We start from the raw sequence: 230,686 nt of genomic DNA, 5'->3' as shown, positions 1-230,686 counted from the left end.
GCATATAATAGAGAACAAAAAGTATGATTATACAAGCGGAACTATTTTTCTTTTAGCACCTTATTACTTACACAAAATAACATACAATAAAGACGTTCAAGGTTATGTTGTTAGTTTTTGCGATAGTTTATTAGACAGGTTTCAAAACAGATCTACACTTCTTTTTCATAACATAGACAAAGCATATATCAAAGTTTCTGCTAATGAAATTAGTCTCTTAAATGACGAATTTAATTTATTAAATCATTATTCAAAAACAAACACAAGTACATCACCAAGCATAATACAGAATTATCTGCATATTATTCTAACCAAAATAAATGCATTTAATAACATAAAAGAAAAAAGCACTGTACAATCTCATACAAATAATACTAAATTATTGGAGCAATTTGTGCAACTTGTTAGGGTACATTACACCAACGAGAAACAGTTGAGCTTTTATACTTCTACATTGGCAATTTCTCAAAAAAAACTTAATCTAGCAATTCGTAACATTACTGGACTTACACCTGCTAAATTTCTGGAAATCTATATACTAAATGAAGCCTCTAGAATACTGCGTTATAGCAATTTAAGCATTAAAGAAATAGTAGCAGAGCTCGGTTATTCTGATAGTTCATATTTTATAAAAGCTTTTAAAAAACAGTTTAAAAAAACACCAATAGAATATAGAAAATCGGCTGAATTAAACTTAAATACCAAATAATACCATAACTATCCTTAATTGTCATATTTATAGTCCTACTGAAAACTGAAATTTGTAAAAAATTCAAACCTTAAGTTTTCTAGTATGAACAAATCTATCTTTTACGTTTTAGTTTGTGTGTTTTTATGGGCATTAATTCCTGTTGTATCTAAATTAGGGCAAGATGGATTGGATAACCATCAATTTCTTTTTTGGTCTAGTCTATCATCATTATTGTTTTTTTTTGGAATAGGCATTTATAAAAAAAAGATAAACCATTTAGGTAAAATTTCTAAAAAAAAATGGCTAAAAGCCATATTATTAGGCTTTTTGGGCACTTATCTTTATTACGTTCTACTATATTTAGGTTATGCGAATGCACCAGGAATGGAAGTTCTCATCGTCCAATATTCTTGGCCTATTTTAATTGCCATATTATCGCTTATCATTTTAAAAGAAAAACTTACTTTCCCAAAAACCACGTCCATTCTTTTAGGCTTTTTTGGAGTCTTTATTGTGTTAACGAAAGGAAATTTCCAGCAACTTAAATTTGAAAATTTAAATATTGATTTAATCGTATTCTTTGGAGCATTCGCCTTTGCCTTATTTTCTGTTTTAAGTAAAAAAATCGAAATGGACGATAATTCACTATTAACAATATATTTTTTGACTGCAACTGTTGCTTCATTTATATCTATGAACATATTTTCGGGGTTTAAAATACCTGAAATAAACACTATAATTCCAATTCTTATAAATGGTTTTTTAGTGAATGGACTTTCATATATATTTTGGATTAAAGCTCTCAAAATGGGAGAAGCCTCATTTATAGCACCATTTGTTTTCTTAACACCAGTTTTGTCCTCAATATTTTTGATTGTTTTTTTCAATGAGCCATTTCATACAGCATACCTAATTGGAATGTCTTGCGTAATTCTTGGAGGATTATTGAACGCTAGAAAATAAAAGAAAAATACTGTGCACAACACCGTATAAAATTAATTGCTAGTTCTAGCTTACTTACGAAAGTCCTCGCGGACTTTCTATCTGTGATTTATTTGCTAATTTTAGTGCTTAAACCACGCAACTAATCTTATACAAACCAGATAACGAAACTTATCATCACTTCCTATTCTTCTCCTCAATCTACTTACTCCTAAACTTTGTTGCCATCATAGTTTGGTGTTATAATAGAAAATAAGCTAATATTATAATCTAAAAATGGCTATACTCAGTTGAGATTTATAGCAAACCAATATATTTATAATAGCTCCGTTTGATTATTATGAAAAAACTTATTCTAGTATTAATTCCAATTATATTTGTTGTCATTTCTTGTTCCTCAGATTCATCAGAACCTGTTGTGTCAGAACCGGAATCAGAAAATCCTACGGAAGAAGAACCTATTGAAAATGAAATTTATTTTACTTTAAACGTAGATAATAATTATTATTCTGAAAATAGCGAATCTTGGTTAGTTGTAAATGATGCCAATAACGGTGATGTTTTAGACTATATCCAAATAGACAATGGAGCTTCTGTACATTTTGAAAAACCTACGACAACCGCTATTCATGATAATAATATCAGCTTAATTAATGTTCGGAATTATGAAGGAAATACATATATAAGTATTTCAACATTTTCTTCTGTAAGTGACGGTTCTATATGGAATTTAGTATCTGGAACTCCAGTAGATTTTACATCAAGGGGAGATGCTATAGGTGCACTAAAAATTAATGCTAACAATTTGAATTCTCCAGCTTCCTATACTTTATCAAATAAATATGGATCTACTTTATCAGGCGGTTTTAGTGAAACCACAGTAAATCAGGTTACGAATATCGAATTTGAAAACATTCCTCTTTATCAAGAGAATCGTTACTTATTTTCAATTTATGATACTAATGGAGATGCAAAATATAAATTTTTGGATGACCTAACCGATGGTGCAACTATAAGTTTTAATAGTTCAGAATTACAAAGTTATGACGAAATTGTACCGTTATACTTACCTAATGGGGGCGAATACTTCTGTAATATTGTTGGTTTTGAAGAAAATCAAGCCTACAATGAAGGAGGTGGTTATCTTTTAAACTTAATGTTACCCTTTAATAATGACAAAATAACCTCAAACAATATCAATTTAGGATATTTAAATACTCTCGATAAATATATAACTACATTAAATTACACAAATGGTAATTTCGATTATCTATTTTTAAAATATGGTGATAGACCCGTTGGATTTCAATTAGCGGATATTGACTATTGGAATGTAGATGTAACTAATGATGCTATAAATAATTTTCAATATAATGGTCCTTCTTCTAATAGTTTCAACAGACAAAGTCACCACTTCCAATCTTCCGTAGGAACTAAAGATGTAGACTATGTAGAAGTTAACTGGAATTTAAACCAAGGAAAATATTATTATGATTATAATTACGAATTACCTGAGGAAATTTTAAATAAATATCCTGATTTAGAAATTGATAATCTTAATTACGAAGGAAGTTCATTTTATTTACATGAATATAATTATTTAGAATATATTGATGCTAAGTACGAAGAATATAATCCAGATTTTCTTTTAGATAGAGAAATAATTAGTATAAAAAATTAGATTCAAATTTAAATATTACACTTTATTCTTCTCCTCAATCCACTTACTCATAAACTTGGTAGCAGTCATGGTTTGGTGTTGTAGCAAAGCTCCTGTAAAATTTTGCTTTCTATGTGTAGCTAAATCTTTTTGAAGCTGTTCTACTTGCATTACTAACATATTTTCTAAGCTTGCTTTAGCATATAACGTATTGATTAAAGTCCTGGCTTGATCTTGGGAATTTTGCCAAGTAAGTTGCGTTGTGTACAATCGAATGGCAGCTTCCACAAAAGTGGTATGGTCGTTTTCAACGTAGCCGTTCCAGTCAAAAATACCGTGCATGCCTTCGGCACCAATAGTTGTGGTTACACTGGGTGTGCCGTTTTGCATAGCCGAAAGTAGTTTACCTTTAATTCCCGCGCCAAAACGTAGCGGAGCTAGACATACTTTTGCCGATTGCATGACTTCATTTACATCTTCTGCCCTACCGTGTACATGAAATCCGGTTGCAGGGTTATTCATTTCTACAATTTGCTGTGGTAAATAAGCACCAAAAATATGCAATTTAACTTCTGGTAATTGTTTACGAATTAATGGCCATATAATCGATTTTAAGCATTTGACCGCATCAATATTGGGCGCGTGTTTTCCGCCACCTATGAATACAAAATCTTCTCTTTCCTCAAATGTTTTCCAATTCGTTTCAGTAGTGATTTCATCGATCATAAAAGGAAGTAACAACAATAGACTTTTATCTATGTTGAATACATCTGTCAATAGTTCCAGCTCATAGCTAGAAATGATCAAAGAGAGATCGCAGCGATAAATACTGGCAATTTCCCGTTTGGTTTTATCATCTGCCAACCAAGCATCTGTAGTAAATGGAATATCTTTTTTAAAGCATTGCTCACGCACATGACGTAGAGAATGTAAATCTTCAGTATCTAAAATACGAAGTGCATCGGGACAGTTCTCCGCCACACGCCACCCAAACTGTTCTTCGGTCAAGAAACGATCGAACAACACCACATCAGGATTCAAATCTTTTGCAAAAACATCAAAAGAACTATCATTTATTTTGATATCTGCCGTTTGGTAACCCAAAGCATTCAAATCTTCTGAATACTCAGACTTAGTAGCTGCGGAAGCCACAGTAATGCCGTACCCTTGTTTTTTAAATACTTGCAATAATTGCATCATACGAACCCCAGCAGCCGTAGAAGCAAGTTCGGGCCATACGAGTGCGATTACGAGAAGGGTTTTAGGATGTTTTTTTAAGTTCAAAGTCCGAAGTATTAAGTACAAAGTAAGGGAAATGGTTGTTGGTTGGCAAGTTTTTAGTTAGCAGTATCAGTTGGCAGTGTCAGTGCTCAGTGCTCAGTAGGACCGCGTCTTTGCGAGGAGCTTTTCGCGACGTGGCAATCTGTTGAATTAAAGTAATTGATAAACCAAAAAGTACGATTGTCACTTCGAGTGGCTTTTTAGATGAAGCATCACGGAAACTAAAAAGTTGTATCGAGAACTTTGAAACACGATAGGGTTCTCGATACAAATTTATCGTACCTCGAAATTCACTCGAACGGACAAGCAAGGTACGAAGTATTAAGTATAAGGTGTGATTTTCAAAGTACTACGTAGGAATTGAGAAAATAGAAAATAGATTTTTTTGTGTTATAAAATTTAGCAAAGCTAAATTTTTAACACCATCAACGGACAACCATCAACGGACAACCATCAACGGACAACCATCAACGGACAACCATCAACGGACAACCATCAACGGACAACCATCAACCATCAACCATCAACCAACAACCAACAACCAACAACTAATCCACAGAAATACCAATTTCATCAAGCACTACTACTCCGTACTCTGTTTGGTCAAAAATAAATGTGATTTTACTTACCTCTTCTAGAGTTAACTCAGGGTTAATAGAAGAGAATTTCTCTAATGGCAAGTGATATGTCTGCAATTGTACTTCCCAATCTTCACCTATCATATCTTTATCCAAGAATTCAAATTTTGTAAATCTTGTTTTTAACGGTTTTGTAATACCTTTTACCTCACTTACTTTATAAGCACTTGTTTGTCCCGCTTTATCCGTAAGCTGAACGGTAAAATCCAGTTGCGGGGCTTCTCTTTTATTTTCTTCCGAATCAGTCTCTTTTTCTTCTTCCGTAACATTGATATCTAACCATTCGTGATTGCCTGCACCAAGTGTAAACTGCAGGTTATAATTGGACGCGAATGCGGTTGAATCATTATCCGATAGTACAATTTGGTATTCAGCCTTATCCGACGTTACCGAATTTTCATAATCCCATCCCAAAACAACGGCGTTGTTTTCTTGGCTGCCTTCATCACGGGTAGGTAAATTTTGTTCTTTCCATAAAGCAACATGGGTAGCTTGTAATACCGCGCTATCAATGGCGGTGGTAATATCCAAATCCTCTTCAAAATCGGCAATAGTATGAAAATTGGATGATTCAAAAGAAGTGAGGTAATGCTCTACGGGCAGCCATTGCTTTGCTACCGAAACGTTTTTAAAAATAGAACGGTATTCTTGATTACCTTTTAAAGTAGCCTCGGCAAAAGAGCCGATAAATACTTTGGCAGCTTCTTGTTGCTGCTCTTCTTTAAGTAGCGGATTTAAGTTCAACAACCATTTTGATGGCGCACCAAAATCTGAATTTCCCCAAGTGGAATTAAACTGACCGTGATTGGCATGATGAATATAGACACCCGCCTTGAACCTGTTTACAGAATCGGTATATTTTAGACGGCGATAAGGCCTCATTCCCCAAAAGCTCACTTCATCGGCATCATAAGAACCTTGTATGCTTAAAAAATTAATGTTGTTGAGTATAATTTTACGATTATATCTGTAATCTGTGGGAGCAAGCGCCACTACCCCTTTGATTCCAAAATTGAAATTAAATTTTTCTTTTGCCAGATCCGGAAAATAAGGTAACGGATTATATGCCGCCGCAATGGAAACCGCTTCGCCACCACGCGAATGTCCGATCAAGATAATATTCTCCATATCCACTTTTTGCGCTAATTCGTGACCATCATCATTGTTCCAGCTTCTCCATTGTTCCAAATGCTTTAATAGCAACCATGCTCGAGCAGGCATTTCTTTTCCTCTAAAATCACCCGACCAATGTCCGTTTAAAAAATTCTCATCGACCGATACCGCTATAATTCCCCTACTCGCCAATAAACTGCCCAAATAGCCATAGCCATCATCAGAATAATCGATCATATTATGATTTCCATGAACAATTAGGGTCAATGGAAATGGTCCGTCACCTTCGGGCATATACACTCTACCGTTGAGGGGAAAGTTTTCTGCCCCGAACCCCCAATAACTTTCGCGCCATTTTTTCTTCTTGCCCTTCCACTCAGGAATCAACCAAGAACCATCTACGGTATTCGTTTTAAATTTAATACCGGTTGAAAATTCTTCCCGTTGTTCATCGCTACCACTACCATAGGTAAACGTATTGACGGAGTACGAACCCAGTATTGCAGGATTCTCCATATTGACCGTTTCAGGAGGAAAAGACTCATCTTGGGTAAAAGCCAACGGTACATCATTTATATATGGATCTTTACCTGTACCTGCCAATTTAAAGAATACATAACCTGCGCCAACCAATAAAATCAGCAATGAAAAACCTGTAAAGAAGGTTCTTTTTCGTTGAAATCTATAAAGAGCTATGCATAATAAAACACCGAGGCTAATGACCCCAGTGTAAAATAAAGTAGGCCAACCGAAACCGATATATTTTAGAATAATGAAAACAATGATTGCACTAAGAACGGCAGTTATTGATTTCAGCGGAATTTGCTTTAATCCTTTACCCAAAAAATTAAAAATACCGTATACAACTAGGTTAATTAAAAGACCAAAAATAATGGCAATGAGCATCATAATAATAGGATGCCACCCGGTTAGAAAGTGATAACCGGCAATGCCGTAAAATATAATGGTTAAGAGTAAGGTAAGGGAAAATAAGCGGTTTTTCATTCGTTGAGAGCGTTGTTGTTCAAGCTCTTGAAATTAACCAACTTATTTCAATATAGATAATCAGCGGACCATTTTTCCAAATCTTATAAAATACGGTATGATAGAATATAGAATTGCTAATTACATCAATTCAAAATCATAATACCCAATCATAAACAAAACCTACATCTTGGCAGCAAAAAGCTTGGAAATCTTAGAGCGTAATTTACGTTCATAATCTTCCTCTAACCACTCTTTGTAATTTTTGGTATTATTCATAATGCAATATGAATATTGACGAACCCGATATTGAATTTCCTCTTTAAGTTTTTTGGCGAGAATACGGGCATCAAAAACATCTTCTGAATTTTCAACACATATTTTGGCATGCTGCTCAATACTCTTTTCGAGTACAAGTTTAGATTTTTCGCCGTTGGCAAAACTCTTTTTGTATTCCGCTTTGATATCAAAATCTATGTCGGTTGATTTAGAAAATTCAGCACGTAATTCCGGTGGCATTTCATAAACGAATTCGCGTTCAATTTCCTCGTCATTTTTAATATTCTCCAAGTAAAAATCTGGAAAATGAAATATTTCTTGCCAGTCAATACCCGCATTCCAAAGTCCGAAACGGGCAATATTGTTACCCATATCAATAACGTTGAACTCTTGCTTATTAGGAAGGTATCGAGAGCCACGACCGATCATTTGAAAATAAAGGGTAAGCGAACGTGTAGCACGGTTTAAAATAATGGTCTCTACACTAGGCTCATCAAACCCGGTAGTTAAAATACTTACTGAAGTTAATATGGCATCGGGAGTTTCTTTAAACCACTTAAGAATCTCTTTTCGTTCTGAAGCGTTGTTTTTATTATCTAGGTGCCGAATGTTATAACCGGCTTTTCTAAAAGTTTCACAGACATACCTTGACGTATTTATACCGTTGTTGAAAATTAAGGTTTTGGTACCTTTCGCAATTTCATTGTAAGCGGTTACCAGCTTGTTCAACATGCTGTGGTTACCATACAGTTCATCTGATGATTTTACGGTATAATCACCACTAATACCCAATTTTAAGGTTTGTAGGCTAACATCATAATTATACATATTGGCCTTTGCCAAAAACTTTTTCTGAATAAGGGATTCAATAGACTCGCCCACGATCAACTTTTTATAGTTGTCTTTCATGGGGAGTTTTATATTGGAACTTAAAGGAGTTGCCGTAACCCCAAGAATTACCGAGTTCTCAAAATATTTAAAAAGCTTGCGAAAAGAATTGTAATGGGCCTCATCAATAATAACCAAACCAATATTATTGATTTCAATCTTTTCTTCTTGCAACCTGTTATTCAGCGTTTCAACCATGGCAACAAAGCACATGAACTCATCTTGGTCTTGCCATTCTTTTACTTCGCTGTTTATTATTTTGTTCTTTACCCCAAAACCATTCAACATTCTAGACGTTTGTTGACTAAGTTCAATACGATGGGTAAGAACAATTACTTTTTTATTTGTCTTGGCTATATAGCGTTTGGCTATTTCTGAAAATACCACTGTTTTACCTCCGCCTGTAGGCAATTGGTACAGCAGATTAGAATTATCACCGTTTTCATCTAGATACTTAAAAATAGTATGTAGATCTTCCTCTTGATAATCGTACAGGGTCTTCTCAGTGGTCTCTTTATGTAACTTCAAAAGGTTTGTAGGCGTTTATTTAGATTAATAATGCAAAAACCTTATAAAATTATGAGAATTTTATGGGTATAGGAAATAAAAAACTTTAAAACACAATTTTAGTATCCCTTGTCAGTATCCACAAGATGCTGCAATTTTTCACCGGTATCTAACCTTTTATAGTTTTCTACAATTTGTGGAATTACCGAACTAGTGTCCGATACACTTGCGTAATGAGGTGTCATGTGTATTTTATGATGGTTCCAAAACCAATGGTCTTTTGGTAAAGGTTCTGTGTGATACACATCTAAACAAGCACCCGATAAATAACCCGAATCTAAAAGTTCCAATAGGTCTTCGTCAATTAAATGCCCACCACGAGCCACATTGATTAGATACGCATTTTCAGGTAGTTGAGACAATAGTTTTTTGTTCAAAATACCCTTAGTAGCATCGGTTAACGGTAGTAGACATACCAAAACATCGGTAGTTTTTAAAAAATCTTGTTGTTGCTCTTCGCCATTGTATGTGTTGACCCCATCTATATGTTTCTTGCTTCTGCTCCACCCTTGTACCGAGAACCCAACGTTGGCAAGATCGGCCGCACAAAGAGCGCCTAATTCACCCAATCCTAAGATACCCACGGTTACATCTTTAATACGCATATATTCCTTTGGTTCCCAAACATTGGCAACCTGATCCAATTTATATTGATTTAAATTTTTAAGATGCGCCAGAATTACGCTCAATACATGTTCAGACATGTCGCTTGCCAAGTAGGGATCTACAATTCGTGTAATTGGAATGTTTTTGGGTCGGGTTTCGTCTTCAAAAATATAGTCTACCCCTGCACCTGCAGATGCAATACATTTTAAGTTCGGATAGTTTGCCAGAGTACCTTTAGGATGCTTCCAAATGCATGCCATGGTAATTTCTTCTTTTGGGTGCTCTTCTAAATAGCTGTATACCTTTAGCGAACTATTCTCTTTTAGCAATGCATTCTTCCATACATCAATCTTATCGTCTTGTCTTATAATTACAATTGCCATATGCTAATCTATAATATCCAAAGCCTTTGAAAACTCTTCTTCCAGCGGCCATTTTTGGTTTTGTGTTTCAGTGTATATTTTTAGGATGCGCTCTTTAAAATCAGTAAATACGCCTTGCACGCTTGTAAAATGAATAACCTCGGTAAAGGAATTCAACATGCTTTTATAAAAAGAATCTGGCACATTTTTCTCCATTGAAAAAGTTTGGGCTATCTCTAGATTATAACACATAACATCTGCAATGAGATGTGGGTCTACACCTAGTTTTACAAAATGCTTTATAAATTTTTGGGCAACAGATCTCCTTGCTTTAGGCCTTCTTCTTTTTAGAGGAAAATACTCATTAGAAATCTTGGCCTTGGCGTCTTGTACTAGTTTGTCCTCTTTAGGGTTGAAGGCAAAATCGTAATATGTTTTTACGGTAGGAAATTTCTCGTACAACTCCAGTATCTGCTCTTCCAAAGCCTTTTTTGGAAGTTTCGATAAATATGTTTTTAATGCCCTTTTACTCATAAATATGTGCAGTAAGACACCAAAAATACGCTTTACCGATGAAAGGTCATAAATCCTTAAATCTGTGTTAAAGCTTATAAGTCATGTAGAACTATAATGTTATTCATTAGGTTATTACGATAAAAAATGCTATTATGTAAACTTGTACAACTTCTAAATTCCATACACACATATGAGGCAACTAAAGATTATCAAGCAGGTAACGAATCGTGAATCGAAATCACTGGATAAATACTTGCAAGATATCAGTAAAATTGATTTGATTACAGCGAATGAAGAGGTAGAACTAGCGCAGAAGATTCGAGAAGGTAGTCAAGCAGCTTTGGAAAAATTGACCACGGCCAATTTAAGATTTGTGGTTTCCGTAGCAAAACAATACCAAAATCAAGGTTTAAAATTACCAGATTTAATTAACGAGGGTAACCTAGGTTTAGTGAAAGCCGCAAAAAGATTTGATGAAACAAGAGGATTTAAGTTTATATCCTATGCCGTTTGGTGGATCAGACAATCAATATTGCAAGCTTTGGCAGAACAATCTAGGGTTGTTCGTTTACCATTGAACAAAATTGGTTCGATAAACAAAATAAAAAAGACATTTTCTTACTTAGAGCAGGCACATGAGCGCCCACCATCTCCAGAGGAAATTGCAAAAGAGTTGGAAATGACCGTTTCTGAAGTAAAACAGTCATTAAAGAATTCTGGAAGACACGTATCTATGGATGCTCCATTACGTGAAGGTGAAGATTCTAACCTGTACGATGTATTACGTTCAGGAGAGTCTCCAAAACCAGATAACATTTTATTGCAGCAGTCATTGAATACAGAAATCAATAGAGCATTAGATACTTTATCTCCAAGAGAGGCAGATGTAGTGAAGCTGTATTATGGTATTGGTGACCAACAATCTATGACTTTGGCAGAGATCGGGCAAACGTTCGATTTAACAAGAGAACGTGTTAGACAAATTAGGGAAAAGGCAATCCGTAAATTGAGACATGCGTCTAGAAGTAAGTTACTTAAGACCTATTTAGGCTAAATATAATTTTTGTTTTAAAAAAGAAAGCGCCCGTTTTATACGGGCGCTTTCTTTTTGCTTTTTATCTGATCCTAAGAATAGGATAGTTTATTGATATTGAAATTAACCAGAATACTATTTAAATCCTGGATAAAATTTTGGTAGGATGAAAAATCTTGATTTTGATGTGCCATTGGTTTAAATTTTTGGTGTTTTGGTTTGGTTTATCTTACATGTAATCCAACTCAGCTAATTCGTTGATACTTAAAATCTCATTTAAATCTTGAAGAAACATAAGGTATTCTTCACCGTAGGTGTCGTAAAGCATATTGTAGGTTTAAAAGTTAATTTTAATTTGGGTCTTCATATCTTGATAGTAAATATATAATGATGTTAAGCTTGTAACAACAAAATGTGGTGAACCAATTTAAATCTGTTGTAAAACCTATAGAAATATGTTGTTAAGCATTAAAAACTCTTCGAAGTCTGGGTTTTATTAGGGTTTCATGAGTGCAGTTCATCCCATTTTCTAGGTATTTTATCGGTATTTCTTTTAAAACCTTGTTATTAGGTCGTCAAATTTCAGTTATTAGTGCCAAGGCGATTTTAAGCCATGGTTAAGAAATATTTTAGTTTTAATTAATATAATTCACTGAAATTCAAATAATTATCCTTTTACAATACCTTGCATGTTTTTTCGTTTTTAATGTAATCTGTTAGGAAAGTACTATTCTTATACCTTTAACACTATAAAACGATACTTAAAATGATGTGTTTCCCCAATATTATGACCAAGAGTACATTTAAATACCTACTGGTTTTGTTCTTTATAGGATATCAAGTAAACGCACATACTATAGAAGCTTTTCATTTATACACGGATCAAGTGTTAAATGAAGAACTGGTACTTAATAGCCATAGTTTTAATACACATCAACGTAGTACCTTTTCTTATAGTTCACAGACCGAAGCATTGGAACGTGGTCTTACCATTGTGCACCTTCAAGCAAATAATAAAATAGAGTATAAGACTTTTGATACATATGGCAGCGAACAAGATGTAGTAGATTTCATCACCATACTTACCCAAATGCTAAATGCCGAAGCTAGAGTAGCCATTTTAGCACATGACTCCGCAGCAGCAAAACTGGCACGTTTTCAAAAGGAACTAAAAACCTTAGGTTTACCACAGTTGAGTTCTTTGAAGGGAAGACAAGCATATGTTATGCATAATCTAAATGGTCAAATTTTTGAGCAAGTAGATGATAATTCAATTCGTATACAAATAAGTGCCCCTTCTGCCATAGCAGATAGCACAATTTACTTTCCTAGGGAAGTTTACGAATTTGAAGGAAATATTGATAGGTATATTGCCCATGCAGGTGGTGAAATCAATGGTGTAAAGTCTACCAATTCTAAACATGCATTAGATGAAAACTATAAAAAAGGATTTAGGTTCTTTGAATTGGATATTATCGAAACATCGGACGGTAAACTTGTTGCCGCCCATGATTGGAACATGTGGGCACGTTTTACTGACTATACGGGTACCTTACCCCCTACTCACGCCCAATTCATGAAACAGAAAATATATGGTGATTATACCACTCTAGATATGGTTGGCATAAATACCTGGTTCAAGAATCACCCAGATGCTACCTTGATTACTGATAAAGTGAACGATCCAATTGTTTTTGCAAATGCCTTTGTTGATAAAGACCGTTTAATAATGGAACTATTTAGTGTTATGGCTGTAGAGAAAGCATCTGAGAACGGTATACACACTATGATCTCTCAAGAACCTTTAATGGCAATTAAGGGAGATAAGGTAAATTTTCTAAAAGTGAACAATGTAAAATATGCAGCAGTTTCCCGTAGAATAATCTCCAGTCAAAAGAAACTAATGCTACAGCTAAGAGATGCAGGCGTTAAAGTGTTTGTTTTCAATGTAAACTTTGATGCCGGTAAAGACGAGCAATATGTTTACGATAACGAATTAGGGCTTGTGTACGGCATGTATGCCGATAAATGGATCGCAGATATGGGTTCTAAAAATTAAACTCGTAGGTAAGTCCCGCTGAAATGGAATAAAAATAACTTCCGGGATCAAAAGATTGTTCTTGGCGCAGCACACCTACATTGGTTCTGTAAGCGTTAATATTATTTTTGCTGGTGAATTGATATTCAAAACTTAAACGTTGGGATTCTATATATAATAAAGTTTCTGCAAGTAATTGGTCACCCGAAGTAAATTGACGCAACTCCGGAGAAAACCCTACTCCCACATTTATTCCCATGAAATTTTCCGCATCCTTTAAATACTTACGTATAAGTAAATTACCAGATACGTTGGTTAGGTTATCCGACTCAGGGGTTATGTAAGATCGTAAAGAAAAATAATAATTGCCCGTATAATACCCCAAAGAATTGGTAATGGATTTTACATCTTTCGTTGCAAAATTTATAAATCTACCTCCTGCAGAAAATTCAATTCCGCTTTTATGATTATAATAAACATCACCACCCATTTTATGATTTGGGTATAGTTCAGATTCGGAATAACCATAATTTAAATAGGCATAAACACCTTTGGCTATTTTTGGATAGAGATCTAGATCTAACTGAATTCCGTTTTTACCTAGCCTATTACTATTATTTATTCTTGGTATTACTACACCATAAGGAGTTTGTCTATTATAAGAAATACTCGATGTTGTTATGGGATCAAAACGTTTGTCATAGAAAGTAACCGAACTGTTTACCGAAACGGTATTCTTTAATTGCTCTTCGGTAACAGGTGTTTTATGTACATTTTCGGGGTTTTGTACCGTATCTTTAGCGGCTATTGTATTAGAATTTTTTACTTGTTCTAACGGGTTGCTATTAATATCACTCTCAACATTATACCAAGCTTTTTCTTCGTAATCAATACCATTGACACCGTCAAAGGCTATAGTTTGCAATCTTTGTAGCTCTGCATCATCTGTTATATGTAATAATCCCTTATTGGAGAGCCCCAAAGCGGTGTGGTAATTTTTGGCATAGAGTTCATTTTTAACGGCTGCTAACCATGCTTCCCTATTATTTTTGTTCTTTATCAATATTTTATTGAAAGCAAGTCTAGCTCCATCGTAATCACCTCGCCAACTTAAAGTTCTTGCCCATAGCAACGCTGTCTCTACTTCTGTAGCGGGCTCGTTGATCAAGGTGTAAAGCATATTATGCGCAGTATTGGTCTTACCCTCATACGCCTGTGCGTAAGCACTTTCAAAAGAAGGGTTACTGTACGGTGATTCTTGCCCATTTACCGAGGTAATGAGTAGTAATAAACATAGCGATACAATATGTAACCAAGTTTTATTCATTATTCTACAGATGCCAAAATGTTTTTATCTTTTGCATTGGCACTTTTATATGTATTAATTCCCGCTTTTCTTGCTACATTTTTAGCTCTTGAGATTTTACTGGCAATTTCGCTAGCACTTGCACTATTCTCTTGAACAATATCGACCAATGCCAAACCTTCGGCATATTTATCGTACCAGAAATACACATCAAAAAGAGCTGCGTAAGAATCTATGTAATTGGGATTCATGGAAATACACTCTTTCAAAATCTTTACGGACTCTTCATAGTTGCCTTTCCAAATATGTAATCTACCGGTAAGAATTTTGGTATCTATATGGCTAGGAGATTCTGAAAGTATGTAACGGCACAGTAAAAGCGCATCGTCCCATTTCTTATCAAATGCTAAATTACGCGCCTTAAAAAATGATCTATCAAAATTACTACCGTCATAAATGCTGTTGATCCAGGTAATTTCTGCTGGCGTAAACTTTTCCTTTTGAACAGAGAATATGGTTAAACTATCTGGTATAATCTTGTTTTCGGTAGTTACATAATGGTTCACTGACTTAAAACGTTCCAACGATTTTTCAACCTCGCTGCCGCCAAAAGTAGAACTAATGTCCATGTTCTCATCCAGCTCCATAATATCGCCGTTCGTATATAGCTTCTCGTTACTGATATATTCCTTCAATTCGTTCTTGTTACGCATTAACGGAATATTTTTGGTAGACCTAAATGCTGTTTCCATATCAAGAGCACCTCCCATCCATGCTACTTTTTTAGGCATTTTCATTTCGTATGCATTATCCAACAACGCTAGAATAGACGGAGTGACATCAAAATGTGATGAGATAGAACTCATTTTGCGGGTCTTTTTCAGCATAGGGCTATACATAATCAATGGCACATGAAAACGACTGATACTGTTACGTTGTGGTATTGGTATAAGCCTGTGGTCACCGGTAATTATAAAAATTGTATTCTCATAATTTGGCTGTGACTTATACGATTCCATAAACCATTGTATAGCATCGTCTGTATATAACAGTGTGGCAAATACATTATTGTTTTTTTCTATGATTTTCGTTTCCCTAGAACCAAAAGCTCCATTATTCAAAATCTGATCTACTTCTGCTTCAAATACATCTTGATTTGGCGGTATAAACGGTTCGTGGGTACTTATGGTCATGTAGACTTCAAGTCTAGGTTGATTTTTGCTTCTGTCTAGGCTTATACTTTTCTTGAACAGTTCCTTATCTGGATATCCCCATGAGGAGCCAGCAGCGTCTTCCGCTTGCTGTTGATATTTGATGCCAAATCCTGATTTATCCAATATAAAATCAACATTCTCACTATTAAGAAATCTATCTACCTTATCAAAAGAGCTATTGGTACCTTGATAAAAAGAAGTATGATATCCATTGTTTTTGAGTACGCTGAACATGGTTAATTTATTTGGATACTCTTCTAGTTCCATAAAGCCACTTTTACCAAAAGGTAGCGACCCCAGTAATGACGGTAACACTCCGAAAGTTCTACCTGTATTGCTCAAAAAGTTTTCCCAGTAAAGAGATTTGGTCGTCAATGAGTCTAAAAATGGCGTAAACCCTCCAAATTCAGCACCTTCACCTACAAAATCACGTCCGAGACCTTCAACCATTATAAAAACGATATTCGGTTTATCTTCCTTTAGCTCAAAGTATTCTCCAAGTACGTTCTCAATAACCGGACCTTGAACTAATGGATATTCTTCTTGTGATGTATATGAATTATCTTCTGTACTGGTATTGTAAATGTTTACTGCTAAATACTGAACCTTATTCTGGTTTATTGGCTTGCCATCGGTAAACAATGAAGCCATAAACAAGCTGAACAATACAATTGTAAAAGGGTACATTCTACTGATTCTATGATAAAATTTAGAAGTAACCTTATATAAAACCCAAAAAAGACCAATTAAAAAAGCAATGGCAAAAAAGAGATATATTGAAATCATAAATCCGCCAGAATTGGCAAGGGTTATTTGCATATCGGCATAACTATACCCTAATAAGTCTGACCCTAAAGGCACCAAGGTTGAGCAATAATAAGCGATGAGTATCGCCTCGAAAATTAAGACAAGACCTAGCAATACAAAGACCAAATTAAAGCCATACCGAGAGCGTAAATTCTCCCAGAAATTAAAGGGAAACACCATAACGATACCCATTAAAGCGGTAAAACCAATTTGATGAACAACGGCTTTAATGAAACTAATAGAGAAAGTAGTATCTATAACACCTTTATAGTATAGCATACCATATTGAAAAAGCGTCAATACAAGCAGACATCCAAAAAAGGATATCATAAGCCGCGTATATTGCTTTAAGGTATATCTATCTATTTTACTTGTGTTCATTGCTATTAGGATGCTTTTGCAAAACCTTTTCTAACTTGGGATCCCCAACCAGATTTTATTTTAAATAATTTTTTATAGTTGCCCCTAACCGCAGCGTACACTACAATTGGGTGAAAAATGAAAGGCTCTAAAATGGCTAGCCCCATGAGAATTAAAATGTCTTTTGTTTTTCTGTACTGATTATAGGAATACACATCCCAGAGGATGGCATAAAATGATATCATGATAGAGAATAGAAAAATTGCCAACGTAATCATGAAGAAGAACTCCCAATTTAATATCCCTAAATAGGCAAAAAGTATGATGGTAAAAAAACCGAAAAATTCAAGCAGCGGAGATAACCATTCATAAAAAAACCAGTACGGATAACTTAATAATCCGAGTCTGCCGTATTTTGAATTGAACAACATATCCTTGTGTTTGAACAAGGTTTCTAGGTTACCTCTTGCCCAACGATCTCTTTGGTTTACAAGAATTTTCAAATCCTCAGGCACTTCTGTCCAACATAAAGGATCAGGAATGTATTCTATAGTATAGGGCTCTCTTCTATCATGCATATATCTACGCATTTTAAAGACGATTTCCATATCCTCACCTACAGTATCTGTATCATAACCGCCTACTGCCAGGGCAATTTCGCGTTCAAAAAAGCCAAATGCACCAGAGATGATGAGTAAACTATCTATTCTACCCCAAGCCATTCTACCAAGTATAAAAGACCGTGTATACTCTAACAATTGAAACCTTGCCAACCAGTTGCTTGGCAGCCTAATTTCCTCTAATTGTCCGCCTTGAATTATACATGAATTTGCAACACGAATAACACCGCCAACCGCTATTACCCTTTTCTTGGAACGTTGAAAGAATGATTTTACCACATGAAGCAAAGCATCTGGCTGTAATAGGCAATCTACATCTATACACCCTACATATTTGCTGGTTGAAAGTGCCACTCCGGTATTTAAGGCGTCGGATTTACCGCCGTTCATTTTGTCTACTACTGTAAGCTTTTCAAAAGCTCTGTTTTTAGACTTGTAAATTCCACGTACCGGCTTTGATTTCCAATCCGGATCCATTTCCATGTCTATTTTTACAAGGTCATATGAGTCGATCAGTTTTTGTAATGTATCATCTTTGCTGCCGTCGTTTACCACCATTACATCATAATTGACATATTGTAAAGACAATAGCGAACGTATGTTTTCAACAATGGTCAACCCTTCATTATAGGCAGGTGCAATAATGGTTATCGTCGGTGCCAATGGCGAAGCCATTATTTTAGAAATATCCGTAAAGCTGTTTTTATTTCTATAATGCAGCGAATTTCTGGTAGAGAAATATGCCATTAACGAAAATAGTACGAACAATATTAACGTGAATACGAAGAATACAAAATTGATGTATTCCAATACAACACCAAATAGTTCACTATCCATTTTTCTTGTTGTATAAAGAGTTGGACATGGAACATAATTGGTCGAACAAAGTAGAACCGGTTTCTTTGTTATCTATATTTTTCTTGGCTTTTTTTGCTATTTCCAATTCAAAATTTACATTGAAAATGGAATCTTGGGTCGGTTTTATTTCTTCGTTAACAATCGGTAATGACAAACGAGATTTAATTTCAGTTAAGGCTTCTATCGCTTCTTTTGCCAAAGAACCAGACTCAGAATCAATAATGCTTTCTAATAATCTAAATTCTTTTTCATCGCCTACAGCTTTAATCTCTTTAAGCAACATAAGCTTTGTTTCTTTGTCCGCTAAGTGGTATATATCTGTAAATACACTTAAAGCCAAGCTATTTTCTTCACCTAATAGATCATTAGGTCTAGGAGATTGATATGAGAATTTTTCAATGAGTTCATTTGCTCTTTCAATAATTAATTCTGAATTGTTTTCCTCAACAATATCGTAAAGTAGCCCTAGTTCACGACAATCTCCCAATTCTGAAATATTCTCCAAAATGACCATCGTTTCCAACTCTCCTTCGGGCATGAAGTTGGCTGAAAAGGAAACACTACCATTTTTAATTTTAACGATTGGTTCAACAGAAGCATTATCTGAATGATTCATATCGCTTTCTGAAATAATGGATGTCCAATCAATACTCACATCTTCATTCGATGGATCATTATTCAATGTATCTGAAGTGGTGAACTCATCTTGGTCGATTATCGATTCATTGTCCAATATAAATATGGGCTCCAAACTATCTTGAGCATATATTTCTTCCTCTTGCTGAGCAATTATTTCTTCAACAACTAATGGTAAAAAGTCCACCGCAAACTCATCCACTCCATTTTCCACCACATCTTCAGGAATATTTTCCTCTGCTAATTCATTAGTTTCATCAATATCTTTTACATGGGGTAAAAAGGATAAATCAATCTCATAAGGTTGTTCGTCAACTAGGGCTTGAGGCGTTGTGAATTCTTCATCATTTATAATAACTTCAGTTGATAATTCCGTGGAATTTATTTCATCCTCTGCAACAATAATTTCATCTACAGCTTCATATTCAGTTTCAGGAAGACTTATAGGCGCTTCGACAGTTATTTTCTCCTTATCAGAATTGATAACAACTTCTTCTACTTCAGTAGTAACAGTAGGTTCTTGCGGAGTTTCTAATAACTCATTTTCAGGTTTCTCCTCTATTGCTTCCTGTTCGGTTTCATAAAAATCAATCTTAGAAATGTTTTTGGTAGGTAATACGCTTTCAGGATTTATTTTATTTAGAGTACTAATAACCTTCCCTTTGATATTGAAATGACGTTCTGTAGCCTTTAAATTTTCAAGAAACGGTAGTTCTGATGCCGACCCAAGTTCACCTATGGCATCTAAAATGGCAATTTTTATATCATGACTGGCTTTAGGATATACCATCATTAAAGTGGGCAAGGCGTTTACAAAATAAAAATCCTTAATGCATTCTATAGCCTCTGCCTGAATTTCTTTCTTTTTATGTTTTAATAAGGTGATGATTGACTGTTCAGCATCATTCTGACTATAATATTTTATAAGCCGTAGAGAGAACAGTACCACATGTGAATTGGTAGAGGTCAACCAAAGTCCGAATTGTGGCGGAGTGTAATTAGGTTTATGCCTTAGTACATCCAATAGCTTTAGCTGCTGCCACTCGGCAATTTTATATTTTGTGTTGTCAAGAAAGTATTTAATACCTTCTTCCTTTAAGTTTACAACAGCAATTTCAGCTTGTTTACGAACAGTACTTTGTCTATGGTTAATAAATTTTATGATCAAACCATATGCCTCATCAACCTCCATGGTCGTTAGTTCTAAAATTCCGCTAGAAACTACTTGCCACTTGCTACTGCCTAATTTTTCATAAGCATCATGATGCAAACCTAAATCTTTATATAAATTAATGAGAACCTCCTGTGATTGTCCAGATAAATCTTTGCGAAGATCAAGTAGCACTTCGGTCAAGACATGACGGTCGAACTTGTTTTTGATCAATTCCCTGATCTGTACTTTTAAATTTAGATAGTTCATTTTTTCCTCTTTGGTAATGGAATCATCATAGAATAAAAATTCGTTGATCATAGGGGAAAATTCGACCTTCTTTGCTTTGGTACGGCTATTATTGGCAGTAATCTTATTTCTGATCAGAAAAACCCCAACAAAATAAATTACCGATAACACCAAAAACAATATGGTGAGCCACCAGAGATATTCTAAATTGAATTCTGGAGCCGTTATCAGCGATATTTTTATTTGTTTAGGGGGAATGAACAAATGTTATTTATTAAAATTATTTATCTATCTCTCGTGCTATACGTACTAATAATTCGGTTGGACTAACTGGTTTAGTAATAAAATCGTTGGCTCCCAATTCAAAAGCGGTAAGTACGTTTTGTTCGTTACCTGCAGAAGAAATAATTATAATGGGCGTGTTGGAATTTAGGTCGTTGCGTACATAATCAATAAGCTCAATACCTGAAAAATAAGGCATCATAATGTCGCTTACGATAATGTCTGGCATATCGTTCTTTAGATATTCCTTTACCTCTTTTCCATTTATGGAATGGTGTACGGTATAACCTCCTTTTTTAAGCCTAAAGTCTAAAAGCGAGGCTAAAAGTTGATCATCATCCGCTAATAATACACGTTTACCCATGCTATTATTTCTTGTTAAGGTTTTCTAAGTCCATATTCAAATTCTCCTCTAGCAAAGGATAATCGTTAAGAAATATGTCATACAACTCTTTTACCCTTTCTGGTTGATGCAACTTACAGCAAGCTTCTAACTCAACAATAAGTTTTCTCATGCCATCTGCGTTTACCATTGCAAAACCGGCTTTTAGCTTATGTGCAGAAAGAGCGATCTCTTTTAAGTTTTCTGTTTTTAAATGAATTTTTACGTTACCTATGAATTCTATGGCGTTTAATTTGAACAAATTCACCAGTTCTTTTAGCATATCTATTTCTCCGAAACAGTCTTTAAGAAGATTGCTAAGGTCTACAACGGTTGTTTCTTTAGGTTCGATCATAGGCTTTTGAAGTATTGCAGTAAAATCTGCCTGTTCAACTTTATTTTTTTTATTCTCTAATATGGTTTTCATTAAATGTTCTAGTGTATAGGGTTTAAGTAAAAAATCGTTAATGCCAATAGCCTTACAAGCTTTACTGTCTTGTTCGGTAAAATCTGCGCTAAACGCTACTATTGGAATGGTGTTTACTTTTGGGTCTTTATGAGTTCTAATTATCTGTGAAACTTCAAATCCGTTTTGTCCCGGCATTTTCAAGTCCATTAGAATAAGGTCAACATCTTTAGATGCTAAAGTTTTCAATGCTTTGTTAAGGCTTAAATTAGAGTACACCTTACAGCCCCATTTGGTCAACTGTTCTACAATTAGGCGCTGGTTCATTTGATTATCTTCAAAAACCATAATTTTGGTTCCTGCCAATGCCTTTTTGCCTATTACAGCACCTTTTATGTTGCTATTATTTGATGAATCGTTGTTACCTAACGGGTAAGGAAGTCTAAACGTGACCGTTGTACCGCTATTAACGACACTGTCTATTTCAATATCACCTTGTAATTTTTCAACGATTTCTTTTGTTATGGTTAAGCCAAGTCCTGTACCACCGTATTTGCTTGAGGTGTCATTTTCAGCTTGGGTATAACTATTAAAAATGGTCTGTATTTTTTCTGTCGAAATACCAATACCGGTATCAGCTACAGAAAATTCAAGCACACAACTATTTTCAAATGTTTGCTTGGCAAAAACTTCAAGCTTTATAAAACCTTTATCGACAAATTTTACCGAATTGCCCAAAAGATTAAGTAGTACTTGAGATAATTTAGAAGGATCTCCTTTTATAATTTTTGGTACACTTTCGTCTATTTCTACCAATAACTCAATATCACGATCAACAATTAATGTTTCACATAAAAACATAACGTCGTTCAGTAAGCTGTGGATATTGAAATCAACCGATTCGAAATTGGTGTTGCCAGATGAAATTTTCGAATACTCCAAAACCTCATTTATAAGCTTTAACAGCGTATTCGAAGCAAACTGTATGGCATCGACCTTTTTATGCTGGCTCTTTGTCAGCTTTTCTTCGTTCAATAAATTCGTAAAACCGATTATACTATTTAAAGGCGTTCTTATTTCATGGCTAATATGTGCAATGAATTGCTTTTGCGATGCGTCGTGATCCTCAGTAGCATTAGGTTTTGTTTCTTTTGCTACCGCACTAGTTTCATTGGGGGAATAAATATGATTTTCTAAACTAGATCTAAACGTGTCAAAAGAGTTTTTAAGCTCCTTTGCTTCATTGGCATTTAGCTCCTCAAAAGAAAATTCACTTACCGTTTTTTCTAGTTGAGCTAATTGACCAAGTAAATCCTTAGTTTTTGAAATTGCCATAAATAGGGTTTCTTTAATTTAATTGGGTTATATCTTATGATTCCTTAAAAATGCGCCATAACCCTTGTGCAGGCAATAAAATGTTCTCTAAGGTTGGTTATTTGTTGTGAATACACTTAAATTGTAGGTCACAATCCAACCCTATGAGACATCTTATCTATTTATTATGCGTTTTAACGATAGTTTCCTGCGCAGAAAAAAAGGAAAAACCAGAAGAATCAACGCTTGAAAAAGCACAGCGAATTCATGATGAAGTCATTACGATCGATACGCATAATGACATCAACGTCAAAAACTTTACAGACAGCGTAAATTACAGTCAGAGGCTAGATACACAGATCAATTTACCCAAGATGGAAGAAGGTGGTTTAGATGTTACCTGGCTTATCGTTTATACCGGTCAAGATACACTTACCGACGAAGGTTATGCCAAGGCAAAAGAAAATGCCATGCAGAAGTTTGAAGCTATTCATAGATTATGCGAGGAAATTGCTCCCGATAAAATAGAATTAGCCTTGAATTCCGCAGATGTAAAACGAATTGTAGGTTCAGGAAAAAAAGCGGCAATGATCGGTGTTGAAAATGCCTATCCCATAGGTTTGGATATGGAACAGTTTAAAGTTTACCATGACCTCGGCGCACGTTATATATCATTGGCTCATAACGGTCACAGTCAATTTTCGGATTCCAATACTGGTGAGGCAGATGATGAATGGTTGCATAACGGACTGAGTGATTTGGGTAAAGAAGCAGTGGCCGAAATGAACAGATTAGGTATTATGATCGATGTTTCGCATCCATCAAAAGAAGCCATAAAACAAATGATTTCTTTATCGAAAGCGCCAATTATAGCCTCGCACTCCTCTGCTAGGGCTCTATGCGAACACAGCAGAAATTTAGATGACGAACAATTACTTATGATGAAAGAAAATGGCGGCGTGGTACAAACCGTAGCGTTTAGTTCATATTTAAACACCGAAAAGCATGAAGCACGTGCGGCATACATGAAATCCATTTATCAAGAAGTTGCAGATTCCCTGGATATCGCGTGGTATGAAAGATCTCAATTCTCTAGTTTATCGGATACCGAAAAAGCGGCATTTATGGACAATTACCCAAAAGTGCTAAAAATAAGTAAAGAAATAGTTGCTGAGAAAACCGATGCTCCAGAACCTGTAAATGTGGGCGATTTTGTAGACCATATAGATTATATGGTAAAGTTAATCGGTATAGACTACGTAGGTATTAGCTCAGATTTTGATGGTGGCGGTGGCATAGATGGCTGGAACGATGCCTCTGAAACTTTCAACGTTACCCATGAACTTGTAAAAAGAGGATATACCCAAGAAGATATAGAAAAATTATGGGGAGGAAACCTTATGCGAGTACTTGATGATGTACAGCGCATAGCAAAAGAATTGGGTGAAAGTTAATCAACTTCACCCAATGCCGCTAAACGGTCTTTTACAAATTCAATTTTGGTTTTACCATGGGGTGTAGGTTTACCATTTTCTCCCAGGTTTACCATAATGATATTATCTACGGTAACTATGGTTTCATGATTCATCTTATTACGAACCTCACAATTTAAGGTCAATGATGTTTTACCAAATTTAACAACCTCAATACCTATTTCGATAACGTCGCCTTTAACCGCTGCGCTCATGAAATTGATCTCAGACATATATTTGGTAACCACTTTACCATTTTCTAGTTGAATAATGGCATAAAGAGCTGCTTCTTCATCTATCCAAGCCAATAATCTACCACCAAATAAGGTGCCGTTTGAATTTAAATCGCCTGGTTTAACTAATTTTCTAGTATGAAATCTCATAGTCTTATTTTTTGCAATTTCTACACTGCAAAGTTAGGTCGAAATTTAATAATAGTACAATTTTGAGCACTTTTAGGGTACGATTTACCAATTGTAACATTAGCAGAATAAATAAGTTACATTTTAACAATTGTTGTAAGGCGTAATTGCTAGAACCCTAATTTGGGCATACAATTATTGACTCGTGCATTATTGTTCATAACAGGTTAAAAACTTATTATTGGCTATGTATATGAATTTTATCTAATACGTACCTTTAAGTAAAATCTATACATAATGGACAGGACACAGAAATTGCAGTCAATTCGCCCTCTAATTGCATCTGCCAGAATAGTGCCAAATATGAGTGATGATGAACGATTTCAAAATCTTACATTACGGCCCATACTCAAGTTACAAAACGATTTATTCCTAGTCTCTTTTCAGAATTACATCAAAAAAATGAAAAATACGTTTTACGAGTTAAAACTTGAAAAACGCTTAGAATATGTCACTAAAGCCATACAAAAGGATATTAAGTTCAGAAATTCTTTAAAAGGCATGATCATTGGTCAATTTACGGTTGAAGAATATGAAATTTATATTCAAAACTCATCGGCTTTAAACAAACGAATGATGAACATGGTCATAAAGAGAATTCAAGATCAAATTCAATACTTTGATAAATTAGAGCTAGTCTAATAACGATTCTCCATTTAAATTGGTGGTAAGTATACTGCTCATAAGGTCAAAATATGGTCTTATAGCCTTAAATGCTTGGTCTATCTGTTCATCGAAATCATCTGACAAGACTTCTTCATTGGTAAAGCTTTTTGTAAAAATGAATTGCTTTTTTCGTATAAATTCAATGTTAGGGTCTTCTTTGTCAAATCCTTTAGGTGCTGTCTTTAGCTCCTCTCCGACCAATGGTCCCCAAATATTTTTAAAATTTGTATCATTGAGAATCGCAACCAATTCAGAAGTATCCAATTCCCATTCTTTTCTAATACGTAAAAGATCATTTTTTTCCGGAGCCCAAAAACCAGTAGCTATAAAGCTGTTGCCAGGTGCTATTTGTAAATAGTAGCCACCACGTCTATGTTTGCCCGCTCTTGAAAAAGATGCAGAAAAATGGGTTTTATATGGGGTCTTGTTCTTAGAGAAACGAACATCTCTGTAAATTCTAAAAACCTTTAATTTTTCAATTTCATCGTGGGTATTCAGTAATTGCAATAGGTGATTAAAAAAGCTTTTTACCTTTTCCTGTTCTTTTTGAAAAGTAGGCTTATGTTCTGTAAACCAGTCTCTATTGTTGTTGTTTTTAAGTGAATTTAAAAATTGAAAAGTACTTTTTGTAATATTCGTTTCTAACATACGACCTAACTCTTGTGATTTTAAGCTAAAGTTAACCATTAGATGAGAAGTACTTTTAGTTATTTGGTTAATTTTACTGAACTAATGCAAACTCATGGACCATCGATCTATTATCGAAAAGATTAATACCCACAAAAAGCAACCTAACTTAAGATTTCGATTAAAAAGAAATACTGAAAAGTTCACGGATCTACTTTTTTACACCCTGTTCGATATTGAAACACCAGTAGCGAATAGTTTAGATGAATTGGAAAAACAATTTGATGAACTGGTAGACCTTGCTTGTTGGGAAAGTGATAAACCTTGTAAAAAGGTCTGGGAAAATTATGTTGAGCAATTGCCAAGTGTTTTAGAGAGCTTAAATTTAGATGCAGAAGCTACCGTTAATTGTGACCCAGCCTCTTTATCAATTGAGGAAGTATATATGGCATACCCCGGTTTTTATGCAATATCCGTATATAGATTGGCACATGAACTATACAAAACAGGATTTCCGTTGGTACCAAGATTAATGACGGAATATGCACACAGACAAACGGGTGTAGATATCAACCCCGGTGCACAAATAGGAAAATCTTTTCATATTGATCATGGTACAGGTGTGGTAATTGGTGAAACTGCCATTATTAAAAACGATGTAAAAATATATCAAGGTGTAACCTTGGGCGGACTTTTCGTTGCAAAAAACTTGCAAAAGACCAAACGTCACCCGACCATAGAGAATAATGTGACCATTTATGCCAATGCTACGATTTTAGGCGGAGACACCGTTATTGGAGCTAATAGCATTATTGGAGGAAACGCATGGATCACAGCCTCTGTACCTGCACATTCTACCGTTTTTCATACACCAGAAATAAAAATAAAAACAATACCCCATGTCTAATTCTTTATTGTCGCTCATTGGTAACACCCCTTTGGTAAAATCAAGAGTGTTGAATACAAACCCCAATGTGTCCGTCTATTTTAAAATGGAAGGGCATAACCCCGGTGGTAGTGTAAAAGACCGTGCTGCCTATAATATGATAAAAACAGGCTACGACAATGGTGATTTTACCGCTAATGATAAGCTTATAGAAGCAACTAGTGGAAACACAGGTATTGCCTTGGCAATGATAGCAGGGGTTTACGGTTTAGATATTGAGTTGGTAATGCCAGAGAATTCCACCAAAGAACGTGTACAGACCATGAGAGCCTACGGTGCAAAGGTAACATTAACATCTTCTGATGTGGGTATAGAAGGAGCTCGGGATTATGCGGAAAGCAAGGTTGCGAATGAAGGTTATATCATGATGAACCAATTTGGTAATCCAAATAACTGGAAAGCACATTACAATACTACCGGACCGGAAATTTGGAACGATACACATGGTGAAATTACACACTTTGTTTCTGCCATGGGAACTACAGGTACTATAATGGGAACGTCAACCTATTTAAAGGAAAAGAACAGCGATATTCAAATAGTAGGGGTGCAACCTAGTGACAATGCCAGTATACCGGGTATTCGTAAATGGCCAGAAGAATATTTACCCAAAATTTTCGATGCAAAGAAAGTAGATCGAATTATGGAAGTAAATGAAGTTGAAGCAAAAGAAATGGCTAGAAAACTAGCAAAGGAAGAGGGCATCTTTTCTGGTATGAGCAGTGGCGGTGCAGCAACTGTAGCCTTACGATTAGCTCAAGAAATTGAAAAAGGAACCATTGTGTCAATTGTCTGTGACCGTGGTGATCGTTACTTATCATCAAGTCTTTTCGACTAGTTCATAAAATTCAGAATAAAAAAAGAGCCGTAAGTACGGCTCTTTTCATTTTTTATATTCGCTATTCAATTATCTATTCAACATAGTTGTATCGTCTGGCTTACTATATTCTTCAACCAAAAACTCTAAATTCTCCCCGTGTTCATTGGTGAAAACATAGGTAGTTTTATCGTTCTTCATTTTTTTACTTTTCAAATTGATGTTTTCTACAATCTTTAAATTATCTCCTTCGTTCATGGCAACGACCAATTCGTCGTTTTTAGATACTAGAACAAAATCTTCGGGAGTTTTAGATTCATAGCTGAAGACTATTTTTTCATCAAAGGCATCATCTTCATCATTATCTATCTGTACGGTTTTAATAATAGTAGAAACACTGTCCACTACCCTAGCCTGATCGATTTTTCCTTCATCTTCTTTAGCATTTTCAATGGTATTTAATCGTTTTGTAGTAATCTCTACCGTATTTTTAACCAATTTGTTTCCATCATTTACTGTGTAAGATTTAGATATCTTTGTATCTAAAACCTCTTGATTTTCTTCTTGTGCAGCTAAGCTTCCTGTAAAAAGGAACAACCCAGCGATCGACATATAAATTGCTTTCATTTTCATATACATTTTTATTTGTTCATAATAGATTTCAAAACATGCTGTATGAGAATTGTTAGAAATCTTTTGCATCTAATAATTTAGATGCCAGCAAGATATATGAAAGGCGGCAGTAGCAATGACCCATAAAATTTTATCTTTAATGGGATAAATCGGTTTTCGTTTTTTTAAAAGAAAAAGCTCACAGCCACTTTTTCTTTTTAAAATAAATCATCATTCCTATAAAAAGAAGAATCATAACAATCCAAACAACATAGTAACCATATTTATAGTGAAGTTCTGGCATATGATCAAAGTTCATTCCGTAAATACCCGCGATGAAGGTCAAAGGAATAAAAATAGAAGCCATAATGGTCAACACTTTCATGACCTCGTTCATTTTGTTGCTCATATTACTCATGTACATTTCCATTAAACTCATAGACATTTCCCTATAAATTTGTAAACTTTCGTTTATTTCAATGGCATGATCCAACACATCACGAAGAAATAGTTTGGTATCTTTTTTAATCAGCGTATTTTCGGTATCAATAAGTCTACTGATCAATTCCTTGACAGGGAATATCCACCTCCTAATTTTTAAAATTTCTTTCTTTAGCTGCTGAATATTTTGAGCTACAACCGGTTCAGGGTTTTGGTACACCTCTTCTTCAAGAATTTCAATTCTATTGTTTAAATTTTCAATGGCTAAAAAGTAGTTATCTACAATGGCATCCAATAATGCAAAAAATAAATAGTCTGCACCTCTTGTCCTAATTCGTCCTAATTTGCTTGTTATACGTTCTCGAACACCGTTAAACACGTCTGCTTTTACCTCTTGAAAGACCAATACGGTATTCTCATGTAAAACCAATGCCACATGTTCCCCAACAATTTCCTCTTCCTCAGAGATATACAACATTCTAAAAATACCAAAGATATAATCGTCATACTCATCTACCTTGGGCCTTTGTTCTGTATTCACGATATCCTCTAGCACCAATGGGTTCAAATTAAAATGCTTACCCAATTTTTCGATAAAAGGTTCATCGGATATACCGACCACGTTGATCCATGACGTTTGATCGTTACGTTCTTCTTTAAAGAATTGTTCTAAGCTAGAGAACTCCTTGGTTTCAAAACTATCGGCATTGTAGGTTGTACTATAAATAATACTATCGCTACGCTCCTTATCCCCCATATAACTGATAGTTCCCGGTGCCTTTCCTAGCTTGTTCTGCTGGCGAGATTTTTTCTTTTTGCGTTTCGGAAAGTTGAGCTTTTTATTTACGGCCATGTACTATTTTTTATAAATATATTAAAACAACAACCTATTTATTGAACTGTAACTCGTTTAAAATTAATCCAGAACCCGGTGCAATAGTCTTCAATTTCAAATCGGAATCGGCAAGTAACGATGCTTTTATCTGTTTTAAGTTAAGTTCATTCTTACCAAGTTGCACCAATGCCCCCATGATCATACGAACTTGATACCTCATAAAACCCGCTCCTTTAATTTTTAGAACATAACTCTTTTCAGGAAAAAAATTAGCGGTTAACATATCGTTGGTCTCTATACTACAAGCATCAATTTTTCTAACGGATTTGGTATTTTCCTTTAAACCGGCCGTATACACTGAAAAATCATGCGTACCCGTAAATAAAAGCGCTCCTTCTTTCATTAAACCTATATCAAGTTCATCCATATAATTGGTAATAAAAGGAGCACTGAATGGGTGGTTTTTAGACCCGAACGAAAAGAAATAACAATATTCCTTTGATTTACTACTTTGTATAATATTGAATTTTTGATTCACGGGCGCTATGGAAAGTATTTTAATATCGGTGGGTAAATTTCTATTGAACTGCAAAACAAACTCATTCAAGTTTTCAAGCTCTTCCTCTACAAAAAGTTCAAAAGCCCCATTTAAGGAAGAAACCTTTGCATCTGTTCTACCAGCCCCCAAAATTTTAAATGGCTTATCAGGATAAATAAATTTAAAGGTTTTGTTCAACATACCCGTAATGGTTCGCATCTTAGGTTGTTCTTGCCAACCGTTATACCGAAACCCTAAATATTGCAGACGTACCAAATAGCAAAAGCGCTGTTTTTTCATACGTACAAAAGTAATTACATTTTATGCATGATCAATACATGTACATATTTGTAATGAGCATGTTTTTTGTAAATTGGTTCGTATACAAATACTTATGTGCTATTCATGACAAATAATCTAGATAATCCTCCAAAGTGGTTTTGGGCAGTATCTGTATTTGCACTCTTTTATAGCATTACAGGTATTTTATCGTTCTTGAGCGAATACTTTGTAACAGATGAAATTTTTAACATTCTTACCGACGATGAAAGGTACATCTATAAAAATCGTCCTTTTTGGTTATTGATCGTATTCGGTATCGATGTTTTTGCGGGCACCGCAGCATCCATATTTCTTATCATTAAAAGAGCAATTGCTTTTAAGTTGGGATTAATTTCAATTATTTGCACCCTTATTCAAATGATCTATTTTTACTTATTTAGCGATATTTTAGTTGTTATAGGTCCGTCTAGCCTGCAAATGCCTACCGTCATATTTTTGACCAGTTTTTTGTTGCTTATCTTTATAAGGTATAGTATGATTAAGAGGTGGTTAGCCTAAAAAATTAGAACTTGAACAACAAAGTTAACCGTTCATCGAATTGTTTAAAATAAACCAAAAACATACCCGTTCTTGAAATGAAATTATGGTTCCCTCAAGACCATGCAAACTTAGTTTTATGAATTCTATTAAAGGAATATTGACCTGGAAACGTACTTTGATCGTATCTGTCGTTGTATTGTTTCTATTGAACATATTTAGTTTCTATGGCTTGTACACCAACAAGTTTTATTTCTTTAAAATTGACAATTATATTTTTCCGTTGTTATCCATTATTCATTTGGTATTTCTATATGTTTTATGGTTTAAAATTAATGAAGATGAGCTTAGCGATCCGCCCATGCGCACTTTAGAATACATACTTTATATTATATCATTAGTGTATCTCTATAGACTGGTAGAAACGATTATCATTTTATTTAGTTATTCAGATTTTGAAAACCATTTGATACCAAGTACATTCTTGCCCCTAGGCTTCACAATACTTATTTTATATGCCGTTTTATTACTGGTTACTTTTTTAGCCGTGGTTTATAGAAAAGAAATTGTTGGTACGTATTTGTTCGATGACATGAACCAACATGTAGATCACTGGAAATAAAAATTCATTCCTAAAATATATTGACCTCGGTAAGTAATTATCGAGGTTTTTTGTTGAAACAAACCTGATTATCAGCAACAATCAACATCTTAATTTGTTTTTTTAATAGTACAATTATTTTCACTAGCTGTAATTATCCCATTAAAACTCGACCTATTATTAAGTAAAATAACCATGTACCAAACGAATTTATCACCAATGTGATTTTTCTGTGATACTTTTTATCTTAATTCGTAAACCACTATGAAACGTATATTAATTATTGAAGACGATCCTGAAATCATTAAGCTATTAGAGCTTCATTTATCTGATGTTAGCTATGTGACCACAATGGCTATGGATGGCGATGAAGGACTTCAGCTCGCTTTAAAGAATGATTACGAGCTCATATTATTAGATTTAACCCTACCAAGTTTAGACGGTGTAGAAGTATGTAGAAAATTACGTGCAACCAAAAACACACCGGTAATTATGCTCACGGCAAAATCTGAAGAAATAGATCGGGTTTTAGGTTTAGAAATTGGTGCAGATGATTATATGACCAAGCCATTTAGCATTAGAGAACTATTGGCACGAATTAAAGCAGTTTTAAGAAGAACCAACGAATCTGGCAAAAAACAGGAAGATACTTCCATTATAATGGCAGAAGGTTTAAAAATAGATATCGACAAACGAAAGGTTGTTGTAGATGATTATAAAATTGAGCTCTCGCCCAAAGAATTTGAATTGTTGGTCTTAATGGCATCTAACCCAGGTAGAAACTATACTAGAACGGAGTTGCTGAATATGATATGGGGCTACAATTTTGAAGGGTATGAACATACAGTGAATTCCCATATCAATAGATTACGCGCCAAAATAGAGTCAGACATGGCTAACCCAACCTATATTTTAACTACATGGGGTGTTGGTTATAAGTTTAATGAAGAGATAATGGCATGATGGACAACGAAAAAACCTTGACACCAAAGTTGATCAAAAAACTATGGTTCGCTTTCATACTTTTAATAGTATTAATGGGTGCCTCTTATATTTTTATTACGGGTTACCTCACTTTAAATTATAACCAAGCAATAACGCAACGTATAAATTCAAATGTTGCCGAACATGTTATACAAGAGAAGTTTCAAAATGAAGCTCCTTTTTTAGAGGACGGAAGTGTGAACAAAAAGCTTTTTGGAGACTTAATGCACGATATGATGGCCGTAAATCGTGGTATTGAGGTGTATCTATTAAATAAATCGGGAGATATTCTTTATTCCGTTGTTCTTGAGCATAACGACAACGAGCCAATGAAATCGGTCTCCCTAGAGCCTATAAAAGATTATATAGCCACAAATGGACAGGAATTTATTTTAGGAGACGATCCCTTAAATCCTGATGAGCAAAATATATTCTCAGCTGCCCCATTTTCCATTGATGGGCATGAAGGTTATATCTACATTATAGTTGCCGGTAAGCAACTTGCCTTGATCAGCGATAATTTATTTAGCTCCTACTTTACTAAATTGAGTATTGGAGCAATATTATTGACCATGCTTTTTGCTGCGTTGATAGGCATATTGAGTATTTGGTTCTTGACTAAAAATTTGAGGTTGATTACACAGACCGTACGCAAATTTCAAGAGGGTGACCTGGATATTAGAATTGAAAATCCTGAGCAATCGGATATTGAAGTAGTTGCCTTATCCTTTAATAAAATGGCAGATACAATTGTAGATAACATGGATAAGATGAAGTCCGTAGACAACTTGCGTAGGGAATTGATCGCCAATGTATCTCACGATCTTCGTACGCCATTAGCAGTGCTTAAAGGATATATTGAAACGCTACAAATAAAAAAAGATAGCCTTACCGAAAATCAAAAAGAGGAATATTTACAGATCACACATGATAATATCGATAAACTATCGGGATTGATCAATCAGTTATTTGAGTATTCTAAATTAGAAGCTGAACAGGTAACCCCAATAAAAGAGCCCTTCTCCATTACAGAACTTTCTCATGACCTTATTGCCAAATTCAAATTGCTGGCGGAACAAAAACAGATCCATTTACAGTTAGACAATCCTGAAGAAAACTACATGGTTTATGCCGATATTGGATTGGTTGAAAGAGCGTTGCAAAATTTAATAGAAAATGCAATCAAGTATACCGAACCTAAAGGAAAAGTAACACTGAGCCTAATAAAAATGGGCAAACAAATAGAAATCAATATTACCGACACTGGTAGCGGAATACCAATAAATGATCAACCTTTTATATTTGACAGGTATAAACAAGTAGATAAAACCACCCAAAAACGAGGTTTAGGCTTAGGTTTGGCCATTGTCAAAAAAATAATGGATTTACATGATACCACAATCGTAGTATTAAGCAAACCCTATGAAGGTAGTTCCTTTATTTTTAAGTTGCCCGCCTATCAATTGCAATGAATTAAATTGCTATGAAAGAGAAAAAGCCCTATTCGTAATGAATAGGGCTTTTTTGATTTTAGATATCTTTTAAGAAACTACTATAGAGATCTTTAAACTCGAACCCATCGGTGAATCTTTGTTTGTTCAGTTTTTTAAAGGAGACCAATCCCCATAACAACAATTCTTTCAAGAAGTATACATCTTTAGCATCATAATCTGGTTGATGCTCTTTAAGCAATTTGTTCAATGCAGGAATACTGTCTAAAGCACGTTTGTATTCTTCTTCGGTAAAATCGTCCATCAACTCAAAGCCTTCTCCTTGAAAGAACCAATGTAACAGTTCATCATAAACCGTTTCTTCATCTTTACGCTCTAGCTTGTTGATTTTCGGGAAATACTTTGGAAACAATGACTTTACTGCGTCATCTATTAGAATACCGGCAACTCCATCGGCTCCCTCCTGCTCTCCTTCATATACTAATTCTATCTTTCCTGTAATTGCAGGTATAATCCCCAAGAAATCACTTAAACGCACCATGGTATGGTCTCCACCGTTCAATAATGACCTACGCTCTGCAGTACTTAATAAGTTTTCAAAAGCGGTAATACTGGTTCGCGCACTAACACCACTTTTAGCATCTACATACTCACTTTCACGAGCTTCAAATATAATTTGCTCCAACAGGTCCTTTGCTAAATCCGGAACATAAACAGCATCTGTTTGTCTAGAATCTAACTTAGCTTCTTGCTCGGTAATTTTTCTAGCTATCTCAATATCATCTGGGTAATGCGTTAATATCTGAGACCCGATTCTATCTTTTAGCGGAGTAACGATACTCCCTCTATTGGTGTAATCTTCAGGGTTTGCAGTAAATACAAACTGAATATCCAAAGGCAATCTCAATTTAAATCCGCGGATTTGAATATCGCCTTCTTCCAGAATATTGAATAAAGAAACCTGAATACGTGCCTGCAAATCGGGCAGCTCGTTGATTACAAAAATACAACGGTTGGCTCGGGGAATCATCCCGAAGTGAATTACCCTATCATCTGCATAAGACAATTTTAGGTTTGCCGCTTTTATAGGGTCTACATCTCCAATTAAATCTGCCACGGTAACATCGGGCGTAGCCAATTTTTCGGCAAAACGTTCACTCTTATGCATCCAGGTAATTGGAGCGTCATCGCCTTTTTCTTTGATCAATTCCATGGCAAATCTGGACATCGGTTTCATGGGGTCATCATTGATTTCTGAACCCTCTACAACGGGAATATACTCATCTAATAGATTCACCATTAAATGCGCCAAACGTGTTTTCGCCTGACCACGAAGTCCCAATAAATTAATGTTATGACGGGAAAGAATAGCACGCTCCAATTCCGGAATTACCGAATCTTCATAACCCCAAACACCTGTAAAGGCATCTTCGCCCTTTTTAATTTTTTCTACAAGATTGTCTCGCAACTCATCTTTTACACTTTTGGTTTGGTATCCGGCAGCTTTCAACTCCCCAAGTGTATGTATGTTTTTATAATCTAATTTCATATGATGTATTCTCTTTTCTTATTTCAATCTTTTTTTTCTATTTGCTTCGTAATCCTCAAATATCATTTCGCCTAAACCTTTTAATCCTGTAAAGAATGCCTTGCCTTTATTAGCCTCTGTAAAATGGCGAATAAACTGCATTAAATACGGGTCTTGGGCAATCATAAATGTCGTAATGGGAATATGCAACTTACGAGCCTGTCGCGCCATATTGTAGCATTTCTCAACTATAAAATCGTCTAACCCCACACTGTTTTTATAATACGTACCGTCTGGCATGCGTAAACAACTGGGCTTACCATCGGTAATCATGAATATCTGCTTATTGGTATTACGTTTTCTACGGAGCATATCCATCGCCAACTGCAAACCGGCAACGGTATTGGTGTGATAGGGACCTACTTGTAAATACGGCAAATCTTTTATGGGTATGGGCCATGCGTCGTTACCGAAAACCAAAATATCCAACGTATCTTTTGGGTACCTAGTGGTAATCAGCTCTGCCAAAGCCATCGCCACTTTTTTAGCAGGAGTGATTCGATCTTCACCGTACAAAATCATACTATGACTAATATCGATCATAAGTATGGTACTCATTTGCGCTTTGTGCTGGGTATCTTCTACCACCAAGTCATTTTCACTTAAATGAAAACTGCCTACACCATGATTAATCTGGGCATTTTTAAGACTCTCGGTCATAGATATGTTTTCCAGACCATCGCCGTAACGGTATTCCCTAAGGTCGCCCGTATGCTCATCTCCTTGTCCCGATTTACCTGTTTTATGGTTACCGGCACCACTACGTTTTAGTTTTCCGAAAATTTGGTCTAAAGCACGCTGACGTATTATACGTTCCATTTTCGCGGTAATAGAAATATCTCCTCCACCGGAACCTTCTTCCCCATCTTCACCATTACCACCTCCATCTTTAAACTCTTCGCGTATGTAACCCTTTGCTTTAAGATCTTCTATAAAGTCGTCAATGGTATAGTCTTCGGTCGTCAATTCATATTCCTTGTCCAGTTCGCGTAACCAATCGATCGCTTCGTCGAAATCGCCAGAAGTATGCGTAATAAGCTCTTGAAAAATATCAAACAGCTTATCAAAAATAGATTGTTCGGGTGCTTCGTAAGTTTCAAAGCGGAACCCTTTTCTTATATTCATAGCCATATTATAAAATTAACACTTTTACGTTGGATGCCCACGCCTTTTGGGAAATGTTAACGTATTTGGTTGTTGGTTGATGGTTGTTGGAATACGCTGGACGCTTTGCGCATTTCGCATAGCGTTTTGTCTGTGACGGAGAAGAATTCGGCTTTACGAGAAGTTTTTGAAATACAAACCAATCTGTTTAATTCGTGTACCTAAGATACAAATTGCAATGCATGTAAGCGATCAGCGAAAGGCGCGCGGCGTTTTGCGCATAGCGTTTTAAAAGGTAACTTCGACTACGGGAGACCAATAACAATAAACAATTAGCAATAATCAGTTGGCAGTTTTAGTTGGCAGTATCAGTTTTCAGTATGCAGTTTAAGTAGCCACAATATAACAATAGCGAATAACGATTAACGATTAACGAAACCAATCAGTTGGCAGTATCAGTTTTCAGTAGGCAGTTTCTGTATTCAGTATTTAGAATCAGTATGCAGTATTGATATTTCAACAAACACTATTAACGAACAACGATTAACGAGCAACGATTAGCGATTAGCGAACAACGATTAACGAACAACGATTAGCGATTAGCGATTAGCGATTAGCGATTAGCGAAAAACAAAACACCAACAACCAACAACCAACAACTAAAAAAATACGCTATCAACCAGCAACAAACATTAATCAAACAGATACATGGCTTTTTAAGTACTCCCCCGTTATGGGAAGGTGTGCAGTTTGGTGTGCCTCAGTTTCAGTTTCCGGAGGTGGTGATAGACGGTTTTGTACCTAGTCCCATTCCTGAGAAATTGCGGTTGGGGCACAGGATGGAATATGTGTGCAAGCAGTTGTTAGATGCAAGTGCGGAGTATGAAGTGCTATTGCATAATTTACCGATACGGGAGGAAAAACAGACCATTGGTGAAATAGATTTTATTGTTCAAGAAACCGCCACACAGCAGCTGATACATGTAGAACTCACTTATAAATTCTACATTATTGACACAGAAATAAAAGAACCCATACACCAACTGATCGGACCCAACCGACGCGATGCTTTTTACACCAAGTTAGAAAAGATAAAGAACAACCAGTTTTCATTACTGCATACGCCCGTTGGGCGTTCGGTATTGTTGGAAAAAGGAATTGACACCGCTACCATAACGCAACAGGTATGCTATAAAGCCCAACTCTTTAAACCTTTTAATAGCGCTCCATTGCCCATTTCTCTAGTAAATCCAAATTGCATTGTGGGCTATTGGTTAAGGATGGCGGAGTTTCTTACGGCTGACTTTACACCACATCATTTTTATATTCCCACGAAAGGTGAATGGGTAGTAGACCCTGAAGACGCTGTTGATTGGCGCACACACGAAGAAGTTACCATTGCTATTACGAAACGCTTAGAAAACAACAGTGCTCCCATGGTTTGGATGAAGAAAAACAACACCACATTTGAGAAGTTCTTCGTAGTATGGTGGTAAGCATTATTTCTTAGTTTATATACCACAAATACCTGTTAATAACTGTTGATAGGTCTTTTTTTATGTGGGTGGGAATTAGATTACTTTTATAGATGGAATATGTGCAATTGTGTACATATACAATTGTTAGCATACATACTGATAAGTGAATAAATTGAAAAACATTTTTATAAACACGATTGACACCTATCCGATTTACACGGGAATATTCTTCTTAATTTTAGGAATATTAATCTGCCTTTATCAGATTAATAAAAAAGAATCCTTCAAAATGGACAAGCATGGACTTGCTTCATGGGGTGTCCTTATTAATACTTGGGGTGTCGCGGTTTTTTTAATACTTTGGGGAGTAATTCTGATTATTAGAAATTATTAAGGCATGCCAATAATTGAATTACGAACAGAAATCAAAGCAAGTAAGGAAATCGTATTCGACTTATCAAGGAGTATTGATTTACATAAAATCTCTACCGAACATACAAACGAAACTGCAATCGCTGGAAAAACTAGTGGATTAATTGGAATTGATGAATCCGTCACTTGGAGAGCAAAACACTTTGGGATTTATCAACTGCTTACTTCAAAGATTACTGAATTTGAACGTCCAAATCTGTTTGTGGATGAAATGGTTAAAGGAGCTTTCAAAGGTTTCAGACACGAACATCATTTTGAGGACTTAAATGGCGGGACTTTGATGACGGATTATTTTGATTATGAATCTCCTTTTGGAATCTTGGGTAAGTTAGCAGACAAGCTGTTCTTGCTAAAATATATGACGGACTTATTAGCAGAACGGAATAGAATCGTGAAGGACTTTGCGGAAACGGACAAATGGAAAAAAATTGTTGCGTAGAAAAAAGTACGCATGCTAACAAAACCTAAACGTAATGCGAACTTTAGGGCTAAAACCAAAGGTCTGCGTATATTTATAAAGTCGCAAAATCTTATGGATTTAGCTTTGAACAAGAAAAAATAAAACCAAACAATAAGCTTTAGCTTCGTGTGCAGACGGAAACGAAAAGTTTCCTTGCCTCCGCACTACGCTTAGCTCAACCGTTAGCTGCAATACTAAGATGACCTCAAAATTTGAACATAAAGGAGAATGGAAATTACCGAACGATGAAAATTGGATTAATGGCACTCTTAAATTCGATATTGAACAAGGAACAAGTTTAGAATTGTTTGGGACATTTAATCAACCATTTTTTGACCGTGATGAACAGAAAATTATTCTAGGCAAAACTACTAATGGAGATATAACCCTAATCAACAGCTGGTACAGCAGTACGAAAACAAGTCATAATGGAATAATTATTGGAAAATATACCCCTTCAATAATACTTGAAGGTCATCATTTCACCGAATCTTCAGAAATAAAATTTTCAAAAGTAATATTCAGAGTTTTTAATTTATTCCAATGGTTAAACCTTACAGGATTAGAGGTTAATATAAAAAATCAATCAAAATCATATAAAATTGAATATGATGAAATACCCAAAATTGAATTCAAATTAAGAGAAAATTGCGAAGGTAAAATTACTTTTGATGGACCTATTACAACCAATGGTCCTTATAATTCCATTGAACTGAAAGAAGCTGCGTATATAACTCTGGAATATTCTAAAAGCGAACACTATGAATTAATTTTGAGAGATATTTCAAAGGTAATTGGCTTTTTTACTATTGTTACTTTCGAACAAAGTTACCCGCAAAGCATTGTATTAAGTGATGATAAATATAAAAGAAAAACCTTTTCATTAGAAAGAAACAAGTATATCAAATGCTTCTATAATCACACTAGTTACAACAAAAGGCATAGGCTTAGAAATAGAGCTGAACATCTCGTCAGTTTTGAAGATATCTCAACCGAATTTCCAAAAATAATTGAAAATTGGTATAATCTTTACGAGGATACAGAAGAAGTAATATTCTTAATTCTAAATCATTTTAAAGACAAATACAGGTTTACCAATGATAAATTTATAGATACAGTAAGAGCTCTTGAAAGTTATCATAGAATTCATTTTAATAATGACCGAATACCAAAAGATGAATTTGAAAAACTAGTTTCAAATATCATAACCCAAGTAAAGCTTGAAGAGCAGGATTTAAATTGGCTTAAACAACGACTAATGGGTAACGAACCTAATTTAAAAATTAGAATCGAAGAATTAGTTGAAAAACATTCAAATGATTTTATTGAACACAATGTACCTAAGGTCAATAAATTCGCTCGTATAACAACTGAAAACCGAAATTACTACACTCATTACGACATTAGGAAAAAGAAAAATGCACTCAAGGGTAAAGAGCTTTCAGAATTAACTAGGCAAAACAGAGCAATCATTATATCATGCTTATTGAATCATATTGGAATTGATTCTAAATACTTTGAGGATGGACTTAAATACAATTTAGGCTAAAAAAAGTACAGCAGGTAACAAAACCTAAACGTTATGCGGACTTTAGGGTGAAACCGAAAGGTATGTGTATAATTCCTGCCTTACTTGCCAAAGCCAAAAAGATGCCAACAATTTAAAAGAAACTCACGACAATAATATTTACCTCATTTTTGATATTAAATTGTAATCAAAACATAAATAACTATAACCCAAATACGGTAGCAATATAAACTAAAAAACCAAGCCCTAAATTCTTTAGCGCTTGGTTTTTCTTTTAATATCTGTACTCCTACTACTGTACCGTATACGTCACTTTATTGGTTTGTGTAACCCTAAAATAGCCGTGGGCGTAATTATCTGGGTTGGTAGTGTTAATGCAGTTTCCTTTTACATCAACTGGTGTAGCTTCAAAAATACCTACGCCGCCCATTTGGTCTATAACAATATCTATATAGTTAAAATATGATCTAGAAATACCGTGCATGCTGATATTTACTACATCGCCAGGTAATAACGGTTTTATTTCCTCGTCCTCATCATCGTCAATTTCATACCACCAATCCACCTCGTTACCGTTAATGAATTCATCATCGCCTGTTTCCAATGTCGGCAACAGGTCTTGAGGTCTTTCAAACTTAAAAAGGTAATTATCGCCCTCTTCCTCAAAATCGGTGAATACGATATGTAACTCAATGGTTTCATCATCAAATCCGTCTTCCGTATCCTGGTAAATATCGGTAATATCAGGCACGGGGTTCATGGTGTCTTCGGCAATATATCGTTCGCCATCATACAAAATCTCTAAGGTATATGTCGCTTCCAATTGTGGTTCAAAAGTACTTGTGGTGTATGTGCCGTTATTCTGGTCGGTAAAAAGAAAGACTTCTCCCGTAGCGTTATTGGTTACAGAAACTTCCGCCCCTGTAACATTGGTGCTTTCGGTTTCAAAAAAAGGTGTTGACGTACGTAGGGTAATTAACTGCTCATTACCGGTAGTTCCCTTTTCCCAATCTAAGGAAGCCTCTACCACCAAGCGTAAAGTATCGGTCTGTACATCAACATCAATAACATCTTCACAGCCGGTTAAAGAAACCGTGAACAGGGCTAGCAATAGTTTTATATAGTTTTTCATGGAATTAAAATTTAAAATTATAGGTAATGGATGGTACAATACCGAAAATGGCGGTTCTAGTAGCTTCATTGGCTCCTGTTTCTATATTCTGACCAAAGGAAACCGATGCCGCATTTTTACGGTTATAGGCATTGTAAATACCCCATACCCACTCACCTTTTAATTTTGCATTTGGTTTTCTGTTCGGTTTATAGTTCACCGATAAGTCTAAACGATGATACGCCGGCAATCTATCGGAATTTCTGTCGGAATAACTGGCTATGGAAACACCCTCATACTCATATTGACCATTAGGATACGTAACCGGTCTACCCGTTTGAAAAACCAAATTGGTACCAAAGCTCCATTTATCGTTTAATTTATACGACCCCGAAATAGAAACATCATGAGTTCTATCATATGGCGTGTTGTACCAATTACCATCGTTAATACCGAGTCCGCCAGCATTTCCACCAGGGGTACGCTGTTCAGATTTGGAAAGGGTGTAAGAAATCCATCCCGTGAATTTACCTTCGTTCTTACGGAACAATAGCTCCAATCCGTATGCTCTAGATTCCCCTTTTAGTATTTCGGTTTCAATGGTATTTTGACCAATAAGGTCTGAACCATCTATATAATCGATTCTATTATCGGTGTTCTTGTAATAGATTTCCGCCTCCATAGAATAGGCTTTGTTCTTAAAATTACGGAAGTAGCCCAAAGCATATTGATTAGACAATTGCGGATCAATATACTGTCCGCTAGGTGCCCAAACATCTAACGGCGTAGCAGAAGAGGTGTTGGACAATAAATGAATGTACTGCGCCACCCTAGAAAAGCCCGCTTTTAAAGAAGAATTGTCATTTATGGTATATGCCAAAGACGCCCTAGGCTCTAAATTGCCAAAGGTTTTAATGGCATCACCTTTTTCATAAACCGTCTCCCCTATTGCCGTACCACGCTCGTAAATACCCAAGTCAGAATTGTAGACCACAGGTTGATCATTCTCATATTCGGTCATAGGTTGACCACCGAGCCTAGAAAATGCACTGTAGCGCAAGCCGTATTGTGCGGTCAATTTTTCCGTTAATTTATGCTCTGCATTTACATACACTCCCGTTTCCAAAGCTTTCTTTTTATCCAATAACAAAGGGTTGACCGATGATGTTTCGGTCGTTGGTATAATTTCACCGGGGTCAAACTCATAGTGAATACCGCTTGCACCAAAATCTAGCTTGAACTTATCACTGAAGTAGTATTTTAGGTCATATTTAATATTGTAATTGGTAATGGACGACACCCAATCAAACTCCGCCGAAGTAATGCCCAACTCATAATCATACTTGCTATAGATAAGGGAAAGATTAGAAAACAGTTTTTCGTTAAAAATATGATTCCAGCGAAGGTTTGCGGTAGAGTTACCATACGAACTGCTAAAGTTTTCTCCCAGCTCAAAAGCATCCCTACCAAAATATCCAGAAAGAAAAAGTCGGTTGTTCGTATTGATCTTATAATTCGTTTTAAGGTTTAAATCGTAAAAGCTAACACTGTTATCCTGTCCGGCAGCTTTCAGTAATAGATCGGCATACGAACGTCTACCCGCAATTAAAAAAGAGCCCTTTTCTTTGAATAACGGAGCTTCAAGTGCCATACGGCTAGATATAATACCAATACCACCTGTGGCGGCAAACCTTTTGCTGTTTCCATCCTTTTGTCTCACATCTAAAACCGAAGAAACACGACCACCATAACGTGCGGGAATACCACCTTTATACAGTTTTACATCTTTTATGGCATCTGCATTGAAGACCGAGAAGAAACCGAACATGTGCGATGTGTTGTAAATAATAGCCTCGTCTAACAGCACCAAGTTTTGGTCCCCAGCACCGCCACGCACATGAAACCCGCCGGTACCTTCACCATTATTGGTAACACCCGGAAGCATTTGTAAGGACTTTAGAATATCTACTTCGCCCAAAACCACCGGCATTTGCTTTACGGTTTCAATGTTCATTTTAAGAACACTCATTTCGGGTTTACGCAGCACGGCTATTTCAGACTCCTCTGCCGTTACCTCTACTTCATCTAATTGGGTAGAAACTTCAGAAATTTCAAAATTGATGTTTTGGTTGCTGTTCAGGTTTACATCCTGTTTAATATCAGCATACCCCATATAGGTAATGAGTAAGCGATATTCGCCTTTTGGGGCAGTAATGGAATAAAAACCATATTCATTGGTCACTACACCAATACTAGTACCTTCTAAAAAAACGGAAGCCCCAAAAAGGGTTTCACCGTTGTCAATGTCGGTAATTTTACCACTAATGGTATAATTTTCTTGAGCATGTAATTGCATGCCCGTAATTAGTAACAGAAGCATCGCCACTGGCTTTAACCACCTTAAGTGCATCTGTTGTTTTTGTTTTTTAACCATGCTATTTGTTTAATTGATTGATGAACACTTCTAATTGACAACAAACTTTTTAAAAGGTTGCATGCCAAAGAAAGTTTTATAGAAATGGTAACATTCTGCCTAGTGAATCGTACTAACTTACAAACCTATTAGTTTAAATAAATTGTACCTAATGCAACTATCATAAATTTTAGTTGTCTTTATCATTGAAACCAAATTTAGAGTACACATAACCACCTAAATTCATTGGAAACCGAAATTCGTTTTACACATAGATCACTTGTTGAAAACAGCAAGTCTGGCGATAGAACCTCGCAGTATCAACTGTACGAGCTCTATGTGGATGCCATGTATAACGTGAGTATGCGATTTTTGGGCATAAAGGAAGATGCAGAAGATATTGTGCAAGATAGTTTTGTAGATGCTTTTAAGAATCTAGAGAAGTTTAAATATGAATCCTCTTTTGGAGCATGGTTGAAGCGAATAGTCATCAATAAAAGTATTAACCACTTAAAGGTTAAGCGCCTACCCCTTGCGGCAATAGATGAGCATGAATATCACTTGACCAATGAAGTGGAATATGAACAGGTAGATGCCATGGATATTTTAAAAGTTAAATCGGGTATTGAAAAACTGCCTTTGGGCTATAAGCAGATTATAAACCTTTACCTATTGGAGGGTTATGATCACAATGAAATTAGCGATGTGTTGGGCATTACCACATCTACCTCAAAATCTCAATACCACAGGGCAAAAAAGAAACTAGTAGAAATTATAAACGGATTGTAATGGATCAATTTGAAAAACATATACGGGACAATAAGGAGGTATTTGATGACCACCGAGCAGACCGTGAAAAAATCTGGGCGAATATAGCATCGCAATTGAACGAAGAGCGACCAAAAGTGATTCCCCTATGGAAATCGCCAATGCTGCGAATAGCGGCAAGTATTCTTATTCTATTGGGTATCTCTGGAGCAATAGGATTTAATTTCTTTGCCAGCACTACAACGGAAAACCAATTTGTATCTCAAGAATTGCAAGAGATAGATATGCATTACCAAGGTTTGGTGTCTTACCAAGTACAATTGGTACAAAACAATAGTCAGCTAACTGATGCCGACAAAGAAGAATTCTTGTCATTTATGGTAGAATTAGATGCCGAATATGAGCAACTGAAACTTGAAATGCAGAATAACCTTGATAATGAACAAGTGTTAGAAGCCATTGTAGCAAATTATAGAAAGCGCATAGAACTCATTGAGAATCTATTGCAGCAGCTAAACGAATCTAAAATTAAAGAAGACGATTATGGATATACTTTGTAAAAAACTCATGCTATTCGCCTTGGCGTTGGCACTAGGTTTTACTGCCATAGCGCAAGAAAAGGTTTCAAAGGAAATAAAAGAGACCTACCCGTTTAATAATTCCGGTGAGCTACATGTAGAGAATAAATATGGCAATATACATATCTACGGATGGATCAAAGATGAAGTTTCCATTACCGTAAATATTACCGTAACCGATAAGAAACGGGAAAATGCCAAAGAATTTTTAAATAGAATAACCCCAGTTATTAGGCACAGTGATAAATTTATATCGGTCAATTATGAAATAGCCGATAAGAACTCCGGATTCTTCTCTAACCTTTTTGAAAAAGCGAATCCGTTTGATTTTGACCGTGGAAATGTACAAATAGACTACAAAGTGTATGTGCCGCAAAAGGTAGAGTTAGAAATTATCAACACTTTTGGCGATGTATTCATAGAAGATTGGGTGGGAGTATTAATGGCAGATGTGCAGCATGGAGATATGTGGATGAGCGATAATTTGAACAAAGCCGATGTTACCATAAAATACGGAAAATTAAGAGCTAAAAACATCAATTATGCCAATATAGATATTAAAAACGGTGGATTGGATATGGACCATGCCAACACCATGCGACTAAATACTAGCGGAAGCACTATTGATGTACAATTGGTAGAATCTTTAGAGCTTTATTCCAACAAAGACGAGGTGGATATTAAAGAAATAGGCACGCTGTATGGAAATCTTAAATTCAGTAAGCTACGCATACATCGTCTTAAAAAGGATATTGATTTGAACTTAAAAATTTCCGATCTCTGGGTGGAACGTATTTTGACACCAAGCTCTAGAATAAGCCTTGATCAAGAATCATCTGAAGTGAATATCAATATCTTCAATTTTCCCCACGAATTCTCCGCTACCTTAGAAGAAGGCTTGGTTCGCTTACCGAAAACTTTTCATAACGTAGATTCAAAAATGCTCGACAAAGGCAAGAAACTACGCGAAATAAAGGCTAGTTATGGTAAAAATGGCAAGGGAAAAATTACCATTTCAGGCAAAAAGGGTGTGGTCCTGTTGAAGGAAATTTAATCAATCCATACTTTAAAAAAGCATCATTTTGAATACTTACCCGCTGCAAAAGCTGCCAAAATACTACTATTAGGCGTTTTGCAATTCTGAGGATAATCGTAGAAATAGATACACTTGGGCAATCCGTTTTCAAATGTTATACGCACGGAACCCCTACTGTTTCCACTAAACCCGGAAAAGCTATAATTGGCACTGAGTTCCCTTGGTCTACCTTCACTATCCCTTACAGAAGATTGAACATTAGAAATACTACCGGCAGTATATCTATTAAAAGCCCAAGTTTTAGATTGGTCATTTACCAGATCATCTATCAACTTATTGAAATTTTGATCCCCAGTTGGGCCGCCAGATTTCTTCATGGCGGTATATTTACTAGCCTGCTGCATTCTAATTGATGCTTTGTTCAGTGCAAATAATTCTAAATTTTCATCGAACCTTTTTAAACCTGCACTATTACAAGCGTTCATTTGAAACAGTTTTATCATGTCATTTTTCAATCCGTTAGTTTTATGAATCAAATCGACCGAATTGCCCATACTGTTGGGGTCGGTGATCATTTGCATCATAGTATTTAAACCTTTGGATCTTTGAATTTGATCAATTTCTGCATAAGCATCATATAATTTTGGCTTGGCATACAAGCCACTACCTACCCAAGTATATTCAATACAAACCCTACTAATAACATCTCCCCATCCATTTTTTGTAACTTCTTCGGTCTTACAGACTTCATTCATAATCTCTACCTTGTTCTGCGGTAAATAACTATCGCACTGACCGCCGTAGGCACGTAAATATTTATCGAAAATTAGCATAAAAATCATGTCGTCTCTTTTTATCTCCAAATTTTCAAAATGACCGCGATATATGTAATCATAAAATTCGGCAAAATAGAGTCCGTCTGTTTTAAACTCCAACTCAACTGGTGAAGTTGTATAAGAATCGTTGGTATTGGAAAAAGACAACGAAACGAATAAAAGCCAGATAATGCTTAAGATAAGTAAACGAAAAAATTGGACAGATGATTTCATGGTAGCATTGTGGTTTTAAAATGAAACAGTCTGAGGGATAGATAAATATATATAAAATTTAAACTATAGAAAAGCTGTCCAAGATGATAAAATTGTAAAATTTAATAAAGTAGTGAACGATATGTGCTTCATTACATAAAAGTAAAATGCGATTAGTGGTACTGTTTACCGCTAATCGCATTTCATCCTATTAATTTAAAGAATATTATTCAGAATATGCTCCAGAAGAATACGTTAACTCATAACTGTGGGTATATACCTCGAATACAATCCCGAAAGGGTCTTCTACATAACACATTTTATAAGGCTTATCTTTTGGGTAATACTCCCGAATAGGCATTCTTTGCTTACCGCCATGTGATACTATTTTAGCGACCAAATCTTCAATATTGGGGTCTTGAATACAGAAGTGGAACAATCCGGTATTGAACGGATTAAATTCCGGCGCTTCCTTTACCCCATGCGGAAAGGAGAACAATTCTACACCAATGCCATCTGATGTAGACATATGTGCAATTTCAAACTCTTCCCAATCATAGCCAAAAACATCAATACACATGATTCCTATTGCTGTTTCTTTCTCTTTTTTGATTTTTGAAGGTTTCATGATGACGTACCATCCCATTACCGCTGAGTAAAATTCTACTGCTTTCTCTAAATCTGGTACGGTAATTCCAATATGGGAAAATGATTTTGGGTATGCTGTATTTGTTTTCATAACAATTATTTTATGGCACAAAATAAATCTATATTTACCTTATTAACAATAACTTACCTAAAAGTATTATAGTTACCAAAAGGAGTATTATGCTAATTTTCAATTATTTACATTTAAAATGAATTCTAAAAAATATTGCCCTTTAGATCATACCATGAACTTAATTGGTACCAAATGGAAACCCATTGTACTTTTTCATCTTTTAGACGGTGCATTACGCTCTGGAGTACTACAAAAAAAGGTACCGGGAATCTCCAATAAAATGTTTACCCAAACCGTACGTGAATTGGAAAAAGACGGATTGGTAAAAAGAGAGGTCTTTCCCGTTGTGCCACCAAAAGTAGAATACGGATTAACGGTACGTGGAAAATCACTAAAGCCTATTTTACTCAGTTTAGATTCTTGGGGAGCCAACGACACGGTTAACCAGCACGTTTAAAAGCAATTAGCCCTACTTTTACACAACATAATATAGAATTTTAGGTTTTATTATAAAAATAATGGTTTTTGATGCAACTATTTGTTGCTTAGGTTGTCTATTAGATAATCAATCAAAAAATCAAACAGTAATGAAACCACTTCAAGTAACCCTTTTATTTGCATTGTTCCTTTCCGCTTTTGTGAGCTATGGGCAAGATGAAACCGATGAATACCTTGAATTTAATGACCGTAATAACGTTGTACATGGAGTGTATGTGGGCATAAATATGGGATTAGGAGAAATTGACGGAGAGAACGCCTATATAGGAGGTTTAAAAATAGCCTATGTCGCGAATCAACAATTCGAAGTTGGTTTTGCAGGTAACTTTCTTTATTCCGAACAAGACATATACAACAATAGCCTTTCTAGATATGAAGACCTAATTGCTGTTTATGGAGGTTTACATTTAGAACCCATTTTTTTCAGTAAAAGTCGTGTTAATCTATCCTTCCCACTATTATTGGGAGCTGGTGCTGTGGGATATATAGACGACAAGGTGAAACATGATGATAATTTTGAAGAAGAACTTGATGAGGATGACTTTGATGAAGTGTTTGTAGCCGAACCAGGAATAAATGCTCTTTTCAATATTTCAAGATACTTACAATTAGAAGCAGGAATAAAATATCGCTTTTCAAGCAGAATAGAACTTCCACCCACCAGAATTTCTAGAATAAACGGATTTTCTGCCGGTATAGGCATTAAAGTGGGCATATTTAATATGGGACGTAACCGATATAAGAAAAACGTGCAATGATCAGAAAAAAGAAATCTAAAAAAGTCATAGAGACACAACACGTATTTACCGAAAACAATCAAGTTTTTATAAAGAACGAGTCGTCATACAAAAAGAGCACAAGAACAGTATGGTCCCCTATTCCATTTAAATGGGTATCGATTGCAAAAGTACAAGAGACTTTGGTGCTTAAATAATGAATAAGCTCGTTATATTTGAAGTCAGGTACAAGCGCAACCAATGAGCACAAAAATAATTGAGATAACCGCAGAGCAAACTATCCCCATAAGACATAAGGTCATGTGGCCAAACCAGCCATTGGAGTTTGTAAAACTACCGGAAGACGATAAAGGTCTGCATTACGGACTTTTTGTAGACGACCAACTTACCTCAATAATTTCGTTATTCATAAATGGTAAAGAAGCCCAATTCAGAAAATTTGCAACTTTAGAAGCTTATCAAGGTCAAGGCTTTGGTAGTATGCTATTAAATGAAATCATGCACATTGCCCATACCAAAAAACTTAAAAGAATTTGGTGTAATGCCAGACAAAACAAAAGCGATTATTATACTAAATTTAATATGACCAAAACGAATACAACCTATGTTAAAGGCGGAATCGATTTTGTAATCATGGAACGGGTTTTTCAATATGAGTAAAATGATTAAAGATTACGACCAAATTACTGCCTTTCACTACGCATCGTACAGACCTTTATTACATACAAAGATTTTAGAAAGGTATTTGCCAAATCATGAAAAGGTTGATTTAGGTTTAGATATTGGTTGCGGTACGGGGCAATCTGCCATTAGTTTATCTGCATTTTGTAAAAAGGTAATAGGGGTTGACCCAAGCCAAGAAATGATACAGAAGTCAATTGGGCACCCTTCTGTAACTTACCAAACAATGAAGAACAACGTGCTAGATTTTAATGATGATAGTTTTGATATCATAACGTTTGCAGGTTCTTTATTCTATGCCAAATCACAAGAAATATTAGATGAGAGCATTAGAGTGAGTAAAACAAATGCCAAAGTCATAGCCTATGATTTTGAAATACTTTTATCACCGATATTCAAGCTTCTTGGAGTCGTTGAAGAAACGCACATAGCAAGCAATTATAATCATGAGGAAAACTTTACTGGCTTACAAACAGCAGCAATAACTCTTGATGAACAATATAAACAAGCTATAGACCTTGAAATAACAATAACTGATCTGGCACATCTATTACTATCCTCAAAAGAAGATTATGCTAAGTTGTCTAACACGTACGGACCAGAAAATTTATTCGAACTACTTATACAGCAATTACAAAACAAATTGGAATCTGAAAATACCACGTTAAAAGCAAATACGTATTTAACTGCGTATACTGTTATGAAGTAAAAAGTGTCTAATTACTTTTTTCTCTTCATTAACTCCGCCTCAATATCTTTAAGCGTAAAGCCTTTTGCCTGCAATAACATTAAGTAGTGAAACAATAAATCTGCACTTTCGTATAAGAACAGTTCATCATTATTATCCATAGCCTCAATAACGGTTTCAACCGCTTCCTCCCCTACTTTTTGGGCAATTTTATTGATCCCTTTTCCAAATAAAGAGGCTACATATGATTTTTCACCATCGGCAGCAGTACGTCTTTGCTCAATAGTTGCCTCAAGCTCAGATAAAAATCCAAAGTTAGAATCGTTAACCTCGTTCCAACACGTATCAGTTCCTGTATGGCAGGTTGGACCCACAGGGTTTACCGTGATAAGTAATGAATCTTGATCACAGTCATTTTTAATAGAAACCAAATTTAGAAAATTACCGCTTTCTTCTCCTTTGGTCCATAATCTATTCTTAGATCTACTAAAGAAAGTTACCTTACCCGTTTCGGTAGTTTTAGTTAATGCTTCGGCATTCATATAGCCTAACATTAATACGTTTTTTGTACGTGCATCTTGAATGATTGCAGGTATTAATCCGTTGTTCGTTTTATCCCAATCCGGTGTATTAAACTCCATATGTATTGTATTCTGATTATATTTTTATTCTTTTCTAAGTCTTTAGTACTGTCCTGATCACTTAGCGGAGCCAAAGTGAAAATTCGTGTTCCGAAGCCTTCGACTGCGCTCAAGATGACATTCTGCCTAATGACTGTCACTGTCAGCTGTTACTGAAAACTGATACTGCCTGCTGGTGCTGCTCACTGGTACTGGAAACTAAACCCTCACCGGAATCCCGTTCCCCTGTAACTCAAGTTTCAATTCTTGAATACCTATTTCCTTAAAGTGGAAAACACTTGCTGCTAAAGCGGCATCTGCCTTACCTTCTATAAAAGTATCTGTAAAATGTTGCATATTGCCCGCACCACCCGAAGCAATGATAGGAATATTCAGTTCTGTTGATAAACGTGCCAAGGCTTCATTCGCAAACCCGTCTTTTGTGCCATCATTATCCATAGAGGTGAATAAGATTTCTCCCGCTCCACGCTCTTCTACCTCCTTAGCCCATTCAAACAACTTTCGTTCCGTTGGCACCTTACCTCCTACTAAATGAACAATCCATTCTCCATCGATCTGTTTGGCATCTATGGCAACTACAATACATTGCGAGCCAAATTTTGCAACCAGATCGTTAATCAATTGCGGATTCTTTACTGCAGATGAATTGATAGAAACTTTATCCGCCCCGTTTTGAAGGAGAATATCAACGTCTTCAACAGAAGAAATTCCGCCACCAACGGTAAACGGTATATTTACTTTTTCGGCAACACGATATACTAAGTCCGCCAAAGTTTTACGTTTTTGCTCAGTAGCAGAAATGTCTAAAAAGACCAATTCATCAGCCCCTTCTTTACTATATATTTCTGCAAGTTCAACAGGATCACCTGCATCACGTAAATCAACGAAATTGATACCTTTTACGGTTCTACCGTCTTTAATGTCCAAACAAGGAATTATTCTTTTTGCAAGCATTTTTTTTAAAAAGTATTAAGTACTTCGTAATAAATACTAAGTATTATAAAATCAATATTTAAATTTCTGGCGTTTTATACCTAATGCAACTCTGTATCCATTACTTTGTACTTAATACTCTGTACTCAATACTTGATACTATTTTCTCGTTACTTATTTTTTATATTCAAATCTACCCCGTCATAAAAGCCAAGGTCTTTATTCTTCAATTGTTTTACCCAAAAGGCTATCTGCCCGGTATGATACGAATAATGTTCGACCACATGGAGAATAATACCTATTCCCGAAAAGGAAAAGCCTTGTACAGAACGTTTACGGACTAATTGCTCTGGTGTAGCATCAAAAATGATTCTTTTTGCCGAGTCTACAACATCATCTAACTTCTTCATCAGTTCCATTTTTGTGAAACCGCCGGTAGTAGCAAATTCTACATCGCGATTTCTTGTATCTTCAGTTTCTCCTAACGATGAAATGGCATATTGTGAAATATTACCACATAGATGAAGCATTAAATTTGCAATGCTATTTAAAGCATCGTTCGGTTTTTGCCATACTTCTTCTTCAGATATATCAGCAAGACTTTTTTTGATCATACGCGTGCTTTCATCTATACGATACAGAGCATTCTGCTTTAACTCTTCTATGATTTGAAATTCCTTATCCATTGTTTAAAATATACGATTCTAATTGCTTTAGGCTAATTCTATTTTCATAAATAGCTTTACCAATAATAGTTCCTTCGCAACCCATTTCAGCAAGTTTTGGCAACTCGTCAAAAGTTGAAATTCCGCCAGAAGCAATTAATTTTAGATCTGAAGTTTGTGATAGTATTCTTGAGTAAAGCTCAAACGACGGACCTTCTAGCATACCGTCTTTACTGATATCTGTACAAATTACATATTGAATTCCTTTTGATTGATAACTCTGAATAAAAGGAATCAATTCTTCTTTTGACTCTTCTAACCAACCTGATACAGCAACTTTTTCATCCATGGCATCTGCACCTAATATTATTTTATCAGCACCATGCTTTTCTATCCAACCAAGAAATGTTTCAGGATCTTTTACCGCAATACTGCCACCAGTAATTTGTCTAGCACCACTCTCAAAAGCAATACGCAAATCTTCATCAGTTTTTAATCCGCCACCAAAATCTATCTGCAGACCGGTCTTGGTAGCAATTTGTTCCAAAACCTTATGATTTACAATATGCTTTGATTTTGCACCATCTAAATCTACCAAATGCAAATGTTTAATTCCGTGCGCTTCAAACTCTTTTGCAACCTCTAACGGATTTTCATTGTATATTTTTTTAGTATCATAGTCGCCTTTTGAAAGACGTACACACTTACCGTCAATGATATCTATGGCTGGTATTATTCTCATATTGTATAGTAGTATTTGGTATTAAGTATAAAGTACTAAGTATTACGTTATTACGTTATTACGAACTTCATATATCTTACTTATGTTAACTATAATTATTTTAAGCTTTTTTGCAAAGCATAATTCATGTTCTTTATTTCTTTACATAATGCCAAAGCGTTATTTATATCTGTTTCTAATAAAAATTTTAAGTTTACAAAAAGTATCAATTGTGTTTCAAGTTCTGTGGTTGAGCCATTTGCTATATTTAGAAAATGAGCGAATTCTTTTTTAGAATTTCTACCTGCACCTTCAGCGATATTTGATGGAATAGATATACTACTTCTTTTAATTTGAGAAATTAATCCAAATTTTTCATCAGACGGAAGCTTCCTCATCAACTGATAGACTTCTTCAACCAGAATCATCGATTTTTCCCAAATTTTTAATTCTTTATACTTATTCATCCACTTAATACTTTGAACTCTTTACTCTGTACTTAATACTTTATACTTACTACTAAACATTACATTTTTAAAAAATTCTCCAAAATTTTCTCCCCCACATTACTAGATTTCTCTGGATGAAACTGGGTACCGTAAAAATTATCTTTTTTTAAAGCCGCGCTATAGTTTATGCCGTAGGAACATTGTGCAATGGTTTCTTTACATAAGGGAGCATAAAAGCTATGAACCAAGTAAATATAATCCTCCGGAACATCAGTAAACAATGAAGATTTAAGGTTTTCTATTTTGTTCCATCCTATCTGCGGAACTTTTACCGTATTATCAAACTTAACAACATCAACATCAAAAATTCCGAGTCCGGTTGTATTGCCCTCTTCAGATGAATTGCACATTAATTGCATGCCCAAACAAATGCCCAATACAGGCTGTTTTAAAGTCGGAATAACTTTGTCCAAACCACTGTTCAACAACATTTTCATGGCACTACTTGCCTCTCCTACTCCCGGAAAAATAACTTTATCGGCATTTCGTATTTCACTGGAATCGCTACTTAAAACCGCATCAAAACCCAATCTTTTAATGGCAAATTTTATGCTCTGTATATTTCCCGCTCCGTAATTTATAATTACTATTTTCATTAAAACTAGTATTAAGTAGTTAGTAAAAAGTACAAAGTAAATATCATAAACACTTAATACTTTGTACTTTTTACTTTTTACTATTTATAGAACTCCTTTTGTACTTGGTAACACCATTTTTTCCACATCTCTTTTCACTGCCATTTTTATACTTTTCGCAAAGGCCTTGAAAATAGCTTCAATTTTGTGATGTTCGTTGGTTCCCTCAGCTTTAATATTTAAATTGGCTTTAGCTCCATCAGTGAACGATTTAAAGAAATGGTGAAACATTTCTGTTGGCATGTCGCCTACCATTTCACGCTTAAAGTCTGCATCCCACACCAACCAATTTCTACCACCAAAATCTATAGCGGATTGTGCTAAGCAATCATCCATTGGCAAACAGAATCCGTAGCGTTCTATACCTAGTTTATTTCCTAAAGCCGAATGAAATACCTCGCCTAATGCAATTCCGGTATCTTCTATTGTATGGTGCTCATCTACTTCTAAATCACCATCCACTTTGATCATTAAATCCATTTGCCCATGGCGAGCCAATTGATCTAACATATGGTCAAAGAATGCCAGTCCGGTTTTAATTTCGCTTTTACCGGTACCATCTAGGTTCAGTTTTATAGCAATATCAGTTTCATTGGTTTTTCTATGAATTTCAGCCGTTCTATCATTTAATTTCAAGAACTCATAAATCTTCTCCCAATCATTGCTTTCAATCGCAATATGGCTATCCAATTCATCACGTTTAACTGTGATTTCACCAGTACCTAAGTTGGTCTCATCGTTGATAAAAATACCCTTAGAACCAAGGTTTTTCGCAAGTTCCATATCTGTCAATCGATCACCGATAACAAAGGAATTCTCTAAATCGTATTCATCCGAAAAATACTCGGTCAATAATCCGGTACCAGGTTTTCTAGTGTTGGCATTTTGATGCGGAAAAGTTCTATCAAGAAATACCTTATCGAAAACCACACCTTCATTTTCGAAGGATTTAAGTATAAAATTATGAACCGGCCAAAAAGTATCTTCAGGAAAAACATCTGTTCCTAATCCGTCCTGGTTAGTAATCATTACCAATTCATAATCCAATTCTTTTGCAATTTTACCTAGAAAAGTAAATGCTTTCGGATAAAAAATCATTTTTTCAAAGGCATCTATCTGCTCATCTACCGTTTCTTTGATTATGGTACCATCTCTATCAATAAACAATACACGTTTTTTACTTTCCATACTATTTCGATAATCTTTTTAAAGCATTAATTAATGATTCATTCTCTTTTTGTGTACCTACAGTAAAGCGCAATGTGTTCTCACATAATGGTTGTGTAGTTCTATTTCTAACCACCACCCCTTTTTCCAATAATTGATTATATCTTAAGGTTGCATCATCAACTTTTGCCAGTATAAAATTGGCATCTGTCGGATATATTGTTTCAACAAATGAAACTGCTTTCAAAGCCTCAATGAGGTTGCTTCTTTCCGTTAAAATTTTAGTAACTTCTTCTTTAACCCCTTTTATATCCAACACCCGTTCAATGGCTTTATCCTGAGTTAATTGATTTACATTGTACGGAGGTTTAATCTTATTTAAAACAGCAATAATTTCAGTTGATGCCATACATAATCCAAGTCGAATACCTGCCATGCCGTAAGCTTTTGACAAGGTCTGAGTAACAATTAAATTAGGGTAATCTGCTAATTTAGATGTCCAGCTTTCTTCGGATGAAAAGTCAATATATGCCTCATCTATTATTACTAGTCCGTTAAACGAGGTCAATAACTCTTCTATAATTGATGTCGAAAAGCTATTGCCTGTAGGATTGTTGGGCGAGCAGATAAATAACAGTTTCGTATTGCTATCAATTGTATTTAGAATTCCCTCAACGTTAGGTTGAAAATCATCGTTCAATAATACTTCTCGGTTTTCCACCAAATTAATTCCGGAAAGCACTTTGTACATTCCGTATGTAGGTGGCAATGTAATGATGTTATCTTGCTTAGGCTCACAGAACGCCCTGAACAACAAATCTAAGACTTCATCGCTACCATTACCTAAAAGAATATTTTCTTCTTTAATCCCTTTCTGTTCTGCTAAAATAGCCTTTAGACCTCGCTGTTGAGGATCGGGATAGCGATTTACCCCATTCTCGAACGGATTCTCATTGGCATCTAAAAAAACCATGGTAGAACCATCGGAAACATACTCATCTCGTGCAGAGGAATACGGACTCAAGCCCTTTACATTTTCTCGTGTTATTTTATCTAAATTGAAACTCATTAGTTCAATATGGTGTTGGTCATTGAGCGTAGCCGAAATGACATTATTTTAAACTATTTAATCTTAAGGTCACGGCATTCTTGTGTGCCTGTAAACCTTCGGCTTCTGCCATTAACTCTATAGCCTTGCCAATATTTTGTATTCCTTCTTCATTGATTTTCTGAAAAGTCATGCTTTTCAGAAAACTATCTAAATTAACTCCGCTATACTGCTTTGCGTAACCATTTGTAGGTAAGGTATGATTTGTACCTGATGCATAATCTCCAGCACTTTCAGGCGTATAATTTCCAATAAATACTGAACCCGCATTTTGAGTGTTGTCAATATAAAAATCTTCATTTTCAACACAAACAATGAAATGTTCCGGTCCGTACTCATTAATTAAATCAATAGCATCTTGATCATTGTCAACATATATTAGTTTACTATTGGCAATTGCCTGTTTCGCTATTTCTTTACGTGGTAAATCTTCCAATTGTACAGCTACTTCTTTTTCAACGGCATCAATTATAGCTTTAGAAGTAGAAACTAATATCACCTGACTGTCTACCCCATGCTCAGCCTGACTCAATAAATCTGAAGCAACAAAAGCGGCGCTCGCAGAGTCATCGGCAACGACCAGTAATTCAGACGGACCTGCAGGCATATCGATAGCTACTCCATACTTTGTAGCAATTTGTTTGGCTACGGTTACATACTGATTTCCAGGTCCGAATATTTTATATACCTGAGGAATTGTCTCGGTACCGAATGTCATTCCCGCAATAGCCTGAATACCACCAACCTTTACAATTTTGGTTACTCCGCATAAATTAGCAGCATATAAAATGGCAGGGTTCAATTTCCCTTCTTTGTCAGGAGGAGAACACAATACTATTTCTTTACAGCCGGCAATGGTAGCTGGTACTGCCAACATTAATATAGTAGAAAATAAAGGAGCCGTTCCACCAGGAATATAAAGTCCCACTTTTTGAATAGGTCTTTTTTCTTGCCAACAAGTCACACCCGGTGCAGTTTCAACTTCTACACGGTCGGTTTTTTGAGCTTCGTGAAATACTTCTATATTAGATTTAGCAAGTTTTATAGCCTCTTTTAAATCATTGGAAACTAAAGACTTTGCTGCTTCAATTTCAGCCTCTGAAACGAGCATATTTTCCAAAACCACCTTATCAAATTGCTTGGTATACTTTTTTAATATTCCGTCACCGTTTGATCTTACCTCTTCAAAAATACCGTTGACCAATCCTTCAATATCGGCAACAGTTTGTGTTGGGCGTTTTAAAACGTCAGTCCAATCTGCTCTCTTGGGGTTATATATTTTATTCATTTCTTAATTTAGCTATTAGCCCTAAGCTTATGGCTTTTGGCAAAACACAAACATTTAATTTAGCTAATGGCATAAGGCTAGAAGCTAAAAGCTTTTTTTACAATACCATCTTTTCAATTGGGCAAACAAGTATACCTTCAGCACCGGCTTTTTTTAACTCATCGATAACTTCCCAAAATTTATCTTTATTGATTACGGTATGTACCGAGCTCCACCCTTCATCGGCAAGTGGTAAAACTGTGGGACTTCTCATACCTGGCAGTAATTTTATAATAGCATCTAACTTCTCATTAGGTGCATTCAACAAAACATATTTAGAACCTCTAGCCCTTAAAACCGATTGAATTCTAAATTGTAATTTTTTAAGCAATTCTTTTCGCTCTGAATTGATTTTTGGAGAGACAGCAAGTACAGCTTCACTGGTGAGCATTACTTCTACTTCTTTTAAGTTGTTTTTGAATAAAGTACTACCGCTAGAAACAATGTCACAGATAGCATCTGCAAGTCCGATATTCGGTGCAATTTCCACAGAACCGTTAATAATGTGTAAATCTGCATTAACCCCTTTCTCTTTCAGGTAATTTATAACGGTATTTGGGTATGAAGTTGCAATACGTTTACCTTCAAAATCCTGAACCGAATTATACTTGACTGATTTAGGTACGGCCAAAGAAACTTTGCATTTAGAAAAACCTAATTTTTCTGCAATGGAAATATCCTCTCCTTTTTCAATTAATACGTTTTCTCCAATGATTGCGATATCAACCACACCATCTCTTAAGTACTGAGGTATATCGCCATTTCTAAGGTAAAACACCTCAATCGGAAAATTTCTTGAAGAAGCTTTCAATTGATCTTTACCGTTGTCAATAGAAATTCCGCAGTCTTTTAAAATTTGAAGGGATTCCTCATTAAGTCTTCCCGATTTCTGAATAGCAATTCTAATTTTAGTCATTTTCTTAATTTAATGCTTGGCAACCAAAAGAGATTTAAATACAAAACCCGTTTGATTGCTCAAACGGGTTTTTAAAATATGTTGTTCTACTACAATACATTCCTACCTCGCCTGAGCGTGTGTATGAATATGATGATGTGTAGTTCTGTTTTTCATTCTGATGTAAAAGTAAAAGGTATTTTTCATTTCACAAAACAAAAGTTTAAAATGAAACAAAAATAATGCACTACGTGTTTTAGTTATTACCTAAAATTAAAGGTAGCCCAGAATCTCCACCACCAACTACGATGACCTTAGTATTTGGTGACTCAGAAAGTTTAAGTGTAGCATCAATACCTTTATCCTGTAAAATTTTATCCGTTAAAGACGCACTTAAAATTTTATTGGCATCTGCTTTACCTTGTGCCTCGATAGTAACCTTTTCGGCTTCTTTTCTCGCCGTAACCAATCTGAATTCATACTCTAAGGACTCTTGCTCCTGACGCAACTTTCTTTCTATCGCCTCTTTAATCGTTGGGGGCAACGTAACATCTCTAACCAAAATTTCATTCAACTGAATATATTCTCCCTCAACAATCTTTTTAGTTTCATCGAATATCTCTTGTTGAATAGCGTCTCTCTTACTAGAATACAATTGTTCTGGTGTATAACGCCCAACCACAGAACGTGCAGCTGATCTAATGGTAGGTAACAAAACACGTTGAATATAGTCTTCTCCTTTTTCTTGATGTAGTTTACCTAAATCGTTTCTAATAGGCTCAAACCATGCAGAGGCCTCTAATTTTATATCAAGACCATTACTCGAGAGCACGTTCATTTTTTCCAATACCTCTTGCTGTCTAACTTCATAAACGAACACTTTGTTCCATGGGGCAACAATATGAAAACCTTCTCCCAAAGGTGGTTCATCGGTTACAACACCATCGCCAAAAGTTTTGTACAAAACACCAGCTTCACCTGATCCTATGGTGACCGTAGATTTTGAAAACATTATTACTAGTACTATAAAAACAAATATTGCGGGTAACGCAATCTTGGGTAACTTATCCATTCTTGTTAATTTAAATTAATCCGTTATATTTTCTGATGAACCATTCTACGGCAAAGGCTAAAACTATAATTGCCAATAGTATTCTGAAATCAATCAAAGATACGATATTTTCAGTGCTTTTCTCGGTAGGAACGTATGCTACATTCTCCTTTAAATCTTGCAACAATTCATCAATTTGAGAAGGATAAAATAATTTTCCCCCAGCATTGGCAGCTAATTTTTCCAATTTCTCATCATTGCTAGATACAAATTGATTTTCCATATCAAATTCGGAAATAACAAAGCTTCCTGTTTCTTTTTTAGATTCATTTTCAACCGAAACAACAAATTGATATGAACCCGCTATTAGATTGGACAAGTCAGCTTCAAAATATCCATTTTTTAAAACCATAGGATTTGTTTGAATCTTATTGCTTTCCATATTGGTTACTTTGATATTCACCTTGGCATTTGGATCGAATAAAAATGCTTCATCAAAATAAGTGGCCGTAATAACGGTATTGCTACTCCCCTCATACACCTTTTCATAATCCACATTCAATCTCGATTTGTTTTTAGAGCTGGTTAAATAACGAATGAGATTTCCCATATACTCATCAAAATTGTCGAATTCGCTACTATTTCTATAAGTCTGTATTCTCCATTTCCAAAGGTTCTCCCCTAGTATGAATGCATGTTTACTGGCATTACGTTCTATAACCGCCATTAACGGTTGCTGCACATCTAAACCCTTTATCTGAGTACCTAGCAAGGTTTCATATTGAGATGTTATTAAAATAGGACCCGCATCACTTACTAATGGAGGAAAATCGGTAAGGTCAAAATCTGAAATATCATATTTTGTAAATCCGTTGTTCAGTAACCCAAATACCTCTTGTTCAGGATATCCATTCTCTATTTCAAAACCCACATCGGAATTATTCAAAAATCTATAATCTGTCTGTGTGCCTGCAATGATGAAAGTATTTGCATTCTTGCTTTTAGCATAATCAAAAGCATTGCTGAATCTAGATGTAGGCTGATAGAAAATAAACAAATCCACTTCTTCCAAGCTACTATTCGACGTATTTGATTTTAAAATGGATACTTCCCTTTGCTCGTTACTTTCTATAGATTTTTTAAGTGCACCTAAATCCGGATGCAAAATGTCTGAAATTAAGGCAATTTTCGTTTTTTCATCGATTACCTCAATACTTGTAGTTCTACTATTATTTTCAATATTTCGTTCTTCAGCTAATCGAGATACCGCAACTTCAAGATTTTTGATTCCCACGCTATTGGCATCAACCTGAATAGCGATAGTCTTTAAATTAGATTGCGCATCTAACTTGAAACTTTCTCTATGAACTATGTTATCGTTCATTTTAATGGCAACGCTAACAGATTCTGTTGATTCCCCTTGATATGCGATATAAGTTTCTAAGGGAAATTTATTTTTAAGAAAAGCATACTTATTCGTTAAAATAGGTTCAACAGAAATATCTTTATACTTTGTAGTATCACCCAATACTAATGGATAAACACTATTATTTTGGTCTGATGTAAAAAAACTATAATCTTCACCAATAGTTTGGTTTCCATCAGAAAGCACAACAGTAACTGTCTGTTCGCGTGCATAAATATCTTTTAAGGCAGTAAGCGACTGGTGGAGATTAGTATTTTTATCGGTAAACGTTAGGGTATCCAATACCTTTAAATCAGTGCCGAATTTATATGCTGCCAATTGAAATCGCTCAGAAATTTCATCTGTATAAAAATCGGATACCAGCTTTTTTACTTCCTTTCCATGTTCAGCAATCGAAGTAGAATTATCTGCCAGTATCACTAAGTTGGGTTTTTCTAAGGTGTATGATTTCTGTGAAAACTTCGGATTAATCAATAAAAGCAATAATCCAAAAACACCAACAAAACGCAAAAAAGCTAAAAGCAAATAAATCTTGCTATTAGCCTTCTGCTTATATAAGTATTGAAAGACAACGATACCAAGCGCTACAATTGTCGCAAGAATAATATACAATACCGTTATGCTCTCCATTTATGTTATAAAGTTGAACTTAAAAGAGGAACTTTTAATACTCGTTCCAAAGAAAATACATTTTGATTTAGGTAAGCATACCACCATCAACATTCAATACTTGACCAGTAACATAACTAGACAAATCTGATGCAAAATACAGACAAGCATTAGCAATATCTTCGGTAGAACCACCTCTTTTTAATGGAATACCATCTCGCCAGCCCTGTACTGTTTTCTCATCTAGTTTCTCGGTCATTTCGGTTTCAATAAAACCTGGAGCAATTGCATTACATCTAATATTTCTAGATCCTAACTCTAACGCAACAGATTTTGTAAAACCAATCATACCTGCTTTAGAAGCAGCATAATTTGTTTGTCCTGCATTACCCTTAACCCCAACAACACTACTCATATTTATAATAGAGCCCTTACGTTGTTTTAGTAAAGTTCTTTGTACAGCCTTGGTCATATTAAAAACAGACTTTAAGTTGATATCGATTACCGCATCAAAGTCAGCTTCAGACATACGCATTAAAAGATTATCTTTAGTAATACCTGCATTATTGATCAATACATCGATTCTACCGTCAAAATCCTCTAAAACTTTAGCAACCAACTCTTCTGCCTCTTGAAAGCTAGCAGCATTACTTTTGTATGCCTTTGCTTTAACTCCTTTTGCCGTTAGTTCCTTTTCCAATGCTAAAGCTGGTGCTTCACTAGAGCTATATGTAAATGCAACATTTGCACCGTGATCAGCGAAAACTTGGGCAATACCCATACCGATTCCCCTACTTGCCCCTGTAATAATTACGTTTTTATCTTCTAATAATTTCATAAGTCCGTTTTTTAAAACCGATGTTTATCAAATATACCTTTTGTTTCATTTATAGGCTAAAAAAAATCCCGCTATAAACGGGATTTTATATGAAAAACATGAGTTCTTACCCCATTACTTCTTTTACTTTTTTACCTATTTCAGCTGGAGAATCAACAACGTGAATACCACATTCTCTCATAATTCTCTTCTTTGCTTGTGCAGTATCATCGCTACCACCAACAATAGCACCAGCGTGACCCATTGTTCTACCGGCAGGAGCAGTTTCACCAGCGATAAAACCTACAACAGGTTTATCACTACCACTAGCTTTGTACCATTGTGCAGCATCAGCTTCTAGTTGACCACCGATCTCACCGATCATAACCACACATTTCGTTTCTGGGTCGTTGATCAACAATTCAACGGCTTCTTTGGTCGTTGTTCCAATAATTGGATCACCACCAATACCAATGGCAGTTGTAATACCTAAACCTTGACGCACAACTTGATCAGCAGCTTCGTAAGTTAAAGTTCCTGATTTAGAAACGATACCGACGTTACCTTCTTTAAAAACAAAACCTGGCATAATACCAACTTTAGCTTCACCTGGTGTAATAACACCTGGACAGTTAGGTCCGATCAAGCGACAATCTCTATTTTTAATATAGTTGGCAACCTTCACCATATCAGCAACAGGTATACCTTCTGTAATTGTAATAATAACTTTAATTCCTGCTTCTGCAGCCTCCATAATTGCATCTGCAGCAAATGCTGGCGGTACAAATATGATAGTAGTATCTGCGCCTACTTTTTCAACAGCTTCGGTAACCGTATTAAAAACGGGTTTTCCCAAATGCTCTTGTCCGCCCTTACCTGGTGTAACACCACCAACGATATTAGTACCGTACTCAATCATCTGTCCGGCATGGAAAGTACCTTCACTACCAGTGAAACCTTGTACGATTATTTTGGAATCCTTATTTACTAATACGCTCATACTACTGTAGTTTTTATTTTTTTTAATTATGAACAAAAATATAAGTTGTTAATGAATTTTATAGCATTACACACTTATTTCTTATCTATTTTTTTAATTATTTCTGGAATCTGTTTTAAATATGCCAATTGCTTCAACTTTTCGCGAGATTCTTCTATTGGGGTACCAAAATAACTCTTACCGCCTTTTACCGACTTTGTTACTCCCGTTTGCCCCATAACTACCGCTTTTGCACCAATGGTAATTCCACTATTGGTACCAACTTGTCCCCATAGTGTTACTTCATCTTCAATGATAACACAACCAGCAATTCCCGTTTGTGAGGCAATTAAACATTTTTCACCAATAACCGTATCATGACCTACGTGAACTTGGTTGTCCAATTTAGTCCCGCGCCCTATCGTAGTATCTCCAGATACACCTCTATCAATGGTACATAGAGCACCAATATCAACATAATCTTTTATTACCACTCTACCACCGGAAATCAATTTATCAAAACCTTCTGGTCGTTTTTTATAATAAAAGGCATCAGCACCTAGAACACTACCTGCATGTATGGTAACATTATTACCAATTACGCAATTATCATAAATAGTTACATTTGAGTGAATTAGGCAATTATCACCAATTATAACATTATTGCCCACGAAGGAGTTTGGTTGAATTATAGTGTCTTTACCAATTTTAGCGGTAACTGCAATTGCTTGTTCACTCGGCACAAAGGGCTGAAAAAAAGCAGTTAATTTGTTGAAATCCCTAAAAGGATCCTCTGAAATCAACAAGGCTTTTCCTTCAGGACAATCTACATGTTTATTAATTAGAATTATTGTTGCCTTAGACTCCAAAGCTTTATCATAGTACTTTGGATGATCTACAAACACAATATCACCTTGTTCAACCACATGAATCTCATTCATGCCTAGCACGGGAAAATCATCGTGCCCAACATATTCGCTAGAAATTATCTCAGCAATCTGTTTAAGTGAAAAAGTAGTAGGGAATTTCAAATGACCTGTTTATGTCCTTTTAATGTATTGCTCTTATTCCTTTACACGTTCCATATATGAACCTGTAGCAGTGTCAATTTTTACTTTATCACCTTCATTGATAAAAAGTGGCACATTTACCTCTGCTCCAGTTTCAACCGTAGCCGGTTTAGTTGCGTTGGTAGCTGTATTTCCTTTTACACCAGGTTCCGTATAAGTCACTTCTAAAATAACACTTGCTGGCATATCTACAGAAAGTGGCATACTATCTTCGGTATTGAACATAATCTTCACCACTTCACCTTCTTTTAAAAGGCCCGGCGCATCAAGAGAACTTTCTTCCAAAGTTATTTGGTTGTAATCATCTGTATTCATGAAGTGATAAGTTTCACCTTCTGGATATAAATATTGGTATGAACGTGTTTCTACACGCACATCTTCAATTTTATGTCCTGCAGAAAAAGTATTGTCCAAAACCTTACCTGTAGATACGCTTTTTAATTTAGTACGTACAAAAGCAGGACCTTTACCCGGTTTTACATGTAAAAATTCTATTATTTTATAGATATCGTTGTTATATCTTATGCATAGTCCTTTTCGTATATCTGATGTAGATGCCATTACTATTTAATATTAATGTTGTTAACTTAAGTTTAAAATCTTCTTTAATTGTTGCTGAAATATCCTTTCATGATTCCTCGTTGTGAATCACGAATAAACTGCAATATCTCGTCCCTTTCTGGAGTAGCCTCCATTTCAGCTTCTATTATTTGTACCGCTTGGCTATTGTTATAATTTTTTTGGTAAAGAATACGATAGATGTTCTGTATTTCCCTGATTTTATCAGATACAAATCCTCTTCGTCTTAAACCAACAGAGTTAATACCCACATATGAAAGTGGTTCTCTTGCCGCTTTTACGTATGGCGGCACATCTTTTCTTACCAAGGAACCACCAGTTACAAAAGCATGTTGACCTACCGACACAAATTGATGCACAGCAACTAGTCCGGCTAAAATTACGTTATCACCAATTGTTACGTGCCCTGCTAAGGTAGAATTGTTCGAAAAAATACAATTATCACCAACCAAACAATCATGCGCAACATGGCAATACGCCATTATCAAGCAGTTTTTACCAATTACGGTTTTCATTCTATCAGAAGTACCTTTATGAATAGTGGCACATTCTCTAATAGTCGTATTATCACCAATTACTACCGTTGTGTCTTCCCCTTCATATTTTAGATCTTGGGGAGAAGCAGAAATTACCGCACCTGGAAAAATATTACAATTTTTACCGATACGCGCGCCTTCCATGATAGTTACATTAGACCCGATCCAGGTTCCATCTCCAATAGTAACGTTGTTATGAATAGTCGTAAAAGGCTCTACAACTACATTCTTTGCTATTTTAGCTCCTGGATGTATATAGGCTAAAGGTTGATTCATTCTATGTTCTTTTTACAATTTGGGCCATCATTTCCGCTTCACTTACCAACTTATCATTAGCATAAGCATAAGCCTGCATATGGCAGATTCCCCTTCTAATCGGAGAAATTAAACTACAATGGAATATTAAGGTATCACCAGGTAAAACCTGTCTTTTAAATTTAACCTTGTCGATTTTCATGAAAAGCGTCAAGTAATTCTCAGGATCCGGCACTGTACTTAGTACTAAAATACCTCCTGTCTGTGCCATTGCCTCTACTTGTAATACGCCGGGCATAACAGGTGCTCCAGGAAAGTGACCAACAAAAAATGGTTCGTTCATGGTAACGTTTTTCATACCAACAACATGTTGGTCAGAAAGTTCTAAAATACGATCGATCAGCAAAAATGGCGGTCTGTGTGGCAGCATATCCATTATTTGATGAATATCCATCAACGGAGGCAAACTAAGATCGTACTTAGGTACATTGTTACGCTTCTCCAATTTTATAATTTGGGCGATTTTTTTGGCAAACTGAGTATTTACAAAGTGTCCTGGTTTATTTGCAATGACCTTACCTCTAATTCTGGTACCTGCCAATGCCAAATCGCCAATAACATCAAGTAATTTATGACGAGCAGCTTCATTTGGCTGGTGCAAAGTTAGGTTGTCAAGTATACCATTAGCTTTTACAGAAAGTTTCTTTTTATTGAATGCTTTTTCAAGCTTCTTCATGGTATCTTCAGAAATCTCCTTATCTACATAAACAATGGCGTTATTTAAATCGCCACCTTTAATGAGTCCGTTTTCCAATAAAGCTTCCAGTTCATGTAAAAAACTAAAGGTACGGGCATCGGCAATTTCTTTCTTGAAGTCGGCAATATTCTCTAAGGTAGCATTTTGGGTACCCAAAACCTTAGTACCAAAATCTACCATAGTAGTTACTTGGTAAGTATCTGAAGGTATAATGGTAATTTCGCTTCCTGTTTTTTCATCCCTATAAGAAATTACCTCTTTAACGACATACTCTTCTCTATACGCATCTTGCTCAACAATACCCGCTTTTTCCAAAGCTTCTACAAAAAACTTAGAAGAACCGTCCATAATAGGTGGTTCGGCAGCATCGAGTTCTATAAGAACATTGTCAATTTCCAAACCTACCAAAGCAGCCAAAACATGCTCTGATGTCTGAATTTTAACTCCGTTTTTCTCTAAGTTGGTACCTCTTTGCGTATTATTTACAAGGTTGGCATCTGCCGGTATTATAGGAGTACCTTCTAAATCGACTCTTTTAAAAGCGTACCCGTGATTTTTATCTGCGGGTACAAATTTAATAGTTACATCACTACCGGTATGTAAACCTACTCCCGTAAGACTTACTTCTTTACCAATCGTTGTTTGTTTAATAGTTGTTGTGCTCATCGTCAATCTTTCTTTTCTAAGGTGTCGATTCTACTTATTATTTTTGATAAATTCTTGAAATGGACATATGACTTGTTGAAATCACCATAGTTTAATGCTGGAGAACCCTGTAAAACTTCATTGTCCTTCACATTTCTACCAATACCAGATTGAGCTTGTATTTTAACATTGTCTCCAATGACAATATGCCCAACAATACCAACCTGACCGCCGATCATACAATGCTTACCAATTTTGGTAGAGCCGGCAATACCTGTCTGTGCAGCAATTACCGTATGTTCGCCAATTTCAACATTATGTGCTATTTGTATTTGATTATCTAATTTTACTCCCTTTCTTAAAATGGTAGAGCCAAGTGTTGCCCTATCAATGGTAGTGCCGGCACCTATATCTACATTATCCTCTAAAATAACATTACCGGTCTGTGGAACCTTTACAAATTCGCCGTTTTCGTTTGGCGCAAAACCAAATCCGTCAGCACCTAAAACCACTCCACTATTCACCACACAATTATCACCTATAATTGTTTCCGAATAGATTTTGACTCCCGCAAAAATGATTACATTGTTACCAATTTTAACGTTGTCACCTATATAGACATTAGGATAAATCTTTACATTGTCGCCCAACACCACATTATTTCCTAAATACGCAAATGCACCTATATAAACATCTGCACCATAGGTAACATTATCAGATTTAAAGATAGGCTCCTCTATACCTACCTTGTTATTTTTTACCTGATTGTAGTATTCCAATAATTTGGAAAACGATTTATAAGCATCTTCTACTTTAATTAAAGTGGTATTTAAATCTTGTTCAGGAACAAAACTTTTATTCACTATAGTTACCGATGCTCTTGTTTTATAAATAAATGAAGTATACTTAGGATTGGCTAAAAAAGTAAGGGAACCTTCTTCACCTTCCTCTATTTTAGCAAGTTTATGTACGGCTATTTCTGGATTTCCATGTACTTCTCCTTCTAAGATACCTGCAATCTGACCTGCTGTAAATTTCATGAGCGTAAAAGTAAGAAAAATTGTTAAACCCCTTCTTTAGGATAACACATATAATATTTAGTCACCGTTTTTGAAAGTGCATTTAAATTTAGGTGATCGGACAATTTGGCGACATCGGTAATTTTACCATTTTTCCTTAAAATGTTGATAGTCTGATGCTGCCTATCGTAGGCTTTATTTCTTAGTTCGCCTTTAAACACAAAATATGAAGCCTCTTCATCAGTAAGATTATATTGTGTTTTTACCTTATTTAATTGCGACAAATACTTACTTTCTGTAATAGGTTCTTTTTTTACCTTAATATGAAGTAGTTTTCTATTGATAATCATACCACATAAAGAGGCTAGTACAAAATCATTTGAAAACTGCCATTCTTTTAACGCTGCAAGAATATCTATATCATCAAGTTTAGCAAATTTCACCAATGTTTCGCTATCAAAATTATTGATATCAATATGATGGGTAAGAAAATAATGCAGAGGAGCACTTGAGTTTAGCGTTTCGCCTCTTTCTATTAAAAACCTTGCCCTCTTTAATATACTTATCAGTAATCGTTCGGCAACTACGGCTGTTTTATGCAAATACACTTGCCAATACATAAAACGGCGGGCCATTAGAAATTTCTCAACTGAATAAATACCTTTCTCCTCGATTACCAAATTTCCATCAACTACATTCAACATTGTAATTAATCGTTCTGCATTGGTATTCCCTTCTGCTACGCCAGTATAGAAACTATCTCTCTTTAAATAATCTAGGCGATCCATGTCTAACTGACTAGATACCAACTGATTTAAGAACTTTTTTGAATGATTACCAGTAAAAATGGAGATGGCCTCCGTTAAACTTCCGTTAAAACGCTCATTGAGTTCATGCATGAATTGAAGCGAAATAAACTCATGACTAACACCTTCAACAATACTATGTTCCATTGCATGTGAAAAAGGTCCGTGACCTATATCATGTAAAAGAATAGCACATAAAAGTCCGTCCTCTTCACCTTGCGAAATCTCAACACCTTTAAAACGAAGCACTTGTATTGACTTCTGCATTAAATACATACAACCTAATGCATGATGAAAACGAGTATGATGTGCCCCAGGATACACCAAATAAGACAATCCCATTTGTGAAATTCTTCGCAACCTTTGAAAATAAGGGTCTGCAATAAGGTCAAATATTAAGGCATTGGGAATTCTAATAAATCCGTAAATTGGATCATTAAAGATTTTCAATTTGTTTGATGTCTTCAAGATAACGTTGTCTTTTCTGAAATTAACATTTCAAAGTTATACAAAAGCATTAGCATAAAATTTGATTATCGTCAAATAATAATTCAATGAACAAAATAAAAATATTGTGGGTAGATGATGAAATAGATTTACTCAAGCCCCATATCATCTTTTTAGAATCTAAAAATTATACTGTAATCACTTGTCAAAGCGGACAAGAAGCATTAGAAGAGCTTGCCCTAACAAGGGTTGATATTGTATTTTTAGATGAGAATATGCCTGGTATTTCTGGTCTAGAAACCCTTTCTGAAATTAAAACAATAGACAACTCTTTACCCGTGGTTATGATAACTAAAAGTGAAGAGGAGTTTATTATGGAAGAGGCTATTGGTTCTAAAATTGCCGATTACCTTATAAAACCCGTTAACCCCAATCAGATTTTACTATCGCTCAAAAAGAATTTAGACCATTCTAGATTGGTTTCTGAGAAGACCACAAGTAACTACCAGCAAGAGTTTAGGAAAATTGCGATGGACCTATCTATGGTAAGCACTTATCAAGAATGGGCCGACCTTTACAAGAAACTAATTTATTGGGAGTTGCAATTGGAGGAAATCGAAGATAGCGGAATGTTTGAAATTTTAGAATCGCAAAAAACCGAAGCCAATCAACAATTTGGGAAATTCGTAGACAGAAATTATGAAGATTGGTTTACAGATTCAGATGCACCCGTAATGTCACATACCTTATTCAATAAATGGATCGCACCCGAAATAAAAGATCAAAAAACCTTGTTAATCGTCGTTGACAATTTACGTTATGATCAATGGTATGCTTTTGAAGATACCGTAAACTCATTTTACAAAAAGAAAAAAGAAGAATCCTACTACAGCATTCTACCCACTGCAACCCAGTATGCGCGAAATGCGATATTTTCTGGGTTGACGCCGTTAGATATGGAAAAAAAATATCCGGAATGGTGGAAAAACGATACCGATGAAGGTGGAAAAAACCTGTTTGAAGACAAGTTTTTAGATGCACAGCTAAAAAGGCTTGGATTAGATTTAAAATGGGAATACCACAAAATAAGTAGTCTTAAGCAAGGAAAGCACTTAAGTCAGAATTTTAAGGGTCAAAAAGATAACGATTTGACCGTTATAGTATACAATTTTGTAGACATGCTTTCCCACTCAAAAACAGAAATGGAAGTCATAAAAGAACTGGCATCGAATGACAAATCTTATAGATCTCTAACCACAAGTTGGTTCAAGAACTCCCCTATGCTCGAAATTATACAGCAGGCACAGACATTGGGCATGAAATTGATTATTACTACCGACCATGGTACCATAAATGTAAAATCACCTTCTAAGGTTGTAGGTGATAGGGATACAAGCCTAAATCTTCGGTATAAAACAGGTAGAAGCCTAACATATGAAAAGAACGAGGTACTAGCTGCGAAAGACCCAAAAAAAATTAATTTACCCAGTATTAACATGAGTAGTTCTTTCATATTTGCCAAAAATGATTATTTCTTTGCCTATCCAAACAACTACAATCACTATGTAAGTTATTATAGAAATACGTATCAACATGGCGGAGTTTCTTTAGAAGAAATGATTATACCTTTTGTAGTTTTGGAACCTAAATAGTTGTAAAAATGGAATTCATTTATCGCGAAGGTGAGTTAGGTAATATTGCAAAACAGATAGTTGCCCATTCTAAAAGCAAAACATTAGCGTTTTACGCCCCAATGGGTGCTGGAAAAACCACATTAATAAAATCATTGGTAAAAGAATTGGGCAGTAATGATAATGTAAGTAGCCCAACATTTGGGTTGGTCAATGAATACGCATATGAAACGGGTGAACCTCTAGGGTATCATTTTGACTTCTATCGATTAAAAGATGAGACAGAAGCAATGGATATGGGACTTGACGATTATCTTTCTTCAGGTGTTTGGATATTTATGGAGTGGCCAGAAAAAATACCCTCACTACTACCATTGGACATTCAAAACATAACTATTGAAATAATTGACGAAACAACACGCAAATTGACGCTCACTAGTTAAAGGGTTTAGCATTTCAAAATAATTGAATTGTGAATGACAAAATTTAGCATCGTTCAAATTGAAGATTTATTGTATATATTCGGTGAAAAACAAGAATTTCGATAAAGTGTACAATTTATCCGTTAAAAACCATAATTTTAACGTTTAACAACATATTAGTTGTATATTTTTTCTTACGTTTGTAGAAGAACTAAATATTTGTATAACCGAAAACCCCTTGAAAATGAAAAACAAAAGAACATTCTTAGCTTCAATCGCTTTAGGCGTATTCCTTTTAGCAATGGCAGCACCTGTTATCAACATTGATAATCAAGATACTAATGTAGATAAGAGAGAACTTACTAAAAGAATTTAAGATTTAGTAAAATCAATTATATAGAGAGCAATTTAATTGCTCTCTTTTTTTTATAATAATAACTATTTTCCTTCGTTAGCATATAGTAATTCTATTGTGCTAATGATAAATAATGTAAAAAGAAAAAAAGCGAAAAAAAAGATATTTTTAGAATCTCTTCTTGTCTTTTTTATAGCAATCTCACCATTTTTATATAAAGCATATGAGTATTTGCCTTATAATTCAGATGGTGATGCATCAATTTTTGGAATGATAATTGGAAATCATGGTTTTCCAAGTACCCAAACCTTTTTATGGTTTTTAACTTCCAAAATTGTACCTCTTTACCTTTTAGTTTTCTGGTTTCTTACCTCACGAGATTGGTGGTATCACATTATCATCATACCGATAGCTATGTACTCATTTCAAATGTTCGAAGTGTTCTACAGTTCTGATCATTACATTGATACTGACAATATTTGGTGGCTAATACCTATTTGCATGATAACCATCCCATTTGTGTATTTTATTCGTATTAAGCTATATGACAAACATGTTCATGGTATTGATTTGGAAGCAATGGAAGCTGAACTTGAAGAACTCAAAGCAAAAGGTTACTCTAGCGAAAAGACCGATTTGAGTATTGAATTTAAAGATGATGTTATTCAAAAAGAGGAATCTAATACAGATATGTCTACCGGAACTATAGAGAACTTCTTAAAAAACATACAAGACCGAATTCAGGGTTGGCTACACTTAAAGTTTTAAACCTCGAATATCATTATTTACGTATAAATCATTCATTTCTTTAAAAATTGTACATTTGAGTTTCAAGTCGTTGATTTGAACAACGTATTATGTAGTTATGAATGAACCCACTTCACCGTTTAGCAAACATCAATTAATTCCACAAGAGGAAACCTTAGAAGTTTTACGTCAAAAAGGTGAATTATTTATAGGTATACCAAAAGAGAATCAATATCAAGAAAAACGAATTTGTTTAACCCCAGATGCAGTTAATGCCATAACAGCTAATGGTCATCGTGTATTGATAGAATCTGGCGCAGGCGAGGGAGCCCATTTCTCAGATGCAGATTATGTAACCGCAGGTGGAGAAATTACTCGAGATACCAAAAAGGTTTTTGCTTGTCCGTTAATATTAAAAGTAGAACCGCCTACCCTAACGGAAATTGAGTTTATAAATCCGCAGACCACAATAATTTCCGCTCTTCAAATTAAGACGCAGAACAAGGCATATTTTGAAGAACTTGCAAAAAAGCGAATAACGGCCATTGCCTTTGAATATATACGTGATGAAGAAGGTAAATATCCTGCAGTACGCTCGTTAAGTGAAATTGCCGGTATTTCATCGGTATTGATTGCTGCAGAATTAATGGCTGCCAATAATAATGGTAACGGACTTATGTTCGGTAATATTAGCGGCGTACCACCGGTTGAAGTTGTTATTATTGGTGCTGGTACCGTAGGAGAATTTGCTGCACGTTCCGCAATAGGAATTGGAGCAAATGTAAAAGTCTTCGACAATTCCATCACCAAGCTTAGAAACATACAGACCAACCTTAAACAAACGGTTTACACATCTACCATTCAACCTAAAAACTTACTAAAAGCATTAAAACGCTGCGATGTTGCCATAGGCGCAACAAGAGGTAAAGACCGCTCACCTGTTGTCGTTACCAGCACCATGGTAGAGCATATGAAAAAAGGCGCCGTTATTATAGATGTTAGTATTGATACAGGCGGATGTTTTGAAACCAGTGAAATTACCGACCACAATAAACCGACCAGAAAAAAGTACGATGTTATTCATTATGGAGTTCCGAACATACCTTCCAGATACCCCAAAACCGCATCGGTAAGTATCAGTAATATATTTACGCCTTATCTACTTAAAATTGGAGAAGATGGCGGATTGGAAAATTCTTTACGTTTTGACAAAGGGTTACGTAATGGTCTATATATGTACCATGGTATTCTAACCAACAAATCGGTTGGCGAGTGGTTCGACCTTCAATATAGCGATATTAATTTTTTAATATTCTAGAAAACCAAAAGCAAAACTTTCTCTATCCATTTAAAAAGACATAATTTCGCGATCTTAATTATTTCAATAAACAGCTAAAATGGATTTTCTTAAGAGGTTAGGTTATTTTTTGGTGGGTATGTCTATAGGCATCGTATTTCTAACTTTTTTCCTAAAAAAGAAATCTGAAGAAACAGGTGTATATTTTTGTTATCTACCAAACTGCCGTACTTTAAAAGATATTCGCTCTAAATCTATGTATTATAGTGATGAAGCGCAACAAAAATTGCAAGAACTACAATTAGATTCAACCGCGGTCACCTATATTTTAACAGAAGGTGATGTTGATTTTGGAAATAGCGACACCAAATCCGTTCCTTGCAAAACCTACATTATTGAGTCTGATTACAAGGAACAGGATTATGTTTTTACTGTAAAGAATTGCAGGAAAAAAGCAACCATTGAAAAAGTAGACATACAGCAGTAACTACATTTTTCTTCGTTTACGCTCTTTTTTCAATAATGATAATTCTCTACTGGTTTGTCCCGCTACAGATGTATTCTCATCTGCTCTTCTAATTAGATACGGCATAACATCACGTACAGGTCCGAAAGGAAGATATTTGGCAACATTATACCCATGGGCAGCTAGGTTGTAAGAAATATGATCGCTCATTCCGTATAATTGACCAAACCATATATGATCATTATTCTTTGCGATGCCCTTCTCCTCCATTAATTCCATTAATCGGTAACAACTTTCTTCATTATGTGTTCCCGAGAAAATTGAAAGAACATCAAGGTTATCGACCATATACGCTATGGTAGCATTAAAATTATCATCGGTCTCTTGTTTGGTTTTGCATATGGGTGAAGTATACCCCATTTCTTGGGCACGATCATTTTCTTTCTCCATATATGCACCTCTAACCACCTTCATGCCAACAAAGAATCCATCTTTTACCGCACGCTCATGTAAAGCCTTTAAATATGGTAAACGATCCCATCTGTAGGTCTGTAAGGTATTGAAAACTATTCTTTTCTTCTTATTATACTTACGCATCATTTCTTCCGCCAAGTCGTCAGCAGCATCTTGCATCCAACTTTCTTCCCCGTCTATAAGTAACGACACCTCAAGGTCATGTGCTTTTTTACAAACCTTATCAAATCTATTGACTACACGTTGCCATTCAGCTTCTTCTTTTGTAGTAAGTTCTTTTTTCTCGCTAATCTTTTGATATAATGCAAAGCGACCAAAACCTGTTGGCTTAAAAACTGCATAGGGTATAGCATCCTTTTCTTTTACGAAATCCAGTATGGTTAAAATAATTTCGGTGGCCGTATCAAAAGGGTCCTCTTCTTCTTTTCCTTCTACGGAGTAGTCCAATACCGAACTTACGCCTTTCTCCCACATTCTATCAACAACCGGTAAACAATCTCGCTCATTAACGCCACCACAAAAATGGTCAAAAACTGTAGCTTTAATTAAGCTTTCTACTGGCAAATGCGCCTTAAAAGCAAAGTTGGTAATCACCGAACCCATTTTCACCAAAGGTTCGTTTGAAATCATTTTAAAAAGAAAATAAGCGCGTTCTAACTCCGAATCGGTTTTAAGAGCAAATGCGGTTGCAGTATTTTCAAAAATTTGGTCCATTCCTTATTATTTCTATAACGATCAAATATAATCACAGAATTTATAATCTTAAGACTAAAATTTACCTTTATTTTGCGTACAAGTTGCAAACAAACTAAGCTATATTTTTAATGGATTCCATTATTTCAGATTCTTACGCAGTACATTTTAATGAGCAAGCCTTTTCGGCTCTAAATTCACATTTAGCAGAAAAAAAATACTCTATTATTTTTATTTTGGTTGACGAGAATACCCATGAGCACTGTCTACCAAATTTTATGGCAGAGCTTAGTGGCGAATATCAATTTGAAATAATAGAAATTGAATCGGGAGAAATCAATAAAAACATAGAAACTTGCGTAGGTGTTTGGGAAGCACTGTCTGAACTAGGTGCCGATAGAAAAAGCCTAATGATCAACTTAGGCGGAGGAGTTTTAACAGATATGGGAGGATTCATTGCCTCTACTTTTAAAAGAGGTATAGACTTTATTAATGTACCCACCACCCTACTATCTATGGTCGATGCTTCGGTAGGCGGAAAAACGGGAATTGACCTCGGGGCTTTAAAGAATCAAATAGGCGTTATCAACCAACCTGTAATGGTATTGGTTGTTCCAGATTTTCTAGACACATTAGAAGACAGGCAAGTACGTAGTGGATTTGCAGAAATGCTTAAACATGGACTTATACAAGATAAGTCTTATTGGAATTCACTTAAAGATGCAGAGCACCTAGAAGATATGAAAAAACATATTCTTACTTCTATTCAAATAAAAAATGAGGTAGTCTTACAAGACCCAACTGAACAACATATTCGAAAAATTTTAAATTACGGCCATACTTTAGGGCATGCTATTGAGTCTTACTTTTTAGAAAGCGAATCTAAAGAAATGCTCTTACATGGCGAGGCAATAGCAATTGGTATGATTTTGGAAGGATACTTATCTCACAAGCTTTTAGGTTTAAGTGATGCATCATTAGATGATATTAAAAGAACCTTCTTAGATAGATGTCAAAAAGTAGAATTTTCTGATGTAGACATTGATAACATTCTGAAATTGATGAAGTTCGACAAGAAAAATTCACATGGAAAAATAAACTTTGTACTCTTAAAATCTATTGGAGAACCTGAATTTGATGTTGAAATTCCGGTGACATTATTCTCTGAAGCTTTCGCTTACTACAAAGTTTAAAAACTTCACCTACCCAAATCATCACTTTCACAACTCTGTGAAGTAACGTGTAATTATATTGACTAGTTTAGTTATAGATAAACAACAAACCTCTATAAATAAACAAGTTATGACTAGACGCCTTATAGATTATCGTAAATTAGACCACAATTTAGCTGCTCAATTAATTGAAACCTATCCTTACGGATATGGCGACGAAGACATTATAATATTCAAAAATGTAAAAGGAGATTATGTTGAAGCTGTAGAATTGAGAACAGCAGACACTTTATACTTAGTAAAGATTAGCAAGAGCCTTTCTAACTTTATTGCAAATTTTGAAGAAAACGTTGCTAAAGAACTTGAGTCAAGTACTCCCGAAGAAATAATATCTTCTGAAGATATGAAAAGTGCCTTAAATCTTAATTTTGAGAACGAGCACGAACAAGAATTTGATTAGGCCAAGTATCTTTCTTTTAAGATGTTAAAATGATGTCTTTGGTGACCACTAATCACTAAGCCCAGCGCTGCGACAGACCAAGGTAGTCCGCTAGCAGTACCTGTTCGTTTTAAAAGGTCATTTGACATTACATTGAATAAATTGATCGATGCATCACGAACGGTAAGATATTCGTCTAAAATATCTTCTTTTGTTCTTGTATTTGCCAAACTCTCTAACACGTAATCATCTTGCTCAAAACCTGGTAAAGCAGTTTTATCATTTCTAGAAATTCTAAAAGCACGATACTGAAAAACCCGTTCAGAATCTATTAAGTGCACCAAAACTTCAGCTACTGTCCACTTTCCTTCACCGTAACTAAACAAAAACTGTTCGTCAGTTAAATGTTCTACTAATTCTTGAAAGTTTTTTTTCCCATTTAACAATGCCAATTTTAAATCCTCTTCTTTCTCAAGAGCATTTAAATATGTACCATAAAAATATTGCAATTCAGTATTGTCTAAATCTTTAACTTTCATAAGCAGATTATTTAAAAGAAATTTTAAACTATAAAAGCCCAATTACAAAATATAACTGGGCTTCTTTCTAAGTTAGTTGACTATTATTCTCTTATAACTCGTTGAAAATAGTATGCATTAAACGTTTTTTATCATTAAAACTTTCTTCTAATGAAATCATCGTTTCAGTTCTACTAATACCATCTATATCATCAATTTTAAAAATAATATTCTTGGCATGTGTAGTATCCTTTGCTCTAATTTTACAGAAAATATTAAATTTTCCTGTAGTTATGTGTGCAATGGTAACGTTTGGTATCTGATTTAAGCGCTCCAAAACAAACTTTGTTTGGTGTGTTTTTTCAAGAAAAATACCTACATAAGCTATAAATGCATAACCAAGTTTTACATAATCTAACGTAAGTGATGAACCTTTTATAATACCTGCTTCTTCCATTTTCTTAACTCTTACATGAACAGTTCCTGCAGAAATAAGAAGCTTTTTTGCAATATCGGTAAAAGGTGTTCTGGTGTTGTCAATTAACATATCCAGAATTTGGTGGTCTATTTCGTCTAATTTGACTTTGCCCATAGTTGTAAAATTTCTGCCAAAAATAAAAAATAATCACATTAAATTCATTGAAACTTGATTTTTTTTATTGAAAATGTAAACAATTTTAATATTTCAAAGAAATAAAACAATGAAAATTAAGAAAGTAGATTCATAATACCATTTTCATGTAGCCAATTAAAGTCATTTTTATCATTGCAATTCAATGTTTTATGAGCAAATATTTCTTCAGGCTCCTTTTCAAAATCATGAATCTGTGGCACAAACTCAATTTTATCCTTTTCCAACACCTCTTTATATTGTACAGGTACAAATTCGGAAGTAGAAAATCCGTTAGTTTCAAAATCTATATTACGCACAAGAATATCAACAAATTGCTTACCATTCTCCGGGATAGATAAGTATTGTTCAACGGTGTACTCCGTTATAGTATTATCCTTAATAGTTTCTAGACTTTTAACTAGTGCTTTAAAAATGTAAGCCCGTGTCACATCTCGTTCATAATCATTGTTGAAATGACCAGCCTCGAACAAAATAGTAGGTGTTTTCATCATTTGAAAAGCATCACCAACACAATTTGCATTAAAACCATCATCATACCTACCCACCTGACCAGGAATTTCTTTTTGCAACATACTATTCATAGCCGCTATCAATTGCATACTCAATTTTCGTGATGGAGAATTATTACGCTCCACATCAAAAGCCGGAGCCAAAAATGAAACTGTTGCAGGTTTATTTGTTCTACCTACATTAAATATAGTGCGCTGATCATGCAGGTTAAAACAAAAGTCAGGCTTAAAATCTTCATACACCTTTTTAAGCACTTTACTTTCAGGTTGTGATAAATCTTGAGCATCTCTGTTTAAATCAATTTTATTGGCATTTACCCTCGTGTAATCTCTTGCTCCATCAGGATTTAAAATTGGTATAATTTTTATAGTACAAGAATTCAGTATTTCAGAAACTTCAATTAAATCCTTATTCAAATAATTTAATAAATCTATAACCGCTTTTGTAGTTGTAGATTCATTACCGTGCATTTGAGACCACATTAAAACACGCTTGGCGCCATTACCAAAAACAATACTTTTAATAGATTCTCCACGAACCGATTTTCCAATTTCTTCTATTTTAAATGATGTAGGCAATGAACTTATAAATTCATTGATATGGTCATATGTTATATATCTACCTGAAATACCGGTAACACAATAATCTTTATAATTCAATTTCATCATTATCTTTTCCTCTTTAAAAAGCAAAAATACTACAGCCTACGTTTACATTTGTAAATTATAGATTGTACACAGAACTAATTTTTAGCAGTCTATAGTTTACAACATTCAACAAATTATAAAAATTAGTAATAAATAACTTATTATCAGTATTTTATAAAAAATCAAATAAACTAAAACTTAATGCATTTTAGGATATATTCAATATTTTTTAATATTCTTAACTACTCCCAATTTAGTTTTAGATTAGTTTTGTAAACATGTTAGATATCAATTTATTCATATCAAGGTTAAAAGCAATTTTAACCCACTACGAACTTTCCTCCTCTGCCTTTGCAGATTTAATAGAGGTGCAAAGATCTAGCATATCTCATTTACTAAACGGAAGGAATAAACCCAGCCTTGAATTTATCATGAAAATTGATGAAGCTTTTTCTGAAGTTGATATTAATTGGTTGTTATATGGCATTGGTAGTTTTCCTAAACCAGAAGAAAAACCGCAACACAAAAACCAAGATAATCCCCAAAAAAAGATAGATGAAACTTCTAAAAAGATTATTGAACGCATAGTAATTTTTTATACCGACGGTACATTCAAAACATATTCTGAAAAGTAATTTTGAAATTAACACCAAAGTATTACTAACTTTTGATAGACACATCACCCCTATTTTCATTATTTTGCAGTATGATAAAAAATATACTATATACTGCTTTTTTAAGCCTTTTTATAAGCTCGTGTTACCAACCAGAACGTGATTGCGAAAAGTATAAAACGGGTACGTTTAAGTTTACTTATGAAGTTGGAGACACTATTAAAGAAGGGAAATTTATAAGAACCGATGATTATAGTGTAGATTATTACGAGAACAAAGTAGATAGTGCTACCGTGCGTTGGTTTAATGACTGCGAGTTTGTTTTGCAGGATATTAACAGTAAAACGGCCATACACTACAAAATCATTAGCACAACAGATTCATCATACACCTTTCAATATAATAGTGCCGTTAAAGACCCTAATAAAAAATTAGTGGTAAAAACCGGTACAGCCATTAAAACCAACTAACCATGTTTGAAATTTTTGCCAGTCCGGATGCTTGGATCGCCCTACTCACCTTAACTTTTCTAGAGATAGTTTTAGGTATTGACAATATTATTTTTATTTCTATTGCTGCAGGTAAATTAGAACCTGCACAAAGAAAAAAAGCCACAAACATAGGACTTGTTCTAGCTATGGTTATGCGTATAGTCTTGTTATTCGGTATTTCGTTGCTAACATCAATGAAAAAACCTTTTTGGGTCTTTGATAGCGAATGGATTACAGGTGGAATTAGCGGACAAGGCATTATACTCTTTTTAGGCGGCTTATTTCTTCTTTATAAAAGCACTAAAGAAATTCATGAAAAAGTTGAAGATAAAGGACATGACGAACGTGAAGTTAAAAAAGCCAGGTCAACATCATTGACAAACGCTATTTTACAAATAACGGTTATAAACATAGTTTTTTCGTTTGACTCTATATTAACGGCTATAGGTATGACAAACGGCATTTCTCCCAACCCCAATGACGCACTAATTCTTATGATCGTAGCGGTTGTTATTTCGGTTATAATCATGATGCTGTTTGCGAATCCGGTGGGTGATTTTGTAAATAGACACCCATCTATTCAAATCTTAGGACTTTCCTTTTTAATCTTAATAGGTTTTATGTTGATTGCCGAGGCGGCTCATCTAAGCCATTTAATAGTGTTTGGTAATGAAGTTGGCACCATACCTAAAGGCTACCTATATTTCTCAATAGCATTCTCATTAATGGTGGAATTCTTTGACCTTAGAATGAAAAAGAACAAAAAACCTATTTCACATCAAGAAGATTGAAAAATCACCACACAATTAAAAAACCCTAATTAAGCGAATGCTTAATTAGGGTTTTTTATTCTATGTAGTGCAATCTATTTACTGAAGCTCCACAAGGCTTTAATTTGGTCTATCAAAAGCCATTTTAGGGTTTGCCTCCTTTTGTTGCTTATACAATCTTTGCTGTTGTTTTACTGTCATAGTACTACCGTCATGACTCCATCCCGGAGGTCCGAAGATATACATTAACTTATACTTCAGCTTTTTTACCTTCTTTACGTCTGCCCAAATATCTTTAAATTCATGGGTAAGGATTACAATAGGATTGTTTGAATTAGGCGCATGAATTACACCGAATTTCACATCGATTTCTTCATCGTACTCTTTCCAAGTGCCGAACATTTTATCAAAACAATTTAAAAATCCTCCATGGTTCTTATCCAAATACTCCACATTTTGCGCGTGATGTACCTGATGCATTGTATGCGTATTGAAGATTTTCTCTATAAAACCCATTTTAGGAACATATTGTGAGTGCAACTGAAACTGCCAGAAAGATTCAATAGCCAAACAAACCACTACCATTTCTACGGGAAAACCAATAATCGGCATCCAAACATAAAAAAAGGGTTTATACAGCAGCGTAAACCAACCATTTCTAATCGCCGTACCAAGATTAAAATTATCTGAAGAATGATGCACTATATGTGCGGCCCAAAGAATTCGAATTTCGTGGTTTGCCCTATGAAACCAATAATATGTAAAATCATCTGCTAATTGACATAACAACCATACATACCAAGCATACCCAAAAGACTTATAGCCCATAATATTAGTTCTCACGCCATCTACCATTGGGTTGAACAACTCATAAGCATATTCAAAAAGCACCACTAACAATACCACTTTCAGTAAAGGACCAATAATGGCAGATCCAATACCCATGGCGCTACTCGCTGCAAAATCTTTCCAATCATAGAGATCATCATCTCCATGAGTTTTGCTATAGGTCAATTCTAATAAGATAAAGGCAATAAATGCTGGCGCACCGTAAACCAGCGGGTTAGTGAAATCCATTAATTCAAAATTTTTGTAAAGGTAGTTATAAAACCAACTGTTCTTTAAAAATGTCTAATCTTAACTTTCTATTTAACGATAAGGTATTCCAATTATTAAACACTTTCGATCAATTCTTGTTCTTTATTATTTCGTTCTGCTCTTGCAATAGTTTCTCTAAGCGAGACAACAGCTCAATGTTTTTAGGTGTCTCTACCTCCTTATTGGCAGGGTCTTCCGACTTTTTCTTAAACCTATTAATGAACTTGATCATTATAAAAATAGTAAATGCAATAATCGTAAAGTCTATTAAAGTCTCAATCAACTCTCCGTAACCTATGGCAACCTCCTCTACAGTTTCAGAAGCTTCTCTAAGAATCCATTTTTTATTGGAAAGCGTAACATCATCGGTAAGTAAAGATAAAGGCGGCATTATTATGGCGGAAACGATAGTACTCACCACCTTATTAAATGCCGTACCTATAATAATCCCAACAGCAAGATCGATCATGTTACCTTTGACGGCAAAATTCTTGAACTCTTCAAAAAAATTCTTCATAACTCAATTAATCAAACAATGTAGGTCCGTCTGAAGTTGCATCTCCATCTTTAGGCTTTTCTTTATCATCACTAGATGCAACTGCTTGTTCATCGATAACTTCAATATCCTCAGCTTTTTCTGGAACTGCAGGTTCATAAGGCAATGGTTCTAAACTATTAATATTTTTCACCTTTTCTGTTATCAGTTGATTACCTAAAGCTTTTATTCCCTTAATCGCTATAAAATTCTCAATATCAACTTTTTCACTTTCCTTAGCCTCCTTACCTCTAGGCTTAGGAAATTCAATTTCAATCATTGGTTTCCAATCTGTAGAAACAAGTTCTAAATACGATTTCGGATGTTCGGAAATAAAGAGTTCTTCTTTATTTTCGTTTTCTATCAAAAATCGTTTTACGTAAAATCTTTCTTTTTCACCTTCCCAGTAAATGGCAGAAATAGGTTTCTCTGGAATCCATTTTTCAAGCACGATCATATCATCATCAAAATGAGAGGTCAAAACAGGCAAGAAAGTTTTAGCTACCCCTTTTTGATTGATTACCAACAATAAATCGTCACCCTTAAACTCGCCGAGCAACTCACCTCTTCCATCAACGTTTAATCTTCTCACCACATCATCGAACCAAATCTTTCTTGGTTTCAATGTAGAAACTCCCTTTTCCTTAAGCTCAATACGTTTTACCGAATATTTGGTAACTATATTTCCTTTAGAAGCTCGACCTTTGATAAGTACATCGGAAAAATCAATATCCCATTTCAATTTCTTAATACTACCTACTTGGCGCAACAGAACAGTAATAACTTCAGCTTCACCATTTGGATTTGCAGAAAAGTACAACACTTGCGTACCCGGTTTACCCGTACCTAAATCATACACTCTATCACGCGTTATACTTGTGACATTAAAGCGTTTTATATACGTTGCACCCCCTTTTCCGTCCTTGTAAATTAAATTGTAAGTTGTGCGTTTATCTTTCTTTTTAAAGACCGCAACATGGATAATGCCTTTACCTACGAAAGTTTTGGAGTCCACTTTTGAAACCATCATTTTACCTTCATTGGTAATAACAATAATATCATCTATATCACTACAGTCTGTTACATACTCGTCTCTTTTTAATGAAGTACCCACAAAACCTTCATCTCTATTGACATAAAGTTTTGTATTTCTAATAACCACTTTAGTGGCTTCAATATCATCAAAAACACGTATTTCTGTTTTCCTTCCTCTATCCTTACCGTAAGTTTCCTTAAGGTTCTTAAAGTAATTAATAGCGAACTCTATTAAGTTAGCCAAATGATGTTTTACTTCAGCAATGCGTTCTTGCAAACTTTCTAAGTGCTGTTGCGCCTTGTCTAAATCGAATTTAGAAATCCTTTTAATTCGTATTTCGGTCAATCTGGTGATGTCTTCCTCAGTTACCGCTCGCTTAAGATGTTTTGTATGCGGTGCCAAACCTTTATCGATAGCATTGATCACTCCTTCCCAAGTCTCTTCTTCCTCAATATCGCGATAAATACGATTTTCAATAAAAATACGCTCTAAAGATGCAAAATGCCATTGCTCCTCCAGCTCACCAAGTTGTATTTCTAATTCTTGCTTTAAAAGATCAACCGTAGAATCCGTTGATCTTTTCAACATTTCGGTCACCCCTATAAACAAAGGCTTGTTGTCTTCAATAATACACCCTAAAGGCGAAATAGAAGATTCACACGCCGTAAAAGCATATAGGGCATCAATTGTTTTATCTGGAGAAATACCACTAGGAAGGTGCACTAAAATCTCAACTTCTGCAGCAGTATTATCCTCTATTTTTTTAATTTTTATTTTGCCTTTTTCATTGGCTTTAAGAATAGAGTCTATTAAACTTCCAGTATTAGTACCATAAGGTATCTCATTGATTACTAAGGTATTCTTATCATACTGAGATATCTTTGCTCGAACCCTAATTTTACCACCTCTTAATCCGTCATTATAATTAGTTACATCTATAATACCTGAAGTCGCAAAATCTGGGAAAATTTTAAACTTTTGCCCCTTTAGATGTTTTATAGAAGCATCAATTAACTCAACAAAATTATGAGAAAGTACTTTAGTCGAGAGACCTACGGCAATACCTTCTGCACCTTGGGCCAAAAGTAAAGGAAACTTTACCGGTAAGTTTACAGGCTCCTTTTTTCTTCCATCATAAGAGGCCTGCCATTCCGTAATTTTAGGACTGAAAATAACCTCTAAGGCAAATTTCGACAACCTTGCTTCAATATATCTTGAAGCGGCAGCCCTATCTCCCGTTAATATATTACCCCAGTTCCCTTGAGTATCGATCAAAAGATCTTTCTGCCCTATTTGCACCATGGCATCTGCAATGCTGGCATCACCATGTGGATGGTATTGCATGGTATGACCAACTACGTTTGCTACTTTGTTGTACCTACCATCATCAAGCTCCTTTAAGGAATGCATGATTCTACGCTGTACAGGTTTAAAACCATCTTCAATAGCAGGCACGGCTCTTTCTAGAATTACGTAAGAAGCGTAGTCCAAGAACCAGTCTTTGTACATACCGGTAACCCTCGTCAATGCCTCGGAGGGTTCTGTATTCTCATTATTTTCTTCGGAAAGATTGTCGTTAATTTCCTCGTTCAAATCGTCATTTTCTTCCATTCAGAAGCAATCGTATTAACTTAATTTATACTACTTTATCTTCTATCAAATCAACTTCTACTTTAAGATTGTTGATTATAAATTTCTGTCTATCCGGTGTGTTTTTACCCATATAAAAACTCAGTAATTCTTCTATGGACATCGCCTTGTCGAGCATTATAGGCTCTAAACGAATATCATCACCAATAAAGTGCCTAAACTCATCTGGCGAAATTTCACCTAACCCCTTAAAGCGGGTAATTTCTGGTTTACCTGATAATTTGTTTATCGCATTTTGTCGTTCTTCATCACTATAGCAATATATAGTTTCCTTCTTATTTCGAACTCTAAATAATGGTGTTTGTAAAATATACAAATGGTTTTCTTTTATCAGCTCTGGGAAAAATTGCAAAAAGAAGGTTATTAACAACAGGCGAATGTGCATACCATCTACATCGGCATCAGTAGCGATGATAATATTATTATATCTTAAGTCTTCGATAGACTCCTCAATATTCAATGCCGCCTGCAAAAGATTGAACTCTTCATTTTCATATACAATCTTTTTCGACATACCGTAAGAGTTCAAAGGCTTTCCTTTTAAACTAAAAACAGCTTGTGTATTTACGTCACGAGACTTCGTTATAGAACCAGATGCAGAATCTCCCTCGGTTATGAACAAAGCACTTTCTAGTCTACGATCATTTTTCATATCGCTCAAATGAACTCTACAATCACGCAATTTTTTATTGTGCAGACTAGCTTTCTTAGCTCTATCGCGCGCAAGTTTTCGAATACCCGATAATTCTTTACGCTCCTTCTCTGCCATCATGATCTTACGCTGAAGCTTCTCGGCAGTTTCTGCATTTTTATGCAGGTAATTATCTAAGTATTTGCCAACAAAATCATTAATATACGTACGTACGGTAGGAAAATCTCCTCCCATATCCGTAGAACCCAATTTTGTCTTTGTCTGACTTTCAAAAACAGGTTCCATCACCTTAATTGAAATAGCAGATATAATCGACTTTCGAATATCGGAAGCATCATAAGACTTACCATAAAAATCACGTATGGTCTTTACGATCGCTTCTCTAAATGCTGCTTGGTGCGTACCACCATGGGTAGTATGTTGCCCGTTTACAAATGAATGATATTCCTCGCTATATTGCGTTTTGCTATGTGTAATGGCGACTTCTATATCTTCACCTTTTAGATGAATAACCGGATACAACATATCTTCTACATTGTTGTTATCCTCCAAAAGATCCTTTAATCCGTTCTCAGAATGAAATTTTTCACCATTAAAAACAATGGTCAACCCTGGGTTTAGGTAAACATAGTTTTTGAGCATGCGTTCTACATACTCATTTCTATACTTGTAATTCTTAAATATAGTTTCGTCTGGTATAAAGGTAACCTTGGTTCCTTTACGTTTACTGGTTTCTTCAGGACCAACTTCACTTTCTAGATTACCAGAGCTAAACTGAGCGGTCTTTATTTGATTATCCCTAGAAGATTGCACCTCAAAGAAACTGGATAGCGCATTTACCGCCTTTGTACCAACCCCGTTTAATCCAACCGATTTTTTAAATGCACGGCTGTCATACTTACCACCGGTATTCATTTTAGAAACCACATCTACAACTTTACCCAAAGGTATGCCACGACCGTAATCCCTAACCTTTACCACTTTATCCTTAATGGAAATTTCAATGGTTTTTCCGGCACCCATTACAAATTCATCAATACAGTTATCTATAACTTCTTTTAAAAGAATATAGATACCGTCATCGGCAGAAGAACCGTCTCCTAACTTACCAATATACATACCAGGTCTTAATCGGATATGTTCTTTCCAATCGAGCGAGCGTATGTTATCTTCAGTATATTGAGAGTCTTGAGCCATAGAATAAAATTTATGAAAGTTGCGCTAAAGATAGCACCACTCGGCAAAAGATAAAATACCTGACTGTTAAAGTAATTAACAATTAATTATTCCTTTTTGTTGATAGCCATTACAGAAGTTACCAATTAACGGATAATTTTAGCATTAAAAATTATAATAAATGAACAAATAATTACTGACGCATGTCATTGTTGATTTTTCATCAATTAAATATCTTTAAAGAAGATTTTGAATACTTATGGAATTTATCGACTACTATAAAATTCTTGAACTAGACAAAACGGCTACTCAAGCAGAAATTAAAAAAGCATACAGAAAACTTGCCCGCAAGTTTCACCCAGATGTTAATCCGAACGACAAAACCGCACAGGAGAAATTTCAACGTATAAATGAAGCCAACGAAGTGTTGGGCGATCCCGAAAAAAGAAAAAAGTACGATCAGTATGGCAAAGATTGGGAGCATGCCGATGCTTTTGAAGAAGCTAAACGAAACCAACGCAGCTCAACGGCAAACAGAAACAGTTCCTACACCAATTATAGTGGGCAAGAGGATTTTTCAGATTTCTTTGAATCCATGTTCGGCAGTGGAGGATTTGGCGGCGGAGCTGGTCGCAGAGCTACGCAATTTAAAGGTCAAGACTTAAATGCAACGTTAAAACAGAATCTGTTGGATATTCTTGAAGACCAAAAACAGACCTTGGATCTGGGCAACAAAAAAATTAGAATTACAATACCTGCAGGCGTGGAAGACGGGCAAACCATAAAAATAGCAGGTTACGGAGGCGAAGGTGTAAATGGCGGACCAAAAGGAGATCTATACCTCACTTTTGAAATTTACAATAACACGGATTTTCAACGAGTAGGAAATGATTTATACAAAAATGAATCTATCTCCCTTTATGATGCCGTCTTAGGAAACTCAATAGAGATTAACACTTTAACTGGTAAAGTTAAATTAAAAATAAAACCAGAAACGCAAAATGACACCAAAGTAAAGCTAAAGGGTAAAGGTATGCCGGTTTATAAAAAGAAAGGTGTTTTTGGTGATTTATACATCACTTATAAAATAGCCATACCAACGCAACTTTCACAAAAGGAAAAAGAGTTATTTAAACAACTATCAGAATTGAGATAATTATGAATTTGGAAAATTATATACAGATAGAGGTGTATTGCAAACAAACACAGACCCCTTTAGAATTCATTGATGACCTTTTGGAATTTGATATGATCGAGGTGCAACGTATTGATAATAAAAGTTATGTTCAACCCCATCATATAGTAGAAATTGAACGTATATATAGGTTGCGTAATGATTTAGGTATAAATATGGAAGGAATAGACACCTTAAACCATATGATAGAAAAAGTCAACCGACTAGAGCAAGAATTAAAGATGCTACGAGATCGGTTGACTATATATGAACATTAAACATTAAAACGGAAATGCATTACATCACCATCTTTAACTATATACTCTTTACCTTCTACTCTCATTTTACCCGCTTCTTTCACTTTTGACTCACTCCCAAAAGCAACATAGTCATCATAAGCAATAACTTCTGCACGAATAAAACCTTTTTCAAAATCTGTATGTATAACTCCAGCTGCTTGTGGCGCTGTTGCGCCAACAGGAATAGTCCAAGCACGAACTTCCTTTACACCAGCGGTAAAATAGGTTTCCAAATCCAACAATTTATATGCCCCACGAATCAATTTTGCAGATCCAGGTTCTTCTAAACCTAAATCCTCCAAAAACATTTGGCGCTCTTCATAAGTTTCCAATTCAGTAATATCAGCCTCGGTGCCAACAGCTAAGAATATCACCTCTGCATTTTCTGCCGCAACTGCTTCTTTCACCTTTTCAACATATGAGTTTCCATCTACAGCAGCATCTTCATCAACATTACAAACATACATTACTGGCTTATCGGTAATAAACTGTAATGGCTTTACAAACTCAATTCTTGACTCCTCGTCTATTTCAATTGCCCTTACAGAAGAACCAGCTTCCAATCCGTTTTTTATAGCAAGTAGCACAGCCTCTTCTTTTTGTGCATCTTTATTTCCTGTTCTTGCCGCTCTTTTTACTTTTTCCAATTTTTTATCTACGGTCTCCAAGTCTTTTAACTGAAGTTCCATATCTATAGTTTCCTTATCCCTAATTGGATCAACACTACCGTCTAAGTGAACTATGTTATCGTTGTCAAAACAACGAAGAACATGAAGAATTGCATCCGTTTCACGGATATTTCCTAAAAACTGATTTCCTAAACCTTCACCTTTACTGGCTCCTTTTACCAAACCGGCAATATCAACTATTTCTACAGTTGCAGGCAATACCCTTTCTGGGTTTACTAATTCCTCTAGTTTTTCCAATCTTGAATCTGGCACATTAACCACTCCAATATTAGGCTCAATAGTACAAAACGGAAAGTTTGCACTTTGCGCCTTAGCATTGGACAAACAATTAAAAAGTGTTGATTTACCAACGTTTGGCAATCCTACAATACCTGCTTTCATAATTTAGAATATTTCAAGAGTGCAAATATAGTTTTTACCAATACAATTTGCATTCATTTTTACACCTAACATATTCTTTAATTTTCATACGATATATTTAAATATTATTCAAATAATTTAGCTGAACGATGGTTAAATATTGAAAATTTAACATTTTTTAAGAAATATTTCATACTTTGCAGTACAGAACATGCACAAATTATATGGAACTTCATTCAGATGAAACAATATGGTATTTCTTTAAAAAGGGCGAAGCTAATGGCTTCAGTCTCCTTTTCAAGAAGTACTATCCTCAATTATATGTGTATGGTTTAAAGCTTAGTAACAATCGAAATTTAACAGAAGATTGTCTCCAGAACTTTTTCGTTCAATTATTTGAAGAACGAGAAAAGCAAAACGAGATAAAAAATTTAAAAGCTTATTTATTCGTTTCCTTTAAAAGAAGATTGATCAATCAACTACAAAAGAACCAGAAGAATATTCCCGTTTCTGAAGCACAACTATTCAAATCTAATTTCACTTTTTCACCAGAAGAAATCTCCATACATCAAGAGATTCAGTTTTTATGCACATCTACCTTAGCTAATCTAATCAACAAACTATCACCAAGACAAAAAGAAGTTCTGTATTTAAAATATTATAGCGGAATGAAGAGTACTGATATTGCTGAAGTTATGGATATGAACTACCAAAGTGTATTAAACGTGTTGCAAAAAGCATTATCAAAACTCAGAAAAGCTTCTGAAAATCAGCAAATTAAAAATATTTTGAAAAAAAATTGAATTTGGTAGGGTATGTTTTTAAGAGTTACATCTCTTATAAATGGAACACCTTACTAAATGGACAAGAAGCACAATTTCAATCTACAATATTTTCTTAACGATGCATCTTTTGAAAACTGGGCAAAAGATTTAAACAAAAATGATGTATCCTATTGGAATAACTGGATACAGAACAACCCTGAACATCTAGAAACAGTAGAAAATGCAAAATCTATAATTACCGGTATTAATTTTAATCAAGACTATCCTAGTAATAGTATTGTAGAAGAAGCCTTATCTAAAGTATTGAACAAAATAGATATTGACATTCCTGCCCCTACAAAATCCAAAAAAGTACATTCACTAAATACAGTACTCCTTTCCACTGCAGCTGCTGTACTATTAATTCTTGTCGGTTATAGTAGTTTAACATATATCACCAACCAGTCTACCACAATTCATAAAACCAATTATGGTGAAATTATCGACCTAAAATTACCAGACGGCACATCTGTGGTTTTGAACGGAAACTCAGAGATATCATATGATAAGGAGAACCCTCGTCTACTAAACTTAAAAGGTGAAGCTTATTTCAAAGTAAAGTCAATACCCAGTACCAATGCAAAGTTTTGGGTTATTACCAACGACCTTAAAGTTGAAGTCTTGGGAACCCAGTTTCATGTAAATACAAGAAAACAAAAAACCAATGTAGTTCTTGATGAAGGTTCTATTCATTTAGAATTTAAGAATGGAGAAGTGGCTAAAATGATACCTGGCGAAATGGTATCCTTTTCCAATGAAAGTAAAAAATTACTTCATAAACGCGTAGATGTGGAAACACCATATGCTTTATGGAGAGGTGGTACTTACGCATTTAACGAAATACCTCTTAAAGATGTAATGACCAACTTAGAGTTGACGTACGGTATTGAGGTACAATACTCGGCTACCGAATTAATGAAAATTCCCATATCTGGTGGTATCCCCAATCAGAACCTAAAAATATGTATAGCCGCTATTGAAAAGGCGACCGGAACAAGAATAATTAACAAAGGAAATATTTTACGCGTACAAGAAAACCCTATTTATTAACTAAACTATTTATTTATGAGAACAAAAAAACTAATGAGAATGCTTATTGCAGTACTGCTATTTACGAGCAGTATGAGCATGAAGGCTTCTGACGAACTCAAAGAAAAGGTGACCCTAAGTGAGTTCTTAAATGAAATAAGTGAAAAACACGAAGTCTACTTCACTTATAACCCAACACTGGTATCTAACACCAGTTTAAATCCTGAGGAATATAAGTTTCCAGTATTGGATAAAATCATTAATAAACTAGAACGTAAAACTAGTTTTGATTTTGAATATTTAGGTAATAAGTATTATGTAGTTTACCATAAAAAACCGCAAAGAGCTAAGATTTTAAAAGTCGATTCAAACACTAACGGTATTTCTGCAATGACTTTGACCGAAAAAGTGCAAAATACGGTTAGCGGTCAAGTTACCGATGCTTCAGGGACGCCTTTAGCCGGAGTTAATATTGTTGAAAAGGGTACAACCAACGGTACCACTTCTGATTTTGATGGTAATTACACAATCAATATTAATGACAATAGCACATTGGTTTTCAGCTATATTGGTTTTGCCACTCAAGAAGTTGCTACAGCCGGAAAAAGCAATATTAACGTTAAGCTATCAGAAGGAATGCAACTTGATGAATTTATTGTAGTAGGTTCTCGTACGGCACCAAGAAGTAATGCAGACACCCCATTACCTGTAGATGTCATTGGTGCCAAAGATTTAAGTTCCACAGGTCAAGCAACTTTTGACAAAGCATTACAGTATAAAATCCCTTCTTTTAATACGGTACAAACACCAGTTAACGATGCAACCTCTTTATTAGATCCCTATGAAATTAGAAATATGGGACCTTCCAGAACATTGATATTAATAAATGGTAAACGTAAAAATTTAAGTGCGTTATTATATACACAAACATCTCCTGGTCGTGGTGAAACTGGTGCCGATATCTCTGCAATACCAACCGATGCGATCAAAAGAGTGGAAATTCTTAGAGATGGCGCATCTGCACAGTATGGATCTGATGCTATTGCTGGTGTAATGAACATAATACTTAAAGATTCTCCAAATGAGGGTTCTGCAACAATAAGAACAGGTATAACCTCTGAAGGTGATGGTGAAATGTTCGGAGTCGCTGTTAACAATGGTTCATCTATTGGGGAAGACAAAGGTTTTATAAACTATACTGTTGATTTATCTAAAGTGAATTTAGCAAATAGACCAGGCACGGTAAGCGCATTAGGTGAAGCTGACGGAAACACAGGTTTTGGTGCAGATTTAGGAGTTGTGCAAGAGTTTTTATCAAGACGCCCAGACGCTGGTAATATTAACGGTTCTCCTGAAACTGCCGCAGCTAAGTTTGAAGTAAATTTAGGATATGAATTAAGTGAAAACACTAAATTGTACGCCAATGCAGCTTATGTATATAAAAAAGTAAATAGTTTTGCCAATTACAGAACCCCATACTGGAGAACAGTTGAAGATTTTCCCTATTTAGCAGATTTTTTCCCTGGTGAAAACCCAAATAATGCAGGTGGTTATGATGGTTACGTTCCAACATTTGAAGGTGATTTAAGTGATTACAACGCGACTATAGGATTTAAAACCGTAAAGAATGACTGGAATATAGACGCAAGTTTTACGACAGGTGGCAACTCACAGACTTACAAAGTGAACAACACCCATAACAGAAATGTTGTTTTGTCTGAGATTACACATAATGACATTAATGAAGATGGAGTAATTGATGAAGGTGAATTAGTACCAGGCACAAACTTATATCAAGAAAATAGTCCTACTTCATTTGATCCTGGGGGTACAAGATTTTCTCATAATGTTGGAAATATTGATATTTCCAAAATTCTTTCAAGTAAAATAAGTATCGGTATTGGTGCTGAATTTAGAGTTGAGAATTTTGAAGTTATTGAAGGTGGTTTAGCTTCCCATGATGGAGGTGGCGCAGATTCTTTTGCAGGTAATCAACCTGAAAATTCAGGTACGTGGAGCCGTTATAACATAGGTGGATATTTTGATTTAGCTTACGACGTTAACGAAGATTTCTTAATTAATGGAACTATTCGAACTGAAAATTATTCTGATTTTGGAAATGCGTTTGTATGGAAGCTAAGTTCAAGGTATAAATTTGCCGATGATAAAATTACCTTAAGAGGTTCTGTTTCTACCGGATTTAGGGCACCTACCTTACATCAGATTTACACACAAAAAGCTCAATATAGTTTTAGCGGAGGTGGAATCGTAGTTGGTGGTTTAGTTAACAATGTATCACCTCAAGCTCAGTTTTTAGGTATTCCAAAACTTGATGCTGAAAAGTCCAATAACTTTACTGTTGGTTTTGGAGCAAAAATATCAAATAATTTCAAGTTTACTGTTGATTATTATAATATCGCAGTTAAAGACAGAATCGTTTTAAGTACAGAAATTACAGGAACAGCTTTCGATGCTGATGGCAATAATATTGGAACCAATCCACTTGATGATGTATTAAGAGATAATAATTTAGCAGATTTAAGCTTCTTTGTTAACGCTATCGATACTAGAACTTCAGGTATTGATTTAGTCGCTAACTACAATAATATTGAGCTAGGTTCTGGTGTTCTTAATTTTAGTCTTGCCGGTAATTATACTATTCAAAATGAACGTGATGGAGCAGTAAAAAACCCAGAGTTAATTGAAAATGCTGGTCAATCAGTTGTAAATGCTACTCAAGAAGCGTTATTTTTCACCTCTAGACCAGTATCAAAGTGGATTTTAGGTGCTAATTATGAACTTGATAAATTTGCCTTTTCACTGAACAATACATATTTCGGTAAAACCACATTTCAGCAAGGAGATTTAAGCCCTGATTTAAGAACTGAATTTATACCAAAAATTGTAACTGATTTGGGTGTAAACTTCAATGCAACCGAAAAGTTGACCTTAGCTTTAAACATCAATAATATATTTAATGTTTTACCGGAATGGGAATTTAAAGCGAATAATGATGCAGGTACTGCAATAATAAATGACACTTCCATTACTGCTTCCGGGTTAACTCAACTTCAGAATGAATCAAACGCAATTACCTTCAACCAACGTTATTCTCAAATGACGTATGACGGTTACCACTTTAGTCAATTAGGAACCATGTTCAACTTATCTTTAAATTATAAGTTTTGATTTTGATTTAGTTTATTTAATAAAAAAGCTACCTATTGATTTAGGTAGCTTTTTTTATTTTATTAGAATTCAACTATTGAAATCCCTAAAAAGGAAATTAAAATTTATCTCTTACTTAGTATCCAAAATTTTACTGACCAGGTTATTCAGGGTGCATAAAGCGCTGCTTAGCCAAAAGCTCTTCTTCTGTTTCTTCATGATCATCATCTGGAACACAACAATCTACAGGGCAAACCGCTGCGCACTGAGGCTCTTCATGAAAGCCCATACACTCAGTACATTTATCCGGAGCTATATAATATACTTCATCACTAATAGGCTCTTGCACTTCACCTGCATCGACCTCTTTACCATCGGGCAAAACAACATTACCCTCTAAAGACGTACCATCGCTATATCTCCATTCATCTGCTCCTTCATAAATTGCAGTGTTAGGGCATTCCGGTTCACAAGCCCCACAATTTATACATTCGTCTGTTATTATAATTGCCATAATTTCTTCTTCATTAAAATGCCCAAAAAACAACGGGCATGCTTATTTTTGCACAAAGGTAATCTCTACCAATCTAGTATACAAATATAATGACCCATAGCAACCTAACGATAGAAGCTTTTGTTAAACTTGGAAATTTTCTAAGAACATTTTGTGATTTAATAGAACAAAACACCCTTTCAGATCATTTAAATGACAAATGGATAAGTGCATTTAAATCGGAAGCTGAAAGAGCCCAACATTATAATGGCTGGTTTACAGAAGAGAATTGTATGCATGCTTTTAAAGAATGGGGCAATGCACTTACCAAAAAGAATCTTGAAGAGTGGCTGAGCAAATATGATTTAAGTGCCAATAGTGAAAAGGTTGTTGCATTAATATTAGCCGGTAATATACCTTTAGTCGGTTTTCATGACCTTTTATGCGTTTTAATTACTGGGAACAAAGCTTTGGTAAAATTATCGAGTAACGACCAAAAACTAATTCCGTTACTTATCGATTACTTAATAGATGTTGAGCCAACACTTAAAGAATCCGTAACCTTTACCAAAGAAAAATTAGATTATTATGATGCGGTTATTGCAACCGGAAGCAACAATACGGCACGCTACTTTGAATATTATTTTGGAAAAAAACCGAACATTATACGTAAAAACAGAAACTCCGTTGCAGTTTTAAGAGGCAACGAAACCGAAGAGGAACTAATAGCACTTGGTGAAGATATATTCAGGTATTTTGGATTAGGATGTAGAAGTGTTTCAAAAATTTATATTCCTAAAGATTACAATATCGACACTTTCTACAAAGCAATGTTCAAGCATAGCGATATCATAAATCATAATAAATATGCTAATAATTATGACTACAATAAAGCTGTTTATTTAATGAGCGAGTTTAAGATTTTGGACAATGGATTTTTAATTCTAAAAGAAGAAGAAAGTTTTGGTTCACCAATAGCTTCATTATTTTTTGAGTATTATACTGATGAAGATTCCCTAAAAAACAAGCTTTACACAAATAAAGATAATTTACAGTGTATTGTAGCATCAGGCTTTACCGAAGATGAAATTGTCTTTGGTAACACACAAAAACCTAAGTTAAACGACTATGCCGATGGTATAGATACTATTAAATTCTTGTTGAACACTTCCAAGAATTAAATACCGAATAGTTTATAAAAATCTTCAAAAAATCCTGACCTTTGCAATCTTAAATTACACACAAGATGAAAAAACATAATTTTAGTGCCGGTCCTTGTATATTACCAAAAGAAGTATTGTTAAAAGCTTCTGAATCTGTAATGGACTTTAATGGTTCTGGACTTTCACTTATTGAAATTTCACATAGAAGTAAAGATTTTGTTGCAGTAATGGAAAATGCAAGGTCATTGGCATTAGAACTGCTAGACCTAAAAGATAAAGGATATAAAGCATTGTTTCTTCAAGGTGGTGCAAGCATGGAGTTTTTAATGGTTGCCTATAACCTATTGGAAAAAAGAGCCGGTTATTTAAATACCGGTACATGGAGCGACAAAGCAATAAAAGAAGCCAAATTGTTTGGTGAAATTGTAGAGGTAGGATCATCTAAAGATGAAAGTTTCAAATATATTCCCAAAGGCTATTCTGTACCTTCAGGGTTAGATTATTTACATATTACATCGAACAATACCATTTTTGGTACTCAGTTCAAAAAATTTCCAAAGACCGATTGTCCTCTTGTTTGCGATATGAGTTCTGATATCTTCTCAAGAAGTTTAGACTTTTCTCAATTTGACCTTATTTATGCGGGTGCTCAAAAAAATATGGGTCCAGCAGGTACTACTTTAGTGGTAGTAAAAGAAGAAATATTAGGTCAAGTATCTAGAAAAATCCCTTCAATGCTAGACTACCAAGTACATATAGCAAAAGATAGCATGTTCAATACGCCTCCTGTATTTGCGGTATATACTTCTATGCTTACATTAGAATGGTTAAAAAATCTTGGTGGTATTGCTGCCATAGAAGAGATAAATGAAAAAAAGGCAAGATTACTATATTCTGAAATCGATTTAAATCCGGTTTTTGAAGGCTTTGCCAATGTGGAAGATCGTTCTTTAATGAACGCTACATTCAACCTAACCGATGATGCCTTAAAAACTACTTTTGACGATATGTTGAAAGAGGCTGGTATAAACGGTTTAAACGGACACCGTTCAGTTGGTGGTTACAGAGCAAGTATGTATAACGCATTATCGTTGGACAGTGTTGGCGTATTGGTTGATGTCATGAGCGAAATGGAACGAAAAGGATAATTGTTGCGATCCATTCTGAACACAACAATAAAATTTTAGGAAAACAAATGAAGATATTAGCTAATGACGGTATTTCTCAAAATGGTATCACCACTTTAGAGAAAGCTGGGTTTAACGTATTGACAACCACTGTTGCGCAAGAACAGTTGGTCAATTATATCAACGAGAACAAAATTGATGCATTATTGGTACGTAGTGCTACCAAAGTAAGAAAAGATTTAATAGACGCCTGCCCTACCCTAAAACTAATAGGCAGAGGTGGTGTTGGTATGGATAATATTGATGTTGCTCATGCAAAATCCAAAGGCATACACATTATCAATACACCGGCTGCATCATCAGAATCTGTAGCAGAATTGGTATTTGCCCACCTTTTTGGTGGTGCACGTTTTTTATATGACGCCAATAGAAATATGCCTTTAGAAGGCGATAGTAATTTTAAAGGATTAAAAAAATCCTATTCAAAAGGTACCGAATTAAGAGGCAAAACCCTTGGTATCTTCGGATTTGGAAATATTGGACAAGCAACCGCTAAACTAGCGATAGGCGCAGGAATGAAGGTTGTTTATTGTGATCCCGATGTTGCAGAAGCTAAAATCGACCTTGATTTTTTTGACGGTCAAAAAGTGTCTTTTAGTTTAACCAATACAAGTAAAAATGATTTACTTAAAAATGCCGATTACATTTCATTGCATATACCTGGTCAAGACAACTACGTTCTAGGAAAATCGGAATTTTCCAAGATGAAGAAAGGTGTTGGTATTGTAAATGCAGCCAGAGGTGGAGTTCTAGATGAAGTTGCTTTGATCGATGCATTGGAAAACGGTACAGTTGCATTTGCGGGTTTAGATGTATATGAATCTGAACCAAAGCCAGAGATTAAAATTTTAATGCACTCAAGCATATCTTTATCTCCGCATATTGGGGCTGCAACCTTAGAAGCCCAAGAGAGAATAGGTGAAGAATTGGCAGAGCAAATTATTACTTTGCTAAATTAGGCGCTCAATAGCATAATTTATTGACTCTTTTTCGTATTTTACGGCATAAACATTAAATTAACTATTACAATGGCAGGATTATTAGATTTATTAAATAGCCCAATGGGGCAACAATTAATTAGCGGTGTAGCTGGTCAAACCAACCAACCTGAAGACAAAACCGCTAATGTACTTAGTATGGCTATGCCATTAATACTTGGTGCAATGAAAAAAAATGTCTCTACACCAGAAGGTGCTCAAGGCTTAATGAGTGCATTGTCGAGCAACCATAGTGGTGGTATATTAGATAACCTAGGAGGTTTGTTTAGCGGTGGCGTAGATGAAAGTGTAATGAACGACGGTGCCGGTATTTTAGGTCACGTTTTCGGAAGTAAACAACCACAGGTTGAAAGTGCCTTAAGTGCAAAGTCCGGTTTAGATTCAGGATCAGTTGCTCAAATTCTAAAAATTGCAGCTCCTATCGTAATGGGCTTTTTAGGTAAGCAAACAGCACAAAGTAATGTAAGTGATGGTACAGGTATGAATGCTCTTTTAGGTAGTATGCTTGGTGGTCAACCACAAGAAAACCAGAGTTTGATTACTTCATTATTAGATGCCGATGGCGACGGAAGCATTTTAGATGATGTTGCAGGTATGGTTATGGGAAGCAACAAAAAACAAGGTGGTCTAGGAGGTCTTTTAGGAGGTCTTTTTGGGAAATAACACCTAAACCTTTTATATCTAAGCCGCTTGTAAAAACAAGCGGCTTTTTTTGTATCTTAAATTCTATGAAAAAGAAGAGTTTTAAAGTTACATACATTGTCTTGGCAGGTATTTGTTTTGCTTTACTTTTAAATTGCGGTACAAGCAACAAATCATTGTCCATCACCGAAGATGAAAAAGAGGTTTTCAATCAAGTAGAAGGAGATACCGTTTTAATTGCAAGTGATAAAACAGAATATGAGATAATAATCATAGAACCTGGTTTTAATATTTGGCTTGCATCAATAGCCAAACCAGAAGGTTATTACTCGCAAAGTTTCTTAGAAAACAGAAACCAAATAATGGTACTGGAATGGAACCAAAGAGTGCTACAGCCATCACGCTACAATCCTAATCTATATGAAATGCAAATAGACTATTCTAGGCAAATAGATTATGGCTACGAGGTAAACTACAAGCTATATAATTATTTTATTTACTTCCAAAGAAAATACAATCAGCGTTTAGGTCCTTTTATACCACGTATATAAAAAGTATATTTGACCCTTTTAATAGAAGTCATGCAGAAATTAAAGGAACGCTGGGGAATAACCAGTAATTTTCAATTAATCATCATATTTGTTGTATTTGCTATTACGGGATCTTCATCTGTATATGTAGCTAAACCTTTTTTAAACTTAATTGGTCTTCAACAAGAAAATTTTTCTGAAGCTTGGTGGGGAGGTCCATTGTACTGGACATTACGAATTTTATTAATTTTCCCTTTCTATCAAGTATTATTGATAATTTATGGATGGTTATTTGGGCAATTTAATTTCTTCTGGGCTTTTGAGAAGAAAATGTTGAAGAGAATTGGACTTGGATTTTTATTCTAACACACCTCTGTTTGGTTTTCTTTAACATACAGTTCTTCATCTTTTAGTACTTTAGCGAAGTGAAGAACTCAATATTTACATATTTTTCTGTATTCACGTTGTTTTGCCTTATGCTAATTAAGGTAACCTCTTTTCATGTCTATACGCATCAAGATAATACTGCAGACACCATAGAAAACTGTAGTATCTGTGATTTGGCTGTTCAAAATCAAAATTCTGAATTTACTTTTGTAGCCATTTTATTGTTCGTAATTGCTTCGGCACTTATCATTACCGAAAAAAAACTGATACCTTTTTCAACAAAGGTAACTTCTACCTATTTTAGGTATTCAACTTTTGGTCGCCCCCCACCCTTCCTGGCTTAGTATCCCATCCATTTTATTAAATCGGTAAATATTTAGATCGATTTACAATAGCGCTAAACTTATACAATGAAGTATTATTTATATGTTTTCGCAATCTTTTGTAGCACGTTGATATATGCTCAAGATTGTAATTCAATATTATTAGGAGAAATAGTTGATTTCCATGACAACAGTCCGTTGAGTGGTGCAACTATTAATATTACAGGTAAAGACTATACAGCCACATCAAAAGAGAATGGCAAGTTCAGCATTAAGCAACTTTGCGATGGTATTATAGAGCTTGAAATTTCGCATCCGGAGTGTACTACCAAATTTGTGACATTGACCATAAATGGGGACACGTATTCAGAGATTCGATTAGAGCACCACTTGGAAGAATTAAAAGAAGTTAAAGTTGTTGGTGATGTTCCAAAAAACACTAACTCAGGACAAGAAAATATTTTATCGGTAAAAGACATAGAACAAAACAGTGGTAAAAGTTTAGGGGACGCTTTAAAAAAGATCGCCGGAGTTTCTACCTTAAATACCGGAGGCAATATTGTTAAACCGGTTATACAAGGGTTAAATGGTAGTAGAATCTTAATACTAAACAACAATGTTCGTATGCAGGATATGGAGTGGGGAGAAGAACACGCCCCAAATGTAGACGTTAATGCAAATCAAAACATCAGCGTTATTAAAGGTGCTGCAGCTATTGAATATGGCGGTGATGCCATTGGTGGGGTTATCGTACTTGAGCCACTACCAATAGTAAGAACGGACTCCTTATTTGGTAAAACACAACTTAATCTTGCGTCAAACGGTCGTGGGGGAAATATAACATCATCATTGACCAAATCATATAAATCTGGGCTCTACATAAAAGGTCAGGGTTCATATAAAAGACTGGGAGATTTAGAAGCACCAGATTACATATTATCAAATACAGGTATAAAAGAAAGCGGAGCTTCATTAAGTATTGGAAAGCGCGATTTTATACAGGGTTGGGAGGGTTATTATTCCTATTTCAATTCAGAAATTGGCATTTTAAGAGCCTCACATATTGGTAATATAGATGATTTAATTACAGCTATTAATAGTGATGTGCCTAGTGTTATCAATGATTTTACTTATGATATAGACCAACCGTACCAAGAGGTTACCCACCATTTAGGAAAATTAAGTTATTACCGAAGATTTGAAGGTTTTGGTAAGTGGACCACACAGTATGATTTTCAACAAAATAGAAGATTTGAATACGATGTTCGTGTAGGCGATGATGCCGATAAAGCTTCATTAGACCTTAAGCTAACCACACATTCTATTTTAACCAATATTAAATTCGATGCAAAACAAGGCTTGGATTTTAAGGTTGGAGCGTTAGGTAGATATCAAACAAACTTCGCAAATCCTGATACTGGTGTAAGGAGACTTATTCCTGATTACGATAAATACGACTTTGGTCTCTTTGCCATAGGAAGCTATGAGCTTAATAATGATTGGACCTTAGATGCAGGAGCCCGATACGACTTTAGCAGAATAGATGCTAAGAAATTTTACAGAACCTCTAGATGGGAAGAACGCGGGTATGATGTAGACTTCTCCGATATTATTCTTGAAGACCTAGGCACTCAGTTACTTACCAATCCTGTTTTTGATTACCATAACTTTTCCGGCACATTAGGTTTTCATTACGAAATTAATGGCAAAGATCATTTACGCTTTAACTATGCATACGCACAGAGGGCTCCAAACCCTTCAGAATTATTTAGTGACGGCCTGCACCATTCTGCGGCACGTATCGAATTGGGCGATTTAAGAATAAAGAGCGAAACATCTTCCAAATTTTCTGCATCATTAGAAAGAAATACCAATAAATGGGGCTATACGGTCGCTCCCTTTTTAAATAGTATTAATGATTTCATACTGGTTGAACCAACTGGTGTAGAATTCACGATTAGAGGAGCTTTCCCGGTATGGTCTTATAGACAGACCGATGCCGTTTTATTAGGTGTAGATGCTTCATTATACAATAATTGGTCGTCTGGTATTAGAACAGATCACAAGTTTGCTTGGGTAAGAGGTACAGATACGGAAACGGACACTCCGTTAATTCATATACCTGCAGCTAATTTCACAAACAGCATTTCATATACCAACCCTAGGTGGAACAACTTTCTAATTAGTTTAGAAAGCCAGTATGTATTTGAACAAACTAGATACCCAGAGAACATTGAGGTTTATTCCCCAGAGCAACAAGAAAATGTAATCTTGGACATCAACACTCCGCCAGATGCTTATCACCTATTGGCGTTAAATACCGAAGCGTCATTCACATTAAAGAACAAAAATGATTTAACAATTGGTTTAAGTGCAACCAATTTACTGAATACAAATTATCGTGATTACTTAAATCGCCAACGATACTTTGCAGACGATATGGGCAGAAATATTAATCTGCGCCTAATTTTTAACTATTAATACTAACGATTACTAACAAATGAAAACAAGTACAACTATGAAAAGAAACAAAACCTTAAAAACAGTTTTAGCATTAAGTTTAATGGCTACGGTAATGACATCATGTTCTAGTGATGACGATACACCCGAAATAGTAAACGAAGAAGAAATTATTACTACTATGAAGGTTAGTTTAACTAGCACAGCTGGTACAGCTACACTGCAATCTCAAGATTTGGATGGTGACGGACCAGATGCACCAGTAGTAACTGCAGACAATTTAACCGCTAACACTACCTATTCAGGAAGTATTGTATTATTGAACGAAACTGAAACACCAGAAGAAGATATTACCGAAGAAGTGGAAGAAGAAGCTGACGAGCACCAGTTTTTCTTTGGACTAACAGGCTCTCTTTCAGAGGTAACTTATTCTGATGAAGATGATGATGGAAATCCAGTAGGTATTGAATTTGAATTGACAACAGGTGATGCAGGTACTGGTACTATTACAATTACATTGCGTCATGAGCCAACCAAGCCAAATGACGGTACTTTAGCTGACGCTGGTGGAGAAACCGACATTGCTCAAACTTTTACTGTAACAGTAGAATAAAAAAACATATTGTTAAAAAAGCCTTTGAATTAAATTCAAAGGCTTTTTTATTTTTATTCCTAAAGTTGATACCACTCAATATCTGTGAGTACCGCTCTCCTACCCACTTTTTTAGGCGGATAATTAGTTACTAAATAATTGATGATAACAGCTTCATTCTCTCCCAAATCCCACAAGTTTTGAGTTTCTTGCATCCATTTAATGGTCGATTTCCAGCGTTCTTCGTTCATTCGGTTCTGCATTACCAACTTAGCAGAATGACAGTTGGTACAGTTTTGAACGGTAACCATCATTCCTGGGGCATCAATAAATCCGGTACGAACATGAATTCCATTTTCTATTTTATCGTAATCGTCATCTTCAGGAACACTTACCAGCTCGGTTTGTGGTACATCCGTTTTAAAAGCGGACAAACCTGGATCCACAATTAAATACACTAGTATAATTGCACCAATACCAATAACGGCACAAGCTAATATTGTCTTTCTATATAATTCCTGAAAATCGCGTTTTAGCTTATCATGATTCTGCTTTTTCATCTATGCGATTTTTACGGCTATCCTATGACAGGCATTGTTCAAATACCCTTTTGGATTCCACCCAGGTAATAACATAGGTTGACTAACCCCATTAGAATCCGTAGCTTTTGCCCAAACTTCATAATATCCTTCTTGAGGAAATGAAATTGCTGCAGAAAAATGCTGCCAAGCTAAACGATTAGCCGGTTTTTCTAAAATACACGATGACCAAGTAGCGCCAAAATCTATGGAATATTCCATTTTTGCAACTTCAAGTTCACCTGCCCATGCATGCCCTCTAATATTTAATTTCTTTCCTTTAGACAAGGTAGCCCCAGTTTTAGGATAAGTAATTAACGATTTTACGGGCATAGACTCAATAATGCACATATCTTCATCTGCTACCTTTTCACCCGGTGCCACCGGTTTACAAGGCACTCGATAAGCCGTACCTGTCATTTTAGTGCCATCATGAACTATATTTCTAATACTGATACGTTGCAACCATTTTCCAGAAACCGAAGCTGGCCAACCACCGGCAATTACCCGTAATGGATAACCGTGGGCTAATGGTATGTCCTCTCCGTTCATTTTAAAAGCCAATATAGTTTCATCTTGCAATGCTTTAGACATAGGTGCACCCCTAGAAATTGGTTCCTTTGTTGGGTCTCTACTCAAATGCACATCTGCAGCGTGATAACCAAAGTAAACGGCATCGTCCTTGATACCAACATCTTCTAAAACATCACGTAATCTAATACCTGTCCAGCTTGCACAATATACAGCTCCTATAGTCCATTGATTTCCTTTCGCCGGTGGATCGAATTCACTTCTACCATTACCACCACATTCTAATGTCAATTGATAGGTATGGTGCTTAAATTTTGATTTTAATTCGGAAAGGGAATATGTTTTTTCCTGCTTAACAGATTCGCCATCAATGGTAAGCGTCCAATTCTCTACATCTATATTTTCAGGAATGAGTCCGTTGTTACGAACAAAAATGGACTTATTGGGAGTCACTTTATCATCTAATAAATGAGCTTGCGCCTCAATATTCCATGGTTTGTCATTTAGAACAACCATATCTTTGTCCTTATTGAATAATTTAAATGGATCGGAATCTTGTAAAGCTACGGGAGTGTAGCCTTCGGGCATTAATTCTTTAAAAACAATCTCTACTCCTAGTAAGGCGGCCAAACCACCTAAACTAGATTTTGCAACAAAACTTCTTCTCTTCAAAATGCGTAATATTTGAGCTAAAGTTAAAGAATATTTGCAATAAATGTTTCTTTTACACTTCTATTGTTCTGCCTTTTTTAGAACCACTTAATACATAGGTATATAACCACATTAAAGTAAAAGAAGGTATTAAATCGAAGCCTGGTACAATTTCTTCTATAAAGGTAAATATACCAGCTGCCTGCCCGATCTTACCCTTGTACATACGCGTCATTAACCAAGCGGATAACGGTGCCCATACTATATCGGAAAACTCACCTACAAAAGGTATTGCAAATGATAGCATACCTATACCATCAAAAAGCAACCCCAAAAAGAGTTGCTTATATTTTTTATCTTTTAAAATTGACATATTGAAAAATTAGTTATTCTAATTAAAGAATGCAACAAAGATGCCAAATTTTATATATTATTTTGAGGTGAAGTTTACGTCTTATCAAGAAAGTTTAGCGCTTATTAATTTTAAGAATTCATTTCTAGTTTCAATTTTCTCAAACTGACCTCTAAATCCTGAAGTTGTAGTTACCGAATTTTGTTTTTGTACACCACGCATCATCATACACATGTGCGAAGCCTCTATAACAACTGCGACACCTTTTGGTTTCAATGTATTGTTTATACACTCCAATATATCATGTGTTAATCTTTCTTGCACTTGTAACCTTCTAGCGAAAACATCCACTACCCTTGGTATTTTACTTAAACCAACAATATGTCCATTAGGTATATAAGCTATATGTGCCTTTCCAAAAAATGGCAACATATGGTGCTCGCAAAGAGAATATAATTCTATATCCTTAATGATGACCATATCATCATAATCTTCTTTGAACATAGCCCCTTTTAAAATTTCAACAGCATCTTGCTTGTACCCTTGCGTTAAGAACAACATTGCCTTTGCTGCACGTTCCGGTGTTTTCACTAACCCTTCCCTTGCTACATCTTCACCAATTTCATCAATTATAGATGAGTATCTATTTTTTACTTCATCGGTAATTTCAAGATTATATTCTTCTAAATTTCTATACGGGGACATGTTATTAATTTTATGTTTAACCTAATTAAGTTTAGGTTGAACAAATTTAGCGTTTTCTTTCATCAACAAACGTAAAAATATCATAAATAGTTCACATTGCTGTATAGTCATAAATAATCGATCAGAATCAAATTAAGGAGAAGTAATCCTCGATTTCTATTTTTAGCAAGCTCCTTTTTCATTAATTTTGAATTTCAACATACTAGAACATTAAACACAACCTTACTTATGATCAAAGCTTCTAACATTCATAAATATTACGGAGACTTAGAGGTATTAAAAGGAGTTGACCTCCACATAAAGAAAGGTGAAATAGTTTCTATTGTTGGTGCGTCTGGTGCCGGTAAAACTACCTTATTGCAAATACTGGGAACTTTAGATGTACAATCGAACAGGAAAGATAGCACGTTACTGATCAATAACATTGAAACCACAAATCTTAACGATAAGGATTTGGCAAAATTCAGAAATGAACATATCGGCTTCATTTTTCAGTTTCATCAGTTATTACCTGAGTTTACGGCAATTGAAAATGTATGTCTACCTGCCTTTATAAAAAAGACACCCAAAGCCAAGGCAGAAGTTAGAGCCAAAGAACTTTTGGACTTCTTAGGACTATCTCATAGGTATGACCATAAACCTTCAGAACTATCAGGTGGTGAACAGCAACGAGTAGCTGTAGCCCGTGCTTTGATTAACAATCCTTCTATAATTTTTGCAGATGAACCTAGTGGGAATCTAGACTCAGAAAGCGCAGATAATCTTCACAAACTATTTTTTGAATTAAGGGAGAAGTTTGGACAAACCTTTGTTATTGTTACCCACAACGCTGAATTAGCCGAAATGGCAGATCGTAAATTAACTATGGTAGACGGCAAAATAGTGGACAAAGAAATTATTATAGCATAACCAAAACCCGGATGCTTCAAGAACTACTTTTATTTATAAAACAACCGGTCTATGAGCAGGATAACGATAGTTCTATATCTCAAAAATTTCGGATACTTTTCAAACTTTTAATTATAGCATTATGCGCCAGTATTCTGTTATTAATGTTAGCAGGAGTTCTTGAAAGTGTATTGCAGCTTGAGATGGGCAAACATGCTATGGATGATTTATTCGACAGTTACTCTGTCGTACTAATTTTCTTCCTAGCGGTAATCGTAGCACCATTTTTTGAAGAATTGCTATTTAGGGGTCCTCTTATCTTTTTTAAAGATTCTAATTTTTTTAAACCTATTTTCTATCTGTTCACCATTGCCTTTGGTTTTATGCATATCAGTAATTTTGAAATGTCTACACAGGTGTTGTTGTTCTCTCCGTTATTGGTAGCCCCTCAAATAAGCGTAGGCTTTTTATTAGGATACATAAGGGTGAAATTTGGGTTAATATGGTCAATGGCTTTACATGCCATTTATAATATGGTTCTGGTTGTTCCCGTACTAGTTATGCAACTGTTAGATATTTCTATTGAATGACAAAAAGTGAATTAAAAGTATTTTTAGATGAAAAGGTTGTAGAATATAACAATCCTGAATTTTTAGAAACAGACCCCATTCAAATACCACATCTTTTCACACAAAAAGAAGATATTGAAATCAGTGGTTTTTTAACGGCTACCATAGCTTGGGGAAATAGAAAAAGTATCATAAACAATTCTCATAAGTTGATGGAAAAGATGGGTCAGAGTCCGTATGACTTTGTTCTTAACCATACTGATGATGATTTAGAAAATTTATCGGGATTTGTTCATAGAACATTCAATGAGATAGATTTAAGGTATTTTATACGGAGTCTAAAAAACATTTACAGGAAGCACAACGGACTGGAAGGTATTTTCACAACGCATCAAGACAAAAATTCTCTACAGCCCACCATTTCCATATTCAAGAAAATATTTTTTGAATTACCGTATGAGCAACGTACAACAAAACATGTTTCAGATCCATTAAAAGGTTCTGCAGCAAAAAGGATAAATATGTTTTTACGCTGGATGGTTAGAGATGCCGCTACCAATGTAGATTTTGGTATATGGAAAGATATTTCTGCCTCAAAATTATCTTGTCCATTAGACGTTCATTCGGGCAATGTAGCTAGAAAATTAGGATTACTAAAGCGGAAACAAAATGATGCAAAGGCACTAGCTGAACTAGATAAAAACCTTAGAAAACTGGACCCATTGGATCCAGTTAAATATGATTTTGCCCTCTTTGGTTTAGGTGTGTTCGAGAAATTCTAGTTTACGGCTTCTTTTTCAAATCTTTTATCGGTCAGTGTTTTCATAAAAGCAATAATTGCCTTTGATTCTGTAGTAGTTAGATGTAAAGAATCTGGAGGTAATGTTTGGTAAGGTACATCTAAGCCCATACCTTGACCACCGCCAACATTATAGAATTCAACAACTTCTTCTAATGTTTTGTACACCCCGTTGTGCATATATGGTCCCGTTAAATCAACATTACGTACCGTTGATGTTTTAAAGAAATGCTTCTTCTCCTCTACTTCGTAAGGGTAATACTGCCCCCAATCATCATCTAAAACAGGATTCTCAAAACTTGCGTTTTTAGGTACTCCAAGATTTTCAAATTCGCTCTCCATATATTTTGGTGGAACGGTACCGTTAAAAGCCGGCGGAAAATGACAAGTGGCACAAGCAGCTTTACCCATAAAAAGATTAAAACCGGTAATCTCTTCGGTAGTCATGGTTTCTTCAAGATTGTTCATGTTTCTATCGAATTTAGAATCGAACGGAGCTAAACTTCTTATATATGTCGCAATAGCATTACGCACGTTCATATCGGTTATTTTTCCATCGTAAAGCGAATCAAATTGAACTTTATATGCTGATTTTTCTTGAATTTTTTCTTCTAATTGTTCCAAATCGATGTGAAACTCATTTTTATTATTGGTAACTCCAACAATTTGATCTTCAAGTCCATCTGCCCTACCATCATAAAACAAAGAACGTTGGTAAACTGCATAAGTTAATGTTGGAGAATTACGTTGTAAATCTTGTCCGTTAATTCCTTTTGCTATTTTATGCCCGTCAGTAAATGCTTTTTCCGCAATATGGCAAGTCGCACAACTTATGGTACCAGAGCCGGATAAATCTTTATCATTGAACAGCTGTCTTCCTAACTCAATTCTTTCTTCAGTAATATCTGGTGCTCTTTGGGTAGAGAACATTTTCATATTAAAGAAATTTTTATCGAATAAACTAGTTACTTTAGGATCTAACGCACGAGATTCACTTAATTTAATATTCCAATCTTGCGCGGTTTTAGCCACTAAGTCCAATTGATAATTAGTGTGAGATTTTATGAAAGAATAGCGGTCAAATTCATCAAAATTTCCATTTTTAAGTACATTAATGGTAGCAGTAATTTCATCTTCCCATTGATTGTACAATTTTTTATCAGCAAAAGCATCTTTGTAGATAGCTAATACATTTTGTAAGGTTTCGTAATTATAAATGGCTTCGTTTAGTGAGTTAGCTAACTTGGGCGAGTCAAACCCAGTTATACCTTTTGTAGCGATATTTACAATAGCATCGCGAATCATTTTTAGGTGATGCCTATCTCTTTGAGTGATGAGTATATGATTTTTTCGAACAAATGGAATTCTAATCTTTAAATACTCCAATACCCTATTTAATTCTTCATTTGAAAAACCTTCTTCATCATATAACAACTCTTCTAAAACTTGAAAACTCTTCGGTTTAAGGATTTTAATATCTTGATGGTCATCAATTTCTACTTTTAGCAAATTGGGCGCATTCATTGAAATATAATTCTCGTAATCATATGCAATTAGCATTGGTTCTACTCTTTTATACCATTTTCTGCTTTTTAAAAATAGTTCCTGATTTTTTGAAAGTGAATTCAGCGTATCTATTTGTTGCATATAATGGGCAGTGCTATCAAGGGCTGTAAAATATTGTTCACGAATAGCATCGTTGAACATTGATTGATCATCTGTGTTTATAGCCAACAACGGTTTGGTTTCTTGATTTTTACAAGAAAGAAAAAAACTTACCAACCCAACAAAAATCCATTTATAATGCAATACTCTCATGTTATTTTTTAAAAATTATTTTGAATAGAAAAAGGTTCCCAGTTAAGGGAACCTTTAAATTTGGTATAATTATATCACTTATCTAGGCAAACCGGTCAATGTAAATAAAACGGAACCTTCTAAAGATGCACTACCTTCACTAATAGCGGTTGGATCTACAAATTTAAGTCCGTCAGCTCTTACTGCAGTTTCAGGAGTTGTACCATAATTCCAACCATGAACTTGAGCACCACCAATGAATGTTGGCTCAGAAGCACCGATAATATCAGTTACATCAATCAAACCTGTAATTTCCCACATGCTATCGGTATTACCAATACCAACACTTGCCGCATACGTTTGGTCACATTCCATAACTTCAACAAAATCACCAGTGTTCAAATCCAATTGCCATAGTTTAGCAAAACCTGTAATATCTGAATTCAAATCGGCATAACCATTTGGATCTTCTTGAACGTAAGCATAGTTTTCAGTTACTAAAATATTATCGGGTGAATGCATACCATCACCTTTACCGTTTTCTAAATCACCGTCAACAACAACAGTTAATTTAGCAGGTGCCGTTGGGTCTTCAGAATCAAGAACAAGCTTGTAAACACGTCCAAAACCTGTACCTCTTAAGTTTAGATCTGGATTATCTCCACGAATTCTTCCTGTTGCATTAAAGTAAACTTCTCTTTGAGCTTCGGCGGTACCTCTTCTCCAATCTATATCTTCAATTCTTTGAAAACCGATAGCACCTAAGTCAATAGCTTCTTGATTCAATTCGTCTATGGTTCTTTCGGTAACTTCTACCCATTCTACGTCATACTCAATATCTTGAGCCATACCCATTTCAAATAACTGACCACCTTCACCAGGAGCAGATTCTACAGGGTTAGTACCTCTCAAAACATATAGTTTACCACCATAAAGATCACCTCTTTGACCTACATACATTCCAAAATGAGCTTGTGGATATGTGTTGTCACTATGATCATCTCCCATAAAAATTACAGTTTGCGATGCATAAGCATCCTTACCGATAACAACGGCATTCTCAGTAGACCACTCTCCAAGCGCAGGAAGTCTTTCTACCTCTACTCTATCTTCTTTAGCTCTAAAAGGATTTACTTTAAACACCCCTTTAGCGTTACCGCCCCATTCTCCACCAGATAGGTAAAGCGGACCAAAGCCATGCTCTTCAACAGTAATCGAAGAACCAGAACACATAGCCGTAAAAGCAGTAGCAGTAGAATTTACAATGTAATCTCCTTGTAAAGGTTGCAGTTCTGAATTCAACATAATTCTAGCGATTGAGTAATCAGCTTCTAAATTGTTGATCAAAGCATAGTTACCATTTTCAGCAGGGTAAAGTGCAGCGCCATCCATATAAGAACCATATACAAATGTAGAATCAGATTCTAAAATATCTGCAGAAGACATGATCATGTTCAATTCAGCAGAACCGCTAAACGCACCTTTTAATTCAAATAGCTCATTAGGTGTTACAGAGCTTGTTAATGGAATAGATTCTTCTAAAGTGAAATCTTGTCCGTCCGCACCATCGGCACCATCGGCTCCGTCAGCGCCATCGGCTCCGTCAGCGCCATCGGCACCGTCAGCACCATCAACGCCGTCAATACCATCTGCACCATCCACACCATCTTCTCCGTCACAGCTCATTACAGCTAATCCTAAACAAGAAAGGAAAAGGGCTTTAAATAGTAAATTTTTCGATTTTTTCATTATCAATATAGTTTTTAGGTTATGAATTCCAAAACTATACAGACAACCTTTTGTTAACGTATTCTAAAAATTAGTAATGAATAAACTAAACTTTATGTTAATGTTAACATGTAAATTTAACTTGAAATCGAGGTGATCAAAACTTGAAATAAAGTTTAATTGGCAACTTAAATATTTAAAAATAAACATGTTAAGACACAATGCCCATATTACCCAAAGATAATAATTGCTCTTTACCACCTTCGTCTATAGATTTATAAATAGCCTCAACAATAATCATATCTCTTTTCCCCATTTCACCCGGAGCTACGTTTTTGGTCCCCATAAGAATATGTTTTGCAAAATCGTCCATCTGTAGTGCTTGCTGCTTTTTATGAGGAAATTTTAAGATATCACCATTAGATGTGGTACCGCTAATTGGTCCGTAGCTATGTGCAGGATCAAGTTCGAACCAGCCTTTACTGCAATGACATTTTAAACGATTACCGTTGGAATTGTGCGATGTCATCATATGTGCAACTGCTCCGTTAGCAAATTTAAATTGAGCCGTAATGGTTTCGTCGGTATCTTTAAAATACTCTGGTCTTGTACTAAACTCTTGTGCAGAAACAGCGATAGGATTTTGCCCAGTTCCATATATACTCGTCTGAATTGAATACACACCCATGTTCATCAATGCACCACCACCAGAAAGCGACTTATCTAATCGCCATTGATCTGGGTTACCTTTAGATATATAACCAGCATCGGAGGAAACGAACTTTACATCACCAAAAGTTTTTTCCCTTACATATTTTTTAACCTCATTCGTATATGGGTCACTTTGCATTCTATAGCCCACTGCCAATTTAACGTTGTTTTCGTTACAAGCATTTATAATGGCATCACATTCCGCAACACTAATAGCCATCGGTTTTTCGCAGATAACATGCTTACCGGCTTTTGCGGCACGAATGCAAAAATCTGCATGCATACTATTAGGTAATACTACATATATGATATCTATACTATCATTATCTGCGATAGTGTCGAAATTATCATAATTATAAACGTTCTTCTTTGGTATATTATATTTCTCTTGCCATATAGCCTCTTTGCTTTTAGTTCCTGTTACAATTCCTGCCAAATAACAATGCGCTGTTTCTTGTAAGGAAGGAGCTAATTGATACGTACTATAACTCCCTAAACCCACCAAGGCTATACCTAACTTTTTATCGTTTTTGTTTGTAGATAGGGCATTCGCCAACGGCATGTTAGCAATTAACGCCGAACCTAATAAACCTTTACCGGCCAAACCATTAAATGAACGTCTTGTAAGCTGCTTCATGAGTGTTATTTATATGATGTAGAAAATTAAAAAAATATAATGTAACTCCATAGTGTAACATACAGTATTAACATTATAATTTCAATCAAAAAAATTGAACATTTCTATTTTAAAACTATCCTAATTAACGATTTGATATTAAAAATCGAATCGATCAAAACAGTAATTAAAATCGCACAATTATTCTTATTTTCGTTTGACAACAGAACCTTATCAAACCATGAAAAAACTTCTACAACTCACAATTTGTATGGCAGCCACCGTTGCCATTGGTCAGTCCAGGGAATTACCCATAGATACCGTAATTACCACACAGCATAATGCCAATATAAATGGCGCAAGCTTCTCCTATACCGCCCAAACCGGAACACAACCCGTCTGGGATGAGAATGCAAAACCCATAGCTACGTTACATTACACGTATTATACCCGTAACAATATTAAGGACCGCACTGCTAGACCTTTATTGATCTCTTTTAATGGCGGACCCGGATCTGGTTCCGTTTGGATGCATTTGGCATATACAGGCCCAAAAGTTTTAAAGATTGATGATGAAGGCTACCCCATTCAACCATATGGTGTAAGTGAAAATCCCTATTCTGTATTGGACATTGCCGATATAGTTTATGTGAATCCCGTAAACACCGGTTATAGCAGAACCATACCAGCTAGTGGAAAAGAGGTAGACAGGGATAAATTCTTTGGCATCAATGCAGATATTAAGTACTTGGCAGAATGGTTGAACACCTTCGTAACCAGAAAAAACAGATGGCGATCACCCAAATATATTATTGGAGAAAGTTATGGAGGAACACGTGTTATGGGTCTTTCGTTAGCTCTTCAAAACCAACAATGGATGTACCTAAACGGCGTAATAATGGTTTCACCGGCAGACTATAAAGTGATACGAAATTCAGGTCCGGTTGCCGAAGCAATGAATTTGCCTTATTACACGGCCGCTGCATGGCATCATAAAGCTTTACCACCTGCATTACAAAGCAAAGATCTTTTGGAAATTTTACCGGAATCAGAAGCGTACACCATTGATAACTTAGTACCTGCCTTAGCAAAAGGAGGATTTTTGGATGCTGCCGAAAAAGAAGCCGTTGCAGATAAAATGGCCTATTATTCAGGATTGAATAAAAAGGATATTCTTGACCATAACTTATCCGTTCCTACATCTTTCTTTTGGAAAAGCTTATTAAAGGACAAAAGTGGCCATACCGTAGGACGTTTAGATTCTAGATATTTAGGTATAGACAAGCAATTGGCCGGTACAAGACCCGACTATAATTCTGAATTGACATCATGGCTACATAGTTTTACCCCTGCAATCAATTATTATTTACAAGAAGAACTAAATTTTAAGACCGATGTTAAATATAACATGTTCGGGCCAGTTCACCCTTGGAACAATGACGATGATAATACCAGAGATGATCTAAGACAAGCCATGGCTCAAAACCCATATTTAAACGTATTGGTACAATCTGGGTATTATGATGGCGCAACCACCTATTTCAATGCAAAATATACCATGTGGCAAGTAGATCCAAGTGGCCGAATGAAAGATAGGTTCAGTTTTAAAGGCTACCGTTCAGGACATATGATGTACTTAAGAAGAGAAGATTTAAAAACCGCAAACGGCGATATACGCGATTTTATAAAACGTACTATTGCAACAGGAAAAAGTGCAAAATATTAGATAGTTTTTTACTTTTCTAAAACAGTAGTAGATATTCCCAATACAAGCAATGAGTTAATTTCCATTGTTTCTATTGGGATTATTTTTTGATATCGAAATTCAGCCGTCTTAATTGCATCCCTAAACAGCTGCTCTCTTTTACGTTGTTTCTTTTTTTTGAAAATATCAATGGTAGCGCCAATGGTAACACCACCTAAAACAGTTGCCAGCAAATCTTCATTGCTCCATCCTCCATATTGGTTTTGATCAATAGCCTCTTTTGCTACACCAATAAGCAAACTACCGCCTACAGCACCTACAAAGGTCCATGTTCTATCACCATCCGAAATTTCATTTGCTACCCCTGCACCAACTAGACCGTATAGATTACCTCCTAAATAATGTAGAACCTTATCCTGCTCTATTTGACCGTAAGAATTATGGGCTAAAATTATAAGAAGAGAAGTAACCAGGATCTTTTTCATACTGCGCAAAGATAAAAAAACCAACAGACGCTCTGGTGATAAAAAACACAACTATTAACCAACCATATTTTTCATGGGTCAATTTTGTATTATCTTAGGATTTTAAAATATCATATGGAATTAAAAAGTTTTATAAAAAGTCTTACCATTATGCACCTATTTTTATTAATCGGTCTAAGTATTTTTACCGTTTGGGTGTATTTTCAAATCAATTCTTTCAATACCAGTACCACAGGACAAGGTATATTTTTATACACGGTACCAATTTTTGCTATGTTGGGGTATTTTGGAAGTCAATGGGTTTTCAAAAAAATGTCCTCTAAAATTAAATTAGAAAATCGTCTAGAAGAGAAATTAAAAAAATATCAATCAGCGTTACATATCAAATATGCCCTTATCGAGGTTCCGGCATTCATAGGCTTATTTGCTTATTACAATACAGCAAATGCCTTACCATTGGTCATTTCAGTATGTTTATTGGCTTATTTAGCTGCTCAAAGACCAAATAAAGAGCATATAATTAATAGTGTACCATTATCACCCGAAGAGAAATCACGCATTCAACAAGCATAAACAACAACTATAATGAAGAAAGTAAGTACAATAATCTTAATATGTATGCTATCTATTTTAGGATTAAACTCAACAAACGCTCAAGATTGGGCTGATCTAAACCATTTTAAAGAGGCAAATGACAGTCTCAATTTACCTGCGAAAAATGAAAATCGTGTCGTATTCATGGGGAATTCCATAACAATCGGTTGGTTAAACAAGCGACCTGAATTTTTTGAAGGTAAACCATATATTAATCGTGGTATAAGCGGACAAACAACGCCCCAAATGTTGATACGTTTTAGACAAGATGTTATAGACCTAAAACCTAAAGTGGTAACTATACTTGCAGGCACCAATGATATAGCAGGTAATACAGGACCTTCAACCTTAAAAATGATCATGGATAATATTAAGGGAATGGCAGAGATGGCACATGCTAATGATATTAAAGTAATTTTATCCTCTACCCTGCCTGCGTATGATTATCCATGGAAACCTGGTTTGGAGCCTTCCGGTAAAATTATAGAGCTTAATAAAATGATCAAGGAATATGCCATTGCTCACGGACATGTTTACTTAGACTATTTCTCTAAAATGGTTGACAAGCGTAATGGTCTTCCAAAGAAATATGCAAAAGATGAAGTACACCCTACCGTTGAAGGCTATAAGGTTATGGAACCATTGGTAGAAGCTGCTATTGCTGAAGCATTGAAGAATTAATTTGATTAATAAAACTTCAATGTAGTCATTTTAAAATCTACAAGGCTTCAAATGAAACCACTTAAGAATTGATTATTTTTGATGAAATTTGATAACTATATAATGAAAAAAGCACTATTCCTATTGGTCGCTACGGCCATTTCATGCAATTCCTCCCAAAAAACCGTTAAAGAGAGTACACCCGAAACTTCAGAAATTGCATCTGAAATTACTTATGCTGAAACAATTACCGAATCTGAATTAAAAGACCATCTCTATATCTATGCATCAGATGAGTTTGAAGGTAGGGAAACAGGACAACCCGGTCAGAAAAAAGCAATAGCTTATTTAAAGGCCGAATATGAAAAATTAGGGATACCTGCAGCAAAAGAGGATGGCAATTATTTTCAAGAAGTACCTTTAGAAGTCAGTAAACTGCCTATCGGAAAATTAAGTGTCAACGGAACAGACTTTCCTATTGGAGAACATGTACTTACTTTTTCATCTGCAGACACCTCTGTTGATGAAATTGTTTATATAGGTTACGGTATTGAAGATAGTGACTACTCTAGTTACAACAACATCGATGTGACCGACAAAATAGTATTATTAAAATCTGGTGAACCTATAAAGGCTGACGGAACCTACGTAATTTCTGGCACAACGGAAAAGTCTATTTGGAGCAACATGTCTGAGTCATTGACAAAGCGAATTGAAATTGCCGTGGACAAAGGAGCTAAAGGAGTTTTGTATTATGACGACGCCAATTATAGTCGTTTTAAGCGCAGGTTTGAATATATGAAGCAGAACAATAGTGGCAGAATGGAGGTAGTAGATAAAAATGCACCTGAATTCTACAATCTGTTCATAGACCAAACGCTTGCCGTAAACATTTTACCAACTATTGAAACTGATAATGATTCGAAGGTTCTTAATAAAGAATTAAAACTAAATTTTGAAAGTGCCAACGATAAAGTTTCCTCAGAAAATGTTGTAGCAATGATTAAGGGTTCTGAAAAACCGAATGAATATTTGGTAATATCTTCGCACCTAGACCATATTGGTATAACCGGCGATGGTGAAATCAATAATGGAGCCGATGATGATGGATCTGGTAGTGTTGCCTTACTTGAAATCGCCGAAGCATTTAAAAAAGCTGCCGATGCCGGTAATGGTCCAAAAAGGTCTATTGTATTTTTACATGTTACAGGAGAAGAAAAAGGATTATTAGGATCTCAGTATTATACGGATGTAGACCCAATAGTACCCTTAGAGAACACCGTAGCCAATTTAAACATTGACATGATCGGTAGAATTGATCCTAAAAGAGAGGGTGACCGTAATTATATTTACTTAATAGGTTCGGACAAGCTTAGTATTGAATTACACAATTTATCTGAAGAAGTAAATAAAAAGTACATGAATATCGAATTGGACTATACTTACAATGATGAAAACGACCCTAATCGTTTTTACTATAGAAGTGACCACTATAACTTTGCAAAAAACAATATTCCAATTATATTTTATTTTAATGGAACGCATGATGATTATCATAAACCAAGTGATACTCCCGATAAAATAAATTATGATTTATTGGAGAACAGAAGTAGATTAATTTTTTACACAGCTTGGGAAATAGCCAATAGAGATCAAAAATTGAAGGTAGATTAACCTTTTAAAAATTTAAATGTAAAAGCCTAATAGTAATTATTAGGCTTTTTTTATTGATAAAATACTGATTATTAGCAGTGTTAAAACAAAAAAGCCCTGGACGTATATCCAAGACTTTTTATCTGCTTTAGGGTGGAAGACCGGGTTCGAACCGGCGACCCTCGGTACCACAAACCGATGCTCTAACCAGCTGAGCTACAACCACCATTTGTAAGCGAGTGCGAAGATAATTTTTTTATGCAATTCTGACAAATAATAATTGAATTTTGAAGAAATATTTAATTTTAAGAAACGTTTAATTTATTTCTTTTTAACTTTAAGTTTAGAATATAACAACCTACTTGACATATACCGCCTACCTAATGCATTCTATATCAAATTATAAACGCAATTATTTACTCTTCGCATTAGTTATTTTCAATTGTTTTTTCTCGTTTTCTCAAATAGATAGTGTTAAGTTTTTTCAAGCAAAAATTTCAAAATTAGTAGAACAACCCAATTTTTCTGAAAATAATTTTGAATTTATAGACAATTTAAATCAGTTATCTTACTACCAAAGATTAATCGCACAAGATTCAATGCTTGTAAACTCAGAACGAGCACTTGAATTAAGTATTAAAAACAACTACACTCATGGGGAACTTGAAGCTTTGGCGAATTTTGCTTCCTTATACCTATATACCGGTGAAACCGACAAATCAATTGACTTTTGCTTAAGGACAATTGAAAATACGGATTTAAAGAATTTTCCAAAAACGGAAATGAAGGTTTATAATGTTCTTGGTCAAGCCTATTTTTTTAAAAACGATTATCCGTCAACATACACACAGTTTTTACATGCCCTTTCCATTGCTGAAAAAACCAACGATCAATTTCATTTATTTCGAATGAACATGAATTTGGGCACTATTTTTAGTCGCCTAGAAGATTCTGACGAGGCTTTAAAATATTACGCGGCAGCCTTTAAATTGGTAAAGAAATTAAATGACCCTACCAAAGAGGCGATGATGTTAAGTAACATGGCCTATCTAAACATAAAATTAGACAATCTTGAAGATGCAAAAGCTAATCTAAATGCAGCATTTAAGTTATATGAAACCATTAATAACACCACTTGGTTAGCTTGGACCTATTCTACTCTAGGATTATATCATTTAAAATTAAACGATTATAAGAATGCAGTGCTAAATTACCAGAAGTCACTAGACATGCATAGTAATTTTAATGATGTAAAAACCAATGCCGACATGAAATTTGGTTTGGCAAGAGCTTATCTAGGTTTAAATGATTTAGCTAAATCAGAGGAAAGCATTCTTAAAAGTCTTGAACTCTATAAATCTTCTAATTATGAAGCAGGTTTAGAACAAGCTTACAGGACTTTATATGAAATTAAAAAAGCGCAGAATAAAACTGCGGAGTCATTAAAGTATCTTGAATTGACCGAAAAGCTTTCCAACGATAATTTCAAGAAAAAGAACAGACGAAATTTAACGATGCTCAATGCAAAGTTAAATTTTGAAAAAGAAGCTGAAAATCTTAAAGCACAGAACGAATTGGCGCTTAGCCAACAGCGTAAGTACATTAAATGGGCATTAGCAGCTTTATTAACCTTAACCATAATAGTATTTATAATTCTGTATGCCAATAGAAGAGAAAAAGTGCTAAATAAAAAATTAGCCAATCAAGCGAAAATATTAAGCGAAAACCAAAAAGCACTAACATTAATAAATAATAATCAAGATCGGTTATTCTCTATAGTAGGTCATGATTTAAGAAGCCCAATTATTTCATTAAATGAAATATTGGGGCTATATCTAGAAGATTCAGAAGGAAAAGAATATTTTGAAAAATTTGCTCCTCAGTTAAAAGAAGATATAGAACAAGTTCAATTTACGATGGACAACCTTTTACATTGGGGAAAAACCCAGATGCAAGGAAGTACTGTTAATATTAAGAGTATTTCGGTAAAAGATGAGTTAGATGTAATTCTACAATTATACCGAAACGAGATCAACAAAAAGCATATTACAGTAAACAATCAGGTTGCAGGCAATCATAAAGTCTTTGCCGATTTGCAACAGTTCAATATTATTTTTAGGAACTTAATTAATAACGCTATTAAGTTTACCCCAAACAACGGGATAATTACCATATCCACTAAAATAAAAAATAAAAACTTGGTCATTGAAGTTACAGATACCGGTGTTGGAATGACCGAAGCAGATGTACAAAAGCTTTTCAGCTCTTCTGAAAACTTCTCCAATTACGGTACCAATTTAGAAAAAGGAACCGGTTTAGGACTTAGACTTGTAAAAGCAATGGTCATTAATAACAGTGGTGAAATATCTGTAAAAAGTCAACCTAACAAGGGGAGTCAGTTCATTGTGGAACTCCCCATTGACATCAAATAATAAATTTTTTATTCCCTTCCATTTTTTAGTGATTACAAACAATGAATTCATTCTTTTGAAATAGGATGATATTTTACGCCTACACTTCAAAATCATCGACGAACTACACCTTTACAACGTTAAAACACACAATAAATCGCATTTCACAACATTTTTTCTAAATCCGTAAGCTTCTAACTTAATTTTAAACCAAGTTATAGGGATAACTATGAATTTTAGAAAATCTAAGACCATATTCAATTACAACCTGTTAAAGGGTTGGTTTTGTGTATTCCTAATTTCCTGTATTACTGCTCACTATTCTCAAGCTCAAAGCACGAAAAAAGATACTCTACTTCAAAATATAGCTGCATTTAAAAAATCTAAAGTCTTTAACCCTAAAGACACCCTCTATATTCACAATTTAGTCAATCTTGGAGCTGAATACCGTTTTCACAATTTAGATAGTCTGATTATTATAAGTAAACAAGGTCTTGAACTAAGTAGAAAAGCTAGCTATTTAAACGGTGAAATAAGTTCATTACATAATATAGGAATATACTATTCCAATAAAGGTAAAATAGACCAAGCCATATCTTACTTTGAAAAAGCTTATGAGCTTTCTAAAAATAGTAATAGCCCTGTTTTAATGATTAGAACCTTAAATGACCTAGCAAAAGAATATGGTTATAAAGGTGATTATTCTAAAGCTTTAAAATTTTATCTGGCAACCATTGAAATTGCCGAAAAAAATAATGATAAAAATTCCATCTCCATTGTAAATGACAATATTGCCCACTTATATCTTGAACAGAAAGATTATGAACAAGCAATGGTATTTTTACAAAAATCAAAAGCTATTCACGAAGAGGTCGGCAATCCGGTTTTTATGGCAGAAACCTTAAGTAACATTGCTTCTACATATGCCGATATGAATGAGCTGGAATATGCTATGTATAATATAAACATTAGTATTTCAACTTTTGAAAAAGAAAAGATTTTAGAATGGCTTGCTTACTGTTATGAAGTTAAAGGCAAAATTTACTTAAAAAAGAATAAGAATACTTGGGCACTTTATTGGTACAAACAAAGTGAGTTACTACATAAAGAAATAGAAGATGATCGAGGCAAAATAGACCTGCTAAACGGTATGGCCGAGGCATATATGAACCAAAATAAAGATAGTATAGCTGAAGTATATGCATTAAACGCCTATAATCTTTCTAAAAAGTTAGGACTAAGAAGTGGAATAAAAACCAGCGCATACAAACTTTCTAAATTACATAAGAAAAAGAAAGATTTTGAAAAGTCATTATGGTATCATGAAATCTATCAGGTAACATATGAATCATTGACCCAAACAGGAAATGAAAAAGCATTGAACATGCTTAAAACAAAAATGGAATACGATCAACAAAAACAACAGTTGATCATAGACAATGAAAAAGCCTTGGCAAAACAAAAAGTATTCATTTACGTAGCCATAATTGTTCTAATCATTTTTGCCATAATCATGTTTATTATTCATAGAAATGAGCAACAGCAGAAAAAACTAAATTTAGAACTAAGAAATAAAAAAACCGATTTAGAGGAAAAACAAGCATATCTAAACGAACTAAATCAAACCAAAAACAAGTTGTTTTCCATTATTGGACACGATTTAAGAGGACCGATCGGTGCATTTCAAGGCCTTCTAAAACTATTTAAAGAGGGTGAAATGACCAAGGATGAGTTCTTAAACTTTGTTCCTAAACTCAAAGTAGATATTGATACGATCTCTTTTACCCTGAACAACCTATTATCTTGGGGACAAACACAAATGAACGGTTCAATAACCAAACATTCCACCACACAGTTAGATAGCATTGTAGAGGAAAATGTAGCCTTATTATCTGAAATAGCAGAGTCTAAATCTATCGCCATAATCAATAGAATCGAACCTAATTGTCAAATTTGGTCAGACCCAAATCAAATTGACATTATTATTAGAAATTTACTGAGCAACGCACTAAAATTTACCCCTAACAACGGTCAAATTGTAATAGGTGCCATTCAAAAAGCCAAAACATGCGAGATATATGTAAAAGATAACGGCATGGGTATGAGCGATGATATTATCAGTAAATTATTTGAAAAAGACTCTAACCATACCACATACGGTACAAATGATGAAAAAGGAACCGGCCTCGGGCTTTCGCTTTGCAAAGAAATGGTCGAAAAAAATAACGGTAAAATATGGGTACACAGTGCAATGGGCAAAGGTTCAACATTTTACTTCACCATCCCAAGGGTACAACAACCGCAAAAACAATATAAAGTGTCCGCTTAAATTAAATTATCAAGCGAATCTACGGCCACTAATCTTTCTACCGTAAAGCCCTCAGCGTAATCTACACCCACCAATCTACCTAAATCCTTAGCTCTATAGTGAACACTTTGAATGAAAGTTTTACTACTTATTGGTGTTTCTGGCTCATTACTATTAGGATCATGAAATTGAGAAGCATATGCTAAAATAGCATCGGTCTTTTCTTCTATATACCCACTAATATCTACAACAAAATCTGGAGTAATATTTTTCCACTGTATATAATGATATACTTGTTTAGGTCTCCACTCTTGTTGCTTCTCCCCTACTACTGTAGTTTCAATTCGTCTTAAACCACTTAAAAAGCAAGCATCACTAACCAATTTACTACCCTTTCCATGATCAATATGTCGATCGTCGATTGCATTGCATAAAACTGTGTTGGGTCGGTATTTACGTATCATTTTAATGATTTCTATTTGATGCGCTTCGTCATTAACAAAAAAACCATCTCTAAACCTTAAATTTTCACGTACGGCAACGCCTAAAATTTTTGCAGCAGCTGCAGATTCCTTGTCACGTATTTCAGCAGAACCTCTAGTTCCCAATTCGCCACGTGTTAAATCAATAATACCTACTTTTTTTCCTAATGCAATCTCTTTGGCAATGGTGCCCCCCGCCCCAAGTTCGGCATCATCTGGATGCGCGCCAAAAACTAAAATATCCAACTTCATACGCTATTCTTACTTTGTACTTCTAATTACTATTTACTTAATGGAATTCAATGCTTGTTGAATATCGTTCTTTAAGTCTTCTATTTCTTCAATACCTAACGAAAAACGAATTAATCCATCAGAAATACCTTGTTCAGCCCTTACTTCTGCGCTCATTAAAGCGTGAGATGTTTGGGTAGGCGACAAAACCGTACTTTCTACGCCCGCCAAACTCATAGAAGGTTTTATCAATTGCAATGCCTTCTGAAATTTTGAAGCATCTAAATTTGTATTCAATTCAAAAGATAACATACCTCCAAAACCTTTCATTTGCTTTTTAGCTATATCATGATCCTTATGGCTTGGCAGACCCGGGTAATACACTTTCTCAACGTCTTCCAGCTCATTGAGATAATGTGCCATGGCCAAGGCATTTTCATTTTGTGCCTTTACGCGAATACCCATGGTTTTTATACTTCTCTCCAATAACCAAACGGTATAATCACTTAGGCTACCTCCAAAGTTTTTAGCCAAATGAAAAATTCGCTCCATATTCTCAGTAGTAGAAGCTACGGCGCCCGCACAAATATCTGAATGACCGCCCATGTACTTGGTAGCACTATGAATAACAACATCGATACCAAAATCAATAGGATTTTGATTCACCGGACTTGCAAATGTATTATCGATCATGCTAATTAAGCTGTGTTTTTTGGCAAGCGTTGCTATTGCCTCTAAATCTGTAATGGTCAATAACGGATTTGAAGGTGTTTCGATATAAATAACCTTTGTGTTCTCTTTTATTTCAGCTTCAAAATCAGCAGCACTCCAGCCTGTGGTAAATGAATATTCAATACCATATTTAGAAAATTCCTCATTAATTAAATTATAGGTACCTCCATATAATGTTTGTTGTAGTACTACATGATCACCAGCACTTAAAAATGCTAACAAAGAAGTACTTACCGCGGCCATTCCACTACCAAAAATCAGCGCTGATTCCGCATGTTCCAATGCAGCTACTTTTTTGCAAAGTCCCTCTTGGTTAGGCGTATTAAAATATCTAGGGTAACGTTTAACATCTACATCTTCGTAAGCATATGATGTACTCATATATAATGGAGAAACCGCCCCTTTATGCTGTTTATCCTCTAATTCACCTACATGCGTGCAGATAGTGTTTAAGCCTTTTTTATTCGAATTCATATGCAAAAATTATAAAGAATAAAGGTAAGGAAATAGAATGTAATCCAACCGGAACATATGCATTTGCTTAACTCCTAAAAGAAAAATAACACAACTAATTCTTGTTGTAAAATTCTTTTAAAAGCAGATAACCATTAAAACTTCAAAAGAAAGATGTTTGTTTTAAGAATTAAGGAATAGTTGGAATGAAAGTGCTCATTAAGCAGAGCCTTTTAATTTTTGTTGATAGATTTATAACGATTAATGTTAAATAACCATCACCAAGGGTAGGTTGTATTATATGAATACTTATTAATTATGAAAAAATCAATATTTACTGTTGCACTCATCATGCTAATTTTATCCTGTAAAAATCAAAAACCTGTAGCCAAAGGTTATCAAGGTCAAGGTAAAAGTGCCGTTGTTAGTACACTATCAAAACCGGTACAGAAGCAATGGAAAGGCATATGGAGCTTTGATAATGAATCTATATTCTTTAGCAATGATTTTGAGGGAGGAAGACTCAACGGAATTACCTCTGACGGAAATAATCATTACACCGCCTTGATTACAGCCGAGAATACCCCCATAAATGTTAGTCCATGGTATGCGTTTAAAGTTTGGTCAAACACACCAAAGACCATTACCATCAAAATGACTTACAAAGATTCGCGCAGCAGGTATTACCCAAAAATTAGTACTGACGGAGAAAACTTTACCCCAATAGACAGTGCAAATTTCACAGGAATCAATGAAGGCACGGGTTCATTCGGTATTAAAGCCGTACCGGAAATGGTAGAAATCAAAGTAAAAACCACCAAAACACCTACATATATTACAGCACAAGAGCTTTATGGCTCAACAAGAGTTAAAGCTTGGATAGACTCCTTGGCTGCCAAACCATTTATTTCCACGTATGAAATTGGGAGAAGTAGAGAAAACAGATCAATGAATTTAATGGAGATCAGCAATGGTCAACACAAAAAGGCCGTTATGGTCATTTCTAGACAACATCCACCAGAGGTTACCGGGTTTCTTGCCATGAAATCATTTATTGAAACTTTGAGTGGAGATTCACCAAAGGCCCAAAAATTTAGAGAAAACTATGACTTGTTCGTAGTTCCGTTAATGAATCCTGATGGTGTAGACAATGGCCATTGGAGACACAATATGGGAGGCATCGACTTGAATAGAGATTGGCAAGAATTTAATCAACCCGAAACGCAAAGTGTTAGGGACTTTTTGGTAAAAAAGGAATCTGAAGGGTATGAATTTGTTTTTGGTGCAGATTTCCATTCTACTTGGGATGATATCTACTACCCTATAGACTCAACGATTACAGGCGAAAAAGGTGAAATCGTTTTTGATTGGATTGAAAATATAACCAATAGACTACCACAGAAACATACCAATATAAAACCGTCTAAGGATATAAAACCAACAATGGTATCTAGAAATTACTTTTATGTAAACCATGGTATGCCAGCCATTGTATTTGAATTGGGTGATAACACTCCTAGAGATTTTCTTAAACAAAAAGGAAAAGTCGCTGCTGAAGAATTGATGGACTTACTAGCTAAAGATTAAAGATAAAAAGGGCCTCCTATTAGTTAAGAGGCCCTTTTTATATGTAGTAAATATTTACTTGCTAAAGTTTGCCTTGTATCTCCAGAAACTTATGGCGCCTAGTACAAATACACCTGCTACCAAGTAATATATAAATGTAGGCGTAATCACTTGTGCTCCACTAGCATAACTATGCAGACCTACCAAATAAAAATTAACTCCAAAATAGGTCATCATTATACTACCGAAAGCAACGACGCTCATAAAATTAAAAGTCCATTTACCTCTTAAACCTGGCACCAATCTCGTATGTATTACAAATGCGTAAATCATAATAGATATTAATGCCCAAGTTTCTTTAGGGTCCCAACCCCAATATCGCCCCCAGCTTTCATTTGCCCATTGTCCTCCTAAAAAGTTACCAATGGTAAGCATTACAAGCCCCGTTGTTAATGCCAGTTCATTTATAATGGTCAATTCTTTAATATTGATTGCCATACGTTCTTTATTCTTTTTGGTCGTTAAGATCATTAATATCAATGAAACAAGGCCTAAGATCATACCTACGGTTAAAGGGCCATAACTACCAACGATAACGGCCACGTGGATCATTAACCAATAACTATCCAACACTGGCTGTAAATTAGCAATTGATGGATCAATCCAACTTTGGTGTGCAATCCATAACAACATTGATGTAACGAAAGCAGAGGCAGCAAATGTCATATCACTTTTACGGCCCAAGGCCCAACCAATTCCCATAGTAGCCCAAGCTACATAAAGAATACTTTCATAAGCATCACTCCAAGGTGCATGACCAGAAATATACCAACGTAATATTAAGCCCGCAGTATGCCAAAGAAACAGCAACATTATTGTACCCTTGAAAAAGTAGATAGCCACTCTCCAAATGGAACGGTCTTTAAAAATTTGAAATACCAAAACAAAGAACATTAAAAGTCCAACCAATGCATAATATTGATATAACCTATTAAAAATATTGAGCTTATTATAGATTACCTCTGTATCTATTTTTTGCTGAGAAGGCAGAACTTCGTCACCATGATTAAGTTGATTTTGGTGAAATGCAGCCAATAACTTGTCGGCAGAGCTATAGTCACCACTTTGTTGCGCTTTGCCCAAAGTCATTAAATAATACGGCATGGCATTTTTTACGAAATTGGAGTATAATGAATCCCTAATTTCATATTGCCCTCCCCTATATTCAACAGCAGATATCCATTTGTTGTTCTCATCATCTAACAATGGAAATATCTTAACAATATCTTGACCCAACGCTTGGTTCAACAAGCTTAACCTAATATTGGCATCTTTAAAATCTTGCTGAAATTTATTAGGGTTATTTGTTGCTGTTGCCTCACGTAAAAAAGGTTCTAGTTTATACTGTCCTTTTTTATCAAAGAAATCTGTAGCCTTAACGTATTTCTGACCAGAAGGGATTCCTATAATTTTCCTAATACTATCATTCTGCGATTTTTTATCTAGGGCAATAAATTCAGTATTATACCAAACCGCCGGATTCATCATCATTGAAAGTAATATTTGGTCTGAAGTATAGCCCATATAATTATCTTTCAAACTCAATTTACGAAGCAATTCTGATGAAAATGTATTGATAGGCTTCATACGGCCTCCTTCATCCTGTATGACCAGTTTACCAAACTTGTCGGCATGTTCTTTGCTCACCATACTGGCTTCTAGTAAAGAATCTATTTGTGCTTTACTTGATGCTTGTTGATGCCCATCTTCTGGGGTATGCTGTTCTTGTGCAAAAGTTGAGAACGAGAATGCCATTAACAGTGTTATAACACCGAACATTTTTTTCTTTTTCACTTTTAGCTTATCTAAAGAATCTGCTAAATCTTGAAAACGAGTTTTACCAAAGAACATAATTCCCATTAAACCAATATATAATAGAAAGTACCCTATATAAGTTATCCAAGTACCCCAAAAATCATGGTTGACAGATAATACGGTTCCTTTTTCATCGGGATCAAAACTTGATTGAAAAAAACGATAACCCTCGTGGTCTAATACATGGTTCATAAATATATCATAATCAAAAGGTCTTTCATCTTCAATGGTTACCCTACTCATAAAAGATGCGTAACCTTTATCTGTACCAGGATACTTTTCTGCTATAAAATCGTTCAATTTAATCCCAAATGGCAACTCATGCACTTTAGAACCATATCTAATAGAAAAATTGAGTCCGCCAACTGTTACCTTATCACTAAAATCCGACGGTCCTTTACTACCTAACAACTTAATCTGTTTGGTTTCACCATTAGCTGAAACATCAAAAACAATGGCATCTTGATCCATTTTGGTTTTTTCGGCTACCGGTATTTCCACAATTCCATATGATCCTTGCGTTATAGAATCAGGAATTACAAATTGCATACCAGCGGTATTATATAGTGAACGTAATTGTAATGGTTGAACACTATCTTTAACCAACACCCCTTGAAATTGATCCGCCATTCGCATAAAATTACCATCAAAAGGTGCATGAATCTGATACACAGAATCTGTGGTCATAATATTTATTGCACCATCTGTCTTATTATTCAAGGCAAACAGTACATTATGAATACTTGCGACTTTACCATCTTCTAAATAATGGTCGTGACGGTCACCATCACCGGCTTCTACAATTTTCAGAAATTTTGTGCCATTTGAGTCGGGTAACAATCCTTGTTTAGCTCCCTTAATAAAATCAACATATGAAATTTCAAATTCCTCACCATTAAAGTCGGCTTTCCATGGCAGGTTAGATTTTATGGCTTCTGGAGTAACAATTAAATCGTCTTCAAGAATTTTTCTTCTAGCCTCACCATTTATTTCGCCATCAACATAAACCGTTAAATAAGTCTTGTCCGAATAAAACACATTTTCGGTATTACCCTCACGTATGGGCATCATTCCTTCAAAACTGATATAACGGGTAACAAAGGCACCAATAATAATTAAAACCCATGATAAATGTAAAATTAAAACAGGCCATTTCTCTAAACGTAATAATCGATAACGTGAAATATTACCAATAAAATTGATAACAAAGAACACCATTATAAGTTCGAACCACCAAGCATTATAAATCCAAATTCTAGCGGTTTCTGTGCTGTACCAACTTTCAATGAAGGTGCCAAATGCCATTGCAGTGGCAAAAACAATAAACAAAATAGACATTAAGCGTGTAGAGAAGAATATTTTCTTGAACATTTCCGTCATGGAAGATAGGAGTTGATTTTCAAGATGCAAAAATAAGGTCTTTTGACCATTTACGAATGACTTTTATCGCTTTAAAACATCATTGAAACTGTTAATTTTAATACAACAAGACTATTATAAACTTTGTACTTTTGCGTCATGATATCCGTAATAATAGTTGGCTCCGGTAATGTAGCGCAAAATCTTTTTCATGCATTGCAACAAACCGTTGGCGTTAATATCAAACAAGTACTTGGTAGAAACAAAACCCATTTACAATTCGTAAAGAACGATAAGTTGGTAAATACCGATTTTACCAAAATACCAACAGCGGACATATACATATTGGCAATTTCCGATGATGCGATTGGCATAGTGGCCGAACATTTCAAGAACAAAGAAGGACTCGTAGTACATACTTCTGGCGCTACGCCTGTTGAAGTCTTAAGTAGCTTAAAACGACCAGGCATATTTTACCCTTTGCAGACATTTACTAAAGGAAAAATAGTATCTTTTAACAACATACCCATATGCATTGAAGCTAACGATGACAAGGATGTTAAACTTTTGTACAAGCTTGGCAATGCTTTAAGCAAAACTGTTGTTGAGATAGATTCAGACCAACGGAAAACATTACATGTAGCCGCTGTTTTTGTAAATAATTTCACCAATTATCTATACACTTTGGGAGCAGAAATTTGCGAAGAACATCAAATTGATTTCAACTTATTAAAACCATTAATTACAGAAACTGCCGCAAAACTTGAAGACCTTTCTCCGTTACAGGCACAAACGGGACCAGCAAAACGTGGAGATCAAAAAACATTACATAATCATTTACAAATTATAAAAGACAAACACCAAAGGGAATTATACACCCTATTGAGCAACGCAATAAAAGAAAAACATGGAAAAGAGCTATAAAGAGTATTTAAAGGACATTACTACATTTATTTTTGATGTCGATGGTGTTTTTACAGACGGTAACGTTCTAATTACCAGCGAAGGAGAATTATTACGCCAAATGAGTGTAAAAGACGGTTACGCTCTTAAGGTTGCCTTAAAAAAAGGTTATAACGTGTGTATAATTACAGGAGGCACCAATGAAGGGGTACGAACAAGACTTAGAGGTCTAGGTGTTACCGATATTTATATGGGCGCACATTATAAAATGGACGCTTTAGACGAGTATATGGATATATATCATATTGAAGCCGAAAATATATTATATATGGGCGATGACATACCAGATATACCGCCATTGAAGGCAGTTGCATTACCTACGTGTCCGCAAAACGCCGTTGCAGAAGTTAAAAATGTTAGTAAGTACATATCACACAAAAATGGAGGCCATGGTTGTGTTAGAGATGTTATTGAACAAGTTTTAAAAGTACGTGGAGATTGGACCAGTCATTTCAGCGCAACAAACGATTAATTAAATGCTAAGAGACAAATTAAATAATCATCGTTTAATATTAGCCTCGGGATCCCCTAGAAGACATCAGTTTTTTAAGGATATGGAACTTGATTTCGAAGTTCGCATAAAGTCGGTAGAAGAGGTATATCCATCAAATTTAAAGGGTGCTGAAATTTCCGATTACTTAGCCAAATTAAAGGCAAGTGCTTTTAAAGATGAACTTCTACCCAAAGAAATTCTCATTACATCAGATACCGTGGTATGGCACAAAAATGAATCGCTTGCAAAAGCGATAGATAGTGCAGAGGCTGAAGAAATGCTAAGGAAACTATCGGGAGACTGGCACCAAGTTATTTCCTCTGTATGTTTTACAACCATAGAACGACAAATTGTACAACACTCGATTACCGAAGTTAAGTTCAAGAATTTATCTACATCAGAAATTCGTCATTATATTGATAAGTATAAACCATATGATAAAGCCGGTGCATACGGCATTCAAGAATGGATAGGACTCATAGGGATTGAAGAAATTAAAGGCTCATACACTAGCGTGGTAGGTTTGCCTACACAACTAGTTTATGATACCTTATTACAATTGATAACATAAAATAAACTATCGTCATGAAAAGTATACGACTATTAAATCTAAAAACATCAGTTAACAACATGCTCGGAATTCTTTTAATTTTTTCAAGTTGCAAAGAAACACCGGAAAACAATAGCGATACATTAGCCATGGCAACTACCATAAAAAATGTAGAATTACCAAAAAAACAACTATCGGAAGAATTTAAAGAATATTGGTACAATGGCACGGCAGAAATCACCTCTTATACACTAGAACAGGCTAGATATGGTGAAATTAGAAAAGGTAGTGCCGTAATGATTTATGTTACCGAACCTTTTTTACCAAAACAACAGGTTAAGGCCGATAACGATCATAAAAGTAATATTCCGGTATTAAAATTGAATTCCACAAAAAACTACATCACGGGTATTTACCCCTACTCTATCATGACCAGTACTTTTTATCCCGTTCATGACAATCAGCATGCTATAAAGCTTTCTTTTTCTTCACAAGAATGGTGCGGGCATGTCTATGCGCAGTTAAATAATAGAGATGATTTTGAAGTTACGAGTCATTCTTATTTCGAATCGGAAGGTGATCAAGAATACCACTTGGAAAAAGCTGTTCTTGAAAATGAAATATGGAATAAAATAAGAATTTCTCCAAACGAATTGCCAACAGGAGAAATTCACATGATTCCTTCGTTAGAATATATTAGGTTAAGTCACAAAGAGCTAAAAGCCTATAAAGCAATAACGACATTAACCAAAGCTGAAAGTATAAGCACATACTCAATTAACTATCCTGAATTAGAACGTACACTGAACATCAATTTTGGAAACGAATTTCCATATCTCATAGAGAGCTGGACAGATACTTTTAATGACGGATTTGGTGATAACAAAAAAGTGCTAACCTCAAAAGCAACAAGAATTAACAGGATTACAACACCCTATTGGCAACAAAAATCGAATAAGGATTTATCTTTGCGCGATAGTTTAGGGTTATAGTATATGAAAGCGTTTATCAATGAGCATTACAATGAACTTATTTATAGTCTCATTGTCTTTATAGTTATCTTAATATTAAAATTCCTTTTCACTACAGCAGTAAGAAAGGTCAGTAAAATCAGTGATTTTAATCCTGTAAGAACCAACTTGATCATTAAATTCATCAACATTGGTCTAACAATTATAACCATTGTGGCACTTACCTTGGTTTGGAGTGTAAACTACCAAGATTTAGGTGTAATGCTCTCTTCTGTTTTTGCGGTTATTGGTGTAGCGCTTTTTGCACAATGGTCCATTTTAAGTAATATTACCGCAGGTGTTATCATCTTTTTCTCATTCCCATTTAAAATCGGGAATACCATTCGAATTTTAGATAAGGAATTACTTGACCCTGACAATAGTGATTTAGACAAATTTGTAATAGAGGACATTAGGGCTTTTCACCTTCATTTACGAAGAAGCAATGGCGAAATTCTTACTTATCCAAATAACTTGGTTTTACAAAAAGGCGTCATATTAATATCCACATATCAACAAGGTGAATTTATCAGTACCGAAGAAGAGGAAGAGCAAACCATGTGATTTTGTTAAAGAAGTTGTAAAAACAAGTACGCGTAGGGGCTAATCTTATTATATTTGGAATTACTACCAAAACCAACTTAAAATGCGATATCTATTAGGGTTTATAGCCTGTAGTCTTTTTGCACTCGGCACACTAAACGCCCAAACCCCTAAGATCAATTCGTCTACAGACATATACCACGCAATTGAAAAGCTTAATTTTCTTGGCACTGCACTTTACATAGCTGCTCACCCAGATGATGAAAACACACGTTTAATTGCCTACTTGGCCAACAATGTTAAGGCAAGAACAGCTTATTTGTCTTTGACCAGAGGAGATGGAGGGCAAAATCTAATAGGTCCGGAGTTACGCGAGCTTTTAGGAGTTTTAAGAACTCAAGAATTACTGGCTGCGAGAAGAGTTGATGGAGGTCAGCAGTTTTTTAGCCGCGCCAACGATTTTGGATATTCAAAGCAACCTACTGAAACTCTAGAAATATGGGATAAGGAAGCCATTCTTGGCGATGTGGTAAGAACCATTCGAAAGTTTAAACCAGATGTTATTATCAACAGGTTTGATCATAGAACTCCAGGTACAACCCATGGGCATCACACCGCATCGGCTATGTTAAGCTATGAAGCCTTTGATCTTGCCAATGATGAAAGTGCTTACCCTGAGCAACTTGAAGCTACCAAAACATGGCAACCAAAAAGATTGTTCTTTAATACATCATGGTGGTTTTATGGAAGTCAGGAAAAATTTAAGGCTGCCGATAAAACTAATCTTTTACATATGGACGTTGGCACCTACTACCCCATGTTAGGAATGTCGAATAATGAAATTGCCTCATTGGCAAGCAGCCAACATCTATGCCAAGGGTTTGGCAGACTAAGCACAAGAGGTACTGAAGATGAATACATTGAATTGTTAAAAGGTGATTTACCAAAAAACAAATCGAACCTTTTTGATGGTATTGATACCACTTGGAAAAGGGTTGATGGCGGTAAGGCGATTGGGGATATTCTTTACAACGTACAAGAAAATTTTAATTTCAAAGACCCTACCATTCACATACCTGCTTTACTTAAAGCATATAACTTAATACAAAGTTTATCTAACGACCATTGGAAAAATATTAAAACGGAAGAGCTAACTTCTATAATTTTTGCCATCTCAGGATTGCATTTAGAAGCATCGACAGAAACTGCATACACCAACCCTGGGGAAGAAGTTGAAGTTCAGGTGCAAGCATTGAATAGAAGTAATTTAAACATCAAGTTAAAATCGGTTTTTTTAAATACTCAAAAAGTAGCCATTGAAAACGAAGCTTTAACCAATAACAATCTTATAACTAAAAAGGTTGACCTGGCTATTCCCGCATCAACGAACTACACTAGCCCGTATTGGTTAATGGAAAAAGGAACTTTAGGCACCTATAAGGTCACCAATGAAGATTTAATTGGCAAACCCGAAACACCAAGAGCCTTTAATGCCAAATTTTTACTTGACATCAATGGTACAACCATACCTATTACCACTCCTGTAGTTTATAAATATGCCAAACCAGATAAGGGTGAAATTTACCACCCTTTTGAAGTTGTGCCAGAAGCTACAGCGAGCTTTACCGATAAGGTTTTAATTTTCGCCGATGCCAATAAGAAAAAAATTCCGGTAACCATAAAAGCACACCAAGACAATATTTCTGGTACCATAGAATTAAAATATGGTAAAGACTGGAAGGTAGATGCCAATAAGCAAAACTTTTCTATAGCCAAAAAAGGTGATGAACAAACAGTTTATTTCACGTTGAGTCCGCCTTCTACCGAAAGCGAAAGTATCATCTCCCCTATTCTAAGTATAAACGGAAAGGAAATCACCAAAGAACTGGCAACCATTGCTTACGACCATGTGCCTACCCAGACTGTTTTACTTCCGTCGGAGGCAAAAGTTGTTCGCTTAAACATTCAAAAAGCCGGTGAAAACATTGGTTACATTATGGGAGCAGGTGATGAAGTACCTACCAGTTTAGAACAGATCGGATACAATGTACAACTAATTGACCCAGCATCAATTACTGCAGAATCATTAAAAAAATACGACGCCGTCGTACTTGGCATAAGAGCATATAATGTTGTAGATGAACTGAAGTTTAAACAGCGTTTTATATTAGATTATGCTAAAAATGGTGGTACGGTAATTGTGCAATATAATACAGCTAGTAGATGGGGTGCACAATTTGAAAATATTGCTCCATATGATATAGAAATTTCAAGAGATAGGGTAACCAATGAAAATTCTGAGGTTAACATAATAGCAAAAGATCATTCTTTGGTACATTTTCCTAATGAAATCGATGAAAACGATTTTAATGGTTGGGTACAGGAAAGAGGTCTATATTTTCCCGATAAATGGAGTCAAGAATTTACACCTATTCTTGAAATGCATGATGAGGGCGAAGATGCCTCAAAAGGCAGCTTATTAATTGCCCCATATGGTAAAGGAAACTATATTTATACGGGACTCAGCTTTTTCAGGGAATTACCTGTAGGTGTACCAGGAGCATATAAATTATTTTCTAATATGTTATCTATTGGCAAGGATAAAGTAGAAACAAACGTGAAAATTAAAGGATGAACAAAGAACGAGATGAAAATGCTACTTGGAAAAAAGAGTATACCATTTTATTGGTACTCAATTTTATTTATGTTCTTGTTTTCTATTACGTAATGACATCATTCAATTAATATGAGAGAATTAGATTGGATAATTCTCGCCGGCACACTACTCTTTATAGTTATATATGGAGTTTGGAAAACCAAAGGAAGTAAAAACGTCGACGACTATGTTCGTGGTGGTAATGATTCCAAATGGTGGACCATAGGTTTATCCGTTATGGCGACACAAGCGAGTGCCATAACGTTCTTATCAACACCAGGTCAAGCTTTTCACGATGGTATGGGCTTTGTTCAGTTCTATTTTGGACTCCCATTAGCTATGATAATCATTTGTATGGTATTTGTACCTCTTTACCATAAAATGAAAGTTTACACGGCCTATGAATTTTTAGAAGGTAGGTTCGATTTAAAAACGAGGTCGTTGGCTGCCGTTCTATTTCTTATTCAAAGAGGTTTAGCAGCAGGTATTACCATATTCGCACCTTCTATTATATTATCGGCGGTTTTAGGTTGGGATTTAAGGACCTTGAATATAATTATTGGAACCCTCGTTATCATCTACACAGTATCTGGTGGAACCAATGCAGTCAGTGTTACCCAAAAACAACAGATGTTCATAATCATGACGGGGATGTTCATCACTTTCTTTTTTATTCTTGGCTACCTACCTACCGATATTACATTTAGTAAAGCAATGAAAATTGCAGGTGCCAGCAATAAACTTGAAATATTGAATTTTGATTTTGACACCTCTAGTCGATATACATTTTGGAGCGGTATTACCGGCGGGCTATTTCTATTTCTTGCGTATTTTGGTACAGATCAGAGTCAGGTGCAAAGATACCTATCGGGTAAATCGATTAGGGAAAGTCAGTTAGGTCTAGTTTTCAACGCCATCTTTAAAATACCGATGCAATTCTTCATATTATTGGTTGGTGTAATGGTGTTCGTATTTTATCAATACAATCCTTCACCACTTAACTTTAACCCTTCTGCAACACAAGCGGTTATGGAATCTGAATATGCAGATGACTATAAAGTGTTACAAGAAGGTCAAATAGCATTAGAGGCAGAAAAAAGAATCGCACAAAACAAGTTTTCTGCGGCATTGGAAATAAAGGAATATACTGCTGTTGAAGAAGCAAAAAAACAGATTATACGCATAAACCAAAAGGACAGTACTAATAGAGTGGCTGCTAAATCACTTATTAGTCAAGCCAACGATGTGGTTGAAACCAATGATAAAGATTATGTATTCATCCACTTCATACTCAACAACCTTCCAACTGGTTTGGTCGGGCTTCTTTTGGCAGTCATTTTATCTGCTGCCATGTCATCGACAGCGTCTGAACTTAATGCATTGGGAACTATCACCGCATTAGATTTATATAAACGAAATAAGGGCGATACCAACCTTACCGAAGAACATTATGTTAAAGCCTCTAAATTCTTCACCCTAATTTGGGGCGTGATTGCCATTCTAATTGCATGCGTCGCCAATCTTTTTGATAATTTAATTCAGCTTGTTAATATTATTGGTAGTATTTTTTATGGTAATGTTTTAGGGATATTCTTAATCGCATTCTTTTTTAAGTTTATCAAAGGAAATGCTGTATTCTTTGCTGCGGTAGTAACACAGGTTATCGTTTGCATTATATACTACTATCTCATACATATTTACCCTTCGGGTCAAGAAAAACTTGGGTACTTATGGCTTAACTTTTTCGGTGCCGCTTTGGTTATAATAATTTCATTTATATTTGAAGCCTTTGACCGTATGCTGAACAAGCCATTGGCATCTACCTAAGAATTATAGATTTTAATAAAACACTTAATGGTACATAAGAAAGTTGCGTCTTACTTTGAAGAGAATTACAGTAAAAATCACATTCTTATCAAAGCTCCAGGACGAATCAATTTAATCGGTGAGCATACTGATTACAATGAAGGTCTTGTACTACCCGCATCAATTGAAAAAGGAATATACTTTGCCGTTTCCGATAATGATCAAAATAGCATTCGCATTGAAACATTTTTGACTCAGCCAGAAAAAGTGGAATTCCAACTTAATGGAGCGCACAAACCGTTCGATTCCTTTTGGGGAAATTATTTTAAAGCAATAATTGAAATTTTAGATTCAAAGAACTACCCATTAAAAGGTATGGACTGTGTATTTGGTGGTGATATACCTATTGGATCAGGTCTTTCTTCCTCCGCTGCCCTATGTTGCGGATTTATCTATGCCATTACTCAAATTTCAAAACAAAAAATTACTAGAGAAGAAATAGCTTTAATTGCCCAAGAAGCTGAACACAAAATTGGTCTTAATTGTGGATTAATGGACCAGTATGCAGTTCTATTTGGCAAAAAAGGAAATGCCTTTTTTTTAGATTGTAAAGACCTTAGTCATAAATACATTCCTATTAACCTAAAAGGTTATAGTTGGGTTTTAATCAACTCTAATATAAAACATAATTTAGCCGTTGATTCTGAATATAATAAAAGGCGTGTTTCTTGTGAGAACATTGTTAAGCAAGTACAAGAATACAAATCACAAATTACATCGTTAAGAGAGGTTGACAAAGATGATTTAAAAAAGGTAAAAGAAAAGGTCAATTTAATTGATATACAACGTGCAACCTATATTATAGAAGAAAATGAACGTGTACTTAAAATGATGCAAATGCTGACCAATGGAGATGCTGTAGGTGTTGGCAAGGTATTAAAAGAAGGCCATTGGGCAATGTCCACTCAATATGAAATTACTACTAGCGAATTGGATTACCTAGTACAGATAGGAGAAGAACTTGAAGGAGTTTTAGGCTCTAGAATGATGGGTGGCGGATTTGGTGGTTGCACAATAAACTTAATGGAAACAGAAAATTTAGAATCAAACATAAGATCTCTTTTACAATCTTATAAAGAAAAGACCAATATCGATGCTGAATTCTACCATTTGGATATTGATGATGGCGTTAAGGTTTTTGAATAACACTCAGTGTTAAACCATAAAAAAAGTCCGTGTAATAACACGGACTTTTTAATTCTATAGAATGAATCAATTTACTTAGAACTCCATTCTTTTATTGAATCGTTGTTCATTTTAATGTAATCATTGTTTCCGGCAGCTGTAGCTCCTTCCAATGATTTTTTAGCAGCTGCGATCGCTCCTTTTTTATCGCCCGCTTTTGCTAAAATTAAAGACTGTTGTCTTAATTGCCAAAATGCCGGTTTTTCGGTCATGGATATTGCTTTGTCCATCCACTCTTTGGCTTTATTGATATCTTTTCCTTCACTGGAGTAGTATACTGCCGCTGCGTAATAATCTTCAGCAGACGGTCCGTTTAAGGCTTTGTCTATATTACTCATTACGGTAGCATCGGTAGGAACTGAAAATGGAATTGCCACATAGGTGTTTTCCCATATAATGCCAATATTTGCTCCTGTACTGGTGACATCATCAATAGTTATGGTAAAAGTTTCAACTGGCATTTCAATATTATAGACCGGTGTCGTTATTTGAGCGGCAATTTTACTTTCCTCCCAATTACTAGGTGTTCCACCACCAACAATATCTGTGTAGATATACACTTCCCAGTTAGAAGCTCCGGGTTTTGAGAAAATAGAATAAGTACCAGCTTTAACTTCTTTACCGCCAATGGTAACGTCAGTATCAAAAGAAACTTTAGTATATGCATTAGCACCTGTACGCCATAATTTATCAAAAGGAACAAGGTTACCATAAACTTTTCTACCTCTCATAGATGGTCTTGAATAGTCAATAGTTACCTCTGTTAAACCTACAGTCTGCATTAATTTTGCAGCAGGGCTAGGTGCTGGTGTATTAATCTGTGCTTCAACGGTTAATGAAGCTACAATTGCCAATAAAAAAAGTACTACTTTGTTCATAATTGTTTATCTGATTAGTTATAATCACAAAACTACTTATAAAGAAAGGGTAGAAATGTTAACAAATACTTAAATAGCAAGTGGAGCCCTAAAAAACTGCAAATGAAGTGGCAATGACCCCATCTTCGAGAAAAATAGCCAAATAGTATATGGAAGATTCCAAATGATGTGCAATAATACCTTTTCTCTCCACATTTTCAGAGTTTTTATAAACCTCTTTTCCCGTAACATCATAGATAACCTGACCGTAAACAGCCTTGTCTGTAGTAATGGAATAATAGTAACGATCAGAAGAATTATCCCTATAAATAATTAGTTTTTCATTTTCATCATCGTTTTCGGGTAACTCGGGCTCTTCAGGATTTTCTGGCTCTTCTGGCTCCTCTGGAATTTCTGGCTCAACCGGCTCTTCCTCTTCAATTTCGGGTACTTGAAATGAAAACAGCCCTGAGGGAGATACTATAGTTGGGGTTTGCCTTGAATAGTATTCAGAAGAAAAAAAATACTGCCCCGATATGGTTTGTGTAATTCCTTCTGCTTGAACAAAATTGAGCCCAAGAGAATGTTCGGTATATCCTTCGAAAGGAATAATTAAATTAAAATCTTCTATTATACCGACAAAGGGACTTAAAATTGAAGAATACCCCAAGAATATTAACCTGTTAGAATCTATATCATATGTAGCATCAGTAATTAGCCCGACGTCGTCTATAGCTCCTACCCTACTTGCGATATAGGTACCCGGAACTTTAGGAAATTGATATGCCACCGAGCCAAGACTTTGCCATTGTTTAGTGAAAACAAGTATGCCATCATTTAATACTACAAAAGCCTCTGCATCCCAATCACTATTACCGTTGTTACTAAAGTCTACTTGATCTTCATATGAAAAATTAATAATTTCAGCTGTTACGGAATCTGAAGCGGTGTAGTCGGCTTTGGAAATTCTGTATACGGCCAAATCCATTCTTGTACCTACATTATTCCCAAAATCGCCTATATAAATGTAATTCTGATCTTGTGAGATGGCTTCCCAGTCAATATTGGTAACGTTACTAATTGTCACCTGTCTTTGTATAGATAAAGACAAAGTATCCAATTCATAAAGTATAGGCTCATTACCAGAGTCATTGTGAGTAATCAAATTACCGTTGAAATATATAAGTCCCGATGTTTCAAATATTTCATTAGGTAATTCCCCCACGGTTTGTACATTTTGCTGAGCTAAACCTTTAGCGCCGCAAATGACCATTATTAGAAGTAAAAATTGATTTAAAACCTTCATGGTTACAAAATAAGTCAGAATAATGTTAACCGCTTGTTTTTAAGTGACCTAAATTCAATTTTATCGATAAAGTTAATTTTTAAACCGATAAGAAAGCTAATTTCAATTTGTTTAATTATTTTTACATAATGTTAAACAAACATTTTTGTTTGACTATTAAATACCTTTATGAAACTATATCAACTACATTCTAAACAAGCCTTACCAATTTCAAAACTTGAAGCATGGCAATTTTTATCCGACCCAGCCAACTTAAAAGTTATTACACCAAAACATATGGGTTTCAATATTATATCGGGAGCCGATAGAGATATGTTTCCCGGTCAAATTATTCAATATAAAGTTTCTCCTTTTCCTGGATATACTACAAAATGGGTCACTGAAATCACACATATAGAACAGGGAAATTACTTTGTTGATGAACAAAGATTTGGACCTTATGCATTATGGCATCACAAACATTTCATTAAAGAAATTAATGAAGGCGTAGAAATGGAAGACATCATTGATTATAAATTACCAATGGGTGTTCTAGGGCAAATGGTACACCCCATCTTAGTAAAAAATCAATTAAAGGAAATATTCCATTTTCGCGAACAAAAATTAAAAGAATTATTCGGCTCTATAGAAACGATTCCGAATCAACTTGAATTTAAATCTTTTTAAATGAAAAATATATTATTAATAGGAGGTTCCTACGGTATTGGGCAATCGATTGTTGAGGAACTTAAAGAAACACATAAGCTATTCGTAGCTTCAAGAACAAGCGAAAATCTACAACAGAACATTACTCACATTCCTTTCGATGTTACCGTAGATGAACTTGACTTGTCTACACTACCAGAAAAATTAGACGGATTTGTATATTGCCCCGGCAGCATCAATTTGAAACCTTTTAAGATGATGTCTTTAGAAACGATGAAAGATGATATGCATCTTAATTTCTTTTCTTTGGTAAATGTTATTAAAGGTATTATCTCAAAAATGAACGACAAATCAAGTATAGTCTTTTTTAGTACTATTGCTGTTGGTACCGGTATGCCATACCACACCAGTGTTGCCGCTTCAAAAGGAGCAATTGAAGGTTTTGCAAAATCTTTGGCAGCCGAGTATGCACCTAAGATTAGAGTAAACGTTGTGGCTCCTTCATTGGTAGATACACCTTTAGCAAAAAGACTTTTAAATAATGATAAAAAAAGGGAAGCCATGAACCAAAGACATCCTTTAAATAGAATAGGAAATGCAGAAGACATTGCCCAAACTGCGATATTTCTATTGAGTGATAAAAGCTCTTGGATGTCAGGTCAAATTATTGGAGTAGATGGCGGACTATCAACCTTAAACGTTCATTAAATGGCACAAGAAGTATCTGTATTTTGGTTCAGAAGAGATTTAAGGCTTGATGATAATGTTGGTTTTTTAGAAGCGCTTAAAAGTGATGTTCCTGTACTACCTATTTTTATTTTTGATAAAGAAATACTCTCAAAACTACCAAAAGATGATGCAAGGGTTTCTTTTATACATGATACCTTGCAAGCCATGCGCAAGCAGCTACAAGATGACCATGAAAGTTCTTTAGCTGTTTATCATGACACCCCACTAGAAGCATTTAAAAATATAATTAAAGATTATAAGGTAGTTTCTGTCTTTACCAATAGAGATTATGAACCATATGCCAAGGAAAGGGATGAGAAAATATCTAATTTTCTTAAGAAGAATGATATTCAATTTATAACATTTAAAGATCAGGTAATTTTCGAAAAATCTGAAATAGTAAAGGGTGATGGCGACCCTTATGTTGTTTATACGCCTTATAAGAATAAGTGGCAAGAACAGTTTAATGAAAATAAAGATTTACATATTCATTACACAAGTCAGTATTTATCAAATCTTATTAAAAATTCAAGACTGCCCAATGTATCATTACATGATATCGGTTTTGAAATATCTAAGATTAAAGTTCCAGATTATGATGTAACACCAACCCTTATCGATAATTATGAAGACACCAGAAACTTCCCCGCTAAAGATAACGGAACATCTCGATTAGGACCTCATTTACGTTTTGGTACGGTATCGGTTCGTAAAATGATGAAAAAGGCAATTGCAGAGAAGAACAAAGTATTTTGGAGCGAATTAATTTGGAGAGAGTTTTTCATGTCCATTCTTTACCATTTCCCACATACGGTGAACAAATCTTTTAGGGCTAAGTACGATCGAATAGAATGGCGTAACAACGAAGAAGAATTCGAAAAATGGAAAAACGGCAAAACAGGGTATTTGTTAGTTGATGCAGGTATGCGCCAACTAAATGAAACCGGCTATATGCATAACAGGGTAAGAATGCTGGTAGCTAGTTTTCTATGCAAACATTTATTGATAGACTGGCGCTGGGGAGAAGCCTATTTCGCTGAGAAATTATTAGATTATGAAATGAGCTCAAATATTGGTAATTGGCAATGGGCAGCAGGTAGTGGCGTTGATGCTGCTCCTTATTTTAGAATTTTCAATCCAATGACACAGGTTGATAAATTTGATAAAAACAAGAAATACATAAAAGAGTGGATCCATGAATACGGTACAACAGATTACCCAGAAAAAATGGTAGATCATAAAATGGCCAGAGAGCGCTGTTTAGAAACCTATAAAGAAGCGGTCGCTTAATTACGATTTTCATAATTTTTTATCGTACATAAATTCAAAAGAAGGAATTAGATTAAAGTTGAGTATCTTTAAAAGGACTAATCAAAACAACTACTTAAACTAATTCTAAAAATGAAAAAAACATTTCTAATGGCGCTCTGTCTATGCATGAGCGCATCGGTTTTTGCCCAAAAAATGAGCAAGGACAAAAATTTAATTGTTGCTTCTGTTGAAAAACATAAAGCAGAATTAATAAAAATCAGTGATTCTATTTGGGCACTTGCCGAAACTGCTTTCAACGAAAGCGAATCTTCACGAATTTTAGCTGACTATGCAGAAAAGAACGGTTTAAAAGTAACCAGAGGTGTAGCCGATATACCTACTGCTTTTACCGCGACTTACGGGTCTGGTAGTCCAGTAATCAGTATTTTAGGCGAGTTTGATGCACTACCTGGCATTTCACAAAAGACTACACCGGTAAAAGAACCCTTAAAAGAAGGTGCTGCTGGGCATGGCTGTGGGCATAACATGTTCGGCACCGCAAGTTTAGGATCTGCAATTGCCATAAAGGAATTAATGGATGCAGGAAAAATAAAAGGAACAGTTAAGTTTTTAGGAACACCTGCCGAAGAAAAATACTTTGCAAAAGTTTGGATGGTGAAAGCAGGACTTTGGGACGACGTAGATGTGAATATAAGCTGGCACCCATCTGCACAGATTGAAGCAGATGTTCAAAGCGGCCTTTCTTTAATCGATTTTATTGTAGAGTTCTACGGACAAACCGCACACGCTTCTATGGATCCATGGAACGGACGAAGTGCTTCTGATGCATTAGAACTTTATACCACAGGTATAAACTATTACAGAGAGCATATATTACCCACTTCAAGAATACACTATCACATACAAGATGGAGGTCAGGTAGTAAATGTAGTACCTGATTATGCCAAATTATGGGTACGTGTTAGAGATCCTAAAAGAGCAAAAATGCTTCCAACTTATGAGCGCGTAAAAGAAATGGCCGAAGGTGCCGCGATTATGGCAAATGTAGACTATAAGATTTCTTTGGTTTCCGGAATTTACGAAACACTGGTAAACCGTTCTGGAGGAGAAATCATGCAGAATAATTTAGAGCTTTTGGGACCTATTACATACACTGAAGAAGAAACCATATTTGGAAAAGCAATTCAAAAAGCAACGGGTAAACCAGAAGTCGGCCTTGATGGCACTGTACACCCATTACGTGAAACCCTTGAGAGTCCTGGTGGTGGTTCTACAGATGTTGGCGATGTTAGTTGGAACGTACCGAATATTAACTTAGGCGTATCGGTAGCACCAACTGGAACTCCATGGCATTCTTGGGCCGTGGTAGCATGTGGAGGAATGTCTATTGGTCATAAAGGAATGATTCACGCATCAAAAGCAATGGCTATGACCATGTTAGATCTGTTTCAAAACCCTAAACTGGTCAATAAAGTAAAAGAAGAGTTTAAAACTAGAAAAGGAGACGAGGTCTACGAACCAATGATAGATGGTCCACCACCATTAAATGGTCAATAAGTCTACAATAAAAGAAGCTATCTTAACAGATAGCTTCTTTTATTTTTAAGTAAATTGAACCAAACTTAAACAACAAAAACAATGAAAAAATTTACCGTAATTCTACTGGTACTTTACAGCTCTATTATCTCTGCCCAGTCATTTGATTTTAATTACGACCACTACTCCGTCATAGTAAAAGACCTCGATAAAGTTGGTTCTTTCTACAAAAATGTATTAAACCTAAAAGAAATTCCTCATCCATCTGCTCCAACCGGTTTTAAGTGGTTTGTAATTCAAGGAAATTCTCAATTACATTTAATAGGAAAAGACAGCGTTGCCATGCAGCATAGCAAAAGTGTTCATTTATGTCTGGCTACTCAAAAATTAGATGAATTAATAGCTTCCTTAGAAGAAAAAGATATTACATATTACGACTGGCCAGGTAAAGAAAACTCGGTAACCTTAAGAGCGGATGGTGTTAGACAGATTTATTTAAAAGATCCAGAAAACAATTGGATTGAAATTAATAATGCAGCACATTGAAAAGATAAAAAGCGATATCATGAAAAATGAAATTAAAAGCATATTTAAGCTGGGCTTTCCTTGGCAAACACAAGATCCTTTTTTGTTCTGTGTTTACCACTTGGATCATTATCCAAAAGGGAATGGTGAATTAGGTCCCGATGACTCATTGAAAGGTAGAAACTTAGGAAACGATTTTCAGATAAAAGATGGTTATAGAATGTACCATGGTACAACCGTACCAGGTTTTCCGGCTCATCCACATCGCGGATTTGAAACCATCACTGTTGTAAACAAAGGGTTTTGTGATCATTCGGATTCACTTGGCGCCGCAGGACGTTTTGGTGAAGGCGATGTACAATGGATGACTGCAGGTAGTGGGGTTCAACATTCAGAAATGTTCCCTTTATTACATACCGACAAGGAAAATACACTTGAGCTTTTTCAAATATGGTTGAATTTACCCGCTAAAAGTAAATTTGTAGACCCACACTTTAAAATGCTGTGGCATGAAGAAATTCCTGTTATAAACTTAAAAAATGCTAGAATAAAAGTAATTGCCGGTGAATTCAACAGTGAAAAAGCACCAGACCCGGCACCAGATTCTTGGGCAATTGACAAGGATAACGATGTTGCAATTTGGAACATTACTATTGATGAAAATGGAACAATTACACTACCTAAAGCTGAGATAAATTCTCATAGAACAATATATTTCTATGACGGTAACACTATTGAACTATTAGGGGAGTCGGTAAAACCAAACCATGGCGTAGATATAGATCCCTCTAAGGAGGTTGAAATAAAAGCTATTGGTGCAAATGCCCATATTTTAGTTTTACAAGGAAAACCTATAGGAGAGCCAGTAGCAAAATACGGTCCGTTTGTAATGAATTCCGATGAAGAATTACAAAATGCAATGAATGAATTTAAAACTACCCAATTTGGAGGTTGGCCATGGAGACACCCAGATCATACCCATGATGCCACCCGAGGTAGATTTGCCAAATATCCTGATGGTACTTTAATTGAAAAATAACACAACATATCTATAAAATAAAAACTCCATAAAAGGTTAAACCTAATTATGGAGTTTTTTATATCTAATGGAAATAATGCTTAAACTCTTACGATTTTAGCACCTATTGCACGTAGTCTTTCGTCAATGTTCTCATAACCACGATCAATCTGTTCTATATTATGAATGGTTGAAGTTCCTTTCGCGGATAACGCCGCAATTAGCAAAGAAACACCTGCTCTAATATCTGGTGAAGTCATGGTTGTCGCTTTTAAAGTAGACTTAAAGTCATGACCAATAACGGTAGCTCTATGAGGGTCACATAGAATTACTTTTGCTCCCATATCCAACAACTTATCTACAAAGAATAAGCGGCTTTCAAACATTTTTTGATGTATTAACACTTCACCCCTAGACTGTGTAGCTACCACTAAAATAATGCTAAGTAAATCTGGTGTCAACCCGGGCCAAGGTGCATCGGCTATCGTCAAGATAGAACCATCTATATAATTTTGGATCTCGTAACCATCTTTATGGGCAGGAATGTAAATATCATCTCCTTTACGCTCTAAAGTAATTCCCAACTTACCAAATACAGTAGGAATTTGACCTAAATCGTCCCAACTAACATCTTTAATCGTTAATTCACTTTTCGTCATGGCAGCCAATCCGATCCAGCTTCCTATTTCGATCATATCCGGCAACATGCGGTGATCTGTTCCTCCTAATTTCTCAACACCATCAATAACCAATAGATTGGAACCAACACCGGTAATTTTAGCGCCCATCCTATTCAACATCTTACATAACTGTTGTAGATATGGTTCACATGCAGCATTGTATATCGTAGTTTGACCCTCTGCCAAAACAGCTGCCATTACAATATTTGCTGTTCCTGTTACAGAAGCCTCATCTAATAACATATAGGTCCCCTTCAGCTTATCAGCTTCAACCCCATAGAAGTATTCTTCTTTATTATATCTAAATTTGGCACCAAGGTTAATGAAACCTTCGAAGTGAGTATCTAAACGTCTGCGTCCTATTTTATCGCCACCAGGTTTAGGTATATATCCTTTTCCAAAACGAGCCAAAAGCGGTCCTACCAACATAATAGAACCTCTTAAGCCTCTACCATCTTGTTTAAATTGGTCAGATTGCAAATAATCCAAATTAACATCATCGGCCTTAAAAGTGTATGAGCCTTTGCCTTTCTTTTGAATTTTTACACCTAAATCTTCTAATAGTGCTATAAGTTTATTGACATCAACAATATCGGGGATGTTGTTGATCGTTACTTTTTCATCTGTAAGTAAAACAGCGCAAAGTATTTGAAGTGCTTCGTTCTTTGCTCCTTGAGGTGTTATTTCACCAGATAACTGGTGTCCTCCTTCTATTTTGAATGTTCCCATCTAGAGAAGTGGAAATTAATAGCGTTTTTTACCGCGGTTATTATTTCTTTGATTTTTTTTGTTTGAACTGGATCTAGGGTTCTTGGCAACTCTATTTTTCAAAAATTGACCGCTGTCCGTTAAGCTCTCACCAGTTGAAGCTAAATCAATTTGACCATCGCTTAACTCGAACAAGTGCTTAAATATGGCTTTATCGTCTACCACATCTTTATTCCAGTTCAAATAGCATTTTTTCATGTGGTTGGCAATAGCATATTCCAATCCAGAACGCTTATCGCCTTTCTCCCACTCTACTGCTACATCGATCATTCGTTTTATGTTATTTCCATAAAACCTATATTTTGGAAAATTCTGCGGATATTCCAACGCCTCCGGTCTTTGTTTCAACACCTCTTTTGAGGTTATAGGAAAAGGTGAATCTACATCCAACTTAAAATCGGACATGATAAATAATTGATCCCATAATTTATGTTGAAAATCTGGCACATCACGTAAATGAGGTTGAAGATTTCCCATCACACTTATAATGGACTGGGCTACTTTATTTCTTTCTTCGCGATCTTCTATTGATACTGCATGATCTACCATTTTTTGAAAATGACGACCGTATTCAGGAATGATCAAATGAGGACGCTCCGTATTATATTCTAGGTTTTCTACTAATTGCAAATTGAAAATTTTAGCTTATTGTGTTTGAGAAGTGTTCTTATAACGATGCCAAAATAATAAAATTATAGATGAAAAGCTATTTTATAAGGAGATTACCCCACCTATTTCACCTACTTCCTTATATTTTTCTATAACCTGATCTGGTCCTTTTAAATTCACCGTAATGGAAACGCTTGTATATTTTCCGTTTTTAGATTTTTTTAAGTCGATTACCGCGCCCATATTATCAAAAATAGCCTCAATCTTAGCTATCTTATCCGTAGCTGTTTCAACAATAAATTTGTAAAGATAATTAGACGGCCAATTTGTAGTTTCCGTTAGTTGTTCTCTTAATTTTTTATAAAATTCCTCTGGATTCTTTTCGTCCATAACTCTTATTTTATGCAAAGATAAGTCTAATACGCCAGTTTTTTAATACTGGCGGTTTATGTACTTTTGCGTTTATAAATTAAGAGTTTGAAAAGCAAAAGAATTGTTGTAACAGGTGGTCCTGGAACAGGAAAAACAGTATTGATATCTTCGTTGGAAAAAAATGGCTACCATTGTTTTCATGAAGTAATCAGAACCATGACTTTAGATGCGTTGGATGATGTTTCATTAGAAGACCAACTCGTTAACCCTATTGATTTTGTAAAGGATGCAAAAAGCTTTAATGATGAGCTGATCAGTGCTAGATTGAAGCATTTTGAGAATGGCAAAAATATAAACAAAGAACATGTATTTTATGATCGTGGCTTGCCCGATGTTATCGCTTATATGAATTATTTTGGACAAACTACAGAACCACGTTACGCAGATTTGTGCCTAAAGAATAGATATGACGAAGTGCTGATTTTACCACCCTGGAAAGAGATTTATGTGCAAGACAATGAGAGAATGGAAAATTTTGAACAAGCTTGCGGCATACATGAACAATTAGAAAACACCTATATTGAACTGGGTTACAAACCCATAGAAGTTCCTTTCGGCACCATTGAAAATAGATTGCAATTTGTAATAGACCATATAAACGGAGCGAGTGAATAGTACTCCAAAAGAAATCTTATCCAATTATTGGGGTTTTGAAAGTTTTAGAGGCTCTCAAGAAGAAATTATCAATGCCATAATCAATGGTCAAGATGTTTTGGGCCTACTGCCTACTGGCGGTGGAAAATCTTTGTGTTTTCAAGTTCCGGCATTATCAAAAGATGGTATCTGTATCGTTATTTCACCGCTAATAGCTTTAATTGAAAATCAAGTAAATAATCTTCAGAAGCTTGGTATTAAAGCTATAGGTCTAAAAGGCGGACTTAAATTTAACGAACTTGATAAGCTATTGGATAATTGTATTTATGGCAACTATAAATTCTTATATCTATCGCCAGAACGTCTACAACAAGAATTTGTACAAGAACGTATAAAAAGCATGAACGTTTCTATGTTCGTTATTGATGAGGCACACTGTATATCTCAATGGGGACATGATTTTAGACCCGCCTATTTAAGCTGTTCGGTTTTACGCCAATTACATGCTACGCCACCAGTAGTAGCTTTGACCGCTACGGCCACAAAAAGAGTTAGTGAAGATATTATCAATTCTCTAGAACTCACCTTCCCTTTGGTCATAAAAGACTCGTTCTTTAGAAAAAATATTGGGCTTGAAGTACAGTTTACCGAAGACAAAAGAGGATACTTAAAACAATACTGCCAACAAGTACAGCAAAGTGCCATTATTTATGTTAGAAGTAGAAGAATGGCAGAAGAGTTATCAAAGTTTTTGGTTCAGAATAATATTAGTGCAACATTTTACCACGGTGGTGTTGATCAAAATAAAAAAACGGAACGCTTAGAACTTTGGTTAAAAAACAACTATAAAATAATGGTTGCCACCAATGCATTTGGTATGGGTATAGACAAACCAGATGTGGAACTGGTGATACATTACCAAATACCGGATAGCGTAGAAAATTACTTTCAGGAGGCAGGTAGAGCAGGTAGAAATGGTGCTTTTGCAAAAGCTATAATATTGACCAATACTACAGATAAGGTTTTAGTCAAAAAGCAGTTTTTAGATATTTTGCCGAGTGTTGCCCATGTTAAAATGATTTATAAAAAATTAAGTACATTTTTTCAGATCGGATATGGAGAGTTTACGGAAGCAAGGTTTCATCTTAATTTCAATGAATTCTGCAGTATTTATAAGCTTAATACATTCGTTACCTATAATACTTTACAAATTCTGGATAGGAATTCGGTAATCTCGTTATCCGAAAATTTCTCTAAAAAAATTACCATTAAGTTTATTACCGACAAGGACACCTTATATAGGTATATCGACCAAAACAATAAACTGTCAGATTTTATAAAGATAGTTCTACGCACTTATGGAGGATTGTTTGAATTTGATACACCTATAAACACCTATATGTTATCAAAAAAAACGTCAATGCCGGAATATAAAATTCATGAAAATTTTGAGCTTTTAGCAAAAGATGAAATTATTGAGTACTCCAGTGCAACGAGCGATTTAGAGATGTTTTTTCTGGTACCAAGAGATGATGATAGAACCATTAATCTTTTCGCGAAAAATATAGAAGAACAAAATCAGCTTAAAATAGAGAAAGTGAACGCTATGCTTTCTTATATAGAAAATGACACTGTTTGCAGAAGCATTCAACTCTTAGGCTATTTTGGAGAACTACAAGAACAACCTTGTGGCATATGTGATGTTTGCACGAGCCAAAAAACCGAGAACACATCCATTGTTCACGCCAAAATAAAAATCATAAAAGCATTAAAGGAGAAAGATGCAGGTTCACGAGAGCTGCAATTAAAGCTAAATATTTCTCAAGAAACTATTATTTCGGCATTACAGGAACTATTAGAAGATAATTTGATAACATTAAATAACATTAACGAATACCAACTACTATAATATGGAAGCATTGAAAATTGTATTTATGGGAACACCTGATTTTGCCGTTGGCATTTTAGATATGCTGGTAAAAAATGAATATAATATCGTTGGTGTCATTACCGCACCAGATCGACCTGCAGGTAGGGGTAGAAAATTAAACGAATCTGCCGTAAAAAAATATGCCGTAAAAAATGATTTAAAGGTGCTTCAACCAACCAACTTAAAAGATGAAGCTTTTTTAGCAACATTAAAAAATTTGAACGCCAATTTACAGGTGGTGGTCGCTTTTAGAATGTTACCCAAGGTAGTTTGGAGTATGCCCAAGTATGGCACCTTTAATCTACATGCCTCATTATTGCCACAATACCGAGGTGCAGCACCTATAAATTGGGCGATAATAAATGGAGAGACCAGATCTGGGGTAACTACATTCTTTATAGATGAGAAAATAGATACCGGTGAGATAATAATGCAAGACGAGGCGGTAATTGAAAAAACCGATAACGCTGAGGATCTACATGATCGATTAATGCATTTGGGAGCCAATACCGTATTAAAGACGGTAGAACAAATTGAATCTGGAAATTTCACCACCCATAAACAGCCCGATTTACAGAATTTAAAAGATGCCCATAAAATACATAGGGAGACTTGTGAAATAGACTGGAACAAATCTTCAAACGACATTTATAACTTTATTAGAGGGTTGAGTCCGTATCCTGCAGCTTGGACAACATTAACCAACGGAGACCAAACAGTTATTACCAAAATTTATAAGGCAGAAATTGAAACTCAAAAGCATGACTTATCTACGGGAACTCTGGTTTTTAATAAAAAAGAGATGAAAGTTGCGGTTGAAGATGGTTACTTAAACCTACTTGAAATACAGTTACAGGGCAAGAAAAGAATGCAAGTAAAGGATCTGTTGAACGGTCTTAATTTAGAAGAAAATGCCAAAATGGGCTAAAGCCCCGTTATTATTGGGCTGAAAGAAACGTAGAAAAAAACCTACTTTATCAACAAACACGCTGAGTTATCAACAAAATAAGGGATTTCCGCCCGTTTTACTTGTGTTGCTCAGAAATCCATATAAATTTGTTAATAGGTATAAATTATTTAATCACAATTAATTATCACATTATGAACAAAACAGAATTGATCGATGCAATGGCAGCAGACGCTGGCATCACAAAAGCTGCGGCAAAAAAGTCATTGGAATCTTTCTTGGGAAATGTTGAAAGTTCTCTTAAAAAAGGAGATAGAGTTTCTTTAGTAGGTTTCGGTTCTTGGTCCGTATCTAAAAGAAATGCAAGAGAAGGTAGAAATCCATCAACTGGAAAAACTATCCAAATCGCTGCTAAAAATGTAGTTAAGTTTAAAGCAGGTGCTGATTTAGGTAAAGCTGTAAACTAATTTTACACTGATAAATTTTTGAAAAGCGCCTTAAAAGGCGCTTTTTTTATTTCTATGTTTTTGATTTTTAAGAGGATTTGTCTTACTTTAGAAATATAATCATATAATATTTATGATAGCACTAAAGCCAACCAAAGGAAAATTACTAGTGGCGGAACCTTCGTTAACAGGAGATGTTTCGTTCAATAGATCTGTAGTTTTACTAGCAGAACACAGTAACGAGGGCTCAGTTGGTTTTATTTTAAACAAGCCATTGGAGTATCAAATAAATGAATTGGTTACCGAAATCGAAATTCCTTTTCAAGTGTATAATGGCGGACCGGTAGAGCAAGACAACCTATATTTTATTCATAAAGTTCCACATTTAATTGATAACAGTGTTGAGATTTCAGACGGAATTTATTGGGGAGGTGATTTTGAAACTACCGTAGAGTTGATCAATAAAGAAATAATCTCTGAAGATGATATCCGTTTCTTTTTAGGTTATTCTGGCTGGTCATCATTACAATTAGATGAAGAGCTAACCTCAAAATCTTGGATCGTAGTAGAGAATGAGCACGAAAGTAGAATCATTCAAAAAGCCGCAACAGCTATTTGGAAAGAAAATATGATACAATTAGGCGGTAATTACTTGCTTTGGTCCAATGCCCCAGAAAACCCTAGTTTAAATTAAACTCTAGGACTTACAGATAATCTTGCAGCAGCATTAAGTTTCCCTATCAGATTCTTTGCAACGGTATTTACAAACGCTTTCTTTCTATATTTTGTTATTGGAACAATTCCATCAATTGTATTTACGATAAAGAGTTCGTCTGCTTTTTGAAGCTCAAACGGTGAAATACTGTCTTCCAAGAAATCGAAACCATCTAATTTTGATAGAAGTTCGATCAATTTTTTTCTTAGAACGCCATTGGTACAACCATCTGTAACAGGTGGTGTTTTAATCTTATTTTCTTTTATAATAAAAATATTACCGTTTAGAGCCTCTATAACCTGCTTTCTCTCGTTCAGCAGCAAACAATCTTGATAATCATTTTCGCGGGCGTAAATAGCTCCTACAACATTCAGAATCTTATTATTGGTATCTAAATTAGATAGCATACTAGAATTCTTATAAAAGTCCTTAAAAAGTTCTACCTCATAATTGTCTTCGCTTAAAACAAAAAAATGATTGTTTAAAGTGTCACTTACAATGAAATAAGATATACTGTTATCAGACTCAAAAAAATTGTGTTGACTATTTCTAAAAACGGTGAATTTTACCCGTTTCGCTTGTTTTAAATCATTTTCAGAGAAGATTTTTAGAATTTCAGTCTCCATAAATTCCATAGTAAAATTCATAGGAATCTCCATTCGTAAAATTCTCATGGATGACATAAGGCGTAAATAATGATCTTCTAGATAAATAATTTCACCATTGATTACCCGTAATTCTTCATAGACGGCATCACCAAGCTGAACTCCCCTATTCTTTTCATTTAAAAAAGATGAATTATCCTCAAGTAGTCCGCCATTAAAATTGAACATAAAAAAAGCCTTAAAAAAATTAAGGCTCAAAGATACTGTAAATAAGAATATTTTAAGATGAACCTAGCACCTGTTTCAAATCGGAAACTTGATTTGTCCATAGCATTTTAGATTCGTCAATTTCGTCATCTTCGGCAAAATCGGTTATAAACAAAGAAACATCTTTTGTTATTTCATCAACGATTATTTTCATTTCAAAAAAGCTATCGTCTTCTGCTTCTTCCCAAGCAAAACGAACGAACTCATCTGTTTTTCTCTTTAACAGCTTAGCTTCCTCTTCTGCTCCATCCCAAATAAAAGTGAATTTTTCACCTCTAGAATTTACGTTATCAGCAAACCATTCAGACAGTCCTGAAGGTGTTGCTAAGTACTGATATAACATTTGTGGGGAAGACTGTATTACAAACTCTAATTCAAATTTTATTTTATCGCTCATTGTCATGCTACTTTATGCCGAGCAATATATATATTTCTAAATGATAAAAAAATAAATGACCAGTATTATTTTTTTAATCAAGTTTTGTTGAAGAACAAATAAATTACCCCTATATTTGCAGCCGTTTAAAAATAATATGGCGAGGTAGCTCAGTTGGTTAGAGCGTCGGATTCATAACCCGGAGGTCGGGGGATCGTGCCCCCCTCTCGCTACAATAGGTAAAGACCAACAAAATCAACGGTTTGTGTACGCACAAGCCGTTTTTTTATGTCTTTAAATTCCATACTTTTACCTACCGTATACGATAACGTATACGGTTTGAACATGAAACTGAACTATTCCGAACCCAAATTCTACACTGGAGGTGTCTCTATAAAAGGCTGGTCCAAACTTACTAATAGGCAGAAAAAAGATGCCTTGGCCAAAGATTGGTACGTTTATTTTTCCTATCGAAATCCCAAAACATATAAGTTAGAAAGACAAACACCGATAAAGGCCGGTGTGAATCATTTAAAAACGAAAAAAGAAAGACTTCAGTTCATGAAGGTTATCAAAAGAATATTGATATTTAAATTGCAAAGCGGTTACGTTCCTAAATCATATGAACAGAATATAAAAGCAACTCAAAGCGATTCTAAGGTTGAAAATATTGAAAAACCTAAAACTGAACCCAAAAAAATAGAACAACCACCAAACGAGATTATTAATACCACCCCTCCAACTACAAATACTACACTAACAGAAGATCCTGAGATTTCAATTAAAGAAGCTTTTGATTTTGCGCTAAAAATTAAGAAACAATCGTTGAGTCCAAACTCATATTCAGGATATCACGGTCCACTTAAGCAATTTGAAAGGTGGTTAGATGAAAACGAAATAACCAGTTTAAAGTCCATTACCAAGAAAACTGTAGTTCAATATTTAAATTCGGTGCTAGCTAGAACTTCACCTAGAACACGAAATAATGCAAGAACAAGTTTAAGTGCCATTTTTACAACCTTGGAGGACAATGAAATTATTGATGACAATTTCATCCCTAAAATTAAACCGTTATCTACTAAACCTACACGTAACAAAACGTTTACCCCTGAACAAGAGTCTAAATTGGAGACCTGTATGAATGAAAATGACCAATTACTCTTATCCTTTGTAAAATTCGTGTCCCTTTGCTTTCTAAGACCTATTGAAGTATGTAGGCTGAAAATAAAAGATATTGATGTGGCGGACAGAAAAATATATGTAAAAGCGAAAAATAAGAAGGTCAAAATCAAAATTATACCTGAAATCTTATTGAACATCTTACCAGACCTATCCAAGGAGAATCCAGAACATTTTTTGTTTACTCCATACAAGATTGGCGGTGAATGGGATATACCTGAACGGGATAAAAGAAATTATTTTTCAAAAAGATTCAAAAAAATCAAAGACCAATTTAATTTAGGCAAGGAGTATGGACTGTATAGTTATAGGCACACCTATATTACTAAACTGTATAGAGAGATGAGAAAAGAGCTTAATACAAGTGATACAAAAAGTACATTACTTGGAATTACCGGGCATTCTACAATAAGCTCATTAGAAAAATATCTACGTGATATAGATGCTGAACTCCCTGAAGATTATTCTGAATTTTTACAATCTTCCCCAAAACCTGGTTCACAAAATGGATAAACGAAGAAAAAAATATTTCGGGTGTTTAGCAAACGAAGGACTTCAAGAATTAACTAGTGAGCAACGTCTAAAACTTTTTAAAAAGAAAAAGCTGTACATAAGCTCTAGCGTGGTCGCTATTCCGTTCAACAAGACAATCAACCTAAAAGACAAAAGTAATTTTAAAATTAGACTAGATCCTTGCCCACCTCTTGTAGAGGCATATTACGCCTTTATCTTGCAGTGTTATCAAGAAAATATAAATAACGTGTTTATTAATTTCTTCCATCAGTTCAATAATCATACTATTGGAGTAAAAAAGAAAGAAGCAAAGATAATAGCAAGATTGTTATTTATGAATATCATCAACAATAAAAACGCTCCCGGTTTTGACTTTGTCCATTTGCTAGAAAACCCAGATGGTATTCCAAAATTAGAGAATACGCCCAAAATTGAATTATACTATACCAAGCGTGAAGCTATGAAGTTAAATGCCATTCAAAATTACCCTGAGGGATTGAATGAATACTTAACAGGAAATGCAAATTACTTCAATGAGAAATTAATAGATAAAGTAACCATAATAAAGGAAACCATTCAGTTTGAAGGAGAGCTAAAGATTATATTAGCTTTGAATAAGCAATATAAATTTGAGAAATATTCAACTTCGCTGTCTTCTATTGGTAATCAATCTGAAAATAAATCATCTAAAAAGACTTTAAAAGACCCAATTTTTAGAAACAAAATACCCACAGATGATGAAATGGATGCTTATTTAATGGAGTATGTGTTTAGTGAAAAGAAAGCTCCGAAAAACTAAGTTGTTTATTGCGTAAATGAGCTTGCTTCGTAAGTATGTATAGGTACATACTTATCTATTATATGCTCGGTAATCGCTTTTAAGGTTTTTCCGTTAACAGGATGTAGCCCAGGACCAGTGTAAAATTCAATAGTATCACCAGACTTATAATACCAAAATAAAGGTTTACCGGTAGTTTCTTCAAAAAACTCAGTTATTAAATCAACATCAACTTTTTTAAAATTTTGTAACCTCACTTCATCCAATGGTATAATATTTTCCATGTAACTAGTGGAACAATCCGTTTTTTCATAGTGGTCTATTCTCCATACCATACATTTAGGTTCCTTACTCTTCTCCCTTAAACCTAAAATCAATCCAACAACTAATATTAGACTAACGGAAGCCAACACTTTCCAATTCTTTTTCTCTCCACCATTATTTACATTAATATTAATCTTACCCTTCCGATTTTGTTTAACGTAATCTGCGTATGAATTATAGCCTAAATACTTACAAAGGTCATTTATAGTATATTCATTTTGATCTCCTATACTACCTCTTTTTTCTAAATATTTATCATATAACCTTTCAATTGTTTTCGCACTTATAGATGTAAATTCCGCAATATGATTGCTCAATGCATATCTGGAATGTTTGGGGCATTCAGTTTTTGCCTTCTCAAAAACCTTTTCAACTATTTCTTTAATAATTGCCTCTTTCATATTTATAAAAATACAATTTTAATATATCATCACTTAACTAATCATCTCTGTAACCACCTGTTTTCATTGATGTCGAATAAATGTCGAAAGCAAGTCGGGGTTTTGTCTGGTCTATAATCATCAACTTCTTATTTCTTTGCTTCAGATTGATTTAGGACTACGAATAGCTACCAAAGTCCAATAATAAATCAGTCTCTCGGAATCTATAAATGCGGTCGGTAAATAGCCCGATTGAGAAGTAGCTAGGCACTACCGCATTTAGATTTCTACTTCTCAACATTGGGAGACGTCCCTTCATTTTATGTGCGATTTACGTCGCTAACAATAACTGATTTCTAATTCGGACAGCCATAGGTATGTCCATAAATCTTAAACAAAATGAAGAAAATTTCTATAATTCTATTTACGGTAATCCTCAATGCTGCCTTTTTATCTTGTGATCCACAAGATTTAGCAGAGCAAGAAGTTGAATTACAAGCCTGCTGCGGTGACGGTGGTGATATACCACCTCCGCCACCAGACCCACCGGTTAATTAAATCGTAAAGTTTAAGGGGTTAAGACTAAAATATCTTGACCCTTTTTTACTTACTTCATTCTACACATCTTTATAAATACACAACTAGGTCAATCGTTATAAATTTTAACAATAAAAATGAACATATCCTTCTTATGTAACGTTTTAGAATTAACCTAACAAATCAAACTCCCTGTAATTTATATGAAACATACTATCATTCTTATAGCCATACTAGCAACTTACACCTCCCTCTCTGCTTCTAAATTTGAATCATATGTATATATCTGCAAAGGAAAATCCAGTAAAAAATACCATTATTCCCCTAATTGCAGAGGACTTTCCAATTGCTCTACAGACACATATAAAGTTAGCTTATCTAAAGCAAGACAAATTAACAGAACCTTATGCGGCTGGGAAGATTAAAGAATTCAATCAATACTAAAATTTAATAAAACTGGCAGATGATCCGACAATTCTCTTGCATTAGTGAGGTTCTCACATGCTTTTACAAAATCGATCGCATAACTACTATTAGCTGAAATTTTATCGGAATAAAAAATATTATCAATTGGATAATTTAGATAACCTTCTAGTGCGCAATTGTGCCTTAATGTAGTTTTCGCATCTATGACGGCTGCGCTATAACCTTGTTCTTTCAATCCATTGAAAACCATTTTTTTTTGATCAACATTAAAATCACCGGCTAGTATAATAGGATGTTGAAAATCATCTGATATTAGATAGTCGGTAATTGCCAATATTTCTCTTTCCGGGTTTTTATCATGTGGTCTGGAGTGAAAATTAATAACAGAAAGTTTTCGCCCTTCTACATAAAAATCAAGAAAGAAGGGTTCTCTATCAACTAATGAATCCAATTCTTTTATTAACGCTCCCCTATTCTTTATTTTAATGTTTTTGGTCTTCCAAATAAACGCATAGCGTTCGGTAACATACTTGGGGCTATTGGTTGGGTTACTAATTACATAATCCCATTTTGCACCTTTCCTATTTAGGTTATCGGCAAGCTTTGCAACTGCTTGTGCCCCACCATAGCCTGCTACCACTTCTTGTAAAGCGACAATATCTGCGTCACGAAGTATTTCTGCCATTCTATCTAACTCTTCGTTGCTTTTGGTTTTACCAAAATCTCTAATATTCCAAGAAATTAGGCTGATTTGCTCCTGTGAGGAAGCTATAAAATGAATTAGAATAAATAGTGGTAAAAAGATCTTTTTAAACATGGTAGATTTTAATAAAAACGAAATTAATACAAATAGATTTTGTCTGATTACGGGATACCGTAAAAGATATATTTCAAATTGTAATAGGTTTGAACTATCCCAACCAAAACCAAATAAAAATGAATTACACTTTCAAAAAGGATTTTTATAGTTACCTATCGATTACCTGTGCGATTGTATTATTAATAGCCATCTTTCCTTTTGATAGTTTTTATTATAAATTCTTAAGGGTATTTGTTTTTTTAGGAGCATTAGTTATGGCATACCATTCATATAAGACTCCATTTAGGCTGCTTACTTTTGTTTTAATTGCCTATTTATTCAATCCTATATTTCCGATTTATTTATTCCAAAAATTAATTTGGGTACCAGTAGATATCATTAGTGGATTACTTTTTTTAATGGCTACAGTACAGATAAAAAAGAAAAAACCATTTATACCATATTCTAGAAAAAAATCTCCCAAATCTTATGGGCGAGATAGAAAATTTTAACAAAACCAATATATACCAATGGAAAACCAAACCATCTCAGAAGAAATCAAAAGCCATTTCTTAAGACTTTACCAAATAGCGTTGGCAGATGATGATTTTAGTCCGTTAGAAATGCGATTGCTTTATCAATTCGCCAGTGAAAGAAATATTTCCAAGGAACAATTAGACGAAATATTAATTGCTCATACCGGCTCTGTAACAATACCCGAAACTTTAGAAAAAAGAATTGAGTATTTATATGACTTCGCCTTAATGATTTGGGCAGATAAGGTAGTTACAGATGATGAATTCAATGCCCTAAAGAAGTATTGTAGAAATTTTGAATTCATGGAAGACAAGATTATACCACTTACCGAGTATTTGATAGAAAGTGCGAAAGAAGGAAAAAGTAAAGAATCAATTTTATTAGAACTTAACAGCTAAACTATGGGACTATTAAAAAGTATTGCTCAAATAAAACCAACCAAAAAACCAGATTTAGAGACAGAGAAGCCTTCATTTGAGGACCAAAAAGTCACTTACCACGAAGATGGTCGTTCAACATCAAGATTATGTCAAGGAAGATCAGAAAATCTTCAAGCCAGCTTAAGCGCTATATATCATAAGTTTGAAAACAACTGTAAGAAAGAGGAAGAAGAGCAGATTAAACTTAAGCAACCGTATGTTACAGAATTAAAGGGCAAAAAAACGTTAATGCTCACCAAGGGTGAAGAATTACAACGTGAAAAAGAGAAATTAGAGGAGAAAGAAAAGAAAATTGATAAACTAAAATCAGATATTGTCAATGTCCGAAGAACCCCTCAAGATTACGGTATACCAGTTGAAAGAAAATCTTCCTCTAAATTTTGGATAGGAAGTATTTTACTTCTTTTCTTAACAGTATACATTTTTATCTTCTATATATCCACTTCTTTTTCCGCATTCTTTAGAACCTTTGATCCTTCTACAGAACTTTTTGGCGGTATGTTTTACCCAAAAGCGATTCAAGAAGCTTACGACGCAGGTGCATTAGAATTAGGATTTATACTATTTATTCCATTTGTTTTTTTCGGCTTAGGATATTTAATTCATGTTTTTATGCATAAGCATAGTATTGCGAATGTATTTAAAGTTATTCTACTGTTTATTACCACGTTCGTTTTTGATGCGCTTTTGGCATACTTAATTGATGAGAAGCTTTACAACCTCAATAAAACATTTGAAGATCCTGAATTCTCTTTAAGTGTTGCATTTTCTAGCCCTAGCTTTTGGGTTATAATCTTTGCAGGATTTGTATCCTATATCATTTGGGGTTTAGTATTTGATATTGTTATGAAAGAACATGCCGATAGAGACAAAATTGAGAACTATGTAATTTCTTTAGAAAAAGAGATTAAAAACCTACTTCAAATTACCGCTAAGCAAAATGAAATCATAGAATCACTAGAGAAAGCTTTAAGTGAAAGTAAAATCCGTTGTGCAGAACTAGAAGATATCATTGATGGGTTTATTCTCCCAATTAGAAATTACAAAGCACTTTCTTCAGAATATCTGCAAGGTTGGCAAGAATGTATTACCTCAGAAATTGTATTAGGACCTGACCAGACAAAAGAATATTTGAACGAGTGTAGAATCGTGTATGACAATCACATTTCTCAATTAGACTTAGATACAGATGACTACCAAAACAAAGTATACACGAAAACATTATAAAAATGAAAACTAAAATTCAATTACTGGCATACATAGCTACTATACTTCTAATTTCTTCTTGTAAATCAGATAAAAAAGAACAGATCAAAGAAGCTGAAGTAGCCAAAAATGAAATTAAAGGCGAGTGTCCAAGCTTTATTCTAGATAACAAAGAAAATAATTTAAACATTAGTGTGTTTCTAGACTTATCGGATAGGATTACAAGACCTAAAACAATACTAAGCGATACAGAAAATTTAAAGAGTATAGCAAAGGCATTTACGAATCATGTAAAAACTAAAAAATTGATACTCCTGCAAGATAAAATCCAATTGTATTTTAATCCTGCACCAACAAATAATACAATTAATAGCATTTCAGAAAAATTGCACATAGAGTTTGATAAAAACTCTCCAAAAGCTAAAATCATAGATACAGAAGAGTTGTACGCAACACAACCGTCTGAAATATATAATTTGGCCTTGGCAGATTCTGAAAACCCTAAAGACTTTCCCGGTTCAGATATTTGGCGATTTTTCAAGGACAACGTAAAGGACTACACTATTAGTAATTGTCATAGAAATATTTTGGTAATCTTAACCGATGGTTATATGTATCATGAAAACAGTCAAATGCAAGAAGCCAAAATGAGCTCTTATCTAACACCAAATTCAATGAAAAAACTCCCTTTATCAAAATCTAAATGGGAAACTACACTAAATGAAAAGAATTATGGATTTATAAAGGCAAATGATGGTCTTGAAGATTTAGAAGTTTTGGTAATTGGTATTGAAAGTTTAAATCCTAAGAACCCCTATGCTATTGATGTAATGAGAGCCTATTGGACCAATTGGTTCAACGAAATGGGTGTGAAAAAATTTAAAATACAGAATGCAGACCTAGCATCAAGTGTTGAAAAAGTAATCTTTGAATTTATAAACTCATGAAAAAGCTCACTCTATTTTTAATTTTTCTATTCTCCCAAAGTAATTTCTACGCTCAAACATCATGTGATGAAATGCTTGAAATGGTAGAAAATCAAGGTTATGGCACCTCTTATTATAGTTATGGTAGTGAGGCTATATCAGAAGTTACATTCTATGAAATTTCAGACGATAATTATAATGATTATTATTTTGCAGTTGTAAGGTTCACAAGTTCTTATGAAGATTATATTTATCAAGTAGGCTCAGATACAGAATTTAATTATTCAATTAATTATCTAACAAGTGCCGGCGAGGCTTTTTGGGCATATATTCAACCCTATAATCAAAATTTAAATTGTGCTCCCGATTTTTAAACTGAACCTTAGAATGTTAAAACAAAACCGCTAGTTATCTAGTTATCTGAGAATTGAGATTATCACACTTAGAATGATAATTAAGAATATGAAATTATCATCGTTTTTAAAGATGGTTTCATTATTTTGGTAGTAGATTAAACTCCCCCTTAAAACTATAATTTAAATATGCCAGATTGCACAAAGTGTGGTGAATACACCAGATTTAATAATGGTCTATGTACCGAATGTTATAATAAAGAAAACGGAAACCCTTGGGTTTCAGGAGTAATTAAAGGAAGAATAGCTGAAACTATAATTGAACAACTTTTTATATCCTTAGATTTTCAAGTCTATAAGTACGGAATGGAAAATACAATACCAGGGATATTGGATCTACTTAAAGGTGTTAGAGGCGATGTTTCTAAAAACATTAGGCAAATGCCAGATTTTGTTGTCTTTAAAGACAAGCAAGCCCATTTTATAGAGGTTAAATTCCGAAAAAGCGGAAAATTGACCTTAAAGGATATTGAAAGTTACGGTGCTTATCCTTTTGAAAATGCCTTATTTGTTTTGGTTACCCCTAAACATATAAAGTGTATATCTTATGCTGAATTAAAAGCCGGTAAAGAAATAACAGAGAAATGTAGAAACTGGCTAGGTAGCAGAAAAGAGTTTGAAACAGACAAAGAGCTTATAATAGATTACTGTAAATACGCTACCAAGTTTTTTGAAAATGTAGATTAATAAAAACAGAACAAGAATTCCAATAATGAATAAATCATCCCATAATAAATTAGTATCCTTTATTTGGTCTATAGCAGACGACTGTTTACGAGACGTTTATGTACGTGGCAAGTATAGAGATGTCATTTTACCAATGATAGTTCTTCGTCGTTTAGATGCCTTACTGGAGCCTACCAAAGAAGCCGTTTTAGAAGAACTTGCATTTCAAAGAGACGAAGCCGGCTTTACGGAATGGGACGAGACTGGACTTCGCCAAGCTTCGGGTTTTGTGTTTTACAATACCAGTAAGTGGACCTTGCAACAACTAAAGGATACGGCAACCAATAGCACCCAAATTCTACAAGCCAATTTTGAAGATTACCTAAACGGTTTTAGTCCTAATGTAAAGGAGATTATTCAAAAATTTAAACTTCGTAGTCAGGTAGCGCATATGGCAAACAAAGATGTGCTGTTAGATGTTTTGGAAAAATTCACTTCGCTCTATATCAACCTTACTCCTTTTGAGAAAGAAGATCCAGAGGGTAGAAAACTACCGGCACTTTCCAATTTAGGAATGGGCTATGTGTTTGAAGAGCTGATACGTAAATTTAACGAGGAGAATAACGAAGAAGCGGGTGAGCACTTTACACCTCGTGAGGTCATCGATTTAATGACACACATCATCTTTGACCCTATAAAAGACAAACTACCCCCGGTAATGACCATTTATGACCCTGCTTGTGGGTCTGGTGGTATGTTGACCGAAAGCCAGAACTTTATAAAGGATGGGGAAGGTGAAATTAGAGCCATTGGAGATGTATATCTCTATGGAAAAGAAATAAACGACGAAACCTACGCCATTTGTAAGTCTGACATGATGATCAAGGGCAACAACCCAGAGAATATTAGAGTTGGCTCTACCCTATCTACCGATGAATTTGCAGGTACAACGTTCGATTTTATGCTCTCTAACCCACCGTACGGAAAATCATGGAGTAGCGAACAAAAATATATTAAGGATGGTAGAGATGTCATTGACCCAAGATTTCAAATTAAACTGAATAATTATTGGGGAATAGAAGAAGATCAAGATGCCACACCCCGTTCCTCTGATGGGCAATTGTTGTTTTTAATGGAAATGGTCTCCAAAATGAAACCCCTTTCACAAAGCCCAACAGGTACACGTATTGCCAGTGTGCATAATGGAAGTAGTTTGTTTACAGGTGATGCCGGTGGAGGAGAAAGTAACATACGCCGTTATATCATAGAAAAAGATTGGTTAGAAGCCATTGTACAATTACCGAACAACCTATTTTATAATACAGGCATTACCACATACATCTGGATTTTAAGTAACAACAAAGCCAAAAGCCGAAAAGGCAAAGTTCAATTGATAGATGCAGGACAACTCTATAGAAAATTGCGTAAAAACTTAGGAAATAAAAACTGCGAGTTCTCACCAGCGCATATTACCGAAATTGTAGAAACCTACACCAACATGAGCGTTGCAGAACGCGAAGGCGAACAAGGTATTGCAGCGCAAGTTTTTGATAATGATGATTTTGGCTACTACAAAGCCACTATTGAAAGACCAAAACGTTTAAAAGCCCAATTTACCACAGCGCGTATAGAAACTTTGCGTTACGACAGAGTGTTGCAAGAACCCATGCAATATGCCTTTGAAACTTTTGGGGAAAGTATCTATACCAACACCAAGCATTACGAAAAGGAGTTGCTAGAATGGTGCGAAAAAAATGAGCTCAACTTATCATCTGCCAATAAAACAAAACTGACCAAGCCAGCTACGTGGCAAAAACATTTGCGTTTGGTAACTGCTGCCAAAACCTTAGAAAAGGTGTTTGGTGATACCTTATACACCAACTTTAACAGCTTTAAAAAGGACGTTGAAGATGAAATAAAAGCACAAAAACTCAACCTTTCTGCAAGCGATAAAAAAGCCATTTTAAACGCAGTTAGTTGGTATGATGCTGAGGCTGAAAAGGTGATTAAAAAAGTAGAAAAACTATCTGGAGATAAACTAAACAAACTTTTAGCACATTTAGATTGCGAAGAAAAAGACTTAGCAGATTTTGGGTATTATGGTTTTAGTAACGATGGCACCTCGAGCGCAGTCAAGAGGTCTCTTAAAAAGGGAGAGTATGTAATATACGAAACCGAAAGCGACTTACGCGATACCGAAAACGTACCACTTAAAGATAATATACACAATTACTTTAAAAGAGAAGTACAACCACACGTACCAGAAGCTTGGATAAACCTAGACGCTACCAAAATTGGTTACGAAATTAGCTTTAACAAATACTTTTATAAGCACACACCATTGCGTAACATAGAAGACGTTACCAAAGATATTCTAGACTTAGAAAAGCAGAGTGATGGTTTAATTTCTGAAATTTTAAACTTGGTGTAATGGTAGCAGCAGAAAATATAGTACAACGTTACGAGAAGTACAAAGATTCTGGAATTAGTTGGTTAGAACAAGTTCCTGAGCATTGGGAATTAAAACGCTTTAAACACATTTTTCAAGAAAAGAAAATTACACATAATGTTGAATTAAACTGTGGTTCTATAAGTTTTGGAAAAGTTGTTTTTAAGGATGATGAAAAAATACCTGTTTCAACAAAAAAATCTTATCAAGTATTAAATAAAGGAGAATTTCTTATAAATCCATTAAACTTAAATTATGACCTAAAAAGTTTAAGGATTGGTTTATCAGATAAAGATGTTGTAGTAAGTTCCGGTTATATCATTGTGCAAAACAAAACTGAAATATCTAAAGATTATTATAAGTGGCTACTTCATATTTTTGATGTTGCCTTTATGAAAACTCTAGGTTCTGGTGTAAGGCAAACTTTAAGTTTTACACATATTGCTAATTCTGAATTAGTATTTCCACCACTCTCAGAACAAAACAAAATAGCCCAATTTTTAGACAATAAAACCACCAAAATAGACGATGCTATTGCTATTAAAGAGCAACAAATAAACTTGCTTAAAGAACGCAAACAAATTTTAATACACAAAGCCGTAACACGTGGTTTAAATGATAGTGTAACCTTGAAAGATTCTGGCGTGGAGTGGATTGGTGAGATTCCTGAGCATTGGGAGGTAAAGAGATTGAAGTATATTTTAAAAAGTAAATTGAAATATGGAGCTAATGAAAGTGGTATTGAATATGACATCACTTTACCACGATATGTAAGAATTACTGATTTTGGAAATGATGGAAAATTAAGTGAAGAAAGTAAACTTTCACTTTCTTGGAATAATGGAGGAGATTATTTATTAAAAGATGGAGATATTTTATTTGCAAGAAGTGGAGCAACTGTAGGTAAGACTTATCAGTTTAAAAAATCGATGTCTGTTGAAAATAATTATTGTTTTGCAGGTTACTTAATAAAAGCTGAAGCAAACGAAGATGAAATTTTAAGTGATTTTCTCTATTTATATACAAACTCAGAATTATTCAATAAATGGAAAGATAGTATTTTCATAAAAGCAACTATAGAGAATATTGGAGCAGATAAATATGCTCAACTTCCAGTTATTCTACCGTCAATAAAAGAACAAAAAGAAATTCTTCTAAAATATGAAGGCGATAATAAAAAAATAGAAACTGCTATTGGCTTAAAACAGCAAGAAATAGCTAAGTTAAAAGAGTATAAGAGTAGTTTAATAAATGAGGTGGTAACTGGTAAGGTGAAAGTATGTTAATTTCAACCATAAATAAACATACGTCATTATGCGAACTCTTTGTTAGAGTTTCTGAATTGGTGTGGCATAAAATTGCTAACTATCATCATTTAGGCATCAATGTTCCCGAAATTGGCTTAACAGCCGATATCATTTATGAACTAACAAATTGGGGTATCATAACAGGTAAAGCAGATTGCTATATCCAGAATGCTTACAACGAGGCAAAGAATGGTAATGACATTGAACTTTTTATTCAAAATAATAGTGGTACCTATGACCATTATGCCCTTCAAGCAAAAGTTTTAAAAAGTGATAAAAAATATAAAGGTTTAGATACAGGGTATAAAACATCTAGTAAGTACCAATGGAATAAACTTTATGATTATGCTAAGCGTAAAGGATGTATACCATATTATCTTTTATATAATGGCAATACAAATATGACGATTCCATATTTACGTATGCACTATTTTTTTGACGAACGTCAGTTTGGGTGTTCAATTGTAGAGCCTAGAGTATTTCAATATTTTTATAAAAGAAAAACCAAAACTCCAAAGTATTCACAAATTCACCCAAAATACGCATATCCTTGGTCCATATTATCCTGTTTTAAGCCGATTCCTTTTAAAAAAATTTCTGCTTTGCATGGTTACACTCATAGACCTAAAACCCTATCTGAAATTCAAAATAATTTGCAAGGGTATACTAAAACAGGCGATATGGAGGATAAAAATAGGTCGCGTGGAGATGAAACATCGAACGAGACTAATTCAAACGACTCTTGGAATCCGATTGCTAAAATAATCATTGATAACACCGAACTTAATAATGAAAGGTAAAAGTCAATTCACAAAAGAAGAAGCAAGGGAGATTGAAAGTTTAATAGAATTAAAGCTTCAATCAGATACTACGAAACAAAAAAGTATTAGAGCCAAAATAAGAAAGCTAGGCTTTTATGCATCAGATTTTGGTTTGCGTGGTGGTTTTACCGTAGCTGATTTTAGAAGCGTAGTTACTATTGGCGGTAAAGCACCTTTAATTACTTCTCAAAATACCAAAACAACTGTTCAAAAAAGAATAAAAACTACTAAGGCAAAACAAAAGCAGGCGAAAATAAAACATAGTGATGAAGCCTATATCATTGATTTGTGCGATGAAGTTTTGAAGCTTAAAGGCTCACGCCAACATCGCTTTGATTTTTTAAGGGGAGATTCAGGTACAAAATTGCCGGTAGATGTCTACTACCATAGCCTAAACTTGGTTATTGAGTATTATGAGAGACAACACTCGGAAGCCGTGCCACATTTTGATAAACGCATGACAGTTTCGGGCATGTCTAGAGGAGAGCAAAGAAAGCTTTACGACGAACGAAGAAGAATTGAATTGCCAAAAAATGGCATTCAATTGGTCATCTTTGATTATTCCGAGTTTGCCCATACTACTGGTAAGCGATTGCTAAGACAGAAAAAAAATGATTTAGCAGTAATAGGTAAAAAACTAAAGGTTATAAAAAAGTAAGTTTTAAATGAATCAAAAAATACTTTCAAAATACATAGCGGCATATAAAGAACACTTTTCAGTTATAAGCGAAAAGGAAATTTATAAATGGAAAGTAGTTGCCCATTTTCAAAAACATTGGGATATAAATGCAACCGACTTTCACGCAATGCTGAAAGAAAGTATTAAAACGACTTCAAATTTATTAGCATCTGGTAATTATTTAGCAAGAAGAATGATTAGAACTTGCGCTGCGCAAGACCCAGAGCGTGTACGTAATGCTTTCAAAAAAGCTTACGATCTTGAAATTCCCTTAGCTGATAGATATGAAGAGTTTAAGGCTACCATGGTCGACATTGTCTCAACCATACCAGATGCTCAAAACCATTATCAAGACCATAGAGCTTTCGCCGTGTATCTTGCATTACGCTATCCAGAAAAATTCTATTTATACAAGTACGGCATGTATAATCAAGCCTATCAATTGTTTGAATTTCCACTAAAAGCGAAAAAAGGAGCCGTATCAAATATTGAGAAATTCTATAGTCTTTGTGAATGGATAAAGCCATTTCTGTTAAAAGACGATGAGTTAATTCGTTTACATCATAAAAGATTAGACAAAGATACCTATCAAGATCCTGCGTATAATTTACTGACCCAAGATTTTATCTATGCCTGCGCAAATTATGAATGGCTTAATGTAAATAATACAGATACCACAGCTATCTCCACTCCTATTCAAATTGAAGAATTGAATTTGGCAGATTTTCAATCCGCAGCTTTAGCTGTCAATCTCAGCGGTAGAAGTGGAATTGATTATAGTTCAAGAAATGAGCGTAATCTGAAAATAGGAACTGCCGCAGAACTATTTGTATTACAACTTGAACAAGCTAAGTGGCAAGGTTCTAAAAAGAAAAATAAGATCGCACATACTTCAATAGAACAAGGTGATGGTGTTGGGTATGATATTACATCTATTGATGAAAATGGAAATGAAATTTTCATAGAGGTCAAAGCTACCTCTGGTAGTTTTAAAACTCCGTTTTATATTACGAAAAACGAAATGCATTGTAGTATACAAAACAAAAAAAAATACAGGTTATACAGAGTATATAATTTTAATTCCACAACCCAAACGGGAGACATCAAAATATTTAAAGGTTCATTAGAAAGTATATGTAATGAGCCTGTTAGTTATATGATTAATCTTAAAGAAAGGTAACTTCTATCATTAAATTGAAACAATATGCATAGCCAAACCAACGAACAAGCTTTAGAAGCATCTATAGAGAAAATACTAACGGGCACTTGTCTAGAAGAACTTAAAGTTCAAGGTGTTGGCGTAGATGAAGTAAACGAAGATGCTGCTATTTATCAAACTGGTAAAGGGTATTATATTGGGCAGCCATCTAATTTTAATTCCCGTTTTGCTATTGACGAGCAATTCTTATGGGACTTTCTAGAAAGTACCCAAAAAGAAGAATTAGAAAAACTACAAAAGCAAAATGATTGGAAATTAAAAATTCTAAATCGTTACGATCGCCTAGTAAAGAAATATGGTATTCTGCACTTGTTGAAAAAAGGTTTGCAAGTAGATGACGCCAATTTCACTTTATTTTATCAACTACCATTAGCCAGTAGCAGTCAAACTATAAAAGATAGATTTGAACAAAACCGTTTTAGTGTTACAAGACAATTACGGTATAGTATAGACAACCCAAGAGAAGAAATTGACTTGGTTTTGTTTATAAACGGTTTGCCTATCGTTACTATGGAGCTTAAAAACCATTGGACAGGTCAAAACGCAAAAGTACATGGGCAACACCAATACATGTATAAACGAGATACCAAGCAACCGCTATTGAATTTCGCTCGATGTGTGGTGCACTTTGCCGTAGATACAGACGAGGCATATATGACCACTAAACTGAACGGCAAAAACACTTTTTTTCTCCCATTTAATAAGGGAAATAGAAACGGTAAGGGTAACCCAGAGGTACCCAAAGGGGAAATTGGGCATAGAACAAATTATTTATGGAATGAAGTATTTACCCGAGAAAGCCTAGCTAATATTGTTCAGCATTTTGTACGGTTAGATGGCAAGAAAAAAGACCCATTACAGGGTAAAACACTATTCTTCCCCAGATATCACCAAATGGATGTGGTACGCAAAATAGTAGCAGACTGTTCTAATAATGGTGTTGGGCAAACCTATTTAGTACAACATTCCGCTGGGTCAGGTAAATCGAACTCTATAACATGGGCTGCCTATCAACTTATTGAAACATATCCAGATAGTGAAAACACTCCGGGTAATAGAGGTTTAGAAAAACCGCTCTTCGATTCTGTAATAGTCGTAACCGACAGACGTTTATTAGACAAACAAATAAGAGAAAATATTGCCGGTTTTTCAGAAATTAAAAATATTATCGCTCCAGCATATTCCTCAAAAGAATTGAGAACCAGTTTAGAGGAAGGAAAAAAAATCATCATTACAACTATCCAAAAATTCCCATTTATCATTGATGGCATAGCTGACTTAAGTGACAAGCGTTTTGCTGTAATTATTGATGAAGCCCATAGTAGCCAAAGTGGAACAGCCCATGATAGTATGAATACAGCTATGGGGCAAAAAATTAATGAAGAGGAAGAATTGGATGCCCAAGATAAAATAGTAAAAGCCATGGAATCTCGTAAAATGCGAGGCAATGCATCATACTTGGCATTTACGGCAACACCTAAACCCATAACCTTAGAAAAATTCGGTGTACAACAGGAAGACGGTAGTTTTAAACCTTTTCACCTGTACTCCATGAAACAGGCAATAGAAGAAGGTTTTATTCTAGATGTTCTAGCAAATTACACTACGTTAAAAAGTTATTACGAAATAGAAAAGTCGATTGAGGAAAACCCACTTTTCGACAATATGAAAGCGCAAAAAAAACTGCGCGCATTTGTTGAACAACATCAACAAACCATAAATACCAAAGCCGAAATTATCTTAGACCATTTTATACCTAAAGTTGTTAATACAAAAAAGCTTAAAGGCAAAGCAAAGGCAATGGTAATTACCCAAAGTATAGAATCTGCTATAAGATATTTTAAAGCTTTACAGCTTATTTTAATTGATAAGGGTAACCCTTTTAAAATAGCAATAGCATTTTCTGGCACTAAAATGGTTGATGGTATTGAATATACCGAAGCAGAAATGAACGGTTTTTCTGAAAAAGATACCAAAGACAAATTCGATGAGGATGAATACAGAATTTTGGTAGTAGCCAATAAATATTTAACAGGTTTTGACCAACCCAAATTGAGTGCCATGTACGTGGACAAAAAACTACAAGGAGTTTTGGCAGTGCAAGCATTATCACGTTTAAATAGGTCTGCAAACAAATTAGCAAAGAAAACAGAAGATTTGTTTGTTCTAGATTTCTTTAACTCGACCGATGATATTAAAAATTCTTTTGATCCTTTTTATACCGCTACTTCTTTAAGCGGTGCTACAGATGTAAATGTTTTACATGAATTAAAAGATGTGTTAGACGATGTTGGTGTTTATGAATGGACGGAAGTAGAAGAGTTTAATGAAAAGTTTTTCAACAAGGTCGATGCAAAAGCTCTGAGTCCACTAACAGAACGTGCAGCAGAACGCTTTATACACGAATTGGACCTGGAAGATGACGACAAAGCAGATTTTAAAATCAAAGCCAAACAATTCGTAAAAATATATGGGCAAATGGCAGCCATTATGCCATACCAAATGGTAGACTGGGAAAAACTCTTTTGGTTTCTTAAATTCTTGATTCCGAAACTACCTATAAAAAATCAAGATATAGATACGCTTGATGAGTTATTAGAGTCCGTAGATTTATCCACCTATGGTTTAGAAAGGGTGCGCTTAAATGAATCTATTGGTTTAGATGATTCCGACAGCTCTGTAGATCCACAAAATCCAAACCCAAGGGGTGCACACGGTCAAGATGAGGATAAAGATCCATTGGAATTAATCATTCAGTCTTTTAATGAAAGGTGGTTTCAAGGATGGGATGCCACACCAGAAGATCAACGCGTAAAATTTATAGGATTAACAAAATCTATACAAGCACACCCAGACTTTCAACCCAAAGTAGTCGAAAATACAGATGAGCAAAATAAGGACTTAGCCTTTAAGAAAATATTAGATGATGTGATGTCTCAGCAACGAAGACAAGAATTAGACCTGTATCGTTTGTATGCAAAAGATGAAACTTTCTATAGAGCATTCTTTGACACTATGAAACGTATGTCTAGTTTGAAGTAAGTAAATACCTTTTTAAAACATAATCTACATTTAAATAATTATAACCTTAACTAGTTATGACTAATTCAATACAATTGTTAATAGTATAAATAATAGCTAATAATTCACTGAAAAATTGGAAACTGAAGTTGAAGTTAACCATCTAGATGCGGGCTTTAATAAAAGTTAAAAATAATAAGTCGTAAAACTCTATCCGTATTAGAGTTGAAAAACAACCAAAAACAAATTATGTTATTCGACCAAGTCACCAAAGAACATATTTTATTAGGCATCAAAGATTATCAAGCTAAAGGCTTACCAAATGGCTTTGGTCCTTCCTCTACTTACGATTTGGTTTATGAAGGTAAAAGGTATCCACCTAAAGCTGTTATGGTTTACGCAAATTACCATGCAATTGGCAGAAAAATTGAAAACTATTTTGAGGGTGGTGGAAATTCGGATTGCTTTAAGGCTTTTGAAATAAACGAATTTAAATTGATTAAGAAGTCAAAAAAAATTATGAATGAAAAATTATACAATCTTAAGAATGATTTTTTAAAAGAATGGCCAATCGAAAGATTGAAGACCATGACATTAGAGGAATATACTAATCTAGAAAAGTCATCTTTTTGCTATTGGCTTGAAGCTATAACTACTGATCTTGGAAGTATTTGGGGAGGATCAGCTTATAAATTTGGTGTTTTTAAGCGTAAAGATTTAGAATCTGAAAATTACAATGACAAAAGAATGTCAGATGGTGAATACTCTTGGTATGGAAAATATGGCAACACCAAAGAGATAGTTTTTAGCAAGATCAAAAATCTAATTCTCGATATAGCAAATTCGAGCAAAGAAAATAACCTTGCTAAAATTGATGATATTGATCTTGGAGATGCATATAAATGGAAAATAGCATTCTTATATGGAAACTTCAATATTATAAATATTTTCAAAATAGACTCATTACGAAGAATTTCAATGGGTTTAGGTTTGAACACAGATGATTCATTTACCATGTCTCAATTGAATAAATTAATTCTTAATCAAAAATCTGAAGAAGAGGATTTCTTTACCTATTCCAATCGAATTTGGGAGGCGTTTGGTAAGGAAAGTGAAATAGCCAAAAAGTTTGAAAAATGGTTAAAAACAAACGAAAATGGCGGAAGCAAAAAGGCAAGTTCTTATCTAAGAGCCATCGAAATATTAATCAACCATTTTAAAGTAAAGATATACGAGGAAGATGATTTATCTACTTTAAACTCTCTTTATTTAGATTTAAAAAAACATCAAACCAATCCTAACGGAAAATACTTTTACCCTAAAGCTAAATCCTATGGAATCAACCGTTTTTACTCAGCTGCAGTAAAAGCATATATAGATTTTTTAAATGATAGTTCTGAAACTACCAGTAAGCCATCAGTCCTTTCAGAAAGTTCAACTAATTACATTAAAAAAAATCCTATTATTAATTCTCCAAGTTTAAATACTATTTTGTTTGGACCACCAGGAACAGGAAAAACATTTAACACCGTTAACAGAGCCTTAGAAATATGTGGAGAGTCAATTGATGGTTTAAATAGAAAAGAAATAAAAGAACTGTACGATTTAAAAGTATCTGAAGGTCAAATCATCTTTACCACTTTTCATCAAAGCATGTCTTATGAAGATTTTATAGAAGGTATAAAACCTATAGAACCTGAAAAAGAAGGAGACCCAGTTATCTATAAAGTAATAGAAGGTATCTTTAAAAAAGCCTGTATTGAAGCTTCATTCAACTTTGCAATAGACAATAATGATACAGATACCGATAAGGTTTTAGATTTCTCTTTGGCTTACGATAATTTCATTCAGAAATTAGAAGAGAGATTAGCTTCTGAAACTGAGGTTGAGTTAGAAATTAAAAATGGCGGTAAAGTATATGTTGATAGTATATCTCAACAGGGTAATATTCAAATAAAACATTTAGAGGGGTTAAGAACATATACCGTATCTAAAACCAGGCTTTCGAAATTGCAAAAGGCAATTACCAATTTAGATGAAATCTCTAATATAAATGATTCATTTAGAGCTATTATAGGCGGTAGTAATTCAACTGCCTATTGGTCGGTTTTGAATGCCATTCAGAAGGAGAATCATTTTGACAATAATCTGAATAACATACAGCGAAAGTACTCTCCAGAAGAAAAAAGAGAGGCGGTAAAAGAGTTAGATAAAAATATCTACAAAGGTAATACCGGTAAACCTATTGTACTGATTATAGATGAAATAAACAGAGGTAATGTTTCGGCAATTTTTGGTGAATTAATCACATTAATTGAAAAGGATAAAAGACTAGGCGCAGATGAAGCTCTTTTGGCTCAATTACCTTATAGTAAGGAGACTTTTGGCGTACCACCTAATCTTTATATAATCGGCACTATGAATACTGCTGACAGAAGTGTAGAAGCTTTAGATTCTGCATTAAGAAGAAGGTTTAGCTTTACTGAAATGCCACCTAAACCAAAACTCATAAAAGAAGTTGGCAGTGCTGATAATGGTGTGGTAGAAGATATTAACCTAGTAAAAATTCTAAAAACCATTAATAACCGAATTGAAAAATTATTAGATAGAGACCATGCCATAGGGCATAGTTACTTTTTGAAAGTAAAAAATCTTAAACAGTTAAAAGCAGTTTTCGCCAATAAAGTCATACCCCTTTTACAAGAATACTTTTTTGGAGACTACGGCAAGATAGGTTTAGTATTAGGCTCAGGTTTTGTGAAGTCTATTCAAAATGATAATGAAGACGGATTCTTTGCTTCTTTTGAAGATTATGATTTAGGCACATTACTAGAAAGAAAGATATATAGAATAAAGGATGCTACAGAAATGAACAATGAAGATTTTAAAAAAGCGATACTTAAACTTATAGGATAAAAATTTGAGCACCCAACACCACATAGTTGTATTTGAACATGAGATTCTACGTACCGATAGAGGAGCAAAAAGAATAACTATTGATCAGTTAAAATCTTTACAAGCTTTTTACGGAGAAACTGGTGTCCCCTACTATTCATTAGTACATAATGGAGTTAAGTTTTGTGAGTATGTAGGTGTATTACAAATAGGAAACACGCTAATAGAGGTTTTACCAAAGATTGATAAAAGTCTAACGACATCTAAGGAAAGTTGGCGTAGGGTGCTTATAGATATGTTACATACTGTTGGTGTGCTAAAATTAAATGCACCGACCTCTGGTAGTCTAAAATTAAAATCAAACTCAATACTTGATTTATATTTTGAAATATTTATAAATGAAGTCAAGTATCTACTACGACAGGGCTTAGTAAAAAAATACAGAAAAACAGAAGGCAATAGAACCAGCTTAAAAGGTAATCTCAAATTCGGAAAACATATAAGTCAGAATTTAGTGCATCAAGAACGTTTTTACATACAGCATACCACGTATGATACAGAAAATAAACTTCACCAAATTCTATATAAGGCTATAAAACTTCTAGCAAACATCAACACAAATGAGAGTTTGCAAGGTGCTATACAGTCATTACTCCTTGATTTTCCTGAAATGCCAGACATTAAAATATCAGATGCAATTTTTAATACATTGGTGTTGAACAGAAAGACTAATGGTTATCAAAAAGCTATAGAAATAGCTAAACTTTTGCTCTTGAACTACCACCCTGATGTTAGTAAAGGTTCTAACAACATACTAGCCTTAATGTTTGACATGAATGCTTTATGGGAACAGTTTGTTTATACGAGTTTAAGAAAGCATAAAAATAAAGGGTTCACGATTACTGCACAAAACACTAGAAATTTTTGGAAACCAAGTAATGGTTATAATTCTAAAATGAGACCAGATATTGTTTTGAATAAAGGTGAAATCAATTGTGTGGTCTTAGATACCAAATGGAAGAATATTAAAAACTATAATCCTTCTCCGCAAGACCTTCGCCAAATGTTTGCTTATATGAAATATTACAAGGCAAAGATGGTTGCTTTAATATACCCTGGGGCTACCTTTAAGAAAACTCATGGTCACTATTATGACCATAATGAGCAAAGTCCACAAAGTATAAGTACTGAAGAATGTAGTGTAATATCCTTACCGCATAATACCAATATTAGAGATTGGCAAAAAGAAATAACATTTGAAATTGAAAAATGGATTGGGATATCATATAAGTCGGAAACTAATTTTTAAAAATCCTGTGATTTTATTCATTTAAGTGCATCCCATTGTGTCAATTCCAATAAAAAAGGTAAGTTTTTAGACTTAAAAGAACTTTAATCCGTTTTATTAGAATGGTACTAACCTTATTAACTTTAATAAAATCATGATTCAAAAGCATTTAAAATTTATTCCCATATCTATATTATTATTGTTTGCATTCGGTAGTTGTTCTTCGTCGGATGAGAATAATGTAGAAGAAGAAATAGATTTTGAACTACCTATTATTTCTACAACACCGATTTCAAATCTAACTTCTACAACAATTGAAAGTGGAGGTTCTATAACCGATAATGGAGGTAGTCAAATTATTAGTAATGGTGTTTGCTATGGTAAAACGAAAAATCCAACTATTCAAGATAATTATACAGAAGATGAAAATGTCAGAAATACTTTTACAAGTTTAATTTCAAATTTGGATGAAAACACAGTTTATTATTTGCGAGCTTATGCAAAAAATAATCAAGGTATAGCCTATGGAAATGAAATTTCCTTTAAAACACTTTCCGCCGATTCAGAACAAAGCTTATTATCCACAGATTTAAAAAAAATTACAATAAGTAATAATCCGACTTATGGTTCTATTATTACAGTGTATACTTTATATTATGATACTGACAAAAAGCTAACAGGACTTGAGATAAATCAAGAAAATGAAACCTTTGGTCCTTCTTATGCATATTATAATATGGAATATAATGCTGAAGGAGAATTAATTAGTGCCCTACTAAATTGTTCAGAAAGTAATTGTGGTTGGAATATGGGTATTTTACCTTCTAATTATGTAGGTATAACTTTTGACCGTTCTATAGAGAATGGTGTTAATCTCATTTCAATAAATGAAAGCGAGCTTGATGCTAACCGTGAATATGCAGGTCGTATTAGAGGTGTAAATTATCAAATAACTACCAATAATTTGATTATAAAACAGAGCGAAACCAATATTTTATACGAGAATAATAATATGATTGGCATTAGTAATTCAGTTGTAAATAATGATGGTCTTGAGTACTTTGAGTATGATGATAAACAAGGTATTGTTAACTATTCTGACGAAATTGGAGTTATACAGTCAGATTATTATATCTATCGTCTGATGTTGGGACTTAAATATTCTGTCAACAATTTCAAAAGGATGAAATTTGATTGGAAAAATTCAGACCATTTTATTACCATGGAATATGATACTCACAATCGTCCGATAAAAAGAACTGTTATCAACAAATACAATGGTGCAGATAATTTGGTTTACGAAGAAATTTTAGAATATAGAGATCAGTAAACAATGTCTATTAGACAGTTAAATTAACGAATGACCTACACATTTTTAACTATTCTAGTTTTCGGCATCGGTTTCTACTATGCCAAAAAATATGGAAACAAAGCCAAAAGCGATATTGAAGAGCATTTTAAAGAAAGTGTCTCCCTTGAAACAGTAGCTGCGTCCAAAAAACCAAAATCGAACAAAAGAAAAACCTTGCCTAAAAATTTTGAAGAGCTATTAGAAAACAACAGTATTGAAGAGCTTATTTTAGTTTTAAAGAAATGCAATATTGATGCCTATGGCGGTTACTCAAAAAAAACTGTTTGTAAGCACTGGAAATAGCTTTAAAACTCTGAAATAGAAGAGTTAACCTTACTCATTAAAGACATAAAGAAGTATAATGAAGATGTGGATGTGATGCGTGAATTAGCTGTAAAATGGGTGCTAAATAACCCTGAACCTCAAAAACTTGGTTCAGTGAAATATGAGATATAAGCAGGAGAAAATCAGACAATTCTTATCTTCTCCATTTCATCTTTATCCAAAAAAGCATTACAAACCCGAACCTCAAACAGTATTTCATCTCTAATATCGAGCAGAATACCAAAGTCCCAACCATACACTACCCTATTCATTGGTATTGGAGCCGCTGCATGCATATATTTAAACTCATAAACTATCATGCCCTTACCATGTTCACAGGCAATACATCTACTTTCCGAAGTAGTAACTTCACCATATACCTTAGAGCCCATATTTTCCTTTTTCCAACTATTGAAACAATAGTCAAGCGCTTCAATAAAATCTATGGAATCTTGAAAGTGTGCAATCTTATATTCTTCCAAAACTTCCTTTACAGATGACATATCCATTTTCTTTAACGCAGCATCCATTTCAATCTGGAATTGTCTTGTTAATTCTGGTGTAAAACAGTCGCTAATACTTTTGGTTTTTCTGGGGTCTTTATTCATATCGATGTTGAAAATTATTATACCCTACTTTTTTAAGTAATAGACATAAAAAAGAAGCTGTGGTACAATACTAGAAATAACTACAAAATATTCTTTACGGGTATCCGTATTAGAGATATATTTTTTAAATAAAAAAGAAAACATTTTTTCCACTTAGCAAGATGGGCAGAAAAAATAAAATTTGGGGTAGTTATTACAACGATTACCCACCCTAAAACATCAAGATTCAAACAACTAACAATCAGCATTTTACACCATAACCGTGTAGAACAGATGTAAATAATCATTACCAACCCTATCATCTACCCATTACCTACCCCGGCTAACTACCCTAAAAATTTATTGTGGTTACCCTATCTCCTACCCTATATCACCATTACTAACCATTACCCGAGTTTCACCTAACAAGCAACAAATGAAGAAGGAAAATTAATACGTATTAGGGAGTTGTGATCATACCTTCCAAATTCCATAGAACAGGCAGCAGGAAATATATAATTAAACTGATAATTACTATAGAAATTATATTCATTAAAAACCCAGAGCGAATCATATCCGGTATTCGTAAATACCCCGATCCAAATACAATTGCATTTGGAGGTGTAGCTACCGGTAACATAAAAGCACAAGAAGCTGCTGTTGTACATGCAATTAAAAGTACATAAGGATTAACACCCAATGTTAAAGCCAAAGGCCCCATTACAGGTAGCATCATGGCGGTTGTTGCAAGATTAGAGGTTACTTCGGTAAGAAAATTAACAGATGTAATGATCAATAACAATAATACAATTAAAGGCATTCCTTCAAAAAACATCATTTTAGAACCCAAGAATATGGCTAATCCTGTTTCTTCAAATCCTTTTGCAATAGCCATACCACCACCAAATAACAATATAATTCCCCATGGAATTTTAACAGCTTCGTTCCATAACAACAAGGTTCTATTTCCGGACTTCATAGGTATTAAAAATAGTACAATGGCAGACCCAATTGCAATAATTGTATCATCTATATTTGGTATAAAACGTTGTAAAAGAAAAGATCTGGTTATCCAGCAGAATGCGGTTAGTACAAAAACCATGAGAACCCTTTTCTCTTCAGTTTTCATTGGTCCGAGCTCTTTGATCAATCTATTGATTTCAGCTTTACCACCAGGAAAAGTTTTTACTTTTTGTGGATAAGCAAACCGTGTAAGATAATACCAGGATAATACTAGCAATATAGAGGCCAATGGCAACCCAAATTGCATCCATTGCCAAAAACTGATATCTATACCATAGGTTTTTTGAACAAAGCCTGCAAAAACTAAATTTGGAGGAGTTCCTATTAGCGTTGCCATACCCCCAATGGATGCGGCATACGCAATTGAAAGCATTAATAACTTACTAAAGGATTCATTTTTGACTATCTCTGCCGATTGGCTTTTTAAAAATTGTCTTATTATCGATACAGCCATAGGCAATATCATTACCGTAGTAGCAGTATTCGATATCCACATCGATAGGAATGCCGTGGCAACCATAAAACCCAAGACAATAGTATAAATATTAGTACCGATAGTTTTTATAATGTACAGGGCAATTCTTTTATGCAATCCCCATTTCTCTATTGCTACGGCCAGCATAAAACCACCCATAAAAAGAAAGACATACTTATGCCCATAACTAGCAGTAGTCTCCCCTAAACTTATTGTGCCCAATAGGGGAAAAAGAATTATAGGTAATAATGCCGTAACAGCAATAGGTAAAACTTCTAACACCCACCATATACCAACCCAAACGGTTGCCGCTAAAATATCTCTACCTTCATTTGATAGTTCAGCTCCTTCAAAGAAAAAATGAATTAATACGAATAATAATGGACCGAGTATGAGTCCTATTTTTTTTGTTGTTGTCATTTTTGTAGTTATATCGATTAGATAAAGAAAAAAAGGAGCAGCTGCCTTATCAGCAAACTACTCCTATCCCAATTCAAAATAAACTACTCGATATTTTCTTGCTCCATTGCGTAAAGTAAATAAGGTATGTTGTACGCATGTGTCCATCCAAAAACACGTAGACCCTGGTTCGTTTGCCAATTGGTAAATTTCTTTTTACTATTGGGCAGGTTAGAAATTTCTAATAAATCGGCACTATACTCTTTGGCATTTTCATATTCACTAGGTGATTTTTTTAACTCCCCTATCTTTAAGTACTCAGCCCGATCCAATGCTTCTTCTAAATAACCAACTTCCCCACTAATTTCATAGCCTAATACCAATGGATAAATTGTTGCCAAATAAGATTCCATTTCATGGTTTAATGGTGGTACATCCCTTACCCATCTGGCATGATCAAGCAATGCTTCCCTTACTTCTTCATCGCCTGTAATTTGTTGGTATTTGTAAAGGCCCTGTGCAACATACGTTTGACTGTATCCATATCTATCCAACAAAAGATTACCCCCTTGTCTTTCTTGAAACTCCAACATTAGTTCAACACGTTCGTCAAGTTCTTTTTTGTACTTATCTAGTTTTGTAGCATCATAAAGCTCTACCAAATTCAGAACTGACAGATACAACCTTCTACCCCTTAAATCGTGATCGCCCCAAATTCTATTTAAATAAGTGTCACCAGTCATTTTAGCCACCTCAAGAGCCCTATGATCTGCTGAAATATAATAAGATGCAATCCAACCTTGAATCCATACATGCGCACTCAATAATGCATACCAATGCTCATTGGCGTGACGTCTACCTATACCTAAATAGGGTGTAGACTCTGGTTCTTCTTGATAATTCCAAAAATCTATAGCGTCGTTAATCTCTCCATAATAGGTTCTTTTTTTGGGCCAGTGAACATTATCTACATCCATGGTATGCCTACTCATTGCTTGCCCCATATTAAAATACTTTGGATCACCGGTTCTCATAAAGTTCGTCCAAAACATAAAATCTACAGTTGGTTCGTTATTGGTCCACTGTACCCAGCGGTCATTGAAATAATAACTTTTTCCATCCCCATAATTAAACATACCATACCATGGTTCATGATTTTGATTATAGTTCCACCACTGGTACCTGTATTGCAAAGCGTTTTCAAACTCGGGATGTTTTGTTGACATCGGAGCCATATTACCATACACCTTTGAATCGGTATACCACTTAGGATCTGCATGAGCCACTGGACTATTTATAACATAGTTCATTTTTTGCCCTACTTCTTCTGTAGTTACATTATCATGGAAATAGTATACAAATTCGGTGGTTTTTGTAATTCCTTGGGCAAAATTACCCAACATACCACCATCTGGCTCGGTATTATGTCTAGCGAAATTCATAGGTCCGTTTTCAAGTGGCCAAATGCTACCTGTTAGAGATTGGGTTACCGGATCTACCTTTACACCTTTAGGATATTCTTTTAAGAAGTTCTTGATACCGATACCAACGCCACGTTTAGAATCTGCAATATTAACCCATCCTTTAGCCCTTTCACTGTTCGCTATTTTTTCATCACCATCTGTTATTGTTGCCTCAAAATTATAATCTTTCTTTACTTCTTCTTCATTTTTATCTTTCTTAAACCCATTGATATACAAGCTTCTAAGACTAGTGCTTTTTACCCTTTCTGGACCTTGCTGTAATAACTTTACAACATTTTTATTTTCAGATTTTATTTCATTAACATTTACTTTGGCATTTTCGTCTTGCCAACTACCTTCGTTCATAGGAATTGAAATACTCACATCATCTTCTAAATGATATTTTAATTGAATACCACTAGCCGCAATTTCATCATTTGGCTGTGTCCAGCCTATATCATCTACAGTGTCTTCAGATAAAATATGTTCATTCTGTGTAGCAATATTATAGTGTTCCCCTTCTACTACCTTATGTTTATCAGGTATACCGGTATAGGTCAATGTATGCAACACTTTTACATAACTTTTACCTGCATAAGCATGTAGCCACATAGTAAAGGGAGAAATATTATTATCTTCTCTATTGTAGGTATATGTACCTTCAATTCTAAAAATGTTATGCATTGGTCCTGATCCCTTTTCCCTGAACACTTCATTGATAACCGCTTTAGAATGGTCTATACCGTTATCATCTAAAATATCTAAAAAAGACCCTCTATTTTCTCCCTGTGACGAACCTATTAGCTCACTTTCCTCAAACTGACCATTACTATTGGTATCTAAAAAAACCTCATCTAAAAATCCATTTCCCATTTTATGAATAGCAAAAGAAAGTGGTCCTGTATTCACCTCTATGCCTCCTTGTGGTCTCATATTATTGGTCGATACGATTTTATCCTTTGATTTTATCGGAACAATAGCATCACCATATTCTATCACATAATCTGTTTCCTCTTCTGAGAAGAAAAACACCCATACCCATTTTACACTATCATCTAATGGACCCCAATTTGAAACCTCCGTTGTTTGACAAGGAATTTCCTTTCCGTCTGAAGTCAGCAAACGTAAATGGTCTACAGAATACAATTCTCCCTTTGGGAAAGGTATACCTAAGGTTACTGGTGCCCCTACTTTATTATTTTCGACCGTGATGTTTACATGTTTACCAACCTTTGTTTCTGAACAAGAGGCCAGTAAGAAAACCACCATTAAAATTGTTATAAGTTGTCTCATTAAATATAATTTTTACAGACAAAGCGCTGCAGCTCCAAGGATTGGAGAATCAGCTAAATCTGAGGTTTGAATTTTTAAGTTTTCTATCTGTTTTTTGTAAGGAAAAGATTGAAGTCCAACTAGCATTGATTCTTTAAAGAACTGATACGCTTTGCTAATAGAACCTCCTAATATTATAATTTCAGGAGCAAACATGTACAAGATAATTTTGATACCCTCAGCCAAGTGTTTCCCATATTGTTCAAAAGCATTTAAAGCTTCCAAATCTTTTTCTAACGCTTTTTGGTATAATTCAAAAGCTGAGCGTTTAAATTCACGTTCAAAAAAGAAACTACCGGTATAATGCTCCAATACATTATCTAAATAAGGCAACATACCAATTTCACCTGCTCCACATAACACACCATTATAGAGCTTACCATCAATAATAATCCCCATTCCCATACCAGTACCTAAGGAAAGAGCTATGGCATTACCAAACTGTTTAGCTTTTCCATATCTACTTTCGCCAATTGCGAAACAATTAGCATCATTATTAATATAAACCGGCACCTTAAATTGGTCCTCAATTAAATTTTTCAAAGGAACTTCGGTCCAAGAAGGAATATTCTGAACATCGTAGACAATACCCTTTTCATAATCTACTACCGCTGGAACTCCAATACCTATGGCATCAATTGAATCAGTCATTAAGCTCTTTAACCCACCATAAAGGTTATCTAGCGTAACTTGCTCAATATCATTGCGGTTTACCGGAATTTTTTTATGTTCCACTACCACACCACGAACAACTTTACCAATTTTTATATTGGTACCGCCAATGTCAACTCCTAAAATTTCTTGGGGAATATTTCTCATTTATCTTTTTTTAGACTTATGGTCTTGTTGTTCACCAATGGTTTGGCCCAAAATCCAATAGAAAGAATAAACCCTAACGGTATGATCAAAAAGAACATACCCATTTTCAATGTCATCAATTCACCTAAACCACCCACTATAAAAGGTATTACAGCGCCACCTGCTATACCTGTACATAAAATACCGGATAATGATCCATGATGTTCTTTTACAGAATTTAGCGCAAGAGAAAAAATAACCGAGTACATTACCGAAATAAAGAACCCTATCATTGGAAAACCAACTAAAGCGATTTCCTTAGAACCGGTCAATGAAAAAATCAAAGCAATAATGGTTATTGCAGTGGCTGCGATTAAGATTTTACGACTGTCAAAGAATTTTAAAAGCAATAAGCCTAACAAACAGCCGACCGTAAGCATTGCCCAAAAATATGAAACGGTATCGGCCCCAGTAGTTTGAGGATCTAACCCATGGTATTGATTTAAAAATTGAGATATCCAATTACCTACACCTTGTTCAGCCCCTACATAGCAAAATATTCCAAGAAAATATAAGATGGTCCATTTATTCTTAAGCAAATCAAAATATGAACTTGTGTCTCCCGCTTTTTCATCTTCATTTTTGGTAAACTTCGGGTATTTGTTCATAAATACATAAACAACAAGAATGAAAGCTATGATAGCAAAGACAATGTACAATGATGCCCATGGTAAATTATCTGGCACCATACCCCGTAGCACATTAGCAATTTTATCATTACCAGTACTTTCTGTATTTACTAAATATTTATATAGATAAGGACTTAGAAAAGATGCCGCACCGAATACCAATTGAGCTAGAACCGAATTAAATGCAAAGTGCTCTTCACCACCTGCAATTCTTAGCATTGGATTTATAATTACCTGTAATACGGCCATACAGCAACCTAATGTAAAAAGGGTAACACTAAACACACCATAACTTGGAAATAATGCAAAACCCAAAGAAGCAAGCCCCATCACCAAAAAAGATATTGTCAACAATGACTTCTCACTATATTTTTCAGATAGAAATCCTGCTGGTATGGACATGATTCCATATGCAATAAAAAAAGTAAAAGGTAAAAAGCCCGTAGAAGTAAGACTTAACTCAAAACTATCTTTTACATCTACTATTATAGAATTTAGAATATTGGTAATAAATGATATTACAAAAAATACCAGCATTACTAATGCTATAATATGATAATATCTTTTGGTGATAGGCTTACTATTCTCCATTGGTGGTTGGTTATTTTTGAATTAACTTTTACTTACTCCCTAACATTGGAAACATTTCCTTGATTTCCGCATCTGTAGGTTGTTTTCCATACTCACATATTTCAAAGAACTCAACATGGTTTACTTTTGATACATCTACATTTGGATACCATTTTTTAACAGCTTCAAGTGTGCTTGCGTTTGGCTTTCTGTTCATCCATTTTTCCTTCAACCAAGCTAAACGCTCTTTTTCTCCTTCCGGGATAGTAGAAAGGTCTGTACCATTGGTCCATGGCAACCACTCGAACATTTGCGAATCGTGGGCAGCCAAACCTTTTACTTTAGTATCAATAACCTCGTCAATGATAACAGCAATATCTTTTTGAAAAGGATAAGGTTTTTTAAAGTGGTCACTCATATAAAGAAACACCGGGTTTTTCTGTAATGGTGGTGTATCTGGCGCAACATTTGGTACAATATTCATATATGCAGCATCTTGCACTACAGAACCGGCATTTCTATGGTCTGGGTGATAATCATTTGGTCTAAGACCTAATACGATGTCGGCGTCCCAATCCCTAATCCTTCTAATAACCTCTAGACGAACATTTAGTGTTGGAAATAACTCACCATCATGATTATCCAATACCTCGTATTCTGCAATACCTAAAGCTTTTGCCGCATCTATAGCTTCTTGTCTACGCTTTTTTGCAAGTGGACCACCGCCCATACTTTGATGCCCGGCATCTCCATTGGTCAATGCTAAAAACTTAACCTTATAGCCCATTTTAGCCAACATTGCAGCGGTTCCTCCAAATTTTGAATCGCAATCATCTGGATGCGCTCCTATGGCCAAAACATTCAAGGTTTTTTTCTCTTGTGCTTGAGCGGTTATAAATGCTAAACTCAGACAAATTACAGTTAGTAGTTTTTTCATTTTTTTATATTTAAAATTTGACATTATTGGTTTGGTTCAGCCCTTATGGAGGACTGAAGATTATATAATTTATTTGTAATATTTAACTAGGTATCCACAGCTAAAAAGTAGGCATAGCATGATACTGGGACTGCTTCAAACTACTCAAATAATTAAACTAACAAGCTTTTAATTTTGTTCGAAATTTGGGTTAATATCAATCTCTCTTTGTGGGATATAAAAGTATTCTCTGGTAGCTGTTATAAAAGATTCCGCTTCCTGAATTTTAGACTCCGCATCGAATCTTTTTAAATCGGGCCACCTGTGGTTTTCAAAGGCTAGTTCTACTCTACGTTCATTAAGTAATTTTTCTTCAAATGAACCAGGAGTACTGGCATCGATATCTTCTAAACCAGCTCTTCGTCTTACTTCATTGATCAAATCATAACTTTCACCTGATTCACCCAAGGCTTCTGCCAACATTAATAGCACATCGGCATATCTAAACACAACAAAATTGATATCTGAATCATTCTCAATAGCTGGATCAGACCAAAATTTCTTTACGTACCTGGCTTCTATGGTTTCACCTTCAAGATTGACATACGTATCACCCATTGATGGATCATATCTTAAATCATCTTCTTCATAAGCCTCCATTAATGATATAGTTGGTCTATTTCTACCAAACCCTGATCCGGTCTGTAAATCTGTACTAGGAGAAAAATCATTGGTAAACAAACTTCCCTGACCTATACCTCCACTGATATATTGTATTTCAAAAATAGACTCTGCGTTATTTTCATTACCTACTCCCCATAAATCAGCATAATCATCTAACAACTCATAACCATAATCAGAAATTATTCTACGAAGTACCGTTGCAGCAGCGGTATCGTCACCAGTAGTCAATAGTACTTTTGCCAATAACGTTGCAGCGGCACCTTTAGTAGCTCTACCTACATCACTGCCCGAATAAGCAACAGGTAAGCCCGTTTCCGCTTCTGCTAAATCTACTATTAATTGATTTAGAACAGTAGTTTGATCTACTTGAGTCAATTCGTCACCAGAAACAAAAGGTTCCAGTTGTAATGGAATATTTCCAAATGCTATGGCCAAGTGATAAAACATTAAAGACCTAATGAACAAAGCCTCACCAGTTATACGGGCTTTTAAATCGGTATCCATTTCAACACCATCAATTCGAGAAAGGATTACATTACAATTAGAAATAACTTTATACGACTCACTCCAAACAGAAGTAACCTGCTCGTTTAAAGCATCTTCTGTAAATGAGTTTATTTCTGTATACTGACGTGCAAGACCAGTTGCATCTGGACCTTGATCGGTGTTGTCACTACGCATTTCAAACATTGTCCAATATCCTCTACCATAAATACCTGTACTCTGCATACCAGAGTAACTAGCATTAATTGCTACTTCAAAATCATCTGAAGTCTTATAAAAGTCTGCCTCATTACGATTAGAAATAGGCGCGAGATCTGTGAAATCATCACTACAAGAAGTAAAACAAGCAGTGAATAATATTATATATAGAATTCGTTTCATTTTTTTCGTTTTTAGGTTAGAACTTTAAGTTTACTCCCATGGTAAAAGATTTTGTCAATGGAAAAGCACCATAATCCTCTCCCGGAGTTAAGCTATTGGTAGAAATATTACTTACTTCTGGATTATAACCTAGATAATCTGTTATTGTAAATAAATTAGTACCTGTTACATAAAACCTTAGCTTTTGGATAGAACCGCCAAAAATATTATCAATTGGAAGTGTATAACCCAGTGTTACATTTCTAAGCCTAACATATGACCCATCTTCAACTTGAAAAGAAGAAGGTCTACTGTTATTACCATGATTACCAGATTCTCTATCTGCCCTAGGAATTGAACCATTACCTGGATCTTCGGCCGACCTCCATCTTTCATTAAATATGGCATATGAATTAAAATTCGCCTCACCATTTTTAAGATGTCTTGAGGTAAGGTTTAATACTTCATTTCCTTCAACTCCTTGAATCAAGAAACTGAAATCAATATTCTTGTAACTAAAATTGTTATTGATTCCCCAAGTGAAATCCGGAAAATAACTACCGGTTACAGTTCTATCATCTGGTGTAATTTGTCCGTCACCATCTATATCCTTAAATCTAAAATCACCAGGACCTGCATTAGGTGCCTGAGTATCTACAGGAGCACTATCAATTTCTTCTTGTGTTTGATAAATGCCATCAACTACATAACCGTAATAGCTACCAATTGGGTCACCTACTCTAGTAACATGTCTTACACCCGCACTTCCCGAAGAATAAATAGGCTCATCAGATTCATTAAGTGCCAAAACTTCATTTTTGTTCGTAGAAAAATTAAAATCTGTTGACCATGTAAAATCACCAACAAAGTTTTTGGTAGTCAAGGCTAATTCAAAACCCTTATTCTGAACTTCTCCAAGATTTCTTAAAGTTGTTTCAAAACCAGATACAGAAGAAATGGCAACGTTTAACAGTAAATCTCTAGTGGTGGTATCATAATAGTCTGCCATAAAAAAGACTCTATTATCAAACAGCCCTACTTCTAAACCGATATCCATTTGTTCAGATTTTTCCCAAGTTAGATTGGGATTTGGAATTGTAGCCTGAACAAGACCGTTAATTTCGTTACCTCCTAAATTATAGTTTTGTGGTGATAATAAACCAACAGCGCCATAGTTAGGAATTTCAAAATTACCTGTTTGACCCCAGCTAGCCCTAAGTTTCAATTCTGATACTAAATCTGAATCAGATAAAAAATCCTCTTGACTTAACCTCCAACCTAAAGAAAAAGATGGGAAGTACCCTGTCTGGTTATTTTTTCCAAACCTTGAAGATTTATCCGATCTAAACGTTCCGGTAAATAAGTATCTATTTTTATAACTGTAATTCACTCTAAACAGTGATGATAATAAAGACCATTGTTCTTTTAATGAAGTACCGCCAAACACTTGTCCTCCACTTATTGTAGGAACAAGATCATCTGGATAATTGTTAGCCAAAACTTGTTTTATGGTCAAATTATCTTTCTGAGCTGTATAACCTATTACGGCATCTATATAATGATCATCAAAATCTTTTGTCCAGCTTAAGGTATTTTCCCATAACCAGTTTGTTTCAGTTGAGGAAGATGCTTGCCCATATGGATTACCATCTGCTGAATTTCTGTATAATAAGGTATTTGCCCTATAAAAATCTTGATTATATACATTTATATACGTTCCACCCAAAGTCTTAAAACTTAAACCGGGTATTATATCATATGTTAAGCTAAGAGTACCTCTATTCTGAAATTGAAATAACTGATCATCAATAGCTTCAATAATAGCTAATGGATTACTTGCTGTAGTAGTTCCGCCTCCTAAATAAGATTGATTGTTTAATTGATTTATAGTCCCATCTGGATTATAAGGACTCACCGTAGGTGAATGAACGATAGCAGAATATACTATTCCCGGAGGTGTGGCAAAATAAGGTGCTGATGCCGGTACCCTTTGGTTTTCTGTAACAGTAGGGGCAAATCTTAAATCTAAATTCAACTTTTCAGAAAGCTGAGAATTTAAATTCATTAAAACGGAATAGCGTTCGAATTTTGATTTTTCAATAACACCAGTTTGCGAAAAATAACCGGCAGAAGCATAAAAACTAGTTTTATTTTTTACAGGTGATGCGTAAGAAAAGTTATAACTCTGAACTACTCCTGTTTTAAAAATCACATCCTGCCAATCTGTATCAGTACCATCCCAATTTACAAATGATTCAGGAAGTTCATAATTTACATTTCCCCTATCACCAGGTCCTATAGGATTATCTATAGAAGCACCTGGAACTGAAGCCAAATAATTGTTGTTTCTAGCATCAGTAGTAAAGTCAATTAACTCACTTGCATTCATTAAATCAATTCTGTTCGCAACAGTTTGCATACTTGCATAAGTATCGAAAGAATATACACCTTCATCTGAATTGGAACCTTTTTTAGTGGTTATCAATAAAACCCCGTTACCACCTCTTGATCCATAGATTGCTGCGGCACTGGCATCTTTTAACACCTGTATAGATTCAATGTCATTTGGATTTAATGTTGCTAATGGATTAATAGTCGGTGGTTGAAAATTACCTCCTTGATTTGCTATACCCCCTATTTGACTTGAAGATGTTAAGTTTCGAGAAATCGGAATACCATCAACAACAAATAACGGGTCGTTACCTGCAGAAATAGAACCTGATCCCCTTACCCTTATGTTTGGGGCAGCACCTGGTTCACCTGACACTTCCTGAACCTGTACACCGGCAACTTGACCAATTAATGCGCCTTCGGCAGTTAAAGCAGGTACTTTTACGATTGTTTCAGTATCTATAGAAATTACCGAACCAGTTACTTTAGTTTTTGCCAATGAGCCATAGCCCACCACAATAACTTCTTCTAAAGCAGCAGCATCTGGCTCTAAACTAATGGTAACCGTCTCCTGCCCCTCAACATTTACTTCTTTAGACCTATACCCTAAATAAGATACTTGCACAGAAGTAACACCTAATGGTAAAGTAATATTGAAATTACCATCAAAATCTGTCGTTGTTCCTACGGTAGTTCCCTTAGCAACAACAGAAGCTCCTGGCAACGGAATACCTTCCTCATCTAGGATTTTACCATTTAGACTCGTTTGAAAGTTTGATATTTCTACTGATTTCTCAGGTATTTTACCGCTATAAATAGTTTCTCCTTTTCTTTTAACGACAATTTGATTCGTAAGAATTTCATATTCTAAATCTGTGCCTTTAAATATTTCATCGAGCAACTCCTCAATTTTCAATTTAGATTTTGAAACTGTTACTTTACGATCTAAATCTACCTCTGTTGCTTCATAAAAGAACTTGTGTCCAGTTGAATTGGTAATTGTTTCAAAAATGTCCCCTAAATTTTTATTTTTAAAATTTGCTACAACGGTATCTTCTTGATTATATCCTTTTGCATTTACTTTATTAATAATTAGTGACATACACAAGAGGCAAACTATTCCTCTAAGCCCGGTAAAGGCTTTAATGTAATTGGTTTTTTGGTTTCTCATAATTCATTCTATCTAGAGTTAGTTGTTGGTTAGTTTCTTTTTACTTAGAATTGTTTATCCCATAGGCTATTCTGTTTTTTTAATAGTTATTGTTTTTCCTTTAATTACGTAATTGAAATTTGTGTGTGTTTGTATTATTTTTAAAATAGATTCTATATCCTCCGAATCAAATGCACCGGTAAAATGACGCTCTTCTAAAGTGTTATTTTCATTAATTATGGTAACATTATATCGTCGCTCTAATTTTTTGATTATTTGAGACATGTTTTCCTCTTCAAAAGACATAATACCCTGTACCCATGATACATATGGAGATACATCTACATCTTTTATGGTAAACGAATCTTTGTTCTTTTTAGAATTTGTAATTTTCTGAGATGGCTTAAGCATCATTAAACTATTCTCATTTAACCTAAGTTTATCGCCTACCCCAACAGAACCTTCAACCAAAACGACCTCTATTGCGTCATCGTTTTCATAAGAAGAAATATTAAAAACAGTTCCATAAACCTGAGTATAAGTTTCATCTGTTTTTACAATGAATGGTTTCATTGGATTTTTGGAAATCTCAAAATACCCCTCACCTTCTAATGCAACTAATCTATTATACTCTCCTAAAAAACTTGAAGGATATGTTAATTCTGAGCCAGAATTCAACTTTATAGTAGAACCATCTTCTAGACTTACAGATATTGTCTTTCCATATGGTACATTCAATACATTTTTATTTGATTTATGATTTGCAGATATTAAGCCTTCATGGGATAAAACCCCATCCTTTATACGAATGCTAGTAGTAGCTTTATCGAATTGTATAAGGGTATCTTGGTCTTTGTTAAGATTTATAATTTCTCCATTGTATAATTGAAGAGTAATCTCATTGACATCTATTGCAGAATTTAATACTTCTGATGTGGAACCATTAAATATATAATATGTTGTAGATGCTACTAAAACAAGAACTGCAGCGGCATACTTAAAGAACTGTCTACTTCTATATAAAGGAATACTTTTAGAAGCTTTTTTACTTTTGATTTCGCTTAAAAATTCACCAAAGGCCGCTTCTGTATTCCATGTAGCTTTTTGATATCTTACCTCAAAGTCATCTTTGACTATAGTTTTAAAAATCTCTTTATTACCCTCTTTTTTTACCCATTCAAATAATAAGGAGATTTCATCGGGTGTTGCTTCCTCTCTAAGATATCTTGTAATTATCGTTTTAATATCAAGCTTGGTCATGTAAAAAATTTTAGTCCCTTCATAAAAGAGACGCATCATTTTTTAAATACCCTTACTTAAAATTGACTTTTTTAACATTTTTAGTGCGTGAAGAATAAGTTTAACGTTATAAACACATACATAAAGTTAGCATATGCTGCATATTAAAGAAATATCGTTAGTTGTGTTCTCAACCTTTTTAGAGCTTTGGACATATGAACTTCGACAGTTTTAACAGAAATATGCAACTGTTCTGAAATCTCTTTGTATTTCATTCCATGCTTTTTTCCAAGTAGAAATACTTTTCTACATTGATCAGGTAAGTTTTCAATTTCGTTTTGCACCAATTTAAGACGATGTTCAAATTGTACATTGTCCAATTCAACAACTTCAGAATAAGCCTCCCTCTTAAGGTTTTCAAGAAATTGATTCTTTTTATTTTCGTTCCTCTTTGAATCTATAAACAAATTATAGGCCATTCTAAAAAAATATGGTTTCAACCTATTCTTTTTAATTTCTATTTTTTTTCTTTTATCCCAGAAGTTTATAAAAGATTGTTGAGCGATTTCCTCCGCTAATTCAGTATTTCCACATATGGCAAACAAATAATTACATAACTCATTATAATACTTTTTAAAAAAGTAATCATAAGCAGCTTCAGAACCTTTTTTAAGTCCCTTTAAAAGCAAATGTTCATTTCTGTAGTTGTTATTGTCCATATAGATGATTTTTATAAACCACATCTAATAAAAATTAAATCGATTTATATTATACAATAAACAAACTAGCCTAGGTTAGTTAGTAGAGGCTTCAACATCGTATATCAAAAATTCCCAACTCGATAATTTTGACCATAGCAATGCTATACAACCTTAAACCATAGATTACTCTATGATAATGACTGATAAATAATTCAAATATGTAAAAAGAAACTTCTGTGAAGTTAAATAAAAAATATAAATAATTACCAAAAGCTCACATCATCGACAGTATTATCATCATATCCATATCATTTTATGTAAAAATTGTATCAATATTAATTTTGAGCTCATTTAAATTATAAAATCAATTAAACCCTTTATTTTATTAAACCTATTGCACCATAACAAAACAAGTAATCCGGCTAACTAAACACCAAATATTAATCAAGCTAAAGCCTCTAATTTCTCAACAAATAGTTTTGTAATATTTCGGAAAAGTCATTACATATATATTTCTCTAATGTATTATATTTGAGAAGATAAATTTGTTTAATCAGCGTATACGCTACCGAATACGATTTTGACAATAAAAGTCTTGAAATTGTAGTAAAATAAGGGTTTTTGGACAATTCATAACCCGGAGGTCGGGGGATCGTGCCCCCCTCTCGCTACACTGGTAAAACGTACGAAAACAACGGTTTAGTTCACTCTAAACCGTTTTTTTATGTCTATATTTCAGCTTGCAATTACAATTGAACTCGAAAGTGAACACGATTTAGAACACGATTTGTCTACAAAACCAAATTTTTCAGTACCAAAAATCTATACCGCCAAAGGTGATCTTTCAAAAAGATAGTACGTCTATTTTTCATTTAAGACTCTTATACCAAAAAATTGGTTCGAAAAAAAATGGTTACAGATCCAATTACTTTTAGGTCATAGTTCAAGTAAAACAACTGAAATTTAATCTCATGTAGCTACTAATACTTTTAAGAAATTAAAAATCCATTAGATTAGTATTACTATATAATAAAGGTTTCAAATGGGTGAAATCTACGATACGGGAAGTGAATATGTACACCTAAGTAATCAACACTTTTATTCCTTTGAAAGAATAAAAGACTCTGAACAAATTGAAGGAGGAATTCTATAAAAAGATGAACTAGTATCAATAGATGAAAAAAAAGCAGGAACCTATTAAATGATTCAGAATTCAAAAGGAATAAGAATATTTATAGGAGATATATTAGAAAACATAAAGTACTTTGCCTAAAACCGTTACCAACTATTTAAACATTAAGATTTTAAAAAAAAAAATTAATATATGAACGGGAAAAGAATAATTGAGCTAAATTTTAATTAAAACAAAAAGTGCAGCTAATGCTGCACTCTTTATTATAAATTATAAATTTTTACTAGTAAATTAAACTTCCTCCAATAGCTGCTACCGCTGAAATAATTGTAGTAATCACTAACCACCAGGATGCGGATATCGCCGTTTTTCTTGCGTGTTCAGCTTTAATAATTGCTTTTCTCTCTAGTATTTGAACGCGTTGTCTTGCTTCTGTTTCTATTTTATCAACTTTTTGTTCTACACTTTTCTTAACGTTTGATATTGTTTGAACTACATTATCCATTTGATTTTCATCGACATACTTACTATTGGAAATGTAATTTTTCACGTCGTCTATATCAACAGCAGTTAATTGATTTTTCAAATCTTTTAAACTTTTCTTTGGATCATATAGAATTGACTTTAACGACTTACTCAATTCATTGAAATCGAAAGAATAATTGTTAGAACCAACATTATTTAAGTAAGCTGTAACTTTATTCTTTAAATTTTCAAGCGTTCCTTCCCCATTGTCCAAATGAGTACCAATACTTTTCACCACGTTCATAAAATTATCGGCATAACCATTAATATCATCCTTACTAAGGTTACTATTTTTTGACAGAACATCCACAATACTATTTCTATCCAATCCTTCTACCTTATCCAATAGCATAGATTTCACCATATTTGGATGGTTTAACGCTCCTTTTAATAAAACACCTAAACGACCAACCGATAAGTCTGATGGTGTTGCATTTGATAAATAGTCTTGAATTTTTTTGGTTTTGGAATCGATAACTTCACGATCCAAAGCACTAAATTCTTCCACTACATTCTTAGCCCCTTCAACTTTACTATCTTCCTTGTTCATATTATTAGATATTGAATCTATAACTTCTTTAAGCTTTTTTATTTTAGACTGCTTGCCATTATCAACATTATTACCATTTTCCGACAATAACTTATTCACCATTTGTTGTATGGCAAACCATTTAGTTGATGAATTAGTTGATTTGGATTCTTTGGCTATGTCCTCAAGATCAGCTTTAATGCTATCAAATTCAGGAATTCTTTCATCAACCTTTGTAAAAAAATTATCCATTACGGAATTGATTTTTTCTGAACTTATTCCTGTATCAAATTCCGAACGTACTTTATCTATAGTATGGTCTAAAATATTATCTACTTTCTTATAAGGAGAAGTTTCAAACATCGATGATATCGCATTTGCACTATTTTTAAAACCTGAAGTTACTGCGGTTACCAAATTACCCAATAAAGAACCCACTATTTTAGTTTCTAAATAAAACAGAATTAAAAAGAAAAGCCCCCAAATTACCAAGGCAGTGGTAATATTTGAAAAAGTAGACTCCACTACATTGATTTTAAGTGCCAATGCCGTTGCACCGAATAATGCTATACTTGTAGTTATTAAACTCCAAATACCAAACATAGAGGTGTATTTTACCCCCACATTTATGTTATGATCATTGTTATTGTCGCTTTCATCCATTTCCACCTTGGACTTCGCATAACTTTTTTTGAAATTACCTACAGAAGTGACACCTGCAGCCACTGAAATGGCGGTTAATATAATCTGAAATATTAAGGCCAAAATAACACCTGATAAAATGGTTACGAAAAAATTTGGTGTAATGTCCACATCATTGATTATTGGTTGTTGCATCAATGTATTTACAGTATTTAAAAGTATTGTAGTATAGAACATAGTTTATATTTTTTATTAGAATTATTACTACAAAATGACGAATAAAACAGAATTCCAGTTCGCTCTAATAATTTCAATTTTAACGTAATAGATATTTTCTACTTTACCAATACCTACTATTGAAATCAAGATGTTACAAGAAGTATATCAATATTTTAATGGTCAAAATTCCAAGATGTATTAGTATCAAAAAAGGTATATGTCTTTTGGATAACAAAAATGCCGATGGATATCCATCGGCATTTGTACCATTATTTTATTTCAGATAAGATCAACAAAGTGACCATTTTTGATTCGCTATCATTAGTAGTCGATATTAATGTAATATATCATCAAACTACTATATTAATTAATGCTGGTGCACTATTCGCATTTCTTTTTAAAGAATTAAAGGTTCTATCTAAAGATGACACTAAAGAATCAAATGAAGCGGTTTTTCTTAAATATCTATTGGCACCATACTCGAATAGTTCTTCTATACGATCAATATCGAATTCAGTGGAATATACAATGATAGGAACGTAATCAAGTAAGGGATTCTCTCTCATTTTAATAAGACAATCGCTCCAGTCCATTTTAGGCATGTAGAGGTCTAGAAATATTACATCTGGCTGTGTTTCACTATTTTCCAACCTGGTCAATAAATCGATACCATTATTGAATACATTTAATGTTAGAGGCGTATCAATCTCTTTCAATGCATCTCTAAATATTTCTTGGTCGGTAACGTCGTCGTCTGCAAGGTATACAGACCATTTTTTTTGGGTTGTATTATTTATAGTTATCATACTGTAAGCGTTATGTTTTAAATGCCAATTACAGGCATTTGAAATTAATTAAGGAAATATAGCTAGCGAATATAAAATCAACTTTCAATGAATAAGAATCCAATAAAAAATTTAATTGATCTATTTAGTTATACCAATGGTTTGTATTGCCTCAAATTGAAGCTCCTTTATACGAAGAACTAAAGATGTGTATTTGCTAAAAATAGGAACATCAACTTTTTAATTCTAGCAATACAACGTTTAATTCTTTTTACCAATGGTCATCAATTCACTCCATTGCGTAGTGTATCTTGGACTACGATGCTCTTTTATCAAAGCCCATTCTTTGTTTCTATTTCCTACGGTCGCAACTTTCAATTTATTCTTTCCAAATTTGCCATTCAAATTATCTATGACCGTAGTAATGGTGTCATTTTCGCTTTTATGGGCATTCTCAAAAAGATTGGTCTGCACTTCATACTGGTGCACCAACTGCGTTAGGTTAACTCCGACTTTTTTATAACGATAACCTGGCTTAAAAATTTGTTTTAAACCAATTATAGCCTCCTTGGTTAATTTTATAGTGCTATCGGTCGGTGTATCTAGATTTATAATTATTTTGTTTCTATACTGCTCATCGACTGCACTATGCTGATTGGTCTGCAATGATATTTCAATTTGAGAAGCAAGACTATTTTGTTGTCTTAACAAATCTGCAACTTCAGCTACATAATAACTACAGGCCTCTTCAATAAGCGTATAGTCCCTTAATTTAAATCCAAAAGATTTCGCTGTTCCAATGCCCTTTTTTGCATTTGGTTCTGTCTCTAGTTTCAAACAAGGGATATTGTTTAACTCTCGCCATAAGCGTTCACCTATTACGGTCATTTCCTTTCTCACCCAGGCAACCGGCATATCTGCAAAATCCAAGGCGGTATAAATTCCATTTTTCTGTAGGCGAATAGCATGTTTTTTACCAATTCCCCAAATATCCTTTACTTCAAGATTACGTAATAAATGTTGTCTTTTATGCTCGTTGTCCACTACATAAACATTATTGTTCACGGGAATTTTCTTAGCAAATTTATTTGCTAGCTTAGCGAGTGATTTTGTCGTTGCAATTCCAATGCCCACGGGTATTCCGGTATTTTTATAAACTGTATCCTTAATCGTATGGGCCATAGAATCGTAAGCATCCATTTTTAAACATCCTAAATCCACAAAGCTTTCATCAATGCTATATTCTTCCACCCTCGGCGAAAATGTCATTAGTGTATCCATTACTCTTCTCGACATATCACTATACAAGGTATAGTTAGATGAAAAATAGGTAACATTGTTTTCGTCCAACAATTTTTTGATTTTAAAAATCGGTTGAAACATAGGTATATCTGTCAATGCCTTTGCCTCTTTATTGGCTGCGATTATACATCCATCATTATTACTGAGTACTACTACTGGTCTGTTAATCAAATCTGGTCTAAAGACTTGTTCGCAAGATGCATAGAAACTATTACAATCTACCAATGCTATCATAGTACAGATTTTATAATGAAGGTTATGGTACCCCAAATGTTCAATTCTGATGTAGTAGATCCATCAATTCTTATAATCTTAAAGCTATCGTCTACCGCTGCCAAGGTCAATTGATTAAATTTTGGGGTCAGCGATTTATCTACAATTAAAACATCATTGGCAAAAACATTGAAATCTTTAAATTCATCATTTACGACCCGAATAAAAAAAGTAGCCGATGAATTGGACACCAGTACCTCGTTTAGATCTATTCTAGGTTCACTATAGTGTGTTGCGGGACTAGAAAAACCCGTTTGAGTTGGTCGCTGCACCCTATAATTATTATCCGATTTTTTAATTAAACAATTATCTATATCAATCATAAATTGAAGATTTTACTATTATTCTTTTCTTTCTCTTACCCAGTGTTCGTGGGGTACGTTCCAAAAACCTAATACGGGCATAATTCTAAAAATCACTCTAGATGGATATTTGTAGTACAAATAAATATCATGCGTATCTATTTCATATTCTATAAAAAAACCGCTCATTGAAATAGGCTTTTGGTTTAATAATCCTAAATCCTTTAATGCACACTCATAGCGCTCCTTCCCTACTTCCTTAAGGAGAGCCTTAATACTAGTGATATTATAATTTCTAAATACAGTTTTGGACATTTTCCAAATTTCAGGAAATATTCCAAATAATAAAATAATAACTAGAAAATATTATCAACAACATATAAAGGAGAGCATTTCTATAGAACAGGTAAATCGCTAATTCGAAATTTAATTTAAATGTAAAATACCCCTACGCTTAAGTTTAAAAGTAATTTGACACATAAACCATCCTAAAGACATATCAACCTCACAAAATTTGATGCTTATCAATAGCGTCATGGATAAAAACGATTGAGGTAATCGATAGCTATTTCCTAATCTACTTTTACAACCAAATCAATTCAATTAAAAAAATGGAAAACTGGTTATACGCATCATCTGATATTATTACTAAGGTGATTTTTACCGTATTGGTAATATTTACTTTAATAATTGTAATCACACGAGTTTCAGGTTTAAGAACCTTTGCTAAGATGTCAAGCTTCGATTTCGCTTCCACAATTGCTATAGGGTCGATTCTTGCATCAATTGTTCTAAACCCTGATCAGTCTATTCTTAAGGGAGCGGTTGCCTTAGCTGTAATCATATTATTTCAAACCATATTTTCCTTTGCAAAGCGAAAATCTGATTGGTTCAACAATCTATCTACCAACAAGCCCATGTTACTAATGGAAAATGGTAAGTTTTTAATGAACAATCTTAAAAAGACCAACATTAGTGCTAATGATGTGTATGCCAAACTGCGTGAAGCCAATGTCAAAGATAAATGCGAGGTACTAGCCGTTATTTTGGAAAGTACCGGTGATATTTCAGTAATTCATGAACATAAGGAAACCCCTCTTTCTGAAGAGGTGTTGACAGGGGTGCAAAAATAGTATAATGGAAACTTCTGAAATAATTGGAACCCTCGCAGGAATATTTACCACAATCGCTGTAATTCCACAAATTTTTAAAGCAATTAGAACTGACAAAGTAGATGATATCAGTCCGCTGTTCTTTTCCACTTTGGTTCTAGGTGTTGGTCTATGGACTGTTTATGGAATATTAAAATGCGATTGGCCAATAATAATTACGAACGGTATTTCTTTCATGTTGAACCTAACCATGATCGGAATCTACTTAAAAAACAAATTCTATGGAAATAAGCACATTTGATAATATAATCACTATAGAGGATATGGTAAGAGATTTTATTCTTGATGACCATCCTTGTGTTATGGCTCAAAGTCTTGTCGCTAATGATAATCTTACAATTCATAATTACGGCAATTTTGAAACTGTAACTATACCTCATATATTAGAAGATTTAAACAACTACTTAAATGACATTGATGATGATTCAAAAAAATTTCAAACATTCATCGCAGTATTTGAAGATGATGAATTTGAAACTGAATTAGCCTTTGAAAAAGCATTGTGGAAATTACTTTACCAATTACATAAAGAAGATTACTGTAAATGGGACAAAAGCACAGATTCTGATGTGTCATCATCAAATTTTAGCATGAGCATCTTAGGAAATTCTTTTTATATCGTAGGAATGCACCCTAAAGCATCAAGAAAAGCTAGGTCATCACCAGTACCGATGATTGTTTTTAATCTACACAATCAGTTCGAGATACTTCGCAAATCTAATCGCTATACTCGTGTAAGGGATTTGATCAGAAGCAGAGATAAAGAATATCAAGGTTCCATAAATCCAATGTTGGAAGATTTTGGAACCAATAGCGAAGCAAGACAATATAGTGGAAGAGCAGTAGATAACAAATGGAAATGTCCATATCAATTCGATACTAAATGATAATTATACCACCAAAATCCGGAGCTTCATTAGAACTTAAAAAAGGTCAAATACTCAAGGTCGTTGACATTGAAGGCATGCAAGTATCTGATATTTTATTTTTGAATAAAGCGGATAAAGAAGAAAAAATATCTTCAGGCAAAACATTTGATTTTGAAGAGTCTATCCTGCTTACGAAAGGGAATTACCTCTGGAGTAACAGGAGTAATAAAATGGTAAAAATCATAGAAGACACAAATGGTAGAAATGATTTTTTACTTGCACCCTGCGATAGGAAAACGTTTAAACATTTTTACGGTATGGAAGAATATCATCCAAGTTGTTTTGAGAATCTTTACAAAAACTTAGAACAATACGGTATCGGTAAAGATGACATACCAACCGCATTCAACATATTTATGAATGTTGTTTTCGAAAAATCTGGAAAGATAACAGTTGACCCACCCACATCAAAATCAGGAGATTATGTTTGTTTTGAAGCACAGATGGATCTAATAGTTGCTTTGACCGCTTGTTCTGCAAAAGACAGTAATGGTGGCAGTTTTAAACCCATTGGTTATGAAATAGTAGATAAATGAATATTTTTTTTAAAATCTATAACTGGAAATTAATTTGGCGCTCTTCAAATTATTAACGCGAATCAAATAATAGTATTTTAAACAGTAGTTTCTTGAATTTCGTAATGCATTGCATTTAATTAAAATGAACTATCACTATAAAGAAACATGGGGAAGCATAATCGCGATTCGAATTTTTCCTGAATCGAGAATTTCAATATTAAACGTACCGCCATGTAATGAGGTTATTTTCTCACAAAAAACCATATCCAAGTTTATACCCATACGATGCCCACCTGCATGGTGTACCATTTCCTTTGCATCTTCATTATTTATTTTGGGTTCCACCATTAGCAAAATTTTCAACTTACCAATTTCTAAATTTGTGGGGCTCTTTGTCTCTTTTGCAGAAATTCTCGAAGATAGGTTCATTGATTTCACCCCATTTGAACCTATAAGCCGACCAATCAAATGAAATAGTTCTGTAAATAATATAGTGATCTTATCCTCATCGCCATAAAGCGAATTTATTTCTAAATCATATATAAAATCATACGTTGATAAAGGGCTCTCGGTTTTTATCGATTCTATAATACCCGTCAAATTAACATGGGCCTTTCTTAAGGTATAATACTCAAGTTCACTATATTGCTGTAATCTTTTGGTCAATGAATGCCCTCGGCCTGCGACTTCAATAATTTTATTTAGGTTATGCAGTACATCGTCCATACTATTTAAGCTATCAGCTTTTAAAATAGTTCTACTAGCAAAGAGCTGAATTTTACGCAATGGTTCTTGTAAATCGTGGGAAATCATTTTATTCAGTATACGCAATTCTTTATTGGTCGTCTTTTCTTCACGCAACTGGCTTTCAAGTTCTTTTTGAATTTTTCCGAGCTCATTATGGGCCAACATCAATTCCTTATTTTTTAACAAGGCTGTTTCCGCTGCATTTTTTGCCTCGATAAGACCACTTTCAAAATCACTTCTCTTATTTAAAATTAAACCCGAGATATGTATTTGACTAGCATCCATAGACATATTGAAAAGGAAAGGATATTTAGTTCCATCTTTTCCTGTCAAACTCAACACAATTTCTTGAACCTTACCCTTACCCATCAGAGTAGGATAAAAATGAGTTTTATAAAGAATTCTACTGCCTGTGCTTAAAATTGAATTGATACTAGTATTTTCCAACTCTGAAAAAGTATAGCCTAGTTTTTCAATAATATAAGAGTTTACTGCCAATATCTTTTCATTGAGATTTAAGCTGATTACCCCACATGGTAACAAATCATAGTCCGGCATCTGTTATAAGGAATTTTTCGTTGAAAAGTTCTTTCTTAAGAACCTCAATAGTCTCTTGCGGATGACTTATATGTGGGCAGTGACCAGAAGCCTCCATATAGGTAATTTTACTGTTGGCTAAGTTATCCTTTACATATTCACCAACTTTTTCATTTGCTATATCATCTTCTACGCATTGAACTATAAGGCATGGAATATTGACCTTTTTTAAGTCTTCCCTATTGTCAGAAAAAAAAGTTACCCTTGCGAAATTTTTTGTTATACTCTTGTCCATAGAGCAAAAGCTTTCCGCCAATTCATTGGTTAGGTGAGATTTTTCAGGGTTTTTCATGACCACAGGAGCAAGATAATTTGCCCATTCAATATAATTTGAATCAAGCAGTTCCAATAAATCTTCCAATTCACTCTCTTCGAAGCCTCCTTGATAATCTCCAGTATTTAAATAACAACTGGAAGGACAAATCATTACCATGGAACGAAAAATTCGTGGTTTTTCAATAGCGGCCAAAACCCCTATCATTGAGCTTACGGAATGACCAATAAAAATGCTCTGTTCAATATTAAGATCTTCACAAATTTCAATTATATCTTGGGCATAACCTGATAAACTTCCATATCTATCCTTATCATAACTAGATATATCTGATTTTCCACATCCAACATAATCAAAAACCAACACTTTGAAATGTTTTTCCAGAAACGGAATAATATAACGCCACATTGCCTGATCACACCCAAAACCATGGGCAAGAATTATGGTTTGGTCTCCATTGCCAAACACTCGTACATTATTTCTGGTGGTTACTGTAGACAATATATTTGATTTAGGTTAAGTGCAAGTTAGACAAATAAAATTGACTTGTTCATTGATCATCATCGATAAAATTAATTATATCTGTTTGATAGAATTGATGAGAAATCAATAAGAACATAAGGTTATACTAATATTTTATCTAAAGTAATGGGTAGATTGCGCACCCTTTTACCTGTAGCATCATATACAGCGTTCGCGATTGCCGAAGCAACACCCACAATACCAATTTCACCGAGTCCCTTTGCTCCTAAAGGATTTACGATATCATCATGCTCTTCAACAAATAATACATCCAATTGTTGTACATCGGCATGGACGGCCATATGGTATTCCGCAAGGTTGGCATTCATTATTCTACCATTCCGGTCATCTATCATGCCCTCTTCTTCCAAGGCCATACCAATTCCCCAAGTAATAGCTCCTAAAATTTGGCTTTCTGCCGTTTTAGGATTAATAATGCGCCCACCAGCAATTGCACTTGTTACTCTTGGTACTGTTATCATACCCAAGTCTTTGTCAACGTTCACTTCTACCATAACGCATGAGTGTGCATAGCAAGAATATTGTTCTTGCCTTTCTTCAGGTTCCAAAGTATTTTCCGCTTCTATTTTGTCCAGTGCCGCTTTTTTCAATATTTTCTTGATGTTGATAGATTTTCCATTTGGCAAAACCAATTCCCCATCGGCACAAGAAACCTCATCGTAACTAACCTCATCTAAATTTTCATTAGAGCTCACCTTTGCCAAATCAACCAGTTGCTCCTTTATTTTTATGCATACCGCCTTTACTGCAGAGCCTACCGATGAAACGGTCCAAGACCCACCTTCTATAGGTGCCTTGGGCATGGAAGTATCACCCAAATCAAATTGTACATCCATCATGGAAACTCCTAAGGTTTCAGCTGCAATCTGTGACATAACGGTATAAGTACCGGTACCAATATCTGCGGTACTTGAACTGACCACTAACTTACCAGAGGAATCAAGTACCGCCTTTGCCGATGATTTCTGTTGCATGGCTTCCCAACAACCGGTTGCCATGCCGTAGCCTACCAATACAGTATCATCTTTTTTCTCGATTGTCTTAGTTTGTCTCTGGTGCCAACCAAAATGTTCTGCAGCTTGTCGATAACACTCCTTAAGTTCTTTACTTGAATAAGGTTTATCTTCATTTTGGTCCTTATTCGCATAATTGATGAGTCTAAATTCCAGTGGGTCTATATTCGCTTTTACGGCAAGTTCATCCATTGCACATTCTAACGCGAACATTCCCGTTGCACCACCTGGTGCCCTCATATCCATTGGAGTATAAACATTTACGGGTATTAGCTCATATTCCAATTTTACATGGTCGCAACAATACATCATACCAGACCAGTCAACAATAGTTTCATTATACTTTTCAAATTTTGAAGTTTCCCCGTAAGCTTTATGAATAATAGACTCCAACTTCCCTTCCTTCGAAGCACCCAGTTGTGTATTTTGAATACATGCAGGCCGATGGCCAAACGAAAACATTTGCTTTCTTGTTAATGAAACCTTTACCGGTCTATGAAGTTCTCTTGCCGCCATGGCTGCCAAAAATAGCTGATATTGCGGACGCAATCCAGAGCCAAAACCTCCACCAACAAAAGGAGATAAAATTTGCACTTTTTCAGAGTTCAAATTAAAAATACCGCAAATGTATTTTTGACTGCTATTAACTCCCTGTACTTTATCATATATCTTGAACGATTTATTATCAACATCCCATTCCGCTATCGAAACATGAGGCTCCATAGGATTATGATAATGTCTGGGTTGGCTGTATTCAACATCTATTTGTACTTCGGCATTGGTAAAGGCCAATTCTGGATTGCCCCTGTTGGGTGCGGTATCTTCCACCCCTTCAGATGTAGCACTGTCCCTGTTTTTCATTATATCGGTAGAACATTCCTCTACTTGGTATTCAACTTCTACCAAACCTGCGGCATACCGTGCAAGCTCAAAACTTTCCGCAACTACTAAAGCTATTGGTTGCCCGTTGTACAATATATTATCATTGTACAATGGTCGAAATGGGTGACCAGGTGGTGACAGGGGATCGGTATAATCTACATTATGCACTAAATCTTCAGGAAGATTCTCATGGGTGAAAATTTCCAATACCCCTTCTATCAACTTGGCTTTATCAGTATGTATCGCCACAATTTTTCCATTGGCAATAGTACTGTTCACCACATAGCCGTGTACTAGCCCGTTAGGCTTAAATTCGCCAACGTAAGTTGCCGTTCCGGTAACTTTTTTCACACCGTCTACCCTTTTCCTCGATTTACCTATATATGCCGTATCCATCTATCGCTACATTAAAGTTTCTTTGCTTCGTTTAAAGCCCTTACTATTGTTTTATGAGCCAATGCCATCTTAAAATCATTATCACCAAAACCCTGGGCTCCAGTCAGTAATTCTTCCGCAAGGGAATCAAAATTCTCTTTACTGGCCTCTCTACCTATTAATTTTTGCTCTACATAAGGTAAGCGCCAAGGCTTGTGGGCCACACCTCCCAAGGCAACTTTAATTGAGGCAATATTATTTCCGTTCAATTGTAGTGCCGCCGCTACGGATACCAAAGCAAATGCATAAGAAGGTCTATCTCTAACTTTTAGATACGCGTAATTTTTATTAAACAAGTTCCCTGGTAGATTTATCGAAGTAATAATTTCATTTGACATAAGGTTGTTATCTTTTTCCGGAGTATCTCCAGGAAGCCTATGAAAATCTAAAATAGGTATTCGACGTTCACCATCTCGCCCTTGCACCACTATCTCAGCATCTAAAGCTGCCAGAGCAACACACATATCCGACGGGTGGGTGGCTATACAATCTTCACTAGTACCTAGGATGGCGTGAATTCTATTAAAGCCCCCAATTGCCGAACAACCGCTGCCTGGTTCTCTTTTGTTACATGGCGTAGCTGTATCGTAGAAATAATAGCACCTTGTACGCTGCATAAGATTTCCGCCATTGGTAGCTGCATTTCTCAATTGTGCTGAAGCACCGGACAGAATTGCCTTAGATAACAAAGGATAATTTTTTTCTACAAGTGGATGATATGCCGTATCTGCATTTGTCACCATAGCACCCAAGCGTAACCCACCCGATGCATTACGAACTATCTCACGATAAGGCAAATGGTTAACATCAATTAAGTAATGTGGATTCTCTACCCTATATTTCATTAAGTCCAAAAGATTGGTTCCCCCTCCAATAGCTTTGGCGTGGTTTTTAGTGGTCAATTCTTCTACTGCTTGCCCTATTTCCGTAGACTTACTATAATCAAAATCATTCATATTAATTCTTTTTTGCGACCATTGCCTCAGCCACCTTAAATATATTGGCGTAAGCACCACATCTACATAAGTTTCCGCTCATAAGATCCCTAATTTCCTCTGGAGAATTCCCCTTGTCCATATTCAGCATACTCACCATAGAACATATTTGACCTGAAGTACAATATCCGCACTGAAAGGCATCGTTATCTATAAATGCTTGTTGAACTTGGTGCAGACCATCATCATTTGCCAAACCTTCAATCGTAACAATTTCTTTGTTCTCGTTCATAATAGCCAAGGAAAGACATGAATTAATGGCTTTGCCATCTACCAAAACTGTACAAGCACCACATTGCCCGTGATCACAACCTTTTTTAGTGCCGGTTAAATTTAGAACCTCCCTTAGTGCGTCTAAAAGTGTAGTACTTATTGGTACCGTTAATTGATGCCTTTTACCATTTATGTTCAAATAAATAGCACTTTCGTTTAAGAATCCCATATGCTTATATTTAAATAAAGTGCATCGCCATTTCTAATGAAGTATAAATTAGACGAACAGTTATTAGATTTGTAATTCAACCTACCTAATAATATCTGAGCAATGGTTTTACACCTGGTATAAAATTAGCTTTACCTTAACTATAAAATTGTCCTATAAAAAGTTTTATTGATCCATTAAAAAGAAAGTGCTTTAAAATAGCTACACAGATTGCAGAACTTTGAAACTTGAATATTATTAAATGCAAAATAGAAGATTTAGCAGATCAAATCTTTTCTACTTTTTTGAAAGAACAGCTTTATCGTGTAATTAATACCGTAGGTATATATTATAAACTAATGGTTACGAAATCTTATTTTCCTTTTCAATTTGATTTTTCGCTGTTTTAATTTCTTCTTCTGTTGGTTCAGGTAATTTCTGTTCTGATGACAATTCTGGCTCAAAACTAAAATTCGTATAAAACGGAAAGTGATCGGAACCAATATCCTCACCCACCTTAATATCGATAACTCTAAATGCTGCAGATGAAAAAACATGATCAAGAGGCCATCTCATAATATAACTATCCGCATTATAAGTATTATACAAGCCTCTACCTTTTCTAGAGTCTAGCAAACCACTTACTTTCTGAAATAATTCTGTAGTTTCCGACCATGCAACATCATTAAAATCTCCCATTACCACAACCGGATATTTTGAGCTTCTTGTAAGCATTGCGACTTTCATCATCTCCGCATCTCTATCGACGGAAGAAGGGTTATGTTGTGGCGTTGGAGGTGCAGGATGAATAGCGAAAATTTGTATGGTATCTTTTGTCGGCAATATTAATTTAGTATGGATAGAAGGTATAGTATCCTCCACCATGTATTTCACCATAGGTTCAAATAATTCATATTTTGAATACATTGTCATTCCGTAAGTGTTTTCTAACGGAACTTCTATTTGATATTCATAATGACCATGAAAACTTTCATTAAGTTTCTCTGTCCAATTTTGGTTGGTTTCGGTAAATAATAAAACATCTGCACTTTTGAGTGTTGCATCCTGAATAACTAATTTTTTATTTTCATTATTCTGAAGAACATTAGCTGCATAAATAGAAAGATTTGTTTTGGCATTTTCACTTGCCATTTTTATTTCATACTTGGCTAAAGGAGTATATATGTATATTTTTTGTAGCTGAACTATAATACAACCTAATAAAATGATGACAAAAATTTGATCGAACCTATCTTTAATTTCAAACCTAAAAAAATAAACTAGAAAAGCTATGGTAGAAAGAACTGTAAGCTGCAAATGAGGAAAATCAAAAACTCTAACTATCCAACTGTTTACTGGTATATAAGGAAATATCGTAAGAACGATAGCTAGAAATCCAAAAGCTCGAAGGGCGATTTTTAATTTTGACATCTCTATAGGTTTGGTCATATTTCGATAAGTTACGCCAATTAACTACAGAGTATTAATACAATAAAATAATTTTTATAACCATATAGAAGTTTGGAAAATAAAAATATCAGGAATGTTGCAAATTCATGAAACCATGTTCTATCGTAATTGGGAAAAATTTCTTTCGTTTTGTTAACTTTATTTTTTTGATTCAAAATAGCAGCAAATTTGACTAATGATTTCATTTAATAAAACTATTGCCTATACAAAAAATTGGAAGTACACTTTTATAATCGCATTGATATTAGGTGCTTTTGTGCCTCTCCTTTTAATTACATTAGAACCATTTGACAATAGTAATTCATTTTCGTTCAAATATGCAATTCTACTTGGCTATGCTATTTGCATCGCAATTCCCTTGGTAATTCTTCATCCTTTTGAAAATTATATTTATGAGAAGCAGACAAATCGCTGGTTCGTTATTAACGAGTTTTTCTATATCCTCCTTTCCTTATTAGTCATTTTTCTATTCTCATTTTTTTATCATTTTATAATAATTAGAAATCAAACTTCTATTTCTATAGAGTTAATATGGAGTTTTGTCAAGTTTTTCTGTTTACCATTTACACCCATTGTAGTTCCTTTATGGCTTTATCTACGTTCTAAATATGGTATTATAGAGGTGCCATTATATGATGAAAAAAAACTAGAAAAAAGCAAGTCTATCACCATTACCGGTACAAATAAATCTGAGGTTTTAACTATTTCAGAATCTGATTTTATATATGCCAAGGCCCAACAAAATTATGTTGATGTTTATTTTGATACGGAATCTGGCACACAACAAAAAACTTTGCGTAGCACTTTATCAAATATTATGAAGCAATTACCTAATGCCTGGCAAGTGCATCGTTCTTACTTGGTTAATCTAGATTATCTTAAATCTATAGAAGGTAATGCAAGAAAACGCTCAATAAGACTTTCTCAAACGGAAGAAGATATACCTATCTCTCAAATGTACTATAAAGCTTTGAGTGCAAGGCTTTCAAATTCATCCCAAAAGCTTCAAGATTAGCCCTTGTACATCAATTTAAACCCAAAAAGTTCAGGTTAGTCACTCTCTTTTTTTGTCGTTGTTTTTATGTTTTCTATTTGTTGAGAACTTAAAAATAAACATATGAAAACTAGTGTACTTACCACTCTATTAATTTCAATTCTAACTTTTGCAAGTTGCTCTTCAAGTATATATGTCAACTACTTAAAAGAAAACACAGAAGTAGTTCAAATGAGCGATTCACTTCAGTTTAATTCACTTGATAATGAATTTTATGCTCATAATCTTTTTTTAGTAGGCGAAGTACACGAAGTTGAAACATCGCCAAGAATTGATTTTGCATTATTTACACAACTTAACGAGACAATACATATTAATACGTATTTAGCTGAAATGGATATCGCGCAGGGCTATTACCTTCAAGAATATATAAAAGGATCAAATGAAATTGAGCTAAAAAGAATATTAAAACAATGGCCCGTATTTATTGGAAGTATTTCAGAACAGCATAGAACCAAATGGATGAAAATGAGACACTATTATTCTCAACTTCCAGCTCATAAAAAGTTTAATCTAGTAGGCATTGATAGAATAGCTGACTTTGAATTGGTTAGAAGGTTGTTGAAGGAAAAACTCCCAGTCAAATACCATAACCAAATACAGAACGTAAATGACTCTTTGATTTCTTGGTCCAATGAAAAACTTACTACTATTTTAGAAAAAGAAAAACATGAATTTGACAAAGCTACTTTAAACCTACTACAAAACATAGCTTACAATTTATCTCATTATAAAAAGACAAGAAGCCGAGACGCATTTATGTATGAGAATTTTAAAAGATTATATATACAAAACCAATGGAAGGATCAAAACTTGTATAGTGGTTTAGGCTTTTCCCATACCTTACAAGCATATAGTTATACTTTTGCCGGCCGCTTAAAACACGACACTACTCTACCCTACACTAATAAAATGGTCAGTTTAAACACCCTATACGTAGATTCTAAATTAACTGTAGATAGTAAAGCCCTGCCAAAATTTATGCAAGACAAAGGAAAAGAGTTTACAAAATTCAAGTACTCCCAAGACAATAGGTTATTCATGTATATACAAGGTATTGCCGATTATAAAAGAGTAACAGAACCACATACTATTAGCTTACTTAAATTAGATGCCGAAGGTTCGCCTTATCTAAATTCAACAAGAGGAACTAAAGTTAAAAATCTGATAACCATATGGGATGCCTATGATATTCTAGAGGGAACTTCTACGACCGACTATGCACAATACATATTTTTTGTACGAAATGCTGATTGGATAAAACCCGATGAGAATTAATTAACATTATTCAATGAAGAACGCTGGGCAATGATTTATATAAGAAAAAACCACCTCGAGGCGAGGTGGTTGACCAAATCTAAATAGTAACCCCTTCAAACACGTTGAAGAGATTCAAAAACTTAATTGATGGTACAAAAATACATATCGTAAATAATGATAATGATTAAATTTTTAACGCAATTGAGAATTAAAGCACTTTATTCAATAAGGCTAATTATAATGTAGTTAGAGTTATTAAGCTTAGCATTGGTTATATACATTGGGTGAAATCATAATCATATGACCTTGCTATTACAACAAGACACTACAACCACTATTTCAGAATCGATAACATCATTCTATAATGATTTTATAGCGCAGTTACCAGGCATAGGTATTGGAATATTAATTGTAATACTTGGATTGTTATTAGGCTCATGGATAGGTGGCTTTGTAAAGCGAAAATTAGCCGCTAGAACCGGGGATCCTTTAATGAGCAAATTTTTAGGTCAGGCCATAAAATATGTATCTGTAATTATAGCGGTCATGCTTGCTCTTGAAGCTTCTGGCTTAGGTGCGATAGCTACAGGTATACTTACAGCTGCAGGTGCCAGTGCCGTTGTATTGGGCTTCGCATTCAAAGATATTGGACAGAATTTTATAGCTGGTATCATAATGGCATTCAGCAGACCCTTTGACGTTGACGACACCGTTCAAATAGATAATAATTTTGGTAAAGTGAAAGCTTTGGAATTTAGATACACCAAACTTAAAACTTTTGATGGTAAAGATGTGTATATACCCAATAGCGATGTATTGACCAAACCGGTTACCAATTTTACAGAAGACGGATTCTTTAGATGGGATTTTATTATCGGTATAGCGTACGAAAACAATATTGAAGGTGCTAAAGAGACCATTTTAAAAGCTCTAAGTAAAGAACCAAATGTTATTGAAGATGAAGAGCATGAAAACTTTGTCATTGAAGATGAGCTAGCTACAAGTACGGTAAACCTAAAAGTTTTCTTTTGGGTCGATACTAAAGACTTTCGAAGAATGGCATTAATTACAAAAGGTAATGTAGTTAGAAATGTAAAAGAAGAATTAGAGGAAGCCGGCTATTACATGCCTGCAGATATTCAAGAAATAAAACTATATGGTGGTGAAACTGAATTCCCGGTCAAAATAAATCCGAAGGAATAAGGCTTCAAAAACACTAAAACAATTAATAAAAATAATAGTATGAGATCAATTTGGAACGGCTCAATAAGCTTTGGATTAGTATCTATACCCATAAAACTATTTTCAGGTTCGGAAGATAGAAAACTAGATTTAGATATGCTAGATAGTCACGATGGCGCAAGAATACGCTATAAACGTGTTAACGAGGATACCGGTAAAGAGGTGGAATGGAAAGACATTGTTAAAGGGTACAAAAAAGATGACCAATACATTGTTCTTGAAAATGAGGATTTTGAGAACGCGAATATGAAGAAGAGTAAAACCATTGATATTGAACAATTTATCATGGAAGACGAAGTGTCAGACGTGCTTTTCAAAAAACCATACTTTATTAAACCTCAAAAAGGTGGCGAAAAATCATACTCCTTGTTGCGTGATGCTTTAAAGAAAACCAAAAAGCTAGGTGTAGCTACTTTTGTAATGCGCCAAAAAGAACATCTTTCCTTAATTGGCATTTATAATGATGCTTTGGTTTTGCATGTTATTCGATTTGAAGATGAGATCAGAAGCACCGAAGAACTTGAACTTCCAAAAACGAAAATTGCAAAAAAGGAAATGGATATGGCTATTTCCTTAATCGACCAGTACACAGAGAAGTTTGATTTTTCTGAATTTAAAGATGTATACAACGAGCAATTATTAAAAATTATAGAATCTAAATCTGCTGGAAAAGTAAATAAACCAGAAAAGTTTGAATCTAAACCAACACCTGCTAAAGATTTAATGGCACAATTAAAAGCCAGTTTAGAAAAACGGGAAAAAAAAGCATCGTAGAGCGTGAGTTTAAAAAAGTATTACGATAAAAGAAACTTTGATAATACCCCAGAACCTAAAGGGGAACTACAATCCGTTTCTAAAAACCAAAGATTTGTAATACAGCGTCATGCCGCTAGTAGATTACATTACGATCTGCGCTTAGAGGTTCATGGAACATTAAAAAGTTGGGCAATACCAAAAGGACCTTCCATGAACCCTAATGATAAACGATTGGCAGTACGCACAGAAGACCACCCTATTGAATACTTAACTTTTCATGGTACCATACCAAAAGGAAATTATGGTGCTGGAAATATGATTATTTGGGACACAGGCACTTTCGCCATCGATACGAGCGAAACGGACAAGGAATTAACTGAGCAACTTGCCGTAGGAAATATAAAATTGATTTTTTATGGTAATAAAATACGGGGGCGTTTTGCACTAATACGTACCACTTCAAAAAATGATTCTGAACAATGGCTATTACTTAAAAAGAATGATGATTTTGCCATTACTACCTTTTACGATGCGGAAACCTTGGTTCCTATAACCGAAACCAGAAAAAAGAAATTTTCATCTAAGCTGTCTCCAGGGTCAATCATTCAACCTATGTTGGCATCGACCTCCAAGGAAATTTTCAATGACCCAAACTTTATATACGAGCTTAAATGGGACGGCTATAGGGTAATCTCCCATATTACCGATGGCAAAGTACTTTTACAGTCAAGAAATGGCATCAACTACAATTCAAAATTTTCAAAACTTCATGATGAACTAGCTGCAATTGAACACGATGTTATTTTAGATGGTGAAGTTGTGCTGGTAAATAGCGACGGTGTTTCTCAATTTGGTGAACTTCAAAACTACCCAAACAGTAATGGAGAATTACGTTACTATGTTTTTGATATGCTTTTTCTAAACGGTCATAGTATGTTAGATTTAAAATTGATCGAAAGAAAAAGTTTAATTAATGAAGTTATAGGTGAATTGACCATTACACAATACTGCGATCATATTGAAGGTATGGGTACCGCTTTGTTTAATAAAGCACTTGAAGCCGGTATGGAGGGTGTAATGGCAAAAGAGAAAAATTCAAATTATGCCATTGGCTTTAGAACAGAAAAATGGCTAAAAATTAAGGGGATTCAAAGTACTGACGCCATTATTTGTGGCTATACGGAATCTAGTAACGGACCAGAATACATAGGTTCTCTAATACTTGGGCAATATATTAATGATGATTTAAAGTACATCGGCAATTGCGGAACTGGGTTTTCGGATAAGAGCAGACGAGAGTTACAAATGCTTCTTAGCAATTATGAAATTAAAGACCGTGCATTTAAAAAGAAAATTCCGCTAAAAGGTAGAATACCACATTGGATACAGCCTATTTTAGAATGCGAAGTAACGTACTCCGAACGCACTAAAAATGGGCTGTTGAGAAATCCTGTTTTAAAACGCATCAAAACCGAAATTCCTAAAACACATACAGATAAAAACACACCCACGATTCAAACTAAAAAATCTTCAAGTTCAAAAGAAGTAATTACCATCGATGGTTTTAAAGTGCCCATAAGTAACCTTGAAAAGATTTATTGGCCACAATCAAAACTGACCAAGTACGATTTAATCGATTATTATTTAAACATATCGGAGTATATACTTCCTCATTTAATAGATAGACCACAGAATTTACATCGTCATCCTAATGGAATTGATCACGAAAGTTTTTACCAGAAAGACAATGAACATCTACCCGAATGGTTCGAAACAATTTCTATATACTCAAAATCGTCGGAACGAGAAATCAACTATTTGCTATGTCAAAATACGGCTTCGTTAATCTATTTGGCAAATTTAGGATGCATAGAAATAAATCCTTGGAGCTCAAGAATAAAAAAAATAGATCAACCAGATTATGGAATAATTGATTTAGACCCACCACCGAACATGGATTTTAAACATGTAATAACTGTAGCGAAAGAGTTCCATAGAATTTTGAAAGACCTACACATTCAAAGCTTTTGCAAAGTATCTGGATCCAAGGGAATACATATCTACCTGCCAATGTCCCAAAAATACAGTTATGAAGAAGTGAGGAATTTTATAAAGTTATTATGCCATTTAGTTGAAGAACGCCTACCTAAGCTAACCACCTTAGAAAGAACAATTAATAAAAGAAAAGGCAAAATATATTTGGACTATCTACAGAACAAAAGAGGACATACCATAGCTACCGTACACTCGGTAAGACCAATTGAAAATGCACCAATTTCAGCTCCTATACATTGGGATGAATTAAACAATAAGTTAACTCCCAGACAATTTATATTAAAAGATTATTTAAAGCGATTAAAACAAGAAGATGACCTGTTTAAAGATATTTTAAAGGTAAATTTTGATATGTATAAAACTTTAAAATTATTTGATAGTATAAACTGAATTATCAAATTATGAATGTGTATCTTAATACACTTAATGCCCTTTAAGTTACTTGATGGTATACAATACTATCGATAAAAGAGAATATGATAGAAAATTTTGAACAAAACGTAGAGGATATTCAATCCATAAAAATTCTGCCAACAATACTCAATGTTATAAATCAATCAACAGGATTAGGATTTGTAGCCGTAGCACGAGTAACTCCCAACAAATGGCTTACCTGTGGCGTTTTGGATAATTTAAACTTTGGTTTAACACCTGGTGACGAATTACAAGTTGAAACTACAATTTGTCATGAAGTTAGACAAGCAGATAAATTAGTGGTAATTGATCATGTCGATAATGATGAAATATTTGCCAAACACCATACCCCATTACAATATGGTTTTCAAAGTTATATTTCCGTACCAATAACTTTACAAGACGGTACTTTTTTTGGAACACTATGCGCTTTAGATCCTGCACCGAACAAGCTTAACAACGCTAAGGTAATAGGTATGTTCACTTCTTATGCAGAACTTATTTCCTTCCATTTAGACGCTATAGAAAAAATGAGGTTGAAGGATTTGGAAATCAAAAAGAAAAATTTCCAACTGGAATCTTTTGATTTTGTATCCAGTCATGATCTTCAAGAACCACTTAGAAAAATACAGATGTTCTCTAGCGTAATTCTAGAAAAAAACAATCAAAACCTAACTACTGATATTGTTAAATATTTAGATGGTATTAAAAATGAATCTCAGCGCATGAGAAACATCCTCAATGATCTTTTGGTTTTTTCTGAATACAAAAAATCTTCGCAAGAATTTGTAGCCACAGATTTAAATAGCATAGTAGAAAATATTCGTAAAAGACTATCAAAAGAATTTTCTGAATGTAATGGCAAAATTGTATTAGACGAATTACCTAGCGTACCAATTATGCCCGATCAAATTGAGCAACTTTTCTACAACTTGATTATAAATGCAATCACTTTTAGATCAAACCATTGCGACTTAGAAATATCGATTTCAAGTAAAATTGAAAAAGGCATTGATTTGTCATATGAAAAGCTTGATACCAACAACACTTATTGTACACTGACCTTTACCGATAATGGAACAGGGTTTGATCCAAGATACAATGAAAAAATATTTGGAATGTTCAATCGTCTAGATAAAGAAAAGCATTGCAATTCTACTGGTATAGGTTTAACAATTGCCAGAAGAATCACTGAAAACCATAACGGTTTTATAATAGCGAACGGCAACTTGAACAAGGGAGCGTCATTTACGGTTTATTTACCAATGAAACAATGAGTCAATACTTTATCACTACATAATTTAATATATTTCATTAATTTTACAGCTGCAATCAACCTTCCTTACAATTTTATTGAACCATTTAGTTTTAAAAGCATCAACCGATGTGCTTATAACTGAATAAAATTACGTTAGCCATCTTTTGGCCAACCTTTAAATCTATTGCTACATATAAATGCACTTAAAAGAAGAGTTAAATAAGCAGCAATTAAAAGCTGTTGAATTTTCAGGCAAACACTTATTGGTACTGGCAGGTGCAGGAACCGGAAAAACCCGTACCATTATTGCCAGGGCTGCGTATTTGATCGAGAATGGAGCAAATCCGTCTAAAATTCAAATACTTACGTTTACCAAAAAAGCTGCTAACGAGATAGTTGAACGCGTAAAAGCCAGTTTACCACAGTCAAACGGAAAGTCCTTAAATGGTGCCACCTTTCATAGTTGGTGCAATCAGTTAATCATTAAATACCCGAACTTATTTGGGGCTGCAAATTTTACGGTAATTGATCCAGATGATCAATTGGGTTTAATGAAAATGGTTTCGGGCAACCATAGCGAAGTGTATAGCAAGCTGAGAATAAAACCACAACAGCTTTTAGATGTGTATTCTTATGCCAGAAATACAAAGAAGAATTTAACGGAATCTATTCGTAGTCTTGTCTATAAGGGCAAGGAAGACAATGATACCGAGTATGAAATCACAGCAATAAAACCCAATATTGAAATACTGTTAAGGGCTTATCAAAAGAAAAAGATGGAGCAACGGTATTTAGATTATGATGATTTACTGTTGGTGGTATCTACTCAATTAAAAGCTAATGCTGAAGCGAGAAAACTTTTATCCCAAAATCTTGATTATCTACTTGTAGATGAAATGCAGGATACCAACCCTTTACAATGGGAATTACTATCCCCATTTATTGAAATATGCAATCTCTTCTGTGTTGGAGATGATGCACAATCCATCTATTCTTTTAGAGGGGCAGATTTTAGGAACGTTCATCAATTTAAAGAACGAGTACCTAACGCAGAGGTTTATAAGCTTGAAAAAAACTACCGTTCCACACAAGAAATTTTAGATGTTTCCAATTGGCTTTTAGAGAAGTCCCCTATTGATTATAATAAACAATTACAATCGGTTAGAGGAAGTGGTGAAGTACCACAACTGCTTAATGTGAGCGACGAGTGGCAAGAAGCAAATTGGGTAGCCGATGAAATTTTAAAAAATTATACAGATGAAGACCGCCAATTTTCCGACCATCTTATTTTATCTCGCTCCCAATATTACACAAAAACCTTACAAGCGGTTTTCATAAGAAGAAAAATACCTTATGTCACTTATGGAGGACGTAAATTTTTACAGGCCGCCCATATTAAAGATTTGGTTTCCTTATTGCGAATAGTAAATAATCCGTACGATGAAATTGCATGGGTAAGGTTTTTAACCTTCTGGGAAGGTATAGGCGAAGTTAGAGCATCAAGAATAATGGCAGTTATATTAGCCGATGAAGGTAAAACTGACATCCCTATCCTATTACAAGGTGCAATACCGGGCAAAGACGGAATTAAAATCGCAGAATTGTATAATGACGTACAAAAGGAAAAAGGTAAAGTAGGTAAAATGGTCGATATCGCTTACGAAGCCATGTCTTTAGGTTTGGCCTTTAGATATCGAAAAGATTGGATTGAAAAACGAAAAGCAGATTTTCCAGTATTAAAACTGCTTGCCAATAGCTATTCTAGTTTAGGAGAGTTTATAGGTGAAGGTTTATTAGATAATGCCGAAAAAATGAACGGCGCACCAGTTCTATCTGAATCTCAATTGGCTACAGCAGAAGAAAAAGACCATGTAATCATATCAACCATACACTCAGCAAAAGGCTTGGAAGCAGATGTATGTATAGTTCTAAATGTATCTCCTAAATCTTTTCCATCATCGTGGTCTTTAGATGATATTGATGCCATTGAGGAAGATCGCAGAGTATTGTATGTGGCTTTGACCCGTGCAAAAAACAAGTTGATCATCACCAGAAATACCGCATCTATATCAGCAATACACAGCAAAGCAATACCTGCCAATGCCGGTCAACAAACAGATGGCGCAGAGACCTACTTTTTAACCGCCATACCCGATGGATTGGTACTTCAGGAAACAATTGGCTATGACTTTAAATCGGTAAAAGATGCTCCTGAACCAAATAAATTAGACCTGTCTTCTGGTATGGATTTTAGTTGAAAAATTGAACATGTCCAATAGAAAATTTGCCATCATATCGTTAACCACCTTTGGTTACAAGCCAAATCCGTTACGTATAGTGCAATTGACCATAAGCAAGCTTATGGGTGATTATTACGAACCTGTATTTCAGACCAATATCAACCCTGAAGAACGTTTACCAAGTTATATTCAGCAAAAAACAGGCTTAACAGATACTATTTTATTACAGGCACCTACTTTTTCAGAAATTGCCAATACGATTCTAAAAGAACTTGATGGTCATCTATTGATAGCTCACAATGCATCATTTGTGCATTATGCATTACAATCTGAGTTTAAATATTTGGGTTACTCCTTTAAAATACCCCAAATATGTACTCAACGTTTGGCTAAAAAGGTCCTTCCAAACATGACCAATTATGAGTTACCCTATTTAACTAGCGTTTTAAACATTCCCTTAGCAACATCACATGAACTAACTGAAAGAAATAATGCAGTTGCCCTATTATTTCAGAGGTTAATTCAGTTAGATGATAATGAATCTATCATTTCTAAAATGTTAGAACCTAAGGACCAAAAAGCGCACTTTGTACCTAAGAATATTGAATATCAAAAACTAAATTCCTTACCCAACTCACCAGGAGTTTATAAATTTCAAAATCAATTTGGGGAAGTATTATATGTAGGTAAGGCAAAGGATATTAAAAAAAGGGTTTTGAGTCATTTTTATAGCTCTAACGAGAAAGAACTAATATTGTGCAATGCAACTTATCATGTGGACTACGAAACCACAGGTAGCGAACTAATAGCACTGTTACGAGAAGCAGACCTAATCGCTAAATTAGACCCTCCACATAACTACATCCAAAAAAAGGATTATGTTACCTACCATTTAGTACCTCAAAAAAACAGAAAGGGCATTCTCCAAATAAAGATAGAAAGAAGACCTTATCAACATGCGCCTACAGAAATTTTCTTAAAAAGAGGTGATGCAACCCAACGTTTAATAGAACTGACAAAAAGGTTTAGATTATGTCCGCTACAAACTGGTTTAAAAAATAAATTAGGAAGATGTACCCATGGTGAATATAGCGAATGTGATGGTATTTGCACTGGAGACGAAGAACTAGGCCTTTATAATGAAAAAGTAGAAAATGCCTTAGATTATCTCAACAACGAAAACGATAATTATATAATTTTTGAAAAAGGAAGAACTAAAGAAGAACGCAATTTTGTTCTGGTCTTACATGGCGTCTATCAAGGGTATGGCTTTCTAGACAATTCTCAATCGATATCCACTCTAGAGGATTTCCAAGATATGCTGAATCCTAAAAAACATTCTTATCATACCGCAAAAATAATTGCTAGTTACAAGCAGCGTAATCCAAGGAAAATCAAAACTCTATTAACAACTACATCTTAAATCGTTAAACAAATTAACACAGTATATGTTAAAGGTTTATGACTATTCTTTTTGAATCAAAATCCACATGTAATACGGCAAACTTTATGCCTCTAAGCCCATAATTTTAAGTATAATTAAAACTAAAAAATATGGAAACGAAGAATAGAACCTTAGTAAATCAATTAGAAGAAATTTTAGAAAAAAACCGTGATGCCCAAAAGGGATATGCAAAAGCGGCAGAGAATGCAAAAGATCAAAATTTAAAGGCATACTTTGAGAACAAATCCGGAGAACGCAGCACCTTTAACCAGACTCTGAACAAAGAACTAGTAGCTAGTTATGATGAGATTGAAACCGAAGGTAGCTTCACCGGCAGCTTGCACAGAGGGTGGATGGACATTAAAGCTTTCTTTTCTGCAGACAACGATGAATCCATGCTTGAAGAAGCGATTAGAGGAGACAAAGCAGCGGTAGAAGAATATGAAGATGTTCTAGATGATAAGGACTTACCAGCGAATGTTGCATCCATAATTCGCGAACAGCTAATTAAAATAAGAACCGATTTGAATAAAGTAAAATCAATGGAAGATTTAGTAGATTAAATCTTCTTTCTTTATATCTGCAAAAAGGCAGCTTTATCTTAGGATATAAGCTGCCTTTTTATTTGAATAACCGCATTACTTCAAAATTGAGATTTCAATAACTCAATAATACAAACTTGATTTATAATTCATGTTTTCGCCCCTCTTTAGTGTTCCAGCTTCTTTTAAAAAGCTGCATTAATAATAAGGCGCATATAACACTTGTAGAGAATCCCATCAGGGCAAGTCCTAATACTGCAAAGCCGGGCGTTAGGTCATAACTGGTTTTCCAAGTAGTAAGCATCTCGGTCAAAATTCCGTCATTTAACTCTGTAATGTATAACGCAAAAAATGCTACTATGATAAAAGTAGCGATTATTCCTGCTTGAAAAATGACCCAAAATCCATTTAGATATTTAAAGACTCCGTTCTGTTCATTTTTATATTTAGAAATAGTATAGTAGAGACCTACGCCCATTATAATTAGATTGAATGCGCTAAAAATAGGCTTCTTATGTAAATCGACGAGCGATAAAAGAAGAAAATATGCAATCATTGCACAACCTATATATGTTCCAAATAATGGTGATATTTTATTCTGTTTCATGATAGTAAATAGTTTATCGTATTAATAATTAGCTTATTATCATAGCCAAACACTTAAATTTATAGTGGTGTATATTTTTAGTTTGACTGAAAAGAAAAATATCTTAGTGCTATTCTTAACCATCTAAAAGGTAGTAACAACCTTACTATTATTTGCGCACAATAAAGAGAATTAAGTGGCTAATGGTAAACTTCTATATCTAAATCGAATACTTAATGTATTTATATGTATAAGTACCTCAATTTAAATGAGATACCTTCCTTTAAATCTGAGGGAATTAAAAAACCTTAAAGTTGTAAACTCTGATTAAAAGAATTTAAAACTTTAAGGTTAACGTAAGACTGAACACAATTGGGGAACAACATTAGTTCACTAATCCAGCTTTTTATTTATCATTCGTAATATTTCTTGTGAAGAATAAAAATCATTAAGCTAGCAAAAGGCTAATTGATTTTAATATTAGAATTCAAATTTCTTAGAACACTAACTACACTCTTAACGGCTAAAAAACTTGTTTTAGGGTTACTCGGACTCGGCTTGTTCTCAGTGCGTGTAGAAATTTTACCAAAACCACCTTCGCAAGTAATCTCATGCATATTACTGGTAGCCTTGGGGTCAGCGACTATTTTGATTACCAAATCCTCACATTTAGAGGCAAAATAAATACTTGCAGCAACATTTATATTTTTTGGAAATTGTGCTACTGCCTCGCTAACTTTTCCTTCCCAAATGGTTTGGCTCGTTGTTATTGCTGAAAGATTAATAGTTGAATTCTCGAAAAAAGGAGCACCTTCCAAACTTTTAGGGTGTTTTGTTGTCTTCAACTGTATAGAAGTAATTTCGTCATTCACAGCTTTTATGGCATCTAGTCCTGCAATGGCACCCACCGGCAATATCACCTCACAATTTTTCAATTCTTCTAGAACCATTTTATTCTCATAAAGACCTCCAGTACTAATCATTATTAATTTTAAACCAATACGGTCTATTTCGGGAAATTTCAATAATTGTGTAACGACATCTTTATTTGCACATTCAATAATAATATCTACATCCTCAATTAAATCGGGTGTAATTTCTTTTCTACATTGAATAGCTTGGTTAAAATTTATATCCTCTTGGTCAATATCTTTACGGGCAACTATATAACTTAATTCGTAAGAGGGATTATTACCAATCCATTCCGCAAGGTATTTACCAATATTTCCAAAACCTATTATAGCTATTCTCATTGTAATATTTTATTTATTCGAAGTATTATTACTGAACTTTTAAATCCTACTAAACCTTTGCATTCAGGTCCCAAACCAACGGTAGTACCACATATACGATTACCGTTAATATTATGATAGATATGATATTGAGCCAAAATCCTTTTTTTACCATGTCTTGCATTTCCAAATATCCAGATCCAAAAACTACGGCATTTGGTGGTGTAGCCACTGGAAGCATAAATGCACATGAAGCTGCCAAGGTAGCCGCTATCATTAAATAATAAGGGTGTACACCTAATACCGGTGCTAAAGAAACCAAAACAGGTAATAAAATTGCTGTTGTAGCAATATTTGAGGTTATCTCTGTCATGAAATTTACTATCGCGATCAAAATCATGAGCAATAAAAAGAATGGTAAAACTTGTAAAGCAGATAACTTGCTCCCTATCCAAAGTGCTAAACCACTTTGATCAAAACCTAGTGCCAATGTCAATCCGCCACCAAATAACAATAATATTCCCCAAGGTAACTTAACAGCATCTTCCCAATCCATCAATCTTTTTCCCTTTTTACGGGTAGGTAACAAAAACAAAATTATCACGGTACACATCGCTATAATGGTATCGTCCATTTTGGGTATGAGCCATTGTAATAGAAATGATCGGGCGATCCATGCAAAAGCTGTTGCTGCAAACACCACTAAAACCGTTTTTTCCTCAAACCCCATTTTACCCAATGCTTTTAATCTAGCGGCAATTTCGGTACGACCGCCAGGGAACTCTTTTTGATTAAAAGTAAAAGCAAAACGAGTAAGGTAATACCAGCATAAAAAAAGTAAAATGATAGCGATTGGAAACCCGAGAACAAACCATTCTGAGAAGGTTATCTCTTTACCAAAAGTTGACTGTACCACCCCTGCTAAAACCAAATTTGTAGGTGTACCGATTAAAGTTCCAATTCCACCAATAGAAGCACTATAGGCAATAGCAAGCATTAAGGCTTTCCCAAAAATTTTGTTCTCATTTTTTTCGGTATCAGGATTGTCATTCAATTGATGCACAATAGCCATTGCAATAGGTAGAATAATTACTGCTGCAGCGGTGTTGGAAATCCACATGGAAAGAAACGCCGTTGCCAGCATAAACCCCAAAATAATATTAATAACGTTGGTACCAATAAGGTTTATAATCGTTAAGGCAATTCGCCGGTGCAAATTCCATTTTTCAATAGCAATGGCCATTATAAATCCGCCCATATAAAGAAAGATGTATTTATGCCCATAAGACGTTGCCGTTTCTGATAAACTTAATCCACCGGTTAAAGGAAATAAAATTAGAGGCAACAAAGCAGTTACGTAAATAGGAATAGCTTCGGTTATCCACCAAATTGCAACCCAGGCAACTGAAGCTAATACTGCATTGGCAGCTTCTGATAAATCGTCTGGATGAAAAAAGAATAAAATATAGAAGAAAACCAATGGTCCTAAAACGCGACCAATATTCTGTTTTGAAAACTGCATATTATTTTTTTAAGATATAGTCGACACCTGCCTTCGAATGAATCTCAGTGGTATTAAAAACTGCGATATCAAGATTCTCGGGAAAAATCATAAGCGGAAATTCCGTGCATCCTAAAATAACTCCTTCCGCACCTTGTTCCTTTGCATTTTCTATAACGCCCATTACATATTCTTTAGAAGACGGCACAATTTTACCATAGGTAAGCTCTTCTATTATAATTCTATGTAATTCATCTACAACAGGCTGTTCTTTTGGCACTAAAACCTCTATACCATTATCTTCAATTCTCTTTGTAATGAACGTTTCTTCCATACTGTACTTAGTACCTAAGAACAACACTTTTTTCACTTTCCTTTTATGAATCTCTTTAGCTGTAGCGTCTGCAATGTGAATAATTGGAAAATCTAATTCCTGTTGTACCAAATCATAAACTTTATGGGGTGTATTTGCACAAAACAGTACAGAGGTTGCCCCGGCCTTATTTAACCTTTTTGCCGCGTAGGTAAGCATATGTGCAATAGAATCCCATTTATTTTCTATTTGATACCTATGTACTTCCGCTTGATTTAAGGTGTAAACCACTAATGGAGAATTGGTATTATTGCCGTAATGATCGTTTACCGACTGGTTAATTGCACTATAGTATTCAATGGTAGAATGCCAAGAGGTACCTCCTATCAGTCCTAAAGAATTCATTTCAGAGTTTCCTTTTTCTTCGGTAGTAGTTTTGGCTATTTTATCTTTCTTAGCTTCCGTACAAGAGCCTAATAACAAAATCAAAAAGCAGTAGTGATATATTCTTATTCTCATATAATACAACTATTGTTCATTAATAAATTGGATGTTTAATTTCCTTTTCCAAGTAACTCGATCCATTGATCTTTATATCCTAAATTCCTGACACCATTAGAATGTGCTCTTTTACCCATAGGTACATCCAAATCAAATGCGTAGATATGATTATCTGGAATTTTCATGGCTTTATAGGTCTCAATGATTGTCTCGGCGGTAGGTTCTTTTATATGATATGTGGCAAAATAACGGTCGATGGGAGTCGCACTAGTATCAAAATACCAATTGGCAATTTTGTTTTTAGCGGAATAATCCCAGCCACCAGAAAAATCTATAACCCTCGCCACTACATGTGTTTTCGCAATAAAGGCAGACATTCCACCTCCTTGTGATTGGCCAGCTAAAGCAATTTCGCTCCACTTTGGTTCTCCATTTTCTAAAAACCGATTCCAACCACCTTGTTTATCATTTTTAGCCAAATACTGTAAAAGCTTAGTTAATCTATTTACAATTGCATCGTATGAAGCATCTTCAATTAATTCAAATTCTTTGTCACCATATACTCTCCAATTTCTAAAATCTGCTGCACAATTAGAATTAGCCGCTAAGTTTTCGTCCTTACAAATTCGAGCAATTGCAGGCGTATTTATATAGGATAAGTTAATTACAGCATACCCTTGATCAATGGCCGTAGCAAATAGGTGCATTGGTCCTCTTAATGCAATACCATTAGTACCCGGGATAAAAAGCAACAGTTTCCCCTTTTCTATAGATGGATTATATGCTATAAAATGTGGCGTATCGGCATTCTTAATTCTATTGTCCGTTTCAGATGGTTTAATCTTTAAAACAACTTGTGGTTCAGTAAAAAGAATAGGGTCTTGCGAACATACTTGTGTATAGACAAAGAGTACCAAAAGAAGAAAAATCAATTGCTGTTTCATACTGATGACGATATTTTTATTGAAAATTATTACTGTAAATATTCATTCCACTTATCAATGAATTTAGAACATGCGGCTACCATTCTTTTTGCGTTATTCGCTCCTCTTTCCAAAGTTGCTTCCTTAGGATGTAATTCTCCCCAAACACCGGTTTTTGTCATTTCTACAGTTGACGTTTTTTTACCTGTTTCTTCAGCTTTTAATCCTTCAGCCAAGAATAACAACTTTGCCGTAGGTTCCTCTTTAATGACATCGGGAAGCATTTTTTCTAAGTGCTTTGGATGATGTACACCTGGTTCTGTAGCCCTATCTATTTCTACCAAACTCGGCATTAAATACAAACTGTCAGATGTTTCCCCTACTCCTGCGTGCCTGTCCAACGAGGTTGCTTTTTCGGTCTTTTCAGGTGTAAGAAAAGGAGCTATCGCTACACCATAATCTACCGCAACAGCCGAAGTTTTTTGGTTGATCTGATCCACCAAAAAAGTAGTAATCGCTCTATTACCTCCATGAGAATTCATAAATATAAATCGGTTAAAGCCATTCTGCACCAAACTTTCAACAGTCTCCATATGAACCCGTATTATAGTTTCTGCACTTAAGGAAATGGTTCCTGCAAAAGCCATATGATAAGGAGATTGACCTGCCATTAATACAGGTGCCACCAAAACGTCGCGTTCTTGAGCGATGAGCTTACAAAGCTCAACACCATTGATAAAATCGGTACCGATAGGTAAATGGCTTGAATGCTGTT

General features: G+C 34.7%; 210 protein-coding genes and 2 tRNA genes (2 of these 212 running past the window's edge). 112 read left to right on the top strand and 100 right to left on the bottom strand.

Annotated features, from left to right (window positions below):
• The 3 genes from EXIGUO8A_RS16325 to EXIGUO8A_RS16315 all read left to right on the top strand — a co-directional run.
• Nucleotides 1–709: the 3' portion of an AraC family transcriptional regulator gene (locus EXIGUO8A_RS16325; protein ID WP_159303973.1), read on the top strand. Its footprint begins 161 nt before the window's first position; 709 of the gene's 870 nt are visible here — the last part of the coding sequence; the start codon falls outside the window, past its left edge; the stop codon is at nucleotides 707–709.
• 84 nt (nucleotides 710–793) lie between these two features.
• Entirely contained in the window at nucleotides 794–1,654 is an 861-nt protein-coding gene (locus EXIGUO8A_RS16320; protein ID WP_159303972.1) for a DMT family transporter, read from the top strand.
• A 319-nt stretch (nucleotides 1,655–1,973) separates the two neighbouring features.
• The gene (locus tag EXIGUO8A_RS16315) at nucleotides 1,974–3,314 is read left to right on the top strand and encodes a hypothetical protein (RefSeq protein ID WP_159303971.1); all 1,341 of its coding nucleotides are present in this window, start codon (nucleotides 1,974–1,976) and stop codon (nucleotides 3,312–3,314) included.
• A gap of 15 nt (nucleotides 3,315–3,329) precedes the next feature.
• On the opposite strand, the gene EXIGUO8A_RS16310 is transcribed toward EXIGUO8A_RS16315, so the two are convergent.
• The 5 genes from EXIGUO8A_RS16310 to EXIGUO8A_RS16290 all read right to left on the bottom strand — a co-directional run bounded on the left by EXIGUO8A_RS16310 (nucleotide 3,330) and on the right by EXIGUO8A_RS16290 (nucleotide 10,545).
• Nucleotides 3,330–4,577 carry a glycosyltransferase gene (locus tag EXIGUO8A_RS16310; RefSeq protein WP_236564505.1) on the bottom strand — a complete coding sequence of 416 codons (1,248 nt, stop codon included), beginning with the start codon at nucleotides 4,575–4,577 and terminating at the stop codon, nucleotides 3,330–3,332.
• Nucleotides 4,578–5,122: 545 nt separating this feature from the next.
• Nucleotides 5,123–7,330: a hypothetical protein gene (locus tag EXIGUO8A_RS16305; protein WP_159303970.1), complete on the bottom strand. Its 2,208-nt coding sequence runs from the start codon at nucleotides 7,328–7,330 to the stop codon at nucleotides 5,123–5,125.
• Nucleotides 7,331–7,492: 162 nt separating this feature from the next.
• The gene (locus EXIGUO8A_RS16300; RefSeq protein WP_116768995.1) at nucleotides 7,493–9,004 is read right to left on the bottom strand and encodes a DEAD/DEAH box helicase; all 1,512 of its coding nucleotides are present in this window, start codon (nucleotides 9,002–9,004) and stop codon (nucleotides 7,493–7,495) included.
• 98 nt (nucleotides 9,005–9,102) lie between these two features.
• Complete coding sequence (locus EXIGUO8A_RS16295) at nucleotides 9,103–10,032, bottom strand: 2-hydroxyacid dehydrogenase (protein WP_159303969.1); 930 nt, start codon at nucleotides 10,030–10,032, stop codon at nucleotides 9,103–9,105.
• Between the two features lie 3 nt (nucleotides 10,033–10,035).
• The gene (locus EXIGUO8A_RS16290; protein WP_159303968.1) at nucleotides 10,036–10,545 is read right to left on the bottom strand and encodes a DUF6155 family protein; all 510 of its coding nucleotides are present in this window, start codon (nucleotides 10,543–10,545) and stop codon (nucleotides 10,036–10,038) included.
• Between the two features lie 172 nt (nucleotides 10,546–10,717).
• Between EXIGUO8A_RS16290 and EXIGUO8A_RS16285 the strand changes: the two genes are divergently transcribed.
• Nucleotides 10,718–11,581 (top strand): sigma-70 family RNA polymerase sigma factor, encoded by an 864-nt coding sequence (locus tag EXIGUO8A_RS16285; RefSeq protein ID WP_116768992.1) that lies wholly within the window; start codon nucleotides 10,718–10,720, stop codon nucleotides 11,579–11,581.
• Between the two features lie 766 nt (nucleotides 11,582–12,347).
• Nucleotides 12,348–13,619 carry an interleukin-like EMT inducer domain-containing protein gene (locus tag EXIGUO8A_RS16280; RefSeq protein ID WP_159303967.1) on the top strand — a complete coding sequence of 424 codons (1,272 nt, stop codon included), beginning with the start codon at nucleotides 12,348–12,350 and terminating at the stop codon, nucleotides 13,617–13,619.
• Here EXIGUO8A_RS16280 and EXIGUO8A_RS16275 read toward each other — a convergent pair.
• The 6 genes from EXIGUO8A_RS16275 to EXIGUO8A_RS16250 are packed head-to-tail and all read right to left on the bottom strand — an operon-like array spanning nucleotide 13,609 to nucleotide 23,203.
• Nucleotides 13,609–14,925, bottom strand: a complete 1,317-nt coding sequence (locus EXIGUO8A_RS16275; RefSeq protein WP_159303966.1) for a YaiO family outer membrane beta-barrel protein — start codon at nucleotides 14,923–14,925, stop codon at nucleotides 13,609–13,611. The genes EXIGUO8A_RS16280 and EXIGUO8A_RS16275 overlap by 11 nt on opposite strands.
• Nucleotides 14,925–17,306 (bottom strand): LTA synthase family protein, encoded by a 2,382-nt coding sequence (locus tag EXIGUO8A_RS16270; protein ID WP_159303965.1) that lies wholly within the window; start codon nucleotides 17,304–17,306, stop codon nucleotides 14,925–14,927. Before EXIGUO8A_RS16270 ends, EXIGUO8A_RS16275 begins: the two co-directional genes overlap by 1 nt.
• A gap of 5 nt (nucleotides 17,307–17,311) precedes the next feature.
• Nucleotides 17,312–18,742, bottom strand: a complete 1,431-nt coding sequence (locus EXIGUO8A_RS16265) for a glycosyltransferase family 2 protein (protein WP_116768988.1) — start codon at nucleotides 18,740–18,742, stop codon at nucleotides 17,312–17,314.
• Nucleotides 18,735–21,062 (bottom strand): HEAT repeat domain-containing protein, encoded by a 2,328-nt coding sequence (locus EXIGUO8A_RS16260; protein WP_159303964.1) that lies wholly within the window; start codon nucleotides 21,060–21,062, stop codon nucleotides 18,735–18,737. Before EXIGUO8A_RS16260 ends, EXIGUO8A_RS16265 begins: the two co-directional genes overlap by 8 nt.
• 16 nt (nucleotides 21,063–21,078) lie before the next feature.
• Nucleotides 21,079–21,444 (bottom strand): response regulator transcription factor, encoded by a 366-nt coding sequence (locus EXIGUO8A_RS16255; protein ID WP_116768986.1) that lies wholly within the window; start codon nucleotides 21,442–21,444, stop codon nucleotides 21,079–21,081.
• A 4-nt stretch (nucleotides 21,445–21,448) separates the two neighbouring features.
• Nucleotides 21,449–23,203 (bottom strand): sensor histidine kinase, encoded by a 1,755-nt coding sequence (locus tag EXIGUO8A_RS16250; protein ID WP_159303963.1) that lies wholly within the window; start codon nucleotides 23,201–23,203, stop codon nucleotides 21,449–21,451.
• Between the two features lie 143 nt (nucleotides 23,204–23,346).
• Here EXIGUO8A_RS16250 and EXIGUO8A_RS16245 point away from each other — a divergent pair, with 143 nt between their 5' ends.
• Nucleotides 23,347–24,636 (top strand): dipeptidase, encoded by a 1,290-nt coding sequence (locus EXIGUO8A_RS16245; protein WP_159303962.1) that lies wholly within the window; start codon nucleotides 23,347–23,349, stop codon nucleotides 24,634–24,636.
• Here the strand turns inward: EXIGUO8A_RS16245 and EXIGUO8A_RS16240 are convergent.
• Nucleotides 24,633–25,037: an acyl-CoA thioesterase gene (locus EXIGUO8A_RS16240; RefSeq protein ID WP_058102669.1), complete on the bottom strand. Its 405-nt coding sequence runs from the start codon at nucleotides 25,035–25,037 to the stop codon at nucleotides 24,633–24,635. The genes EXIGUO8A_RS16245 and EXIGUO8A_RS16240 overlap by 4 nt on opposite strands.
• A 276-nt stretch (nucleotides 25,038–25,313) precedes the next feature.
• On the opposite strand from EXIGUO8A_RS16240, the gene EXIGUO8A_RS16235 reads away from it, so the two are divergent.
• On the top strand, nucleotides 25,314–25,718 hold the full coding sequence (locus tag EXIGUO8A_RS16235; RefSeq protein WP_116768983.1) for a glyoxalase: 405 nt from the start codon (nucleotides 25,314–25,316) through the stop codon (nucleotides 25,716–25,718).
• Here the strand turns inward: EXIGUO8A_RS16235 and EXIGUO8A_RS16230 are convergent.
• Nucleotides 25,710–26,390, bottom strand: coding sequence for a DUF2461 domain-containing protein (locus EXIGUO8A_RS16230; protein ID WP_159304515.1), 681 nt, complete (start codon nucleotides 26,388–26,390; stop codon nucleotides 25,710–25,712). The genes EXIGUO8A_RS16235 and EXIGUO8A_RS16230 overlap by 9 nt on opposite strands.
• A 94-nt stretch (nucleotides 26,391–26,484) precedes the next feature.
• Between EXIGUO8A_RS16230 and epsC the strand changes: the two genes are divergently transcribed.
• Nucleotides 26,485–27,276 carry a serine O-acetyltransferase EpsC gene (epsC, locus tag EXIGUO8A_RS16225; RefSeq protein WP_116768982.1) on the top strand — a complete coding sequence of 264 codons (792 nt, stop codon included), beginning with the start codon at nucleotides 26,485–26,487 and terminating at the stop codon, nucleotides 27,274–27,276.
• On the top strand, nucleotides 27,269–28,153 hold the full coding sequence (gene cysM, locus EXIGUO8A_RS16220; RefSeq protein WP_159303961.1) for a cysteine synthase CysM: 885 nt from the start codon (nucleotides 27,269–27,271) through the stop codon (nucleotides 28,151–28,153). The genes epsC and cysM overlap by 8 nt, the downstream gene beginning before the upstream one ends.
• 69 nt (nucleotides 28,154–28,222) lie before the next feature.
• Here the strand turns inward: cysM and EXIGUO8A_RS16215 are convergent, their stop codons facing one another.
• The 3 genes from EXIGUO8A_RS16215 to truA form a co-directional block, all read right to left on the bottom strand.
• Nucleotides 28,223–28,759, bottom strand: a complete 537-nt coding sequence (locus EXIGUO8A_RS16215) for a hypothetical protein (protein ID WP_159303960.1) — start codon at nucleotides 28,757–28,759, stop codon at nucleotides 28,223–28,225.
• Nucleotides 28,760–28,943: 184 nt separating this feature from the next.
• Nucleotides 28,944–30,038 carry a magnesium/cobalt transporter CorA gene (corA, locus tag EXIGUO8A_RS16210; protein ID WP_116768979.1) on the bottom strand — a complete coding sequence of 365 codons (1,095 nt, stop codon included), beginning with the start codon at nucleotides 30,036–30,038 and terminating at the stop codon, nucleotides 28,944–28,946.
• Between the two features lie 34 nt (nucleotides 30,039–30,072).
• Nucleotides 30,073–30,858, bottom strand: coding sequence for a tRNA pseudouridine(38-40) synthase TruA (gene truA, locus EXIGUO8A_RS16205; protein WP_159303959.1), 786 nt, complete (start codon nucleotides 30,856–30,858; stop codon nucleotides 30,073–30,075).
• A 105-nt stretch (nucleotides 30,859–30,963) separates the two neighbouring features.
• On the opposite strand from truA, the gene EXIGUO8A_RS16200 reads away from it, so the two are divergent.
• The 4 genes from EXIGUO8A_RS16200 to EXIGUO8A_RS16185 all read left to right on the top strand — a co-directional run bounded on the left by EXIGUO8A_RS16200 (nucleotide 30,964) and on the right by EXIGUO8A_RS16185 (nucleotide 34,434).
• Complete coding sequence (locus EXIGUO8A_RS16200; protein ID WP_159303958.1) at nucleotides 30,964–31,398, top strand: hypothetical protein; 435 nt, start codon at nucleotides 30,964–30,966, stop codon at nucleotides 31,396–31,398.
• 118 nt (nucleotides 31,399–31,516) lie between these two features.
• On the top strand, nucleotides 31,517–31,999 hold the full coding sequence (locus EXIGUO8A_RS16195) for a hypothetical protein (protein WP_116768976.1): 483 nt from the start codon (nucleotides 31,517–31,519) through the stop codon (nucleotides 31,997–31,999).
• 243 nt (nucleotides 32,000–32,242) lie between these two features.
• A complete protein-coding gene (locus tag EXIGUO8A_RS16190) occupies nucleotides 32,243–32,941 on the top strand; it encodes a response regulator transcription factor (protein ID WP_116768975.1) in 699 nt (232 codons plus the stop codon).
• Nucleotides 32,938–34,434, top strand: a complete 1,497-nt coding sequence (locus EXIGUO8A_RS16185; protein WP_159303957.1) for a sensor histidine kinase — start codon at nucleotides 32,938–32,940, stop codon at nucleotides 34,432–34,434. Before EXIGUO8A_RS16190 ends, EXIGUO8A_RS16185 begins: the two co-directional genes overlap by 4 nt.
• A gap of 58 nt (nucleotides 34,435–34,492) precedes the next feature.
• Here EXIGUO8A_RS16185 and EXIGUO8A_RS16180 read toward each other — a convergent pair whose 3' ends face one another.
• Nucleotides 34,493–35,962, bottom strand: a complete 1,470-nt coding sequence (locus EXIGUO8A_RS16180) for a MoxR family ATPase (RefSeq protein ID WP_159303956.1) — start codon at nucleotides 35,960–35,962, stop codon at nucleotides 34,493–34,495.
• An 18-nt stretch (nucleotides 35,963–35,980) separates the two neighbouring features.
• Nucleotides 35,981–37,132: a vWA domain-containing protein gene (locus EXIGUO8A_RS16175; RefSeq protein ID WP_159303955.1), complete on the bottom strand. Its 1,152-nt coding sequence runs from the start codon at nucleotides 37,130–37,132 to the stop codon at nucleotides 35,981–35,983.
• Between the two features lie 716 nt (nucleotides 37,133–37,848).
• On the opposite strand from EXIGUO8A_RS16175, the gene EXIGUO8A_RS16170 reads away from it, so the two are divergent.
• The 3 genes from EXIGUO8A_RS16170 (at nucleotide 37,849) to EXIGUO8A_RS16160 (ending at nucleotide 41,024) form a co-directional block, all read left to right on the top strand.
• Nucleotides 37,849–38,601, top strand: a complete 753-nt coding sequence (locus tag EXIGUO8A_RS16170) for a DUF1853 family protein (protein ID WP_159303954.1) — start codon at nucleotides 37,849–37,851, stop codon at nucleotides 38,599–38,601.
• A gap of 379 nt (nucleotides 38,602–38,980) precedes the next feature.
• Nucleotides 38,981–39,454 carry an SRPBCC family protein gene (locus EXIGUO8A_RS16165; protein ID WP_159303953.1) on the top strand — a complete coding sequence of 158 codons (474 nt, stop codon included), beginning with the start codon at nucleotides 38,981–38,983 and terminating at the stop codon, nucleotides 39,452–39,454.
• Between the two features lie 220 nt (nucleotides 39,455–39,674).
• Nucleotides 39,675–41,024 (top strand): ApeA N-terminal domain 1-containing protein, encoded by a 1,350-nt coding sequence (locus EXIGUO8A_RS16160; RefSeq protein ID WP_159303952.1) that lies wholly within the window; start codon nucleotides 39,675–39,677, stop codon nucleotides 41,022–41,024.
• A gap of 271 nt (nucleotides 41,025–41,295) precedes the next feature.
• On the opposite strand, the gene EXIGUO8A_RS16155 is transcribed toward EXIGUO8A_RS16160, so the two are convergent.
• Both EXIGUO8A_RS16155 and EXIGUO8A_RS16150 read right to left on the bottom strand, forming a co-directional pair.
• Nucleotides 41,296–42,135, bottom strand: a complete 840-nt coding sequence (locus EXIGUO8A_RS16155) for a DUF4249 family protein (RefSeq protein WP_159303951.1) — start codon at nucleotides 42,133–42,135, stop codon at nucleotides 41,296–41,298.
• A gap of 4 nt (nucleotides 42,136–42,139) precedes the next feature.
• Nucleotides 42,140–44,548 carry a TonB-dependent receptor gene (locus EXIGUO8A_RS16150; RefSeq protein WP_407658216.1) on the bottom strand — a complete coding sequence of 803 codons (2,409 nt, stop codon included), beginning with the start codon at nucleotides 44,546–44,548 and terminating at the stop codon, nucleotides 42,140–42,142.
• Nucleotides 44,549–44,773: 225 nt separating this feature from the next.
• Between EXIGUO8A_RS16150 and EXIGUO8A_RS16145 the strand changes: the two genes are divergently transcribed.
• The 3 genes from EXIGUO8A_RS16145 to EXIGUO8A_RS16135 are packed head-to-tail and all read left to right on the top strand — an operon-like array spanning nucleotide 44,774 to nucleotide 46,927.
• Nucleotides 44,774–45,316, top strand: coding sequence for an RNA polymerase sigma factor (locus tag EXIGUO8A_RS16145; RefSeq protein WP_236564504.1), 543 nt, complete (start codon nucleotides 44,774–44,776; stop codon nucleotides 45,314–45,316).
• Complete coding sequence (locus EXIGUO8A_RS16140) at nucleotides 45,316–45,855, top strand: hypothetical protein (protein ID WP_159303950.1); 540 nt, start codon at nucleotides 45,316–45,318, stop codon at nucleotides 45,853–45,855. The genes EXIGUO8A_RS16145 and EXIGUO8A_RS16140 overlap by 1 nt, the downstream gene beginning before the upstream one ends.
• Nucleotides 45,839–46,927 (top strand): hypothetical protein, encoded by a 1,089-nt coding sequence (locus EXIGUO8A_RS16135; protein WP_159303949.1) that lies wholly within the window; start codon nucleotides 45,839–45,841, stop codon nucleotides 46,925–46,927. The genes EXIGUO8A_RS16140 and EXIGUO8A_RS16135 overlap by 17 nt, the downstream gene beginning before the upstream one ends.
• A gap of 23 nt (nucleotides 46,928–46,950) precedes the next feature.
• On the opposite strand, the gene EXIGUO8A_RS16130 is transcribed toward EXIGUO8A_RS16135, so the two are convergent.
• Nucleotides 46,951–47,958 carry a hypothetical protein gene (locus EXIGUO8A_RS16130; RefSeq protein WP_159303948.1) on the bottom strand — a complete coding sequence of 336 codons (1,008 nt, stop codon included), beginning with the start codon at nucleotides 47,956–47,958 and terminating at the stop codon, nucleotides 46,951–46,953.
• Between the two features lie 205 nt (nucleotides 47,959–48,163).
• A complete protein-coding gene (locus EXIGUO8A_RS16125; RefSeq protein WP_159303947.1) occupies nucleotides 48,164–48,676 on the bottom strand; it encodes a VOC family protein in 513 nt (170 codons plus the stop codon).
• A gap of 118 nt (nucleotides 48,677–48,794) precedes the next feature.
• Here EXIGUO8A_RS16125 and EXIGUO8A_RS16120 point away from each other — a divergent pair, with 118 nt between their 5' ends.
• The 5 genes from EXIGUO8A_RS16120 (at nucleotide 48,795) to EXIGUO8A_RS16100 (ending at nucleotide 51,283) form a co-directional block, all read left to right on the top strand.
• The gene (locus EXIGUO8A_RS16120) at nucleotides 48,795–49,115 is read left to right on the top strand and encodes a winged helix-turn-helix transcriptional regulator (RefSeq protein WP_159303946.1); all 321 of its coding nucleotides are present in this window, start codon (nucleotides 48,795–48,797) and stop codon (nucleotides 49,113–49,115) included.
• A 130-nt stretch (nucleotides 49,116–49,245) separates the two neighbouring features.
• On the top strand, nucleotides 49,246–49,914 hold the full coding sequence (locus EXIGUO8A_RS16115; RefSeq protein WP_159303945.1) for a hypothetical protein: 669 nt from the start codon (nucleotides 49,246–49,248) through the stop codon (nucleotides 49,912–49,914).
• Nucleotides 49,911–50,090 carry a hypothetical protein gene (locus EXIGUO8A_RS16110; protein ID WP_133671000.1) on the top strand — a complete coding sequence of 60 codons (180 nt, stop codon included), beginning with the start codon at nucleotides 49,911–49,913 and terminating at the stop codon, nucleotides 50,088–50,090. The genes EXIGUO8A_RS16115 and EXIGUO8A_RS16110 overlap by 4 nt, the downstream gene beginning before the upstream one ends.
• 43 nt (nucleotides 50,091–50,133) lie before the next feature.
• On the top strand, nucleotides 50,134–50,553 hold the full coding sequence (locus EXIGUO8A_RS16105) for a GNAT family N-acetyltransferase (protein ID WP_159303944.1): 420 nt from the start codon (nucleotides 50,134–50,136) through the stop codon (nucleotides 50,551–50,553).
• A 1-nt stretch (nucleotide 50,554) separates the two neighbouring features.
• On the top strand, nucleotides 50,555–51,283 hold the full coding sequence (locus tag EXIGUO8A_RS16100) for a class I SAM-dependent methyltransferase (RefSeq protein WP_159303943.1): 729 nt from the start codon (nucleotides 50,555–50,557) through the stop codon (nucleotides 51,281–51,283).
• Between the two features lie 11 nt (nucleotides 51,284–51,294).
• On the opposite strand, the gene hisIE is transcribed toward EXIGUO8A_RS16100, so the two are convergent.
• The 20 genes from hisIE to EXIGUO8A_RS16000 form a co-directional block, all read right to left on the bottom strand.
• Entirely contained in the window at nucleotides 51,295–51,903 is a 609-nt protein-coding gene (hisIE, locus tag EXIGUO8A_RS16095; protein WP_159303942.1) for a bifunctional phosphoribosyl-AMP cyclohydrolase/phosphoribosyl-ATP diphosphatase HisIE, read from the bottom strand.
• A 198-nt stretch (nucleotides 51,904–52,101) separates the two neighbouring features.
• Nucleotides 52,102–52,857 carry an imidazole glycerol phosphate synthase subunit HisF gene (gene hisF, locus EXIGUO8A_RS16090; protein ID WP_159303941.1) on the bottom strand — a complete coding sequence of 252 codons (756 nt, stop codon included), beginning with the start codon at nucleotides 52,855–52,857 and terminating at the stop codon, nucleotides 52,102–52,104.
• A gap of 149 nt (nucleotides 52,858–53,006) precedes the next feature.
• Nucleotides 53,007–53,522 carry a DinB family protein gene (locus EXIGUO8A_RS16085; RefSeq protein ID WP_159303940.1) on the bottom strand — a complete coding sequence of 172 codons (516 nt, stop codon included), beginning with the start codon at nucleotides 53,520–53,522 and terminating at the stop codon, nucleotides 53,007–53,009.
• The gene (gene hisA, locus EXIGUO8A_RS16080) at nucleotides 53,515–54,243 is read right to left on the bottom strand and encodes a 1-(5-phosphoribosyl)-5-[(5-phosphoribosylamino)methylideneamino]imidazole-4-carboxamide isomerase (RefSeq protein ID WP_159303939.1); all 729 of its coding nucleotides are present in this window, start codon (nucleotides 54,241–54,243) and stop codon (nucleotides 53,515–53,517) included. Before hisA ends, EXIGUO8A_RS16085 begins: the two co-directional genes overlap by 8 nt.
• Before the next feature lie 95 nt (nucleotides 54,244–54,338).
• Nucleotides 54,339–54,689, bottom strand: coding sequence for a four helix bundle protein (locus tag EXIGUO8A_RS16075; RefSeq protein WP_159303938.1), 351 nt, complete (start codon nucleotides 54,687–54,689; stop codon nucleotides 54,339–54,341).
• Nucleotides 54,690–54,748: 59 nt separating this feature from the next.
• A complete protein-coding gene (hisH, locus tag EXIGUO8A_RS16070; RefSeq protein WP_159303937.1) occupies nucleotides 54,749–55,327 on the bottom strand; it encodes an imidazole glycerol phosphate synthase subunit HisH in 579 nt (192 codons plus the stop codon).
• A gap of 84 nt (nucleotides 55,328–55,411) precedes the next feature.
• Nucleotides 55,412–56,554 (bottom strand): bifunctional histidinol-phosphatase/imidazoleglycerol-phosphate dehydratase HisB, encoded by a 1,143-nt coding sequence (gene hisB / locus EXIGUO8A_RS16065; protein ID WP_159303936.1) that lies wholly within the window; start codon nucleotides 56,552–56,554, stop codon nucleotides 55,412–55,414.
• Between the two features lies 1 nt (nucleotide 56,555).
• Complete coding sequence (hisC, locus tag EXIGUO8A_RS16060; protein ID WP_159303935.1) at nucleotides 56,556–57,602, bottom strand: histidinol-phosphate transaminase; 1,047 nt, start codon at nucleotides 57,600–57,602, stop codon at nucleotides 56,556–56,558.
• A 43-nt stretch (nucleotides 57,603–57,645) separates the two neighbouring features.
• On the bottom strand, nucleotides 57,646–58,929 hold the full coding sequence (hisD, locus tag EXIGUO8A_RS16055; RefSeq protein WP_159303934.1) for a histidinol dehydrogenase: 1,284 nt from the start codon (nucleotides 58,927–58,929) through the stop codon (nucleotides 57,646–57,648).
• Between the two features lie 97 nt (nucleotides 58,930–59,026).
• On the bottom strand, nucleotides 59,027–59,884 hold the full coding sequence (hisG, locus tag EXIGUO8A_RS16050) for an ATP phosphoribosyltransferase (protein ID WP_159303933.1): 858 nt from the start codon (nucleotides 59,882–59,884) through the stop codon (nucleotides 59,027–59,029).
• 235 nt (nucleotides 59,885–60,119) lie between these two features.
• Complete coding sequence (locus EXIGUO8A_RS16045; RefSeq protein WP_116768945.1) at nucleotides 60,120–60,935, bottom strand: prohibitin family protein; 816 nt, start codon at nucleotides 60,933–60,935, stop codon at nucleotides 60,120–60,122.
• A gap of 10 nt (nucleotides 60,936–60,945) precedes the next feature.
• On the bottom strand, nucleotides 60,946–62,970 hold the full coding sequence (locus EXIGUO8A_RS16040) for a VWA domain-containing protein (RefSeq protein WP_159303932.1): 2,025 nt from the start codon (nucleotides 62,968–62,970) through the stop codon (nucleotides 60,946–60,948).
• Between the two features lie 67 nt (nucleotides 62,971–63,037).
• Nucleotides 63,038–63,787, bottom strand: a complete 750-nt coding sequence (gene fabG / locus EXIGUO8A_RS16035) for a 3-oxoacyl-[acyl-carrier-protein] reductase (RefSeq protein WP_116768943.1) — start codon at nucleotides 63,785–63,787, stop codon at nucleotides 63,038–63,040.
• A 106-nt stretch (nucleotides 63,788–63,893) separates the two neighbouring features.
• The gene (gene sucD, locus EXIGUO8A_RS16030; RefSeq protein WP_159303931.1) at nucleotides 63,894–64,766 is read right to left on the bottom strand and encodes a succinate--CoA ligase subunit alpha; all 873 of its coding nucleotides are present in this window, start codon (nucleotides 64,764–64,766) and stop codon (nucleotides 63,894–63,896) included.
• A gap of 74 nt (nucleotides 64,767–64,840) precedes the next feature.
• Nucleotides 64,841–65,776: a UDP-3-O-(3-hydroxymyristoyl)glucosamine N-acyltransferase gene (locus EXIGUO8A_RS16025; protein ID WP_159303930.1), complete on the bottom strand. Its 936-nt coding sequence runs from the start codon at nucleotides 65,774–65,776 to the stop codon at nucleotides 64,841–64,843.
• 33 nt (nucleotides 65,777–65,809) lie between these two features.
• Nucleotides 65,810–66,376: an elongation factor P gene (gene efp / locus EXIGUO8A_RS16020; protein ID WP_116768940.1), complete on the bottom strand. Its 567-nt coding sequence runs from the start codon at nucleotides 66,374–66,376 to the stop codon at nucleotides 65,810–65,812.
• Nucleotides 66,377–66,420: 44 nt separating this feature from the next.
• A complete protein-coding gene (gene lpxA, locus EXIGUO8A_RS16015; protein ID WP_116768939.1) occupies nucleotides 66,421–67,206 on the bottom strand; it encodes an acyl-ACP--UDP-N-acetylglucosamine O-acyltransferase in 786 nt (261 codons plus the stop codon).
• A 1-nt stretch (nucleotide 67,207) separates the two neighbouring features.
• Nucleotides 67,208–68,608, bottom strand: a complete 1,401-nt coding sequence (locus EXIGUO8A_RS16010) for a bifunctional UDP-3-O-[3-hydroxymyristoyl] N-acetylglucosamine deacetylase/3-hydroxyacyl-ACP dehydratase (RefSeq protein ID WP_116768938.1) — start codon at nucleotides 68,606–68,608, stop codon at nucleotides 67,208–67,210.
• Nucleotides 68,609–68,610: 2 nt separating this feature from the next.
• Complete coding sequence (lpxD, locus tag EXIGUO8A_RS16005) at nucleotides 68,611–69,627, bottom strand: UDP-3-O-(3-hydroxymyristoyl)glucosamine N-acyltransferase (RefSeq protein ID WP_116768937.1); 1,017 nt, start codon at nucleotides 69,625–69,627, stop codon at nucleotides 68,611–68,613.
• 23 nt (nucleotides 69,628–69,650) lie between these two features.
• Nucleotides 69,651–70,880, bottom strand: a complete 1,230-nt coding sequence (locus tag EXIGUO8A_RS16000) for an HD domain-containing protein (protein ID WP_159303929.1) — start codon at nucleotides 70,878–70,880, stop codon at nucleotides 69,651–69,653.
• 86 nt (nucleotides 70,881–70,966) lie between these two features.
• Between EXIGUO8A_RS16000 and porX the strand changes: the two genes are divergently transcribed.
• From porX to EXIGUO8A_RS15975, 6 genes are all read left to right on the top strand, one after another.
• Nucleotides 70,967–72,511, top strand: coding sequence for a T9SS response regulator signal transducer PorX (porX, locus tag EXIGUO8A_RS15995; RefSeq protein WP_159303928.1), 1,545 nt, complete (start codon nucleotides 70,967–70,969; stop codon nucleotides 72,509–72,511).
• A gap of 8 nt (nucleotides 72,512–72,519) precedes the next feature.
• On the top strand, nucleotides 72,520–72,933 hold the full coding sequence (gene tsaE, locus EXIGUO8A_RS15990; RefSeq protein WP_159303927.1) for a tRNA (adenosine(37)-N6)-threonylcarbamoyltransferase complex ATPase subunit type 1 TsaE: 414 nt from the start codon (nucleotides 72,520–72,522) through the stop codon (nucleotides 72,931–72,933).
• Between the two features lie 223 nt (nucleotides 72,934–73,156).
• Nucleotides 73,157–73,288 (top strand): hypothetical protein, encoded by a 132-nt coding sequence (locus EXIGUO8A_RS18850; RefSeq protein ID WP_262885577.1) that lies wholly within the window; start codon nucleotides 73,157–73,159, stop codon nucleotides 73,286–73,288.
• A 102-nt stretch (nucleotides 73,289–73,390) separates the two neighbouring features.
• Nucleotides 73,391–74,035 (top strand): hypothetical protein, encoded by a 645-nt coding sequence (locus EXIGUO8A_RS15985; protein WP_159303926.1) that lies wholly within the window; start codon nucleotides 73,391–73,393, stop codon nucleotides 74,033–74,035.
• A gap of 97 nt (nucleotides 74,036–74,132) precedes the next feature.
• Nucleotides 74,133–75,332, top strand: coding sequence for an alanine dehydrogenase (locus EXIGUO8A_RS15980; RefSeq protein ID WP_116768932.1), 1,200 nt, complete (start codon nucleotides 74,133–74,135; stop codon nucleotides 75,330–75,332).
• A gap of 79 nt (nucleotides 75,333–75,411) precedes the next feature.
• Nucleotides 75,412–75,798: a DUF4258 domain-containing protein gene (locus tag EXIGUO8A_RS15975; RefSeq protein WP_159303925.1), complete on the top strand. Its 387-nt coding sequence runs from the start codon at nucleotides 75,412–75,414 to the stop codon at nucleotides 75,796–75,798.
• Here EXIGUO8A_RS15975 and EXIGUO8A_RS15970 read toward each other — a convergent pair whose 3' ends face one another.
• A complete protein-coding gene (locus EXIGUO8A_RS15970; protein ID WP_116768930.1) occupies nucleotides 75,799–76,965 on the bottom strand; it encodes a proline dehydrogenase family protein in 1,167 nt (388 codons plus the stop codon).
• 110 nt (nucleotides 76,966–77,075) lie between these two features.
• On the opposite strand from EXIGUO8A_RS15970, the gene aroB reads away from it, so the two are divergent.
• Both aroB and EXIGUO8A_RS15960 read left to right on the top strand, forming a co-directional pair.
• The gene (gene aroB, locus EXIGUO8A_RS15965) at nucleotides 77,076–78,137 is read left to right on the top strand and encodes a 3-dehydroquinate synthase (RefSeq protein WP_159303924.1); all 1,062 of its coding nucleotides are present in this window, start codon (nucleotides 77,076–77,078) and stop codon (nucleotides 78,135–78,137) included.
• A 109-nt stretch (nucleotides 78,138–78,246) separates the two neighbouring features.
• Entirely contained in the window at nucleotides 78,247–78,576 is a 330-nt protein-coding gene (locus EXIGUO8A_RS15960; RefSeq protein ID WP_159303923.1) for a hypothetical protein, read from the top strand.
• Here EXIGUO8A_RS15960 and EXIGUO8A_RS15955 read toward each other — a convergent pair.
• From EXIGUO8A_RS15955 to EXIGUO8A_RS15945, 3 genes are all read right to left on the bottom strand, one after another.
• Complete coding sequence (locus EXIGUO8A_RS15955) at nucleotides 78,573–79,094, bottom strand: DinB family protein (RefSeq protein ID WP_159303922.1); 522 nt, start codon at nucleotides 79,092–79,094, stop codon at nucleotides 78,573–78,575. The genes EXIGUO8A_RS15960 and EXIGUO8A_RS15955 overlap by 4 nt on opposite strands.
• A gap of 91 nt (nucleotides 79,095–79,185) precedes the next feature.
• Nucleotides 79,186–79,665: an Lrp/AsnC family transcriptional regulator gene (locus tag EXIGUO8A_RS15950; protein WP_027066901.1), complete on the bottom strand. Its 480-nt coding sequence runs from the start codon at nucleotides 79,663–79,665 to the stop codon at nucleotides 79,186–79,188.
• Nucleotides 79,666–79,781: 116 nt separating this feature from the next.
• Nucleotides 79,782–80,885, bottom strand: a complete 1,104-nt coding sequence (locus EXIGUO8A_RS15945; protein ID WP_159303921.1) for a M14 family metallopeptidase — start codon at nucleotides 80,883–80,885, stop codon at nucleotides 79,782–79,784.
• A gap of 257 nt (nucleotides 80,886–81,142) precedes the next feature.
• Here EXIGUO8A_RS15945 and EXIGUO8A_RS15940 point away from each other — a divergent pair, with 257 nt between their 5' ends.
• The 3 genes from EXIGUO8A_RS15940 (at nucleotide 81,143) to EXIGUO8A_RS15930 (ending at nucleotide 82,760) form a co-directional block, all read left to right on the top strand.
• On the top strand, nucleotides 81,143–81,499 hold the full coding sequence (locus tag EXIGUO8A_RS15940; protein ID WP_159303920.1) for a helix-turn-helix transcriptional regulator: 357 nt from the start codon (nucleotides 81,143–81,145) through the stop codon (nucleotides 81,497–81,499).
• A gap of 71 nt (nucleotides 81,500–81,570) precedes the next feature.
• On the top strand, nucleotides 81,571–81,948 hold the full coding sequence (locus tag EXIGUO8A_RS15935) for a hypothetical protein (protein WP_159303919.1): 378 nt from the start codon (nucleotides 81,571–81,573) through the stop codon (nucleotides 81,946–81,948).
• Nucleotides 81,949–81,950: 2 nt separating this feature from the next.
• Nucleotides 81,951–82,760 carry a TerC family protein gene (locus EXIGUO8A_RS15930; protein WP_159303918.1) on the top strand — a complete coding sequence of 270 codons (810 nt, stop codon included), beginning with the start codon at nucleotides 81,951–81,953 and terminating at the stop codon, nucleotides 82,758–82,760.
• A 99-nt stretch (nucleotides 82,761–82,859) separates the two neighbouring features.
• Here the strand turns inward: EXIGUO8A_RS15930 and EXIGUO8A_RS15925 are convergent, their stop codons facing one another.
• From EXIGUO8A_RS15925 to EXIGUO8A_RS15910, 4 genes are all read right to left on the bottom strand, one after another.
• Nucleotides 82,860–83,816 carry a sterol desaturase family protein gene (locus tag EXIGUO8A_RS15925; RefSeq protein WP_159303917.1) on the bottom strand — a complete coding sequence of 319 codons (957 nt, stop codon included), beginning with the start codon at nucleotides 83,814–83,816 and terminating at the stop codon, nucleotides 82,860–82,862.
• 109 nt (nucleotides 83,817–83,925) lie between these two features.
• Nucleotides 83,926–84,354 (bottom strand): large-conductance mechanosensitive channel protein MscL, encoded by a 429-nt coding sequence (gene mscL / locus EXIGUO8A_RS15920; protein ID WP_159303916.1) that lies wholly within the window; start codon nucleotides 84,352–84,354, stop codon nucleotides 83,926–83,928.
• Nucleotides 84,355–84,361: 7 nt separating this feature from the next.
• The gene (locus tag EXIGUO8A_RS15915; protein ID WP_159303915.1) at nucleotides 84,362–87,019 is read right to left on the bottom strand and encodes a DNA gyrase/topoisomerase IV subunit A; all 2,658 of its coding nucleotides are present in this window, start codon (nucleotides 87,017–87,019) and stop codon (nucleotides 84,362–84,364) included.
• 25 nt (nucleotides 87,020–87,044) lie between these two features.
• Nucleotides 87,045–88,907, bottom strand: a complete 1,863-nt coding sequence (locus tag EXIGUO8A_RS15910; RefSeq protein WP_159303914.1) for a DNA topoisomerase IV subunit B — start codon at nucleotides 88,905–88,907, stop codon at nucleotides 87,045–87,047.
• 238 nt (nucleotides 88,908–89,145) lie between these two features.
• Between EXIGUO8A_RS15910 and EXIGUO8A_RS15905 the strand changes: the two genes are divergently transcribed.
• Nucleotides 89,146–90,042, top strand: coding sequence for a DnaJ C-terminal domain-containing protein (locus EXIGUO8A_RS15905; protein WP_159303913.1), 897 nt, complete (start codon nucleotides 89,146–89,148; stop codon nucleotides 90,040–90,042).
• Between the two features lie 2 nt (nucleotides 90,043–90,044).
• A complete protein-coding gene (locus EXIGUO8A_RS15900) occupies nucleotides 90,045–90,338 on the top strand; it encodes a chaperone modulator CbpM (RefSeq protein ID WP_116768917.1) in 294 nt (97 codons plus the stop codon).
• Here the strand turns inward: EXIGUO8A_RS15900 and ychF are convergent.
• Nucleotides 90,335–91,429, bottom strand: coding sequence for a redox-regulated ATPase YchF (gene ychF / locus EXIGUO8A_RS15895; protein WP_159303912.1), 1,095 nt, complete (start codon nucleotides 91,427–91,429; stop codon nucleotides 90,335–90,337). The genes EXIGUO8A_RS15900 and ychF overlap by 4 nt on opposite strands.
• Nucleotides 91,430–91,632: 203 nt before the next feature.
• On the opposite strand from ychF, the gene EXIGUO8A_RS15890 reads away from it, so the two are divergent.
• From EXIGUO8A_RS15890 to EXIGUO8A_RS15880, 3 genes are all read left to right on the top strand, one after another.
• Nucleotides 91,633–92,211 (top strand): RNA polymerase sigma factor, encoded by a 579-nt coding sequence (locus EXIGUO8A_RS15890; RefSeq protein WP_116768915.1) that lies wholly within the window; start codon nucleotides 91,633–91,635, stop codon nucleotides 92,209–92,211.
• A 57-nt stretch (nucleotides 92,212–92,268) separates the two neighbouring features.
• On the top strand, nucleotides 92,269–93,282 hold the full coding sequence (locus tag EXIGUO8A_RS15885; protein WP_159303911.1) for a FecR family protein: 1,014 nt from the start codon (nucleotides 92,269–92,271) through the stop codon (nucleotides 93,280–93,282).
• A 369-nt stretch (nucleotides 93,283–93,651) separates the two neighbouring features.
• A complete protein-coding gene (locus EXIGUO8A_RS15880) occupies nucleotides 93,652–96,450 on the top strand; it encodes a TonB-dependent receptor (protein ID WP_159304511.1) in 2,799 nt (932 codons plus the stop codon).
• Nucleotides 96,451–96,592: 142 nt separating this feature from the next.
• On the opposite strand, the gene EXIGUO8A_RS15875 is transcribed toward EXIGUO8A_RS15880, so the two are convergent.
• A complete protein-coding gene (locus tag EXIGUO8A_RS15875; RefSeq protein ID WP_116770097.1) occupies nucleotides 96,593–96,943 on the bottom strand; it encodes a 4Fe-4S dicluster domain-containing protein in 351 nt (116 codons plus the stop codon).
• Nucleotides 96,944–97,032: 89 nt separating this feature from the next.
• On the opposite strand from EXIGUO8A_RS15875, the gene EXIGUO8A_RS15870 reads away from it, so the two are divergent.
• From EXIGUO8A_RS15870 to EXIGUO8A_RS15830, 9 genes are all read left to right on the top strand, one after another.
• The gene (locus tag EXIGUO8A_RS15870) at nucleotides 97,033–98,103 is read left to right on the top strand and encodes an acyl-CoA reductase (RefSeq protein ID WP_159303910.1); all 1,071 of its coding nucleotides are present in this window, start codon (nucleotides 97,033–97,035) and stop codon (nucleotides 98,101–98,103) included.
• Nucleotides 98,104–98,168: 65 nt separating this feature from the next.
• Nucleotides 98,169–99,233, top strand: coding sequence for a 3-phosphoserine/phosphohydroxythreonine transaminase (gene serC / locus EXIGUO8A_RS15865; RefSeq protein ID WP_159303909.1), 1,065 nt, complete (start codon nucleotides 98,169–98,171; stop codon nucleotides 99,231–99,233).
• A 47-nt stretch (nucleotides 99,234–99,280) separates the two neighbouring features.
• Nucleotides 99,281–100,231, top strand: a complete 951-nt coding sequence (locus EXIGUO8A_RS15860; RefSeq protein ID WP_159303908.1) for a D-2-hydroxyacid dehydrogenase — start codon at nucleotides 99,281–99,283, stop codon at nucleotides 100,229–100,231.
• A 69-nt stretch (nucleotides 100,232–100,300) separates the two neighbouring features.
• Nucleotides 100,301–100,933 (top strand): DUF937 domain-containing protein, encoded by a 633-nt coding sequence (locus EXIGUO8A_RS15855; RefSeq protein WP_071342101.1) that lies wholly within the window; start codon nucleotides 100,301–100,303, stop codon nucleotides 100,931–100,933.
• A gap of 65 nt (nucleotides 100,934–100,998) precedes the next feature.
• Complete coding sequence (locus EXIGUO8A_RS15850) at nucleotides 100,999–101,463, top strand: DUF6146 family protein (protein ID WP_159303907.1); 465 nt, start codon at nucleotides 100,999–101,001, stop codon at nucleotides 101,461–101,463.
• Between the two features lie 30 nt (nucleotides 101,464–101,493).
• A complete protein-coding gene (locus tag EXIGUO8A_RS15845) occupies nucleotides 101,494–101,808 on the top strand; it encodes a DUF6787 family protein (protein WP_116768908.1) in 315 nt (104 codons plus the stop codon).
• A 110-nt stretch (nucleotides 101,809–101,918) separates the two neighbouring features.
• The gene (locus tag EXIGUO8A_RS15840) at nucleotides 101,919–102,173 is read left to right on the top strand and encodes a hypothetical protein (RefSeq protein ID WP_159303906.1); all 255 of its coding nucleotides are present in this window, start codon (nucleotides 101,919–101,921) and stop codon (nucleotides 102,171–102,173) included.
• Between the two features lie 66 nt (nucleotides 102,174–102,239).
• Entirely contained in the window at nucleotides 102,240–104,633 is a 2,394-nt protein-coding gene (locus EXIGUO8A_RS15835) for a TonB-dependent receptor (protein WP_159303905.1), read from the top strand.
• A gap of 37 nt (nucleotides 104,634–104,670) precedes the next feature.
• The gene (locus EXIGUO8A_RS15830) at nucleotides 104,671–105,225 is read left to right on the top strand and encodes a type 1 periplasmic binding fold superfamily protein (protein WP_159303904.1); all 555 of its coding nucleotides are present in this window, start codon (nucleotides 104,671–104,673) and stop codon (nucleotides 105,223–105,225) included.
• 59 nt (nucleotides 105,226–105,284) lie between these two features.
• Here EXIGUO8A_RS15830 and EXIGUO8A_RS15825 read toward each other — a convergent pair whose 3' ends face one another.
• The 4 genes from EXIGUO8A_RS15825 to folE all read right to left on the bottom strand — a co-directional run bounded on the left by EXIGUO8A_RS15825 (nucleotide 105,285) and on the right by folE (nucleotide 108,021).
• Nucleotides 105,285–105,764, bottom strand: a complete 480-nt coding sequence (locus EXIGUO8A_RS15825; protein WP_159303903.1) for a monoheme cytochrome C — start codon at nucleotides 105,762–105,764, stop codon at nucleotides 105,285–105,287.
• Nucleotides 105,765–106,985, bottom strand: coding sequence for a sulfite oxidase (locus EXIGUO8A_RS15820; RefSeq protein WP_159303902.1), 1,221 nt, complete (start codon nucleotides 106,983–106,985; stop codon nucleotides 105,765–105,767). It lies immediately after the preceding gene.
• A gap of 52 nt (nucleotides 106,986–107,037) precedes the next feature.
• Complete coding sequence (locus EXIGUO8A_RS15815; RefSeq protein ID WP_159303901.1) at nucleotides 107,038–107,337, bottom strand: hypothetical protein; 300 nt, start codon at nucleotides 107,335–107,337, stop codon at nucleotides 107,038–107,040.
• An 84-nt stretch (nucleotides 107,338–107,421) separates the two neighbouring features.
• Nucleotides 107,422–108,021 (bottom strand): GTP cyclohydrolase I FolE, encoded by a 600-nt coding sequence (folE, locus tag EXIGUO8A_RS15810; RefSeq protein ID WP_116768902.1) that lies wholly within the window; start codon nucleotides 108,019–108,021, stop codon nucleotides 107,422–107,424.
• 228 nt (nucleotides 108,022–108,249) lie between these two features.
• Here folE and EXIGUO8A_RS15805 point away from each other — a divergent pair, with 228 nt between their 5' ends.
• From EXIGUO8A_RS15805 to EXIGUO8A_RS15795, 3 genes are read left to right on the top strand one after another with little or no spacing between them, the layout of a single operon-like run.
• Complete coding sequence (locus tag EXIGUO8A_RS15805; RefSeq protein ID WP_159303900.1) at nucleotides 108,250–108,930, top strand: ABC transporter ATP-binding protein; 681 nt, start codon at nucleotides 108,250–108,252, stop codon at nucleotides 108,928–108,930.
• 11 nt (nucleotides 108,931–108,941) lie between these two features.
• On the top strand, nucleotides 108,942–109,499 hold the full coding sequence (locus EXIGUO8A_RS15800) for a CPBP family intramembrane glutamic endopeptidase (protein WP_159303899.1): 558 nt from the start codon (nucleotides 108,942–108,944) through the stop codon (nucleotides 109,497–109,499).
• A complete protein-coding gene (locus tag EXIGUO8A_RS15795) occupies nucleotides 109,496–110,260 on the top strand; it encodes a TIGR02757 family protein (protein ID WP_159303898.1) in 765 nt (254 codons plus the stop codon). The genes EXIGUO8A_RS15800 and EXIGUO8A_RS15795 overlap by 4 nt, the downstream gene beginning before the upstream one ends.
• Here the strand turns inward: EXIGUO8A_RS15795 and EXIGUO8A_RS15790 are convergent.
• The 3 genes from EXIGUO8A_RS15790 to EXIGUO8A_RS15780 form a co-directional block, all read right to left on the bottom strand.
• On the bottom strand, nucleotides 110,257–112,095 hold the full coding sequence (locus EXIGUO8A_RS15790) for a cytochrome-c peroxidase (protein WP_159303897.1): 1,839 nt from the start codon (nucleotides 112,093–112,095) through the stop codon (nucleotides 110,257–110,259). The genes EXIGUO8A_RS15795 and EXIGUO8A_RS15790 overlap by 4 nt on opposite strands.
• A gap of 78 nt (nucleotides 112,096–112,173) precedes the next feature.
• Nucleotides 112,174–113,823, bottom strand: coding sequence for an alkaline phosphatase PhoX (locus tag EXIGUO8A_RS15785; protein WP_159303896.1), 1,650 nt, complete (start codon nucleotides 113,821–113,823; stop codon nucleotides 112,174–112,176).
• Between the two features lie 190 nt (nucleotides 113,824–114,013).
• Nucleotides 114,014–115,150, bottom strand: coding sequence for a Gfo/Idh/MocA family protein (locus EXIGUO8A_RS15780; RefSeq protein ID WP_159303895.1), 1,137 nt, complete (start codon nucleotides 115,148–115,150; stop codon nucleotides 114,014–114,016).
• A gap of 220 nt (nucleotides 115,151–115,370) precedes the next feature.
• On the opposite strand from EXIGUO8A_RS15780, the gene EXIGUO8A_RS15775 reads away from it, so the two are divergent.
• Nucleotides 115,371–116,855 carry a S10 family peptidase gene (locus tag EXIGUO8A_RS15775; protein ID WP_159303894.1) on the top strand — a complete coding sequence of 495 codons (1,485 nt, stop codon included), beginning with the start codon at nucleotides 115,371–115,373 and terminating at the stop codon, nucleotides 116,853–116,855.
• An 8-nt stretch (nucleotides 116,856–116,863) separates the two neighbouring features.
• On the opposite strand, the gene EXIGUO8A_RS15770 is transcribed toward EXIGUO8A_RS15775, so the two are convergent.
• On the bottom strand, nucleotides 116,864–117,319 hold the full coding sequence (locus tag EXIGUO8A_RS15770) for a hypothetical protein (protein ID WP_201304130.1): 456 nt from the start codon (nucleotides 117,317–117,319) through the stop codon (nucleotides 116,864–116,866).
• A 114-nt stretch (nucleotides 117,320–117,433) separates the two neighbouring features.
• Between EXIGUO8A_RS15770 and EXIGUO8A_RS15765 the strand changes: the two genes are divergently transcribed.
• The 3 genes from EXIGUO8A_RS15765 (at nucleotide 117,434) to EXIGUO8A_RS15755 (ending at nucleotide 120,247) form a co-directional block, all read left to right on the top strand.
• Entirely contained in the window at nucleotides 117,434–117,892 is a 459-nt protein-coding gene (locus tag EXIGUO8A_RS15765) for a hypothetical protein (RefSeq protein ID WP_159303893.1), read from the top strand.
• A 12-nt stretch (nucleotides 117,893–117,904) separates the two neighbouring features.
• Nucleotides 117,905–118,594 carry an SGNH/GDSL hydrolase family protein gene (locus tag EXIGUO8A_RS15760; protein ID WP_159303892.1) on the top strand — a complete coding sequence of 230 codons (690 nt, stop codon included), beginning with the start codon at nucleotides 117,905–117,907 and terminating at the stop codon, nucleotides 118,592–118,594.
• Nucleotides 118,595–118,696: 102 nt separating this feature from the next.
• Nucleotides 118,697–120,247, top strand: a complete 1,551-nt coding sequence (locus EXIGUO8A_RS15755; RefSeq protein ID WP_159303891.1) for a M28 family metallopeptidase — start codon at nucleotides 118,697–118,699, stop codon at nucleotides 120,245–120,247.
• A 130-nt stretch (nucleotides 120,248–120,377) separates the two neighbouring features.
• On the opposite strand, the gene EXIGUO8A_RS15750 is transcribed toward EXIGUO8A_RS15755, so the two are convergent.
• Nucleotides 120,378–120,453 (bottom strand) — tRNA-His (locus EXIGUO8A_RS15750).
• Nucleotides 120,454–120,609: 156 nt separating this feature from the next.
• On the opposite strand from EXIGUO8A_RS15750, the gene EXIGUO8A_RS15745 reads away from it, so the two are divergent.
• Together EXIGUO8A_RS15745 and EXIGUO8A_RS15740 are read left to right on the top strand one after the other, a co-directional pair.
• A complete protein-coding gene (locus EXIGUO8A_RS15745; protein ID WP_159303890.1) occupies nucleotides 120,610–122,658 on the top strand; it encodes a tetratricopeptide repeat-containing sensor histidine kinase in 2,049 nt (682 codons plus the stop codon).
• A gap of 208 nt (nucleotides 122,659–122,866) precedes the next feature.
• Nucleotides 122,867–124,966 (top strand): tetratricopeptide repeat-containing sensor histidine kinase, encoded by a 2,100-nt coding sequence (locus EXIGUO8A_RS15740; RefSeq protein ID WP_159303889.1) that lies wholly within the window; start codon nucleotides 122,867–122,869, stop codon nucleotides 124,964–124,966.
• On the opposite strand, the gene bshB1 is transcribed toward EXIGUO8A_RS15740, so the two are convergent.
• Nucleotides 124,963–125,679, bottom strand: coding sequence for a bacillithiol biosynthesis deacetylase BshB1 (gene bshB1 / locus EXIGUO8A_RS15735; protein WP_159303888.1), 717 nt, complete (start codon nucleotides 125,677–125,679; stop codon nucleotides 124,963–124,965). The two genes, EXIGUO8A_RS15740 and bshB1, sit on opposite strands and share 4 nt — an antisense overlap.
• A 33-nt stretch (nucleotides 125,680–125,712) precedes the next feature.
• On the bottom strand, nucleotides 125,713–126,864 hold the full coding sequence (locus tag EXIGUO8A_RS15730) for a trans-sulfuration enzyme family protein (protein WP_159303887.1): 1,152 nt from the start codon (nucleotides 126,862–126,864) through the stop codon (nucleotides 125,713–125,715).
• A gap of 297 nt (nucleotides 126,865–127,161) precedes the next feature.
• Here EXIGUO8A_RS15730 and EXIGUO8A_RS15725 point away from each other — a divergent pair, with 297 nt between their 5' ends.
• Nucleotides 127,162–128,430: a M14 family metallopeptidase gene (locus EXIGUO8A_RS15725; protein ID WP_159303886.1), complete on the top strand. Its 1,269-nt coding sequence runs from the start codon at nucleotides 127,162–127,164 to the stop codon at nucleotides 128,428–128,430.
• Between the two features lie 54 nt (nucleotides 128,431–128,484).
• On the opposite strand, the gene ccsA is transcribed toward EXIGUO8A_RS15725, so the two are convergent.
• A complete protein-coding gene (gene ccsA / locus EXIGUO8A_RS15720) occupies nucleotides 128,485–131,664 on the bottom strand; it encodes a cytochrome c biogenesis protein CcsA (protein ID WP_159304508.1) in 3,180 nt (1,059 codons plus the stop codon).
• Between the two features lie 138 nt (nucleotides 131,665–131,802).
• Here ccsA and EXIGUO8A_RS15715 point away from each other — a divergent pair, with 138 nt between their 5' ends.
• The 8 genes from EXIGUO8A_RS15715 (at nucleotide 131,803) to galK (ending at nucleotide 140,870) form a co-directional block, all read left to right on the top strand.
• On the top strand, nucleotides 131,803–132,567 hold the full coding sequence (locus EXIGUO8A_RS15715; protein WP_159303885.1) for a Rossmann-like and DUF2520 domain-containing protein: 765 nt from the start codon (nucleotides 131,803–131,805) through the stop codon (nucleotides 132,565–132,567).
• Nucleotides 132,551–133,078 carry a KdsC family phosphatase gene (locus EXIGUO8A_RS15710; RefSeq protein ID WP_116768885.1) on the top strand — a complete coding sequence of 176 codons (528 nt, stop codon included), beginning with the start codon at nucleotides 132,551–132,553 and terminating at the stop codon, nucleotides 133,076–133,078. The genes EXIGUO8A_RS15715 and EXIGUO8A_RS15710 overlap by 17 nt, the downstream gene beginning before the upstream one ends.
• A gap of 4 nt (nucleotides 133,079–133,082) precedes the next feature.
• Nucleotides 133,083–133,670: a Maf family nucleotide pyrophosphatase gene (locus tag EXIGUO8A_RS15705; protein ID WP_159303884.1), complete on the top strand. Its 588-nt coding sequence runs from the start codon at nucleotides 133,083–133,085 to the stop codon at nucleotides 133,668–133,670.
• A 14-nt stretch (nucleotides 133,671–133,684) separates the two neighbouring features.
• Entirely contained in the window at nucleotides 133,685–134,641 is a 957-nt protein-coding gene (locus EXIGUO8A_RS15700; RefSeq protein ID WP_159303883.1) for a septum formation inhibitor Maf, read from the top strand.
• Between the two features lie 3 nt (nucleotides 134,642–134,644).
• Nucleotides 134,645–135,223, top strand: coding sequence for a mechanosensitive ion channel domain-containing protein (locus EXIGUO8A_RS15695; RefSeq protein ID WP_159303882.1), 579 nt, complete (start codon nucleotides 134,645–134,647; stop codon nucleotides 135,221–135,223).
• An 82-nt stretch (nucleotides 135,224–135,305) separates the two neighbouring features.
• Nucleotides 135,306–137,837, top strand: a complete 2,532-nt coding sequence (locus EXIGUO8A_RS15690) for a PIG-L family deacetylase (RefSeq protein WP_159303881.1) — start codon at nucleotides 135,306–135,308, stop codon at nucleotides 137,835–137,837.
• A gap of 111 nt (nucleotides 137,838–137,948) precedes the next feature.
• Nucleotides 137,949–139,685: a sodium:solute symporter gene (locus EXIGUO8A_RS15685; protein WP_116768880.1), complete on the top strand. Its 1,737-nt coding sequence runs from the start codon at nucleotides 137,949–137,951 to the stop codon at nucleotides 139,683–139,685.
• 27 nt (nucleotides 139,686–139,712) lie between these two features.
• Nucleotides 139,713–140,870 carry a galactokinase gene (gene galK / locus EXIGUO8A_RS15680; RefSeq protein WP_159303880.1) on the top strand — a complete coding sequence of 386 codons (1,158 nt, stop codon included), beginning with the start codon at nucleotides 139,713–139,715 and terminating at the stop codon, nucleotides 140,868–140,870.
• A gap of 71 nt (nucleotides 140,871–140,941) precedes the next feature.
• Here galK and EXIGUO8A_RS15675 read toward each other — a convergent pair whose 3' ends face one another.
• Both EXIGUO8A_RS15675 and EXIGUO8A_RS15670 read right to left on the bottom strand, forming a co-directional pair.
• Entirely contained in the window at nucleotides 140,942–141,787 is an 846-nt protein-coding gene (locus tag EXIGUO8A_RS15675; protein ID WP_159303879.1) for a DUF2911 domain-containing protein, read from the bottom strand.
• 88 nt (nucleotides 141,788–141,875) lie between these two features.
• Nucleotides 141,876–143,072: a hypothetical protein gene (locus EXIGUO8A_RS15670; RefSeq protein ID WP_159303878.1), complete on the bottom strand. Its 1,197-nt coding sequence runs from the start codon at nucleotides 143,070–143,072 to the stop codon at nucleotides 141,876–141,878.
• 168 nt (nucleotides 143,073–143,240) lie between these two features.
• On the opposite strand from EXIGUO8A_RS15670, the gene EXIGUO8A_RS15665 reads away from it, so the two are divergent.
• The 6 genes from EXIGUO8A_RS15665 to EXIGUO8A_RS15640 all read left to right on the top strand — a co-directional run bounded on the left by EXIGUO8A_RS15665 (nucleotide 143,241) and on the right by EXIGUO8A_RS15640 (nucleotide 148,818).
• Nucleotides 143,241–143,738, top strand: a complete 498-nt coding sequence (locus EXIGUO8A_RS15665; protein WP_159303877.1) for an SRPBCC family protein — start codon at nucleotides 143,241–143,243, stop codon at nucleotides 143,736–143,738.
• A complete protein-coding gene (locus EXIGUO8A_RS15660) occupies nucleotides 143,739–144,425 on the top strand; it encodes an SDR family NAD(P)-dependent oxidoreductase (RefSeq protein ID WP_159303876.1) in 687 nt (228 codons plus the stop codon).
• Nucleotides 144,426–145,736, top strand: a complete 1,311-nt coding sequence (locus EXIGUO8A_RS15655) for a cryptochrome/photolyase family protein (protein ID WP_159303875.1) — start codon at nucleotides 144,426–144,428, stop codon at nucleotides 145,734–145,736.
• Between the two features lie 111 nt (nucleotides 145,737–145,847).
• On the top strand, nucleotides 145,848–147,275 hold the full coding sequence (locus EXIGUO8A_RS15650; protein WP_159303874.1) for an amidohydrolase: 1,428 nt from the start codon (nucleotides 145,848–145,850) through the stop codon (nucleotides 147,273–147,275).
• A gap of 81 nt (nucleotides 147,276–147,356) precedes the next feature.
• Nucleotides 147,357–147,800: a VOC family protein gene (locus EXIGUO8A_RS15645; RefSeq protein ID WP_159303873.1), complete on the top strand. Its 444-nt coding sequence runs from the start codon at nucleotides 147,357–147,359 to the stop codon at nucleotides 147,798–147,800.
• Nucleotides 147,801–147,819: 19 nt separating this feature from the next.
• On the top strand, nucleotides 147,820–148,818 hold the full coding sequence (locus tag EXIGUO8A_RS15640) for a pirin family protein (protein WP_159303872.1): 999 nt from the start codon (nucleotides 147,820–147,822) through the stop codon (nucleotides 148,816–148,818).
• Nucleotides 148,819–148,898: 80 nt separating this feature from the next.
• On the opposite strand, the gene murA is transcribed toward EXIGUO8A_RS15640, so the two are convergent.
• From murA to EXIGUO8A_RS15625, 3 genes are all read right to left on the bottom strand, one after another.
• A complete protein-coding gene (gene murA / locus EXIGUO8A_RS15635; protein ID WP_116768871.1) occupies nucleotides 148,899–150,206 on the bottom strand; it encodes a UDP-N-acetylglucosamine 1-carboxyvinyltransferase in 1,308 nt (435 codons plus the stop codon).
• A gap of 15 nt (nucleotides 150,207–150,221) precedes the next feature.
• Nucleotides 150,222–150,875, bottom strand: coding sequence for a DUF4290 domain-containing protein (locus EXIGUO8A_RS15630; RefSeq protein ID WP_116768870.1), 654 nt, complete (start codon nucleotides 150,873–150,875; stop codon nucleotides 150,222–150,224).
• 81 nt (nucleotides 150,876–150,956) lie between these two features.
• Nucleotides 150,957–151,244, bottom strand: a complete 288-nt coding sequence (locus tag EXIGUO8A_RS15625; protein WP_159303871.1) for a DUF493 family protein — start codon at nucleotides 151,242–151,244, stop codon at nucleotides 150,957–150,959.
• Nucleotides 151,245–151,331: 87 nt separating this feature from the next.
• Here EXIGUO8A_RS15625 and EXIGUO8A_RS15620 point away from each other — a divergent pair, with 87 nt between their 5' ends.
• The 5 genes from EXIGUO8A_RS15620 to EXIGUO8A_RS15600 all read left to right on the top strand — a co-directional run bounded on the left by EXIGUO8A_RS15620 (nucleotide 151,332) and on the right by EXIGUO8A_RS15600 (nucleotide 155,857).
• Nucleotides 151,332–151,901: an AAA family ATPase gene (locus tag EXIGUO8A_RS15620; protein WP_159303870.1), complete on the top strand. Its 570-nt coding sequence runs from the start codon at nucleotides 151,332–151,334 to the stop codon at nucleotides 151,899–151,901.
• Complete coding sequence (locus EXIGUO8A_RS15615; protein ID WP_159303869.1) at nucleotides 151,894–153,789, top strand: RecQ family ATP-dependent DNA helicase; 1,896 nt, start codon at nucleotides 151,894–151,896, stop codon at nucleotides 153,787–153,789. Before EXIGUO8A_RS15620 ends, EXIGUO8A_RS15615 begins: the two co-directional genes overlap by 8 nt.
• A 1-nt stretch (nucleotide 153,790) precedes the next feature.
• The gene (fmt, locus tag EXIGUO8A_RS15610; protein ID WP_159303868.1) at nucleotides 153,791–154,738 is read left to right on the top strand and encodes a methionyl-tRNA formyltransferase; all 948 of its coding nucleotides are present in this window, start codon (nucleotides 153,791–153,793) and stop codon (nucleotides 154,736–154,738) included.
• A gap of 170 nt (nucleotides 154,739–154,908) precedes the next feature.
• A complete protein-coding gene (locus EXIGUO8A_RS15605) occupies nucleotides 154,909–155,184 on the top strand; it encodes an HU family DNA-binding protein (protein ID WP_262885585.1) in 276 nt (91 codons plus the stop codon).
• Nucleotides 155,185–155,296: 112 nt separating this feature from the next.
• The gene (locus EXIGUO8A_RS15600) at nucleotides 155,297–155,857 is read left to right on the top strand and encodes a YqgE/AlgH family protein (protein WP_116768865.1); all 561 of its coding nucleotides are present in this window, start codon (nucleotides 155,297–155,299) and stop codon (nucleotides 155,855–155,857) included.
• On the opposite strand, the gene EXIGUO8A_RS15595 is transcribed toward EXIGUO8A_RS15600, so the two are convergent.
• Together EXIGUO8A_RS15595 and EXIGUO8A_RS15590 are read right to left on the bottom strand one after the other, a co-directional pair.
• Nucleotides 155,854–156,711, bottom strand: coding sequence for an aminotransferase class IV (locus EXIGUO8A_RS15595; RefSeq protein WP_159303867.1), 858 nt, complete (start codon nucleotides 156,709–156,711; stop codon nucleotides 155,854–155,856). The two genes, EXIGUO8A_RS15600 and EXIGUO8A_RS15595, sit on opposite strands and share 4 nt — an antisense overlap.
• 52 nt (nucleotides 156,712–156,763) lie before the next feature.
• Nucleotides 156,764–157,147 (bottom strand): START-like domain-containing protein, encoded by a 384-nt coding sequence (locus EXIGUO8A_RS15590; RefSeq protein ID WP_116770093.1) that lies wholly within the window; start codon nucleotides 157,145–157,147, stop codon nucleotides 156,764–156,766.
• A gap of 138 nt (nucleotides 157,148–157,285) precedes the next feature.
• Here EXIGUO8A_RS15590 and EXIGUO8A_RS15585 point away from each other — a divergent pair.
• The 3 genes from EXIGUO8A_RS15585 to EXIGUO8A_RS15575 all read left to right on the top strand — a co-directional run bounded on the left by EXIGUO8A_RS15585 (nucleotide 157,286) and on the right by EXIGUO8A_RS15575 (nucleotide 159,617).
• A tRNA-Met gene (locus tag EXIGUO8A_RS15585) sits at nucleotides 157,286–157,359 on the top strand.
• Nucleotides 157,360–157,414: 55 nt separating this feature from the next.
• On the top strand, nucleotides 157,415–158,818 hold the full coding sequence (locus EXIGUO8A_RS15580) for a tyrosine-type recombinase/integrase (RefSeq protein WP_159303866.1): 1,404 nt from the start codon (nucleotides 157,415–157,417) through the stop codon (nucleotides 158,816–158,818).
• Entirely contained in the window at nucleotides 158,811–159,617 is an 807-nt protein-coding gene (locus tag EXIGUO8A_RS15575; RefSeq protein ID WP_159303865.1) for a hypothetical protein, read from the top strand. Before EXIGUO8A_RS15580 ends, EXIGUO8A_RS15575 begins: the two co-directional genes overlap by 8 nt.
• Before the next feature lie 5 nt (nucleotides 159,618–159,622).
• Here EXIGUO8A_RS15575 and EXIGUO8A_RS15570 read toward each other — a convergent pair whose 3' ends face one another.
• Entirely contained in the window at nucleotides 159,623–160,321 is a 699-nt protein-coding gene (locus tag EXIGUO8A_RS15570; RefSeq protein ID WP_159303864.1) for a hypothetical protein, read from the bottom strand.
• A gap of 378 nt (nucleotides 160,322–160,699) precedes the next feature.
• Here EXIGUO8A_RS15570 and EXIGUO8A_RS15565 point away from each other — a divergent pair, with 378 nt between their 5' ends.
• Together EXIGUO8A_RS15565 and EXIGUO8A_RS15560 are read left to right on the top strand one after the other, a co-directional pair.
• Entirely contained in the window at nucleotides 160,700–160,858 is a 159-nt protein-coding gene (locus EXIGUO8A_RS15565; protein WP_159303863.1) for a hypothetical protein, read from the top strand.
• A 182-nt stretch (nucleotides 160,859–161,040) separates the two neighbouring features.
• Entirely contained in the window at nucleotides 161,041–161,262 is a 222-nt protein-coding gene (locus tag EXIGUO8A_RS15560; protein ID WP_074673619.1) for a hypothetical protein, read from the top strand.
• Between the two features lie 5 nt (nucleotides 161,263–161,267).
• On the opposite strand, the gene EXIGUO8A_RS15555 is transcribed toward EXIGUO8A_RS15560, so the two are convergent.
• Nucleotides 161,268–162,080, bottom strand: coding sequence for an endonuclease/exonuclease/phosphatase family protein (locus EXIGUO8A_RS15555; RefSeq protein ID WP_159303862.1), 813 nt, complete (start codon nucleotides 162,078–162,080; stop codon nucleotides 161,268–161,270).
• A 119-nt stretch (nucleotides 162,081–162,199) separates the two neighbouring features.
• Between EXIGUO8A_RS15555 and EXIGUO8A_RS15550 the strand changes: the two genes are divergently transcribed.
• The 16 genes from EXIGUO8A_RS15550 (at nucleotide 162,200) to EXIGUO8A_RS15475 (ending at nucleotide 181,583) form a co-directional block, all read left to right on the top strand.
• On the top strand, nucleotides 162,200–162,574 hold the full coding sequence (locus EXIGUO8A_RS15550; RefSeq protein ID WP_159303861.1) for a DUF6804 family protein: 375 nt from the start codon (nucleotides 162,200–162,202) through the stop codon (nucleotides 162,572–162,574).
• An 18-nt stretch (nucleotides 162,575–162,592) separates the two neighbouring features.
• A complete protein-coding gene (locus tag EXIGUO8A_RS15545; RefSeq protein WP_159303860.1) occupies nucleotides 162,593–162,997 on the top strand; it encodes a hypothetical protein in 405 nt (134 codons plus the stop codon).
• Nucleotides 162,998–163,000: 3 nt separating this feature from the next.
• Complete coding sequence (locus EXIGUO8A_RS15540) at nucleotides 163,001–164,266, top strand: beta-carotene 15,15'-monooxygenase (protein ID WP_159303859.1); 1,266 nt, start codon at nucleotides 163,001–163,003, stop codon at nucleotides 164,264–164,266.
• 2 nt (nucleotides 164,267–164,268) lie between these two features.
• Entirely contained in the window at nucleotides 164,269–165,192 is a 924-nt protein-coding gene (locus EXIGUO8A_RS15535; protein ID WP_159303858.1) for a hypothetical protein, read from the top strand.
• On the top strand, nucleotides 165,189–165,545 hold the full coding sequence (locus EXIGUO8A_RS15530) for a hypothetical protein (protein ID WP_159303857.1): 357 nt from the start codon (nucleotides 165,189–165,191) through the stop codon (nucleotides 165,543–165,545). The genes EXIGUO8A_RS15535 and EXIGUO8A_RS15530 overlap by 4 nt, the downstream gene beginning before the upstream one ends.
• A gap of 168 nt (nucleotides 165,546–165,713) precedes the next feature.
• A complete protein-coding gene (locus EXIGUO8A_RS15525) occupies nucleotides 165,714–166,271 on the top strand; it encodes a hypothetical protein (RefSeq protein WP_159303856.1) in 558 nt (185 codons plus the stop codon).
• 25 nt (nucleotides 166,272–166,296) lie between these two features.
• Nucleotides 166,297–168,681: a type I restriction-modification system subunit M gene (locus tag EXIGUO8A_RS15520; RefSeq protein WP_159303855.1), complete on the top strand. Its 2,385-nt coding sequence runs from the start codon at nucleotides 166,297–166,299 to the stop codon at nucleotides 168,679–168,681.
• Nucleotides 168,681–169,985: a restriction endonuclease subunit S gene (locus tag EXIGUO8A_RS15515; RefSeq protein WP_159303854.1), complete on the top strand. Its 1,305-nt coding sequence runs from the start codon at nucleotides 168,681–168,683 to the stop codon at nucleotides 169,983–169,985. The genes EXIGUO8A_RS15520 and EXIGUO8A_RS15515 overlap by 1 nt, the downstream gene beginning before the upstream one ends.
• A complete protein-coding gene (locus tag EXIGUO8A_RS15510) occupies nucleotides 169,979–170,806 on the top strand; it encodes a DUF6615 family protein (RefSeq protein WP_159303853.1) in 828 nt (275 codons plus the stop codon). The genes EXIGUO8A_RS15515 and EXIGUO8A_RS15510 overlap by 7 nt, the downstream gene beginning before the upstream one ends.
• A complete protein-coding gene (locus EXIGUO8A_RS15505) occupies nucleotides 170,796–171,485 on the top strand; it encodes a hypothetical protein (RefSeq protein WP_201304129.1) in 690 nt (229 codons plus the stop codon). The genes EXIGUO8A_RS15510 and EXIGUO8A_RS15505 overlap by 11 nt, the downstream gene beginning before the upstream one ends.
• Nucleotides 171,486–171,492: 7 nt before the next feature.
• Nucleotides 171,493–172,686, top strand: coding sequence for a DUF3883 domain-containing protein (locus EXIGUO8A_RS15500; protein ID WP_159303852.1), 1,194 nt, complete (start codon nucleotides 171,493–171,495; stop codon nucleotides 172,684–172,686).
• A 24-nt stretch (nucleotides 172,687–172,710) separates the two neighbouring features.
• On the top strand, nucleotides 172,711–175,767 hold the full coding sequence (locus EXIGUO8A_RS15495; RefSeq protein ID WP_159303851.1) for a type I restriction endonuclease subunit R: 3,057 nt from the start codon (nucleotides 172,711–172,713) through the stop codon (nucleotides 175,765–175,767).
• A gap of 228 nt (nucleotides 175,768–175,995) precedes the next feature.
• Complete coding sequence (locus EXIGUO8A_RS15490; protein ID WP_201304128.1) at nucleotides 175,996–178,662, top strand: McrB family protein; 2,667 nt, start codon at nucleotides 175,996–175,998, stop codon at nucleotides 178,660–178,662.
• Between the two features lie 4 nt (nucleotides 178,663–178,666).
• Complete coding sequence (locus EXIGUO8A_RS15485; RefSeq protein ID WP_159303850.1) at nucleotides 178,667–179,950, top strand: McrC family protein; 1,284 nt, start codon at nucleotides 178,667–178,669, stop codon at nucleotides 179,948–179,950.
• Nucleotides 179,951–180,083: 133 nt separating this feature from the next.
• Nucleotides 180,084–181,259 (top strand): hypothetical protein, encoded by a 1,176-nt coding sequence (locus tag EXIGUO8A_RS15480; protein WP_159303849.1) that lies wholly within the window; start codon nucleotides 180,084–180,086, stop codon nucleotides 181,257–181,259.
• A 30-nt stretch (nucleotides 181,260–181,289) separates the two neighbouring features.
• Nucleotides 181,290–181,583: a hypothetical protein gene (locus EXIGUO8A_RS15475; protein WP_159303848.1), complete on the top strand. Its 294-nt coding sequence runs from the start codon at nucleotides 181,290–181,292 to the stop codon at nucleotides 181,581–181,583.
• A gap of 164 nt (nucleotides 181,584–181,747) precedes the next feature.
• On the opposite strand, the gene EXIGUO8A_RS15470 is transcribed toward EXIGUO8A_RS15475, so the two are convergent.
• From EXIGUO8A_RS15470 to EXIGUO8A_RS15400, 15 genes are all read right to left on the bottom strand, one after another.
• Complete coding sequence (locus EXIGUO8A_RS15470) at nucleotides 181,748–182,212, bottom strand: hypothetical protein (RefSeq protein WP_159303847.1); 465 nt, start codon at nucleotides 182,210–182,212, stop codon at nucleotides 181,748–181,750.
• Nucleotides 182,213–182,651: 439 nt separating this feature from the next.
• Nucleotides 182,652–184,109 carry an SLC13 family permease gene (locus EXIGUO8A_RS15465; protein ID WP_159303846.1) on the bottom strand — a complete coding sequence of 486 codons (1,458 nt, stop codon included), beginning with the start codon at nucleotides 184,107–184,109 and terminating at the stop codon, nucleotides 182,652–182,654.
• A gap of 83 nt (nucleotides 184,110–184,192) precedes the next feature.
• Nucleotides 184,193–186,844 carry an exo-rhamnogalacturonan lyase family protein gene (locus tag EXIGUO8A_RS15460; RefSeq protein WP_159303845.1) on the bottom strand — a complete coding sequence of 884 codons (2,652 nt, stop codon included), beginning with the start codon at nucleotides 186,842–186,844 and terminating at the stop codon, nucleotides 184,193–184,195.
• Between the two features lie 12 nt (nucleotides 186,845–186,856).
• The gene (locus tag EXIGUO8A_RS15455) at nucleotides 186,857–187,702 is read right to left on the bottom strand and encodes an ROK family protein (RefSeq protein WP_201304127.1); all 846 of its coding nucleotides are present in this window, start codon (nucleotides 187,700–187,702) and stop codon (nucleotides 186,857–186,859) included.
• Nucleotides 187,699–188,961, bottom strand: a complete 1,263-nt coding sequence (locus EXIGUO8A_RS15450) for an MFS transporter (RefSeq protein ID WP_159303844.1) — start codon at nucleotides 188,959–188,961, stop codon at nucleotides 187,699–187,701. Before EXIGUO8A_RS15450 ends, EXIGUO8A_RS15455 begins: the two co-directional genes overlap by 4 nt.
• A 28-nt stretch (nucleotides 188,962–188,989) precedes the next feature.
• On the bottom strand, nucleotides 188,990–189,877 hold the full coding sequence (locus EXIGUO8A_RS15445; RefSeq protein ID WP_159303843.1) for a PIG-L deacetylase family protein: 888 nt from the start codon (nucleotides 189,875–189,877) through the stop codon (nucleotides 188,990–188,992).
• A 168-nt stretch (nucleotides 189,878–190,045) separates the two neighbouring features.
• Entirely contained in the window at nucleotides 190,046–191,425 is a 1,380-nt protein-coding gene (locus tag EXIGUO8A_RS15440; protein ID WP_159303842.1) for a RagB/SusD family nutrient uptake outer membrane protein, read from the bottom strand.
• 16 nt (nucleotides 191,426–191,441) lie between these two features.
• On the bottom strand, nucleotides 191,442–194,966 hold the full coding sequence (locus EXIGUO8A_RS15435) for a TonB-dependent receptor (protein ID WP_159303841.1): 3,525 nt from the start codon (nucleotides 194,964–194,966) through the stop codon (nucleotides 191,442–191,444).
• 66 nt (nucleotides 194,967–195,032) lie between these two features.
• Nucleotides 195,033–196,205, bottom strand: coding sequence for a FecR family protein (locus EXIGUO8A_RS15430; protein WP_159303840.1), 1,173 nt, complete (start codon nucleotides 196,203–196,205; stop codon nucleotides 195,033–195,035).
• A 143-nt stretch (nucleotides 196,206–196,348) separates the two neighbouring features.
• A complete protein-coding gene (locus EXIGUO8A_RS15425) occupies nucleotides 196,349–196,903 on the bottom strand; it encodes an RNA polymerase sigma factor (RefSeq protein ID WP_159303839.1) in 555 nt (184 codons plus the stop codon).
• 1,397 nt (nucleotides 196,904–198,300) lie between these two features.
• A complete protein-coding gene (locus EXIGUO8A_RS15420; protein ID WP_159303838.1) occupies nucleotides 198,301–199,950 on the bottom strand; it encodes a hypothetical protein in 1,650 nt (549 codons plus the stop codon).
• A gap of 332 nt (nucleotides 199,951–200,282) precedes the next feature.
• On the bottom strand, nucleotides 200,283–200,738 hold the full coding sequence (locus EXIGUO8A_RS15415; RefSeq protein ID WP_159303837.1) for a response regulator: 456 nt from the start codon (nucleotides 200,736–200,738) through the stop codon (nucleotides 200,283–200,285).
• A gap of 240 nt (nucleotides 200,739–200,978) precedes the next feature.
• A complete protein-coding gene (locus EXIGUO8A_RS15410) occupies nucleotides 200,979–202,253 on the bottom strand; it encodes a Y-family DNA polymerase (protein WP_159303836.1) in 1,275 nt (424 codons plus the stop codon).
• Nucleotides 202,250–202,615: a S24 family peptidase gene (locus EXIGUO8A_RS15405; RefSeq protein WP_099192157.1), complete on the bottom strand. Its 366-nt coding sequence runs from the start codon at nucleotides 202,613–202,615 to the stop codon at nucleotides 202,250–202,252. Before EXIGUO8A_RS15405 ends, EXIGUO8A_RS15410 begins: the two co-directional genes overlap by 4 nt.
• An 18-nt stretch (nucleotides 202,616–202,633) precedes the next feature.
• Nucleotides 202,634–202,909, bottom strand: coding sequence for a hypothetical protein (locus EXIGUO8A_RS15400; protein WP_159303835.1), 276 nt, complete (start codon nucleotides 202,907–202,909; stop codon nucleotides 202,634–202,636).
• 296 nt (nucleotides 202,910–203,205) lie between these two features.
• Between EXIGUO8A_RS15400 and EXIGUO8A_RS15395 the strand changes: the two genes are divergently transcribed.
• From EXIGUO8A_RS15395 to EXIGUO8A_RS15380, 4 genes are read left to right on the top strand one after another with little or no spacing between them, the layout of a single operon-like run.
• Nucleotides 203,206–203,727 (top strand): DUF421 domain-containing protein, encoded by a 522-nt coding sequence (locus EXIGUO8A_RS15395; protein WP_159303834.1) that lies wholly within the window; start codon nucleotides 203,206–203,208, stop codon nucleotides 203,725–203,727.
• Between the two features lie 4 nt (nucleotides 203,728–203,731).
• Complete coding sequence (locus EXIGUO8A_RS15390) at nucleotides 203,732–204,007, top strand: SemiSWEET family sugar transporter (RefSeq protein ID WP_116768855.1); 276 nt, start codon at nucleotides 203,732–203,734, stop codon at nucleotides 204,005–204,007.
• Entirely contained in the window at nucleotides 203,988–204,653 is a 666-nt protein-coding gene (gene gntA / locus EXIGUO8A_RS15385) for a guanitoxin biosynthesis heme-dependent pre-guanitoxin N-hydroxylase GntA (protein ID WP_159303833.1), read from the top strand. The genes EXIGUO8A_RS15390 and gntA overlap by 20 nt, the downstream gene beginning before the upstream one ends.
• Complete coding sequence (locus EXIGUO8A_RS15380; protein WP_159303832.1) at nucleotides 204,650–205,231, top strand: DUF1989 domain-containing protein; 582 nt, start codon at nucleotides 204,650–204,652, stop codon at nucleotides 205,229–205,231. Before gntA ends, EXIGUO8A_RS15380 begins: the two co-directional genes overlap by 4 nt.
• 135 nt (nucleotides 205,232–205,366) lie before the next feature.
• Here the strand turns inward: EXIGUO8A_RS15380 and EXIGUO8A_RS15375 are convergent, their stop codons facing one another.
• From EXIGUO8A_RS15375 to EXIGUO8A_RS15350, 6 genes are all read right to left on the bottom strand, one after another.
• Nucleotides 205,367–206,518, bottom strand: a complete 1,152-nt coding sequence (locus EXIGUO8A_RS15375) for a hypothetical protein (protein ID WP_159303831.1) — start codon at nucleotides 206,516–206,518, stop codon at nucleotides 205,367–205,369.
• Nucleotides 206,505–207,332 (bottom strand): alpha/beta fold hydrolase, encoded by an 828-nt coding sequence (locus tag EXIGUO8A_RS15370; RefSeq protein WP_159303830.1) that lies wholly within the window; start codon nucleotides 207,330–207,332, stop codon nucleotides 206,505–206,507. Before EXIGUO8A_RS15370 ends, EXIGUO8A_RS15375 begins: the two co-directional genes overlap by 14 nt.
• A gap of 122 nt (nucleotides 207,333–207,454) precedes the next feature.
• Nucleotides 207,455–209,665, bottom strand: coding sequence for a xanthine dehydrogenase family protein molybdopterin-binding subunit (locus EXIGUO8A_RS15365; protein WP_159303829.1), 2,211 nt, complete (start codon nucleotides 209,663–209,665; stop codon nucleotides 207,455–207,457).
• An 11-nt stretch (nucleotides 209,666–209,676) separates the two neighbouring features.
• Nucleotides 209,677–210,660: an FAD binding domain-containing protein gene (locus tag EXIGUO8A_RS15360; protein ID WP_159303828.1), complete on the bottom strand. Its 984-nt coding sequence runs from the start codon at nucleotides 210,658–210,660 to the stop codon at nucleotides 209,677–209,679.
• Between the two features lies 1 nt (nucleotide 210,661).
• The gene (locus EXIGUO8A_RS15355; RefSeq protein ID WP_099192135.1) at nucleotides 210,662–211,141 is read right to left on the bottom strand and encodes a (2Fe-2S)-binding protein; all 480 of its coding nucleotides are present in this window, start codon (nucleotides 211,139–211,141) and stop codon (nucleotides 210,662–210,664) included.
• Between the two features lie 342 nt (nucleotides 211,142–211,483).
• Nucleotides 211,484–212,569, bottom strand: coding sequence for an endonuclease/exonuclease/phosphatase family protein (locus EXIGUO8A_RS15350; protein WP_236564503.1), 1,086 nt, complete (start codon nucleotides 212,567–212,569; stop codon nucleotides 211,484–211,486).
• 196 nt (nucleotides 212,570–212,765) lie between these two features.
• Here EXIGUO8A_RS15350 and EXIGUO8A_RS15345 point away from each other — a divergent pair, with 196 nt between their 5' ends.
• The 9 genes from EXIGUO8A_RS15345 to EXIGUO8A_RS15305 all read left to right on the top strand — a co-directional run bounded on the left by EXIGUO8A_RS15345 (nucleotide 212,766) and on the right by EXIGUO8A_RS15305 (nucleotide 224,876).
• Nucleotides 212,766–213,605 carry a LytR/AlgR family response regulator transcription factor gene (locus tag EXIGUO8A_RS15345; protein ID WP_159303827.1) on the top strand — a complete coding sequence of 280 codons (840 nt, stop codon included), beginning with the start codon at nucleotides 212,766–212,768 and terminating at the stop codon, nucleotides 213,603–213,605.
• A gap of 102 nt (nucleotides 213,606–213,707) precedes the next feature.
• Nucleotides 213,708–214,922, top strand: a complete 1,215-nt coding sequence (locus EXIGUO8A_RS15340; RefSeq protein WP_159303826.1) for a hypothetical protein — start codon at nucleotides 213,708–213,710, stop codon at nucleotides 214,920–214,922.
• Between the two features lie 282 nt (nucleotides 214,923–215,204).
• Nucleotides 215,205–216,107, top strand: a complete 903-nt coding sequence (locus EXIGUO8A_RS15335; RefSeq protein ID WP_159303825.1) for a mechanosensitive ion channel family protein — start codon at nucleotides 215,205–215,207, stop codon at nucleotides 216,105–216,107.
• Nucleotides 216,108–216,146: 39 nt separating this feature from the next.
• The gene (ku, locus tag EXIGUO8A_RS15330; protein ID WP_159303824.1) at nucleotides 216,147–216,920 is read left to right on the top strand and encodes a non-homologous end joining protein Ku; all 774 of its coding nucleotides are present in this window, start codon (nucleotides 216,147–216,149) and stop codon (nucleotides 216,918–216,920) included.
• Between the two features lie 3 nt (nucleotides 216,921–216,923).
• Entirely contained in the window at nucleotides 216,924–219,347 is a 2,424-nt protein-coding gene (ligD, locus tag EXIGUO8A_RS15325) for a DNA ligase D (protein WP_159303823.1), read from the top strand.
• 86 nt (nucleotides 219,348–219,433) lie between these two features.
• Nucleotides 219,434–220,648 carry a sensor histidine kinase gene (locus EXIGUO8A_RS15320; protein WP_159303822.1) on the top strand — a complete coding sequence of 405 codons (1,215 nt, stop codon included), beginning with the start codon at nucleotides 219,434–219,436 and terminating at the stop codon, nucleotides 220,646–220,648.
• A gap of 178 nt (nucleotides 220,649–220,826) precedes the next feature.
• The gene (locus EXIGUO8A_RS15315; RefSeq protein ID WP_159303821.1) at nucleotides 220,827–222,887 is read left to right on the top strand and encodes an ATP-dependent helicase; all 2,061 of its coding nucleotides are present in this window, start codon (nucleotides 220,827–220,829) and stop codon (nucleotides 222,885–222,887) included.
• 10 nt (nucleotides 222,888–222,897) lie between these two features.
• A complete protein-coding gene (locus tag EXIGUO8A_RS15310) occupies nucleotides 222,898–224,292 on the top strand; it encodes an exonuclease domain-containing protein (RefSeq protein ID WP_159303820.1) in 1,395 nt (464 codons plus the stop codon).
• A 131-nt stretch (nucleotides 224,293–224,423) separates the two neighbouring features.
• Entirely contained in the window at nucleotides 224,424–224,876 is a 453-nt protein-coding gene (locus tag EXIGUO8A_RS15305; RefSeq protein ID WP_159303819.1) for a ferritin-like domain-containing protein, read from the top strand.
• A 121-nt stretch (nucleotides 224,877–224,997) separates the two neighbouring features.
• Here the strand turns inward: EXIGUO8A_RS15305 and EXIGUO8A_RS15300 are convergent, their stop codons facing one another.
• The 6 genes from EXIGUO8A_RS15300 to EXIGUO8A_RS15275 form a co-directional block, all read right to left on the bottom strand.
• Complete coding sequence (locus EXIGUO8A_RS15300; protein ID WP_159303818.1) at nucleotides 224,998–225,462, bottom strand: DUF4199 domain-containing protein; 465 nt, start codon at nucleotides 225,460–225,462, stop codon at nucleotides 224,998–225,000.
• Between the two features lie 443 nt (nucleotides 225,463–225,905).
• Nucleotides 225,906–226,694, bottom strand: coding sequence for an aspartate dehydrogenase domain-containing protein (locus EXIGUO8A_RS15295; RefSeq protein ID WP_159303817.1), 789 nt, complete (start codon nucleotides 226,692–226,694; stop codon nucleotides 225,906–225,908).
• A 49-nt stretch (nucleotides 226,695–226,743) separates the two neighbouring features.
• Nucleotides 226,744–228,195, bottom strand: a complete 1,452-nt coding sequence (locus EXIGUO8A_RS15290; protein ID WP_159303816.1) for an SLC13 family permease — start codon at nucleotides 228,193–228,195, stop codon at nucleotides 226,744–226,746.
• Nucleotide 228,196: 1 nt separating this feature from the next.
• A complete protein-coding gene (locus EXIGUO8A_RS15285; protein ID WP_159303815.1) occupies nucleotides 228,197–229,006 on the bottom strand; it encodes an aspartate/glutamate racemase family protein in 810 nt (269 codons plus the stop codon).
• A gap of 35 nt (nucleotides 229,007–229,041) precedes the next feature.
• Nucleotides 229,042–229,932, bottom strand: a complete 891-nt coding sequence (locus EXIGUO8A_RS15280; RefSeq protein ID WP_159303814.1) for a BPSS1187 family protein — start codon at nucleotides 229,930–229,932, stop codon at nucleotides 229,042–229,044.
• Nucleotides 229,933–229,961: 29 nt separating this feature from the next.
• A protein-coding gene (locus EXIGUO8A_RS15275) for a creatininase family protein (protein WP_159303813.1) crosses the window boundary here: on the bottom strand, nucleotides 229,962–230,686 show its 3' portion. The gene runs 133 nt beyond the window's last position; 725 of the gene's 858 nt are visible here — the last part of the coding sequence; its start codon lies beyond the right edge, outside the window — the gene reads right to left on this strand; it ends in the stop codon at nucleotides 229,962–229,964.

Origin of the sequence: Maribacter litoralis (assembly GCF_902506355.1) — a bacterium.
Classification (GTDB): domain Bacteria; phylum Bacteroidota; class Bacteroidia; order Flavobacteriales; family Flavobacteriaceae; genus Maribacter; species Maribacter litoralis.
This window is presented reverse-complemented; position numbering and strand designations above follow the sequence as displayed.

Bases quoted from the DNA above. Each gene is read 5' to 3' on its own strand.
- EXIGUO8A_RS16320 (WP_159303972.1), top strand. From the start codon at position 794: ATGAACAAATCTATCTTTTACGTTTTAGTTTGTGTGTTTTTATGGGCA.
- EXIGUO8A_RS16315 (WP_159303971.1), top strand. From the start codon at position 1,974: ATGAAAAAACTTATTCTAGTATTAATTCCAATTATATTTGTTGTCATT.
- EXIGUO8A_RS16305 (WP_159303970.1), bottom strand. From the start codon at position 7,330: ATGAAAAACCGCTTATTTTCCCTTACCTTACTCTTAACCATTATATTT.
- EXIGUO8A_RS16295 (WP_159303969.1), bottom strand. From the start codon at position 10,032: ATGGCAATTGTAATTATAAGACAAGACGATAAGATTGATGTATGGAAG.
- EXIGUO8A_RS16290 (WP_159303968.1), bottom strand. From the start codon at position 10,545: ATGAGTAAAAGGGCATTAAAAACATATTTATCGAAACTTCCAAAAAAG.
- EXIGUO8A_RS16285 (WP_116768992.1), top strand. From the start codon at position 10,718: ATGAGGCAACTAAAGATTATCAAGCAGGTAACGAATCGTGAATCGAAA.
- EXIGUO8A_RS16280 (WP_159303967.1), top strand. From the start codon at position 12,348: ATGACCAAGAGTACATTTAAATACCTACTGGTTTTGTTCTTTATAGGA.
- EXIGUO8A_RS16275 (WP_159303966.1), bottom strand. From the start codon at position 14,925: ATGAATAAAACTTGGTTACATATTGTATCGCTATGTTTATTACTACTC.
- EXIGUO8A_RS16270 (WP_159303965.1), bottom strand. From the start codon at position 17,306: ATGAACACAAGTAAAATAGATAGATATACCTTAAAGCAATATACGCGG.
- EXIGUO8A_RS16265 (WP_116768988.1), bottom strand. From the start codon at position 18,742: ATGGATAGTGAACTATTTGGTGTTGTATTGGAATACATCAATTTTGTA.
- EXIGUO8A_RS16255 (WP_116768986.1), bottom strand. From the start codon at position 21,444: ATGGGTAAACGTGTATTATTAGCGGATGATGATCAACTTTTAGCCTCG.
- EXIGUO8A_RS16250 (WP_159303963.1), bottom strand. From the start codon at position 23,203: ATGGCAATTTCAAAAACTAAGGATTTACTTGGTCAATTAGCTCAACTA.
- EXIGUO8A_RS16245 (WP_159303962.1), top strand. From the start codon at position 23,347: ATGAGACATCTTATCTATTTATTATGCGTTTTAACGATAGTTTCCTGC.
- EXIGUO8A_RS16240 (WP_058102669.1), bottom strand. From the start codon at position 25,037: ATGAGATTTCATACTAGAAAATTAGTTAAACCAGGCGATTTAAATTCA.
- EXIGUO8A_RS16235 (WP_116768983.1), top strand. From the start codon at position 25,314: ATGGACAGGACACAGAAATTGCAGTCAATTCGCCCTCTAATTGCATCT.
- EXIGUO8A_RS16230 (WP_159304515.1), bottom strand. From the start codon at position 26,390: ATGTTAGAAACGAATATTACAAAAAGTACTTTTCAATTTTTAAATTCA.
- epsC (WP_116768982.1), top strand. From the start codon at position 26,485: ATGGACCATCGATCTATTATCGAAAAGATTAATACCCACAAAAAGCAA.
- cysM (WP_159303961.1), top strand. From the start codon at position 27,269: ATGTCTAATTCTTTATTGTCGCTCATTGGTAACACCCCTTTGGTAAAA.
- EXIGUO8A_RS16215 (WP_159303960.1), bottom strand. From the start codon at position 28,759: ATGAAAGCAATTTATATGTCGATCGCTGGGTTGTTCCTTTTTACAGGA.
- corA (WP_116768979.1), bottom strand. From the start codon at position 30,038: ATGGCCGTAAATAAAAAGCTCAACTTTCCGAAACGCAAAAAGAAAAAA.
- truA (WP_159303959.1), bottom strand. From the start codon at position 30,858: ATGAAAAAACAGCGCTTTTGCTATTTGGTACGTCTGCAATATTTAGGG.
- EXIGUO8A_RS16200 (WP_159303958.1), top strand. From the start codon at position 30,964: ATGACAAATAATCTAGATAATCCTCCAAAGTGGTTTTGGGCAGTATCT.
- EXIGUO8A_RS16195 (WP_116768976.1), top strand. From the start codon at position 31,517: ATGAATTCTATTAAAGGAATATTGACCTGGAAACGTACTTTGATCGTA.
- EXIGUO8A_RS16190 (WP_116768975.1), top strand. From the start codon at position 32,243: ATGAAACGTATATTAATTATTGAAGACGATCCTGAAATCATTAAGCTA.
- EXIGUO8A_RS16185 (WP_159303957.1), top strand. From the start codon at position 32,938: ATGATGGACAACGAAAAAACCTTGACACCAAAGTTGATCAAAAAACTA.
- EXIGUO8A_RS16180 (WP_159303956.1), bottom strand. From the start codon at position 35,962: ATGAAATTAGATTATAAAAACATACATACACTTGGGGAGTTGAAAGCT.
- EXIGUO8A_RS16175 (WP_159303955.1), bottom strand. From the start codon at position 37,132: ATGGCTATGAATATAAGAAAAGGGTTCCGCTTTGAAACTTACGAAGCA.
- EXIGUO8A_RS16165 (WP_159303953.1), top strand. From the start codon at position 38,981: ATGCCAATAATTGAATTACGAACAGAAATCAAAGCAAGTAAGGAAATC.
- EXIGUO8A_RS16160 (WP_159303952.1), top strand. From the start codon at position 39,675: ATGACCTCAAAATTTGAACATAAAGGAGAATGGAAATTACCGAACGAT.
- EXIGUO8A_RS16155 (WP_159303951.1), bottom strand. From the start codon at position 42,135: ATGAAAAACTATATAAAACTATTGCTAGCCCTGTTCACGGTTTCTTTA.
- EXIGUO8A_RS16150 (WP_407658216.1), bottom strand. From the start codon at position 44,548: ATGGTTAAAAAACAAAAACAACAGATGCACTTAAGGTGGTTAAAGCCA.
- EXIGUO8A_RS16140 (WP_159303950.1), top strand. From the start codon at position 45,316: ATGGATCAATTTGAAAAACATATACGGGACAATAAGGAGGTATTTGAT.
- EXIGUO8A_RS16135 (WP_159303949.1), top strand. From the start codon at position 45,839: ATGGATATACTTTGTAAAAAACTCATGCTATTCGCCTTGGCGTTGGCA.
- EXIGUO8A_RS16130 (WP_159303948.1), bottom strand. From the start codon at position 47,958: ATGAAATCATCTGTCCAATTTTTTCGTTTACTTATCTTAAGCATTATC.
- EXIGUO8A_RS16125 (WP_159303947.1), bottom strand. From the start codon at position 48,676: ATGAAAACAAATACAGCATACCCAAAATCATTTTCCCATATTGGAATT.
- EXIGUO8A_RS16120 (WP_159303946.1), top strand. From the start codon at position 48,795: ATGAATTCTAAAAAATATTGCCCTTTAGATCATACCATGAACTTAATT.
- EXIGUO8A_RS16115 (WP_159303945.1), top strand. From the start codon at position 49,246: ATGAAACCACTTCAAGTAACCCTTTTATTTGCATTGTTCCTTTCCGCT.
- EXIGUO8A_RS16110 (WP_133671000.1), top strand. From the start codon at position 49,911: ATGATCAGAAAAAAGAAATCTAAAAAAGTCATAGAGACACAACACGTA.
- EXIGUO8A_RS16105 (WP_159303944.1), top strand. From the start codon at position 50,134: ATGAGCACAAAAATAATTGAGATAACCGCAGAGCAAACTATCCCCATA.
- EXIGUO8A_RS16100 (WP_159303943.1), top strand. From the start codon at position 50,555: ATGATTAAAGATTACGACCAAATTACTGCCTTTCACTACGCATCGTAC.
- hisIE (WP_159303942.1), bottom strand. From the start codon at position 51,903: ATGGAGTTTAATACACCGGATTGGGATAAAACGAACAACGGATTAATA.
- hisF (WP_159303941.1), bottom strand. From the start codon at position 52,857: ATGCTTGCAAAAAGAATAATTCCTTGTTTGGACATTAAAGACGGTAGA.
- EXIGUO8A_RS16085 (WP_159303940.1), bottom strand. From the start codon at position 53,522: ATGGATAAGGAATTTCAAATCATAGAAGAGTTAAAGCAGAATGCTCTG.
- hisA (WP_159303939.1), bottom strand. From the start codon at position 54,243: ATGAGAATAATACCAGCCATAGATATCATTGACGGTAAGTGTGTACGT.
- EXIGUO8A_RS16075 (WP_159303938.1), bottom strand. From the start codon at position 54,689: ATGAATAAGTATAAAGAATTAAAAATTTGGGAAAAATCGATGATTCTG.
- hisH (WP_159303937.1), bottom strand. From the start codon at position 55,327: ATGAAAATAGTAATTATAAATTACGGAGCGGGAAATATACAGAGCATA.
- hisB (WP_159303936.1), bottom strand. From the start codon at position 56,554: ATGGAAAGTAAAAAACGTGTATTGTTTATTGATAGAGATGGTACCATA.
- hisC (WP_159303935.1), bottom strand. From the start codon at position 57,602: ATGAGTTTCAATTTAGATAAAATAACACGAGAAAATGTAAAGGGCTTG.
- hisD (WP_159303934.1), bottom strand. From the start codon at position 58,929: ATGAATAAAATATATAACCCCAAGAGAGCAGATTGGACTGACGTTTTA.
- hisG (WP_159303933.1), bottom strand. From the start codon at position 59,884: ATGACTAAAATTAGAATTGCTATTCAGAAATCGGGAAGACTTAATGAG.
- EXIGUO8A_RS16045 (WP_116768945.1), bottom strand. From the start codon at position 60,935: ATGGATAAGTTACCCAAGATTGCGTTACCCGCAATATTTGTTTTTATA.
- EXIGUO8A_RS16040 (WP_159303932.1), bottom strand. From the start codon at position 62,970: ATGGAGAGCATAACGGTATTGTATATTATTCTTGCGACAATTGTAGCG.
- fabG (WP_116768943.1), bottom strand. From the start codon at position 63,787: ATGAAATTATTAGAAGATAAAAACGTAATTATTACAGGGGCAAGTAGG.
- sucD (WP_159303931.1), bottom strand. From the start codon at position 64,766: ATGAGCGTATTAGTAAATAAGGATTCCAAAATAATCGTACAAGGTTTC.
- efp (WP_116768940.1), bottom strand. From the start codon at position 66,376: ATGGCATCTACATCAGATATACGAAAAGGACTATGCATAAGATATAAC.
- lpxA (WP_116768939.1), bottom strand. From the start codon at position 67,206: ATGAATCAACCTTTAGCCTATATACATCCAGGAGCTAAAATAGCAAAG.
- EXIGUO8A_RS16010 (WP_116768938.1), bottom strand. From the start codon at position 68,608: ATGAGCACAACAACTATTAAACAAACAACGATTGGTAAAGAAGTAAGT.
- lpxD (WP_116768937.1), bottom strand. From the start codon at position 69,627: ATGAAATTTACAGCAGGTCAGATTGCAGGTATCTTAGAAGGAGAAGTA.
- porX (WP_159303928.1), top strand. From the start codon at position 70,967: ATGAACAAAATAAAAATATTGTGGGTAGATGATGAAATAGATTTACTC.
- tsaE (WP_159303927.1), top strand. From the start codon at position 72,520: ATGGAATTCATTTATCGCGAAGGTGAGTTAGGTAATATTGCAAAACAG.
- EXIGUO8A_RS18850 (WP_262885577.1), top strand. From the start codon at position 73,157: ATGAAAAACAAAAGAACATTCTTAGCTTCAATCGCTTTAGGCGTATTC.
- EXIGUO8A_RS15985 (WP_159303926.1), top strand. From the start codon at position 73,391: ATGATAAATAATGTAAAAAGAAAAAAAGCGAAAAAAAAGATATTTTTA.
- EXIGUO8A_RS15980 (WP_116768932.1), top strand. From the start codon at position 74,133: ATGAATGAACCCACTTCACCGTTTAGCAAACATCAATTAATTCCACAA.
- EXIGUO8A_RS15975 (WP_159303925.1), top strand. From the start codon at position 75,412: ATGGATTTTCTTAAGAGGTTAGGTTATTTTTTGGTGGGTATGTCTATA.
- EXIGUO8A_RS15970 (WP_116768930.1), bottom strand. From the start codon at position 76,965: ATGGACCAAATTTTTGAAAATACTGCAACCGCATTTGCTCTTAAAACC.
- aroB (WP_159303924.1), top strand. From the start codon at position 77,076: ATGGATTCCATTATTTCAGATTCTTACGCAGTACATTTTAATGAGCAA.
- EXIGUO8A_RS15960 (WP_159303923.1), top strand. From the start codon at position 78,247: ATGACTAGACGCCTTATAGATTATCGTAAATTAGACCACAATTTAGCT.
- EXIGUO8A_RS15955 (WP_159303922.1), bottom strand. From the start codon at position 79,094: ATGAAAGTTAAAGATTTAGACAATACTGAATTGCAATATTTTTATGGT.
- EXIGUO8A_RS15950 (WP_027066901.1), bottom strand. From the start codon at position 79,665: ATGGGCAAAGTCAAATTAGACGAAATAGACCACCAAATTCTGGATATG.
- EXIGUO8A_RS15945 (WP_159303921.1), bottom strand. From the start codon at position 80,885: ATGATGAAATTGAATTATAAAGATTATTGTGTTACCGGTATTTCAGGT.
- EXIGUO8A_RS15940 (WP_159303920.1), top strand. From the start codon at position 81,143: ATGTTAGATATCAATTTATTCATATCAAGGTTAAAAGCAATTTTAACC.
- EXIGUO8A_RS15935 (WP_159303919.1), top strand. From the start codon at position 81,571: ATGATAAAAAATATACTATATACTGCTTTTTTAAGCCTTTTTATAAGC.
- EXIGUO8A_RS15930 (WP_159303918.1), top strand. From the start codon at position 81,951: ATGTTTGAAATTTTTGCCAGTCCGGATGCTTGGATCGCCCTACTCACC.
- EXIGUO8A_RS15925 (WP_159303917.1), bottom strand. From the start codon at position 83,816: ATGGATTTCACTAACCCGCTGGTTTACGGTGCGCCAGCATTTATTGCC.
- mscL (WP_159303916.1), bottom strand. From the start codon at position 84,354: ATGAAGAATTTTTTTGAAGAGTTCAAGAATTTTGCCGTCAAAGGTAAC.
- EXIGUO8A_RS15915 (WP_159303915.1), bottom strand. From the start codon at position 87,019: ATGGAAGAAAATGACGATTTGAACGAGGAAATTAACGACAATCTTTCC.
- EXIGUO8A_RS15910 (WP_159303914.1), bottom strand. From the start codon at position 88,907: ATGGCTCAAGACTCTCAATATACTGAAGATAACATACGCTCGCTCGAT.
- EXIGUO8A_RS15905 (WP_159303913.1), top strand. From the start codon at position 89,146: ATGGAATTTATCGACTACTATAAAATTCTTGAACTAGACAAAACGGCT.
- EXIGUO8A_RS15900 (WP_116768917.1), top strand. From the start codon at position 90,045: ATGAATTTGGAAAATTATATACAGATAGAGGTGTATTGCAAACAAACA.
- ychF (WP_159303912.1), bottom strand. From the start codon at position 91,429: ATGAAAGCAGGTATTGTAGGATTGCCAAACGTTGGTAAATCAACACTT.
- EXIGUO8A_RS15890 (WP_116768915.1), top strand. From the start codon at position 91,633: ATGGAACTTCATTCAGATGAAACAATATGGTATTTCTTTAAAAAGGGC.
- EXIGUO8A_RS15885 (WP_159303911.1), top strand. From the start codon at position 92,269: ATGGACAAGAAGCACAATTTCAATCTACAATATTTTCTTAACGATGCA.
- EXIGUO8A_RS15880 (WP_159304511.1), top strand. From the start codon at position 93,652: ATGACTTTGACCGAAAAAGTGCAAAATACGGTTAGCGGTCAAGTTACC.
- EXIGUO8A_RS15875 (WP_116770097.1), bottom strand. From the start codon at position 96,943: ATGGCAATTATAATAACAGACGAATGTATAAATTGTGGGGCTTGTGAA.
- EXIGUO8A_RS15870 (WP_159303910.1), top strand. From the start codon at position 97,033: ATGACCCATAGCAACCTAACGATAGAAGCTTTTGTTAAACTTGGAAAT.
- serC (WP_159303909.1), top strand. From the start codon at position 98,169: ATGAAAAAACATAATTTTAGTGCCGGTCCTTGTATATTACCAAAAGAA.
- EXIGUO8A_RS15860 (WP_159303908.1), top strand. From the start codon at position 99,281: ATGAAGATATTAGCTAATGACGGTATTTCTCAAAATGGTATCACCACT.
- EXIGUO8A_RS15855 (WP_071342101.1), top strand. From the start codon at position 100,301: ATGGCAGGATTATTAGATTTATTAAATAGCCCAATGGGGCAACAATTA.
- EXIGUO8A_RS15850 (WP_159303907.1), top strand. From the start codon at position 100,999: ATGAAAAAGAAGAGTTTTAAAGTTACATACATTGTCTTGGCAGGTATT.
- EXIGUO8A_RS15845 (WP_116768908.1), top strand. From the start codon at position 101,494: ATGCAGAAATTAAAGGAACGCTGGGGAATAACCAGTAATTTTCAATTA.
- EXIGUO8A_RS15840 (WP_159303906.1), top strand. From the start codon at position 101,919: ATGCTAATTAAGGTAACCTCTTTTCATGTCTATACGCATCAAGATAAT.
- EXIGUO8A_RS15835 (WP_159303905.1), top strand. From the start codon at position 102,240: ATGAAGTATTATTTATATGTTTTCGCAATCTTTTGTAGCACGTTGATA.
- EXIGUO8A_RS15830 (WP_159303904.1), top strand. From the start codon at position 104,671: ATGAAAAGAAACAAAACCTTAAAAACAGTTTTAGCATTAAGTTTAATG.
- EXIGUO8A_RS15825 (WP_159303903.1), bottom strand. From the start codon at position 105,764: ATGAAAAAGCAGAATCATGATAAGCTAAAACGCGATTTTCAGGAATTA.
- EXIGUO8A_RS15815 (WP_159303901.1), bottom strand. From the start codon at position 107,337: ATGTCAATTTTAAAAGATAAAAAATATAAGCAACTCTTTTTGGGGTTG.
- folE (WP_116768902.1), bottom strand. From the start codon at position 108,021: ATGTCCCCGTATAGAAATTTAGAAGAATATAATCTTGAAATTACCGAT.
- EXIGUO8A_RS15805 (WP_159303900.1), top strand. From the start codon at position 108,250: ATGATCAAAGCTTCTAACATTCATAAATATTACGGAGACTTAGAGGTA.
- EXIGUO8A_RS15800 (WP_159303899.1), top strand. From the start codon at position 108,942: ATGCTTCAAGAACTACTTTTATTTATAAAACAACCGGTCTATGAGCAG.
- EXIGUO8A_RS15795 (WP_159303898.1), top strand. From the start codon at position 109,496: ATGACAAAAAGTGAATTAAAAGTATTTTTAGATGAAAAGGTTGTAGAA.
- EXIGUO8A_RS15790 (WP_159303897.1), bottom strand. From the start codon at position 112,095: ATGAGAGTATTGCATTATAAATGGATTTTTGTTGGGTTGGTAAGTTTT.
- EXIGUO8A_RS15785 (WP_159303896.1), bottom strand. From the start codon at position 113,823: ATGAAAAAATCGAAAAATTTACTATTTAAAGCCCTTTTCCTTTCTTGT.
- EXIGUO8A_RS15780 (WP_159303895.1), bottom strand. From the start codon at position 115,150: ATGAAGCAGCTTACAAGACGTTCATTTAATGGTTTGGCCGGTAAAGGT.
- EXIGUO8A_RS15775 (WP_159303894.1), top strand. From the start codon at position 115,371: ATGAAAAAACTTCTACAACTCACAATTTGTATGGCAGCCACCGTTGCC.
- EXIGUO8A_RS15770 (WP_201304130.1), bottom strand. From the start codon at position 117,319: ATGAAAAAGATCCTGGTTACTTCTCTTCTTATAATTTTAGCCCATAAT.
- EXIGUO8A_RS15765 (WP_159303893.1), top strand. From the start codon at position 117,434: ATGGAATTAAAAAGTTTTATAAAAAGTCTTACCATTATGCACCTATTT.
- EXIGUO8A_RS15760 (WP_159303892.1), top strand. From the start codon at position 117,905: ATGAAGAAAGTAAGTACAATAATCTTAATATGTATGCTATCTATTTTA.
- EXIGUO8A_RS15755 (WP_159303891.1), top strand. From the start codon at position 118,697: ATGAAAAAAGCACTATTCCTATTGGTCGCTACGGCCATTTCATGCAAT.
- EXIGUO8A_RS15745 (WP_159303890.1), top strand. From the start codon at position 120,610: ATGCATTCTATATCAAATTATAAACGCAATTATTTACTCTTCGCATTA.
- EXIGUO8A_RS15740 (WP_159303889.1), top strand. From the start codon at position 122,867: ATGAATTTTAGAAAATCTAAGACCATATTCAATTACAACCTGTTAAAG.
- bshB1 (WP_159303888.1), bottom strand. From the start codon at position 125,679: ATGAAGTTGGATATTTTAGTTTTTGGCGCGCATCCAGATGATGCCGAA.
- EXIGUO8A_RS15730 (WP_159303887.1), bottom strand. From the start codon at position 126,864: ATGAATTCGAATAAAAAAGGCTTAAACACTATCTGCACGCATGTAGGT.
- EXIGUO8A_RS15725 (WP_159303886.1), top strand. From the start codon at position 127,162: ATGAAAAAATCAATATTTACTGTTGCACTCATCATGCTAATTTTATCC.
- ccsA (WP_159304508.1), bottom strand. From the start codon at position 131,664: ATGACGGAAATGTTCAAGAAAATATTCTTCTCTACACGCTTAATGTCT.
- EXIGUO8A_RS15715 (WP_159303885.1), top strand. From the start codon at position 131,803: ATGATATCCGTAATAATAGTTGGCTCCGGTAATGTAGCGCAAAATCTT.
- EXIGUO8A_RS15710 (WP_116768885.1), top strand. From the start codon at position 132,551: ATGGAAAAGAGCTATAAAGAGTATTTAAAGGACATTACTACATTTATT.
- EXIGUO8A_RS15705 (WP_159303884.1), top strand. From the start codon at position 133,083: ATGCTAAGAGACAAATTAAATAATCATCGTTTAATATTAGCCTCGGGA.
- EXIGUO8A_RS15700 (WP_159303883.1), top strand. From the start codon at position 133,685: ATGAAAAGTATACGACTATTAAATCTAAAAACATCAGTTAACAACATG.
- EXIGUO8A_RS15695 (WP_159303882.1), top strand. From the start codon at position 134,645: ATGAAAGCGTTTATCAATGAGCATTACAATGAACTTATTTATAGTCTC.
- EXIGUO8A_RS15690 (WP_159303881.1), top strand. From the start codon at position 135,306: ATGCGATATCTATTAGGGTTTATAGCCTGTAGTCTTTTTGCACTCGGC.
- EXIGUO8A_RS15685 (WP_116768880.1), top strand. From the start codon at position 137,949: ATGAGAGAATTAGATTGGATAATTCTCGCCGGCACACTACTCTTTATA.
- galK (WP_159303880.1), top strand. From the start codon at position 139,713: ATGGTACATAAGAAAGTTGCGTCTTACTTTGAAGAGAATTACAGTAAA.
- EXIGUO8A_RS15675 (WP_159303879.1), bottom strand. From the start codon at position 141,787: ATGAACAAAGTAGTACTTTTTTTATTGGCAATTGTAGCTTCATTAACC.
- EXIGUO8A_RS15670 (WP_159303878.1), bottom strand. From the start codon at position 143,072: ATGAAGGTTTTAAATCAATTTTTACTTCTAATAATGGTCATTTGCGGC.
- EXIGUO8A_RS15665 (WP_159303877.1), top strand. From the start codon at position 143,241: ATGAAACTATATCAACTACATTCTAAACAAGCCTTACCAATTTCAAAA.
- EXIGUO8A_RS15660 (WP_159303876.1), top strand. From the start codon at position 143,739: ATGAAAAATATATTATTAATAGGAGGTTCCTACGGTATTGGGCAATCG.
- EXIGUO8A_RS15655 (WP_159303875.1), top strand. From the start codon at position 144,426: ATGGCACAAGAAGTATCTGTATTTTGGTTCAGAAGAGATTTAAGGCTT.
- EXIGUO8A_RS15650 (WP_159303874.1), top strand. From the start codon at position 145,848: ATGAAAAAAACATTTCTAATGGCGCTCTGTCTATGCATGAGCGCATCG.
- EXIGUO8A_RS15645 (WP_159303873.1), top strand. From the start codon at position 147,357: ATGAAAAAATTTACCGTAATTCTACTGGTACTTTACAGCTCTATTATC.
- EXIGUO8A_RS15640 (WP_159303872.1), top strand. From the start codon at position 147,820: ATGAAAAATGAAATTAAAAGCATATTTAAGCTGGGCTTTCCTTGGCAA.
- murA (WP_116768871.1), bottom strand. From the start codon at position 150,206: ATGGGAACATTCAAAATAGAAGGAGGACACCAGTTATCTGGTGAAATA.
- EXIGUO8A_RS15625 (WP_159303871.1), bottom strand. From the start codon at position 151,244: ATGGACGAAAAGAATCCAGAGGAATTTTATAAAAAATTAAGAGAACAA.
- fmt (WP_159303868.1), top strand. From the start codon at position 153,791: ATGGAAGCATTGAAAATTGTATTTATGGGAACACCTGATTTTGCCGTT.
- EXIGUO8A_RS15600 (WP_116768865.1), top strand. From the start codon at position 155,297: ATGATAGCACTAAAGCCAACCAAAGGAAAATTACTAGTGGCGGAACCT.
- EXIGUO8A_RS15595 (WP_159303867.1), bottom strand. From the start codon at position 156,711: ATGTTCAATTTTAATGGCGGACTACTTGAGGATAATTCATCTTTTTTA.
- EXIGUO8A_RS15590 (WP_116770093.1), bottom strand. From the start codon at position 157,147: ATGAGCGATAAAATAAAATTTGAATTAGAGTTTGTAATACAGTCTTCC.
- EXIGUO8A_RS15580 (WP_159303866.1), top strand. From the start codon at position 157,415: ATGTCTTTAAATTCCATACTTTTACCTACCGTATACGATAACGTATAC.
- EXIGUO8A_RS15575 (WP_159303865.1), top strand. From the start codon at position 158,811: ATGGATAAACGAAGAAAAAAATATTTCGGGTGTTTAGCAAACGAAGGA.
- EXIGUO8A_RS15570 (WP_159303864.1), bottom strand. From the start codon at position 160,321: ATGAAAGAGGCAATTATTAAAGAAATAGTTGAAAAGGTTTTTGAGAAG.
- EXIGUO8A_RS15565 (WP_159303863.1), top strand. From the start codon at position 160,700: ATGAAGAAAATTTCTATAATTCTATTTACGGTAATCCTCAATGCTGCC.
- EXIGUO8A_RS15560 (WP_074673619.1), top strand. From the start codon at position 161,041: ATGAAACATACTATCATTCTTATAGCCATACTAGCAACTTACACCTCC.
- EXIGUO8A_RS15555 (WP_159303862.1), bottom strand. From the start codon at position 162,080: ATGTTTAAAAAGATCTTTTTACCACTATTTATTCTAATTCATTTTATA.
- EXIGUO8A_RS15550 (WP_159303861.1), top strand. From the start codon at position 162,200: ATGAATTACACTTTCAAAAAGGATTTTTATAGTTACCTATCGATTACC.
- EXIGUO8A_RS15545 (WP_159303860.1), top strand. From the start codon at position 162,593: ATGGAAAACCAAACCATCTCAGAAGAAATCAAAAGCCATTTCTTAAGA.
- EXIGUO8A_RS15540 (WP_159303859.1), top strand. From the start codon at position 163,001: ATGGGACTATTAAAAAGTATTGCTCAAATAAAACCAACCAAAAAACCA.
- EXIGUO8A_RS15535 (WP_159303858.1), top strand. From the start codon at position 164,269: ATGAAAACTAAAATTCAATTACTGGCATACATAGCTACTATACTTCTA.
- EXIGUO8A_RS15530 (WP_159303857.1), top strand. From the start codon at position 165,189: ATGAAAAAGCTCACTCTATTTTTAATTTTTCTATTCTCCCAAAGTAAT.
- EXIGUO8A_RS15525 (WP_159303856.1), top strand. From the start codon at position 165,714: ATGCCAGATTGCACAAAGTGTGGTGAATACACCAGATTTAATAATGGT.
- EXIGUO8A_RS15520 (WP_159303855.1), top strand. From the start codon at position 166,297: ATGAATAAATCATCCCATAATAAATTAGTATCCTTTATTTGGTCTATA.
- EXIGUO8A_RS15515 (WP_159303854.1), top strand. From the start codon at position 168,681: ATGGTAGCAGCAGAAAATATAGTACAACGTTACGAGAAGTACAAAGAT.
- EXIGUO8A_RS15510 (WP_159303853.1), top strand. From the start codon at position 169,979: ATGTTAATTTCAACCATAAATAAACATACGTCATTATGCGAACTCTTT.
- EXIGUO8A_RS15505 (WP_201304129.1), top strand. From the start codon at position 170,796: ATGAAAGGTAAAAGTCAATTCACAAAAGAAGAAGCAAGGGAGATTGAA.
- EXIGUO8A_RS15500 (WP_159303852.1), top strand. From the start codon at position 171,493: ATGAATCAAAAAATACTTTCAAAATACATAGCGGCATATAAAGAACAC.
- EXIGUO8A_RS15495 (WP_159303851.1), top strand. From the start codon at position 172,711: ATGCATAGCCAAACCAACGAACAAGCTTTAGAAGCATCTATAGAGAAA.
- EXIGUO8A_RS15490 (WP_201304128.1), top strand. From the start codon at position 175,996: ATGTTATTCGACCAAGTCACCAAAGAACATATTTTATTAGGCATCAAA.
- EXIGUO8A_RS15480 (WP_159303849.1), top strand. From the start codon at position 180,084: ATGATTCAAAAGCATTTAAAATTTATTCCCATATCTATATTATTATTG.
- EXIGUO8A_RS15475 (WP_159303848.1), top strand. From the start codon at position 181,290: ATGACCTACACATTTTTAACTATTCTAGTTTTCGGCATCGGTTTCTAC.
- EXIGUO8A_RS15470 (WP_159303847.1), bottom strand. From the start codon at position 182,212: ATGAATAAAGACCCCAGAAAAACCAAAAGTATTAGCGACTGTTTTACA.
- EXIGUO8A_RS15465 (WP_159303846.1), bottom strand. From the start codon at position 184,109: ATGACAACAACAAAAAAAATAGGACTCATACTCGGTCCATTATTATTC.
- EXIGUO8A_RS15460 (WP_159303845.1), bottom strand. From the start codon at position 186,844: ATGAGACAACTTATAACAATTTTAATGGTGGTTTTCTTACTGGCCTCT.
- EXIGUO8A_RS15455 (WP_201304127.1), bottom strand. From the start codon at position 187,702: ATGAGAAATATTCCCCAAGAAATTTTAGGAGTTGACATTGGCGGTACC.
- EXIGUO8A_RS15450 (WP_159303844.1), bottom strand. From the start codon at position 188,961: ATGGAGAATAGTAAGCCTATCACCAAAAGATATTATCATATTATAGCA.
- EXIGUO8A_RS15445 (WP_159303843.1), bottom strand. From the start codon at position 189,877: ATGAAAAAACTACTAACTGTAATTTGTCTGAGTTTAGCATTTATAACC.
- EXIGUO8A_RS15440 (WP_159303842.1), bottom strand. From the start codon at position 191,425: ATGAAACGAATTCTATATATAATATTATTCACTGCTTGTTTTACTTCT.
- EXIGUO8A_RS15435 (WP_159303841.1), bottom strand. From the start codon at position 194,966: ATGAGAAACCAAAAAACCAATTACATTAAAGCCTTTACCGGGCTTAGA.
- EXIGUO8A_RS15430 (WP_159303840.1), bottom strand. From the start codon at position 196,205: ATGACCAAGCTTGATATTAAAACGATAATTACAAGATATCTTAGAGAG.
- EXIGUO8A_RS15425 (WP_159303839.1), bottom strand. From the start codon at position 196,903: ATGGACAATAACAACTACAGAAATGAACATTTGCTTTTAAAGGGACTT.
- EXIGUO8A_RS15420 (WP_159303838.1), bottom strand. From the start codon at position 199,950: ATGTTCTATACTACAATACTTTTAAATACTGTAAATACATTGATGCAA.
- EXIGUO8A_RS15415 (WP_159303837.1), bottom strand. From the start codon at position 200,738: ATGATAACTATAAATAATACAACCCAAAAAAAATGGTCTGTATACCTT.
- EXIGUO8A_RS15410 (WP_159303836.1), bottom strand. From the start codon at position 202,253: ATGATAGCATTGGTAGATTGTAATAGTTTCTATGCATCTTGCGAACAA.
- EXIGUO8A_RS15405 (WP_099192157.1), bottom strand. From the start codon at position 202,615: ATGATTGATATAGATAATTGTTTAATTAAAAAATCGGATAATAATTAT.
- EXIGUO8A_RS15400 (WP_159303835.1), bottom strand. From the start codon at position 202,909: ATGTCCAAAACTGTATTTAGAAATTATAATATCACTAGTATTAAGGCT.
- EXIGUO8A_RS15395 (WP_159303834.1), top strand. From the start codon at position 203,206: ATGGAAAACTGGTTATACGCATCATCTGATATTATTACTAAGGTGATT.
- EXIGUO8A_RS15390 (WP_116768855.1), top strand. From the start codon at position 203,732: ATGGAAACTTCTGAAATAATTGGAACCCTCGCAGGAATATTTACCACA.
- gntA (WP_159303833.1), top strand. From the start codon at position 203,988: ATGGAAATAAGCACATTTGATAATATAATCACTATAGAGGATATGGTA.
- EXIGUO8A_RS15380 (WP_159303832.1), top strand. From the start codon at position 204,650: ATGATAATTATACCACCAAAATCCGGAGCTTCATTAGAACTTAAAAAA.
- EXIGUO8A_RS15375 (WP_159303831.1), bottom strand. From the start codon at position 206,518: ATGCCGGACTATGATTTGTTACCATGTGGGGTAATCAGCTTAAATCTC.
- EXIGUO8A_RS15365 (WP_159303829.1), bottom strand. From the start codon at position 209,665: ATGGATACGGCATATATAGGTAAATCGAGGAAAAGGGTAGACGGTGTG.
- EXIGUO8A_RS15360 (WP_159303828.1), bottom strand. From the start codon at position 210,660: ATGAATGATTTTGATTATAGTAAGTCTACGGAAATAGGGCAAGCAGTA.
- EXIGUO8A_RS15355 (WP_099192135.1), bottom strand. From the start codon at position 211,141: ATGGGATTCTTAAACGAAAGTGCTATTTATTTGAACATAAATGGTAAA.
- EXIGUO8A_RS15350 (WP_236564503.1), bottom strand. From the start codon at position 212,569: ATGACCAAACCTATAGAGATGTCAAAATTAAAAATCGCCCTTCGAGCT.
- EXIGUO8A_RS15345 (WP_159303827.1), top strand. From the start codon at position 212,766: ATGATTTCATTTAATAAAACTATTGCCTATACAAAAAATTGGAAGTAC.
- EXIGUO8A_RS15340 (WP_159303826.1), top strand. From the start codon at position 213,708: ATGAAAACTAGTGTACTTACCACTCTATTAATTTCAATTCTAACTTTT.
- EXIGUO8A_RS15335 (WP_159303825.1), top strand. From the start codon at position 215,205: ATGACCTTGCTATTACAACAAGACACTACAACCACTATTTCAGAATCG.
- ku (WP_159303824.1), top strand. From the start codon at position 216,147: ATGAGATCAATTTGGAACGGCTCAATAAGCTTTGGATTAGTATCTATA.
- EXIGUO8A_RS15320 (WP_159303822.1), top strand. From the start codon at position 219,434: ATGATAGAAAATTTTGAACAAAACGTAGAGGATATTCAATCCATAAAA.
- EXIGUO8A_RS15315 (WP_159303821.1), top strand. From the start codon at position 220,827: ATGCACTTAAAAGAAGAGTTAAATAAGCAGCAATTAAAAGCTGTTGAA.
- EXIGUO8A_RS15310 (WP_159303820.1), top strand. From the start codon at position 222,898: ATGTCCAATAGAAAATTTGCCATCATATCGTTAACCACCTTTGGTTAC.
- EXIGUO8A_RS15305 (WP_159303819.1), top strand. From the start codon at position 224,424: ATGGAAACGAAGAATAGAACCTTAGTAAATCAATTAGAAGAAATTTTA.
- EXIGUO8A_RS15300 (WP_159303818.1), bottom strand. From the start codon at position 225,462: ATGAAACAGAATAAAATATCACCATTATTTGGAACATATATAGGTTGT.
- EXIGUO8A_RS15295 (WP_159303817.1), bottom strand. From the start codon at position 226,694: ATGAGAATAGCTATAATAGGTTTTGGAAATATTGGTAAATACCTTGCG.
- EXIGUO8A_RS15290 (WP_159303816.1), bottom strand. From the start codon at position 228,195: ATGCAGTTTTCAAAACAGAATATTGGTCGCGTTTTAGGACCATTGGTT.
- EXIGUO8A_RS15285 (WP_159303815.1), bottom strand. From the start codon at position 229,006: ATGAGAATAAGAATATATCACTACTGCTTTTTGATTTTGTTATTAGGC.
- EXIGUO8A_RS15280 (WP_159303814.1), bottom strand. From the start codon at position 229,932: ATGAAACAGCAATTGATTTTTCTTCTTTTGGTACTCTTTGTCTATACA.